This is a genomic window from Kribbella sp. NBC_00889 (assembly GCF_045207705.1).
Taxonomy (GTDB): domain Bacteria; phylum Actinomycetota; class Actinomycetes; order Propionibacteriales; family Kribbellaceae; genus Kribbella.
This window is the reverse complement of the sequence record NZ_CP108783.1, coordinates 5,727,832-5,952,366: the sequence shown is the minus strand read 5'-3', so window position 1 is coordinate 5,952,366 and position 224,535 is coordinate 5,727,832. Positions and strand designations below refer to the sequence as shown.

The window sequence follows — 224,535 nt, the reverse complement described above, 5'->3', positions numbered from 1 at the left end:
TTCTCGGACGCGGTCCGGAGCCTGCACGCGGCGGGGAACCTGATCGACGAGCTGGACACCACGGTGGTGCTCTCCGATATGTGGATCACCGCAGGCCGTCCCCATCGGGCAAGGCGGCTGTACGAGCAGGCCCTGGCGACGGCGATCGGAGGCGGCGAGCCGTACCCGCGGGCTGTCGCCGACCTGCACGTGGGACTGGCCGAGCTCGACCGTGAGCAGGGTGATCTGGTCAGTGCAGAGGCCCATCTGGAGACGGCGAGGGTGCTCGGCGAGCGCGGCTCGATCACAGAGAACCGGCACCGCTGGTACGTCGTCACCGCCCAGGTGTGCGTCTCGAACGGCGACCACGCCACCGCCAGGGAGCTGCTCGACCACGCGGCAACGCTGTACCGGCCCGGCTTCTACCCGGACCTCCGCCCCCTCGCCGCCATGCGAGCCCGCGTGGACATCGCAGCCGGAGACCTTGCTGCGGCTCAGCAGTGGGCGGACGACCACGACGTCGCCGTGGCCGATGACGCGTCGTTCCAGCGCGAGTACGACCACCTGACGCTCGTGCGGCTCCTGCTCGCCAGTGGCACCGCGCCACTCGGAGACGTACTTGCACTGCTGGACCGGCTGTATGCCGACGCTGAGCGGACGCGCGCAGGCAGTCTGTTGGAGATCGGCATGCTGCGAGCCCTCACTCATCAGGCGCGCGGGCAACGACCGGAGGCTCTGGCCGAGCTGGATGCGGCACTGGCCAGGGCGCCGGAGCCGGACGGCTACGTGCGCTTGTTGCTCGACGAAGGCGTCCCGATGCTTGCCCTGCTCCACGAGGCCGCGTCCGTCCAGGAGGGCGGCGAGTACGACGTACTGCGCCGGCATGCTCGCCGACTCCTCGGCACCGGTGCTGCCGACGTACCTGCCCGTGGATCACTGGCCGACCCGCTCAGCGAACGCGAGCTCGAGGTCCTGCGCCTCCTCGACAGCGAGTTGACCGGCCCTGAGATGGCCCGCCGGCTCTTCGTCTCGCTGAACACGCTCCGTACGCACACCAAGCGCATCTTCACGAAGCTGGACGTCAACAACCGCTCGGCCGCCGTCCGCCGTGGCCGCGAGCTCGGCTTGCTGTAGCACTCACCTGTCCCGCGAGGACATGTCACATCGTCAGTCACCACATGTTGTGACGCCCGGTCGCCACCTCCCGAAATACGTTCCGGACATACCGCGGCAGCCGCCACGGACCACCGGAACAGGAGCCGGACATGACCATCACGCCAACCACCCTCAGCCGGGCCGCAGGCGCCGCCGCGGTCGTCGCAGGACTGATCTTCATCGGGGTCCAGATCAACCACCCGCACCTGGACGCCACCTCCATCGGCACGACCGAAGTCATGGTGCGGAACTTGCTGAAGCTGCTGATGGCCGTACTGGCGCTGGTCGGCATCACCGGCATGTACCTGAGCCAGGTCCGCAAGAACGGGGTCGTCGGACTCGTCGGCTACCTGGTTCTCGGCACCTGCTACCTCGCCATCATGAGCACCGTCGCCATCGCCGCGTTCGTCCTGCCCTCCATCGCCGACACCAACCCCGGCTACGTGAACGACGTCATCGCCGTGGCCAAGGGCCACTCCGCCACCGGCGACATCGGTCTGCTGCAGATCGTCCAACAGGTCCAGGGCTTCGGCTACCTGGCCGGCGGCCTCGTCTTCGGTATCGCGCTCTATCGCGCCCGCGTTCTGGCCCGCTGGGCGGCCGCGCTGCTCGCCGTCGGTGGCGTCGTCAGCATCGTGCTCTCCTTGCTGCCGGACGCGTTCTACCGGCTGCTGGCCTTCCCGAACGGCATCGCGATGATCGGCCTCGGCTACTCGCTGTGGCGCATGGCCCGAACCGTCACCACTCAGCCGGCCGCGATCCGTGCGACGGCGGATGCGAAATGACCCAGCACGCCGCCTCTGGCACCCGGCCGGCGCCGCAGCGCCGGCCGGGTTCCCGGGACGGTTCGAGCGTGCGAGTGCCTGCCGCGCTGATCGCACTCACCCTCATCCCGCTCGTCGCCGGGTCGCTCCGGCTCGTCGAGCTCGTCGGCGGCCCGCAGGTGTTGCCGACGAACCCGCGCATCGACGCCTCACCCGCCCCCGGTCGTCCTGCACGTTGTCGCCGCCGCGGTGTACGTCGTCGCCGGCGCATTCCAGTTCCCGCTCGAGTACGCCGCACCCACCGCACCTGGCACCGTCGAGCCGGCCGCGTGCTCGAACAGGAGAAGGCCATGACCGCGACCGCTGGCGTTGAGCTCAGTTGGCTCGGAGGCGGATGGCCAGTTCGACATCCCAGAGGGTCTTGCGTGGCTGCTGTCGGGGGTCCGTGTGGTACGCCTCGTAGCGGCAGCCGAACTGATCACCGGCCGGTACTTCGTCCTTGTCGAGAACGAGTCCCTCGGCTTCGGACCACTCCAGCAGAGCGCGGTTCGCCCGCAGTGCATGGTTGCGATAGATGAGGGATGCGTACTGACCGGCGGGCAGTACGCCGGGTCGCACCCGGTCGTCGCCCGGATGGCTGGTGCCGGTCACGCCGACCTCGAGTTCCATCGGTCCGTTCATGTCGATCGTGAGCAGCCGAAGGAAGAAGTGCCCTCGAGGTTCGACGTTCGCCTGCTCCAACCACCCGATCAGCTCGTTCAGGAGCTGATCACGCACCTTCAACATCCCGCGGAACGGCGTGACCACCGTGATGCCGAGCGTGGCGACCTCAGCCCGGTCGTCGACATGAGGCGGGGTCAGGATCTCCATGCGAACATCCTGGGGTGCTTGACGCCACATGTCGATCCGCCGGCGATCCTGCTGGAGCTCGACCGGCATGACCACCCCATCGGACCTTGTGAAAACCCGTGGTCCTGCTCTCGCTCGGACGCCTATGTTGGCGGTCGTGCCTTACGCGACTGCTGACGACGGGTCCGGCGGTGCGCGGCTGGAGTCGGTGGCCCGTACCGCGCTGGCCGCCTACGACCTGCCCGGCAAACCGGCCTTGCGTCCGCTCGCGTTCGGCCTCAATGCGACGTTCGAGGTGCGAGCGGCGTCGACGCGCTACGTGCTGCGGGTCCACCGAACCGGGTATCGCACGGCGGACCAGATCCGCTCGGAACTCGAGTTCGTGCGCACGATCGGCACCGAGTTGGCCGGCGACCCCGCGGTGCCGGAGCCAGTGCCGGATCGGGAAGGGGCGTTGGTCGTCGAGACGGAGTACGGCGGCGAGCGGCGTTACTGCGACCTGCTGAGCTGGCTGGACGGACGGGTGCACTCGGTCGGAGACGGCCTGGATGATGCCGGCGTGTGGGCGCTCGGGCGTGCGCTCGGCCGGCTGCACAACGCCGGCGCAGCCTTCCGGCCGTCGGTCGGATTCGCCTTGCCACGTTGGGATGCCGACGGCATGTTCGACCCGGCCGCTTCACCGTTCCGGCCGACGCTCGCTGTCGAGGACGTACTCGCGCCGGCCGATCGCGCACAGTTCGCCGAGATCGCCGCGCGGACACAAACGGCCTTCGACGCCCTCGGCAGAGGTGAGGACGCGTACGGAATCACGCACATCGACTACATCCTCGGCAACTGCTTCCTGCGCCGGGGCACGGAAGGCTGGAACGTCAGCGTCTTCGACTTCGACGACTGCGGGTGGGGGTACTTCGCCTACGACCTGGTCCCGTTGCTGGGCAACCTCGCCGGTTATCCGGGTCCGGTCAGAGACAACCCTGCCTACCCCGAGCTGCGGGACGCGTACCTGGCCGGCTATCGCAGCGCGCGGCCGCTGCCGACCGAGTGGGAGCGGCTCGTGCCACTGATGCTGGCCGCGCGGAACGCCAACCACTGCCTGCTCACCGCCCGCCCGGACGTCTCCGGCACTCCGGCGGACGATGCGGCTTGGCGGATGGACCTGGCCCGCCGCTGCTTGGAACTGCCTGTCTAGATTCTGGTCGAGGCTCGGGTGCTCTCCGCGGAGTCACCCCAGTAGGCCGAGCAGGTCCTTGGAGATTGCTTGGGCCTCGCTGATCAGGAGGGGGACGGCCGCCTTGCCGAGTTCCTGCGTCATCCGGAACGTCGGGCCGGAGACCGAGATCGCCATCGAGATCGGGACATCGGGGATCGCGACGGCATAGCAGACGACGCCGATCTCCTGTTCGCCCTTGTCGGTCGCGTAGCCCGCGCGGCGGATCCGGTTGAGTTCCGTGCGGAGCTTGGCCAGGTCGGTGATGGTGTGCGAGGTCTCGGCCGGCATGCCGACCCTGCTCACGATGCGGGCCACCTGGTCCTCGGACAGGGCGGCGAGGATCGCCTTCCCGACCCCTGTCGAATGTGCGTGCGCGCGGTGCCCGACCTCGGTGAACATCCGCATCGCATGCCGCGAGGGGGACTGGGCGATGTAGACGACCATGTCGCCCTCCAGTACCGCCAGATTCGCCGACTCGCCGATCTCCCGGGCGAGCGTGTCCAGGTGCGGTGTCACGATCGGGCCGAACTGCGACTCGACCCGGCCCGCCAGTCTCGTCAGCTTGAGCCCCAGCCCGTAGTGGCGGTTCGGCAGTTGGCGTGCGTAGCCGAGTGAGACCAGCGTCTTGAGGAATCGACGCGTGGTCGGAGCCGGGACGTCGATCGCGGCCGAGAGTTCGGTCAGCGACGAGTCGCCGCTGTCGGCCAGCAGCTCGAGCAGGTGGAACGCCCGTTCGACGGATTGGACACTCCCCGACGTCCTGTTCTCCACCGTCCCGCTCTCTGTCTCAACCCCCACGCCGGGATTCGCTGGAGCCAGCATAAGTGGTGCGCCGGACGGGTCAGAGCGCTATCGATAGCTTCCGCATATTGGAACTACTCTTCCGCATAGTGTTGACAGCTCTGCGTCAGTGAGCCAACACTTGGACCACCCAGATCAATAGCCCACAGCTCTCAGGCGCCACGTAGTACATCGGTGTAGAGAGCTGTCGTTGCGCAGACTTCGGGGGCCTGCGCCGGGCGACCCCGCCTTGCCGAGGGAGACACTCATGACTTCCGGCTCGTTGCTCACCCGCCGCCGATTGCTCCAAGGGGGCCTGGGGCTGGCTGCCGCCGGCGTCGCCGGGACCTCGCTGGCCGCGTGCGGCTCAGGATCGTCCGGTACGCCGTCAGGCTGGACAGAGGTGACCTTCAGTTCCGTCGGCGATCCCACCACCCAGAAGATGTTCAAGGACATGATCGCGGCTGCTCAGAAGGAGAGCCTCGACGAGCACAAGATCAAGATCGTCTGGAAGCCCGCGCCGGGCGACGACTGGGCGAGCGTGATGCTGCAGTTCGCCTCCGGTACGGCGGCCGATCTGCAGCGCATCGACGACGACCGGGTGTACGACCTGGCGACCAACGGCAAGATCCTGCAGCTGGACAAGATGATGCAGGACGCCAGTACAGGGTTCGATCTGACCAAGTACAGCCCGACGTTCACGACCAAGGTCGCGGTCGAGGGGTATCAGTTCTCGATCACGCCCGGCATGAGTGCGAATGCCCTGTACTACAACAAGAAGCTGTTCGCCGATGCCGGGCTCACGGCGCCGACCTCGTGGGCCGATGCGTGGAGCTGGGACGAGTTCGACGCAGCGGTCAGGAAGCTGACGAACAAGAGCGGCAGCCGGACCGATACCTACGGTCTGCAGTACGCGGTCAACACGATCCAGCCCACGGCGTACGGTGCTGGTGACACCGCGCTCTACAACAACCAGACCGAGTGTGGTTACGGCAAGCCGGAGACGCTGGACGCGATCGACAAGCAGGTCTCCTACATCCGCGAGGGTTTCGCCCCCACGATCGACGTCGAGTACCTGCCGCTGTTCAACGCGGGAAAGCTTGCCATGACGTGGCAGGCCATGGACATCAGCGCGCAGATCAGCAAGAACGTCGACTGGGACGTGATGCCCTGGCCCAAGACACCGCTGTTCGCGATGACGAAGAACTACGCCCGGACCTGGGTCATCCCGAAGACCGCGAAGGATCCGCAGGCCGCCTTCCTGGCGATGAAGGCGCTGTGTGGCAAGGCGGCATCGGATGTCATGGCCAAGGCACAGTTCGCCGTACCCGCGCTGACCGAGGTCGCCAAGAGCGCCGCGTTCACCGACCATCCGCGGCCGAAGACGGCCAGCGTCTGGGCTGAAGCGCTGGGCACCGCCGCCGGCCACCCGGTCGACGTGCCGTTCCCGCGTGGGCCGATCGGCACGGCGCTCGCCGACTCCTTCGTCGAAGGCACCAACGCCAACAACCTGGTCAGCGGCAAACTCGCCACCACCGACTACCTCAAGCGCGGACGGGATGCCGTCAACGCCGAGATCAAGAAGCGCGGCTGGAGCGGGGACAAGGGCAAGGAGTTGCTCGAGAAGGGAGGAGCGCTCACCGATCCCGACCTGAAGGTCGCGGCAAAGTGACGGCCACCCAGACCCTCCAGGCGAGGGACCCTGCGGCGGTCGACCGGCGCCGTGGAGGGCGGCGCCGCAACCTCCGCGGCTGGATGTTCATCGGGCCGGTCGTCCTCGGAACGCTGCTGTTCAACGTCATCCCGGTCCTTCCGACCCTGGTGACGAGCTTCACCGACTGGGACGGCCTGGCCGCGCCGAAGTTCACCGGCGTGGCCAACTACAAGGAGATGTTCTCCGGGCAGGATCCACTGTTCGGCAAGAGCCTGATCAACACCGCCATCTACACGATCGGGTACGTCCCGGTCGGGATCATCATCGGGATCGCGCTGGCCGTGCTGGTCAACAACCGGCTCCGGGGGATGGCCGTCATCCGGGCGCTGATCTTCCTGCCGTACGTGACCTCCCTGGTCGCTGTCGGCGTCGTCAGCCGGTGGGTGTTCAGCGATCAGTACGGCGTGATCAACGCGGTCCTGGCCTCGTTCGGCATCACCGGACCGCACTGGCTGGGCGAGCCCGGATCGGCCATGGCCGCGGTGATCGTCACGGCGATCTGGGCGAACATGGGCTTCAACATGATCATCGTCCTGGCCGGCCTGCAGGGGGTCCCGGAGACGTTGATCGAAGCGGCCACCCTCGACGGGGCCGGCCGGTTCTCACGCTTCTTCCACGTGACGCTCCCGTTCCTGACGCCGACGATCTTCCTGTTGCTGATCCTGCAGACGATCGGCTCCTTCCAGGTCTTCGCGCTCGTCCTGGTGATGACGGGCGGCGGACCGGGCGACGGCACGTACGTCTACATCTACCACCTCTGGTACGAGGCGTTCTCGCTGCGACGGATGGGCTACGCCTCGGCCCTGGCGATCGTGCTCTTCGCTGTGCTTGTCGCGGTCACCTGGATCCAGAACCGGATTTCGAAGAGGTGGGTGTTCTATCAATGACGGTCGAAGACACTCGTGCTCCCGAACGGATCGCACCACCGCGGTCGCCGCAGCCGGTCGACGATGGCGGCGATGAACGGCGACGGCGGGCCGGCCGGATCGTGGGACCGACGGCGACGTACGTCGTCTGCGTCATCGCGGCGTTGATTGCCATCGGCCCGTTCCTGTGGATGCTGTCCAGCTCGTTCAAGGAGCCGGGCGACGTGATCAGCCTGACCCCGCGCCTGCTCCCGAACCCGTTCACCCTCGACAACTACGCGTACCTCGTCAACAACGGCGTCCTGCCCTTCATCCGGTTCCTGGGCAACAGCGCCTACATCACGGTGCTGGTGATCATCGGCCGGCTGATGGTCTGTGCCTTGGGCGCCTACGGCTTCGCGCGGTTGCAGTTCCGCGGACGGGACGCCGCCTTCGGGCTGTTGCTCGCATCGCTGATGATCCCGGACATGCTGATGGTGCTGCCGCTGTACTCCGCCTATGTCAAGGCCGGCCTGATCGACACCCACTTCCCGTTGATCATCCCGCCGATCGTCGCCAACACATTCGGCACGTTCCTGCTCCGGCAGTTCTTCATGACCATCCCCAAGGAGTACGACGAGGCCGCCCTCGTCGACGGTGCCAGCCACTTCCGGATCTTCGTGAGCATCATCCTGCCGCTGTCGAAGCCGGCCCTGGCCACGCTGGCCGTGCTGACCTTCGTCAACGTGTGGAACGACTTCTTCGGCCCGTTGGTCTACCTCAGCGATGTCAACAAGTTCACCGTCCCGGTCGGGCTGGCGTTCTTCCAGACCCAGGACAGCACCCAGTACGGCCCGCTGATGGCCGGAGCGACGCTGGCCATCATCCCGACCGTCCTGGTCTTCGTGTTCGCGCAGAAGTACTTCACCCGCGGAATCTCGATGACCGGAATCAAATGATGCCTTCTGGACAAGGAGACAATGTGACCAAGTACGTGGTGGCGACGGTCGACGAGATTCCACCCGGCCAGCGGAAAGTGGTCGAGATTGCCAAACGGTCGATCGGCGTCTTCAACGTCAAAGGCAACTTCTACGCGATCCGCAATCAGTGCCCGCACGGTGGCGGACCGATGTGTGAGGGCGTGACATCCGGACTGGTGCGCTCGGACAAGCCCGGGAACTACGACTATGTCATGCGCGGGGAGATCATCCGGTGTCCCTGGCACGGCTGGGAGTTCGAGATCGCCACGGGTCAGTCCTGGTTCGACCCCGCGAAGACCAAGGTCAAGGCGTATCCCACCGATGTGGAGTCCGGTGAGGCCCTGGCCAGGAATCCGGAGCTGTCCGCGGCCGGGTTCCAGCCCGGTCCGTACTCCGGTGAAACGTACGAGGTCGAGGTCGACCGCGACTATGTCATTGTCAATATCTGACGCCCCGGTGGGAGTGGAGGCGGTGCGCGAAGCGACCATGTGCCTGCGGGTGAGATCCCACCGGCAGGTGTCGTCCGGCGTGACCGAACTCTTGCTCGTCGCCGCCGACGCCTCGGAGTTGCCGTCGTGGACCCCGGGGAGTCACATCGACGTACAGGTTCGCCCGGGGCTCGTTCGGCAGTACTCGCTGTGTGGCGATCCTGAGGATCGCCGCCAGTGGCGCATTGCCGTGTTGCGCGAGCCCGAGAGCCGTGGCGGCTCCGCCGCGTTGTGCGAGCGGGTCCAGGCCGGTGACGTGCTGACGGCGACCGGGCCGCGCAACCACTTCCCGCTGCACGAGTCCCCGCGGTACCTGTTCATTGCCGGCGGCATCGGAATCACGCCGATCATCCCGATGATCGGCGCGGCACACGCGGCCGGCGCCGACTGGCGACTGGTGTACGGCGGTCGCAGCGAGGCGTCGATGGCCTACCGGGACGAAATCAGGAGCTTCGATCCCGAGCGCGTTCTCGAATGGCCGCAGGACCGTCGCGGCTTGATCGAGCTGGATCGACTCCTGGACGAACCACAGGCCGGGACGCTGATCTACTGCTGCGGTCCCGAACCCCTGATCGCGGCCGTCGAGGCGAAGAGCGCGCATTGGCCGCACAAGACGCTTCAGGTCGAGCGGTTCGCGCCGAGACCTCTCACCGAGGTCGCGCCCAACACCTCCTTCGAGATCGAACTGGTCGACAGTGACGAGGTACTCGTCGTACCGCCCGACCAATCCATCCTCGAAGTCGTGGACGAGGCGGGGATCTACGTCTTGTCGAATTGCGAAGAAGGCACCTGCGGCACCTGCCGGACGACCGTACTGGAAGGCGTTCCGGATCATCGGGACTCCGTCCTCGACGACGACGAACGCGCCGCCAACGACACGATGATGATCTGCGTCTCGCGCGCACTGTCCGCCCGATTGGTCCTCGACCTGTGAGTTCCCAACCACGAAGGTGAGATCACAAGTGGCCACCCAACAACTCGAGAACTACGCACGACCCCGGCAGTGGGCCGGACTCGACCTGGTCGACACCGACGTACATATCAACCTCGGCAACCTGCGGAGCCTCTTTCCGTATCTCGAGGCGCGGTGGTGCGACTACATCACCGAATCCGGGATGGGCGGGCTGGCCTCGAACCTCTATCCGTCCAATGCGCCGAATCTCTTCCTCGAGGGCTCACGGCCGGACCAGGGACCGCCCGGATCGAGTCTCGAGCTCCTCCAGCAGCAGCTACTCGACCCGTGGCAGTTGCAGTACGCGATCCTCAACTGCACCTACGCCGTCGACTCCGTCCACAACGACGACCTGGCGGCCGCGCTCGCCCGGGCGCTGAATCGCTGGCAGTTGCACGAGTGGCTGGAGCAGGATCCACGCCTGCGGGGCTCGGCCGTGCTTCCGCTGCAGAATCCGGCGCTCGCGGCCAAGGAGGTCGAATGGGCCGCGCAGCACAGCCAGTTCGTTCAGGTGACCGTGCCGTCGCGCAGCCGTGAGCCGCTCGGCCGGCGCGGATTCTGGCCGATCTACGAAGCCGCGCAGCGGGCCGGGCTCGTCGTCGGCGTCCAGGCCGGAGGTCTGAGCGGCAACCCGGTGACGCCTGTCGGCTGGGCGACGTACTTCGTCGAGGACTACGTGAGTGTTCCGCTGGCGTTCCAGGCGCAGCTGATGAGCTTCGTTGCCGAAGGCGTCTTCGTGCAGTACCCCGAGCTGACGGTCGCGACGATCGAGGGCGGCTTCAGTTGGCTACCGCCGATGCTGTGGCGGTTCGACAAGGACTGGAAGGGTCTGCGCCGCGAGGTTCCGTGGGTGGAGCGTCCTCCGTCGGAGGCGATCCGTGACCACGTCCGGATGACCATCGCGCCGCTCGACCGGCCCGACACCCCGCAGTTCCTCGTCGAGGTCATCGACCAACTTCTCTGTGACGAGTTGCTGATGTTCTCCACCGACTACCCGCATGCGCACTTCGCGAACGCCGCCGACGCGCTGCCCGAGGGGATCTCCGGGGATCTGCAGACCAAGATCATGTCCGGCAACGCGCACGCGACGTACCGGCTGGGATGAGGAGAGACATGACACAGACACAGACTCAGCCGCGGGCCGAACGTCGTACCGCCGCGAAGCAGATGATCATCGATTGCGACATCCACAACGTGATGGCACCCGGAGCCTTGGAGCCCTACCTCTCGGATCGCTGGCTCAGCCATCTGAAGACCTTCGGCTCGCGCCAGCACTCGGGCAACGTGTATCCGAAGGGATCGCCGGCCCGGTACGACGCCTTTCCGCCGTCCGGACTGCCCGCGGGTGCCGATCTGGGGTTCATGCAGAAACAGCATCTCGACGGGCTGAATGTCGAGTTCGGGATCCTGGGTCCGCTCAGTGGCTCCGGCAGCCAGCTCGATCCGGAGTTCTCCGCGGCGTTGTCGGCGGCAACCAACGACTGGCAGATCAAGGAGTGGCTGGAGCCGGAGCCGCGGCTGCGAGCGGGCATGATCGTGCCGGCGGAACACAGCGAGCAGGCGGTCGCCGAGATCGAGCGGCTCGCGGGTCATCCGGGGTTCGTGCAGGTGCTGCTGGTCGCGCGCAGTGCCGCGCCGCTCGGCGACCGCCGCTACTGGAAGATGTACGAGGCCGCCGCCCGGCACGATCTGCCCATCGGCATTCACTACGGCGGTGGCGTTCGGGGCGTTCCGATGAGCGCCGCGGGCTGGCCGTCGTTCTATATCGAGGATCACGCGGGGATGTCCGCCGCTTTTCAGGCGCACGTGGCGAGCCTGATCTTCGGAGGGATCTTCGAGCGGCTTCCGAACCTGCGGATCGCGCTGATCGAGGGCGGGTTCGCCTGGCTGCCGTCCCTGGCCTGGCGGATGGACACGCACTGGGAGCGCTTCCGCGCCGAGGTGCCCGACGTACGCCGCAGGCCGTCGGAGTACCTGCGCGACCACTTCTGGATGACGACGCAGCCGATCGAGGAACCGTATCGACCCGCCGACCTGCTGAAAGTGTTCGAACACCTCGGCGGAACCGACAAGGTGATGTTCTCCACCGACTATCCGCACTGGGACTTCGACCATCCCCAGCACGCCTTCAAGGTCCGATTGTCCGCAGAGCAGCGGGACGACATCTACACCGAGAACGCCCGGGCGTTCTACAAGCTGCCGGCGCGGGTGGAGTCGCATTGACCAAGATCAGCTCGATCGAGACGTTCGACGGCCATGGTTGCATCGTCCGTGTTCGTACCGACGACGGGCTGGTGGGGTACGGGCAGACGGCGCACTCCGAGGCCCGGATCACCGGGGAGGTGTTGCACACTCTGGTCGCGCGGAACTATCTGGGCCGGGACCCGTTCGACGTCATGACCCTGGCCGAGGAGTGCGCACGTGCGGAGTACAAGTACTTCGGCAGCTTCCTGTTCCGGGCGTTGGCCGGCGTCGACACCGCGCTGTGGGACCTGGTAGGCAAGGCGAAGTCCCAGCCGGTCTACCAGTTGCTCGGTGGAAAGTTCCGGCAGTCGGTGCCGGTCTACGGTTCGGCAATGCGTCGCGACACGACGCCCGAGGAGGAGGTCGACCGGATCGTCGCCGCCGTCGCCGCGCATGGATTCCGCGCGGTGAAGGTCAAGATCGGCGAGCGCAACGGCCGCGATGCGGAGTCGCGATCCGGCCGGACCTGGCGGCTGGTTCCCTTGCTGCGCAAGGCACTCGGCGATGACATCGAGATCAGCGCGGATGCCAATGGTGCCTACTCCCCGGGTCAGGCGGTCCGGGTCGGGCGACTGCTCGAGGAGTACGACTACCTGCACTTCGAGGAGCCGGTGCCGTTCTGGGAGTACGAGAACGCCAGGAGCGTCGCGGCGACTCTCGACATCCCGGTCGGACTGGGGGAGCAGGAGTTCTCGGTCGAGAACATGCGACGGATCATCCAGGACGGCATGGCCGACGTCATCCAGCCGGACGTCTGCTACATCGGCGGCATCACACGGGCCCGGCAGGTTGCGGAACTGGCCAACCTTGCCGGGCTCCCGTGTGTCCCACACTCGTCGGGGAGATCGTTGACGGCGATCTTCACCGCGCACCTGGTGACGGCGATGCCGGCATGCAACCTCTTTCACGAGTGGACCATCGAAGACGCCTCGAACATGCGGGTCTACGAGCCGTTCCCGGTCGCGCGAGACGGTGAGGTCGTGCTGTCCGACGCCCCCGGCTGGGGCGTCGAGATCTCCGACACCACACTGCAGCGCATGGAGCGCCGGATTTCCTCTCTCTGAACCGACTACCGAGGCGTTGTCTACTCGCCTCGCCGTGGCGGGGAGACGAACGAAGGGGCCCGGTCGTCAACCGGGCCCCTCCTCCTTCCCCTGAGAAGGTCCACTGGCCCTTCGTCGAGGTTGGCTCGGCGCTGCGACCGCCAAGTACGGTTCAGATCCCCAGGCCCTTGCCGTCGACGACCAGGCCGGCGGGTGGCGCCTTGGGTGCGGGAACCCGGCCGTAGTCGGTGAAGGTCATGAAGTCGCGGCCGGCACCATTCTGGAAGCGGACCGGTCGGGCGGTGCGGGTGTCGATCCAGAGAGTGGCACCCCGTGCCACCAGCCCGACCGACAGGACGCCGTCCACCACCTTCTTGCCGGTCTTCTTAGGGCGGCCGATCTCGGCGAAGAAGTCCTTGAAGAAGGTGTCTTGCTTGGTCATGTCGATCAGCGCCCGGCCCTCAGCATCGATTTTGGACGGCTTGATCCACTTTCCCTTCAACAGGGAGAGCATTGCGCTTGTCTCAGCCTTGCTGGCATTGTCCGCCTTGGCCATGGCACGGATGGTTGCCTCCGACATGAGCATGTAGACGTCCTTGCCGACGACGCGGTAGGTGATCGGCGTACCGGCCAGGAGGAAGGCACCCTGGCCGCCGCCCTTGCTGAGCTGCAGGTCGAGCCGCAGGTCGCCTGTGCTGTCCACCAGGAGGCCCTTGACCCTCACCCCCGGCGCGGCGCTTGCTGCTGCCTTCGTCCGGGCAAGGAGAGTTTCGGCGGGCAGTGTGGACAGGTCAGGCGGCGCAGGCGGCGTAGCGGTGGCCGTCGGACTTGCCGGGGCGGACGGGGTGTTCGATGAGGTGGTGGCGGCAGGGGTGGTGCCGGCCTCGTTGGTGGTGCCGCAGCCAACGACTGCTGCGGCCAACAGCGCAGTGCCGGCCCAGGCGCCGACTCGAATCCAGGGGAAGAACATGAGGAAGTACTCACTTTCTCGTCCGCCGGTGACATCCGGCGCAGGTGGTGGACCGCCGGTGACGTCCGGCGGTTGCCGCGGCGGGAGTTCGACGGACTCCACGGGGCGACGGTGACGAGAACGACTCTGGTACGGCGTACTGCGGTCCCGCTGCCGTCTACTGCGGCCCCACTGCCGGATAGAATGCCGTCCCCACTGCCGGACCTGCGCAGCCGCTGCGACGGGCGTTGTTCGGCACGGCGGGCAGGGTTGGGGGTGCGGTGGTAGGCGTAGTCCGGTTCGAGCTGCTCGGACCGCTCCAGGCTCGGCGAGACGACCGGGTGCTCGACCTGGGTCCAGCCAAGCAGCGCGCGGTCCTCGCGACGCTCCTGTTGTCGGTGAACCGGCCTGTCCCGATTGCGCGCATCGTCGACGTCGTCTGGCAAGGCGAGCCACCGGGCAACGGCACCAACGTCGTCCAGAAGTACGTCGCGGGTCTGCGGCAGGTCCTCGAACCAGGTCGCGCACCACGCAGCAGCGGAGATCTCCTGGCGCTGACGGCCGGCGGCTACGTCCTCACTCTCGCGGCCGGCAGCACCGACACCGACCTCTTCGACGAGCTTGTCCGGCAGGGCCACCAACTCCGGACCATGGGAGACCTCGAGCAGGCGGCTGCCACCTTCCGCCGCGCACTAGACCTCTGGCGCGGCAGCGAGGCCTTGGCCGGACTCAGCGGTCCCGTCTTCGACGCGGCGCGCCGGGAGTTCGAGACTCGCCACGCAGCCGCCGCCGAGAGTTGGGCCGACCTGGAACTGGATCTCGGCCGCCACCTGAGCCTGCTGCCCGACCTCACCGGCCTGCTGAGCCGCCATCCCTTGCGCCAAGACCTCCACGCCGCTCACCTGCTTGCTCTCTATCGCACAGGCCGCCAAGCCGAGTCGCTCGACGTCTACCGCGCCACTACCCAGCTGCTCAAGTCCCATCACCAAACCCCCAGTCCACGGCTCCAGGCCCTTCACACGCGCCTCCTGAACAATTCCCCGGACCTTCTCCCACCGGCAGCAGGTGCGGGTCTGCGCTTCGACGTACTGGGTCCGCTGCGAGCGAGCCGGGACGGACTCCCTCTACAGCTCGGCCCCAGCAAGCAGCAGGCAGTCCTAGCGACCCTGCTCCTGTCGGCGAATTCGGCTGTACCGCCGGACCGCATCCTGGATGCTGTCTGGCCCGACGACGGACGGCCGGACAATGGGCCCAACGTCGTACAGAAGTACGTCGCGGGGCTGCGAAAGGTTCTCGATCCGGACAGGGCTCCGCGGAGTGCTGGGCAGGTGCTGGACCTGACAGTTTCCGGCTATCGGCTCACGGTCGCACCGAACGGCTCCGACCTCGACGAGTTTGCCGCCCGGATCAGTCGAGCACGTGAGTTGCGAGCCCGCGCCGACCTGGAGGCGGCAGCGACGGAGTTGCAGTCGGCGCTCGGACTCTGGCGAGGCGAACCCCTGGCCGGCTTGCAGGCCGGGTCCGTCTTCGATGCCGCCCGTGACCGTTTGAAGGACGACCGGGCGTCAGCGTTGGAAGACTACGCGGAGGTCTTGCTGCAGCTGGGACGACTCGATGCCCTACTCGAGACCCTTCCAGCGCAGATCAAGGAGTTCCCGCTGCGTGAGCGACTCCGGGCTGTACTGATCGAGGCTCTCGACCTCAGCGGCCGGCGTACGGAGGCGCTCGCGGCGTACGACGAGACCCGGCGACTGCTGGTGGGGGAGTACGGGATCGAACCCGGCCAAGTGCTGCAACGCCTTCATACCCGCCTGCTCCAGGACAACGAGCCGCCCGGAGGACGGATTCCACGGCCTGAAGCGGCGACACCTCCGTCAGGTCCGTTTCAGGTCTCCTGGACGCAGGTGCCCAGCGTCCCCCGACGCACTCGCCTGCAACGCATCTTGCTGAAGGTCCTCGCCGCCGCTTTGCCGATCGTCACCTGGGGGTTCGCCTGCGGCCCGATGATGGCCGTGCTCGCCTGGCGCCGCCGTAGCCGCCTTCTGGGTGCCTGCGCGGTCGGGTACTTCGCTCTGCAGTGGACCGGCGTGGTGATGTTCACGCAAAGCCCGGAAGACTTCAGCGGTATCTTCGACGACCTCGGCATGTCGTTGATGATCTTTCCCTTTCTCATCTGCTCAGTCCAAGCGGCCGTGATCGTTGCCCCGGCACCCTCCGCGGCCGCCGACCACGACCTCGCCGAGGAACACCGGCGCGTCGCGCGCGAGATCGCGGCTCGCTCACCGCTGTACGCGCAGCGGCTCGGCATCGGCCGCCCCGACCTCCCGCGGACGTTCGACGACGGCGGTCTGGTCGACCCGAACCATGTGCCGACGGAACTTCTCGCCGCGGTCCCCGGCATTTCGCTCCAGCACGCGGTCCTGATCGTGGTCGACCGGACTCATCGTGGCCCGTTCAAGTCGGTCGAGGAGCTGGCTGAGCGAGGACTACTGCCGCACCCGCTGCCGAGTTCCACCCGCGACCACCTCGTCGTCGTACAGCCGGACGACGGGTCGCCTATAGCTCGCTAGCCACCTGCCCGCTTGACATTCTCATCCGAGGACACATACTTAGGTATATGCCTAAGTATTCGGAGGGGGCCGACGGCGACGCCAAGCTCGACCGAATGTTTCGCGCACTGGCGGACAGCACCCGCCGGGCGATGGTCGCCCGGCTGGTCCACGGGCCGGCGTCGGTGAGCCAGCTCGCCGAACCGTTCGGCATGGCGCTGCCCACCGTCGTCCAGCACCTCGGGGTGCTCGAGGAGGCGCAGATCGTGTCGTCCGAGAAGGTCGGCCGGGTGCGCACGTACCAACTCGTGCCCGACGCGCTGGTCCCGGCCAACGCCTGGATCGTGGCCCACCGCCGCCCGCAGGAACGCCGGCTCGACCGCCTGGGCGACTACCTCACCAACCATGACCCGACACAGGAGCAATGACATGAACGACCGCACCCAGACCCACGCCACGTTCGTGCTCGAGCGCGAGTACCCGGTCCCGCTCGAGCGCGTGTGGGCCGCCTTCGCCGACCCTGAGATCAAGCGCAAGTGGTTCGGTAGCGACGACTTCGTCTACGTCGAGCGCACTGACGAGTTCCGGGTCGGCGGCGTGGCGATCGACGACGGGCGTCTGGGCGAGGACGGCCCGCTGTCCCAGTTCCACGCCACGTACACCGACATCTCGCCCAACGAGCGGATTGTGTACACGTACGACATGTGGCTCGACGGGGTGCACGCCTCGACGTCGATCAGCACGATCGTGTTCGAGCCCACCGACGACGGCGCCGGCCCGGGGACCAGGCTCACGTTCACCGAGCAGGGCGTCCACCTGGATGGTGTGCACGGTCCCGGGCCGGATGCCGCGGCCGGTCGCGAGTCCGGCACCGCCGGCCTGCTCGACGCGATCGGCAAGCTGCTCGCCAACGGCGGCTGAACCCGTCGCGGTGGACCGAACTCACCGGAACCAGATCACCTCGATCGAGACACCTCGATCGAGACCACACTGAAAGAAGCGGAGAACTGATGGCTGGAAAGGTGTTCTTCAGCGTGACGATGTCGCTGGACGGCTTCATCGCGCCCGAGTCCCTCGAGGACTTGATGGGGAAGCAGTGGATGGAACTGCAGGCGTGGGCGTTCCCGCAGCGGTTCTTCCGGGAGAACCTCAAACTCGGCAAAGGCGGCGAGGAGGGACTCGACAACGACATCGCTCGGGCGACGCACGAGCGCACCGGCGCGAGCGTCATGGGCAAGCGCATGTTCGACGCCGGCGAGAAGATGTGGCCGGAGGAGGCGCCGTTCCACACGCCGGTCTTCGTCGTGACGCACGAGAAGCGTGACCCCTGGGAGCGGCCCGGCGGCACCACCTTCCACTTCGTCAACGACGGCATCGAGGCCGCGCTCGACCAAGCCCGCGTGGCAGCCGGCGACCGCGACGTCCGCATCGCCGGTGGCGGCGCGACGATCCTGGAGTACGTGAACGCCGGCCTGATCGACGAGTTCTCGATCGCGCTGTCGCCCCTGCTGTGCGGCTCCGGAATCCGCCTGTTCGAGGGCGTGGACGTAGGCCGCGTCGCCCTGGAACCGGTCCGCGCAGAGCCCTCCCCAAGGGTCACCCACCTGACCTACGCCATCCGAGAGCGGTAGGCACCGCGGACGGCGTACGCGAACGAACACCCACGGTGCTGCGCGCTCGGAGAATGCGAGATGACCGTAGGCGAGGACGAGCCCGCGGAGGCGCCGGACGAGAATGATTTTCGCGAGTATCGCTGACGGTGTCCGAGGCGCGTGGGAGGCTGGCGAGTATGTGTGGTCGATACGCGTCGGTGGCCAGCCGTGCCGATCTGCTCGCCGCCGGCGAGGACGCTGACCCGGTGCGGCCACTGCGGGCGAGGGGAGAGATCAGGTGCCCAGAATGAGGACGTCGACCGCTTTCGGGGTCGACATCGGCGGCAGCGGGATCAAGGGCGCCATCGTCGACCTGGAGAAGGGCGACCTGGCCACGGAGCGGGTGAAGTACCTGACGCCCGACCCGTCCACCCCGGAGCCCGTCGCTGCGGTCGTGGCCCGGCTGGTCAAGGAGGCCGGGTGGACCGGTGACCTGGGTGCGACGTTCCCGGCCGTCATCAAGAACGGGGTGGCCAGGAGCGCCGCGAACGTCGACAAGAGCTGGATCGGGACCGACGTCGACAAGGTCCTCACCGACATCACCCACTGCGACGTGACCGTGCTCAACGATGCCGACGCGGCCGGTATCGCCGAGGCCCGGTTCGGCGCGGCCAAGGGCGTCGGCGGCGTGGTCATCATGCTCACCTTCGGCACCGGTATCGGCAGCGCGCTGCTGCTCGACGGCCGGCTCGTGCCCAACACCGAGCTCGGTCACCTCGAGCTGGACGGGTACGACGCGGAGACGAAGGCCTCCTCGGCGGCGAAGGACAACGAGGGGCTGTCGTTCAAACAGTGGGCCAAGCGGGTGCAGCGATACCTTCGGCACGTGGAGAACCTGTTCACCCCCGACCTGTTCGTGGTCGGGGGCGGGGTCAGCAAGCACGCCGACAAGTGGGTGCCGCTGCTCGAGATCTCCACCCCGGTGAAGCCGGCTCAGCTGCTCAACAACGCCGGCATCGTCGGCGCAGCGATGGCCGCACACGAGAAGTTCACCGATTAGGCCGACGACAACCCGGCGCCAGCTCGGCGGCTGCACGTTAGTACTGCGCAAAGAAGCTCACCTGGTCCTGTAACGCGGGTGTGGTCTGGACCGATGTAGGCCACGAACGGGTGGGGATCGACTGTTCACGCGCCGGTCCTTGACCTGGACGTGAGGCGTGTGCGGAACCGCTGGCCCGGACTGTCGAGCAAGTCTGGAAGGGCTTACATGTTCCGCAAGCTGATGGCGTCTGCTGTCGTCGTTGTCGTGGTGGCGTCAGCCACGTTGTTCGTTGTGCGGTCCGCGGATGCGGCCGGCGCCAATGTGACCATCACGGCGACCGCAGCCTCGAACGGTACGACGACCTTGACGTACCGGGCGAGCGTGCTCCGGGCCGGGTCCGTGCGGGACATCGTCGTCTCGATTCCTTCCGGCTCGACCGGGCGGATTACCTCGATCAACGGGACAGTGAGTACGGTGTCAGCCGGCGTGCTGCGGTGGCGGCCCAGTAAGACCGTGAACGTTGGCGTCGGCGCACGTTTCTCCATCCCGCTGTACGGGCTGCGGTTGCCCGCCGGTGGGCCGTGGACGCTCAGCTTCAAGGCGACCGGAACTGCCGGGCAGATCCTGACATCCGGCACCGGGGTCCTTCAGCCGCTCAAGACCTACACGGCCGCTGTGCGCATCACCGCGACCAAACCGGTTCCTGGTCAGACTACGACGCTGACTTACGCAGGTACTGTGACGCGGGCTGGTGTTCTGTCGGCTGTGCGCATGCAGCTGCCGGCGGGGTCGCGCGGTGCGATCACCAGCGTGAACGGGACGCTGAGGACAGCGAGCGGCTATGTGACCTGGACGCCCAAGGCTCCTATCAGCGTTGCCGCCGGCGCGCGCCTGGCGATTCCGATCTACGGACTTGTGCTGTCCAAGTACGGCGGTGTCCTCACCCTCGCCATGTCCGCCCAGACGTCGACAGGAACGTTGCTGCTGTCTGGGACTGGCTCCATCGCGTTGATCGCTCCGCCGGCCGCGATGCCGGCGGTGTCAGTGGCGGGTTTCGTGGCCGTTCCGGAGGGATGCCCGACCAGTTGGCCGACGACCGCCGCGGAGAATGCGAAGCCCGGTGACGACGAGTGGGTCATCCCGACGTCGATGAACGGCCCGCTGGCGGCGTACCTCACCGAAGTCTCGGCGACCTGTGGCGACACCGTTGACCTCAAGGTGACCTCCGGCAAACCGGTCAGTGTTGTGGCGTACCGGATGGGCTACTACCAGGGCCTCGGTGCCCGTGAGGTCTGGCGGCAGGACGACGTACCGACCGTCGCGCAACCGGCACCGACAACGGGTGGCACCGCCAACGGCAAAGAGCTGCGGATGACGTCCGCGGCGACCTGGACCAAGACGCTGACCATCGCCGTGGACAAGGACTGGATCCCTGGCACGTATCTGATCAAGGTCAGTGATGGCCAGTACGCGTCGTACGCACCGCTGACCGTCAGGGACGACACCGGGACCAAGCACGACCTGATGATCCAGCAGGCGACCGCGACCTGGCAGGCCTACAACTCCTATGGTGGCTTGGGTTTCTACTCCGGAGGTGTGGCCGGAGGTTCCGGTCGGCTGACCTTCGATCGCCCGTACAACGAGGGCCAGGGATCGGGGCAGTTCCTGACGCTCGAGCAGGGGCTGGTGTTCTGGGCCGAGTCGAAGGGTCTCGACGTCACCTACTGGACCAACAACGACCTGGACGAATTCGGCGGTCAGCTGCCCGCGCGGGCCGGGACGATTTTCCTGCCGGGGCACGACGAGTACTACTCGCTGCGTATGCGTGCGGCGCTCAGTCAGGCGATCACTCGTGGTGTGAACGTGGCGAATCTCGGCGCGAACACGGCGTACCGGCTGATCACGTTCACCGACGCCAGCCGGCGGGCGTGGGATATCGACCGGTACACCGACGGCTACAACTCGACAACGTGGCGGTACCAGGGCGATGCCTATGCTTCGCAGCCGCTGCTCGGCGCGGAGTACATCTGTCCGGTGCTGGGGCAAACGCTGACCACGGGGACGAGCTGGATGTTCGCGGGCATCCCGGCAGGCACCGCCCTACCGGGGTTCATCGCGGGCGAGGTCGACTACGTCTGGCCAGGGCTGTACAAGCATCCGGGGCTGACCACGATCGCGAGCGGTACCGGCAACTGCCACTCGAACAACCAGGCCGTGCCAATGCACACGACCGCGTACACCGCACCGTCGGGTGCCCGGGTGCTGAACGGCTCGACATTCGCCTACGGCTGCTTCCTCGTCCGCCGCTGCCCCTCCAACTGGACAGTTCCCGCACCGTCCCTGGCCTCGCAGCAGGCCGTCGGCGCGATCGTCGGCAACATCACCGAGTGGGTCAGCAAGGGCACCATCCAGGTGCCGGCCGACACCACAGCCGCCGCGATGCGCGTTGCCCTACCAAAGCACACCCTCCAGACCAACGCCCAACCCTGACCCATCCACACCCGACCCCGGGAGTTGCCACCACATCGGGGACAGCCAGGCTCGCGGCCGCGCAACACGCACGCCTGACCAAACGCCGCGGTGCCGACCGAGCCCAGATCGCCGTCGCCCATTCCATCCTCGTCGCGGCCTGTCACATGCTCAGTCGCGACCAGCTGTGATCGGCCATCACCTCTCGTTCTCAACGGGGAGCTGCTGTTGGGGAACGGCGACCCGTGCCGCGGCGGCCGTGTCGTCCGGTGGCGTGATCGTCCCGCGGCCGACCCAGTCGGTGATGTTGTTGACCATGACCGTCACGATCTGCTGTGAGGCCGCTGACGGTGCGGGGATGTTCCAGTTGGACGGGCAGCGGCGTACCAGGAAGCAGCCGTAGGCGAAGGTGGAGCCGTTGAACACCCGGGCTCCCGATGGCGCGATGAACGCGGTCGCGTGCATCGGAGTCGTCGTGCCGCTCGTACGGCAGGTACCGGTGCCGCTGGCAACAATGGTCAAGCCTGGATGCTTGTACAGACCCGGCCAGACGAAGTCGACCTCGCCGGCGAGGAACCCTGGTACGGCAGTGTTGGCCGAGATGCCCTGGAACAGCCAGCCGCTTCCGGTGGTGAGGGTGTGGCCCAAGTCGGCGCAGAAGTACTCGGCACCGAGCAGCGGCTGCGACGCGTAGGCATCACCCAGGTAGCGCCAGGTCGTCGAGTTGTAGCCAGCGGTGTACCGGTCGATGTCCCACGCCCGCCGGCTGCTGTCGGTAAACGTGATTCGCCGGTACGCCGCGTTCGCTCCGAGGTTGGCCACGTTGACGCCTCGCGTGATCGCCTGGCTCAGCGCCGCCCGCATCGGTAGCGAGTAGTACTCGTCGTGCCCCGGCAAGAAGATCGTTCCAGCCCGCAACGGCAGCTGACCACCGAACTCGTCCAGGTCGTTGTCGGTCCAGTAGGTGACGTCCAGGCCCTTGGACTCGGCCCAGAACACCAGCCCCTGCTCCAGAGGCAGGAACTGACCGGAACCCTGCCCCTCGTTGTACGGACGTTCGAAGGTGAGGCGGCCCGATCCGGTGTCCAAACCGGTGTAGAAGCTCACCCCGCCGTACTTGTTGTATGCCTCCCACGTCGTGTTCGCCTGCTGGATCAGCAGATCGTGCTTGTTCCCCGTGTCGTCCCGGACCGTGAGCGGAGCGTACGACGCAGACGTCCCGTCGCTGACCCGGATGAGATACGTGCCGGGCACCCACTCGTTCGTCAGCGAAATGCTCAACGTCTTCGACCACGACGCGGCCGACGTCATCCGCAGCGGGTGTCCGTTGGCCGTGCCACCGGTCGTCGGGGCCGGTTGCACAACGGTCGGCACGCTGTCCTGACGCCACACTTCACGTGCTCCGAGGCCGGCGTAGTACCCCATCCGGTAGGCCACCACGCTGACCGGATTGCCAGACGTCACCTTGATATCCACCGTGTCACCGCACGTCGCGGAGACCTCCGTGAGGTACGCCGCCAGCGTCCCGTTCATACTGGCCGGGATGACCCAGGCACCGGTGCCCGCCTTTGCGTTCTCGGCCGCCGTCGTCGGCCAGGCGGACGGGCAACCTGCCGGTATCGGGCGGAACGGGGCGACTGCCACCGCCGGCATCGGTGCGGGTGGCGCGATGAGGGCCAGGGTTCCCGAGCCAGACATCATCAGGCCGCCGGTCGAGCTCGTGGCCGAAACCGCTAGCGTGAAGCGGCCGCCGTACTTCGACAGCACCGCTCCGTAGATCGGGATCGCCAGTCGCGCTCCGGCCGCAACGCTGCGCGGAGTGCGCGCCTTCCAGGTTGCGTAACCACCCGAGGTCGTCAGCGTCCCGTTGATACTGGTGACAGCTCCCGTCGTGCCGGTGGGCAGCTGCATCCGAACGGCAGAAAGGATTCCCGGGCGCGTGATCGTGCCGTAGTACGTCAGTGTGGACTTCTGCCCCGGGATCGGGTTGCTCGCGGTGATGGCCACGTTCGGAGAGATCGTCACCGGCCGGGTCAGGCTTCCGGTACCGGACGAGAGAACCGCTCCCGTGGTGCCGGTCGCCTTGAAACTGAGCGTCCACGGGCCACCGCTCGGCAGCCGGAGGCCGTAGAACGGGATCGCGAAACGGGCGCCTACGGCGACCTTTACCGTCTTGCTGGGAGTCCATCGCAGTACGCCGGCCGAGACGGTCCGGACCGTGCCGTTGACGGAGGTGACCGTCCCGACGGAACCCTTCGGGATCGTGACGACGATGTCGCGCACGGTTCCCGCTCGAGTCGCGGAGGCTCGATAGGTCACTGTGGTGGTGCCATTCGACGCCGCAGTCCCCGAGATCGTGACGTTGGCCACGACCGCCGATGACGGTTCGGCGACCGTCAAAATCGCCGACGCCAGCAGGACTGCCATACCTGCCGCGGTCCATCTCCGCCGAAACGGCGGGAAACTCTTGCCCATCCGGAGTCGTGCTGCGTCGCTGATGCCCATTGTGCGCGCCTCCCCCTGCCTCCGCGGAGAAGTGCACGCCCCTATTCGTCAGTCCCCCGCCCGTACACCCTCCGCCCAGCCCGGCGGCCCGACGCCGTGCCGAGACGCCACGTTGGCCAAGCGCTCGCTCACCGTCCCCCCACCCTTCGTCCTGGATATCGGGGTGCGACCGAGTTTCGTTACTCGGCTGAGGAGGTGTGGCCGTACGCCAATGCTGGCTGCGCGGCTATCCACTCGCGCTGTCCGACCAGGAGCCGCCGCCGCCGGCCAGCGTGCCGTTCCCGCCGGTCGGCGCGCTGCGCAGCGATGCCGGAGGCCTGTCCACCTCCCGGTCTTTGGTACGGCGTGGACGGTAGAGCTCCGCGGCGCCGGCCGCGAGGGTCAGCGACAAGACGAGGAAGCCGCCGTAGAGGTACCAGGGATTGCTCGGCTCATCGCCACCGGCTGACCAGAGGGCGAATTGCGACAGGCCGATGCCGGCAAGACCGATCACCCGGGCCCACAGGTGGTGAAGGTAGAGGAAGCCGCCGAGGAGAAACGCCGGTAGGAAGAGGATGCCGGGGCCGGCGAAGGTCGGCAGACACAGGAGGGCGAGCACACGCCACCACCGCGATCTGCCTGTACGGCGTACGCCGTACAGGATCCCGAGCACGAGACCAGACACCCCGGTCAGCCCGAGGATGATGCCGGTGCCGGCCCAGGTGAACTGCGGCTCGGTCGAGATCAAGCGCATCCAGCCCCGAGCCGCAATTCCCCACCCGACGCCGAGCCCGAGCCCGGCCGCGGCCGAATGCCAGACGCTCACCATGACACCGGCAGACAGGCCAGCCGCGGACCGGCGACGCCGTGCTCATCGGTCGGGTCCTGATGGATCACGATCGCACGGTCGCCGGCCTGCGGAACGAACGGGACCGCGGCGAAGGCATGACCGGTGCCGCCGGCGGTGACGGTGAAATCGAGCCAGACCTCGGTCGTCTCGTCGACGCGAGGCGGGACACGGCCGGCCAGGGTGTCGGTGTTGTAGTGCGGACCGGCCGCGGCGCCGTTGCCCGCGACACACGGACCGACATGCAGATGCGCACCGAACCTGCGACCTGCCTGCGAGCGATCGATGCCGTGCACCTGCAGGCGGACGGAGGTCTCGCCGTCGTCAGACACCATCATGAGCACCGCCGAGGCATGGTCGAGTGGACTGGCCGTGGCGGGTGCCAGGTCGCGGAGCTCGCCGTGCTCGGTCACCACGCGTGCATGTGGGTCGGCACCGGACTGCGCGGCCGCCACCGGAACGGCGACGAGCGCGGAGACGACGAGTACCGCCGTCGCGGGTAGAACCTTGCGCACCAGAGCTGTCATGACTCCCCCTCTCGCGTCCATGCTGGGTGCACGGATCACTACGACAGACGGGCCACTGACGCGGTTCGGGTGACAGCGAAAATACTTTCCCCGCCGCGTCACCCGGTCCGCGGACTCGCTCGTCCGTAAGGGTGATGGGGGCTATGAATGCGACTGCGGATCTCCCCGCGTACGGCGTACGACGGGACGCCGACGCGCTCGTGGTCGCGTTGTTCCAGGCGGAAGCGGCCCGCCTGGTCCAGCTCGCCCGCTGGTTCGTCGATGACCGGACCGCGGCCGAGGACCTGGTCCAGGAAGCGTTCCTCCGGCTCGCCCGCAACCATCACCGGATCAACGATCAGGACCGGGCAGCGGCGTACCTGCGCTCGATCGTGATCAACCTCGCCCGCGACCACAACCGCCGCGGCCTGGTCTCACTCCGGCACCGCCTCCCGGCCGACCCCGACGACCGGTCGGCCGAGGACCACGCCGCCGAGGACGAGAGCCGCCGCGAGGTGATCGACGCCCTGCGCGCACTACCCCGCCGCCAGCGCGACTGCGTCGTACTTCGCTACTACCTCGAACTGTCCGTCGCCGACATCGCCGAGACCCTCGGCCTGTCGCCGAACTCGGTAAAGACCCATCTGCAACGCGGCCTGCGGTCGCTGAAATCTGAATTGGAGGTTCAGGGATGAACCAGCGGCCCGAGACTCCCGGCGAACCTTCCGAGGTCGAACGCCGGCTGTACGACGCTCTGGACGCGGCGGCGACCCGGCCGCCGGCGCCGGATCTGTTCGAGCGTGTGCTCGGCAGCATCGCGGACGACCGGGTCCGGCGGCGCCGGATCCTCCGCACCGCCGTTGTTCTGATCGTCGCCATCTCGTTGCTAACGGCAATGGTCCTGCTGTTCACGCCGCGCACAGTGACCGGGGATCTGCTGCTGGAGTGGTGGATCCTCGAGCTCTTCGCCAACGTCCTGCTGATCGGATTGGCGCTCTGGCTCGGGCCGTTCATCAAACGCTTCGGCCGGGCCTACGCCGCGGACGTCTTCCACGACAACCCGCAGACCGGCAAGAGCTACATCGTGCTGACAGACATTGTGTATTACCTCATCTTCACCGCCTACATCCTGTTCACGATCAGCTTCCAGCCACGGGAGGACTGGACCCATTTCGTGGTGCCCGCACAAGCAGGCTTCGAGGCGGCGCGGCTCGGCGGCATCCTGCTGATCATCGGCGTCCTGCACGGTCTCAACATCATCCTGATGCCGATCCTCGGCCGCCTCTTCTCCCTCAACCGAAAGCTCTCCGGCCGGTGACCGCCGACCTGAGCGTTGGTCCGGCGGTTCACCTGGGATGCTACGAGCGGGTCGATCGCGCAGGCCGTTGTGGCCACAACGGCTGCGACACCCGGGTTATCTGCACTCCTCAGGCGAGAAATGAGGTGTTCGCCGGTAGAGCACCAGGTTTCGGGCTGGTGGGAGTGTCAGGGACGTGAGCCACAGGGCCGGAGGGCGATCCGCGCCGGGCAGCAGCGCGCTTTGATTTGAGGGTTCACCCACCGGCCCGGCCCGTGTCGCCGCGGATCGGGTCCTGGCTGCTTTGCTCGCTCCGCCGCAGTTCCTGGGCAATCGCTTTTGCCGCGCGTCGGGCCTGTTTGGCGGCGAATCCGATCTGTGACGGTCTCGGCACGAACCCGATGAACCGCAGGCCGTCCGCGGCGGGCGCTTCGCCAGTGGTCTTCGGCCAACCTCGCTCGTCGAGTACGCCGAGGTGCCCAACCAGCTGCGAGAGGCCTCTCCGGAAGCCGGTCGCGCAGACCATGGCGTCCGGGTTGATTCGCGTTCCGTCCGCCAGCGCCACGCCGGCGGCGTCGAGGGCCCCGACGCCGCGCACGATCTCGATGGACTTGTCCCGGATGGCCGCGATGACGTCCTTGTCCAGGATCGCCGGGGCCACGCCGAGCCGCGAGCTCCGCGCGAAGATGCCTTCGGCGGGCACCGGGAGTCCGAATTCGTGCAGGTCCCCTATGTCCATCCTCCGGCTGAACCGAGCAATCGCATCGGCGATCCGGACCGGGGCATGGTAGAGCGGCGTCGCGATGAAGTCGCCCGGTATACCCCCGGGTCCCTGGCGGAGCATGATGTTGGGCGGCGTGCGAACGGCGAGCCACACCTTGGCCGCACCGCCCGTGGCCAGGTCGTAGGCGATCTCCATGCCGGAACTACCCGGTCCTACCACCAGGACCCGTTTGCCGTTGTATGGCGACGGATTGCGGTACTGCGAAGAATGAATCAGGCCGCCTGGCCACTCGTCGCGCCCCGGCCAATCCGGGATGAAGGGCTCGTGATCGAAGCCAGTGGCAACCACCACCTGGGAAGCTTCGACCTCGCCGGTGGAGGTTGTCAGCCGCCAATGCCCGTCGGCTCGGTCGAGCCGTTCTGCCGTGCAGCCCAAGCACAGTTCGATTCCGTCCTCGTTCGCATGTCGCTCGATGTGGTCGATCACCTGGTCCCGTGTGGGAAAGGTCGGTGTCCCACTCGGGTAGGGACGGTTCGGCAGATGCGAGAACTGTCTGCCGGTGTTCAGACGCAGCCGGTCATAGCGACTGCGCCATGACGAGCCGACCTGGTCGGCCCGGTCGACGAGCAGCGGCTTGATGCCGCGATCGGCAAGGGCCACGGCGGCCGAGACACCGGACGTGCCCGCGCCGATGATCGCTACCTGGTGCGAGATCATCGCGAACTCCCTTCCTGCAAGCGTCAGTCGCGCCGCCCCGTAGGGCGAGCGAGTGGCCGTAACGACGATTCCGCGCCGTGCACGCCGGCCATGACCATTCGTTCCGGCTTCAAGCGGTCTCGGCGATGATGACGCTTATCGGTCCGGCCAGCAGCCGGTGATCGAGACAGCGCCAGCCCGTGTCGTGCAGCCAGGCGGTGGCTTCCTCGACGCTGTAGACGTCGCCATCGTTGACGTGGATCGCGAACTCGCCTGCCATCAGCGCGGCCGGGAGCGGCTGGGTGTGGGTCGGGTCGGTCCAGAAGTCGGCGAGCAGCAGGCAGGCCCCGGGTTCGGCAGCGGCGCGGATCCGGTGCAGGATCGACTGGTTGGTCTCCGGAGCGAAGCAGTGCACCAGGTTGGCAAGCAGGAAGGCGTCGTACCCCCGCGGCAGATCGTCGGCCACGAGGATGTCACCGACGTGGACGTCGAGGCGGTCTGAATACGCCGTGGCGCGCAACTGTTCCCTTGCGACGGGCGCAACGAAGGGGAGTTCGAAGACGGTCGCGGTGAGGGCCGGGTCGGCCGCGGCCAGGGCGATCGACCAGGAACCGGTGCCGCCGCCGATGTCCAGCAGCCGGCTTCCTGCAGGCAGCGCGGCCGCCTCGGGAAGGGCATGGCAGGCCGCGGCGGTGGCGGCGGCGATGCCGGCCGACATGATCGGTATCAGGTCGTCGTCGATCTCGAAGATCTCGTGGGCCGGTCGGCCGCGGCCGAGGGCGCCGGCGAGGTCCTCCCAGGCGGGGTAGCTGAGCCGGTCCCAGAACCTGAGCAGCGGCCGGAAGTCGGCCGGGGTCGCGCCAGACAGGAAGGTGGCCGCCACCGAGCTGTTCGCGTAGCGGTCGCCATGCCGCTCGAGCAGGCCGATCGCGACCATGGCGTCCGCGCTGATGCGTGCCGTACGGCGCGTGAGACCGGTGCGGGCGGCGAGACCGGCGAGATCCACCGGCCCTTCGCCCAGCGCCTCGAACACGCCGAGCTCGCACGCCGCGAACAGGTGCTTGCTGGCCATGAAGCCCTGCGCGATCTCGAAGATCCGGTTCGGCGTCACGTCGTGGAGACTCCCCGTCGCGGCTGTGTCTGTGGTCGTCATGCCCTCAGCGTGCAGAGCGGCTTCAGATGGCCGCAATCCCACGATTCTGGGGGTGCCGCCGGACATGGGCCGCGCCGTACTCTGCAGAGGTGACCGGGACTTTGGCACCGCGGATTCGCGACGAGATCCAGCGGCTGGGTGGCGGCGGAATGACGTGGGTGGACTTCGGCACCGCTGTAGCCGATGTGCTCGCGACCGCCATCCCCTTCCACGCCTGGTGCTGCCACACGGTCGACCCGGGAACGATCCTGTTCACCGGCAGCGTCAACCGGAACGTCGGCTGCTCCGGCTCGTGGCTGGCCCATCACGAGTACGTCATCGAGGACGTCAACAAGTGGTCCTTCCTCGCCCGCAGCGGCCGGATCGCCGGTGCGACCAGCATCGACACCCACGGCGAGCCGTCCCGCTCGATTCGGCACCGGTCCCAAGAGACCCACGGATTCGGCGACGAGCTGCGCGTGTCGCTCGTTGCCGATGGCATCTACTGGGGCGCGGCGGCCTTGCTGCGTCGCGCCGACGAAGCCTGGTTCACCGAGGGGGAGGTGCGGACGCTGGCCACGTTGGCTCCCGTGATCGCGACTGGTCTGCGCCGCGCCATGCTGGCGCGGCCGATCTCGCCGTACGTCGGAGGGCCGGTGGACCACGGCCCAGGGGTGGTCGTATTCGACGAGCACGGCGAGCCGGAGTCGATCTCCGGTGCCGCGGAGCGGTGGATCGGCGAGCTTGTCGAAGAGCCTCCACCGAGTTCACCGAGCGAGTCGAAGACGGTGCAGGCGATCGCTGCCCGCGCCCGCGCGATCACGCCCGGCACCGATCCCCTCGAACTGGCCGCCCGAGCCAGGGTCCGGACCCGCTCCGGCGCCTGGCTCCTGCTGTACGGCACCCGGCTCAGCGGAGGCACCGGCGACAGGACCGCGGTGATCATCCATCCCGCCACCCCGCAGGACGTCGCGCCGGTCATCGCCCTCTCGTACGGCCTGACCGACCGGGAGTGCCAGGTGGCCGTGCAGTGCGTTCAGGGTCGGGTCACCAAGGAGATCGCCCGCGCCTTGACCATGTCGCCGTACACCGTGCAGGACCACCTCAAGTCGATCTTCGACAAGACCGGTGTGCGCAGCCGGGGCGAGCTGGTCGGGCAGATCTTCCTCGACCACTACGCGACCCGCTGGGAGGCCCCGGCCGGCGCGACACCTGGCCTGCTGGTGCGCGGCATCTCACCCGACGAACCCTGACGCCGGCCGCGCAGATCAGCGGGTCCGCTGTGCCGTCCCGTGCCACAGCCCAGGCTGTGCCGGGTCTATGCGGGCAAGTTCTTGCTCCGTCGCTGCTCCGTGCGACGCTGACAAACGCTGGTCATCGTTGATCATTGACGAATGGCGAAACCGCAGGTCAGGAGGCAGATGTGCCTCTCCCGGTCGAGGTTGCCGCCAGGCTGGAAGAGATCTACACCATCTTCGAAGGCGCGTCCGAGATCCAGCGCCTCGTCATGTCCGGGAGGCGCATCGGTACTCTGCCACCGCCTGTCCGCGGTTCCGTGGTCGCATGCGCAGCCGGCGGCTGTCACCAGTCCCGTCGGGGACACGCATGCCAGCTACCTCAGCCGCACGTGATCACGCCTACGCCGCCCGCGCGGTCATGGCGTCGGCGACAACAAGCAGACCGACTTGCCGAGCTTGATCTTTTGAGGGCGACAGGTTCGCGCATACCCCATAACAGAACTGGTCGGACTACCTGGCCACGGCGACCGTCACCGAAGCGGCCGGTGTCGCCATCGCGCGCAGTAGCGTGCAGGCCCAAGCGGCTGTGGATCGTCGCGACCCGGTGCAGCACCTGCGGCGGGCTCACCGTGTACTACAGCGGCAAGTCGGTCGGCACGGTCAACCTCGCTTCGCCCAGCCTCGTGTGTACGCCGCACCTGAACAAGCAGCTCCAGGCGCTTGCCCGCCGCCAGCGACCTCTCCGACAACCATCACCTTCCCGACGGCCCTGCCTGTGGGGCCGTCGAGAACGTGATGTGCAGCACGAGGCGTCACAGTCTCGGTCGCTGCGGGGTCGTATGTATGAGGAGGGCCGAATCATGCGAGGTCCCTGGAGCAATCTGCGAGCGAGAGTATTCCCTGATCACTGGTCGCTGCTGTTCGGCCAGATCGCCTTCTACAGCTTCGTTGTGGTGACGCTCACCGGCCTTGTGCTGATGGTGCCGTACCAACCGTCGGTCGAGCACGTTGTGTACGACGGCCCGTACGCACCGCTGCACGGCGTACAGATGTCACAGGCGATGGACTCGACGATGACGATCAGCTTCGAGCTGCGCGGTGGCCTGCTCGTGCGCCAGATGCACCACTGGGGCGCGCTGATCATGGTGGCGGCGATCCTGCTGCACCTGTTGCGGCTGTTCTTCACCGCCGGGTTCCGCCGGCCGCGGCGGCTGAACTGGGTGGTCGTCTTCGGGTTGCTGATCATCACGCTCGGCGCCTGCCTAACCGGTACGTCGCTCCCGGACGACATGGCGTCCGGCACGAGCCTCGCAGTACTCGACGGCGTCCTGCAGGCAACTCCGTTCGTGGGAACGCAGCTCTCGGCGCTGCTGTTCGGAGGGGCTTTCCCAGGCGATGTGATCACGCAGTTCTACCCGCTGCACATCATCGTCCTACCTGCACTCCTCGTTGTGCTCTTCATCGTCAGCGGGGCGCTCGCGCTCAGGAACAAACCGGCGCAGTTCGCCGGCCCCGGGCGAACCGAGGACAACGTGGTGGGAAGTCCGGCGACTGTCGCCGTGGTCAAGGGCGTCGGTCTGTTCTGCTTCGTCGCCGGAGTAGTCGGCCTGATGGGCGCGCTGGCCACCATCAACCCGGTGTGGCTGTTCGGCCCGGCCGATCCGGCGAACACCTCAGCAGGAGTCGGCTCGGCCTGGTACCTCGCCTTCCTGGACGGTGCGCTGCGGCTGGCGCCGGGCTGGGAGGCCGTCTGGTGGGGCAGGACCATCAGCTTCGCCATCCTGCTCCCGGTTGCCATCTGCACGCTGTTCCTCGCGCTCGTCGGGATCTACCCGTTCATCGAGGAGCGAGTGACCCGCGACCGGCGCGAACACAACCTGCTCGAACGCCCGCGCAGCAACCCGATCCGCACCGGCATCGGCGTGGCCGGAGTCGTCTTCTACGGCACGCTCTGGGCCGCCGCCGGGGCCGACACGATGGCCGTCCAGTTCCACCTCTCGGTCAACGCCTTGATCCACCTGTTCCAGGCACTGCTGATCCTCGGCCCACCGGTCGCCTTCAGCATCACCCGCCGTATCTGCCTGGGCCTACAGCAACGCGACACGGAGATCGCCACCAACGGCATCGAGACCGGCCGGATCCTGCGGCTCCCGACGGGCGGGTACGTCGAAACGCACCGCCCGGCCCACCTCCAACTCACCTCATCCGAAGACAGCCGCGTGGATACGACCGGTCGTCGTTGACAGCGGTTGGGCGCTCGCAGCTCTGCCGGTCGCGATGATCTCGGCCGTAATCGAGATCGCCGTCTCCTCGGGGGTCCGAGTGCCCAGATCGAGACCGGTCGGCGACAACAGCCGGGCCAGCTCGTCCTCGGTCACGCCCGCAGCCCGCAACCGCGACAGGCGGTCCTCGTGAGTACGCCGCGAGCCCATCGCCCCGATGTAGCCGGCGCCATCCGCAACGCCAACCACGCAGATCGCCAACGACGCAAACACCGACTTGGTGCCGATGCTCCGTGGAGTGGTGGCAAACGGCGGTCAGTGTCGGGCGTTGGTGAGTAGGGATCGAGGACAGCAACGGCGGCTTGGGTCTGGCCCCAAGCCGCCGTGGCTGCGTGGTCGGAGCGCTAGTTTTGGGCGGCTTTGAGGTCGTCTTTGTGGTTGTTGAGCCAGGTTGCGAAGGACTGGACCTCGGGGTGGAGTTCGCGGACCTTGGTGAGGTCGCGGTCGGTGGTGAAGCGGTCGGCGTCTTCGGCGTAGAACTGGAACATGTTGCTGAACTCGATGGCCAGCGGGAACGGGAGGGCGCGGTAGTCCTCCCAGGTCGGGGGCTGGTAGACGACCTCCTCGCCGAGTACGTCGGACAGGCCGGCGGCGTACTCCTTGCCGGTCAGGTGGTCGCCGGCGATGCTCACGGTCGCTCCGATGAACTCCGTGCCGCGCTTGAGGATCGCCAGTGCGGTCCGGCCGATGTCTTCGGACGCGATCCCGGACAGCAGCCGGTCCGCCATCGGCATCGAGATGGTCAGCTTGCCGTCCTCGCCGCGGGCCGGCGGCATTCCGTTGATGAAGGCATCGAAGTAGAACGTGGTCCGCAGGAACGTCGTCGGTACGCCGTACTTCGTGAACAGCTCGTCCGCCTCGCCCTTCGCGTCGAAGTGCGGCACCTTGTAGCGCCCGTCGTCCAGGCCCGGTACGTCGTCCCGATCGCTGAAGAACGGCCTGGTGTCCTCGAGCGTCGACCAGATCACGTGCGCGACACCGGCGTCCTTGGCGGCGGCCGCGGCGATGTCGGCCTGCTGGAGCTCCATCTCCGCCCGGGTCCGGGCCGCCTCCTCCTCGGGGGTGCGGTCGACCCAGTAGTTCGTCACCACGAAGGCGCCGTACACGCCCTCGAAGGCTGCCCGCACGCTCGCCTCGTCGTCGAGGTCGGCCGCGACCACCTCGGCGCCGGCCGCCGCCAGCTCCTTCGCCTTGGCGGACTCCGGGTTGCGGGTCAGCGCCCGTACGCCGAACTCGCCGGACGGATCGGCCAGGATCGCGCGGGCCAGTCCGCCGCCCTGGGCACCGGTGGCTCCGACCACGGCGATCAGCTTCTGCTCAGTCATATCGAACTCCCCAGAATTTAGGTTGATGTGTCAACGCGATCGATCGTAGCGCGCATGGTTGATGTGTCAACCCGGTCGGGTACCATGGTCGTCGTGGGCAAGGGACCGTGGCTCGACGACGACGAGCAGAAGGCGTGGCGCAGCTACCTGCTGATGCACAAGACGCTGGAGACGCACATGGAGCGTCATCTCCAGCGTGAGTACGGCCTGTCCAAGTCCGACTTCGAGATCCTGGTGAATCTGTCGGAGTCGAAGACCGGGCGGATGCGGGCGTTCGAGCTGGGCCGGGCGACCCAGTGGGAGAAGAGCCGGATGTCGCACCACCTGACCCGGATGGAGAAGCGCGGCCTGATCCAGAAGGTGGCCTGCGACTCCCGGTACCCGGAGATCGCGATCACCGCAGAGGGGATGGCGGCGATCGAGGCCTGTGCGCCGGCCCACGCGGCCCGGATCCGCGAGTTCTTCGTCGACGTCTTCGGGCCCGACCGGCTGGCCGTGCTGGGCGAGGTGTCGGACGAGATCGTCGACACCATCCGCAAGCACGAGGGCAACGACTGCCCACCCGAGGTGAGCGGAAACTGCTGACCTGAGAGGGCCTCACAGAGAGCTCTCAGGAGAACTTGATGCCGGCTTGACGGTCTCTTGGCGTGCGGCTGATGAGTCTGCCGCGAGGCTGGCGGCATGGTCACCACAGAGGCGTTCGAAGAGCCCCACTCAGCCCGCCGGCGCTGGCTGCGCCGGGCGTCCGCGGCCGCGATCGCGACAGCGGTCCTCGGTATCGGCGGCACCGGACTGTCCGTCGCGATCGTGTCCGCTCGGCAGGCCGACAACGGCACCGGCACGACCACCAGCTCCGGCTCAGGTTCCAGCAGCAGCGGTGGTTCCAGCAGCAGTGGTGGTTCCAGCAGCAGTAGTGGTTCCAGCAGCGGTGGTTCCAGCTCGGACGACAGCGGCTCGAGTGGTCTCGGCTCGGCCTCGTCCGGCTCGACCTCGCAAGGCGGGAGCAACGGATCATGAGCGCCTCGCGTACCTGGACTGCCTGGAGCTGCACCGTCCGCCTGACCGTCGACGACCCAGCCGTTCTCGGCGCTGCCTGTGGTGAGCTGAAGGCGCTGATGGACCGCGTCGACAAGGCGGCCAGCCGGTTCCGCCCGGACTCCGAGCTCTCGATCGTCAACTCCCGCGCCGACGCCCTCGTACCGGTGTCGCGTTTGCTCGTCGACCTGGTCGACGTAAGCCTGGTCGCGGCCTCGATGAGCGGTGGTGCGGTCGACCCGACGGTCGGCGCCGCGGTGATCGCGGCCGGCTACAACGACGACATCGAGGCGGTACGGCGGCGGTTCCCGGAGCCACCGGCCGACCCGAAACCGATCCCCGGCTGGCAGCAGGTCCAGCTCAACCGGAAGCTCGCGTTGCTCGGCGTACCGAGTGACTGTGCTCTGGACCTCGGCGCGATCGCCAAGGCGTGGACCGCCGACCGGGCCGCTCTGGTGCTCAGCAAGCGCTACGGCTGCGCAGTCCTGGTCGAGATCGGTGGAGACCTCCGTGCCGCCGGCGATCCGGTCAAGCCGTGGGTCATCACGGTCGCCGAGCGCGCCGGTGACCCCGGCGTACTCGTCACCCTCGCTCACGGCGGCCTGACGACCTCAACCCGGACAGTACGGCGCTGGCAGACGCCGACCGGCTACGCACACCACCTCATCGACCCCCGCACCGGCAAGCCCGCGGATGGTCAGTGGCGAACCGCATCGGTCTGGGCGCCAACCGCAGTACGAGCCAACACGTTCAGTACGGCGCTGGTCGCGACAGGGGAGGCTGCGCTCGGGCGACTGACTCTGGCTGGTCACCCGGCCCGGCTGATCGACGACGGCGGTGAGGTCACTGAGCTGTCCGGTTGGCCGGCGTCGAGCGAGGCCGCCTGATGACACTCTGGTACCTCGCCCGCGCGGCGGGAATCGTCGCCATGGTCATGTTCACGGTGTCGGCCTCGCTCGGCATCCTCACGTCGGGCAGTCGCGATCCGGGGCGCCGGTTCTGGCTGCAGTACGTGCACCGCTCGGCGGCAGCCACCGGTCTGGTCCTGCTGACGACGCATGTCATCGCGGTCATCGCCGACGCCTACGTCGACATCGGTCCGGCCGTTCTGGTCTGGCCCTTCGGCTCCGGCTACCGCCCTTTCGCCATGGTCGTCGGAGTACTCGCGCTGTACGGGCTGGTGCTCGCCGCAGTCGTCGGAGCCGCCCGCGGCCGCCTCGCGAAGTCGGAGACCGTCACCAGGCACTGGCGTTCGATCCACGTCGCCGCATCGATCGGCTGGCTGCTGTCCATCGGGCACTCGCTGCTGGCCGGTACCGACCGCGGCACCCCCTGGATGCTCGCCATCACCCTCGGCTGCCTCGGCGCAGTCGCCGCAGCGGGTGCGTACCGCGCTCGCAGCCAGGCGGCACGCGCCAGTACGCCGCTGAACCTCGCACGAGCCGGGAGAACGCGATGACGACCTTGCAGGACACCCGAGTGCGGGTCATCGGTGAGCCACGGTTGCTGGCGGGTGTCGACCGGGGCGGTCTGGATCTGCAGCGCCATCACTGGACCCACGGCACTCAGCCGGACCTCACCCGCGAGACCTACACGCGGTTGGCCGAGTCTGTCGGCCTCAGAGGGCGTGGCGGGGCGGCGTTCCCGGTCGCACTGAAGCTGGCTGACCTCCCGGCCCGCGGCGTCGAGGCTGTCGTCGTCAACGGTTCGGAGAGCGAGCCGGTGAGCCGCAAGGACCGTCTACTCCTGACAGTCGCGCCGCACCTGATCCTGGACGGTGCTGTCGGCCTGGCCCGCGCACTCGGTGCGCCCCACGTGCTGATCGCCGTACATGATGCGACCGCGGCAACCTCCGTTCGGGAGGCGATCGTGGAACGCGACGACGGTGTGGCGATCGAGGTGAGCGACACCCCTGGCCGCTTTGTCGCAGGTGAGGCCCGTGCGGTGCTGAGTGCGTTGGAAGGTGGCCCCGCCGTACCGCCCGGGCGGAGGGTGTTGCCGACAAAGAAGGGGTACCACCGGCGGCCGACGTTCCTGTCGAATGTGGAGACGTTCGCGCAACTCGCCGTACTCGCGCGACTGGGGTCGAGAGGGTTCAGTAGCACCGGACTGATCAGTGAGCCCGGTACACAGTTGCTGACGATCGACGGTGCCGTGCGACAGCCGGGCGTGATCGAGGCGCCGACCGGTGTGCCGCTGGACACTGTCCTGCAGTTCGCGGGTGCGGAGCCCGGTCCGGTGCTGCTGGGTGGGTACCACGGCCGCTGGCTCGCACGGACCGACGGCCTGACGCTGCAGCGACCGGAGGCGTCGGCCGGGATCATCCTGGCGCTCGGGTCGGACACCTGCCCGCTCGGTGAGGTGCACCGGGTCGCGGGCTGGCTGGCGAGTCAGTCAGCCGGGCAGTGCGGGCCGTGCGTGTTCGGCCTCGCGGCTCTGGCCGACGACTTCGGCAGGTTGGTGCGCGGCGAGGCGACCGGCTGGCACGACGCCCACCGTCACCTAGGTCTTGTGCCGGGGCGTGGAGCGTGCGCGCACCCGGACGGCTCGGCGCGGTTCCTCGCGTCGGCGCTGGAAATGTTCGGTGAGGACGTGCGGCTCCACCTCGGCGAAGGCGGTGGCGGCTGTGGCCGACCGGTCCGCGGAGTCCTACCTGTGCCTGGAGGTGAGTGGTGAATAGACTGGAGATCGACTGGACGCGCTGCGACGGGCACGGCCTCTGCGCCACCCTGTTGCCGGACGACGTCGTCCTCGACGAGTGGGGTTTCCCGGTACTGCGGGGACGGGAGATCACAGCCGGTGCTGCGCCGGGCGCACGCCGCGCGATCCTCGCCTGCCCGGCCCTGGCGTTGCGCTTTGCCGACAGGTGAAATACGCGATGCAACCGATCCGTGAAGTGTGATCTACAAGGCTCTGGACAGGCTCGTCCCGACAGCACACCAGTGAGAAAGGTGGACTAGTCTCTGAGTGATCGCACAATGTCGTGCGGTCCGGCGCGAGTGGCGCCGAGGCACGCGTGGAGACGGTGGGGAATGCAGAGCAAGCTGGACGTCCAGAAGGCGGAAGTTCTCGCCAAGGCGGTGGCTGCGGGAACACATGGGCACGACAAATCGGTGGATCCGGCGAAGCTGAGGACGTTCCTCGAGCGCTATTACCGCTATGTCGCCGCCGAGGACGTGGCCGAACGCCAGCCGACCGACTGTCTGGGCGCTGCACGGCACCATTACAAGACCGCGGCGTCGCGGCCGCAGGGTACGGCGAAGGTTCACGTCTTCACGCCGACCCTGGAGGAGCACGGCTGGTCCGCGGACGGCCGGACCGTGGTCGAGATCGTCGTCGACGACATGCCGTTCCTGGTGGACAGCGCCTCGATGGCGATCACCGACCACAACCTCGAGTTGCAGCTGCTGATCCACCCCCAGTTCGTGGTCCGGCGGGACGTCGCCGGCACGCTGCAGGAGGTCCTGGACGACACAGAGGCCTCGGACGCGCACGATCTGGTCCGGGAGAGCTGGATGCACCTGGAGGTCGAGCGGATCGCCGACGTCGCCGAGCAGCGGGCCCTGGAGCAGGCGCTGCAGACGGTGCTGCACGACGTGCGCGAGGCGGTCGAGGACTGGCCGAAGATGCACGAGAAGGCGGTCTCGATCGCCGAGGAGCTGAACGCGGCCGACCTGCCGGTGGGCGAGAACGAGGTGGAGGAGGCGCGCGAGCTGCTGGAGTGGCTGGCCGACGAGCACTTCACCTTCCTCGGCTACCGCGAGTACGACTTCACCATGGAGGGCGAGCAGGGCATCCTGCGCGGCCGTCCCGGGACCGGGCTGGGCATCCTCCGGCCGGACCCGAAGCCGAACTCCGGCAAGCTGCCGCCCGAGGTGAGCGCGAAGGCCCGTGAGCGCAAGCTGCTGATCCTGACCAAGGCGAACTCGCGGTCCACCGTGCACCGGTCGGCGTATCTGGACTATGTCGGCATCAAGCAGTTCGACGCGAACGGCGACCCGGTGCTGGAGCGCCGGTTCATCGGTCTGCTGGCGTCGACGGCGTACACCGAGAGCGTCATGCAGATCCCGGTGCTGCGGCGCAAGGCGCTGGAGCTGTTCCGGCTGACCGGCTTCGACCCGAACAGCCACAGTGGCAAGGGCCTGCTCGACGTACTGGAGACGTATCCGCGCGACGAGCTGCTGCAGGCGCCGGTGGAGGACCTGCTGCCGATCGTGCAGTCGGTGCTGCACCTGCAGGAGCGGCGTGCGGTCAAGCTGTTCGTACGGCGCGACGTCTACAACCGCTACCTGTCCTGCCTGGTGTACCTGCCGCGTGACCGCTACACCACTGCGGTCCGGCTGCGGATGCAGCAGATCCTCAAGGACGCCATCGGCGCCGAGTCCGTCACCTATGCGGCGTACGTGACCGAGTCCGTGCTGGCCCGCGTCCACTTCGTCGTCCGGATGAAGCAGGGCGAGACCGTTGGGGAGTTCGACGCCGAGCTGCTCGAGCAGAAGGTGGTCGAGGCGACCCGCGCCTGGGAGGACGACTTCACCGCAGCACTGCACGCCCAGGGTGGCGACGGTGCCGTGACGCAGCTGGCCCGCCGGTACGCCGGCGCCTTCCCGGAGGCGTACAAGGAGGACTTCGACGCCCGGGTCGCCGTCAAGGACGTGACCGTGCTGGAGTCGCTTCCCCCCGACAACGGGCTGGCCATGTCGCTCTACAGTCCGCTGGACGAGGAGTGGGAGGGCGAGCGCCGCTTCAAGGTCTACCGGACCGGATCGGCGCTGTCGCTGTCGCAGGTGCTGCCGCACCTGACCCACATGGGCGTCGAGGTCATCGACGAGCGCCCGTACGAGATCCGGCGCGGCGACGCGACGGTGTACATCTACGACTTCGGGCTGAAGGCGCCGGAGAAACCCGACGAGCGCGAGGAGCTGCGCAAGCTCTTCTCCGACACGTTCCAGGCGGTCTGGCAGGGCCGGGCGGAGTCCGACAAGCTGAATGCGCTGGTCCTGCGCGGAAGCCTCAGCTGGCGCCAGGTGTCGATCCTGCGGGCGTACCAGCGGTACATCCGGCAGGGCGGTACGCCGTTCAGCCAGGACTACATCCAGAACACGTTCCTGAACCACGTGGACGTGGCCTGCCTGCTCGTCCAGCTGTTCGAGGTCAGCTTCGACCCGGCCCGCGGCGCCGGCGACGACCCGGACCGGATCGCCCGGACGGCCCAGCTGGAGAAGGAGATCCTGGCCGCACTGGACACGGTGCAGAGCCTCGACGAGGACCGGATCCTGCGCTCGTACCTGACCGTGATCAAGGCGACGCTGCGGACGAACTACTTCCAGCCCCGGATCGCCGACGGCGAGCCGCGTGACTACATCTCGCTGAAGCTGGAGCCGAAGGCGATCCCGGATCTGCCGCAGCCGCGGCCGGCGTACGAGATCTTCGTGTACTCGCCGCAGGTCGAGGGTGTGCACCTGCGGTTCGGCGCGGTCGCCCGCGGCGGGCTGCGCTGGTCCGACCGGCGCGAGGACTTCCGGACCGAGGTGCTCGGTCTGGTCAAGGCGCAGATGGTGAAGAACTCGGTCATCGTGCCGGTCGGCGCGAAGGGCGGGTTCTACGCCAAGAAGCTGCCCGATCCGACGGTTGACCGCGACGCCTGGCTGGCCGAGGGCATCGCGTCGTACAAGACGTTCATCTCCGGTCTGCTCGACATCACCGACAACATCGTTGCCGGTGGCATCGTTGCGCCGCGGGACGTGGTCCGGTACGACGGTGACGACGCCTACCTGGTCGTTGCCGCGGACAAGGGCACGGCGACGTTCTCCGACATCGCGAACGGGGTCGCGAAGCAGTACGGATTCTGGCTGGGTGACGCGTTCGCGTCCGGCGGCTCGGTCGGGTACGACCACAAGGCGATGGGCATCACCGCGCGCGGTGCCTGGGAGTCGGTCAAGCGGCACTTCCGCGAGATGGGCCACGACTGCCAGAACGAGGACTTCAGCGTCGTCGGTGTCGGCGACATGTCCGGAGACGTGTTCGGCAACGGGATGCTGGCCTCGGAGCACATCCGGCTGGTCGCGGCGTTCGACCACCGGCACATCTTCCTCGACCCGGCACCGGACGCGGCCAAGTCGTACCTGGAGCGGCGGCGGCTGTTCGACCTGCCGCGGTCGTCCTGGGCCGACTACGACTCGGGCCTGATCTCCGAGGGCGGTGGCATCTACCCGCGCACCGACAAGGCGATCCCGATCTCGGCCGAGGTCCGCGAGGTGCTCGGCATCGAGGGCAGCCCGGCGACACTGACGCCGGCCGAACTGATGAACGCGATCCTGAAGGCGCCGGTCGACCTGTTCTGGAACGGCGGCATCGGCACGTACGTGAAGGCGTTGAGTGAGTCGAACGGCGACGTCGGCGACAAGGCGAACGACGCGATCCGGATCAACGGCGCCGACCTGCGCGCCCGCGCGGTCGGCGAGGGCGGAAACCTCGGCTTCACCCAGCTGGGCCGGATCGAGTACGCCGCGGGCGGCGGCCGGATCAACACCGACTTCATCGACAACGTGGCCGGCGTCGACACCTCCGACCACGAGGTGAACATCAAGATCCTGCTGGACAAGGTGGTTGCCGACGGCGACCTGACCGAGAAGCAACGCAACGACATCATCGCCTCGATGACCGACGAGGTCGCCGGGCTGGTGCTGAAGAGCAACTACCGGCAGAACGTCGCGCTGGCCAACGGGGTCGCGCAGGCGCCGGCCCTGATGCACGTCCACCAGGACTGGGTACGGCGGCTGGAGAAGCAAGGACTGCTGAACCGGGAGCTCGAGTTCCTGCCGAGCGTCGCCGAGTTCAAGCGGCGCAAGGCCGACGGACGCGGGCTGACCTCACCTGAGCTGTCGGTGCTGATCGCCTACACCAAGATCGTGCTCGCGGCCGAGTTGCTGAAGACCTCGCTGCCGGACGACCACTACCTGGCGCACAAGCTGTCCAGCTACTTCCCGAAGGCGATCCAGGAGCGGTTCGCCGAGCAGATCCAGTCCCACCAGCTGCGGCGCGAGATCATCACCACCCAGGTGGTCAACGAGTTCGTCAACACCTCCGGGATCACGGCGTACCACCGGCTGTCGCTGGAGACCGGCGGTACGGTCGAGGACGTCGTTCGCGCCAACCTGGCTGCCTCGCGGATCTTTGCGCAGCCCGAGCTGCTGTCCGGGAACGCCGCCCTCGACAACATCGTCGACGCGGGGACACAGACGCACATGCGGCTCGAGACCCGCACGCTGGTCGAGCGGGCCACGCGGTGGCTGGTCAGCAGCCAGCGGCCACCGGTGGACATCGAGGAACTGATCGAGTTCTTCGGGCCGGGGATCGCGAAGCTGACCGCTGCGCTGCCCGACGTCTTGCGGGGTCGCGAGCTGGGGCTGTTCGAGCAGCGGCGGGAAGCCCTTGTACAGAAGGGGGTTTCGCCCGAGTTCGCCACCCGGATCGCTGTGCTGCCCCCGGCGTACGCCGGACTCGGGGTCGTCGAGACGGCGTCCCGCGACAACCTCGACATCCTCGAGGTCGCCAAGGTCCACTTCGCCCTCGGTGAGCGGCTGCAACTGGGTCGGTTCCTGGAACGCATCATCAACCTGCCCCGCACCGACCGCTGGCAGACGATGGCCCGGGCCGCGCTGCGCGACGACCTGCACGCCGTCCACGCCCGCCTCACCCGCCAGGTCCTCGCCACCACGGACGCCACCGACGAGCCCGAGGATCGCGTCATCACCTGGCAGGACCAGAACGAAGCAGCCCTGTCCCGAGCCGCCACCATGCTCGAGGAGATCGTGGAAACCGAAGGCCCAGAACTGGCCCACCTCTCCGTAGGCCTCCGCCTGGTCCGAACCCTCCTCGCCAACCAGGCCTGAGTTTTCGCCAGTCGGCCGGACGGGGGTCCCGTCCGGCCACCCTGGTCGCGTGGTTGGGGCTACTGCTTGGCGGCCTGGACGACGAGGAGGCGGGAGGTGGGGGTTGCGGGCTCGTTGTGCCAGCCGCCTTGGACAGTGACAGCGCCGAAGTCGGCGTCTTCGAGGGCGGCGGTGATCTCCGCGGCGGCGCGGAAGTAGAGGGTGGTGGTGTAGACAGCGTCGCGGCCGTCGTCGAACAGGTTGTGTGCGTCGAACACGACCCGCCCGCCGTCCACCTCGGTCACCTCGATCCATTCGCGCAGGTGACCCACTGACGTGTCGCGTTCGCCGTACGTCGCTTGCCTGCTCCAACCTTCCCAAGCACGCGTGGCCGGGTTGCGGCTCTCGAAGGCCATCACGCCGCCGGGCCGCAGGGCTCCGGCGCAGGACTTCAGCGCGGACGGGAGGTCGTCATCGGGGATGTGCATCATCGTGTTGCCGCTGCTCACGACCAGATCGATGTCTCCGGTGGACGCGATCGCCGAGGCATCGCCGTCGATCCAGGTCACTGCCTCCGCTCCCGGTTGCCGGCGCGCGAAGTTCAGCATCGTCGCGCTCGGGTCGATTCCGGTGACGACACGTCCAGGCGTCACCAGAGACCTGGTCAGCAGCCCTGTCCCACAGCCGAGGTCGACGACCTTGGTGGCCCCGATCGTGTCGGCCAACCGCCGGAAGTAGTCGTGGTCGTCGCCGGCCGGGTTGTCGACGTCGTACAGCTCGACGAGTTCCTTGTCCCCATACGGATCCAATGTCACCGGCTCACGGTAGGTGCACCGCTCGGGGCGCGCAACGAGGTTTCCCCAGCCCGACGATCTGGTCATCCGTTGCGATGCGAGGATGACGCCGTGCGTGGACTTGTGGATGTCGTTGGTGCGGTCGAGTACCCGGGGCGTGGGTTGGTGCTGGGGCGGGATCCGGACGGCGCCGGGTTTGCGGCGTACTGGCTGACGGGGCGTACTGCGGCGTCGCAGGGGCGGAAGCTGGTGGTGTCGGACGACTCGGTCGTGGTGCAGGACGTATCGGGTGCGTCTACCGACGACCTCCGTCACTACACGGCCGCCGTTCGTGGCGACGACTGGCTCGTGGTTGGGAACGGGACACAGGTGAGCGAGCTCGCGCAGGCGCGCCGAGACGGGCGTGACCTGCAGGTGGCGCTGCGGGATCACGCGTATGAGCCGGACCCGCCGATTCGTACGCCGAGGATCTTCGCGACCGCGTCGACGGACGGGACCGGCGTGATCGTCGGCTCGGCCCGGTCGGTCCCCGGCGCTGACGAGTTGGTGGAGCACCCGTCCCTGTTCGTCCCGGAGTTGCCGCCGGCAACGGGCGTCCACGTCAGCACGTACGCCGGGACGGCCGCCGACGTGATCACCTCCGGCTACCCCGAGGTCGTCGGGATCGGGAGTGGCTGGCAGGACGTCGCGGACGGCGTCTGGAGTGCCCTTGACCCGTCGTTGAGGGTTGCGCTGTTCGTCGTCCCGCTCGCTGCGCCTTTCGGTGCGGCGATCGTGCGTTGATCAACGGTCGGAGACGAGGACGTCGACCGAGTACTGGTCGGCTCGGTAGCAGTGGTCACCGAATTCGACGGGGGAGCCGGCGGCGTCGTAGGCAGAGCGGGTCATGGTGACCAGGGGCTCGGCCTTCGACATGTGCAGGGTGCGGCGTTCCTCGGCGGTGGCGTTGCGGGCGCCGATCCGCTGGCGGGCGACGGTTGGGCGGATCCCACGAGCACGGAGCACGGCGTACAGGCCGTCGGTCTCGAGTTCGGTCGCGGTCAGGTCATTCATTGCTGGCGGCAACCAGTTGCGCAGGATCGCGAGTGGCAGGTCACCGGAGTACCGCAGCCGCACGATCGCCACCAGCGGCGTGCCCGGCGGCAAACCGAGCACCTCGGCGGCCCGGTCGTCGTGCGCCTCACAGCTGAGCGCGAGCACGTCGGTCCGCGGTGTCCGGCCCTCCCGGACCAGGTCGTCGTACAGGCTGGTCAGTTCGGCCTTGCGGTGCACCATCTGGTTGGCGACCGTGGTGCCGATGCCGCGGCGGCGGACCAGCAGGCCCTTGTTCACCAGTTCGGAAATGGCGCGGCGGACGGTCGGCCGGGACAGGCCGAGGCGGTCCGACATCGCGATCTCGTTCTCGAACGGATCGCCGGGGCGGAGCGTGCCGCCGCTGATGGCAGCGGTCAGCTGCTCGGCGAGCTGGTGGTAGAGCGGCACCGGGCTCGTCCGATCGATGCTGATCGGCAGGGCGGCCATGGCCGGATGCTACCCGAGCAGCGTAAACATGTCTGCACGTCCGAATGTGCTAACAAACTATTGACACGTCTTCGGTGGCCCGGAAAGCTGGCCGGGCGGGCGGCGCCGGACCATGCTGGAGCCGTCGACTGACTGCGCCTGGCTGCTGGCCGGGTACGACGAGAGAGGGCGGCTGGGGATGCGGATCGGGTTGGTCGGGGTGGGGCGGATCGGGGCGTTCCACGCCGCGACGCTCAGGGGGTTGCCGGCGGTGGATCAGGTGGTCGTCGCGGACGCCGACGCGGGGCGCGCCGAGGTGGTCGCGAAGGATCTCGGGGTCGAGTTCGCCGCGGACGTTCCGGCCCTGCTGGCGAGCGGGCTGGACGGCTTCGTCATCGCCGCCGCCACGTCGGCGCACGCGGAGCTGATCGCGGCCGGTGTCGCGGCCGGCATTCCGACGTTCTGCGAGAAGCCGGTCGCGCTCGACCTCGCCGAGACCGAGCGCGTGGTCGAGCTGGTCGAGGCGTCCGACGTACCGGTGCATATCGGCTTCCAGCGCCGCTTCGACGCCGGCTACCAGGCCGCGCGGGCCAAGGTCGAGTCCGGCGAGCTCGGCTTCATCCACCACATCCGCGCGAACACCAACGACGCCTTCCCGCCGCACCGCGAGTACATCCCGCAGAGCGGCGGCTTCTTCCGCGACTGCACCGTGCACGACTTCGACGTCATCCGGTACGTCACCGGCCGCGAGGTCGTCAGCGTCTATGCGACCGGCGCCAACCGCGGCGAGGCATTCTTCGGCGAGTACGGCGATGTGGACGCGGCGGCTGCTCTGCTCACGCTGGACGACAGCACCTTCGTCGCGGTCAGCGGCACGCGCTACAACGGCGCGGGCCACGACGTACGGATGGAGCTCCTGGGCAGTCTGGGGTCGGTCGCGGTCGGGCTGGACGAGCACACGGCGCTGCGCTCGGCGGAGCCCGGCGTCACCTTCCCGGACGGCAAGCCGCATCTGACCTTCATGGACCGCTTCCAGCCGGCGTACGTGGCCGAGCTGACCGCCTTCACCGAGGTTGCCGGGGGCACCCGCGAGGTGCCCTGCACTGTCCGCGATGCGCTCGCGGCCTTCCGCATCGCCGACGCGTGCGAACAGTCCCGCCACGAAAACCGCGTCGTCACCGTGAACCCCTGAGTCGTCACCCTGAATCCCTGAAGAGGAGACCTGCTCGATGACTGATCTCGCTGCCCGGATCGCCGGCGCCCCGATCTCGTGGGGCGTCTGCGAGGTCCCGGGCTGGGGCTGGCAGTACGACGCGGAGGCGGTGCTGGCCGAGATGCGCGCCGTCGGCCTCGCCGCGACCGAGTTCGGCCCGATCGGATTCCTGCCGGACGACCCGGCCGACAAGGCGAAGACGCTCGCCGATGTGGGTCTGCGGGCGGTCGGCGGATTCGTCCCGGTCGTCCTGCACGATCCGTCGTACGACCCTGCTGGTGAGGTCACCACGGCGCTCGACGGTTTCGTGGCGGCCGGTGCGACCACACTGGTCCTCGCCGCCGCGACCGGCCAGGAGGGGTACGACGACCGACCGGTGCTGGATGAGGATGGTTGGGGCACGCTGCTCGCCAACCTGGACAAGCTGTCCGCGATGGCTGCGGACCGCGGCGTGCTGGCCACGATCCACCCGCACGTCGGCACGATGGTCGAGAACAACGACGACGTCGACCGCGTCCTGCGCGGCTCGTCGATCGGTCTCACCCTGGACACCGGCCACCTGCTGATCGGCGGCGTCGATCCGGTCGCGCTCACGCTCGGGCACACCGCCCGGATCAAGCACACCCACCTGAAGGACGTCGACGCCGGTTGGGCCGCGAAGGTCCAGGCCGGCGAGGTCACCTACACCGACGCCGTCCGGCAGGGCATGTACCGCCCGCTCGGCGCCGGCGACATCGACCTCACCGCGATCATCAGCACGCTGGAGAAGGCCGGGTACGACGGTTGGTACGTGCTCGAGCAGGACACGATCCTGCCGGAGCGGCCGATCGACGAGGGCCCGGTGGTCGACGTACGGGCGAGTATCGCGCACCTGCGCGGGATCGCGGAGGCCGTGTGATGACGTTGTTGACAGTCAATGACCTGGTGGCGGTGTGATGGCGGACGACGTACTGACGATCGGGCGGATCGGAGTGGACCTCTATCCGCTGCAGATCGGCACGCACCTGGAGGACGTCACGTCGTTCGGGAAGTTCCTGGGTGGCAGTGCGACCAACGTGGCGGTGGCCGCGGCGAAGCACGGGCGGAAGTCGGCGGTGATCAGCCGGACCGGCAACGACCCGTTCGGTACGTTCATCCATCGGACCCTGCTCGAGCTGGGGGTCGACGATCGGTACGTGACGCCGGTCGACGGGCTGCCGACGCCGATCACGTTCTGCGAGATCTTCCCGCCGGACAGTTTCCCCTTGTATTTCTACCGGTTCCCGAAGGCGCCGGATCTCGTGATCAACCCGTCGGAGCTCGACCTCGACGCGATCCGGGACGCGCGGATCTACTGGTCCACGGTGACCGGGCTGTCGGCTGAGCCGTCGCGGTCGGCACACTTCGCCGCCTGGGAAGCTCGCGGACGGCGGCCGATCACGGTGCTGGATCTCGACTACCGTCCGATGTTCTGGGCCGATCCGAGCGAGGCGCACGAGCAGGTCAGCCGGGCGCTGGAGTACTGCACGGTTGCTGTTGGCAACCGTGAGGAGTGTGAGGTCGCGGTCGGCGAGACGGATCCGGACAAGGCGGCGCAGGCGTTGCTGGACCGCGGTCTCGACCTCGCCGTCGTCAAGCAAGGGCCGAAGGGCACGCTGGCCCGGACCCGGGACGAGCGGGTCGAGGTCCCGCCGTACCCGGTCGAGGTCGTCAACGGCCTCGGCGCCGGCGACGGGTTCGGCGGCGCGTTGTGTCACGGCCTGCTGTCCGGCTGGCCTCTGGAGAAGATCATCCGTTTCGCCAACACGGCCGGCGCTATCGTCGCGTCCCGCCTCGAATGTTCAACCGCCATGCCCACCACCAAGGAAGTTCTCTCCCACATGGGTGATGAAGCATGACCCCTCCCGACCAGAACCCCGAGTCCCGCCGCCCCATCCCGATCCGCCGCCCCGACCCGGACAACGACCCCACAGTGCTCACCCCCACCCCCGACGGCCCATCCCTCGATGACCCCGCCGCCGCCCACCCGCGCCGCCATCGCCCCGACGACCCAACGGTCGCCCACCCACCCGGCGCCAACGACCCAACGATCGCAGTGCCCTCCGCACCGCACGGCGCCGACGACCCAACCGTGGTCGCGCAGGCTCCGGGCTACCCCGACGACCCAACCGTCGAGTCGTGGCCCGATTCAGCACCGTCCCATCCAGCCGCAGCACCCGCCGCTGGAGCCGCCGCGCCAGGCTGGGCGACACCACACGGTCAGGCAACACCACCGGGTCAGGTGGCACCCGGCGACCTGACGCCACACGGTCAGGCAACACCACCGGGTCAGGTGGCACCCGGCGACCTGACGCCACACGGTCCTGCCACGCCACAGGGTCCAGCCACGCCGAGAGGTCCGGGGCGTCACCATGCACCCCGCAGGGACGTTGGGCAGGAGGCTCCCGCCGCCGCGTGGCAACCGGCGACTCCGACCGGCCAACCGACCCTCACCAACCAGCCCACACCCACCGGCCCTCCCGCCGACGACCAGACGACCGCGATCGCCAACCTGGACTTCTCAGCCGCGCATCCGCCCCCGCAAACAGCAGCGCAACCACCAGTGCAACCAGCGGGGCTAACGTCATTGCAAGAACCAGCGCAGCCATCGTCGCAGCCATCAGGCCAACCGCCTTCGCAGGGATCGGAGCAAGCGCCGGAGCAGCAGTCGTGGCAAGGGTCGGCGCAGCCGGCGTCGCAACCAGCGGTGCAGCAGTCGTGGCAGGGATCGGAGCAAGCGCCGGAGCAGCAGTCGTGGCAAGGGTCGGCGCAGTCGCCGTCGCAGCCAGCGGTGCAGGTGCCGTCTCAGGCGCCGGCGTATGGGTCTGGGGCTGGGCAGGGGTATGGGGCTCGGTTGGCTGAGCTGACTGAGATTCGGGTCCGCCACCCTGAGCGGGTTGCGGACGCGTGGCAGCGGCGCCGGACCCGTGAACTCGTCGGGGAGGACGGCCGCCTGCTCATCGTGGCCGCCGACCACCCCGCCCGCGGAGCCCTCGGCGTACGTGACGACCGCCTCGCAATGGCCAGCCGTCCGGGCCTGATCGACCGCCTGATCACAGCACTCGAGCGCCCCGGCGTCGACGGCGTCCTCGCAACCCCGGACGTCCTCGAGGACCTCCTCCTGCTCGGCGCACTCGAGGGCAAGGTCGTCATCGGCTCGATGAACCGCGGCGGCCTGCAAGGTTCGGCCTTCGAACTCGACGACCGCTTCACCGCGTACGCGACAGCGGCCGACATAGCCTCCCGCCGCCTCGACGGCGGCAAGATGCTGACCCGGATCGACCTCGGTGACCCCGGCACCGTGGCCACGCTCGAAGCCAGCGCAAAGGCGGTCACCGAGCTCGCCGAGCACAAGCTGATGGCGATGGTCGAGCCGTTCTGGTCCACCCGCCGCGACGGCCGCGTCACCAACGTCCTCGACGCCGACTCGGTCATCAAGTCGGTGAACATCGCCGCCGGCCTGGGCGCCACCAGCGCGTACACCTGGCTCAAGCTCCCGGTTGTCGACGACCTGGACCGAGTCATGGACTCGACCACCCTTCCGACGCTGCTCCTCGGCGGCGACCCGACAGTCGCTCCCGAAGAGACGTACGCGTCCTGGGGCAAGGCCATGAGCCTCCCATCGGTCCGCGGCCTCGTCGTCGGGCGCGCGCTCCTCTTCCCGCCCGATGGCAACGTCGCGTACGCCGTCGACCACGCCGCAGCCCTGGTACACGGAGGTGCCGCATGACCGAGCAGCGCGAGGGAATCGAAAAACACAGCCCGACTTGTGCCTCATGGGTGCCCGGAGCGAAGCGAGGACGTCCATGAGTAGGTGGTTCCGGCCGGCTGGATCCACGTCCCGCAAGGGGTTCGACGTGGCCGTCACCCCAGGGGAGAAGGACTGGGAGCACAGCGGCCTGTACGTCGCGACCCTGCGCCCCGGGCAGTCCATCGAGATCGACACCGGCGACTGCGAGTACCTCGTCCTCCCGCTCAGCGGATCAGCCGAGGTGATCGTCGACGGCGAGACTCTTCCACTCGGCGGCCGCGCCGACGTGTTCGCCGGCCCGACCGACTTCGCGTACGTCCCGCGCGGCTCCACCCTCGCCGTCACCAGCGCGGGCGGCGCCCGGATCGCCTTCCCACACGCGAAGGCCGCGAGCGACTACCCGTACCGCCGGATCGGCGTCGAGCAGGTGGAGACCGAGCTGCGCGGAGCGGGCGTCGCCTCCCGCCAGGTCCGCAACTTCGGTACGCCGGCCGTCCTCGAGGCCGACTCGATCATCGCCTGCGAGGTTCTCACCCCGGCAGGGAACTGGTCGTCGTACCCGCCGCACAAGCACGACGAGCACAAGCCTGGCAAGGAGAGCGTGCTCGAGGAGATCTACTACTTCGAGCTCCAGATCTCCGACGCTGCCCCGGAAGGTGTCAAGGGCAACGACCCGATCGGTTACCAGCGGGTCTACGGCACCGAGGACCGCCCCATCGACGTCCTCGCGGAGGTCCGCGACGGGGATGTGGTGCTGGTGCCTCACGGTTGGCATGGTCCGGCGATGGCGCCTCCTGGTTACGACATGTACTACCTGAACGTGATGGCCGGCCCCGGAACCGAACGTCAGTGGCTGATCACCGACGACCCCAACCACGGCTGGGTCCGCGACCTGTGGGCCACCCAGCAGATCGACCCGCGCCTGCCTTTCGGCGTGCCAGAGCCTTTCGGTGCAGCAGGGCCTTTCGATGCAGCAGAGCCTTTCGGAGGAGAGAAGTCATGACGGTGCGTCTCACGGTCGCGCAGGCCTTGGTGCGATTCCTGAGCGTCCAGTACTCGGAGCGTGACGGCGAGCGGCAGCGCCTGTTCGCCGGGTGTCTGGGCATCTTCGGGCACGGCAACGTGGCCGGCGTCGGCCAGGCGTTGTTGCAGGCCGAGCTCGAGGACCCGACGGCGCTGCCGTACATCCTGGCCCGCAACGAGCAGGCCATGGTGCACACCGCGTCCGCCTTCGCCCGCACCCGTGACCGGCTCCAGACCTATGCCTGCACGGCAAGCATCGGCCCGGGCTCGACCAACATGGTGACCGGCGCGGCCCTCGCCACGGTGAACCGGTTGCCGGTACTCATCCTCCCTTCCGACGTGTTCGCAACCCGGGTGGCGACCCCCGTGCTGCAGGAGTTGGAGAGCTTCGGCGCCGGCGACGTCTCCGTCAACGACGCGTTCCGCCCGGTGTCGAAGTACTTCGACCGCATCTGGCGCCCCGAGCAACTGCCGTCGGCACTGCTGAACGCCATGCGGGTGCTGACCGACCCGGTCGAGACCGGCGCGGTCACGCTGGCCCTGCCACAGGACGTCCAGGCCGAGGCCTACGACTGGCCGGACGAGCTCTTCACCGAGCGCACCTGGTACGTCGCCAGACCATTGCCCGAGGCCTCAATTGTCGACAAGGCGGTAGATCTCCTACGGGCCGCGAAGGCGCCGCTGGTCGTCGCCGGTGGTGGCGTGCACTACTCCGGCGCCGAGGACGCACTGCGCCGGTTCGCCGAGGCAACCGGCGTACCCGTCTCGGAAACCCAAGCAGGCAAGGGATCTCTGCGCTATGACCACCCGCAGTCGGTCGGCGCGGTCGGCTCGACCGGGACCACGGCAGCCAACGCCCTGGCTCGTGAGGCTGACCTGGTGATCGGTATCGGCACGCGCTACAGCGACTTCACGACGGCCTCGCGGACCGCCTTCCAGAACCCGGATGTGCGGTTCATGAACATCAATGTCGCGCGCTTCGACGGTGGCAAGCATGCCGGCCTTCCTCTCGTCGCGGACGCCCGGGAAGCCCTTGTTTCCTTGACGTCTGCGCTCGGTGACTGGTCTGTGAGCGACCAGTACAGATCGTCGGCGGCCACTCTCGCAACCCGGTGGGACGAGATTGTGGATAACACCTACAACCCACCCGCGGAGGTGACCTCGAATCTCGCCGTCGGCGTCCTGACCCAGGGCGAGGTGCTCGGCGCCGTCAACGAATTGTCGGCGGCGTCTGATGTGGTGGTTTGCGCAGCCGGGTCGATGCCCGGCGAGCTGCACAAACTGTGGCGGACGCGCGACCCGAAGGGATACCACGTCGAATATGGCTACTCCTGCATGGGATATGAGATCGCCGGCGGCATCGGGGTTCGGCTCGGCGCGCCGGATCGCGATGTCTTCGTCCTGGTCGGCGACGGGTCGTACCTGATGATGTCGAGCGAGCTCGTCACCGCGGTCCAGGAGAACGTGAAGATCATCGTCGTCCTGGTTCAGAACCACGGCTTCGCCTCGATCGGCGCCCTGTCGGAGTCGCTCGGTTCGCAGCGGTTCGGGACGGCGTACCGCAGGCGCAGCGGCGACGGGCGGCTGGACGGGGACTATTTGCCGGTGGACCTCGCGGCCAATGTTCGCAGCCTGGGAGTCGACGTGATCGAGGTGCACGACCGCTCCGAGCTGGAGAAGGCGATCGGTACGGCGAAGGCTGCCAGCGGCCCGATCGCGATCCACGTCACGACCGATCCGTTGATCGGTGGGCCGGACAGCGAGTCCTGGTGGGACGTCCCGGTCAGCGAGGTGTCCGTGCTGCAGTCCACCCAGGCCGCATCCGCGCAGTACGAGGAGAGCAAGAAGTCCCAGCGGTTGTACGTCGCTCCGGTCGAGGGAGACAGCTGACATGGGCACGCTGAGCATCGGTACGGCGCCGGACTCGTGGGGAGTCTGGTACGCCGACGATCCGCGCCAGACCCCGTGGACGCGGTTCCTCGACGAGGTGGTGGCAGCCGGCTACCTCCGGATCGAGCTCGGACCGTACGGCTACCTGCCGACCGATCCAGTCCGCCTCAAGGACGAGCTGGACCAGCGCGGCCTGACGATCACTGCCGGCACAACCTTCGAGCAACTGCACCGGCCGCAGGGGTGGGAGGCGACCTGGCGCGACGTTGCGAAGACCGCCGAGTTGACGGCCGCGATGGGCGCCAAGCATCTGGTCGTGCTGCCGTCGATGTGGCGTGGCGACAACGGCGAGATCGTCGAGGACCGGCTCGACCACGAAGGTCAGGCACGGCACGGCCGGCAGGTGACCGAGCTGGGCCGCCGGCTGGCCGAGGAGTTCGGTCTGCAGACGCAGTACCACCCACATGCGGACGGGCATGTGGACACGCAGGACACCGTCGAGCGCTTCCTCGAGGAGACCGACGGCGACTACGTGAACCTGTGCCTCGACACCGGCCACATCAGCTACTGCGGCGGTGACAACCTCGAGCTGATCCGCAAGTACCCCGACCGGATCGGGTACGTCCACCTGAAGCAGGTGGATCCGAAGGTCCTGGCCGAGGTCGAGGCCGAGGGGCTCAGTGTCGACGAAGCCGTCCGGCGCGGCGTGATGTGCGAGCCGCCGAACGGCGTACCCCAGCTACCGCCGGTGCTGGATGCGTTGGCTGCGCTCGGCAGTGACCTGTTCGCGATCGTCGAGCAGGACATGTTCCCCTGCCCACCCGACGTGCCGCTTCCGATCGCGGAGCGCACGTTGGCCTATCTGAGATCCCACGGGGGTGGCGAATCGAGGTGACGGCCAGCAGAGTGTGAAACTCTCTGGTCCCACGCAACTCCGCGGAGTGGCCGCGGCTCGTCTGAAAGGCTGGTTGGACTGATGATTCGGTGGCAGAAGAAAGCGGTGGCCGCGAGCGCGGTGATCGCACTGGCGACAGCGCTGGCGGCCTGCAGTTCCTCCGGGGGCAAGCAGGAGGAGCAGAACTCCGGCGGCAGCGGCGGGAACGTCGCGGACACGCCGCGGATGAAGGTCGCGCTGATCACCCACTCGGGTCCCGGCGACACCTTCTGGGACATCGTCCGGCGCGGTGCCGAGGCGGCCGCGAAGAAGGACAACATCGAGCTGCAGTACTCCGCCGACCCGGACGGGGCAGCGCAGGCCAACCTGGTGCAGACCGCGATCGACTCGAAGGTCGACGGCATCGCGGTCACGCTGAACAAGCCGGACGCGGTCATCCCGAACGTCAAGAAGGCGATCGCGGCCGGCATCCCGGTGTCGGTCCTCAACGGCGGCCTGGACTCCTGGAAGACGACCGGCGCGGTCGGATACTTCGGCCAGGACGAGCGGATCGCCGGCCAGGCGACCGGTGACAAGCTCAAGCAGCTCGGCGCGAAGAAGGTCCTCTGTGTCATCCACGAACAGGGCAACGTCAGCTTGGAGGCCCGCTGCCAGGGCATCAAGGACAAGTTCGGCAACGTCGAGAACGTGAACGTCAACGGCACCGACCAGCCGGGCACGCAGGCGACGCTGACCTCGAAGCTGCAGCAGGACAAGACCGCCGACTACGTGGTCGCGCTGAACGCCGGGATCGCACTGACCGCGGTGACCGCGGCCAAGGACGCCGGTTCGGCGGCCAAGATCGGCAGCTTCGACATGAGCAAGGAGATGGTGGCGGCGGTCAAGGACGGCAGGGTGCAGTTCGCCGTCGACCAGCAGCCGTACCTGCAGGGCTACCTGGCGATCGACTCGATCTGGCTCTACAAGACCAACGGGAACACCATCGGCGGTGGTGAGGCGACGCTGACCGGACCGGCCTTCATCGACCAGTCGAACATCGCGACGGTGGAGAAGTTCGCCACGGCCGGGACGCGCTGAGGTAGCGCCATGGCATCGACCATCACCACCGTGCCGGCGGACGACCGCGTCTCCGCCCGGTCCATCGGCGCCCGGCTGCTCAGCCGGCCCGAGATCGGATCGCTCGTCGGCGCGGCCGTCATCCTGGTGTTCTTCCTGATCGCCGCACCGCCGTTCCGTGACATCAACAACACGGGCACGATCCTGTACCAGGCCGCACTGATCGGTGTGATGGCGGTGCCGGTCTCGCTGCTGATGATCGGCGGCGAGTTCGACCTCTCGGCCGGTGTCGCGGTGACGACGGCCGGGCTGACCGCGGGCCTCATCGCCTACCAGCTCAGCGTGAACGTCTGGGTCGGCATCGTGATCGCGCTGGCCCTGTCGCTGGCGATCGGCTTGTTCAACGGCTGGCTGCTGATGCGGACCGGGCTGCCCAGCTTCCTGGTGACACTGGGCACGTTCTTCATCCTGCAGGGCCTGAACATCGCGGTCACCCGGCTGACGTCGGGCGCGGTCGCGTCCAACTCGATCAGCGACATGGACGGGTTCAGCACCGCGAAGGCGATCTTCGCGTCGGAGTTCAAGGTGGGCGGGGTCACGATCAAGATCATTGTCGTCTGGTGGATCGCGTTCGTCGCCGTCGCCGCGTGGGTGCTGCAACGCACGCAGATCGGCAACTGGATCTTCGCCGTCGGTGGCGACGCCGCGGCGGCCCGCGCGGTCGGTGTCCCGGTGACGAAGGTGAAGATCGGTCTGTTCATGGCGGTGGGATTCTTCGCCTGGTTCACTGGCATGCAGTTGCTGTTCGTGCAGAACGGCGTGGTGCAGTCGGGCGAAGGTGTCGGCAAGGAGTTCCTCTACATCATCGCGGCGGTCGTCGGCGGCTGCCTGCTGACCGGCGGCTACGGCTCCGTGATCGGCGGGGCGATCGGCGCGCTGATCTTCAGCATGGTTCAGCTGGGGGTTGTGTACGCCGGGTGGAATCCCGACTGGTTCAAGGCGTTCCTCGGCGCGATGTTGCTGTTGGCCACCATTGTCAACCTCGTCGTCAAGAGGCAGGCGGAGGCACGATGACCACTACGAGGAGCTTCGATTCCGACGCGGTCACCCACCCGACCACGCCGATCGTCGAGCTGCACGACGTTGGCAAGAGCTACGGCAACATCGACGCATTGCGGGGTGTGTCGCTGTCGGTCCGGCAGGGCGAGATCACCTGCGTGCTGGGCGACAACGGTGCGGGCAAGTCGACGCTGATCAAGATCGTCGCCGGCCTGCACGACTACACCGCCGGGACGATGGTGGTGAACGGCGAGGAGCGGCATTTCTCCTCGCCGCGGGAGTCACTGGACAGCGGCATCGCCACCGTCTACCAAGACCTGGCGCTGGCGCCGCTGATGTCGGTCTGGCGGAACTTCTTCCTCGGCAACGAGATCACCAGAGGTCCGTTCCGCCAGCTGGAGGCGGCGCGGATGAAGCGGATCGCGAGCGAGGAGCTGACCAAGATGGGGATCTCGATCCCCAACCTGGAGCAGCCGGTGGGCAAGTTGTCGGGTGGCCAGCGCCAGTGCGTCGCGATCGCGCGCGCGATCCACTTCGGTGCGAAGGTGCTGATTCTGGACGAGCCGACCGCGGCGCTCGGCGTGAACCAGTCCGGCGTGGTGCTGAAGTACATCGTCAGGGCACGCGATGCGGGGATCGGGGTCATCTTCATCACCCACAACCCGCACCACGCGTACCTGGTCGGCAACCACTTCGTCATCCTGAAGCTCGGCCGGGTCGCGCTCGACACGCACCGGGCCGACATCACGCTCGAGCAGTTGACCACCGAGATGGCAGGCGGTTCCGAGCTCGAGGCGCTCAGTCACGAACTGCGCGACGCCAATCCCGAGGCGGTTGTCGACCAGTCGGGTCCCCGGCCGGTTGACACGCCTACGGACAATGAGGAGGAGAGGGAGGGGCCATGACCGATCTCCGGGTCGGCATCGTCGGCGTCGGAGTGATGGGCGCCGACCACGCCGAGCGGGTCGCACGCCGTACCGCCGGCGCGCGCTTGGTCGCTGTCGCCGACCCCGACATCGCCCGCGCCGAGGCACTCGCGAAGAGTCTCGATGTCCGGGTGGTCGAGGATCCGCTCGATCTGATCGCGGCGGACGACGTGGACGCGGTGATCCTGGCGTCGCCCGGGTTCGCCCACGCGGAGCAACTGCTCGCGTGCCTGGAGCACCGCAAGCCGGTGCTGTGCGAGAAGCCGCTGACGATGGACGCGGCATCGTCGCTCCAGGTGGTCGAGGCGGAGCACAAGGTCGGCCGGCCGCTCATCCAGGTCGGCTTCATGCGCCGCTTCGATCCGGAGTACGCCGCTTTGAAGGAGCTGCTCGACTCCGGGGAGCTGGGCCGGACGCTGATGCTGCACAACGTGCACCGGAACAAGTCGGCCCCGGTGACGTTCCGCAGCGAGATGATCGTGCGGGACTCGATGGTGCACGAGGTGGACATCGCGCGCTGGTTGTTGGGTGACGAGATCACCCGGATCACCGTGCACGCCCCGAAGCCCAGCGGCCTCGTCGGCGACGGCGTACTCGATCCGCAGCTGGCCGTGTTCGAGTTGGCGAACGGAGCGATGGCCGACGTCGAGGTGTTCGTGAACTTCCAGGTCGGGTACGAGGTGCGGTGTGAGGCCGTGGCTGAACGCGGTAGCGCGACCATCGGGCTCGGGTCCGGTGTGTTCACCCGCGCCGGTGGCCAGTGGGGCGGTGCGATGCCGTCCGACTTCCGGGTTCGCTTCGAGCGTGCCTACGACATCGAAGTGCAACGCTGGGTCGAGGCCGCTGCCCGCGGTGCGATCGACGGACCGAGCGCCTGGGACGGTTATGCGGCGGTCGCGGTCTGCGAAGCCGGCATCGAGTCCCTCACCTCCGGCCGCCGCGTCGATGTCGACCTGGCCGACCGCCGGAAGGTGCTCGGATGAACCGCCGAACGCCCCCCGCAAGGCCTCGGATGAAGACCTGTCGTCAACCCGTCACCCCATGCAGTAAGGAAGCATCGTGAGTACTGAGATCAAGCGCATCACCCACCTGGTCGGCGGCAACTCCTGGACCGGCGTCGCCGAGCGGACCAGCAAGGTCTACAACCCGGCGACCGGCCAGGTCACCGGCGAGCTCGACCTGGCCTCGGCCGCCACCGTCGACGAGGTGGTGAAGGTCGCCCACGAGGCGTCCCGTGCCTGGGGCCAGACGTCGCTGACCAAGCGGACCCAGGTGCTGTTCGCGTACCGCGAGCTGGTGAACGAGCGTAAGGACCAGATCGCCGCGCTGATCACCGCCGAGCACGGCAAGGTGCTGTCCGACGCGGTCGGCGAGGTGACCCGCGGTCTGGAGGTGATCGAGTTCGCCTGCGGGATCCCGCACCTGCTCAAGGGCGGGTTCAGCGAGGGCGTCTCGACCAAGGTCGACGTGTACTCGATCCGTCAGCCGCTCGGCGTCAGCGCGGTCATCTCGCCGTTCAACTTCCCGGCCATGGTGCCGATGTGGTTCGTCCCGATCGCGGTTGCCTGCGGCAACAGTGTGGTGATCAAGCCGTCCGAGAAGGACCCGTCCGCGGCGAACGCGATGGCCGAGCTGTGGAAGGAGGCCGGCCTGCCCGACGGCGTGGTGAACGTTCTGCACGGCGACAAGGAGGCCGTCGAGCGGCTGCTCGAGCACCCCGACATCAAGTCGGTGTCGTTCGTCGGTTCGACCCCGATCGCGAAGTACGTGTATGAGAACGGCACCAGGAACGGCAAGCGGGTGCAGGCGCTCGGCGGTGCGAAGAACCACATGATCGTGCTGCCCGACGCCGACCTCGACCTGGCCGCCGACGCCGCGGTGAACGCCGGCTTCGGCTCGGCCGGTGAGCGCTGTATGGCGATCTCCGCGCTGGTCGCGGTCGAGCCGATCGCCGACGAACTGATCGGCAAGATCAAGGACCGGATGGCCAAGCTGACGACCGGGGACGGCACGCGGGGGTGCGACATGGGCCCGCTCGTCACCGGTCCGCACCGCGACAAGGTCGTCGGGTACGTCGCCGCCGGTGTCGAGGAGGGCGCTGAGCTCACCGTCGACGGGCGCAATGGTGACGTCGACGGCGCCGCCGAGGGCTTCTGGCTGGCCCCGACGCTGTTCGACAAGGTCACACCGGAGATGTCGATCTACACCGACGAGATCTTCGGCCCGGTGCTGTCGGTGGTCCGCGTTGCGTCGTACGACGCTGCGCTCGACCTGGTGAACTCGAATCCGTACGGCAACGGGACGGCGATCTTCACCAACGACGGAGGCGCGGCTCGGCGGTTCCAGAACGAGGTCGAGGTCGGGATGGTCGGCGTCAACGTCCCGATCCCGGTGCCGATGGCGTACTACTCGTTCGGCGGCTGGAAGAACTCGCTGTTCGGCGACACCCACGCGCACGGGATGGACGGTGTCCACTTCTTCACCCGGATGAAGGTCGTCACGTCGCGCTGGCTCGACCCGAGCCACGGCGGGATCAACCTGGGCTTCCCCACTCACGACTGAAGGCAGGGCTGTCGCCTGGGTGTAGCGTCGAAGGCAACCCCCGGGGCATGAGGAGTACCGCGGCGTACGAAGGCCGGTCGGCCTGTCCGAAGTCAGCGAACACCAAGCCCCGGAGTGCGTCATGTCGAAGAACAAAGGCGGACGTGAAGTCCGCAAACCCAAACAGCCCAAGCAGCCGAAACCCAACCCGAGCGACGGCGCGATCATCCCGCCCACGAAGCAGGGCAGGAAGTAACCGCCGAACTCGGTAGCACGGTTTCGCACCGCGTCCTGCGCGGCTCACGATCCCTCGGCCCCGGCCACACCCGGGCCCGAGGGGCCCGCCGCGGGGGAGGATGGTGTGCGGGCGGGGTGGTTGTTGGGCGTTGACCTGGGGGTTGGGGTTGGGTAGCGTCTTGGGGGCGTTGTGGGGACGCGTCGAGACTCGCCGGAAGGCTGGAAGCCACCTCACCTTTCAATGGATTGAGCGCAGTTGTGACGCTCTCTTGTAGCCCGTGCGAGTCCGGGAACGAGAGGACGCGTTGTGAGACTGCTGCCTGACAAGCCGAGCATGGAGTTCCTGCGAAAGCAGGCCAAAGACCTCCTGGTCGCGTTGCGTGAAACCACCCCCGGATCGTCGCTCGCCGATGCGCAGCGGACGCTGGCGGGTGAGTACGGGATGCACGACTGGCCCACGCTGAAAGCCGAAGTCGACCGGCGGAACGGGGACGCCCCCGTCGCACCCGACGGTCTGGCCGACGAAATCGCCGCCGCCTTCGGGCTCGGACGTGTCACCGAGCCGGCCACGCCGGTTTCGTTCACGCCGATGGGACGGTCTTGGGACCTGACGACCGACCAAGGCCGCTGGCTGGCCGGCGCGGTCTACCCGTGGATCACACCCGAACAGGCCGAGACCGGTGCCCGGCTCCGCGACGCGGCCGTGATCGCCGGCGTCGCCGCACCGGTCGCCGTACGGAGTCCGAAGGGACAGCTGATCGAACGGGTCCGCGACGAGGGTTGGCGCGTGCACGAGTGGCTCGAGGTCGGACCGCCGCCGGTGACGCCGGTCTCGTCAGCGGTGGCGCGGCGGATCGGTACGGCGTACGCGATCCTGCACGGACTGGCGATCCCGAGCGAGGCACCGATCAACCCGTACCTGACCTGGCGAAGCGGGGAGGCCGAGTGGCAGCAGCTCGTCGACCGCGCCCGCGCCGCCGGCAAGCCGTGGGCGGGGCAGCTCGAAGCCCTGCTGCCGGAGGTGTTCGAGCTGCACAAGATCGATGCCGACTTCGCCGATCAGGAGCTCATCCTCTGCAACAGCAACCTGATCCCGTCGTACGTCCGGCAAGGCCGCAGCGGCGAGCTCGTCGTCACCGAGTGGGACTTCACCGGATCTTTGACGCCGGAGTTCGAGGTCGCCGGCGCGCTGACCCACTGGGGCATGCGGCCGAAGACCAACCACAAGGCGATCGTGGCGGTCCGGGAGGGGTATCTGGAACGGGGTGAGTGGCCCAAGCTCGAGCTGGCCTCGTTCACTCTCGCCGTGACCGCCTGGCTCAACTGGACCTACAACGCGATCTGCGAAGCCATCGACCCGGAGAACGACGAGCGCGCCGAGTTCGCCGAACGTGAAGCGCTCGGTCTCCTCCAGTGGCCGATGACGCGGGCCAGGCTGGAGGACATCCTCGACGCCTAGCCGCCCGACAGGACGGCGGTCACCGCCGCGGCGGACGGTTCCGAGGTGTGGCCGTGGAGCAGCTCGGTGCGGTGGAGCAGGCGGGGCGCCGTCAGCGGTACGGCGGCCACCTCGGAACCCGTTGCTGACAAGGGAAGTACGGCCAGGCCGTGACCGGCCGCGATCAGGGCCAGCAGGCTGGCGACATCCGTGCCGGAGTAGGTGAGCGCCGGCCGGATGCCGTCGGTCTCGGTGGCGGCGCGGAGATCGGCGAGCGGTGCCGCGACATCGGGCGCATCGATCCAGCGGGCGTCGACGAGGTCGTGGAGGCTGATCCTGCGGCGGCCGGCCAACGGGTGATCCTTGGCGAGGGCAACTACCAGGTCATCGTGCGACACCGCGGTGGTGCGCAGCGATCCGACGCCGAACAGACGGAGCGGGTCGCTTGGCGCCGCCACTCCGTCGACCAGTCCCAGGTGGTACTCGCCCGCTGCCACTCCCTGCGCCACCGCTTCGCGGCCGCACACGGTCAGGACGACCGCAGTCCCCGCGCGAGCTCGTCGTACCTCGGTCAGGGCGTTCGCCAGCCGGCCGTCGGCTGCGGCGAGTGGGGAGGCCGCGATGGAGAGCGCGCCGGGCGGATCGCCGATGGCGCGGTGGACATCAGCACGAGCGGCGTCGAGGCGGAGGAGGATGGCGCCGGCGTGTTCGAGCAGGCGCTCGCCCGGGACTGTCGGGACCACGGGCCGTCGGCGGAGGAGCGGCGTACCGAGGTCGTGCTCCAGCGCGGCGATGTGCTGGGACACCGCGGACTGCGTGTAGCCGAGACGTTCCGCGGCGGCGGAGAAGGAGCCGCACTCGGCGACGGCCACGAACGTGCGCAGCAGGTGTGGATCCACACGGATCAGTATCGCTTATGCCCAGTGCAGAGATCATCGTTGGCGCTGATGCTGGCGGGACGCCCAGGATGGTGACCATGAACGCCTACGCCGGACGCATCGCCCTGGTCGCCGACCGCTCACCGCACGTGCGCTCGCATGCGCGGGTGCCCGGTCTGCTGGACCGGTTGAAGGAACGCGACAACCTGGACCTCGACGTGTACTGGGTACCGACCGAGGAGGCTGACGAGTCGCTCAAGGGGTTCGACGGCATCTGGCTGCTGCCGGGTAGCCCGTACAAGGACGAGGCCGGCGCAGTCACGGCGGTCCAGATCGCCCGGGAGAACAGGATCCCCTTCTTCGGCACCTGTGGCGGGTTCCAGCACGCGATGCTGGAGTTCGCCCGCAACGTCTGCGGTCTGTCGGGCGTGCAGCACGGCGAGAGCAACCCGGCGGCGGACGATCTGCTCATCGTCGCGCTGGAGTGCTCACTCGACGGTCACGAGGGTCCGGTCCAGGTGACGCCGGGCACTCGCGCAGCCGGCCTACTGGGCGTCGAGCGGTCGATGGAGCGGTACCACTGCTCCTACGGCCTCGACTCCGCCCGCCTCGACGTACTGCGGGACCACGGCATGGTCTTCAGCGGGTACGACGACACCGGCGATCCGCGCATCGCGGAGTTGCCCGATCACCCGTTCTACCTGGCCACGCTGTTCCAGCCGGAGCTGGCGGGCGACGGCACTCGACCGCATGCACTGATCGAGGCCTTCGCCCGCGCAGCCGCCGGGAAGAACTAGAGCGTGGTGGTCGGACGAGGCTCGAGGCCGGCCGTCCGGTAGCACTCGTCGATCAGCGTCATCGTCGCGACCGCGTCGTCCGCGTCGATCGGTAGGGGTGCACCGTTGCGGATGCGAGCCGTGAACGCCTCCAGCTGATAGGCGTACGACGACTTGCGGCCGAGCTGCTCGACCCAGTGGTCCTCCTTGGTGGTGACGATCACCCGGTCGTCCAGATGCGGCAGCACGAAGCTGGGCGCGAACGCCTCACCGCGGGTGCCGACGATCCTGCAGCTGAAGTCGAGCGTCTCCGCCGCCATGCTCGTCCGCACTGATCCGGTCGCGCCGTTCGGGAACTCGAGGTCGGCGTTCAGCCACTCGTCGACACCGGGCAGCCGCTTTCGCTCACCCGCTCGCGCACTGACCAGTCTGGGTGCTCCACCGGCCCAGGGCGCGACCATGCGCTGGGCGTGCAGGGCGTAGCAGCCGACGTCCATGACTGCGCCGCCGGCCAGTGGCAGCGACCAGCGCGGGTCGTCCTCCGGCGGCGGTGGCATCACCATGGTCGTCTCGACGTGTTGCAGGTCGCCCAGCTCACCCTTGGCGAGCAGCTCGTGCAGCCGCCGGGTCACCGGGTGGAAGACGTAGTGGAAGCCCTCCATCAGCACCACACCGCGTTCCGCGGCAGCGTCGCGCACCGCCGCTGCCTCGCTCGCGTTGCTGGCCGACGGTTTCTCCGTGAGCACATGTTTGCCCGCGGCAATCGCCTTCAGGTTCCAGGGACCGTGCAACGAGTTCGCCAGCGGGTTGTAGATCGCTTCCACCGCGGGATCGGCGATCACGTCGTCGTACGACGCGTGCACCTTCTCGACCCCGTGCTCCGCCGCGAACGCCTCGGCCCGGTCCCTGTCCCGCGCGGCGACGGCCACCAGTCGCGCCCCGCTCGAGCGCGCCGGTTCGGCGATCGCCCTCCCCGCGATCCGGGCAGCACCAAGGATCCCGATACGCAGCGGTTCCATGTTTCTCCTCATCGTCAGCGGTACGGCGGGTGCGGCACGACCGTGCCGGCGAATTCGACACCGAAGATGTCATCCTCCCGCACGCCCCCACCACCAAACATCCGTGGCCCGCCATCCGGACCCGACCCCCAGCCCTCAGCGTAAGAGCCTCCCGCTCCACCGCTCCGCTGCCGCGCCCCCCGGATCTCGCCCTTCACCTACCGGCCGCACGGCGTTCATCCGGGTCGCTGGGGTGATTCGGTAACGGAGCGATCTGATCAAATCTGGGTGTTGGGTCGACGGATGCGGGCGCAGGCCGCAGTATTTGCGCATGAGCACCGTGCAGGTCCGGGTTGATCGGAGCAGTCGTACGCCGTTACATGTGCAATTGGCACAGCAGCTCGAGGCGGCGATCCAGGGTGGCGAGTTGCCGGTCGGTTCTCGGCTGAGCAACGAGGTGGACCTGGCGGAGGCCTATGGCTTGAGCCGGCCGACGGTGCGGCAGGCGATCGCGCGCCTGGTCGACCAGGGGCTGCTGGTGCGCAAGCGCGGCGTCGGCACGCAGGTGGTCGGCCACTCCGGCCAGGTACGGCGTTCCCTGGAGCTCACCAGCCTGTACGACGACCTGGCCGCCGCCCACCGGAAGCCGGAAACCGAAGTACTGCGGTTCGGGATCAGCCCCGCGAACGCAGACGTGGCGACCGCACTGCAGTGCGAGCAGGGCGACCGAGTGCTCAGGATCGAGCGACTGCGGCGAGCGGACGCCGAGCCGCTGGCGCTGATGCGGAACTGGCTCCCTCCCGACATGCTCGAGACGGACCCGGTCACGCTGGCCGAGCGTGGACTCTACGAGCTCCTCCGTGCCGAGGGCGTACGGCTGAAGGTCGCGCACCAGACCATCTCCGCCGTACCCGCCACCACCGAGCAAGCCAGACTCCTGTCCGAGGAGCCCGGCTGCCCGCTGCTGGCGACCACCCGCATCACGTACGACGACCACGGCCAGCCGGTCGAATACGGCTCCCACCTGTTCCGCGCCAGCCGCTACTCCTTCGAACACACCCTCGTCCAACGCTGAACCACGGCGTGTCTAGCGGTTGAGGTCCCTGCCCCAGCCGGCGGGCGGGTAGGTCCACCTCGGGCTGTCGGCCATCGCGATCAGCTGGGCCATCGACAGCATCGGCTTGGCGCGCGTCGGTACGGCCTTCTTGTAGGCGGTCGCGTTGGCGCTGCCCAGTGAGATGGTCCGACCGTCGGGGTGACCGATCGTCACGTAGTTGATCTGGGGTTCGCTCGGGTGGCCCCTTCTTGCAGAGGTGTAGGCGATGACGAGCGTCCCGTCGGCGCGGGTGGTGCAGAACTCGGGGTGCTCCGGCGGGCAGACGATCGGAGTCTTCCCGGTCTTGATCAGCACCTCGACGTACGACGCACCCTTGCCGTCATCGGCCAGGACGGATGCGCCGATGAAGTCGTCGCCGAAGCTCGTCGGCTTGCTCACCCTGGTCCCCGGCGGGAGGAGTGATTGCAGTGTGAAGAGAATCCCCTTCTTCGTCACCGTGTCCTGCGTGGTGGCGCTGGTCCTGGGCGTCGTACCGCTGCTGGTCGCGGAGGGCGTCGCGGCCGGTGTTGCCGCCAACGGAGGCTGCTCTGACGGGCGGCCGCCGAGGGCTTGGGTGCCGGCCACAACGATCCCGACGGTGGCCAGTACCGCGACTGCTCCGCCGGCGCCGGCGAGGGCCGTCCGGCGCCGGGACAGGACCTGCCCACGGCGGATGCCGCGCTCGACCAGATCGGTCGCGTTCGGTTCGAGGTTCTCGGTGGCCCGGTCCATCAGGTCGGGCAGGCTGTCGTTCAGAGGTGTCATCAAGGTTCTCCCAGGGTCAGAGGGCGGCCAGGTGGACGGCGTCGTCGCCGAGCACCGTCCGGAGACGGTCCAGGGCACGGGACGTCCGCGTCCTGACCGCACCGGCGTTCTTGCCGAGATCGAGCGCGACCTGTTCGACGCTGCGATCTTCGAAGAACCGCAGCACGAGCACCGCACGATCGAGAGGGGCCAGCTCGGCGAGCGCCTGCTGGAGGGACAACCGCAGCTCGGGGTCGCCGGGCCGGTCCGCCCGGTCCGGCAGCGTCTCGCTCGGCTGCTCGGTCGAGCTCCGGCGCCGCCGTTGCGAGATGTAGGTGCGCGCCAGCACCGTCTGTGCGTACGCCGGCAGGTTGTCGACGTGCTCGATCCGGCGCCAGGACCGGTACAGCTTCGCCAGCGTCTCCTGGACCAGGTCTTCTGCCAGGTGGTGCTCACCGGCCAGCAGCCAGGCGGTCCGATACAGCCTCGGAGTGCGCGCTCTGGCGAACTCCTCGAAATCCTCGGTGGCTCGCGTCAAGTCACCCTCCCGGTCGTCGTCTCACCTCCTTTGACGCTCCCTGCGCCCTGCTGCGTTACACCGCCGGCGGAAGAAGTTATCCACAGCCCGCCGGAGCGGAGTGGCAGGTGAGCCCCGGGCTTGACAGGATGGTCGCGCACGGTGACCAGATGGTCGCCGACGGGACTTCTGGGGAGACCGATGGCAGCCGACAGACTCGCCGCGCGCCGGCCGGGCCGGGACGCTGTCGAACTGATCGACGCCCAGGTCCGGGACGTTGTCCGGCGGGAGGGGATCGACCCGCTGCGGGATCCGGGAGCGGTGGACGCGATCGTTGCGACCGTCGTTCGGGAGTACGACGAGCGCAGCCTGACCGGGGTGGTTCCACCGATCGTGGATGTGGACGCGGTCAGCCGGGAGGTGCACGACCGGGTCGCCGGCTTCGGGCCGCTGCAGCGGTTCCTGGATGACCCGGCGGTCGAAGAGATCTGGATCAACGAGCCGAGCCGGGTGTTCATCGCGCGTGAGGGCCGGCACGAGTTGACCACGACGGTGCTGACCGAGGAAGAGGTCAGCGATCTGGTCGAGCGGATGCTGAAGACGACCGGCCGGCGGATCGACGTCTCGCAGCCGTTCACCGACGCGCGACTCCCCGACGGCAGCCGCGTGCACATCGTGCTCGGCGGCATCACGCAACGCTACGCAGCCATCAACATTCGCAAATTCACGGTCCGCGCGACCCGGCTGAGCGATCTGGTCGCGCTCGGATCGCTGACCCCGCACGCGGCCGCAGTACTCGACGCCGCCGTCGCGGTCGGGCTGAACATCCTCGTCTCGGGCGGCACCCAGGCCGGCAAGACCACGATGCTCAACGCCTTGGCCGGCTCGATCCCGGGCAGCGAACGCGTGATCAGCTGCGAAGAGGTCTTCGAAATCAAGCTCCCGATTCCGGACTGGGTGTCCATGCAGACGCGGCAGGCGGGTCTCGAAGGTACAGGTGAGGTGCGGCTGCGTGATCTCGTGAAGGAGTCGCTGCGGATGCGCCCGTCCCGGCTGATCGTCGGCGAGGTCCGCGGCGAGGAGTGCCTGGATCTCCTGCTGGCTCTCAACAGTGGATTGCCCGGCATGTGCACGATCCACGCGAACTCGGCTCGCGAAGCCCTGACCAAGATGTGCACCTTGCCGTTGCTGGCCGGCGAGAACATCGGGAGCCGCTTCGTGCTCCCGACCGTGGCCGGCTGCGTGGATCTCGTCATCCATCTCGGCATCGGGGCGGACGGGCAGCGGCGGGTGCGGGAGATCGTGGCGGTCAGTGGGCGGATCGAGGAGCAGGCGATCGAGACCGAGACGGTGTTCGGCACGGTCGACGGGCAGTTGCGGCGGGCCGAAGGGCATCTGCCGCATCCAGAGCGCTTCCAGCATGCGGGGTACTCCTTGTCCGGGCTGCTGACCGAGCTGCCGCGAGGTGTGGGCTGATGGGACTGCTGTTCGGACTGTTCTTCGGGATCGGCCTCCTGCTGATCATCTGGACGTTCGCGGTGCCGGCGGAGACGCGGCCGGCGAACGACGCGCGACTGATCGCTCGAAGCCGCGACCTTCTGGCCGGCGCGGGGATCGAGGGTGTGACGCCGGGCGCGTTCATCGGGGCGTGCCTGATCACCGGCGTCGCCGGGTTCGTGGTGATGTTCGTGGTTTCGGGCGCGTGGCCGGTCGGCGTGGTGTTCGGCCTGATGGCCGGCGGTCTGCCGGTCGCGCTGGTGCGGAGCCGCGCGCGGAAGCGGCTCGCCGAGTTTCGTGAGCTGTGGCCCGATGTCGTCGACAACATCGCCTCCGCGGTCCGGGCGGGACTGTCGCTGTCCGAGGCGCTGGCCCAGGTCGGTGAGCGTGGCCCGCTGCCTTTGCGTGAACCGTTCCGCCGGTTCGGCGCGGACTATGCGTCGACGGGTCGCTTCGCGGATTCCCTGGACCGGTTGAAGGCGCGGCTCGCTGATCCCGTCGGCGACCGCGTGGTCGAGGCGTTGCGGATCGCGCGCGAAGTCGGTGGTGGGGATCTCGGCCGGTTGCTGCGTTCGCTGTCGACGTTCCTGCGCGACGACGCCCGGACCAGATCTGAGCTCGAGTCCCGGCAGTCGTGGTCGGTCAACGGTGCCCGGGTCGCGGTCGCCGCGCCGTGGCTCGTACTCGCGTTGCTGTCGTTCCAGGGCGACGTGATCCAGCGCTACAACTCTCCGGTCGGCGCACTGATCATCGGTGTGGGTGCAGCGGTCTGCGTGATCGCGTACCGACTGATGCTGCGGATCGGCCGGCTGCCCGAGCCCGAGCGGGTGCTGCGATGAGCCCGATGGTGCTCGGTGGTCTGGTGGGGGTCCTCTTCGGACTCAGCCTGCTCCTGGTCGTCCGGCGTTTGCCGTTCCTCCGGAGGCCGTCGGTCGACGACCGGATCGCGCCGTACCTGCGTGATCTTGGTGGGCCGGAGGTGTTCCTCGGTGTGGTCGACTCCAGTTCGCCGTTCTACGCGATCGTGCGGTTGTTCGGGCCGTCGCTGCGGGCCGGGGCCGGTCGGCTGGAGCGGCTGCTTGGTGGTGCCGCGTCGATCCGCCGCCGGTTGTCGCGGGCCGGGATCGAGCGGTCTGTCGAGGAGTTCCGGATCGAGCAGGTGCTGTGGGGTACGGCGGCGTTCGGGGCAGGGCTCGTCGTCTCGATCGTCGCAGTGTCGCTCGGTGTCGGGAATCCGGTCGGGATGCTGGTGTTCTGCGGTCTGCTCGGCGTCCTCGGAGTACTCGCCCGAGACACCTATCTGAGCACGCAGGTACGTCGCCGCGAGCGGCGGCTGCTCGCGGAGTTGCCGACCGTGGCCGAGCTGCTGGCGTTGTCGGTGGCGGCCGGTGAGGGTCCGGCAGCGGCGCTCGATCGGGTCGCCCGGTCCTGCCGCGGCGAGCTCGCCGACGAACTCCAGCGGGTCCTGGGTGAGACCCGCGCCGGTGAGACGCTCGTCCGCGCACTCGACGGCCTCGCCGACCGCACCGGTCTGCTCGCGTTGTCGCGGTTCGCCGATGGTCTCGCGGTCGCACTCGAACGCGGTACGCCGCTGGCCGACGTACTGCGCGCGCAGGCGGGGGACATCCGTGAGGCCGGGCGGCGCGAGCTGATCGAGTCCGGTGCCCGCCGTGAGGTCGCGATGATGGTCCCGGTCGTGTTCCTCGTCCTGCCGGTCACCATCGCGTTCGCCTTCTACCCGGGCGCTGTCGGAATCCGGCTGATCGCCGGATGAACTGAGGAGAGGTCATGTCCCTACTGCTGACGAGACTGTTCGTGGCGCTGCTGGCGCCACGGCCCGCGCGGAAGGAGCGCGGCGACGTCCCCGGCTGGGTGCTGATCACCGTGATGACCGCCGGGCTGGTCGTCGTGATCTGGGGCCTGGCGGGCAAACAACTCGCGCAGATGCTGCAGGACGCACTGGACTCCGTCTCCAACAAGTGATGGTTCCCGTCCGCCCGCATCCGCCGCGGCCGCGTGATGAGCGTGGCTCGGCGGTGGTCGACTTCGTGCTGGTGTCGATGCTCGTGGTGCCTTTGTTCCTTGGCATCCTGCAGGTCGGGCTCTACCTGTATGTCCGCAACACCTTGACCGCCGCGGCGTCCGAGGGTGCGGCCTACGCGGCCGTGCTGAATCGGCAGCCGGCCGACGGAGCGGGGCGGACGCGCGATCTGATCGACGGCGTGGTGAAGGACGGGTTGATCGATGCGGTCCAGTCCGAGGAGACCGACATCGACGGCCGGCCGGGAGTGCAGGTCGTCGTGAAGGCGCACATGCCACCGCTGGGCTTGTGGGGTCCTGGCGTCGCGTTCAGCGTCGAAGGTCATGCCGTCAAGGAGACCGGCGAATGAACCGATCGCGGGACGAGCGCGGTAGTGCGGTGGTCGAGTTCTCCTGGCTGGCGCTGTTGCTGATGGTCCCGTTGATCTACGTGATGCTGGCCGTGTTCGACGTCCAGCGGGCGTCGTACGGCGCGACCGCCGCGACCCGGGCCGCGGGGCGGGCGTTCGTGATCGTGCCGGCCGGGTTGTCGGAGGACGAGGCGCGAAGCCGGGCGTTCGAGGCGGCGCGGCTGGCGATGAAGGACCAAGGCGTCGAGCTCACCTCCGACCAGCTCACGATCAGCTGCGATCCTGCCTGCCTGGAGCCGGGGTCGACGGTCACCGTCACGCTGGCCACCGACGTACCGCTGCCGTTCATCCCGGACGCACTCGGTGGGGAGCCGCCGGCGATCCACCTCAGTGCCTCGCACACCGAGCCGTACGGCGACTATCGCGAGGCCAAAGGCAACGGATGAACGGATGCCGACGGCAACAGGGTGAGCAAGGTCAGATGACTGTCCTGATCATCGGCTTCACGGCGATCATCTTGCTCATGATCGTCGTGGTGACCGACATCTCCAAGGTGTTCCTGGTACGCCGTGACCTCGATGCGACCGCGGACGGCGCCGTACTGGCCGCGGCGAACGGGCTGGCAGCGATCTACGCGCAACCCGCGGCGGACGGGAACGCCGAGTTCGACCCGGAGCAGGCCCGTCGGCTGACGGCCGAGTACCTGGACCAGGTTGCCGCGAGCAACCGATTCGCCGGCCTCGACTGGTCGGCCGACGTCGCCGGTACGACGGTGACGGTGCGGCTGACGTCCTCGGTGGACCTGCCGTTCGAGCCGCCCGGCTGGCAGGGAGACGCGGACATCGCCTCCGAGGCGGCCGCGATCGTCCCGATCCGGTGAATCCCGCGTTCCGCCACGGCAGAAAGGGCACCATGGGGTGATGAAGATCGAGCTGAACGGACGGCGGGCGCTGGTGTCGGGATCGAGCCAGGGGATCGGGCTGGCCATCGCCACCGAACTGGCCCGGGCGGGTGCGGCAGTGGTGGTGAACGGACGCGGTGAGGAGAAGACCAGCGCGGCCGCGGATCAGGTCCGCAAGGAGGTGCCGGACGCGGACGTGACGGCGATCGCGGCCGATCTCGCCTCGGCCGAAGGCGCCGGCGTACTGCGGGATCGGCTCGGCGAACTGGACATCCTGGTCAACAACCTGGGCATCTTCGGCGCCAAGCCGGTGCTGGAGATCGACGACGACGAGTGGCGCCGGTACTTCGAGGTGAACGTGCTGTCGGCGGTCCGGCTGATCCGGATGTATCTGCCGGGGATGATGGAGCGCGCCTTCGGCCGGGTGATGAACATCGCGAGTGACTCGGCCGTGGTGACGCCGCTCGAGATGGTGCACTACGGGATGACGAAGACGGCTCTGCTCGCGGTGACGCGTGGCTACGCGAAGGCCGCCGCGGGGACCGGCGTGACGGTGAACTCGGTGATGGCGGGCCCGACCCACACGCCGGGCGTCGAGGACTTCGTGCACGAGTTGGTCGGTGACGACCTGCCGTGGGACGAGGCGCAGCGCCAGTTCATGAAGGAGCACCGGCCGTACTCCCTGATCCAGCGCCTGATCGAGCCGCCCGAGATCGGCAACCTGGTCGTCTACCTCAGCTCCGACCTCGCGTCCGCCACCACCGGCGGCGCGGTGCGCGTCGACGGCGGCTACATCGACTCGATCCTGCCGTAGACCCTCAGCTGAGCAGATCCAAGAATGTAGTGACTACAAGATTGGATGGAGTAAAGCAGGGTGCCTTACGCTCTGTCGAATGGAGACGGGGCGGCGGGAGCGGAAGAAGCAGCAGACGCGGCAGGCCATCTCGGATGTCGCGACCGCGCTGTTCCTCGAGCGCGGCTTCGACGCGGTGACGGTGGCCGAGGTCGCGCGCGCGGCGGACGTCGCCGTACAGACAGTGTTCAATCACTTCCCGGCCAAGGAGGATCTGTTCTTCGACGAGCAGGGCTGGTGGACCCGGCCCGCGCGGTCGATCCGGGAGGCGCCCGCCGGGGCGGATCCGGTGGATGTGCTGGAGGCGGCGTACCTCGCAGAGACCCGGGATCGGCTCGAGGCCGGGCATCTGGCGACGTGGAAGCAGTTCGTCCGGACGATCGAGAGCAGCCCGGCCCTGCTGGCCCGTCGCCGGCTGAACGCTGCCGAGATGGAGAAGTCACTCACCGAGGCCCTCGACGAGCGGAATCCTGGGCACCTCAGAAACCGTTTGATCGCTGCGCAGTTCGCCGCCGCGCAGAAGGTCCTGGAAGAACAGCTGATGCGGCTCCTGCCCGACGAAGCGTCCGCGGATCAGGTGCGGGAAGCCCAAGCAAAGCTGGAAAGGGCAGTCGCAGAGGTCTTCGGAGTACTCCGGCATGGCCTAGCTTTACCGGCTACCACGGCCTAGCGGGTAGGCTGCTTGGTTGTGGCTGGACTGGATTTTGACGCGGAGCTCAAGCAGCTCGACGCGACGCTGACCTCGATCGAGAAGGTGCTCGATCTCGATGCGCTGCGCCGGGAGATCGCCGACCTCGGTGAGCAGGTCGCCGCGCCGGACCTGTGGGACGACCAGGCGAACGCGCAGAAGGTGACCTCGCGGCTGTCCAGCCTGCAAGCCGACGTGGAGCGGGTGACCGGGCTGCGGAGCCGCCTCGACGATCTCGGCGTGATGATCGAGCTCGGCCGGGAGGAGAACGACGCCGACAGCATCGCCGAGTCGGAGAAGGAGATCGGCTCGCTGAGCAAGGCGATCCAGTCCCTCGAGGTCCGCACGCTGCTGTCCGGTGAGTACGACGAGCGCGAGGCGCTGGTGACGATCCGCTCCGGTGCGGGCGGTGTGGACGCGGCCGACTTCGCCGAGATGCTGCAGCGGATGTACCTGCGCTGGGCCGAGCGGCACGGATACGCCACCGAGGTCTACGACACGTCGTACGCCGAAGAGGCCGGGCTGAAGTCGACCACGTTCGGGGTCAAGGCGCCGTACGCGTACGGCACGCTGAGTGTGGAGTCGGGCACGCACCGGCTGGTGCGGATCTCGCCGTTCGACAACCAGGGCCGTCGGCAGACCTCGTTCGCCGCGGTCGAGGTGGTTCCGGTGCTGGAGCAGACCGACGAGATCGACGTTCCCGAAGAGGAACTGCGGATCGACGTGTACCGCTCGTCCGGCCCGGGTGGCCAGAGCGTCAACACGACCGACTCGGCGGTCCGGATCACACACATCCCGACCGGCACCGTGGTCTCCTGCCAGAACGAGAAGTCGCAGCTGCAGAACAAGGCCAGCGCGATGGTGATCCTGAAGGCCAAGCTGCTGGCGCTCAAGAAGGCCGAGGAGCGGGCCCAGATCGACGCGTTGCGCGGTGACGTGCAGGGCTCGTGGGGTGACCAGATGCGGTCGTACGTGCTGCACCCGTACCAGATGGTGAAGGACCTGCGCACGCAGTACGAGTCCGGCAACACCTCCGGTGTCTTCGACGGTGAGATCGACGACTTCATCGAGGCCGGCATCCGCTGGCGCCGCACCGGCCAGACGGTTGCCGAACACAACTAGTGCAGCGCACTGATCTTCGCGCCGACTGCAGCAGTTGCTTCGGCCTCTGCTGCGTTGCGCTGACGTTCAGCAAGTCAGCGGACTTCGCGATCGACAAGCCCGCAGGTGAGGCTTGTCCCAATCTGAGTGAGGACTTCCGCTGCACGATCCACAGCAAGCTGCGGGCGAGCGGCTTCCAGGGCTGCACGGTCTACGACTGCTTCGGCGCCGGCCAGGAGATCTCCCGCCGGGCCGGCGAGAGCTGGCGCGAACAGCCAGGCCGGCAGATGTTCGCCGCGCTGCCCATCCTTCGTCAGCTGCACGAGCTGCTCTGGTATCTCACGGAAGCCCTTGAATACAAGGCGTTCGAGGCCGAGATCCTGGCGGCGATCGAGCGGGTCGAGAGTGTCGCCAGTACTGCGGACCTGACGAAGGTCGACGTGATCGCGGAACGGGCCGTGGTCAACGAGTTGCTCCTGAAGACCAGTCAGCTCCTGCGCGGCAAGCAAAGCAAGAAGAAAGAGCGTCGCGGCGCCGACCTGATGGGTAAGAGCCTCCGCGGCGCGGACCTCGCGAAGGCCAACCTGCGCGGTGCCTACCTGATCGGCGCCGACCTGCGCGACGCCGATCTCCGGCAAGCCGACCTGATCGGAGCAGATCTTCGCGACGCCGACCTGCGCGGCGCAGACCTGACCGGGGCGATGTTCCTCACCCAGGCTCAGGTCAACGCCGCGCGTGGCGACAGTGCGACCAGGCTTCCGTCGGCGGTTACGCGCCCGTCCCACTGGGGCGCGAACCCAGCCGGTGCGTGACCGGCGTCATCAGCAGTGAGATGACGGTGATGCTCAGAGCCACCGCCGCGAGTGCTCCGCCTTGTCCCCACGACGTGCCGGCCAGCGCCAGGTACGCTGTACCGACGATGGCTGCGCCGAAGGCGAGGGTCGTCTGCTGGCTGGTGAGCAGGATGCCGCTACCCAGTCCCGCCTGTGCCGGCGGGACCTGACCGACGACCACGCCGATGAGCGGCACCATCACCAGTCCGCTGCCGAAGCCGGCGATCAGCATCGGTACGGCGAGCGTCCAGGGCGTCACGTTCGGCCAGGCCATCAGCGTGATGACGGCCAGTACGGCGTACCCGACGGCCTGGATGATCCAGCCGCGGAGGATGAGGCCGGCGCCGTACCGCTGCTGCAGCCGCGGACCGTAGACCGAGGTGATCAGGAACCCGACCGCCATCGGCAACAGGCTCAGACCACCTTCCAGCGGAGACATGTGGGCCTCGCCCTGCGTGGCGAGCGCGAAGACGAACATGAAGCCGCCGAACGTGGTGAAGAACGCGCTCGCGAGCAGCAGGCCGAGCCGCATCGCGCGGAGCCGCAGAACCGTCGGCGGGATCAGCGGAGCGCGACCTGACTGCTCAGACCGGTGCTGGTGTATGCCGAGTACTGCCACAGCCGGAATGACCGCGGCCAAGGAGAGCCACGTCCAGAGCGGCCAGCCGAGTGGGCGTCCTTCGGTGAGCGGCAGAAGCAGCAGTACGAGGGCCAGTGCGAGCAGAGCGGCGCCGACGAGGTCGACCCGATGTGCCTTTTCGGCCTTGGTCTCCGGGAGCAGCCGGATCGCGGCGGCGAGCGCCAGCACGCCGACCGGGACGTTGACGAGGAACACGGCCCGCCAGCCCAGCCCGAAGACATCAGCCTCGACCAGCACGCCGCCGAGGATCTGGCCGAGCGCAGCCGCGGCACCGCCGGCCACACCGAACATGGCCATCGCGCGGGCGCGGTGCTCGCCGGTGAGCAGGCTGGTGATCGACGCCAGGACCTGCGGTGTCATGGCAGCGGCCGCAGCGCCCTGGACGACACGAGCCGCGAGGAGTACGCCGATGGTCGGGGCGATCGCGCAGATCAGCGACAGCAGGGTGAATCCGGTCAGGCCGATCAGGAACAGGCGCTTGCGGCCGAACCCGTCGCCGAGGCGGCCGCCGACCACCAGCAAGGTGGCGTTGGCGATGCCGTAGCTGCCGACGACGAGTTGGAGCTCGCCGGAGGTCGCGTGCAGGTCCGAGCCGATCGCCGGCAGCGCGACGTTGATGATGAAGAAGGAGAGCATCGGCAGGAAGGCGCCGAAGAGGAGAGTGGTCAGTGCCACCGGGCCCAGCGGCGACGCGACGGCACGCGGCCGGGCGGAAGCACCGGTGGCGGTGGCCTGGAGCTGGTCTGTCATACCTCCAGCCTGCGCGCGCTCGGAGCCTGGTGGTGAGAGCCTGGTTATCCTGGTATTGACACCACCTGGCACCAGGCTGGATCTCACGCCAGGATAGGACCATGACCACCATCCCAGCCACCACCGACAGAATCTCCGCGCCGGCTCCGACACCGGCGTCCGCGGACACGACGGGCAGCGTGGTCAAGGCGGAGCAGCGGAGGGAGCTCGGGGTGTTCCTGCGCAGCAGGCGGGAGCGGATCCAGCCGGAGGAGGTCGGCCTCGCGCCGGGTGGCCGGCGGCGGACGCCGGGGCTGCGGCGGGAAGAGGTCGCGCTGCTCGCCGGAGTCGGCGTCACCTGGTACACCTGGCTCGAGCAGGGCCGGGACATCAACGTGTCGGCGCAGGTGCTCGAGGCCGTGGCCAACACGCTGCGGCTCGACCGGCTGGAACGCAACCACCTCTACACGCTGGCCGGCGTCCAGCTCGGCCCTGCGCGCGGCGAGTGCTCGGTGCTGCCCGCGTCGATCCAGAAGATGCTCGACGCCGTCTCGCCGTACCCGGCGCTCGTGCTGAACTCGCGCTACGACATCCTCGCGTTCAACGACGCGTACTGTGACGTGGTCCTGGACATGCGTGCCATCCCGGTCGAGGAACGCAACATGCTCTGGCTGACCTTCGTGTCGCAGGAATGGCGGTGCAGCTTCGCGGAGTCGGAGTCGATGAAGCACCACATGGTCGCCGCGTATCGGGCCGCGCTCGCCCACCACCTGGGCGAGCCGGTGTGGCAGGACCTGACTCAGCGGCTCCTCGCGAGCTCCCCGCTGTTCGCGGAGCTCTGGGAGCGGTACGACGTCGCCGCGCCGAGCACCCGGATCAAGGTCCTGGACAACGCCAAGGTCGGCATTCTGCGCATCGAGCCGGCCACCATGTGGCTGACCCAGGCCGGCCAACTCCGCGCCAACGTCTACACCGCCGCCGACGAGGACACCGAAGCCAAACTCCGCATCCTCGTCGGGGCCGGCTGAGGGGCGCTCAGCCGGGCGATCACATCCGATCAGGCGGTGTCGCGGTCAGGCCAGACCGTCGTCAGGGTCTGCAGGGTGACGGCGATCGCCGGGCGACGGGCGGTAGTCGTGCGCCAGACGGCGTACAGGCGGCGGCTCGGGACCGGCTGCAGCGGTACGACGACCACAGCGTCGGGGAGCGTGCCACGGCCGAGCCGGGGGAGCAGGCCGATGCCGATGCCTCGGGCAAGCATCGCCAACTGCGTCTGGTACTCCGCGACCGAGTAGGCGATCTCGGGCTCGACGCCGGCCCGGCGCATCGTCCGGACCAGCCATTCGTGACAGATCGAGCCGGCCGGTTGGCAGATCCATCGCTCCCCGACCAGGTCCTCCGCCCGGACAGACTCCTTGCCGGCCAGGCGGTGCGCCGCCGGGACGAGGACGTCGGCCGGATCGGAGCCGAGCTTCACCCGGGACAGTCCCTCCGGCAGGCTGAGCGGAGTGTTCTGCCAGTCGTGCACCACCGCCACGTGGATCTCCCCGCGACCGACCGCGGCAACCGCCTCGAACGGATCGGTCTCGGTCACCCGCACATCCAGACCCGGGTTCTCGTCGATCAGCCGCGCCAGCGCCTGCGGCAGGAGGCCGCGCGCGGCGGTCGGGAACGCGGCGATCTTCAAGGTGCCGATTGCCTGTCCACGTTGCTCTTCCAGCGTCAGTTCAGCGTCCTCGACCAGTTCAAGGATGCGCGCGGCGGTCGACGCCAGCTGCCGGGCGGCGTCGGTGAGGACGATCCCGCGTCCCTGCCGCTCGATCAGCGTCGTCCGTGTCTCGCGCTCCAGCTTGGTCAGCTGCTGGGAGACCGCCGATGGCGTGTAGCCGAGCACCTCGGCCGCGCGGTTGACCGACCCGTACTGCGCGACGGCGTGCAGGGCACGGAGCCGGCCGAGATCGATCATTCAGCACTCCTAAAGTGATGGCGGTAGCAATCGGTGCTGGTCCTTAAGTGTACGCCGACCCAGACTGGACCGCATGAAACCTCGTGACCTGCTCCTCGCGCTCGCGGTCGTCGTGGTCTGGGGCGTGAACTTCGTCGTCATCGAGGTGGGCCTCGAGGACTTCCCGCCGCTGCTCTTCTCCGCCTTGCGCTTCTTCTTCGCCGCCGTCCCGGCGATCTTCCTGCTCGGCCGTCCACCGGTGGCCTGGCGGTACGTCGTCGGGGTCGGTCTCGCGCTCGGGGTGGCGAAGTTCGGGCTGCTGTTCACCGCGATGGATCATGGCGTCCCGGCCGGACTGTCGTCGCTGGTGCTGCAGTGTCAGGTGATCTTCACGGTCCTGTTCGCGGTCGTCGTACTGCGGGAACGGCCGCGCAAGGCGCAGGTGATCGGCATTGCGATCGCCTGCCTCGGGATGGTGCTGATCATGCTCGATCGCGGACTGGCCGCACCGCTCGGCGCGCTGTCGTTGGTGATCGTCGCCGGTGCGTTCTGGGGCGTGTCCAACACCATCACCCGCTACGCCAAGCCGCAGGACACCTTGCGCTTCATGGTCTGGGTCAGTGCGGTCGCCGTCGTACCCCTGCTCATCCTGTCGCTCCTCACCGAGGGACCGCACACGGATCTCGAGGCCCTGCGCGGGATCGACCTGACAGGCATCGGGGCGATCGGCTACCTCGCCTTCGCCGCAACGCTGTTCGGATTCGGTGCCTGGGGCTACTTGTTACGCCAGTACGACGCGAGCACCGTCGCACCCTTCTCTCTGTTGGTGCCGATCGTCGGCATGGCCGCGGCGTGGGGGTGGCGCGGTGAGGCAGTCGGCCTGCAGCAGGCTATTGCGGCGGTCCTGGTGATCGGTGGCATGGCGTGCACCGTCGTACGACGCCGGCCTCGGACCAAGGCGGACGCCGAGCGACCGGCGCTGGTGGAGCCCGTCGGCTGATCCGGTGTGAGAGGGTTGGCCGCATGGTGCTCGAAGTGGCGTTGTTCGATGTGATCGCCGGCCAGGAAGACGCGTTCGCGGCCGCCTATCTGCAAGCCCGCAAGCAACTCGAGAACGCCGACGGCAGCCGGACCATTCGGATGTCGCGCGGTATCGAGACCTCGACGCGCTTCGTGCTCCAGGTCGAGTGGGACTCGCTCGAGGCGCACGAGGCGTTCCGGGCGAGCGAATCCTTCGGTGTCTGGCGCGGCCTGATCGGCCCGCACTTCGCGAACCCGCCGCACGTCGAGCACTTCACCGACGTCCAGGACAGTTGACCGGATGGATGCGCAGCAGGTCAGTCGGCTGACCGCTCGGTGGATCGAGAAGCTGCCCGGCGAGGGCAGCACGGTTGTCTCCGGGCTCGGCATCCGGCCGTTGCTCGCGATCCTTGCCCAACTGGCCGTCGGACCCGCGCGGGACGAACTCGTCGAAGCCGCCGGCGGACCGTACGACGGTCTGCTGCAGACCCCCGAACTCCGGATGGCGCTCGGTCTGTGGACGCGGCCGGAGGTCCCGCTGCAGCCGGGAGTCGACCGGTTCCTGCCGCCCGAGGTCCGCGGCACGTTGACCGATCAGGCGGCGCTGGACGCGTGGGTGGTCGAGCAGACTGACGGACTGCTGGACCGGATGCCGATCCAACTGACGCCCGACGTGCTGCTGGTGCTTGCGTCCGCGTTGGCGTTGCGGACGAAGTGGGTGCTGCCGTTCAACGAGTATCCACGCGATGGGCAACGGTGGCTGAGCCGGAGCGACGATGACCTCGACAGCGTGCGCGTGTACGAGAGTGCGGCCGGACCGTTGACCGTGGCAACAGTCGTCGGCACTGGGGAGTTCGACGTACGGCTCGTGGTCGGTGAGACCGGTCGTGGGCGGGGCGCTGTGCTGGCGGCCGCGGTCGAGCTGAGTGACGACGGCGTGAGCGGGTCGGAGGTGCTGGCGGCTGAGGCGTCGGCGCCGGCTCTGGAAGTGATCGACTCGATGTCGCCGGTGCCGTCGGTGCTGTTGTCGTTGCCGTACTTCGAGGTCGATGCCGAGCATGACCTGCTCGAGCATCCGGACGTGTTCGGGCTGACGTCGGCGATGGATTCCAGCGAGGGGCATTTCCCTGGCCTGAGTTCGCAGCCGTTGGCGATCGACCAGGCCAAGCAGGCGGTGATGGCTCGCTTCTCCGCTACCGGCTTCGAAGCGGCCGCCGTCACGACGATGGCGATGGCCGCCGGTTCCGCGCCGATGCCTGGCGCGAAGGCATTGCTCGTATCACTGGTGCAGCCGTTCGGGTTCATCGCCGTGCACCGGCCGACCGGCGTACCTGTCGTCGCCGGCTGGGTGAACTACTCGTAGGGATTGGCCGGGGCGGTCACAGGTTCGATCGTCTCGACGGTCGGTGCGGCGTCCGTGAAATGAAAATCGGCGTCATCTCGGCGAATAGTCGTGGTGAGGTGCGGACGCCCAGGCCATCACCTCCGCATGGACCTGGCGCATCCGCGGGGAACGACCGCGGAGCCGGGCGATTGTGATGGCCTGGGCGTCCGGCGTGGCAGGGTGGAGATATGGATGCCGACGTGGTGCGCGCAGTCAATGACCTCACCGCTCGCTGGGCCCGCACGCTTCCGGCGGGGAACACTGTCGTGTCCGGGCTCGGTCTGTGGCCGCTGCTCGCGATCCTGGCGACGGCCGCGGATGAGCCAGGCCGGACCGAGTTGGCGCAGGCCGCCGGTGTCGACGCGGCGGCGGGGTCCCAGGACGCCCTGTCGCTGGTTCGGGCGATCGAAGGCTCGGCCGATCTGCATGCGGCGCTGGGCGTTTGGGTGAATGAGCAACTGAAGCTCGCGGAGACGTTCGACAGCGTCGTGCCGGCGCCGCTGATGGGCACGCTCACCGGTCGCGCCGCCGTCGACAAGCCGAAGCTCGACGCCTGGGCCGCGGAGCACACCAACGACCTGATCCGCGAGATGCCGGTCGAGATCAACCCCGACGTCATGCTCATCCTCGCCTCGGCGCTGTCCCTGCGCACCACCTGGGTCCGCCCGTTCACCGAGCAGATCAAGCGCGTCCAGGCTGGACCGTGGGCCGGCGGCCGGTGGCATTGGCTGGAGCGCGTCGACAGCGACCTCGACGCCGTACGGCGGTACGACGACCTGACCGTGATCACGGTTCGCGGCGATGCGGATGTCGACGTACTGCTCGGGGTTGGATCGGGTTCGCAGCCAGAAGTGCTCGCGGGTCTTCTCGGTGCCGCGGCCCGTCCGGCTGACGGCCTACCTGGGAGTGCGCTGATCGATCAGGGGGAGCCCGGTACGGAGCTCGCGCCGGGGGTGAAGGTGGGGCAGACCACGGCGCCGCGGCCCGATCTGAAGCTGACGCTGCCGTCGTTCAATGTCGAGGCCGAGCACGACCTGCTGGAGTTGCGTGAGCTGTTCGGGTTGACCACGGTCACCGCGGATCCCGGGGTCCGCGGCCACTTCAGTGCGATCAGCCCGGTGCCGCTCGCCGTCGGGCAGGCGAAGCAGAAGGTGCTCGCGCGGTTCTTCGCGACCGGGTTCGAGGCCGCGGCGGTCACGTCGATGGCGATGGTCCGGGCCTCGATGCCGACTCGCCAGGCCCGCCGGCTCGAGGTCGCGCTGGATCAGCCGTTCGCGTTCACCGCAGTACTGCGGGAATCGCGGCTGCCGATCGTTGCCGGCTGGGTCGCAACCCCTACAGAGCCGGGAGACTGAACAGCCGGTTCAGCAGCGCGGACGCCTCGTCGACGCCGACCTGGTCGCCGGTGAGGAGCAGGTCGAACAGCAGACCGCGTGACGCCGCCAGACCGAGCCGCGCGTACGCCGGTGCCTCGTCGGGTGGGATGCCCGCGCGGATGCACAGCTCGATCACCGGCGGAAGCCAGACGTTGATCAGGTCCGCCTTGAGTGCCTCGGTGTGCGGGCGATTCTGCATCGCGTGAGCGCTCAGCTCGAAGAACAGCGGCCCGTAGATCAGCGCCGCCTCGGTGACGCGGCGCCAGAACAGGTCGTTCTGCTCCTCCACCGGCAGATCGGTGGCCAGCACCTCGGTCAGCAGGTCGCGCTGTTGCTGCTCGACGGTCCGGACCACTTCGGCGAGCAGTCCTTCGCGGGAACCGAAGTGGTAGATCAGCATCCGGTGGCTGGTGCCGATCGAGCCCGCGATGCTGCGCAGGCTCGCGTCGCCCACGCCGTGTTTCGCGAAGTGCTCGACGGCACCGTCCAGCAGGCTCTCTCGGCTCACTGGGTGTCAGTGGTCGGGGTCGTCTGCTCGCTGACCTGCTTCAGCTTCTCCGTCTCCGTCTCGATATAACGCTGCGTGAGACTCGCGTACAGCCTGCCGAACAGCCAGCCGAGCGGACCTTCCTGAATGATCGTGGCGGTCGCGACCGTGCCCTCCGGCGTACTAATGACGCGGTGACCGCCGGTGGTCTTCAGGCCGGGCGCCCGGGAGACCCACTCGAAGTACTCGCCTTCCTTGAGGTCTGTCACCTCCCAGACCGCGGGCCGGAGCTTCGGCTGGCGGATCCGCGTCTTGGAGCCGACGTGGATGCGACCTGCGTCGAGCCGCTCGACGGAGTCGATGGTCGTCGGGGTCCACTCGGGCCACCTGGCGACGTCGCTGTAAACCTCCCAGACCCGCTGGGGCGTGGCCTGGACCTTGACTGAATGATCGAAGCGCATGTACCAAATGGTACATCAGGTCTTTGTCAGGCTTCGACAGGCGTCTGCTGTGGCTTCACCCGCGCCAGGTAGGGTCTGGGGCCATGGCTGACCAGAACGTCCCGCAGAACGTCGACAACGAGCAGGACCCGGGCGCGAACACCCAGATGTTCCGCGCCTTCGTGAGAGAGGGCCAGGCCGAGGCCACCACCGAACCGAAGGTGAACGGCCGGGTGCTGGCTGTCGTCGGCGCCGCCGTGGTGCTCATCGCGGTCATCGCCGCGATCGCCGTCTTCTGAGTCCTTGACCCTGATCCCGGTCGACGTCGTCCGGGTCTTCACCGACCCCGACGGACGCTTCGGCAACCCGCTCGGCATCATCGACGGTGCCCTCGTGCCGCCCGCGGACCGGCTGCGGGTGGCCGCCGAGCTGGGGTACAGCGAGACCGCGTACGTCGACGACGCGGCGTCCGGCGCGATCCGAATCTTCTCCGCGACCACCGAAATGCCCTTCGCGGGCCACCCGACCGTCGGTGTCTCGTGGTGGCTGCACTCCCAGGGACACTCCGTGGACACGTTGCGAGTGCCTGTCGGTGACATCGCCGTCACGCGGCAGGGCGACCTGTTCGCCGTACAAGCGGACACCGCCTGGGGAAGCGATTGGGACTGGCGGGAACTCGAGTCCGCCGAGGCCGTCCTGGCCGCCGAGCCAGCGTCGTACACCGCCGGCCATTCGTATCTCTGGGCCTGGCTGGACGAATCCCGCGGCCTGATCCGGGCCCGCGCCTTCGCACCCGCCATGGGCGTCCGGGAGGACGAGGCAACAGGCTCAGCCGTCACCCAACTGACCGCCCACCTGGCCCGCGACCTCCACATCATCCAGGGCGCCGGCTCCCACCTCTACACCACTCACCTCCCGCCCAGCCGTGCCACAGTCGCCGGGCAGGTCGTCGCCGAAGCCTCCCGCACCGTCACGATCTGAGCGCCCGTTCGGGCTCGGATTTCCGCATCCGTTGACGGTTGTGGGGGCGCGGATGGAGCATGGGTGCTCGGCTAGTTGGGGAGGTTCTGGTGGCGGAGGTTGTCAGGGCTGGGTTGGTGCAGGCGTCGTGGACCGGTGACAAGGAGTCCATGATCAAGGCCCACGAGGAGTACGCGCGGCAGGCGGCTGCGGCCGGGGTGCGCGTGTTGTGCTTCCAGGAGTTGTTCTACGGGCCGTACTTCTGCCAGTTGCAGGATCCCAAGTTCTACGAGTACGCCGAGTCCGTGCCGGGCCCGACGACCGAGCGGTTCGCCGCGCTGGCCAAGGAACTCGGCATGGTCATGGTGCTGCCGGTCTACGAGCAGGAGCAGCCGGGGGTGCTCTACAACACCGCGGCGGTGATCGATGCCGACGGCAAATACCTGGGCAAGTACCGGAAGAACCACATTCCGCAGGTGAAGGGGTTCTGGGAGAAGTTCTACTTCCGGCCCGGGAACCTCGGCTATCCGATCTTCGACACCGCGGTCGGCCGGATCGGCGTGTACATCTGCTACGACCGGCACTTCCCGGAGGGCTGGCGCGCGCTCGGGCTGGCCGGGGCGAAGATCGTGTTCAACCCGTCCGCGACCAGCCGGGGACTGTCGGCGTATCTGTGGAAGCTCGAGCAGCCGGCCTCGGCGGTGGCCAACGAGTACTTCATCGGGGCGATCAACCGGGTCGGCATCGAGTCCGACTTCGGTGACAACGACTTCTACGGTACGTCGTACTTCGTCGACCCCGAGGGCAAGTTCGTCGGGGACGTCGGGCACGACCACGATCCGGAACTGATCGTCCGGGACCTGGACCTGAACCTGCTGGACACGGTCCGCGACCGCTGGCAGTTCTACCGCGACCGCCGCCCGGACGCGTACGGCGACCTGACCAAACCGTAGGACGAACCGTCTCGAAGGAGAATCCGGCATGACGTTGCTGGTCAAGGGTGGGACCGTCGTCGGGCCGACCGGGACGCAGGTTGCGGACGTCCTGGTCCAGGGCGAGAAGATCGTTGCCCTGCTGGATCCGTCGTTCAGCCAGTCGATCACTCCGGACGAGGTGATCGATGCCGCCGGCAAGTACGTGATCCCGGGCGGGATCGACGCACACACGCACATGCAGCTCCCGTTCGGCGGTACAGCGGCCAGTGACACCTTCGACACCGGGACCCGGGCAGCGGCCTGGGGCGGGACCACGACCATCATCGACTTCGCCGTCCAGCGGACCGGCGAGGTCGTCCAGGACGGCCTGGCCGCCTGGCACGCGAAGGCCGACGGCAACTGTCACATCGACTACGCGTTCCACATGATCCTCGGCGGCGTCGACACCGACGCCCTGAAGGCGATGGACCAACTGGTCGCCGACGAGGGCATCACCAGTTTCAAGCTGTTCATGGCCTACCCCGGAGTCTTCTACTCCGACGACGGCCAGATCCTGCGGGCGATGCAGACCGCGCGGGAGAACGGCGCGATGATCATGATGCACGCGGAGAACGGCATCGCGATCGACGTACTCGTGCAGCAGGCACTGGCCCGCGGCGAGACCGACCCGATCTACCACGGCATCACCCGCCCGGCGGCGCTCGAGACCGAGGCGACCAGCCGTGCGATCGCACTGGCCGAGGTGGCGAAGGACTGCCCGCTCTACATCGTCCACCTGTCCGCGAGCGGAGCCCTGGAGGCGGTCGCCACCGCCCGCGACGCGGGCCGGAACGTGTTCGCCGAGACCTGCCCGCAGTACCTGTACCTCACCCTCGAGGATCAGCTCGGTGCGCCCGGATTCGAGGGCGCGAAGTGGGTCTGCTCGACCCCGCTGCGCAGCAAGTACGAGTCGCACGCGAAGGACCTGTGGAAAGGGTTGCGGAGCAACGATCTGGCGATCGTGTCGACCGACCACTGCCCGTTCTGCATGAAGGATCAGAAGGAGCTCGGCGTCGGCGACTTCTCCAAGATCCCGAACGGGATCGGCGGCGTCGAGCACCGGGTCGACCTGATCTACCAAGGGGTGGTGGACGGTCAGCTGTCGCTGGAGCGCTGGGTCGAGACGATCGCGACGACGCCGGCCCGGATGTTCGGGCTGTACCCGCAGAAGGGCATCGTCGCGCCCGGTTCGGACGCCGACCTGGTCGTCTACGACCCGAACGCGACCACCCGGATCAGCGTCGACACGCACCACATGAACATGGACTACTCGGCGTACGAAGGAGTCGAGATCCAGGGCCGGGTGGGCACGGTGATCTCGCGCGGCGAGGTGATCGTGGCCGACGGCAACTACCATGGCCGGAAGGGCCGGGGGAAGTTCCTGCGGCGCGGCCTGTCGTCGTACCTGCAGTAGAACAAGGGGGGAAGACCGTGGACTTCGGAGTGGTGTTCCAGTGTGATCCGCCGGCGTCCGCGGTCGTGGAGCTGGCGCGCAAGGCGGAGGACGCGGGGTTCGGCTACGTCTGGACGTTCGACTCGCACCTGCTCTGGCAGGAGCCGTTCGTCATCTACAGCCAGATCCTGGCCGCGACGCAGCGGGTGATCGTCGGCCCGATGGTGACCAACCCGGGCACCCGGGACTGGACCGTGATCGCGTCCCAGTTCGCCACGCTGAACGAGATGTTCGGCAACCGGACGATCTGCGGGATCGGCCGTGGCGACTCCGCCCTGCGCACGCTCGGGGCGAAGCCCGGCACGATCGACCAGATGAAGGAGTGCGTCCGAGTGGTCCGCGCGCTGGCCCGCGGCGAGACAGTCGAGTATCGCGGCCAGCAGCTGAAGTTCGCCTGGGTCGACAAGGGCGCGCTGGACGTGTGGGTCGCGGCGTACGGGCCGAAAGCACTGGCCGCGACCGGTGAGGTCGGCGACGGCTACATCCTGCAGCTCGCCGACCCCGACATCGCGGAGTGGATGATCACGGCAGTACGACGTTCTGCCGAGGAGGCCGGCCGTGATCCCGCGGCCATCAAGTTCTGCGTCGCGGCACCGGCGTACGTCGGGGACGACCTGGAGCACCAGCGCGAACAGACCCGCTGGTTCGGCGGCATGGTCGGCAACCACGTGGCCGACATCGTCGGCCGCTACGGCACGTCGGGCGCGGTACCGCAGGCGCTGACCGACTACATCGAGGGCCGGAAGGGCTACGACTACGCCGAGCACGGGCGGGCCGGCAACACCCACACCGCCTTCGTCCCGGACGAGGTGGTCGATCGCTTCTGCATCCTCGGCCCGGTCGACCGCCACATCGCCCGGCTGACCGAGCTGAAGGCGCTCGGCGTCGACCAGTTCGCGGTGTACCTGCAGCACGACGGGAAGGAAGAGACGCTCGCGGCCTACGGCAAGGACGTCATCCCGGCGTTCTGAAGCCGTTCCGCTGCTTGGGCCAGGCGGCGGCCGGTGCCGGTCGCGCCGTACAGCGTCGCGGGCGGGTAGTCGGTCGTCACGGTCCTGGAGACGAGGCCGGCGGTCGCGAGGTCCTTGAGGGCCAGGGCGAGGGCGCGGTTCGACATGCCGGGAAGGGCTGCGCGCAGTTCGGAGTACCGGCACTCCCGGTTGAGCACGGCCAGGATCGGCAGCGACCACTTCCGCAGGCCGACGTCCTCCAGTTCGAGCTCGACGAGCAGATCGGTCAGCGCGACGGACGGTTCGCCGAGTCGCTTTCCCTCGATCGTGAGCAGGTACTCCGGCCTCAGCGGGTGCCCGTGACCCGGGTTGCGATCGATCAGGCCTGTGTCCGCGAGGAAGGCGAGCGTACGGCGCAGTGACTCCCGGCTGACGCCGAGCGTGTGAGTGAGGTTCACGAAACGTCCGCCCTGCCCGCGGTGCAGCTCGGCGAGCACCGGGACGGCCCATCGGTAGTGCACCAGGCGGGAGAGCGTTGACACGAAAGTAAGCCTAGTATAAAAACAGGACTATGAGCGGGATCGAGTACGACGGGCGCGCGGTCTGCGCCCTGGACGTGGTCGACCTGGAGCGGTCGCTGCGCTGGTACGAGCAGGCGCTGGGCTTCGAGGTCGTGCACCGGCTGGACGCCTGGGGGTGGGCCGAGCTGAGTACGCCGCTGCCGGGGATCTCGATCGGGATCGGGCAGGTCGAGGACCCGAAGACGGATGGCGGAGTCGTCGTCACCTTCGGCGTACGGGACATCGACAAGGCGCGCGAGCACCTCGAATCGCACGGGACGCGCTTCGACGGTGAGACGCGGCTGGTCGCGGACGAGGTTCGCCTCGCCACCTTCTACGACCCCGACGGCAACACCTTCATGCTCTCCGAGCGGGTGGTGCGGGCGTGAGTACGCCGCCGCGGCCCGGGATGGAGAGCATCACGCTCGTCCTGCTCCGGCGTCCCGCAGACCCGCCGGCCCTGCCCGAGGACGAGCAGGACCGGATCCAGCAGGCACATCTCGCCTTCCTCGACACGCGTCGCAAGGAGGGCGTGATGGGTGCTGCCGGCCCCTTCCGCGATCACGACGACGAGACGCTGCGCGGGCTGTGCCTCTATCGCGTCGGCATCGAGGAGGCCCGCCGCCACGCAGCCGACGATCCCGCCGTCCGCGCCGGCATCCTGACCGCCGAGGCCATCACCTGGTGGTTCCGCGAGGGCGAGGTCCGGCTGCCCAGCTGAGCGTGCCGCGGGCTGTAATGATCGGGCCGCATCGGACAGAAGCTGGGTATGAGAGCTTTCCGCCGATCACTCGTGCCGATGGCTGTGACGTTACTGGTCACAGCCATCGGTCTGTCCTCCCCATCCGCTGCCGCGCCGCCTCCGGCCGTCCAGCCGGCCGGCCTCGAGCGCGCCGTCACCCTGATCACGGGTGACCGAGTGCAGACCTCCCCGGATCTGCGCCAGGTCCGGTTCGTCCCCGGCCCGGGCCGGAAGAACGTTCACTTCTCGATCCACCGGACCCCCGGCGCCGTCTTCGTCGTACCGTCCGACGCCGGCCGGTTGATCGCCGACGATCGGCTCGACCGGCGGCTGTTCGACCTGCGCCAGATGCTCAACTACGACGACGGCCTTCCGCTGGTCGTCACCTCCTCCGGGCCGGCGGCGGTCCGGGTCTCGAAGGCCAAGGCCGCCGACCTGTACGCCGAACTGGCCGGCACCCACCGGTCCGCAGAGCCCATCGGCAAGATCTGGCTCGACGACGGGCGCACCGCGCCGCCCGCTGCCTCAACCGGGGTCAATCTGCTGGTGGTGCCGAGCACCGACGCGATCGAGTACGACGTGCAGCGCTGGCCGCACACCGACGACACTCCGCAGGACAAGACCGTCGCCTACACCAACGACGGCGACCAGCCGGTCCCGCTCGCGCTCGAGGCCGAGCTGACGGCGCCTGACGGCACACCGGCGCCCGAGTCTGCGGTGCAGCTGAGCGCGTCGTCGCTGACCGTTCCGGCACATGGCACCGCTGAGGTCGTCGTCACCTCGAACACCAACCACACCGGGCCCGACGGGCAGTACACCGGCCGGCTGACGGCGCGACTGGCCTCCGGTGACACGCTCACCACCACTCTCGCCGTACTGCGTGAGGTGGAGAGCTACGACCTGACCCTCCGTCACCTCGACCGGACCGGCGCGCAGACATCGGGTTACTACGACTTCCTCATTGATCGCGACGCGACCGAAGGGCACGACGGGTCGCAGGAGTTCTTGGGGGGCGACGGCAGCGAGTACAAGGTGCGGGTTCCCAAGGGGCACTACCTGCTGGAGTCCGTCTTCGGCGTCTACGCCGAGAGCAAGGAATCGATCGATCTGGTCCTGCCGCAGCTCGATGTGACGGCTGATCGCACGATCACCTTCGATGCCCGGCAGGCGAAGCCGGTCAGGCTCTCGGTCCAGGATCAGCGGGCCGGCAACGGATTCACCATCGCCGCCTTCGAACTGGTGACGCCGTTGTTCAACCGCGGCGGCGGCATCGGTGGCACCGGTGATCCGGCCCTGTTCGTCGGTCAGATCGGTCCGACGGTGCCCGGACTGACCAGCACCCTGCACAGCGAGTTCGGCGTCGGCACACCCACCCCGGACGGTGAATACATCGACAGTCCGGTGCTGTACCACCTGAACTGGTCGAAGCTCGACGGATACTTCGACGGCTTCACCAAGGCCGTTCGCGACAGCGAGCTGGCCACGCTGCGGCCGACGATCACAGCGGGCGCCGCAGAGACGACCGCAGCGTGGTTCGCCTGGCGGATCTCGCCCAGGATCGGCATCGACTTCGGCGAGACCTACCGGTACTCCAAGCTCCCGGCCACACCGACCATCCGGGTGACCGTGGCCGACGACTTTCGCTGGCAGCCCCAGGTCCGGTACTCGGGCAGCGACCGGCTCGGCTTCACACAGTCTGCCGTCACCTGCCAGGCCGGGCGGACGTGTCCCAGTCAGTGGGGCGACACGGTCGTGACGCCGGTCGCTGCCGACGCTCGGCTGCTGCAGTTCCAGTCCTTCGACGCCGTCAACCAGACGGACCTCTCGCGGGCGGGTGACGTCCTCACGCTGTCGGCTGCAGGTGCCGACGGGTCCGGACATGTCGCGCGCAGGACCGGTACCTTCACGGTGAGCCCCGACGGAGGCACCCGTGTCAAGGTGCCGAACGACGGGACCGCGACGGTCGACGTCCCGCCGGACGAGGCGACGTACAAGCTGGACCTGGTGACCGTGGGGTCGCCGCTCGGAGTGTCCACCCGGACCATCAGCTCGTGGCGATTCAGGTCCGGTACGACGGCCACCAAGACCGCTCTGCCGCTGTGGACCGTCGGCTACCGGCCAGCTGTCGAGACCGGTGCGACACATATGCTGCCCTTCGAGCTCAAACCGTTGCTCGGAGCAAAGGTCGGCCCGCTGACCACCGTCGGCTTGCAGACGTCAACCGACGACGGCGCGACCTGGCAGCCGGCCAAGGTCCGCGGGACCGGCCTCAACCGGTACGTCGCCGAGATCAGCACCCCGGCGGACGCGCAGACGGTGTCGGTGCGAACCACCGCCGCCGACAGCCAGGGCAACACGGTCGACCAGGAGATCGACCAGGCCTACAGGCTGCATCACTGATCCCGTTCCGGATGGCTCCGGCACTCGGAGCCGTCCGGCGTGGGTCAGGGGTTCGGTGTCCAGCGGTAGGCGCCCGGGAGGAGCTCGGTGGCCAGGACCGAGCCGACGCCCTCGGCAGTCGGCAGGATGACGCGGATGCCTGGGTGGTAGTCGACCAGGATCTGCCGGTCGCGGCCGCACGGGCCGACGACGCCACGGCCTTCGTTGCCTACAGCCACGATCGTGGTGAGCTCGCGCGCGCCGTCCGCCCGGGCCCGGCCGAGCGCCACCAACTCGGCGCACGGCCCGCCGGTGAAGTGGTACAGGTTGATGCCGGCGTACATCCGTCCGTCCACCCCACGCACCGCGGCGCCCATCGTGTAGACGCCATCCGGTCCGTCGGTGTTCGCGTCTACTGTCCGGCGGGCCAGCTCGATCAGCTCGCGGTCGTCGTCGGTGAGTGGGTGCACGGTGATCATGCACCCACTCTGCCATCCGGTCAGCCGGTGATGCGCTTGAGTTCCGCGTTCACCACGGCCTTGACCGCCTTGATCTCGGTGGCCGGATCGGATCCACTGCGGATGATCCGGTTGAGCGCATCGGAGTACGCCGAACTGGACTTGGGCGACCACAGGATCGGGGTCTGGGCGTGCCCGTTCTGGTTGACGAACGTGACCGCGTCGGCGGCCGGGCCGGACTTCAGCTTCTCCGCCTTCGCGGCCAGGCTCTTGCGGGCCGGGATGTGGAAGCCGTACGACTGGGCGAAGTCGAGCTGCTTGTCGGTCTGGCCGACCCACAGCCACTGGACGAACTTCTTCGCCGCGTCGACGTTCTTCGACTTCGCGTTGACGCACGACCCGTACGCGCCGACCGGGACGCTCGGCTTGCCGGTGCTGGCGTTCAGCTTCGGCCACGGCAGTACGCCGTAGTCGTCCGGGAACGCCTTCTCGATCACCGGCAACGTCCACAGGCCGGTGAACTGCATCGCGGTCAGCCCCTGGGTGAACGCGGACGGGTCGGACCAGTCGGTCGGTGCCCCGAGCAACAGAGTCTTCGAGGTGAACAACTCGCGCAGCTTGCGCAGCGACTCGGCCGCGGCCGGGTCGTCGAAGCCGAACTGGTTGTCGTCGGTCAGGTAGTCCAGGCCGGCCGACCAGAGCGCCGGTCCGCCGAGCACGCCGACGCCGCCGTCGTTGCCGACGAACAGGCCCTTCACCTTGTCCGCGGTCAGCGCCTTCGCGGCCGCGAGCAGCTCGTCGACCGTCTGCGGCGGCTGAAGGCCGGCCGCGCTGAGCAGGCTCTTGCGGTAGACGAGCAGCTGCATGTCGGTGACCTGCGGGATCGCGTAAAGCCTGTCCTGGTAGGACATCCGGGCGATCAGCGACGGAGTGAAGTCGTGCCAGGTGTCGCCGAGCAGGTCGGTCAGCTCGACCACCTGACCGGCCTTGATCATGTCGATCGTCGGACCGTTGACGTACTCGAAGACGTCCGGACCCTGGTCGGTCAGCAACGCGGTAGCGGTCTTCTTGTCGTAGTCGCCCGGCGACCACTGGATGCCGACCGTCGCGTCCGGGTACTCCTTCGCGTACCTCTCGACCGCCTGCTGGGTCCCGGCCTCGCCGTACTGGTGATACCACTGCGCCAACGCCGGCTTCGACCCGCCGGACCCGGTCTCCGGCCGCCCCGAGTCGGACCTACACCCAGCCACAGCCAAAGCCGCCAACCCACCACCCGCCGCCAGCACCCGCCGCCTACTGATCCCAGCACCCACCATCAGACGTCCTCCATCCAGCGCAGTCCCACAGCCCGCGCACCACCCAAGACCCTATGACTGGGGTTGGGTCGGACCGGGCAGTTCCACCCAGCAGGCTGTGGCAACGATCCGATGACTTTGCGAGCCAGAGGATATCCAGGTATATATACAACGACATACCGTCGTATATATGAAGACGATGATCGATCTGGACGACGAGGCGTTGGCGCTGGCCGCGAAGGAGCTGGGGACAGTGACGAAGAAGGACACGGTCAACGCCGCGCTGGAGTTCGTGGCCAGGCGGCGCGAACGGATCGAGGCGCTCCTGGACGACCCGTTCGCGCTCGGTGCCGGGCCGGACATCGACGACCCCGACATCATGCGTGAGGCGCGTCGTTGAGCACGGTCGCGTCGGTCGGCAAGCTCTACCTGATCGACACGTCGGCGCAGGCGCGGGCCCGGCATCCGGCGGTGCGATCGATCATCGCCGGGCTGATCGTCGACCGTGCCGCGGCGACCTGTGTCACCGTCGATCTCGAAGCCGGCTATTCGGGACGTGATCACGCCGGCGTGAAGACGATCGGCGAGCGCCGGCGATCGCTGTACGTCAATCTGCCGATCAGCGAGGCGATCGCCGAGCGGGCCCGGGAGGTGCAGGTCCGGATGGCTGCCCGTGGCCATCACCGAGCCGCTGGAGTGATCGACCTTCTGACCGCAGCCGTCGCCGAGCAGCACGGCGCCGTGATCCTGCACTACGACGCCGACTTCGAACACATCTCCGCCGTCACGGGCCAGCCCCACCTCTGGGTGTCCCCGCGTGGAACACTCGACTGAGATACGCTCGCGACATGTCTTCTTCTCGTGACTAGGGAGGGTTCCTGCGCTGGATGGCGCGGTTGAGCCCAGTTTGTTCGGATCTCTAGGAGCGAATTCATGTCCGGCACTTCTCGTGCCGGGAGCTACCGTGATGTTGTCTTGCTGCCGTTCGCGTTGCGCACGTTCGTGCCGGCGTTGTTCGGGCGGCTGGCGTACGGTCTGCTCCCGTTGTCCCTGCTGTTCACTGTCCAGCAGTCCACCAATTCGTTCGCGACCGCCGGGACGGCCGTCGCGTTGTTCGGTCTCGCATCGTTGTCGATGCCCTACAAAGCCCGTCTCGTCGACCGTTTCAGCCAGCGTCGCGTCCTTCCCCTGCTGGCCGCCGGCTCGTCCGTCGCTCTCGTCGCATCGACTCGTACGGCGGACAGCGTCGTACTGCTGCTGGTCGGTACGGCGGGACTCCTCGCACCACCATTGGGACCGTCGATGCGGTCGAACTGGCGGCTGCTCACCGACGGCTCCGACCTGAAGGAACGGGCCTACGCGCTGGACGCCGTCTGCGAGGAATCGCTGTATCTGGGTGGTCCGCTGCTCGCCGGCGTACTGATCAGCGTCGCATCCGCCCGATCGGCGCTCACCTGCTGCGCTGTCCTCATGCTCGCCGGGACCATCCTGATGGTCACGAGCCCGGTCACGACCCACGCAACCGCGGCGCCGCCGAACCGCCACCCGTTGGGGCCGCTCACGATCCGACCGCTACGGCGGATCCTGCTCGTGATCATGGTCACCGCGTCCGGCGTCAGCATCGCCTATCTCTGCGTGGCCGGCGTCGCTCAACGGGCCGGCAACCCCGGCGCGGCCGGGTACGTCGAGGCGGGCATTGGTCTGGGCAGCGTCGTCGGCGGACTCCTCTGGGCGCGCCGGAAACACACGCGGTCCTGGCCGGTTCACCTTGCCGGGCTGATCGGCGTACTTGCCATCGGACTATCGGCAGCGTCGCTTGCACCCAACCTCGTCGTCCTCGGGGTCGTGATGGCGGTCGCCGGGCTCGCTGTGGCGCCACTGTTCGTGGTCGCCTACCTGGCGGCGGACGACGTCACCCCGCCACACCAGCGCACCGAGGCGAGTACGTGGATCAACACGGCCAACAATCTCGGCAGCTCAGCCGGCTCGGTGCTTGCCGGGCTGGCGATCGACCGGGCGTCGCCCACCCAGGGATTCCTGGCCGGCGGCGTACTGCTGGCGGTCGTCGCCGCGACGGTCTGGCGGTCAGGCGTCGGACAGGCGGGCGATGGTGGCCGACGCCCGGCGGACGATCGGGACGGGGCCTTCGGGGAGGACGTCGCCGATGAAGGTGTAGTGCTGCAGGATGTCAGGGTCGACGCCTCCGGGACGGTGCCGGCTGTGGTCGCGGACCCAGTCGATGATGTCGCCCCAGCCGGGGGCCGCGAGCGATCCGCCGAAGTGCTGGACGGACAGGCCCGCGCACAGGTTGCCGAAGGCGAGGCGGTGGGCCAGCGGCCAGCCGCGGAGGGTGCCGAGGACCAGTGACGCCAGGAAGACGTCGCCCGCGCCGGTCGGGTCGTAGGACCGGACCGGTAGGGCGGGGACCTGCTCCTCCTCGCCCGTGGTGGAGTCGATCGCGAGTACGCCGTCCGCACCGTTGGTGACCACCGCGAGCGGTACTCGATCGGCCAACTTGTGCAGCGCGGCCTTCGGCGTGTCGGTGCGGGTGTAGGCCATCGCCTCGCCCGCATTCGGCGTGAACGCGTAGAAACCCTCCAGTACGTCGAGCACAGCCGGGGACCACTCGTCGGTCGGGTCCCAGCCGACGTCGCCGAACAGCAGCGCTCCGGACTCTCGCGCCTCGACGGTCCAGCCGGGCAACTCGTCGGCGACCGGCACGATCGCGGACCGGGTGTTCAGGCCCGGGCCGACCAGTTTGCTCGGGTCGCCCGGGGCCTCGTGGGCGTGGGTGACCATCGCGCGGTCCCGGTCGATCGACATCGAGACGGTGACCGGGGAGTGCCAGTGGCCGATCCGGCGGGAGTGGGACAGGTCCACGCCCTCCTGGTCGGCCAGTGTCCGCCAGCAGAAGTCGGCGTACACGTCGTCGCCGAAGACGGCCGCGAGACCGCTCTTCAGGCCGAGGCGGGCGGCCGCGATGGCGAAGTTCGCCACCCCGCCCGGGCAGGAGCCCATCCCCTCGGCGAAGATCTCGGTCCCGGTGGTCGGCGCGGACTCCAGGCCGGTGAGCACGATGTCGAGGAACACCGTGCCTTGCACGAACACGTCGTACGCGTCGGGTTCGTTGGTCACGGTGACACTGCTCCTTGTCATCCTTGGATCGGTCGCTGGTTGCCGGCGCGGTTCTGTCCGTGCCGGGTGGAATGCTCCTTCGTAGCATCATCGACCGGTCATCACCACGGGTTTGGGAGGACGTTTGTGAGTGGCGGGGTGTGTCCATGATTCCGACCTGGATCTCGGTCGTGGGTGTGGTGATGACCGTGATGAGCCCGCTGCTGGCGCTCGGCGGTGTGTTCCTGGGCTCGTATCTGACCCGGAAGTCGGATCGTGAGCTCGATGTCTGGCGGCACCGCGAGGAGACGATGCGGATGGTCCGCTGGGCGGTCGAGCAGATCCTCGAGGGCGACGAGGCGGGGACGGACGCCGGAGTCGTGACGCTGCGTTCGCTGATGCGGTCGGAGCTGTTACAGGCCGAGGACTACGATTTGGTCGCCGCGCTGACCGCCTCCGTTGCGATCGACCGGGTCGGCCCGGCCGCGTACGCTGATATTGCGGATGCTGATATCGAGGTCGTCGAGGGAGACGAGGAGCATGGCTGAGAAGAAGACCGTGAGGGTCTCTCGTCAGGCCGTCGAGTTGGCCCGCCTGCACGTGGAGGCCGCGCGCAGGGCCGGCCGGAAACCCGAGCCGGGAGTGGCCCGCATCGCGGGTGCCCGCCCGGACAACGGCAACGGCGCGTCACCGGCCCCCGCCTGAGAGTTCGGTCCGGCGCTGGTTCGCCGCGGTACAACGATTGACGTCGTAGACCGTCTATCGGACGCACCCGTTCGGAGCGGCACGCCTGGTCGGCGGCACGCCCGGAACCACCTACACTGATCGACGGCCGCTCCGGTGGCGTACGGTGCCATGGTGGTTACCACTGCGTCGCTCCCTGTTCCCGACCACGGCCGGATAGACCCGTGATCCGCTTCGAGAATGTGTCCAAGACGTACGAGGGCCAGTCCAAGGCCGCTCTGCTGAACGTCAACGTCGAGATCGAGAAAGGCGAGTTCGTCTTCCTGGTCGGCACCTCCGGGTCCGGCAAGTCGACGTTCCTTCGTCTGGTCCTGCGCGAGCACCGGACGACCAGGGGTCACATCATGGTGGCCGGCAAGGACCTGAACCGGCTGGCCAGCTGGCGGATCCCGCAGATGCGCCGCCAGATCGGCACTGTCTTCCAGGACTTCCGGCTGCTGCCGAACAAGACCGTCGCGGAGAACGTCGCGTTCGCGCTGCAGGTGATCGGCAAGCCCCGGTCGCACATCCGCAAGACGGTTCCCGAGGTGCTCGAGCTGGTCGGCCTGGACGGCAAGGAGGACCGGCTCCCCGACGAGCTGTCCGGCGGTGAGCAGCAGCGGGTAGCGATCGCCCGCGCGTTCGTGAACCGGCCGATGATCCTGATCGCCGACGAGCCGACCGGAAACCTGGACCCTGGTACGTCGGTCGGCATCATGAAGCTGCTCGACCGGATCAACCGGACCGGGACCACGGTCGTGATGGCCACCCATGACGTGTCGATCGTCGACCAGATGCGCAAGCGCGTGATCGAGCTGGAGAACGGTCATGTCGTCCGTGACGAGTCGCGCGGCGTCTACGGCTATCAGCACTGAGACCGCTGCCTGAGTACAGGGACTGACTGAAGAATGCGCTTGAACTACATCCTCTCCGACCTCGGTATCGGCCTGAAGCGGAACCTCTCGATGACCATCGCGGTCGTCGTCACCATCTGGGTGTCGCTGTCGCTGTTCGGCAGCGCGCTGCTCGCCCGCGAGCAGGTCGACCTGATGAAGGGGAACTGGTACGACAAGATCCAGATCTCGGTCTTCATGTGCACCAAGGACTCCGGCGGCCGTGGCTGCGCCGGCGCCGAGGTGACCCAGGAGCAGAAGAACCGGATCCGCCAGGTGATCGAGTCGAACCCGGACACCGCACCGGACGGGGTCTTCGGCGAGTCGAAGAAGGAAGCGTTCGAGTCGTTCAAGAAGCTGTACAAGGACTCGCCGATCGTCAGCACGGTCACCGAGGACCAGATGCAGGAGTCCTACCGGGTCAAACTGAAGGATCCACAGCGCTATCAGAACCTCGTCAGCGCGGTCAGTGGCTTACCCGGCGTCGATACCGTGCAGGACCTCCGGCAGTACCTCGATCCGTTGTTCAAGGCACTCAACGGGTTGCAAGTCGGCGCTCTGGTCGCCGCTGGACTGCTGCTGGTCGCCGCGTTGATGCAGATCTCGAACACGATCCGATTGGCGGCGTACGCCCGGAGACGGGAGATCGGCATCATGCGCCTGGTCGGCGCGTCGAACTTCTATATCCAGCTGCCGTTCCTGCTGGAGGCGGTGCTGGCCGCCTTGATCGGCGCGGTCCTTGCCTGCGGCACGTTGTGGGTCTTCGTGTACGTCGTCGTCATGCAGCGGGCCGAGGAGACGTTCCGGGTCTGGCAATGGGTCGGCGCCGCGGAAACCTTCCGGGCGACGCTCATCATGGTGGTGGTCGGACTGATCCTCGCCGTGGTCCCGACATTCCTGACAACCCGGAAATACCTCAAAGTCTGACCCGGGTGACTTATCGTGCAATAGCAGCATCACCGCACGACAACTCAACCCAGAGCAAGGGGTCGACCTGTGGTCCCGCACTTCCCCGGTGCGAACCCGCGTCAGCGGGGGAGCATCAAGCGAGACGACAGCACCGGCACCACCGCCACGCCGTACCAGCGATCACGTAGTAGACCGCCGGGCCGGCAGACGGTCGTTGCCGCATGCTGCCTTGTCCTGTCCCTGTCCGCCGGAGTCCTGGCGGCGGTTCCGGCTGCCCAAGCGGACCCGCCGGATCCAGCCGCCAAGAAGAAACAGCTCGACTCGCAGATCGGTGCGCAGAAGGCCGATCTCGCCGAGGCGTCCGACCAGCTCGGCGAATCCGTCGCCGCGTACAACCAGGCCGAGGCGAAATACAAGGTCGTCCAGGTCAAGTACGCCGCCGCACAAGGCCGACTGGCGGCCGCGAAGGCCGCCGATGTGGTTGCCGCGAGCAAGCTCCAGGCCGCCGAGCAGGCGCTGACGTCCGCGGTGGCCGACGTCGTGGCGGGCGAGCAGCAGATCACGGAGAAGCGCGCCGCAGCCGGTCGCGCGGTCAGATCGGCGTACCAGCAGCAGACCGGCCTGGTCGGGCTGACGATCGCACTGCGTGGTGCGTCGCCGGCGGACATCGCCACCGGGATGCAGGTGCAGCGCAACGTGTTCGGCATCCAGGGCAACGCGATCACGAACCTGAACAACGCGCAGGCTCAGCTCGCGAACCAGCGGGCCAAGGTCGCCCTGGCCGAGAAGGCCGCGGCCGCGGCCCGGGCCGAAGCGGCCCGGACGGTCAAGCAGGTCACTGCGCTGACCAAGCAGGTCGCGGCCGACAAGGCCGAGGCCGCCGCGGTCGCCCAGGTGAGACTGGTCGCGTACAAGGCCGCGGAGCGCGAGAAGAACACCGAACAGGCGCAGTACAACGCTCTCGTCGCGGAGCGGAGCCGGGTCGAGCAGATCCTGATCGCCCGTGCGAAGGCCGAGAAGGCCGCGGCCGCCCGCAAGAAGGCGGCCCGCGAGAGGGCCGAGCGGGCGAAGGCTCGCAAGGAAGGACGGCCGCCGCGGAGCGTTCCGGACGACCCCGGCGACGGCGGGCTGAGCTACCCGGTCAGCAGCTATATCACGTCGCCGTACGGAATGCGGTTCCACCCTGTCCTGCACTACTGGAAGCTGCACGACGGCACGGACTTCCGCGCCCCCTGCGGTACGCCGATCCACGCGGCGGCGAGCGGACGAGTGACGGACAAGTACTACAACGGTGGTTACGGAAACCGGCTGTTCGTATCGCATGGAGTGATCGACGGCAGCTCCATCACCACGGTCTACAACCACCTGTCGCGGTACAAGGCGCGCGTCGGTGAGCACGTCAGCAAGGGCGAGATCATCGGGTACGCCGGAACCACGGGGTACTCCACCGGCTGCCATCTGCACTTCATGGTCTACCAGGACGGCCGGGTGGTTAATCCGATGAAGTGGCTCTGAGCTACCTGCGATACTGGTCGGATGGTGAAACAGACCGGCCGGCAGAAGCCGATCGCGCAGAACCGGAAGGCGCGACACGACTACCACATCGAGGACGTGGTGGAGGCCGGGCTGGTGCTGACCGGGACCGAGGTGAAGTCCCTGCGGCAGGGCCGGGCCTCCCTCGTCGACGCGTTCGCCGCCGTCCGCGGTAGCGAGTTGTGGCTGCAGGGGATGCACATCCCGGAGTACAAGCACGGCACCTGGACCAACCACGAGCCGCGCCGCACCCGCAAGCTGCTGCTGCACAAGGACGAGGTGCAGAAGCTGATCAGGGCGGTCGAGCAGCAGGGCGTCTCGCTGATCCCGCTGTCGCTGTACTTCAAGGACGGGTACGCCAAGGTCGAGCTCGCCACCGGGCGAGGCAAGAAGGACTACGACAAGCGGCACGCGCTGGCCGAGCGCCAGGCCGATCGCGAGGCCCGGCGCGCCCTCTCGGAGCGCACCCGCCGCCGCGACTGAGGGGGCCGGGCCGGCCGGGCTGAGGGCTGCCTGGGGTCGGCTCAGGGGCGGCTGGGGGCTGCACCCGATGGGGCGGACGGCGTCCGGCGCGCAGAGTGGATGCATGTCCACTTCAGACCTGCTGGTGACGCCGGCCCAACGGGACCGCGCCGTCGAGATCCTGAAAGAAATGTACGCCGACGGCCGGCTGGACCACGCCGAGTTCGACACCCGGCTGGAGCTGGCTCTGAAGGCCCGCACCCGTGCCGAACTCAACAGCACCTTCGACGGACTCGTGTCCCGGCCCGTCCCGACGTACGCACCCGCCGCCTTCACCCGGCCGGCCCCGGTGCAGCGGTACTCCGGCGACGGCCGGGGGATGGGGACCATCGCGCACTGGCTCGGGTACCCGACGTTCTTCGTCGGCCCGGCGATCGTGGTGGCGACGGCCGGTCAGAAGAACCCGGGCGTCCGCAAGCACGCGGTGGAGGCGCTGAACTTCCAGCTGAGCGCCTTCGGGGCGTTCGCGCTGCTGGGGATCATGACGGGCGTGACGCACGGCTTCACCGGGTTCCTGTTCCCGATCCTCGGCATTCTGTGGTTCATCCTGACCGGGATCGGTGGCCTCGCGACCGCGGTCGGCTCCAACTTCCGCTACCCGTTCACGCTGCGCCTGATCAAGTAGTGGCTCTACCCTGGCAGGCTGGGTGATCGCTCTGGCCGGGCTGATGGTCGCAGGGGCGGCGGTCATCTTCCTGCGCGCGCCCGAGGCGTCGCCTGCCGCTGACCGTGTGTAACGGGAATGTCAGGTGCGGGTCGCCTGTTGGACTTGATAGTGTGGATCTTCCACCGCCCTGCGGGACCGGTGGGAGTTTGACAACTCAACAGGGGGTGAACGGTTTCGACTTTGGACGTTTGTTCCAAGGGAAGCGGGCCGAGGATCCAGGGTTATCTCGTTAACGATCTCTGGAAACCAATAACTGCCAATTCTCAGCGCAGTAGCTTCGCTCTCGCCGCCTGACGGCCTGAGCACTTAAAGAAGCGGTCAGCCCGGGGATGCTCCCGCCCCGGCTCCTGGCCTCATTTAGGGAGCTTGCTGCACTAGCCCGGTCACGGGGCTGGTGTGGGACATTTACAGTGACTGAGCCTGTCAGCGACGTGTCTGTGAGAGCGCTGGGGCTGAGAAAACGACTAACAGACTGCGCCCGGAGAAGCCTTGAAACACCGCTGAAGGACGCGGGTTCGATTCCCGCCACCTCCACCCCTGAGAGTTACAAGAAAGCCGGTCCCCTCGGGGACCGGCCTTCTTGCGTGTACTGGGGGTTCTCAGGTGTTGAGAGTGGTGCTGGGGGACTGGCCGTAGACGGTGCGGTATTGGTTGGCGAAGCGACCGGGGTGGTGGAAGCCCCAGTGGGCGGCGATGGCGGTGACGGTGGTCTGGGTGGGGTCGGCGGCCTGGAGGTCGGCGTGGGCCTGGGCGAGGCGGACTTGGCGGAGGTAGGCCAGCGGGGTCGTGTCGAGGTGCCGGCGGAACGCGAGTTGGATCGCGCGGTTGGTGACGCCGGCGGCGGTGGCGATGTCGGCGATGGTGAGCTCGCGGTGGGGGTTGGCCTCGATGTAGCTGATCGCTCGGCGGAGGGTGGCCGGGTGGGCGTCGCGGCGGTTCTCGGCAGTGGGGTCGGTGCGGGTGTTGTTGGGGACCGTGGCCAGGACCATCGCGGCGAGGAACTGCGTGATGGTCGTGGAAATGAGGGGTTCGGAGACCAGCGCCGGGTTGGTGAGTGTCTGCGTGTGCACGTAGTCGATCGCGTCCCGCAGTTGCCGCTGGGCCGCCGTCGTGGCGGGCCGGTGGCTGTGGAAACTGAGCGCCGCGGGCCTTCGCCCGTCGAGCGCGGTGGCGGCGACCCGCTGCAGGACGGTGGGATCGATCATGAGGACGAGCTCACGCGGGTGCCGCAGCCTGCCCGTGAGCCCGCGCTCTCCAGGAGGCAGGAGCAGTACGTCGCCCGGTCCAGCGGAGTACTCCGGAATCTCGACTCCACCGGAACGAAGGCTGCACACGAGGTAGCGGTCGAGCGGATCGGCGCGGTAGGACAGGTCCGCGCCGAGCTGGAACTCATCGCTGGTCAGGCCGGGGAGGAAGGTCCGGGCGATGCGGGTCCGGGTCGGTACGCCGTTGAGTCCGGACAGGTTCACCCGCGTGTACGTCTCGGACAGAAAGGCCTCGATCTCGTCGATCGTGGTGCTTTCGAAGACGACTGGCATCGCAGCTCAGCTTCCCTCCTGGAGGGTCCGGCCTGGGCTGCGACCGTAGGCGGCGTGGTAGGAGGCGGTGAATCGGGGGACGGAGAAACCCCACCGGTAGGCGACCGTGGAGACAGTGACGCCGCTGGCGGGGTCGGTCTTCTGCAGGTCGCGGTGCGCGCGTTCGAGTCGGACCTGTCGTAGGTGCTCGAACGGCGTACATTCCAGATGCCGGCGGAAGGCGTACTGGAGTGCACGGGCACTCGTGCCGACGGCCTCGGCGATGTCGTTGACGCCGATCGGTTCGGCGGCATGCGCGTCGATGTAAGCCACGGCTCGTTGTACGGACGCCGGCGTGACCCAGCCGGGTGAGCGGGCGTACGAGACCCGCAGCGTCGCGTTCGGGAAGACCACGAGCATCGACGCGATGACGTGCGTGTGCAGTTGCTGGGCGACCAACGGACTCTCCGCGGACGACGGTACGTCGGTCAGGACGCGGTGGACGTAGTGGCTCACCGACTGCCAGTACCCGCTGAGCCGGGCGTTGAGTGGCAGCCCGGTGCCCAGCCAGAAGTCATCGGGCGATACGCCGTGCGCCGACTCGGCGGCTTCCTCCAGGTCGCGGTAGCTGACGCGCGTCCCGATCGAGTCGAACGGCGGGAATTCGAGCGCCATCGGGTCGTCCGGCGCACGCATCAGCGAGCCACCGGCCGGCACCCGCAACTCCCCGCTCGGGACGGTCGCGACGGCCGGCCGCGAGAACCAGACAACGAGCGGTTCCTTGTACGGCTCGGTGTCCACCGCGAAACCCAGACCCACGTGCCATCGGTCCGAGCCCAACGGTCCGCACTGCGTCGTCTCGATCTTCACTGCCCCGGTGGAGCGCTGACCGCCGGCGACTCGCGGGCTGGCGGAGGGAAAGACGGCATCCAGCGCGTCGACGACGGCGTCCGAACCCTCGCCGAGCATGAATCCCCGCACGACACCACCAGTTCGGGTGCTGTCGGCTGCCGTCACGTTGTCAACCTCCACGAGGACTTGCTCCGAAGCTACGCCCACACACCACGCGGCGAAACCAGACAAGCCTCATGGATCGAGAGGCCATGGACAGCGCTGGAACCGGCGCGCATGCTGAATGCGGTGGGGTCGGGGGGCGCCCGGGCAGCCCGGAGCCGTGACCGCGCCAAGGGGGCGATTGGCATGGCCAGAGTCGAGCGACGTCATCAACGCGACGAGGAACTGGAACAGGTCGACATCGCGCCGGTTCCAGGACGTCGATCAGGTATCACAACACGGATGTTCACCGGGATCGTCTTCATCGTGGCGACCCTGGCCTTCATGGTGGCCGCGACGGTGTTGTCGATGACGTTCGATTGGCCCGACATCCTGCGTCAACCGGCGGATGTGGTGTTGCCCGAGTACGTCGACGGCGGCACGAGCCTGGTCTGGACGTGGTTCGCGGTCGCATGGACGTACGCGATCCTCGCCGTACCGATCCTGTTGCTGCCGACCGCGCTGAAGCGCAGGGACGACGCGGCTCTGCGGGTCGCCACCTGGGCGGGCACGGCGTCTGTGCTGCTGGCGCTGGTCGGATTCCTGCGCTGGGTCTTCGTAGTACCGCCGCTGGCCGACACCTACGTCAACGGAGACACAGCTACGCGTACGGCGGTTGCCGCGGCGTGGACCGCGCAGCATCAGTACGGCGGTGCGCTACTCGGTGAACACCTGGGACAGTTCCTGGGCATCGTGTGGTCGGTCACCGTCAGCATCATCATCTTGCGAACCAAGCTGATGCCGAGATGGGCGGGCTGGCTCGGGCTGCTCGCCAGCGCGCTGTACTTCACCAACCAAGGCGACATCCTCGCCACCGCGATCCCCAGCTTCCCGGTCTGGGACCTCGGCGGCCTGCTCGGAAGCTACCTGTGGGCAATCTGGCTAGTAGTGCTCGGCGTCCTGCTCCTCCGCCCCCCGAACCCATCGACCAGCCCTTAGACCGGCCGATTTCTTCCGCGTTGCTCAGCGATAGTTGCGGAACGTTCGGCGGAGGTCGTCGGTCCACTCGGTGGGGAGTTCCCAGGGGATGAAGTGGCCGCCGCCCGGGTGGGCGGTCAGGTTGACGTGGTTGTACCACTCGGCGCGGTCGCTGTTCAGGAAGTTCTGCACGCGTTCCTCGGGGGTGCTGACGCCGGGTGGGTCCTCGTAGCCGACGAAGGTGATGCCGGTAGGTGCTTCGATGGCCGGCGTACGGTCGTGCGACGGCGTCCACGGGTAGCGGTTGTTGTTGGCGTAGGTGCGGATCGAGGTGTCGATCGCGTTGCCGGCCCAGTAGATCGTGGCGTGCGTCAGCAGGTCGTCGTCGCTGAACGCCTTGTCGCCGCCGGACCAGCTCAGCCACCGCTCGAGGATCCACGCGAGCATGCCGGCCGGTGAGTCCGCGAGGCCGAAGCCGAGGGTGCTCGGGTCCAGGACATGCGTGGCCAGGTGGGCCGCGAACCGCCGTTCCAGCTCGATGATCCGGTCGTGGATCGCGGGCGGCAGGTTCGGCGGGATCGGATTGCCGCCGCTCAGGTCCCAGCCGCGGTCGCCGTTGAAGAACGTGAGTTTCAGGCCCGAACCGATGTGGATCCCGTAGAGCTCATCGGCGTACTTGTGACCGAGTTGCCCGGTGACGAGAGCGCCGACATCGCAGCCGGCGGCGGCGTACTTCGGGTAGCCGAGGACGCCGGTCATCAGATCGTGCCAGACGTCGGCGATCTTCCAGAAGTTCATGTCCGGCTGGTTCGTCAGCGGTGTCGAGAACCCGAAGCCGGGCAACGACGGCACGATCACGTCGAACGCGTCGGCCGGATCACCGCCGTACGCGGCAGGGTCCGCAAGCGGGCCGATCACCTTCGACCAGTGCCAGAACGTCCACGGCCAGCCGTGGCTCAGGATCAGCGGAACCGGGTTCGGACCGACGCCGGGCTTGCGCAGGAAGTGCACGGGTACGCCGTTCACGTCGACGCGGTAGTGCTCGAACGCGTTGATCGCCCGCTCGGCGGCACGCCAGTCGAACCCGTCGGCCCAGTACTCCACCAATGCCTGCAGTTGAGTACGACGTACGCCGTAGAAGCCGTCGTCGTTCCCGGCGTCGAGCGGCCATTTGGTCGCGGTCAGTCGGCGGCGCAGGTCGTCGAGGACGTCGTCCGGGACGTGGATCGGGGTTGGCTCCAAGGGAAAGCCGGTCATAGTTGCTCCTCAGCGGCGATCTCGGTCAGCCGGGTCAGCACGTGGATGGAGCTCGCGAGTACGTCGCGCTCCTCGGGGGTCAGTCGGTCGACCAGGCGAGACAGCTTGTCGACCCGCTCCGTATGGCGGGACCGTACGACCTGCCGGCCGGCGCGCGTCAGCGACAGCAGCATCGCGCGGCCGTCATTCGGGTCGGGGCGGCGCTGCAGGAGGCCATCCTGCTCGAGCTTCGTGACCAGGCTGGTGAGCGCGGGCTGCTTGAGTTGCTCGGTCGCCAGCAGGTCGGTCAGCCGGAGCGGCCCGTTGCGCGCCAGCGTGTGCAGGACCGACAAGGTCGAGAAGTTGAACCTGCGCACCGAGGGTAACCGGATGAAGATCGGATTGAAGTCCTCGATGGCCGTGGTCAGCCGCTCGACGTCCACCTCTGCCGCCATGCCGGAACCGTATCAATATTCGATGTAAGTGCGCACGCGGATTTCTTTGAGTTGCCTGGGGCAACAGTTTGCTCCGCTGTCAGTTGCTGAGGGCAATACCGACGGCGACGGGGGCGTCACCGGACTTGAGGGTGAGGGTCGCGGTCGTCAGGTTGTCCGGCAAGTGGCCCGTGAACGTGATCGTGCCGTGCTCGGTGCCGCCGGACGGGAACTTGCCCGGCCACTGGCTCCGCGAGTCGTCGGCGCGGATCGCGTTGCCCTCCGGGCCGGTGAGGGCGACGTTGCCGTCGAGCGGCAGGGCGACCGACTGATCACCGGCGTTCTTGACCGCGAGTTGCACACGGGTGAAGTGGCTCGTGTACGTCACGTTCTCGACGGTGACGGTCAGGCCGTCGAATGCCTTCCCGACCGGCTTGACCAGGCGGGCCTCGCCGGACTCCTTACCGGTGAAGTAGCCGGCGGCGTACTGGGCTGCCGCGGTGAGCGCGAACCCGCCGACACCGACGCCGAGCAGTACGACGACGATCGCGACGATCACGGAGACGTTGAAGCGGCCGGGGGAGCGTTCCTGCCCGCTGAGCGCGTCCATCAGGGCGACGACCATGGCGGTGATGAGCGCGATGACCGGCGGTACCAGCCAGCGGAGCGGATCGCCGGGGCCGGATGAGAAGAAGGTGACGACGAGGTTGATCAGGAGGCCGAGTGCGAGGAGGGCGCCTGCGACCGCGAGTACACGACCAAGCCTGACCTGGCCGACCTCATCGGGGTCCGCGGGCCGTCGCGTCTTGGCCTGCGCGGCGCGTGCGTCCGTCGTACGTGACGCCTGCGCCGTACGTGAGGTCTGCCGGGCGCCCGCGGCTCCACGAGATGTCTGCGCCCCGCCGGCTGGTGGGGCGACGCCTGCTTGCTCCTCGGCCCGACCGGTGTCGGGCCAACTGGCCGACTCGTTCCGGCTGGCCTGCGACCGATCGAACTGAACCGGCACGGTCATCCCACCAGCCCACGGCGACCGAGCCGGCTCCGGATTGTCCGCCGACGGATAAGCCCCCCAGTCCCCAGGCCCAACCGCAACCCCACCAAGACCCTCATCAACCCGCTCCCCACCCGACGGCTCATACTCACCGTCGGCGCGAGCGAACTGGCTCACACCCTGCTCAGCCTCACCAGGCGCGAAGGGGTTCCCCCCATGCTCACCCTCGCCCGGCGCGAATCCGCCCGGCTCACCCTCGGCGAACGGACTCCCGCCCTGCGCGCTCTCGGGTGGTGTGAATCCGCCCGGCTCACCCTCAGCCGCGGCGAACGGGCTCCCGCCCTGCGCACCCTCGGGTGATGCGAATCTGCCCGGCTCACCCTCAGCCGCGGCGAACGGGCTCCCGCCCTGCGCACCCTCGGGTGATGCGAATCTGCCCGGCTCACCTTCGGCGAACGGGCTCCCGCTCTGCGCGCTGTCGGGTGGTGTGAAGCCGCCCGGCTCAGGCTCGGTCGGCGCGAATGGGCTCGCGCCTTGCCCGCCTTCGCGTGGTGCGAAGCCGCCGGGCTCGCCCTCGGCCCGCGCGATGCCGCTGGGGTTGCCCTCGGCTGGGGCGAAACCGCTGGGCTCGCCCTCAGCCCGCGCGATGCCGCTGGGGTTGCCCTCGGCTGGGGCGAAGGGGCTTGCGGCTTGCTCGGACTCGGGTGGGGCGAAGGGATTCTTGCCCCGGTCGGCCTCGGCCGGCTTGTACGCGCTCGGGTCCGGGCCGGGGTCAGGCGTGACGGTGCTTGGCTGCTGGTTGCGGTTGGCCGGAGTGACTGGGCTCGGGCCGCGGTCGGCGAGGCTGGGGCCTCGGTCGGCGGGGTCGGGTGGGTTGAACGGGCGCGCGTTCTGGTTTGGCTCGGGTGGTGCGGGTGGGCTCGGCTGCTGGTTGTGGGCTGTGGGTGCGTACGGGCTCGGGCCGGGTTCAGCCTCGGTTGGGGCGAAGCGGTTCTCACCTCGGTCCGCGCGGCTGGAGGGAGGAGTCACCGGGGCGTACGCGGCGGGGTCGCCAAGCGCGACTGGCTCGGCAAGAGAGAACCGGTCCACAACCTGCGGCCGCTCGGCGGGCCCGGAAGGTGCCGCCGCAGGAGCTTCCCCTGAGTCGCGGTGGTACGCCGAGGCGTCCTCCTCCCGGTACGACGCCTCGTCGGGCGCGGCGTACGCACCGTCTGCCTGCCCTGAGAACGCGTCCTCCGCGGGCGCGCGGTACTGCTCGTTCGAGGGCGCGTCCCGCTGGTCCGAGGATGCGGCGTACTGCTCGTCCGCGGGTCCTGCGTACTGGTCGTTCGCCGGGGCAGGGTAGGCGTCGTCTGCTGGGTAAGGCGCCTCTGCAGGTGGGGGATACGCGGCCGCTGGAGGGGGCTCAGGCGGGGAGAACGAGGCGGGTGGAGCTTCCGCGGGTGGGGTGAAGGAGGCGGGTGGAGCTTCCGCGGGTTGGGCAGCCGCCTGGGAGGGGGTTTCGTGGAAGGTCAGGGCCGAGCGGCCGATCTGGATTTGGTCGTTGTCGGTGAGGGGCGTGGGGGCGGCGAGGCGCCGGCCGTTGAGGGCGGTGCCGTTGCGGGACTCGTCGATGAGGGTCCAGGTGCTGCCCGAGCGGGCGAGGCGGGCGTGGATGCGGGAGATCTGATCGTCCGCCGTCAACCGGATGTCGGCGTTGGAGGCGCGCCCGATGGTGATCGAGTCGCTACCGTCCGACAGATCCCAGCGCTGGTCGCCCAGCGACAGCGCATGTTCCATTTCCACTACGCCCTAACACCCCACGAAGCAGCCGACTCGTCTGCGCGATTCTGCCTGTACCACCCTCATCTGGTCCAGAGCACCCACAACGCCCCGAGCCTAATCAACCGCCGGTACGGCGACCCCGCGGGGCCGCCGGACAGGGGACCGACAGCACTAACCGAGCGTCATCCGGGGCTCACCATTGAGCAGGCCGGTGCCGGAAATGGTGCAAGTGCCGCCGCGGTTCTGTGTGTAGGACTGGCGGACGCAGGAACGGAGCGCGAGCTGCGCCCAGTAGTTCGGGTGCAGGCTCTCCTGGATGAAGTAGTTGGACCCGACCGTGGTGACCGTGCGGATCTGGTTGATCCACTCGGTCTTGTCGACCGCCGTCGGCTGGGTCCACGAGCTCAGCCCGACCTCCTCGTAGAGACCGACCGAGCTCTCGCACAACCGCCGGCCGTTGAAGGCGGACTGGAGCTCGAGCAGGCGGATGTTCCCGAGCCCGGACTGCCCGATCGCCGCCCGGACGGCGTTGTTGATGGTGACGAGCGCGGTGTTGTTCGCCCAGTCGGCGTCCGCGTTCCAGAACCCGCAGCCGCCCACGCTCTGCCGCGTGTAGCCGCTCTGCCCGTACCGGAACCCGCTCCCGCCCGGAAGCGGCGACGGGTACGTCTGCACCAGCAGCGTCCACGCGTTGTCGCCGTACCCGGCGTTCCGCATCGCCGTGCGCACGTTCTGGAAGGCGGTCGCGATCTTCCCGCGTACGGCGGTGACGTTGGCCGAGGTGAAGTTGGCGACGACCGAGGAGTCGTCCTTGCAGTAGTCCGGGAACCAGGACGGCGATAGCAGGAAGTCGGTCACACACTGGGTGACGATCGACGCGAACTTGAAGTCGTTGCCGCCGATCGAGACGATCACTTGCCGCACGTTGTGGCCGGCCGCGAACTGCTGCAGCATCTTCGCCTGCCCGAGATGCCCGGAGCCGTCGTCGTAGAAGTCGATGCCTGGCTTGAAATCGTCACCAGTGCTGGTCGCGGTGCTGGCGCCGGAGCAGGCCAGGTTCAGTCCGCCGACACCACCACCGATGAACGCCTCGGCGGAGCTGCTGCGGTGGCACCGCGGGATCTGCTCGGCGGTCCCACTCGCGTTGTCGTGGTAGGCGTGCGCACCGAGCGCATCGGCCGGTGCTTCGGAGTTGTTCGAGCTACCGGCCCAGCGGCCGGCCTCGCCCGAGATGTAGGAGTCGCCGAGGGTGACGACGTGCGGCGTCCCGGAGCCGGGACCGTCGGCCCGGGCGGGGGTGGCGACCAGGCAGAGCCCGGTCATGGAGAGCACGAGGAACGTGGACACTCGACGCACGAGTGAGCGGGACGGAATGTTCACCGGAAGGCCTCTCTCGCCGGAGGGCGGCCGCGGGGGCGGCGACCGCCGTGGCAAGAAAGGTACTCAGAAGTAACCGTTAGAGACAGACCGAGAGTGCTGGCACGTTTGCGCCCTGTCACCGCCGTGTCAGGGACGTATCGACAGGAGGTGTCGCCATTTCTGGCCAGTTCCCGCCGCCGGCCACGCCTGACGACCCAGCGACGGCCGCGACACCTCCTGTCGTTACGTACCGGGCAGACTGGCCGGCACGTAGTGCGTCTCCCACCAGTTCTTCCAGCGCGCGTCCAGCGCATCCCGGTCGACGTCGCCGTACAGGCTGAGGATCGCCATCGCGGAGCCGTCCGGCTTGAGCTCGCCCGGTGGGATGTAGCTGAGCACGAGCAGGCCGTTGCCCCAGGCATCGACTGTCAGGCCGACCTGATGCTCCGAGGTGTACAGGACCTCGCCCTTCACCGCTTCGCCGATCAGCTCGAGCTCGTACGACGTACCGGCCGGCCGGCCGCCGACACCCAGTTCGCCGGTCAGCGAGGCAGCGCCGGTGCCGACGTAGAACAGCGTCCGCCGCTCGTCGTCCGGGTGCTGCTCCAGCGCGAACTTGAGCTGGTTGAGGAACGTCGTCCAGCCCTCGGTGATGTCGTCGTAGTACGCCTCCCAGTCGGGATTCGCGCCGCGCGGTGAGCGAGTCAGCGTGATCCGCGACCCGCCCTCCACCGGCTCGACCACGAACCGGTCGCCGTCCCCGAGGATCAGCGTCCCGACCTGGCTGTCGTCGACCTTGGTGAAGTAGATCAGGTCGATCTCCTCCTCCAGCCCGCCCTGGGTGCCTTCGTACTCCCAGCCGTGCCAGTGCCGGATCTTGTCCTTGTTCCGCAGCGCGTCCCAGACCGCCTCGGCCGGCGCGGCCACGGTCACCACGATCCGCGGTGTCTCCTCGCTCATCCTTCTTCTCCTTCGGTACGTCGTGATGCCGGGTGGCCGCCGGCGATCAGGCGATAGGGCCGCCCGCTCTCAGTGTCGAACTGTTCGATGGTCCGCCGCACCGCTTCGGTCAGGGCATCAGTGAAGCGATGTACGTCGCCTGGTTCGGCGAACCGCACCTCGGCCTCCAGCGTGAACGTGAGCAGCCGCTTGCCGTCGGCGTCGGCGGCGCTCTGCATCCGGGCCACGTCCCGGACCGTGCCGGCGGCGACGTCCACCAGGTGCTCGGCGGCGAACTGGTCCTGGATGTCGGTGAATGCGTGGCCCATCACGGCCGGATCGACCACGAGCGTCGCGGCCTTCGCCCGCAGGATCCGCTCGGTGAAGCCGCGCCGCCGGCGCTCCTCGACGAGCTCGATCAGTCCGGCCTTCTCCAGCTCGCGCAGGTGGTAGTTCATCCGCTGCCGGGGGAGCCCCAGGGTGGCGGCGAGCTGGGTCGCCGACGACGGCTCGCGGAGCAGCTCGAGCAGCCGCCGCCGGATAGGCGACAGTGCCACGCGCAGCTTCTCCGGCTCCTCGACGTATCCCAGCATGCGCCCAATCTCTCCTTGACAGAAAAATTTGTCAATAGGGCTGGTGGCCTGGGCGTTCGGGTGATCTGGTGGTGGGAGAGCATGGGCGCCATGTCAGTCCAGGGGCCGCAGTTGCCGGTGGGGACGCAGGTGGTGATCCGGGTCGCGGCGCCGGACGGCCACGGCGGTACGGCGCAACGTGGGGCGACCGGCCGCGTCGCCGGCGTCACCCCGGACGGCCGCTACACCGTGCGCCTCGTCGACGGCCGGGAGACAGTCGCTCGCCGCGACCAGTTGAGCCTGCGTACGGCGTACCAGGACGAGGCGATCGAGTTGGATCAGCCTGACGGCGACCGGCTGGTGCTGGAGCACACGATCTACGCCGCGGTCGTCGGTTCGAGGGCGTTCGGGTTGCACACCGAGACGTCGGACACTGATACCCGCGGCGTTTACGTCGCGCCGACCGAGTCGTTATGGTCGCTGGCCAAGCCGCCGACGCACGTCGACGGACCCGAGGACGAGTGGTTCTCCTGGGAGGTCGAGCGGTTCTGCGAGCTCGCGCTGAAGGCCAACCCGAATCTCCTCGAGGTGCTCCATTCCCCGCTGGTTGTCCGGCAGACGCCGCTCGGGGAGGAGTTGATCGACCTCCGCCAAGCCTTCCTGTCGCAGCTCGTGTACCAGACGTACTCCGGCTACGTGCTCAGTCAGTTCAAGAAGCTGGAAGCGGACTTCCGTCGCGACGGTGCGCCGAAGTGGAAGCACGTCATGCACCTGATCCGCTTGTTGCTCGCGGCCCGCACTCTGTTGCTCGAAGCAAGACTCGTCGTTGATGTCGGCCCGGATCGAGACAGGCTGCTCGCGGTCAAGCAGGGTCAGGTGTCCTGGGACGAGGTCGAGCGGTGGCGCCTCGCCCTGCATGAGGAGCTCGACAAGGCCTTGCAGGGTACGGTTCTGCCGACCACGCCCGATGTAGCCCGCGTCGACGCTTGGCTCCGGTCAGTTCGGAAGAGGAGCCTCGGTGACGCGTGACATGCGACAGCTCGACTGCGTCGAGCTGCGGACCATCATGGGCGAACAGCCGTACCGCTTGCTCTTCGCAACGGTCTCCGGCGCACACCTGTACGGCTTCCCGTCCCGCGACTCCGACGTCGACCTCCGCGGCGTCCACGTCCTGCCGGCCACCGAGGTGGCCGGCCTGCGGACCGGTATCAACCTGATGCGGACCGGAGTCGTCCAGGCCGATCTCCGAGCCGGGACTGCATGACTTGCTGGTCCGGGCGCGCCTCAACCTCTGACCCGCGCCACCGTCTCGTGGGTTGACCCACGAGACGGTGGGTTGGCTACCCGCGTGCCGCTGGCCAACCCACCCTCTGGTGGGTCAACCCACCAGAGGCGGTGTGATCCCACCCTCTGGTGGGTCAACCCACCAGAGGCGGTGTGATCGCGCCGTCTGGTGGATCGGCGGTCTTCCTTCGTTGTAAAGAGTCCGGGCTGAGCCCTAGGGTATTTACTTAACTTCGTGAAGCATTGACATCTGGGCTGACGGGGTAAATAGTTCCGTCCTGAAATCAATCAGAAAGCAGAGTGAATCAACAGTGTCGAACATCGAGGTGCTGCAGCTTCGTGCTGCCGGAGTCAGCTTGGTGCTGGACTGCTCGGGTCCCACTCTTCCGTCCGTGCTGCACTGGGGCGCGGATCTGGGTGAGCTGAACGAGCGGGCTCTGCTGGAACTGAGGCGTGGGGCCGGGGCCGTACAGGACGGCAACGGTCTCGACGACAACCTTCCGGTCGCGATCGTCTCGGAGTACTCCGCGGGCTGGTTCGGGCTGCCGGGCCTGAGCGGCCACCGCGACGGGCAGGACTTCTCCGCGAGCTTCAGGCTGGTCAGCGTCGCGCAGACCGACAACACCGTGCAGGTCGATGCCGAGGACGCCGATGCGGCCCTCAAGCTCCGCCTGATCATCGAACTGACCGACTCCGGCCTCGTGCGGGCCAAGGCGGACCTCACCAACACCGGCGGGACGCCGTACACGGTCGACGGGCTGGTGCTTGCGCTGCCGGTTCCGACCGAGGCGACCGAGTTGCTCGACCTGACCGGCCGGCACATCGGTGAGCGCCACCCCCAGCGGCACGCATTCACGCAGGGCGCGCACATCCGCGACAACCGCCGCGGCCGCACCGGCGCTGACGCGACTCTGCTGCTGATGACCGGCACCAAACGCTTCGGCTTCCGCGATGGCGAGGTCTGGGCCGTGCACACCGCCTGGAGCGGCAACCACCGTTCGTACGCCGAGCGCGGCATGAGCGGGTACGCCGTGATCGGCGGAGGTGAACTGCTGCTCCCCGGTGAGGGACGCGTGCAACCGCAGGGCACCTACAGCACGCCATGGCTCTACGGCTCGTACGGCGTCGGCCTCGACCAGGTGTCGACCCGCTTCCACGAGCACCTGCGGTCCCGGTCGATCCACCCGCGGACCGAGCGTCCCGTCGTACTGAACACCTGGGAGGCCGTTTACTTCGACCTCGACCTGGACAAGCTGAAGGCGCTCGCCGACGCGGCCGCCGAGGTCGGGGCGGAGCGGTTCGTGCTGGACGACGGGTGGTTCCGCGGCCGCCGCGACGACCACGCCGGTCTCGGCGACTGGTACGTCGACGAAGGGATCTGGCCGAAGGGACTGCACCCGCTGGTCGACCACGTGAAGGGTCTCGGCCTGCAGTTCGGCCTCTGGGTCGAGCCGGAGATGGTGAACCCGGACTCGGACCTGGCCCGCGAGCACCCGGACTGGATCCTTGCCACCGGCCACCGGATGCCACCGACCGCGCGTCATCAGCAGGGCCTGAACCTCGGCGTACCGGCGGCGTACGACTACATCCTCGAGCGGCTCGACTCGCTGCTCACCGAGTACGACATCGCCTATCTGAAGTGGGACCACAACCGCGACTTCGTTGACGGAGGCAACCAGCTGACCGGGACGGCCGGCATCCACGAGCAGACGCTCGCGCTGTACCGGCTGATCGACGAGCTCAAGCGCCGGCACCCGGGCCTCGAGATCGAGTCCTGCTCGTCCGGTGGTGCCCGGGTCGACCTCGGCATCCTGGAGCGCACCGACCGCGTCTGGGGCAGCGACAGCAACGACGCGCTGGAGCGGCAGACGATCCAGCGGTACACGGAACTGCTGCTGCCGCCGGAGCTGATCGGCTGCCACGTCGGCCCGCCGCGGGCGCACACCACCGGCCGCACGCAGACGTTGTCGTTCCGGGCGATCACCGCACTGTTCGGCCACTTCGGCATCGAGTGGGACATCGCGTCCGCCTCGCCGGAGGAGCGTCAGGAACTGGCCGGCTGGGTCGCCTTGCACAAGGAGCTGCGGCCGCTGCTGCACACCGGCAAGGTGGTCCGCGCCGACCGCGGTCCGGACGACTTCCTGCTGCACGGCGTGGTCGCGCAGGACGGTTCGCGCGCCGTGTACGCCGCCGTACAGCTGACGCAATCTGTCACCTCGGCCGTCGGCCGGGTCCGGCTGCCCGGCCTCGACCCGCAGCGGACCTACCGGGTGCGCAAGACCGTGACACCCGGGCCCGAGTCGCGCGCGGCGGCCTGGTCGGCCGACGGTGGACAGGTAGAGCTGAACGGCGCAGCGCTGGCGGCGGTCGGCGTACACCTCCCAGCGCAGTGGCCCGAGAACGCGATCTTGCTGGATGTGACTGCGATCGACTGACCCCCCAGTCGATCGCCGACTGAAAAGGAGATCCCCGTGACCGTGACAACCAAGGCTCCACCTGACAGACAGCACAGTCGCGGGGATACCCAGGCGCCGCCTGCCCGGCGGCGAAGCCTGGGGGACCTGAAGGTCGCGATGATCTTCCTGGCCCCGGCCACCCTGGGCTTCGTCGTGTTCTACATCTGGCCGACCCTGCGCGGTGCGTACCTGAGCTTCACCGAGTACAGCCTGCTGTCCGCGCCGCAGTTCAACGGGCTGGACAACTACCGGCGGATGATCCACGACAGCTTCTTCTGGAACGCGCTCGTGGTCACCGTCGAGTACGTCGTGATCAACATCGGCGTCCAGACCGTCCTGGCGGTCGGCATCGCGATGCTGATGTACCGGCTGACGAAGTCGATCACGGTCCGTGCGGCGATTCTGCTGCCGTACCTGGTCGCGAACGTGGTCGTCGCACTGGTCTGGTACTGGATGCTCGACTTCCAGGTCGGCATCGTGAACCAGGGTCTGACCTGGATCGGGATCGACCCGGTCGCGTTCTTCGGCGACTCGCACTGGGCGATCCCGACCGTCGCCGGCATCAACGTGTGGCGGCACATGGGCTACACCGCGCTGCTGGTGTTCGCCGGGCTGCAGACGATCCCGTCGTACGTCTACGAGGCGGCCGAGGTGGACGGCGCGGGCGAGTGGAAGACGTTCTGGCGGATCACGCTGCCGCTGCTGCGGCCCGTTCTGGTGATGGTCCTGGTGGTCACCATGATCGGGTCGTTCCAGATCTTCGACACCGTCGCGGTGACCACGCAGGGCGGTCCGATCAACGCGACCCGGGTCATCTACTACTACATCTACGAGCGGGCGTTCACCCGGTTCGACTTCGGGTACGCCTCGGCGATGGCGCTGGTGCTGTTCGCCATCCTCGCGGTGGTCTCGTTGCTGCAGCTTCGGTTGCTCCGGGCAAGGGAGAGTGACCTCGCATGAGAAAGCCACTGAATCCGGGCCGGATCGTCGCGTGGGTCTGCCTGGCCGTGCTGCTGATCCTGACGATCTTCCCGTTCTACTGGATGTTGCGTACGGCGTTGTCCAACAACACCCAGCTCGCCGGTCACCCGAACTCGCTGCTCCCGGTGGAGACCACCCTGGGTGCGTTCAAGCGGGTGCTCGGGCTGTCGACCATCGAGGAAGCCCAAGCGCAGGGCGGTTCGGGTGCCTCGGTCAACTTCTGGCTGTACCTGCGCAACTCGTTGGTCGTGGCAACGGTCACGACCACGTGCCAGGTGTTCTTCAGCGCGATGGCGGCGTACGCGTTCGCCCGGCTGCGCTGGCCCGGGCGGGACAAGGTGTTCGCGCTGTTCCTGGCCGCGCTGATGGTGCCGCCGATCTTCACCACGCTGCCGAACTTCGTGCTGATCAAGAACCTCGGGCTGCTGAACAGCTTCGCCGGCATCATCCTGCCGGGAGCGTTCATGACGCCGTTCGCGATCTTCTTCCTGCGCCAGTTCTTCCTCGGCATCAGCCGCGAACTGGAGGAGGCGGCGATGATCGACGGCGCCGGGCACCGCAAGATCTTCTTCGGGATGATCATCCCGATGAGTGCGGCGCCGATCGCGACGCTGGCGATCCTGACCTACATCAACTCCTGGAACGACTACTTCTGGCCGTTGCTGGTGGGTCAGCAGGAGAACGTCCGCGTGCTCACGGTCGCGCTCGGCGTGTTCCGGTCGCAGACTCCGCAGGGTGGACCGGACTGGGCCGGGCTGATGGCGGCGACGCTGGTCGCGGCGCTGCCGATGATCGTGCTGTTCCTGGCATTCGCCAAGCGGATCACCAACTCCATCGGTTTCTCCGGGATCAAGTGAGGAGGCGGCCATGACATTGACCAGACGCACCCTGCTGAAGGCGGGGCTGGCCGGGCTCGCCGCGTCGGCGGTGGCCGGCTGCAACAACGGTGCCGCGTCGCGCGGCGAGGGCGAAGTCATCTACTGGCTCTGGGACTCCGCCCAGCTGCCGATGTACACCGAGTGTGCCAAGGTGTTCCACGAGCAGAACCCGCAGTACAGCGTGAAGATCGAGCAGTACGGCTGGAACGACTACTGGTCGAAGCTGGTCACCGGGTTCATCTCCGACACCGCGCCGGACGTGTTCACCGGACACTCGTCGAAATACCCGCTGTTCGCGGACAAGGGCCAGGTGTTGCCGATCGACGATTATGTTGCGAAGGACAACATTGATCTGAGCATCTACCAGAAGGGTCTGGCCGATCGCTGGATCGGTGCCGACGGCAAGCGGTACGGACTGCCGAAGGACTTCGACACCGAGGTCTACTTCTACAACAGTGCCTTCACCGAGGCGGCCGGCATCAGCACCGAGCAGCTGAACTCGATGACCTGGAACCCACAGGACGGCGGCACCTTCGAGCAGATCGTCCGGCGGCTCACCGTGGACTCCAAGGGCCGTCGCGGCGACCAGCCGGGGTTCGACCAGGACAACGTCAAGGTCTACGGCCTCGGGTACGCCGATGCCGGCGGCGCCGACGGGCAGACGAGCTGGAGCTGGTACACCGCGATCAACGGCTGGAAGTACTCCGAGGGCGAACCGTGGGGGACGAAGTTCTTCTACGGCGACCCGAAGTTCACCGAGACGATCGGCTGGTGGCGCGGACTCATCACGAAGGGGTACATGCCGACGTACGCGCAGGCGAAGTCCGGGGTCGACGTGACCACGAGCTTCGGTGCGGGAAAGTACGGGATGACCCCGAACGGGTCATGGATGCTGGCGACGTACGCCGGGCTGAAGCAGGTGAAGACCAAGCTGGCCCGGCTGCCGATCGGCCCGATCGGGAAGCGGATGTCGATGATGAACGGGCTGGCGGACACCATCTGGGCCGGGACGACCCGGCGGGAGGCATCCTGGGCCTGGGTGAAGTTCCTCGGCTCGCAAACCGCACAGGACATCGTCGCCAAGGCCGGCGTGGTGTTCCCCGCGGTATCGGCCAGCCTGCCCGCGGCCAAGGCGGCGTACGCCGCCGACGGCTGGGACGTGACACCGTTCCTCGAGACAGTGGAGGCCGGGGACGTCTTCCCCTACCCTGCCAACCCGAACGCCGCGGACGTCACCGCGGTCATGACCCCGGCGATGGACGCGGTGATGTCGTTCGAGGCCGAACCATCGTCTCTGGCGAAGGCGAACGACGACGTCAACCAGATCCTGTCCACCACCACCTGAGTGGTACCGAAGAACGGGTAGTAGCCGGCCGCCACCAGGCCGCCGGAGCGTGGATCGAGGCGCAACCCTGGTTCCACCCCCAACTACCACCCGTTCTTCGGTACGCCCGGGGGAGTACGTCGTACTGCGTCGGTGGGCGCAGTGTGCTCCCCCGGGGGTAGGTGAGGTGCCGCCGCTGAGGCGATGCGGTGACAGGGGATTGAAAGACACGCTTGGTGCAATCGCAGAAGTCGAGCACCGAGGAGTGTCATGAACGACGAGAGGCCGGGCGGACCGATCCGTATCGGCGACACCGAACGCGAGGACGCGGTCAGGCGTCTGGGCGAGCACTACGAAGCCGGCCGGCTCAGCGCGGAGGAGCACGCCGAGCGCGTCGGCCAGGCACTGGAAGCGAAGACCGACCGGGAGTTGGCCGCGCTGTTCGCGGATCTGCCGGATGACCACCGGGCCGGCGAGAGCGCGAACGAGGGCTGGACCGGCCCGTGGGGCTGGCAGCGACCGCCGTGGACCTCGCCGGAGAACGCCGCCGGCGCGACTGGGCCGGGTGGACGCGGGGCTGGCGGTCAAGGCAAGGGACAAGGCAAGGGCGGACGGGGCAAGGGCGGACGCGGGCGGCCGGAGTGGGCTGCTCGGGGATCATTGGGCAAGATCCCGCTGCCGGTGTTGATCGCGCTCGGCGTGCTCGGGCTGATCGCGTCGATCGGGTGCACCGTGGGCGGCGGGCGTCCGCCGATCCTGTTGTTCGGGCTGATCGTGGCTGCGGTGATCGTGATCCGTAAGCGCCGGCAGGAGCGTCGCGCATGAGGGCGACGTACCGAACCTTCGCTCTGCTGATCGCGATCGCGGTGGTGCTGCAGGTGGCAGCGATCGCGCTGGCCGGGTTCACCATCGCCAAGGACGCCGACGACGGAACGACCATCGGGGCGGACTACAGCAACTTCGGGCAGAGCTACCACAGCATCGCCGGTACGGCGATCGGTCTGCTCGCGCTGATCTTCCTGATCGTGTCGTTCCTGACCGACGTCCCGCGCGGCCGGACCCTGGCCGGGATCGTGGTCGGCATGGTCGCACTGCAGTTCGTCCTCGCGGTGGTGTCCTTCGGGCTGCCGGCGCTCGGCGTCCTCCACGGCATCAACGGTCTGGCGATTGCCGGTGTGGCGGGTGCTGCCGCGCGACGGGCGGCCGTACCCAGGCAAACTGTGACCAGTGGCTGAGCCGAAACCGCGCCGCTTGCGGGGCCGGCTGATCGCTCTGGGGATCGCCCTGGCGGTACTCGTACCGCTGGGGTATCTCTGGGCGACCAGCCTGGTCCCCGGCGACTATTCGCCGACCGAGATGGGGTACGCCGACTTCGGCGGCGGACCGGAGTCCGGCGGGCACGAGCACCACCACGGCATGAACGTCGCCGACCTCACCGGCCCGCAGGCCGGTACGCCGGATGTCGCGGTCACGCTCACGGCGCGGAAGCAGAAGTTCCAGCTCGCGAGCGGTGAGACGGTGGACGGGTACACCCTCAACGGGACTTCGCCGGGTCCGCTGATCCGGGCGAAGGTCGGCGACCTGGTCCAGGTCACGCTGGTCAACGAATCCGTCAAGGACGGCGCCACTCTGCACTGGCACGGGATCGACGTACCCAACGCGGAAGACGGTGTCGCCGGGGTGACGCAGGACGCCGTACCGGTCGGTGGGAAGTACGTGTACCGCTTCCGCGCCGAGCAGGCCGGGACGTATTGGTACCACTCGCACCAGGTCTCTGCCGACGAGGTGAAGGGCGGCCTCTTCGGCACGATCGTGATCGCGCCCAAGGAACCCGGTGAGGTCCTGGCCGCGATCCACACGTACGACGGGAAGCGGACGATCAACGGGCGGACGGGTTCGCAACACGTCGACCTGCCGGCCGGTACGACGGCCCGGGTGCGGGTGGTGAACACGGACAACTCCATCCTGCGCGTCGGTCTGATCGGTACGCCGTACAAGGTGGTCGCCGTGGACGGTCGTGACGTCCACGGTGCGACGGCGGTGACCGCGGCGTACCCGCTGGCGGCCGGAGCTCGCGTCGACCTCGAGGCGGTGGTGCCGGCGGGTGGGATGCGGCTGGTGGCAGGCGCGGCCAACGTGTCGGTCGGGATCGGTCCGGCAGGCGCCGAGCCGCCGTCGGCCGAGCTGCCGGGGGAGACGGTCGATCTGCTGAAGTACGGTACGCCGGCCGCCCTCGGGTTCGACCCAGGGAAGGCCGACCGGAACTTCGAGTACCGGATCGGGCGTCGGCCCGGGTTCCTCGACGGCGTGCCGGGGCTGTGGTGGACGATCAACGGGCACAAGTACCCCGACGTACCGATGTACATGGTTGCCGAGGGCGACGTTGTACGAATGAAGATCTCCAACAGCAGCGGCCAGGCGCATCCGATGCACCTGCACGGTCATCACGCCGTCGTGCTGTCCCGCAACGGTGTCGCGGCCACCGGCTCACCGTGGTGGATCGACACCCTCGAGGTCGGGAACGACGAGACCTACGAGATCGCCTTCGTCGCCGACAATCCTGGTGTCTGGATGGATCACTGCCACAACCTCCCGCACGCCTCCCAGGGCTTGATGACGCACCTCATGTACGAGGGCGTCACCACGCCGTACCGCATCGGCGGGAAGTCAGCCAACAAGCCCGAGTGACTGCTCGGAGTGCTGAGCCAGATGCATCGCCGCGATCCGCGCACAGGCTGCGTCGATCGCGGCGCGCTGGGAGTCGTAGGAGCCGTACCAGAGCGGGTTGTCCGGCTGCGGGTCCAGTTCGTCCTCGATATCGGCGTACCACTCGCTCGCAGTGCGAAACACCCGCGCGTGCAAGTGGATCTCCGTGCCCAGCTCGTTCACCGCACCACTCCCTGGAGTGAACCGTGTACGTCTCCAGCATGGAACGGGCGAACCGCGGAATCGGCCAGCGACACGCGGAGTGATCAGGTCACCAGAACGCTGATCCGCTGGGCGGAGTTGTTGGCGAAACCGCCGCGGTTCCACGGGGCTTCGATCGGTTGCTCGCGGCCGCTGGCGTCGTACGCGCGGACAGTGAGGACATGCTCGCCGGGTGTGGCCTCCCAGTCATGGGTGAAGGCCCGCCAGGCGTACTCGTCGTTGCCGGGGGCATCGAGTTTGGCAGTCTGCCAGGTGACGCCGGCGTCGGTGCTGATCTCGACCCGCTCGATCGGCGCCCAGCCGGACCAGGCCCGGCCCTCCAACGTGATGGTGCCTGCGGCAACGAAGCGGTGCCGGCTCATGAAGTCCGGGAAGCCAGGCGGGACCAGCAGCGCGCGCGGCTCGATCAGGGTCACCGGTTGGCCCGCATCGTCCTGTTCGGTGCGGAGCCGGTACGCGACCGCGTTCTGGAAGCCCTCGAACGCGTGGTCGATCAGCTCGATCGACCGCAGCCACTTGACGCTCGCCATCCCGTACCACCCGGGTACGACGAGGCGCAGCGGATAACCGTGTTGCGGCAGCAACGGCTGCCCGTTCATCTCCCAGGCGATGATCGCACCGGAGTCGATCGCCTCGGTGACGGTCAGCCCACGCTGGTAGTCCTGTTCGATCCCGCGCTCGACACCATGGTCCGCACCGGTGAAGACCACGTCCACGGCATCGGACCGAATCCCCGCAGCCCGCAGCAGATCGGACAGCAGCACCCCGGTCCACTCCGCCGTACCGACCGCCTCAGTCAGCCACGGCTGGCTGATCGGCCGCGGCTGCAACGCCGCCCGTCCGTTGCCCGCGCACTCCAACGTCACCCGGACGGTACGACGACCCATCGCGCGCAACTCGGTCAGGCCGAACGACAACGGCTGCTCGACACAGCCGCCGACGGTGAGCCGCCAGTTGGACGCGTTCGTCATCGGGATGTCGTAGTGCACCAGCACGTAGTGCAGTCCGGCCGGCGTCACGTCGTACCGCAACGCCTCCATGGGCATCCCGTGATTACGTGCCGCGAGCTGCAGCTCGTCACCGGTGATCCCCTCGCCGGTGTCCGCCAACCGCCCCCGCACACTGAATTGCTCGACTGACATGCAGATCCCTCCCCTAGCCCCAACCCTAGAGGTCTCGACCTGTTACAACCAGCCGTTGTCCAGGGCGATGCGGGCGGCCTCGGCCCGGGTCCGGGCGCCGGTCTTGCCGATGGCGGCCGAGAGGTGATTGCGGACGGTGCCCTCGGACAGGTGCAGTTCCCTGGCGATGTCCGCGACTGTGCCTCCCTCGCGGGCGGCCCGCAGTACGTCGGACTCGCGGCCGGTGAGCGGGCTCGTCCCGGCGACGAGCGTCTCCGCGGCGAGTGACGGATCGACGACGCGCAGCCCCTGGTGCACCCGTCGTACCGCGTCCGCGAGTTGCGCGGCGGGCGTGTCCTTGACGACGAAACCGGCCGCACCCGCCTCCATCGCGCGGCGCAGGTACCCCGGCCGGCCGAACGTGGTCACCATGAGCACCCGCACGCCCGGTACGGCGGTCCGCAGCGCGGCGGCGGCCTCGATACCGTCCAGCCCGGGCATCTCGACATCGAGTAGGGCGACGTCCGGCGTGGTCGCCTTCGCGGCCGCGATCACCTCGTCGCCGCGACCGACCTCAGACACCACATCCAGGTCGGGTTCGAGGTCGAGCAGCGCGGCCAGGGCTCCACGGACCAGCGCCTGGTCGTCCGCGATCAGCAGTCGGATACTCACGGGCCAACTCTGACAGCCAGCCGGAATCCGCTTCCAGGCGCCTGGCCGACCTGCACACTCGCACCGGCCTCGTCCGCTCGTTCCCGCAGCCCGACCAGGCCGTGCCCGGAAGCACCACCGCCGGGCGTCGGCCCCTTCCCGTCGTCCAGTACTTCGATCTGGTTGGCGCTGATCCGGATCGTGCAACGCCTCGCGCCGGAGTGCCGTACGACGTTCGTCACACCCTCCCGGACCACCCAGGCGAACAGCTCGCGGTTGTCCTCGGGCACCTCGTCGACGGTGGTCGGCAGGTCCGCCTTGATCTCGGCGGCCTGCAACGCGGCCCGCGCCGACACCAGTTCACCGGCGAGGCTGAGCTCCCGATACCCCGCGACGGCCGCTCGTACGTCGGCCAGCGCCGCCCGGGCCAGGCTCTCCACATCGGCCACCTCGGCCGCGGCCCGGTCCGGGTTCGCTGCGATCAGCCGGCCGGCCAGCTCAGCCTTCACGGTGATCACGGTCAGCGAGTGGCCGAGGATGTCGTGCAGGTCCCGGGCGAACCGGTTCCGCTCCTCCTGGACGGCCAGCTTGGCCATGTCCTGGCGGGTCGCGGTCAGCTCGATGCTGCGCTGGATCGCCCGTCGCATCCCGAACACGGCCAGCGCGCCGAGGAAGATCGCGAACCCGTAGCTCCCGTCGTCGGTCCAGCCCGGGACCAGTCGCATCGACAGCTCCGCGCCGCCGAGCAGCACGGCCACGAGCGGCACCGCGACCTTGACGTCGAGCGCCATCATCGCGATCGCCGCGATGTAGACCAGACAGGTGAGGGCCTTCTGGCCGGCCGTCGGGAGCATCAGGAACGTCAGCGCCAGCATCCCGGCCAGGTAGGCGAGCCGCTGCCACATCGGGATGGCGCCGGTCCCGAGGCCGACTCGGCGCAGCCAGCCGAAGAACCCGAGGTACGCGATCGCGAAGAGGATCACCGTGGCCAGGCCGAACACCCGCATCGCGCCCTGCTGGGTGGACGCGATCTCCTGGAACGGCTGAGCCAGGTAGAACAGCCAGATTCCGGCCGCCAGCCAACCCCACCGGCCCGGGCCGGAGCGGTCTCCGCGCTCGGCCAGCGATTCCAGTAGGGTTGGCGTCCGCGTCATGGTGGTCACGGTATGCCCTGGATCCGGCTCGCGCCGCTCAGGCCCGTGCGGTGTCGGCGCGGTACCGGCGCAGGCCGATGAAGCCCAGGACGACGGTCCAGCCCAGCACCACCAGCAGTGCCTGCATGTCCAGGCCGCTGTCCGTCAACGCGCTCCGGGAGCTCAGACCGGTCCAGTACGCCGGAGTCAACTGGGCGATGTGCTTCATCAGCGACGGCATCGAGTCCACCGGCAGCCACAGCCCGCCGAAGGCCGCGATCAGCATCGTGGCCAGACCGGTGATCGGCTGCACGCTGTCCGGCTTGGCGACGTACCCGATGACCAGGCCGATCGCGGCGAACGGCAGGGCACCCAGCCACGACACCAGCGCGACCGTCACCCACTGCCCGGCGTCCAGGTGCACGTGCCCGACGATCAGGCCGAACAGGAACACGACCAGCAGCGGCGGGATCGCCAGCAGCAGCGACAGGATCACCTTCGTGGTCACGTACGCCTGCGGCTTCAGCGGGGTGAGCCGCAGGGTGCGGTTCCAGCCACCGTCGCGCTCGGCCGCGATCACGCCGCCGCTGCTCATCGCGGCCGACATCGAGCCGAACATCGCCATACTCACCATCACGTAGGCGATCGCAGAGATCCCGCCCTCGTTCGCGTCGTCCGGCAGCGTCAGGCCGAAGATCATGAACAGCACCAACGGCATCAGGATCGAGAAGATCAGCACCCGCCGGTTCCGCAGGGTACGGCGGATGTCGAACATCAGGTAGTCGCGGTTCATGCCAGGGTCTCCTGCTCTGCGCTGATGGCGAGGACGGCGTCCTCGAGGTCCGCGGAGGTCACTTCGATGTCGTGGGCGGGGGTGTTGTTCAGCAGGTAGCGCAGGGTGTCGTCGGAGTCCGCGCACTGCAGCAGGACGACGTCGCCGCGGGTCTCGACGTTGCGGACACCCGGCAGCGATGCGAGCGCCGCGAGATCGGCGCCCGGGACGGTCGCGCGGATGGTCCGGCCGGAGACGCTCGCCTTGATCTGCGCCGAGGTGCCGTCGGCAACGACCTTGCCGTTGCGCATCAGCACCACGCGGTCGGCGTACGAGTCGGCCTCCTCCAGGTAGTGGGTCGCGAACAGCACGGTCCGGCCGCGTGCGGTCTCGGCGTGCATCGAGGCCCAGAAGTCGCGCCGCGACTCGACGTCCATCCCGGTCGTCGGCTCGTCCAGAACGATCAGCTCCGGCTGCGGCAGGATCGCCATCGCGAACCGCACCCGCTGCTTCTGGCCGCCTGACAGGCCTTTCATCTTCCGGTCGGTCAGGTCCGCGATGCCGGCACTCTCGAGTGCTTCCTGCACCGGCATCGGGTTCGTGTGCAGGCCCGCGACCAGGTTCAGGAGTTCGCCGACCTTGGCGTCCTCGATGATGCCGCCGCTCTGCAGCATCACCCCGACCTGGCCCTTCGTGATCGCGTCGGTCGGCGTGCCGCCGTACACCTGCACGGTGCCCTGGTCCGGCCGGACCAGCCCGAGCAGCATCTCGATCGTCGTGGACTTTCCGGCCCCGTTCGGCCCCAGCAGCGCGACCACTTCGCCGGCCCGGATGCTCAGATCCACCCCGGCGACCGCCTGCACCGCCCCGTACCTTTTGGTCACACCCGTCAGGCTGACCGCAGTCGTTGTCGTCATACCCGAAAGCTTCCGCGAGTACGCCGCTCCGCCCCTGGATCGCTCGTCACGACCCACCCATGACATCCGTCAGCCGGGCCTCAGGGTCTTTCCTCAGGGCCCTCCCTCACCCCCGCCAGATAGGCGCTGAGGCGACGTACGTAGGGCTGCCGGTCCTCGGAGGTGGCCGGGTTGGGGAGGTGGCGGGTGTTGTAGAGGTTGTCGCCGGGGTATCGCGGGAAGACGTGGACGTGGTAGTGCCAGGCGTCCTGGTAGCCGGCCGGCTCGTTGTGTTGCCTGGTGGAAACGCCTTCGCAGTCGTAGGTGTGGCGGATCGCGATGGCTGTTTCGCGGACGGCGTCGTGTACGGCGTGGCCGTCGGGCGCCGGGAGGTCGTACAGGTTCTCGTGGTGCGCGGTCGGGACGACGAGGACGTGTCCGCGGTTGTTCGGCCACCAGCGAGAGGCTACGAAGGCGAGCGCGCGGTCCGTTCGCAGTACGACGTCGTCCTGGGTGGTGAGGCTGTCTCCGCCTCCGGACGCCAGCCGGCAGAACGGGCAGTCGTAGTCGGTGGGCTCGTGGTTGAACATCCTTCGACTCCAATCGAATCAGTTGACCTGGGGGCGGGGGACTGTGAGGCTCCCGTGCCGTGTCCAAGGTTCGCAAGTTGCACGACGACGAGGTGGATATCGACGCGTCGTTGGTGGCGCGTCTACTGGCGGAGCAGTTCCCGAGCTGGGCCGGCCTTCCGATCCGGGTGGTCGAATCCTCGGGCACGGACAACGTGACGTTCCGGGTCGGTGATGATCTGGCTGTCCGCCTGCCCCGCACCGCGGGGAATCAGGGCCAGGTGGAGAAGGATCTGACCTGGATGCCGCGCCTAGCGCCCCACCTTCCACTCGCCGTACCCGAGCCGCTGGCCATCGGCGTGCCGGTTGCGGACTATCCCTTCACCTGGGGCGTGTACCGGTGGTTGGAGGGCGAGCCGTTCCGATTGGATCAGCTTGACCCCGCGGCCGCGGCGAGGGACATGGCCGAGTTCATTCACCGCCTGCAGACCGTCGACACGACCGGCGCACCCGTCCCACCGGACGATCCGTTCAGCCGGGGTACGCCGCTGGCACCGCGGGACGAACTCTTCCGTACGGCGCTGGACGAGTTGCGCAACGAGTTCGACACCGGACTCGTGCTCGCGGCGTGGGAGGCGTCGCTGGTGGCGACCTGGGACGGTACGCCGACGTGGATCCATGGAGATCTGATGCCGGGCAACGTATTGGTGGCCGATGGCAAGCTTTCGGCGGTCATCGACTTCGGGACCGCCTGGGTCGCCGACCCGGCCGGCGATCTGCTGGCCGCCTGGTACCTGTTCGACGCCGAATCACGGCAGGCCTTCCGCGACGCGATGGGGGTCGACCAGGACACCTGGGTGCGCGCCCGCGGTTGGGTCCTGTCCCTGGAGCTGATCGCGATCCCGTACTACCGAACCCGCAACCCCGATGCGGTGCGCGACGGGCAGGAGTTCATCGCGGGGCTTCTCGAGGACTTCGCCGCCGATCGCTGATCAGGCCAGGATGAGTGGCAGCCTCTCGGCCAGCTCGCCGGCGGCGGCCCGCTCGACGTCGGTCGGCGTACGCCGACCGGTCCCGATCAGCAGGACATCCGTGTCGGAGAACTCCGGTGGGAACGGTGCCTGCGCGATCTCCTCGAGCAGTGCGCGTGCTGCCCCGAGCGTCTCGGCCGGTGGCGCGGCGGCCGACGGCCGATGGGCGATGGGCGATCAGGTCGAGGTGGTGCAGCGTCCACTCGAGCACGTATGCCGACAGGTAGTCGCCAACGGTCAGCACCTGCTCCTTCGTACCGACCTGCGCGCCTCGATCAGCGAGTACGGCAGCCCGTCCCGCGGCGGACCCGAGGTCGTCCAGGTGGAACTTGAGCAGCCCTGGATCGCCGTACGCCGCGGCCAGTCGAGGGATCAGCGCGTCCAACGGATCGTCACCGGTCGGCGGTGTGCGCGAGACCTCCCAGTACGTCGCCGCGTTGCGCGTCGGCTCGGACTGGGCCGGTGTGACCAGCGTGATCAGCACATCCTGCGCGTCGATGACCAGGTGACACACGAGGTCCCGCACCAACCACCCGGCACAGCCGGATGGCATCCCGAAGTCCTCGTCCGGAGTCTCCGCAACAGCCGTACGCAACGCCATCCACGCCTGGGAGAAGGGGTCCACGGCGGCACCGTAGCTCGCTCTCAGTCCAACGGATAGATCAGGTGAGTGACTCCGATGCCCCTGAATGACCTGCGGGTCGGCGAAGCCGCGAGGGTCGTCCGTCTGGCTTTCGAGCATGCGCCTGCCCGACCGTGGAGCCGGGCCCACCCGAGCTCCAGGTCCAGCTCGGCGTGTCGCCACATATAGTTGCTCACAGCAACATCCACAAGTGTTGGGGCCTGTGGATGGGTTCGGGTGGTCGTGTGGATGACGGATTCCCTTGTGGATAAGGGTTTTCTGGTTTGAGAACTGTCGGTGGGGGTGTCTAGAGTTGGCGGTATGGAACTCCTGGGCGAGCGGCCGGTGTGGGCGATGAGTGGCAGCGAGATGCTGTCCACTCTCGACACGCTCGAGGCCGAGCTCGCCCGCCGGCAGACCTACCGCCTGCAGCTGATCGCGCGCCTCGACGAGATCGGTCACGCCCAAGACATCGGCGCCCACGACACCGCACAGCTCCTGGCGTTCCGCTACCGCCTCGACCCGCCCCAGGCCCGCCGCGACCTGCGTCTGGCTCTCGCCCTGCCCAGGTACGCCGACGTGTCCGCGGCGCTACCCGCGGACGTGCCGCCCCTGGACGAACCGGTCGAGTCCGACCCGCCCGAAGACCTCGCCCCCACCGACGACGAGGATGCCGCGGCCGATGGGTTCCTGCGCCCCGCGCAGGCCGAGGCGATCGTGTCGGCCCTGGAACGGGTGCCCTCCACCGTCCCGGTCGAAGACCTCGCCGTGGCCGAACGCCAGTTGGTGAACCTCGCCAGGCATCTGTCCCCCGGCGAACTGCGCAGGGCCGGACAGCGGATCCGCGACATCCTCGACACCGACGGCCCCGAACCCGACGAACACAAGGCCTACGACCGCGAGTCCCTCACTCTCTCGACAGCGGACCGCGGCGTGAAGTTTCGTGGCTACCTGGCCAACGAGAACGCCGAGCTCCTCCGCGCCCTCATCCACGCTGGCGCCCGCCCCCACAAGACCATCGACGGCGAGTTGGACCCGCGCCCGCGCGAAAAGCGCCAGGCCGACGCCCTCACCACCGCCCTCACTCTCGCCGCCAAATCCACCGACACCACCCACCCCAAGCCCACGCCCACCGCCACACACAATCGCCCACCAACCGCGGCCGCCGCGCTGTCCACCACCCCCGAGCCACCACCCACGGCCGCCGACCCCATCTCCACCCACCGCGGTCCAGCAACTGCGACGGCGACTGGTGGCCTGCCGCCTGCCGAGCCCGGCGCGACAACGGGAACAGCGGCGGATGGTGGCACACCCGTCGAGGGCGGTGCGGTAACCGGTACGGCGATGGGTGGTGGAATGCCCACGGAGCTCGGTCTGGCAACTGACGCGGGGGTTGCGCCCCAGAGCGGGCGCAGACCTCGCGGATCCGACCCGGTGCCCGGGCACGGCGCCAAGGCCACGATCACCGTCACGATCGACCTGGAGGATCTGAGGTCGGCTACCGCGGACACCACCGGCGGACTCGTCTACGGCGACAACCTGTCCGCGGCCGCGATCAGACGCCTGGCCTGCGACGCCAACATCATCCCGCTCGTCCTCGGCTCCAACTCCGAACCCCTCGACGTCGGCCGCTCCGAACGACTCGTCACCCGCGCCATGCGCCGCGCCCTGAACGCCCGCGACAAAGGCTGCGTCGTCTGCGGCGCCCCACCCATCCACTGCGACGCCCACCACCTACGCTCCTGGCTCGACGGCGGAACCACCGCCATCTGGAACCTCGTCCTGCTCTGCCGCCGCCACCACATCGACCTCCACGCCGGCCACTGGACCATCACCATCACCAACGGCAAAGTCCACGTCACCCGCCCCACCTGGGCCGACCCGCCACCAGGCCGCACCAGCCGAACACCAGTTGGCAACCCACCCCAATCCTCGACCACTGTGTTGCCGTCTCCATCGCCAGCGCCGGCTGCAGCCGTGCCATCTCGGAGGCCATCTGTCAGCGCCGATCCGTGGGGCGATACGAGCCGGGCCGAGCGACCGGAGCGAGTCCTCGGCCGAGCCGATGAGTCAACCCGCGAGGAGGCCGCGCGCTTCGCCGTCTGGCGGAGGCTCCCATCCGGACACAGTCCGCCACATCGGTCGCCTGAGGCCGAGGAGACTGGTAGAGGTGGCCAGTGGGTCGAGCGGTGGATCTGTTCGCCGACTCGATTGGTGCGGTGGCCGCTGAGACAACCGGTGGACCTGTCCGGTGAGTCGACCAGGGGACCTCTTCACTGACTCGACTGGCGGAGGTGGCTCGGCGCAGGCGCGAGGTCGCCTCTGCTTTGCTCGTGGAGACATTGGTCTGTCCGGCGTCGCCACCAGCCGTCGGTCATCGAGCGCATGGTAGGCGCGCCCGAATGTTGGGCGGATTAACGATCAGTGGGTAGGCACGTCTCTCAGTGCCGCGCGGCCCGCAGGGAATCTGAGGTGGTGCTGAGCGTTCGGAGGCCTTGCCAGAGGAGGTCCTGGAGGGTTCGGGCGACCTTCTCCGGAGTGGGTGGGGCGGGGACCCGGCTGCGCCAGATGGCCAGGCGTTCGGTGGCGCCGGAGATGCTTTGGGCAATGATCTCGATCTCGTCGTTGTCGGCGGTGCGGCCGGGTGGGAGGTTCATCCGGACCATCGCGGAGATCAGTTCGATGAAGGCGGCGCGGACCTCGTCGGTGGCGGCCGCTGCGGGTCCGGCGGCGGGGTTGGTGCTGAGCATGCCTTCGTCGATCAGGACGGACCAGGCGTGCGGGTGGTCGTCGAGGAACTGGAACCAGGCGACGAAGCCGGCGTACAGCGCGTCCTCGGCGTCGGTGGCGGCCAGCGCCGCGTCGGACACGGTCTCCAGGAGCTGGGCACGAAGGCGGGCGAGGCAGGCGAGGAACAGGCCGTCCTTCGAGCCGTAGTACTGGTAGATCAGCGGCTTCGAGACCCCGACCTCGGCCGCGACGTCGTCCATCGACGTGCCCTGGTAGCCGCGCTCGCCGAAGATCCGCTCGGCTGCCTCGAGCATCTCGCGTTCCCGAGCCGCCCGATTCCGCCGCCGCTTCGGCGGCTCGATCCCTTCAACCACCCCGCTCTCCACGCCGGATTCGGCGGCGGTGCTGGGTGGCACTGGGGGTGTTTTGGGCGTGGTGGACGTCACTTGCACACTCTAACTGACTCCGAGTAACTTACTGGGAGTAAGTTGTTGTCCGGAGGCTGGAGGGCTCGATGGCGGACGAGGTCGCGCGGGAGACCGGGCATCACCGGATCGTGGTGATCGGGACCGGGTTCGCCGGGATCGGGATGGCCGTCCGGCTCAAGCAGGCCGGGTACGACGACTTCGTCGTACTGGAGCGTGCGGACGACGTCGGAGGCACCTGGCGGGACAACACGTATCCGGGCTGCCGGTGTGACGTGCCCTCGCATCTGTACTCGTTCTCGTTCGCGCCGAACCCGGACTGGTCGTCGACGTTCTCTCCGCAGCCCGAGATCGAGGACTACCTGCGCAAGGTCACCGACCGGTTCGACGTCCGCCGGCACATCCGCTTCGGTCATGCCGTTGAGGCGGCGTACTGGGAGGACGGGCACTGGCGGATCCGGACCGGCCGGGGTGAGTTCACCGCACAGTTGCTGCTGTCCGGGATGGGACCGCTGGCCGAGTCGTCGGTGCCGAAGCTGCCGGGGATCGAGTCGTTCGAGGGGGAGGTCTTCCACTCGGCGCAGTGGGACCACGACCTCGACCTCAGCGGCCGCAAGGTCGCGGTGATCGGGACCGGCGCGTCCGCCATCCAGTTCGTGCCGGCGATCCAGCCGGAGGTCGAGGAACTGCATCTGTTCCAGCGAACGCCGCCGTGGGTACTGCCGCGGCCGGACCGCAGGATCACCGAGGTCGAGAAGGCTGTGTTCTGCCGGTTTCCGCTGGTGCAGAAGGCGGTCCGGGCCGGGATCTACTGGGGCCGCGAGTCGATGGTGCTCGGGTTCGCGAAGCTGCCGTCGATCATGAAGCAGGTGCAGAAGGTCGCCGAGAAGCACCTCGAACGCCAGGTCCGCGACCCGCTCCTCCGCGCGAAGCTGACGCCCGACTTCACCCTCGGCTGCAAGCGTGTGCTGATCTCCGACGACTACTACCCGGCGATCACGAAGCCCAACGTCGAGGTCGTCACCGACGGAGTCGTCGAGGTCACCCCGACCGGGATCGTCACCGCGGACGGCGTGAAGCACGAGGTCGACACGATCATCTACGGCACCGGTTTCCGGGTGACGGATCTGCCGGTGATGGACATGGTGCACGGCCGCGACGGCCTGTCGCTGCGCGATGCGTGGTCGGGCGGCATGGAGGCACACCTCGGCACGGCGGTCTCCGGCTTCCCGAACTTCTTCCTGCTGATCGGACCGAACACCGGCCTCGGCCACAGCTCGATGGTGTTCATGATCGAGTCGCAGATCGCCTACATCCTGGACGCGCTGAAGACGATGGACAGCGAGGGGCTGCAGCGGGTCGAGGTGCGGCCGGAGGTGCAGCGCGCCTTCGTCGACGGCGTCCGGTCCTCGATGCGCAACACGGTCTGGACCCGCGGCGGCTGCACCAGTTGGTACCTGGACTCCGAGGGGCGCAACACCACGCTCTGGCCGTCGTTCACCTTCCGGTTCCGCCGGTTGACCCGCCACTTCGACCCCGCCGAGTATCAGACTCTCGCTATGTGACATCGAGCGTGTTACATTCGATCAGTCAGATAGCTGAGGTGATCGGAGGGCGATCCCGTGCTGGTGCTCTTGCTGCCGCTGCACGGGATCGGCGGGCGAGGGGACCTGCCGGTGCCGCTGTGGCTGGCGATCTACTCCGCCGGCGCCGCGGTGGCGGTCTCGTTCTTCGCCCTCGCCGCGTTCTGGTCGCGGCCGCGCTTCGAGGTTACTGCCGGTAAGTCGCTCGAACGCCTGACCCGGCTGGTCGATGCGAGGCCGACGCGACGGCTGCTCAAGCTCGCCGGGCTGGCAGCACTCGCGCTACTGCTCGGCTCCGCCTGGTTCGGCAGCAGCGAGCCGGCTCTGAACCCGGCGCCGACCTGGCTGTACGTCTGGATCTGGGTCGGCATCATCCCGCTCTCGCTGGTCTTCGGCCCGATCTGGCGCCTGGCCAATCCGCTCCGCACGATCGCGGGCCTGGCGCGCAGGACGTCGTACCGGAGGCTGCCCGAAGGGATTGCCTACTGGCCGGCGTTCGCAGGGCTGGCTGGATTCCTCTGGCTCGAGCTTGCGTATCCGGACGGCTCCGAGCCGATCGTCGTCGCGATCTTCGCGACGATGTACGCCGTCGTGAATGTTGCCGCAGGCATCGTCTACGGACCGGCCTGGTTCGGCATCGGCGACAGCTTCGAGGTGTACACCGAAGTCCTGGCGCGACTGAGTCCGCTCGGCCGTGGTGCGGACCGTCGCCTGGAACTGCGGAACCCGCTGGCTGGTCTGGCCGCGATGCCTCAACAGCTGGGGATCGTCGGCCTGCTGTGCCTGTTGCTCGGGTCAACCGCCTTCGACGGGATCTCCCGCTGGTCTGCGTGGATGCGGTTGACCGGAGACCTGAGCCGCACGCAGCACATCGTCGTACACACGCTGGGCCTGATGGTCGCGGTGGCGATCGTCACCGGGTTGTTCCTGCTGGCGTCGCGGACGACCGGCGCGGCGCGGATCCGGCCGGGCGTGGTCGGGCGAGCCGGACTGCCGGGAGCATTCGTGCATTCGCTGGTGCCGATCGCGATCGGGTACGCCGTTGCCCACTACTTCTCGTTCGCGATGTTCCAGGGCCAAGAGGGTCTGCTGCTCGCGACGGATCCGTTCGGGCGGGGATGGGACCTGCTCGGGACCAGCGGGATGCGGATCGACTACGCGTTCCTGGGCACCGGGCTGATCGCTGCGGTTCAGATCGGTGCGATCGTGCTCGGACACGTACTTGGGGTCGTGTCCGCGCACGATCGCGCTGCCGAACTGTTCCGCCGCCGGCAGCTACGACGGGCGCAGTACCCGATGCTGGCGGCAATGGTCGCGTTCACCGCGGGCGGGATCGCGCTGGTGACGGCGTCATGATCGCGCTGCACATGGGCGGGATTCCCGAGACCGCGATGGTGCTCGGTCCGGTGCTGCTGATCGCCGCGTTCATCCGGATCGCCAGCCGCCACGAGGCCGAGACCCCGGACGACGAGTACGACGACTGGGATCCCGATCTCGGTGATCTTCCAGCAGGACCAGGAGAGCCGGCGGGACCCGCAGACGTCAGCGAGGGATCGGAGCCGGCTCGAGCTGAAGGCCGCCCAGGGTGACCGAGCGGGTCATCGGCAGGTTCAGGAACGCGTGCGGGAAGCCGAGCTCGATCGCGCTCACAGCCTCCAGCTCCGCCACGTCCTGATCGCTGAACTCGACGTCCAGCGCGCCCAGGTTCTGCTCCAGCTGCATCGCCGTCCGCGCGCCGATGATGGGCGACGTGACCCCGGGGTTCCGCAGCGTCCAGGCGATCGCGACCTGCGCCGGCAGACAGCCGTTGCGCTCGGCAACCGCCTTGACGACGTCCGCGATCCGCAACCCGCGCTCGGTGAGCGAGTTGTTGGCCGCGGCAACGTTCTTCCGTGTCCCCGCTACGCCCGCCAGACCCCGCCGTGGTCCAGATCGGCGGTCGTGTACTTGCCGGTGAGCACGCCGCTGGCCAGCGGCGACCACGGTAGGACGCCGAGTCCCATCTCCCGCGCCATCGGGATCAGGTCCCGTTCGACGGTCCGCTCGACCAGGCTGTACTCGATCTGCAGCGCGGCCAGCGGAGCCCAACCGCGCAGGTCGGCGATCGCCTGCATCCGCGACACCTGCCACGCCGGCGCGTCCGAGATGCCGGCGTACAGGACCTTGCCCTGGCTGACCAGGTCGTCCATCGCGCGGAGGATCTCCTCGACCGGCGTGGTGAAGTCCCAGGAGTGCAGGTAGAGCAGGTCGATGTAGTCGGTCTGCAGGTTGCGCAGACTGCGCTCGACCGAACGCATCATGCTCTTGCGCTGGTTGCCGCCCGAGTTCGGATCTCCCGGCCGGGTGGACATGGTGTATTTGGTGGCGATGACCAGTTGGTCCCGGCGGTCCTGGGTGAGCTGGCCGAGCAGCTGTTCGGACGTCCCGTTGGTGTACATGTTCGCCGTGTCGACGAAGTTGCCGCCGCGGTCGACGTACGTGTCCAGGATCCGCTGCGCCTCGTCCTTGTCCGCGCCCCAGCCCCAGTCCGGTCCGAACGTCATCGTGCCCAGCGCCAGCGGCGAGACCCGCAGCCCGGAGCGTCCGAGCAGCCGGTAGGTGTCAAGTGTGGTGACCACTGAAGGTGTCCTCTCTCCCTCGTTCGCCACCACTTTCACGCGGCCCGCCACACTGCGTAAGGGAAGGCTCTTCCTGGGACTGGCCTTCCTACCCTTGCCGACAGATCTGTCGTCGCCGGCTGATGTCAGGCGGCGAGGGTGAGAGCGCTCAGGCGGGACGGGTTCGGGTGGGCGGCGAGCTCGGCGAGGCGGGTGCATCCGGCGGCCAGCGCCTCTTGCAGGGTCGGCCACTGGTCGACGCACCAGAACGGGTCGTCGGGCTGACGGTCGAGGTCGTCGTCGATGTCTGCGCACCAACCGCCGGTGAAGGCGTGGTGGACATGCAGTCTGAGCTTCATGATCGTGGACATTTCCGGGCGGGACAGGTGGATCAGAACGGTAGCGGGCGGCCGGACGGCGTACGGAGGTCCAGCGTCGTCGTGGTGGTACGGCGGGTGGTCGTCCGCCGGCTCGGCTTCCGGCGGATCTGGATCTGGCGCATCATGCACTCCTGAGGACTGAGGACGTCTGGTAGATACACAGTCCCAACCCAGACGTTCCCGCACATGCGGAGAACTACCGATATCGCCACCCAGACAGCCCTTAGACCAGGCCCGGGGCCGTCTAAGGGAGCGCGCCGGGGTGGAACACCTACTTAGGTGCCGTCGTGGCGGTGGTAGACGTCCGACATCCGGCCCTCAGGGTCCAGGCGAGTAAGGATCGCGTCGGTGATCGCCGTCAGCTGAGTGACCTGCTCGGGGGTGAGCGCGTCGATCACGTGCTCGCGGACGGTGGCGACGTGGCCGGGGGCGGCCTCGCGGATCTTGTCCCAGCCGGCGTCGGTCAGCCGAGCGTTCGTGGCTCGGGCATCGGTCGGGCAGGGGAAGCGCTCGATCAGTCCACGGTCCTCGAGCCGCCGTACGACGTGGGACAGGCGGGGGAGGGTGGCACTGGCGTGCTGGGCGAGGGCGGTCATCCGCAGTGCGGTCCGGCGCCTCGGATGCGAAGGCCGACCTGGCGGGCGTGATCACCGGCGGCGGTCTGCGGGCGGTCGACGCCGGCGCGCTGTCCCGGGCCCGTGAGCTCGAGGCGATCGGCTTCGTCCAGTTGACCCTCGCCGTCGGCGAGAAGGTCGACTGGACCGGCGGCTTCACCCTGAACTGAGGTTTCTGCACCCGCGCCCGGACTGACCGCCGGCTTCGTAGAGTGGGCATATGAGCGTTGACGTTGCCCAGGAGCTGGCGGTCTTTCTGCGCGGGTGCCGGGAGCGGTTGACGCCTGGCGAGGTGGGCCTGGCGGAGCGGGGGCGGGCTCGGCGCACGCCCGGGTTGCGGCGAGAAGAGGTGGCCGAGCTCGCCAAGGTCAGCGTGGACTACGTGATCCGACTGGAGCAGGGGCGAGGGCTGCGGCCTTCGCCGGAGGTGCTCGAGGCACTCGCGGGGGCGTTGCGGCTGTCGGATGACGAGCATGCGTACGTGTTCGACCTGACGAGGCAATGGACCTCGGTACGACGCCAGCCGGAGTCGAGTTCGCTGGCCGCGCTGGTGCAGGCGATGTCGCCGCTGCCGGCGATGTTGCTCAATCAGCGCTTCGACATCTGTGCGTGGAACGCGGAGATGTGCCTGCTGATGCTCAACTTCGTCGACGTCGCGCCGGAGCGGCGGAACGTGATGTGGTTGTGCGCGCTGGAGCCGGCGTTCGAGACGTTCTACACCGACCGCGAACGGGTGATCCGCGAAGGGATCGCGGACCTGCGGGCTGCGTGGGCGGCGCATGCGGACGACCAGGACCTGGGTGAGCTCGTCCGTGCCCTGAGCGAGGAGAGCGAGGAGTTCGCCGAGCTGTGGTCGCGGCGCGACGTGAAGGTGCAGAACAACGGCCGCAAGCGGCTCAACCATCCGGACGTGGGTTCGCTGACGGTCGAGTACGACGTACTCACGCCGCTTGGTGACACCGGTCAACGGCTCATCGTCTACCGGGCCGCGGATGCGGCGTCCCAGCGTGGTTTCGACCGTCTCGCGGCGTTGGCCGGCCAGGACAGCAGAGCGCTAGCCGGTTGAGGGGAGGGCCTTCGGGTCGAGGCCGAGCTCCTCGTAGGCGACGATCTCGATCTCGCGCGCCATCGCTTCCCGGAACGCCGCGACCAGGGCCTGCCCGGCCAGCGGGATGATGTTCTCCAGCGTGCGCTGGATCTCCGGCCATCCCTCCGCAGGCAAACCGGCGTCGCTGAACTCGCGCCACACCGTGCTGCGGAACAGCTCGACGTAGGTCTTCGCCACCGCGTCGGCCTGGGCGAACAGCTTGGGCAGCATCTCGAAGATCGCCTGCATCGGGACGCCGAGCTTGATCACCTCGAGCCCGGTCCGGAGCAGATCCGGGTTCGGGATCCGGAGCCGGCCGTCGTCCTGCCGCTCGGCGATCCCCAGCTCGACCAGCCGCGTGATCACCGCCGGATCGTGCGGTACGCCGGCCCGCTCGGCCAGCTGGAACTCGTCCAGGATCTCCGGCTCGGACGGGGTCCACGGGTTCACCAAGGTCTCGAAGACGCCGAGCGCCATCGCGCCGTCCGGCAGTTCGCCCATCATCCGCTCGACCGCGGCCAGCGTGTACCCCTTGCTGAGCAGCTCCTGGACCAGCTTCAACCGGGCGACGTGGTCGTGACCGTAGTACCCGGTCCGGCCGACCAGTCGTGGCGGCGGGATCAGGCCGCGTCCGGCGTACGCGCGCACGTTGCGGACCGTCATCCCCACCTCGGCGGCGAGTTGATCGACGGTGAGCTCCTCGTCGTGTGCTTCCACGGTTGACAGTCTTCCAGATCCGACGTTACATAGAAGATGTAACATCAGCCATGGCGCATGAGCGATGAAGGAGTCCGTCGAATGGCGATCCCGCTGGCCACCACCGGAACCGCGACGTTCGACCAGATCGCGATCGTCACCGGCCTGGTCGGACTGATGTACGTCGCACTCGCCGTACTCCTGTGGCGGGAACGGACCGGACGCGTCACGCTGGTGGGACGGCTTGCGGACACCATCGGGAGACTGGACGGAGTCCCCCGATGGGCCGCGCTGACGCCGTACCTGCATGCTGTCTCGCTGCTTGCCTGCGCCTTCGGCGTCTGGTGGGACATCGCGGTGCACATCGACCGCGGTCGCGACACCGGCCCGTTCGGTACGCCGGCGCACTACCCGATCTTCTTCGGCATCCTCGGCGTGATCATCTCCGGCGTACTGCCGATCGCCCTCGCCCGCAAGCCGCTGCCGGCTCGCACGATCAAGCTCACCAAGGGCTGGCGAATCCCGTGCAGTGCCGCGCTCGTCACGGTGTGCGGGACGTTCGCGCTGGTCGGCTTCCCGCTGGACGACCTGTGGCACCGCCTGTTCGGTGAGGACGTCACGCTCTGGGGCCCGACCCACCTGCTGATGATCGGCGGCGTGGTGTTCTCGATCTTCGCGCGGCTGCTGGCGCTCGCTGAGGTGGAGCAGTTGCTCGGCATCAACAAGCGCCGCCTGTTCCAGGAGATCGTGTCGGTCGGCGCTCTGTTGATCGCGTGGGATCTGTTCAGCACCGAGTTCAACTACGGCGTCCCGCAGTTTCCCTTGATCCTGCAGCCGATCCTGATCGTCTTCGGTGCTGCGCTCGCGTTCACGGTGCTGCGGGCGCGACGTGGTCCAGGTACGGCGTTCGCCGCGTTGGCCGTGTACCTGGTGATCCGCGGCGGCATCGCCTGGGCGGTCGACCGACCGCTCGGCGAGATCCTCGGTCACTTCCCGCTGCTGATCGTCGAGACAGTCCTGGTCGAGCTCGTGGCGTTTGCCCTCGGCAACAAGAATCGCTTCCGCCTCGGTGCCGTCGCCGGTGCCCTGATCGGGACCGTCGGCGTGGTCGCGGAGTACACCTGGAGCCACCTCTGGATGCCGATCGCGTGGCCGTCGTCGATGCTCCCGTCGGCCCTCGGGTACGGCGTCGTGACCGGGATCGGAGCCGGACTCGTCGGTGCCTGGCTGGCGACCCGGTACGCCGAGGTCGCGGGAGAGCAGCGTGCGATCGGTATCCGCAACGCGCGGTCGGAGGCGGTCCGCCGTACCCATCAACTGGGCGCGGTCGGACTGGTCGCAGTCACCGCGACGGTGTTCTTCTGCGTGCCACGGTCGGCGGAGGCGGGCGTGACCGGGACGGTGTCGTTGGAGCGGGTGGCCACGGGGGCCGAGCCGATGGCGTACGTCACGGTCAAGTTGCAGCCTGGAGACGCGGCGGACGGTGCGCGGTGGTTCGAGGCGATGGCCTGGCAGGGCGGCGGGCTGGTGACGCACCCGATGGTCAAGGTGGCCGATGGCACCTACCGGTCGGCGGACGCGCTGCCGATGTTCGGCAAGTGGAAGTCGATGATCCGCCTGCACCAGGGTCAGCGCGACCTGGTGGCGATGTGGGTGTACGCGCCGGAGGACCTGGCGATCGAGAAGCCGGCCGTGCAGGTGTCGAACGGGCAGACGGTCGAGTTCGTCAACGAGCAGCAGGTGCTGCGGCGGGAGGAGCGGACCGACGTGCCACGATGGATGTGGAACGGCGGCTACGCCCTGCTCGGCGTGGTCGGTTTGCTCGAGATCGCCGGCATCGCCTGGCTGGTCGGGCGCGGGGCCCGCGGTGGACGCCTGCGCGCCGCCCACCTGGCCGCCGGTGAACGGGAACGGGAGACTGCGTGACGATCCAGGCGGAACGGTCCGGTGTGACCACGACCGACGGCGTACGGCTGAACGTCGAGACGACCGGATCACCGGATGCGCCGGTGACCGTCCTGCTCGTGCACGGCTGGACCTGTTCGACGCGGTCGTGGCACAACCAGGTCGAGGAGCTGCCGAGGATCCTCGGGCAGAACGGCGTCCGCGTAGTCACGTACGACCATCGCGGCCACGGCCGGTCGGACGCCGCACCGGCAGGGTCGATGCGAATCGAGCAGTTGGCCGACGACCTCGAGACCGTGCTGGACACGGTCGTCGGCGACGGACCTGTTGTGTACGCCGGTCACTCGATGGGCGGGATGACGCTGATGGCGCTCGCGGACCAGCGGCCGGAGCTGTTCGGCTCGCGGATCGCGGCGGCGGCGCTGGTCAGTACGTCGTCCGGTCACATCGCGGAGGGCGCCTTCGGCATCCCCAGGCGGTTCGACTCGACGGCAGCGGCGTTCGCTCCGCGCGCGATGAACATGCTCAGCACTCGGCTCGAACGACGTGCGCACCGGGGACCGCGGCCGCTGGACATGTCGGTCCGAGTACGCCGGCCAGCCCTGCGGCAACTGGTGTTCGGGAAGAAGACCGACCCGGCTGAGGTGGACCTGTTCCTTGCGGACCTCGCGAGCCTGCCGGGTCCGTCGTACGGCGGGTTCTTCGAGGCGATCCTCAAGCACGAGGGCGATCACGCCCTGAAGGTCCTCGAGCAACTCCCGGTCGAGATCATGCACGGCACCCGCGACCGGCTGCTGCCGCCTCGCCACGCCAACCGGATGGCCGCCGAGCTTCCGACCGCGCGGCTGTGGATGTACCCCGGTGCCGGCCACATGCTCATGCAGGAACGCCCCCGCGACGTCACCCACCGCCTGGCGTCGCTGGCCCGCAAGGTCGGGGGATCTGTACCGACGAACGGGTAGTAGTCGCCCGGCCTCCCGCGAGGCACGCACGGGCGAGCGGCGGATGGACCGCCAGACCTGAGTACTACCCGTTCTTCGGAACGGCGACGGGTGCGATCAGTCTCATTCGGGCGCCGGCCGGCGGGTGAGGCCCTAGGCTCGGCAGGTGCAGAACCTTCTGTCTGATGTTGTTGTCGTCGATCTCACCAGGGCGTTGGCCGGGCCGCATGCGGCGATGATGCTGGGAGATCTCGGCGCCCGCGTGATCAAGGTCGAGGCGCCCGGCGGCGGGGACGACAGCCGGGGCTGGGGACCGCCGTTCGTCGAGGGCGAATCGACGTACTTCCTGTCCGCGAACCGGAACAAGGAATCGGTGACGGCGGACCTCAAATCCGAGGACGGTCGCGACTTCCTGACCAAGCTGGTCCGGCGGGCCGACGTACTGATCGAGAACTTCCGGCCGGGAGTGCTGGACCGGCTCGGGTTCTCCGTCGAGCGGCTGCACGAGCTCAACCCGGGGCTGGTGATCCTGTCGATCACCGGATTCGGGCACGACGGGCCGGACGGCGGGCGGGCCGGGTACGACCAGATCGCGCAGGGCGAGGGCGGCCTGATGAGCATCACCGGTGCGGTCGAGCCGACGAAGACCGGCGTACCGATCGCGGACCTGCTGGCCGGGATGTACGGCGCCTACGGTGCGCTGGCGGCTCTGCACGAGCGATCGATCACCGGCAAGGGGCGCGTGGTGCGGACGAGCCTGCTGGCGTCGGTGATCGGTGTGCACGCGTTCCACGGAACGAAGTGGACGGTCGCCGGCGAACTGCCCGAGCGCGTCGGCAACCACCATGCGCAGATCGCGCCGTACGGGATGTACTCGACCGCGGACGACATCGTCCAGGTCGCCGTCGGGAGTCAGGGGCAGTGGCGGACGTTCGCACCGATCGTCGGGCTGGATCCGGACGACGAGCGGTTCGCGGTCAACGCACAACGGGTTGCCCATCGCAACGAACTGACCGCGGCGATCGAGGCGGCGTTCGCGCACGAGTCGGCGGACGTGTGGCTGGAACGCCTTGCGGAGAAGGGGATTCCGGCCGGCAAGGTCCGCGATTTCCAGCAGGTGTACGAGTGGGAGCAGACGCTGTCACAGGGCCTGCTGATCGATGTCGAGCACCCGGCGCTCGGCCGGATCCAGCTCCCCGGGCCGCCGCTGCGGTTCGACGACCAGCCGTACGCCGGCGCCCGCGAAACCAACCTCCCGCCGCCACGACTCGGCGAGCACAACGAGTCGGTCAGAGCCTGGCTGGGGGAGTAGCGGACGCCCACGCCATCACAATCGGCGGATGCCCGGCGCCGTCAGGCTCAGCTCCGCCTTCGGCGGTCGGTTGTGATGGCCTGGCGGTCCGGAGCGGACGCCCGGACGACGAGCTCCGGGCGGATCAGCGTCTTCCGTGGGCGTTCGGTTCCGGGGTTACGAAGGCGTTGGAGGAGGAGATCCACGGCGGTGGTGCCCACTTCGGCGGCGGGGAGGCGGACTGTGGTGAGGGGCGTCTGCAAGTACGCCGCGTAGGGATGGTCGCCGTACCCGGTGATCGCGACGTCGTCGGGAACTGCCAGACCCAGCTCCGCGAGCACGCGCAGCAGACCCAGGGCGAAGTAGTCGTTCCCGGTCACGATGGCATCCGGATGACGGTCGCTCAGGAGCGTCTGCGCGAACCGATAAGCCTCCTCCGGCTGCCACGGCAGGGCGAGGGAGTCGTAGCGCTTGGTCGGTACGGCGCGGATCGTGTCGTCCTTGACCTTCAGGCCGGCGTCGGACATCGCCCGGCGGAAGCCGGCGACACGGTCGGCGGTCGTCGTGATCGGCAGGTCCTCTTCCAGCACCAGCAGGCGGCGTGCACCGCCGGCGATCAGGTGGCTGGTCGCTTCGTAGGTGCCGCGCTCGTTGTCGACCCCGACCATGTCGCAGTCGAGCTCGGGCACATCACGGTTGACGAACACCAACGGGATGCCTGCGTCACGGACACGGCGCCAGTGGTCCCACTCGGCCTGGACCGGCACGACCACGGCGCCGTCGACCGCGGACCGTAGCAGCGCCTCGGTGGCGCGCTGCTCGTTCTCCGCGCTCTCGTCGGTGACCAGCAGCAGCAACGAGTACCCCTGGGCGCGGACGCGGAGCTCGATGCTGCTGATCAACTGGGCGTAGAAGGGGTTGGACGGGTTGGTGATGACGAGGCCCAGCGTCATCGCCGAGCCGAGCACGAGCGACCGCGCCAGCGTATTGGGCACGTAGCCGATCCGGGCCGCCTCGGCCTGCACGGCCGCGCGCGTCTTCGGGCTCACGCTGTCCTTGTCGCCGAGCGCACGCGAGACGGTGTTCACCGACAGCCCGAGAGCTGCCGCGATGTCCCGCAACGTCGGGCGCCGTGCCTCCGTCATCTTCACCCCCTCGGGCAGCTTAAGCCTTCACAGCCAGGTGGATCCGCACCTGGACCGAACCATCGACCTTGGCGCGCAGCCGCAGCCAGTGGCCGAACCCGCTGACCGGCCAGCTGATCAGCTGCCCCGGCCCGACCCGATGCTCTCCTGCGTCGAGATCGCACCAAGTGATCCCGTCGGGCGAGACCTGCGTGAGGTACGTCGCGGTGCCGTCGCCGCCGACGTGATGGACGAACCAGCGCGCCTCACCCGCCCAGGCGACCTCGTACGGCTCGGTGGCGAAGCGGGTGTCGAACGTGGTGTCGCGTTCCAGCACCGCCGTCATGGACTGTCGCATGGGCCTACCAATCAACCGAGATGAGGACAGAGTCGAGGAAAAGAAAGTTCCTGACGCTGCTGTGAGTGCGGACCGAGAAGTAGAAGTTCAGTAGGTTCTCCAGCGTCTCGTAGCGTTCCTCGTACGGCGGGACCGGTACGTCGCTCATGTCCATCACCCGGTCGTTGACCTGGAGCTCGACGTTGCGGCGCTTGTCGGTGTCGATCAGCCAGCGCAGATAGTGCCAGTTCACCTTGGTCGGCACCTCGTTGTAGCAGAGCTCCTGCGGTTCGCCGAACTGCTCCCAGTCCTCCGGGTTGGGCGCGGTGAAGTCGGCGGCGTACTCCAGCTTCACCTTGCCCTCGAAGTGCTCGCGCGGCGTCGGCTCGGGGACCGTCGGGGCCATCCAGCGCCGGGTGAAGTGGTTGTCCAGATCGGTGTTCTGGTAGCGCGCGACCGTGTGGTAGCGCAGTCCGCCGTCACCGCACAGATCCGTGGCGACCGTGAACGCACCGAACTGCGCCTCGGACGGGTGAGTGTTGCCGTCCCACTGCACGTCGCCGAAGGTGTCGAGCTCCGAGCCTCCGCCGAGGGTCGCCTCGGACTTGAAGGCGAAGTACGTCTCCAGTTGCACCAGCCCGCGGCCGCTCATGGTGAGCCGGCGGATCGCGACCGCGGTGTGGCCCTTGTGCGGCCGGGTGGCGAGCTTGAGCGCGTAGGTCCCGCTGAGCGCACCGTGGGTGCCGATGTCGAAGAAGTTGCAGGCCGACAACTGCGGCGGCCGGAAGTCCCGCATGTGGTCGTCGACCGTGCTCAGGTCGCCGCGGCCGTTGTAGTTGCCGAGCAGCTCGCACCAGCCGTGCGTCCCGCTGTCGAACTCGTCGAAGGCCAGGATGCGCGGCAACGGCGAGAACTTGGACAGGCGGGGATCGGCGGCCAGCAGCGCGCTCCGGACATCGGATGTCGTCACGCAGTGCCTCCCAAAGCATGAATCAGGTGGATGGTCAGTGAAGTTAACGTTCACGGGAATCGACCGTCAACGGGCCGTTCCGCCCTGAGCAACGGTGGTCTATTGACACCTAAATACCACGCTTCTACGGTGCATTAACGCTACCGTTAACGTTCACGGAATCGAGACACCATGCAGTCGCTGAGCCGCGCCCTGACCGTGCTGGCGGAGCTGAACCGCGAGGACCGGCCGTACGGCGTGACCGAACTGGCCGGCACCGTCGGCCTGCACAAGAGCACCGTGCACCGGATCCTGGTCACGTTCTGCGAGCACGGTCTGGCGAGCCGGGTCGACGACCACCGGTACACCGCTCGGGACGGGTTGGCGGCGCTCCGTTGTGCGACGCAAGGGCAGGCGGGACCGGAGCGCGCGCTGGCCGACCTCGGTGACCGTCTCGGCCGGCTGGTCGTCCTGGCGAAACCGCTGCCGAAGATGGCCGGCCGGGTGTTGCAGGTGTCCGCGGTGGCGGGCAGTGCGAGTGCCGCGCCCGTCGAGCCGGGACATGCGGTGTCGCTGCACCGGAGTGCGCTCGGCCGCGCGTATCTGTCTGCGCTTCCTGCCGATCAGGTGACGGGTACTCCGGATCTGCTCGTCACGCTGCAGCGCGTCCGGGTGTCCGGGTTCGCGCACAACTCCCGGCCGGTCGCCTCGCTTCCGCGGATGGTCGCCGTACCGGTGCGGGACAACGACGGGCAGTGCGCGGGGGCGCTGGGTGCCGAACTGATCCAGGCCGGCTCGATCGAGGAGGTACGGCGCGTGGTGTCGGTACTGCGGAGCGGCGTCTGATGGGGGCGTACGTCGTCCGGCGGGTGGCGTTCTCGCTGTTCGTGCTCTGGGGCGCGGTGACCATCATCTTCGTTGTCCTGCGGCTCGTTCCCGGCGACCCGGCGTACCTGATTCTCGGACCTGACGCGACGCAGGCGCAGGTGAACGCGATGCACCAGCAGCTCGGCCTCGACCAGCCAATGATCCAGCAGTACGCGACGTACTTGGCGAACGTCGTGCATCTGGACTTCGGGCAGTCGTTCCGGCTGAACGCGGACTCGATGAGCCTTGTGCTGCAACGGCTTCCGGCGACGATCCAACTGGCCACCACAGCCTTGTTGCTGTCGTTGCTGATCGGGTTGCCGCTCGGGGTGATCGCGGCGTTGCGGGCGCACAGCTGGGTGGATCGGACGATCTCGGTCTTCTCGCTGATGGGGCAGTCGACGCCGTCGTTCTGGCTCGGGATCGTCCTGATCCTGGTGTTCGCGCGTGGTCTGAAGGTGTTGCCGAGCGCGGGTTCGGGGACGTGGTCGCATCTTGTGCTGCCGACGATCACGCTCGCGCTGCCTTTCCTCGCGATCCTGGTGCGGTTGACGCGCAGTGGTCTGCTCGAGGTGGTGCACGAAGGCTACGTGCAGACGGCGCGGGCGAAGGGACTCGGCGAGGGGATCGTGATCCTCGTGCACGCGCTTCGGAACGCGCTGATCCCGATCGTGACCGTGGTCGGCCTGCAGTTCGGCGCTTTGCTCGGCGGCACCGTGATCGTCGAGACCGTGTTCGCCTGGCCCGGCGTCGGCCGGCTGCTGATCGACTCGATCGGGCGCCGCGACTACGGCGTCGTCCAGGCCTCGATCTTGATCGTGGCAACGATCTTCGTGGTGATCAATCTGCTTGTCGACCTCCTCTACGGCTTCCTGGACCCGCGGGTCCGTCTGGCTGGTGACTGACGTGACCTCGACCCAACTCGACCTCACCACCGCGACCGCGCCGCTGGTGACCAGCAAGCGGCGCGGGCGGGCCGGATCGGCCCGGATCCGCTTCGGCCTCATCGTGATCGCGATCTATGTGGTGGCCGCGATCTTCGGGCCGTGGCTGGTCCGGTACAACCCGGTCGACACGCGGACCGCGGACCGGCTGCGGCCGCCGTTCAGCCGGTTGTCCGACGGGTCGTACGCGATCTTCGGCACGGACCAGGTCGGGCAGGATCTGTTCGCGCAGATGTTGCAGGGGGCAAGGATCTCGATCGCGGTCGGGTTGGCGACGCTGGTTCTCGCCGGGACGATCGGGGTGACGATCGGGCTGTCCGCCGGGTACTTCGGTGGCTGGCTGGACGGCGTACTGATGCGGTTGGCCGACATTCAACTCGCGTTTCCCTCGATCTTGCTGGCGACCTTCATCGCGGCGCTGCTCGGGCCGTCGGTGGTGAACGTCGTCATCGTGCTGGCGGTATCGAACTGGGTGACGTTCGCTCGCGTGGCCCGTGGGCAGGCGCTGGCGACGCGGCGGCGCGAGTTCGTCGATGCGTCGCGGACGCTCGGTGCCGGGACGTGGCGGCTGGTTTCGCGGTCGGTGTTGCCGGCGTGTGTCGCGCCGGTGCTGGTGGTGGCGACGGTTGAGATCGGGCACGTGATTCTGGCGGAGGCGTCGCTCAGCTTCCTCGGTCTCGGTACGCCGGCCAGCACGCCGAGTTGGGGTGTGACGATCGCGAACGGGCGCAACTATCTGGCCGATGCGTGGTGGATCTCGACGATTCCGGGGATCGCGCTGGCCTTCCTGGTGGTCTCGCTCGGCGTACTCGGTGATGCCTTGCGGGACCGGTACGACCCGCGGCTGAGGAGTCTGTGATGAAGGCCTTGTTGAGTGTGCGTGAGTTGCGCGTCGAGTTCGCCACCTCTGGTGATGTGGTGACTGCTGTCGACGGTGCGTCGTTCGAGGTCGCTGCTGGGGAGACGGTTGCGCTGCTGGGTGAGTCCGGCAGCGGGAAGAGCGTGACCGCGCAAGCCGTGATGGGGATCGTGCCGAAGCCGGCCGGGCGGATCGCCAGTGGGTCGATCACGTACGACGGTCGCGATCTGCTGACGCCTGGTGCTGCGAAGGGCTTGCGCGGGCGTGAGATCGCGATGGTGTTCCAGGATCCGCTGAGCTCGCTGAACCCGGTCTTCCGGGTGGGTGCGCAGATCGGGGAGATGTTCCGGCGGCATCGCGGTGCCTCGCGTCGTGAGGCCCGCGCGGCCGCGTTGGACCTGATGAAGCGGGTCGGGATCCCGGCGGCGTCGAAGCGGCTGGACGACTATCCGCATCAGTTCTCGGGCGGGATGCGGCAGCGCGTGATGATCGCGATGGCGATCGCGTTGTCGCCGCGGCTGCTGATCGCCGACGAACCGACCACCGCGCTCGACGTCACTGTGCAGGCGCAGATCATGGACCTGCTCGCCCGGCTGCAGTCCGAGGAGGGCATGTCGCTCGTCCTCATCACCCACGACCTCGGAGTCGTCGCCGACGTCGCCGACCGCGTCGTACTGATGTACGCCGGCCGTGTCGTGGAGACGGGTCCGATCCGCGAGGTCTACGAACACAGCGGACACCCGTACACCGCCGGGCTGATGGGCTCGGTGCCCGTCCTCGACGGGCCCCGAGACCGCCTCACCCCCATCCAAGGCTCCCCGCCAGACCTCCTGTCCCTCCCCACCGGCTGCTCCTTCCACCCCCGCTGCCACTACGCCGACCACCTCTGCACCACTGACCAACCCGACCTCCGTGCCCTCCCCACCCGACCACCGCACCACCAAGCCGCCTGCCACCACCCGGAAGGAGTCCTCAGCAATGCCCACTAACCCGACTCCCACCCTGGCTTCGACCACCTCAGGTCCTTCGAGAGCCCCGGGCTCGTCCACTTCCTCTTACATCCCGCCGGCGGGCGCTGCGCCTTTGTTGTCTGTGCGGGATTTGCATACTTCTTTTCCGCTGCGGTCTGCTTTGTTGCGGCGGGTGGTGGGGGAGATTCAGGCGGTGGCGGGGGTGTCGTTCGACATTCCGGCTGGGGGGACGCTGGGGCTGGTGGGGGAGTCCGGGTCGGGGAAGTCGACGGTGGCGCGGACGATCATCGGGCTGGAGAAGGCGCGGTCCGGCAGCATCGTGTTCGAGGGCGAGGAACTCACCTCGTTGCCCAAGGCATCCATGCGCCGGGTTCGCCGGCAGCTGCAGATGATCTTCCAGGACCCGTACGCCTCCCTCAACCCGCGCGCCACCGTCGAACAGATCATCAGCGAGGCCTGGGAGATCCACCCCGACGTCGTATCCCGCAATCGTCACCGCGCCGAGGTCCGCGACCTGCTCGAACGCGTCGGCCTCAACCCGGATCACGCCAAGCGCTACCCGCACCAGTTCTCCGGAGGTCAGCGGCAGCGGATCGGCATCGCTCGCGCGCTCGCGTTACGCCCGAAGCTGGTCATCTGCGACGAGGCGGTCTCGGCACTGGACGTTTCCGTGCAAGCCCAGGTGCTCAACCTGCTGGCCGACCTCCGCCGGGACCTCGGGCTCGCGTACCTGTTCATCGCCCACGACTTGTCCGTCGTACGTCATATCTCTGATCAAGTCGCGGTGATGTACCTCGGGCGAGTGGTGGAGACCGCGACGCAGGACGAGTTGTTCCAGCGGCCGCTGCATCCGTACACCCAGGCGTTGCTGTCCGCGGTCCCGGATCCGAAACCGTGGACCAAGCCGGAACGCGAACCGATCATCATCGGCGGCGACGTACCCTCACCCGCCGATCCACCGTCCGGCTGTCGCTTCCGCACCCGCTGCTGGAAAGCCGAGGACATCTGCGCCCAGGAAGAGCCCGCGCTCGAGACTCGACTCGACCGCCACCCCACCGCCTGCCACTTCGCCACCGACCTAGCCGGAGCCACCAGATGAGCCGTACTGAACTTGTCCTGCTTCGCCACGGCGAGTCGCTCTGGAACGCCGAGGCCCGCTACCAGGGCCAGCAAGGCACCGGCCTCAGCGCGCTCGGTCACCAGCAGGCGAAGCTGGCCGCCGAGTACCTGCGATCAGGTGTCTTTGATCAAATCGTCGCCAGCGATCTCCAGCGCGTGACCGAGACCCTCCAGCCCTACCTCGACAGCCTGCCCACGGCGGACACGGCGCGCACAACGGGCGCGGCGGGCACGGTAGACGCGGCGCCCACGGTGGACGCGATGGACGCGATGGACGCGGTGGACGTGGCGGGGACGGTGGACGCGGCGGGGAGGGCGGGGACGGTAGGCACGGTGGACGCCGTGGACGCGGCGGGTGGGCGGGGGGCGGGTTGCTCGGAGTGGGGCGGTCGGCCTGTGGTGCGGGTCGATCGGCGGTGGCGGGAGATTGATGTGGGGAGTTGGGGTGGGCGGACGTTTGCGGACGTGTACGCCGACGAACCCGCGGTGGTCGAGGCGTTTCGTCGGGGGGAGGACGTTGCGCGGGGTGGTGGGGAGACGTTCGCTCAGTTGAGGGAACGGGTTTGGGATGCGATCCGGGAGATCGCCGGCTCGGGTGCGCGTCGGGTTCTTGTGGTGACGCATGGCGGGCCGATCAGGGTCGCGACGGCGTCGACGTTGCGGCTGCCACCGGGCGGCGAGGTGTTGCTGGATCCGCCGGTGAACTGCTCGCTGACCACGATCCAGGTCGACGACTTACTCGCAGTAACAACGCTGACGGCGTACAACGTCCCGACCTCGGGACTCGCCTCCACCGAGGAGCAGCCGGCATGACCCTTGCCTTGAGCAACTTCAGTTTCGTGACCATGACCTACAACCTGTGGGCAGACTTCCACCTCGAGCAGCGGCAGGACGCGTTGACCGCGCTGTTCACGACCCGTCCGCCGGACCTGCTCGCCGTACAAGAGCTCCGCCCGTCCACCCGCAAGCTCATAGACGACGTGCTGCCCGGACATGAACGCGTCGACGGCGGAGCCGGCTGGGAGACCCAGAGCAACCTCTGGTGGCGCCGCGACCTCTTCACCGCCATTGAGCACGGGGCCGAGGATGTCGGCATCCTGTCGCCGGACGCGCGCCTGTTCTGGGTTCGGCTGCGCCCGGCCGACGGCCCCGAGTTGGTCTTCAGTACGGCGCACCTGACCTGGCCCGGGCACCCGGACGAGCGGACCGACCACCGCAACCGCCGCGTCACCCAGGCCCGGGCGATCGCGGAGGCACTGGAGCGGCTGGCCGGTGACGGCGCCTGCCTGTTCACCGTCGACATCAACGACATCGGTCCACCCCAGTGGGAACTCGGGAACGCCGGATTCCTGGACAGCTTCACCGCACTCGGCCGGCACTCACCGGTGACCCACCCGGTCGTGCCGACGGTGGCCACCGGTCCGATCGGGACCCGGCTGTCGCCGCTCGCCTCACCACCCAAGGCGATCGACTGGATCTTCGCCCGCGGCCCACTCGCGGCCCGCACCAGCGAGGTCGTCGACTTCTTCCACGACGGCCGCGCGCCCTCCGACCACTACCCGGTCGTCGCCACCTACACCTTCACGCGGCCTCCCAGCGACACCGCCTCGTGACCCCTGCCCTGCAAAGGAGAACCCCGTGTTGAGGAAGCGAATCGTGGCGGCGGTCGCCGTCGCCGCCCTGGCCGCGCTGAGTGCGTGTTCGCCGGCGAGCGAGCCGAGCGCCGACGGCGGCGGCGAGCAGATCCTGCGCTACGCGCCGGCCATGTTCCCAGTGTCGCTGGACACCCACAAGTTCGCCGGTGAGGAGGCCGTACAGACCGCGATCCAGCAGATCATGGAGCCGCTGGTCCGGGTCGAGGACGGCAAGATCGTCCCGGTACTGGCGACCTCCTGGGAGAACCCGGACCCGGACACCTGGGTGTTCAAGCTCCGGTCCGGCGTGAAGTTCTCCGACGGTACGCCGTTCACGGCCAAGGACGTGGTGGCGTCGTACGAGCGGCACAAGAAGCTCGACGGCCCACTGGTTCCGCTGTACGAGACGGTGACGTCGTTCGCGGCGATCGACGAGCAGACGGTGACGGTGAAGACGAGCAAGTCGCTGGGCACATTGCTGAGTTCGCTCACGCTGCTGTTCATCGGGCCGGCGGACAAGATCAACACCGACGGGTTCTTCAACAAGCCGATCGGGACCGGGCCGTTCTCGGTCACCGCGTTCCTGCCCGACGAGAAACTCGAGCTGGCAGCCAACCCGACGTACTGGGACGGCGTGCCGAAGCTGAGCAAGCTGGAGTTCGTCAACATCCCGGAGGTCGCCGGCCGGATCACCGCGTTGGAGAACGGCGAGGTCGACGTACTGACGCAGATCCCGCCGGACCAGGTCGGTTCTCTCAAGGGCAGTGACGGGATCAGCTACGAGACGACGCCGAGCTGGACGTACTACTTCGACTGGTTCAACTCGAACCGGAAGCCGTTCAACGACAAACGGGTCCGGCAGGCGATGTGGTACGGGCTGAACCTCGAGGGCACGGTCAAGGACCTGTTCGGTGATCTGGCGTCGGTGGCGCAGGCGCCGCTGGCGCAAGGCGTCATCGGTGCGCCGAAGCTGGCGCCGTACAAGTACGACCCGGCGAAGGCGAAGCAGTTGCTGGCCGAGGCGGGCTACCCGAACGGGTTCAGTACGTCGATGCAGTGGCCGCTGGAAGGTGGTCCGAACATCCGGGCGCTGGCGCAGGCGATGATCTCGGACTGGGCCAAGATCGGCGTCACGGTGAAGCCCCTGGAGAAGGAACGCGCGCAGTGGCTGGAGGACTTCGGCAAGCTCAACTGGGACATGAACCTGCAGACGAACGTCACCGGCACCGGCGACGCGGACTACACCCTGGCCCGGCTCTACGTCTGCTCCGCGAAGCGCAACGGCTACTGCAACCCCGCGGTCGACAAGCTGCTGCTCGACGCCCGCTCGTCCGTTGACCAGGCGGAACGCCCGAAGCTCTACGAGCAGGCCGGCCAGATGCTCTGGACCGACGCGGTCGGTATCTTCCCCGCCGACCTCGCCTCCAACTCCGCCCACCGCTCCCGGGTCCAGAACTTCGTGATGCCCCCGAGCGGCCGGCCGCTCTTCACGAAGGTGTCTGTGTCGGGGAGCTGAGGTCCGGACCGCCAGGCCATCACAACTGCGCCCGCCCGTGCGAGTTCACGCTCGCGCGGGCGGTCTCGCGTCCGCGCGCTGCGAATGTGATGGCGTGGCGGTCCGCGCCCACCTTTCGACCCTGGTGGAAAGGGTCCCGTGCGGGACGAAGCTGGGTTACGGATTGATGCGGAGAGTTGGTGAGGGGTTGACGGGCTGGGAGGGCGCGGTCTAGCGTCCGGGAAATCGATTACTCACCGGGTCGCGGAGGTGTCATGGCCGACGGCGCTGCTCTGGTCCGGATGGTCCGGATCGGGAAGCGGTACGGCGGTGTGCAGGCCTGCCGCGAGGTCGACTTCACCCTGGGCGCGGGCGAGGTGCACGCGCTGCTCGGTGAGAACGGTGCAGGCAAGAGCACGCTGATGAAGATCCTGTCCGGCGACGTCACCGACTACGACGGCACGATCGAGATCAAGGGCCGGCAGGTCAGCTTCGGCGGACCCACCGACGCGCAGTCGGCCGGGATCGCGATGATCCACCAGGAGCTCGATCTCGTCCCCGGCCTGTCCGTCGCCGACAACATCTTCCTCGGCCGCGAACTCCGCACCGCGCTGAAGACGGTCGACCGCCGACGGATGGAGCGCGAGGCCCGCACCCTACTGGAACGCAGCGGCGTCAGGCTCGACCCGCGTCGCCCGGTCGGCGAGTTGCGCGTCGGCGAGCAGCAACTCGTCACGATCGCGAAGGCGATCTCGCTCGACGCCCGCGTCCTGATCATGGACGAGCCGACCTCGGCTCTGACCACCGCCGAGGTCGAGCGCCTCTTCGAGGTCATCCGCGAACTCCGCAGGTCCGGCGTCGGCATCGTCTACATCTCGCACCGGATGGAGGAGATCGCCCAGGTCGCCGACCGCGCGACCGTCCTCCGCAACGGCCAGATCGTCAGCAGCTTCGACCCCCGCAAGCTGAGCACCGCCGAGGTCGTCGAGGCGATGGTCGGCCGCCCGGTGCAGACCATGTTCACCACTCCCGACACCGATACCGGTGACGAACTCCTCCGGGTCGACAACCTCGCTCTGAAAGCCCGCCGGCCGAGACCCGGCCGCCGGGACCCCGACGGGATCTCACTGACCGTTCGCTCCGGCGAGATCGTCGGCCTGGCCGGTCTGCTCGGCGCCGGCCGCACCGAACTGCTCGAGACCCTGTACGGCGTCGCCCCGACGGGCACGCGGACCGGCCGGATCCTCCTGCAAGGCCAGGAGATCCACCCCCGCCGACCACGCCAGGCACTTGCCCAGGGCATCGGGTTCGTCCCCGAGGACCGGCGTGCGTCCGGGCTTGTCCTCTTCCACTCGATCCTCGCGAACACGGTCGTCTCGAGCCTCCCGTCGTACGGCCGGCTGGGGGTGATCGCGCGGCGGATGGAGCGGGCTGCGTCGGTGCGGATGGCGGACCGGCTGCGGCTGAAGTTCGGCCGCCTGCAGGACGAGGTCGGCACGCTGTCCGGCGGCAATCAGCAGAAGGTCGTGTTCGGCCGGATGCTGCTGACCGAGCCGAAGTTGCTGCTGCTCGACGAACCCACGCGCGGCGTCGACGTCGGCGCGAAGTCCGAGATCTACCGCCTGCTCGGTGAGCTCGCCGGCCAGGGCATCGGCGTCCTGCTGGCCTCGTCCGAGCTGCCGGAGTTGGTCGGCGTCTGCGATCGGGTCGTCGTACTGCGGGATGGGCGCGACGTCGCGTCCTTCAGTACGGCGGACTCCGGCGAAGGCGACCTGCTCGCCGCAGCCATGGGAGAGGGCGAAGTGTTCGAAGAAGTTGGAGGAGCCCGGTGACCGTACAGGACGAGAGAGTCGCGGCGACGCCGGTGGAGCAGTCCGCCGGCGGAGTGGTCGCCACGCTGTTCCGGTTCCAGAGTGTCTTCGGGCTACTGGCCGTGTTCATCGCGGCGATCATCTTCTCGCCCCGCAAGGACGGCGAGATCCTGTTCATCAGCGCGGACAACCTGGCGAACGTGGTCCGCGCGGTGTCCGAGATCGGCATCATCGCGATCGGGATGACGTTCGTGATCCTGATCGGCGGCATCGATCTGTCCGTCGGCGCGGTGCTCGGGCTGGCCGCGGTGGGGTCCGCGGTCCTGATGGTCGAGAACGACTGGGGCTTCCTGCCGTCCGTCGTACTCGTCCTCGCGATCGGCCTGGTCTTCGGCGCGTTGCAGGGCGTCGCGACCGCGATGATCGGGATCCAGTCCTTCATCGTCACACTCGCCGGGCTGCAGATAGCGCGCGGCCTGGCCCGGATCTGGTCCGGCGGGCAGGGCGTCGCGATCGCGTACGGCGATGGTCCGCACGAGGCGCCGGACTCGTTGGCGATCCTCGGCGAGCGGACGTTCGGCGGCCTGGTGCCGATCCCGGTGCTGATCTTCGCGGTGGTCGCGATCGCCGCCGTCGTGTTCCTGCGGGTCAGTGCGTTCTCCCGCCATCTGTACGCCGTCGGCGGCAACGAGAAGGCCGCGCGGCTGTCCGGCGTACCGGTCGTGCGGGTCAAGATCGCGGTGTTCGCGATCTGCGGACTGCTCGCCTCGCTGGCCGGCATCGTGCACGCGGTCCAGCTGAACCAGGGCAGCCCGAACGACGGGATCGGCTACGAGCTGGACGCGATCGCCGCAGTGGTGATCGGCGGGACCAGTCTGGCCGGTGGCCGTGGTTCGGTCGCCGGAACGGTCGCCGGTGCGCTGCTGCTCGGCGTACTGAACAACATCCTTGCCCTGAACAACATCGACTCCAACATCCAGCTCCTGATCAAGGGACTCGTCATCGTGGCCGCCGCCGCGCTGCAACGACTCCGCCCCACCTCGTGAGGAAGGTTCCCATGCGCTCTGTGAAGATTCCGCTGGCCGCCGCGGCGATCGCCGCCCTGGTACTGGCCGGCTGTGGCACGACCAACGAACGGACGTCGGACAGCCCGCAGGCGGGTGCGTCGAAGTCCTGCAAGGGGGCCGACGGCAAGTACACGATCGGGATGAGCCAGGCGAACGTGGCCGAGCCGTACCGGCAGCGGATGGACGACGACATCAAGGCGGCCGCGGCGACGGTGCCGCAGTTCGAGGTGAAGTTCGCCGACGCGGCGCAGGACAACGCCAAGCAGGTCGCCGACGTGGAGAACTACATCACCCAGCAGATCGACCTGCTGATCATCAGCCCGAACGAGGCCAAGCCGCTGACCGCGGTCGTGAAGAAGGCCTACGACAAGGGCATCCCGGTGGTCGTGCTGGACCGCAAGGTCGAGGGTGACGCGTACACCGGCTTCATCGGTGGCGACAACGTGCAGATCGGTACCGAGGCCGGCAAGTACATCGCCGAGAAGCTGCTGCCGGATGGTGGCAACGTGGTCGAGCTGAAAGGGCTGGCCGGCGCCACCCCGCAGGCCGAGCGGCACGAGGGCTTCCTGGCCGGCATCAAGGGCAACCCTAAGGTCAAGGTGATCGCCGCCGCGAGTGGTGACTGGCTGCGGGAGAAGGGCCAGGCCCAGATGGACGCGCTGCTGAAGGCGAACCCGAAGATCGACGTGGTCTACTCCCACAACGACCCGATGGCCGAGGGCGCGTACCTGGCCGCGAAGGCGGTCGGCCGGGAGAAGGAGATGAAGTTCACCGGCATCGACGCGCTGCCGATCCCGTCCGGTGGGATCAAGGCGGTCGAGCAGGGCCGGCTGAGCGCCACCTTCACCTACCCGACGAACGGCAAGGAAGCGATCGCCGCGGCGAAGAAGATCCTGGTCGACTGCGGCACCATCGAGAAGTCCCAGACGCTGCCCACCCGCCTGATCGACGCCTCCAACGCAGCCAAGATCTACGCCGAGGAGAACCCCACCGGCTGACGTGTGCAGCTCGACAGGAGGTGTCCGGCTCCAGCGAGCCGATCGCCGAGTGCCCACGCGGGGGACGGTCGGCGCGGCCGGCCTACCTCCTGTCGAGCTGTACCCTGCTCGCCCGCTCGATCAGCCGGGCGCCGAGCGTGGTGGTCGTGGGTGGCCGGCTGCTGTCGGCGATCCGGGCGAGTAGCAGGCGGGCTGCCACGGCGCCGATCTCATAGGCCGGTTGGGCTACGACCGACAGTGGTGGATCGACGAGCTCCGCCCACGGGGCGTCGTCGAAGGAGACGAGGCCGACGTCACGGCCGGGGCGGATGCCGCGTTCCTGCAGGGCTTGCAGTACGCCCACTGCCATCGCGCTGTTGGCGACCAGCAGTGCGTCGGGTGGTTCGGGCTGGGACATCACGTCGAGGGCGGCGCGATGGGCGCCGGCCGCCTTGTACTCGGTGCGGCGAACGAGTTTGGGAGTACTGCGGCGCTTCGCGGACCTGAGGGCGTCGCGGTAGCCGGCCAGGCGGTCGTCGGCGGTGCGGACGCCGGCCGGGCCGGTGATGCAGCCGATCCGTTCGTAGCCTTGGGCAACCAGATGCGCGGTCGCCTGCTTCGCTGCCTGGCGGGTGTCCACGAGCACCGCGTCGCTGTCCTGCTCGGGCAGCGGGCGGTCCACAGCGACGTACGCCGTACCCCGGCTTGCCAGCTTCGCGACGCTGGTCGCCGTACCGCTGGGGGACAGGATGACGCCGGCGACCCGTTCCTGGATCGCGATGTCGATGTAGCGGTTCTCCTTGTCGGCGTTCTCGTCGGAGTTGCACAGCACGACCGAGTAGCCGACCTCGTGCGCGACGTCCTCGACGCCGCGAGCGAGCGCGGTGAAGAACGGGTTCTCGACGTCGGAGATGATCAGCGCGACGACGGCCGCCTCCTGGCGGCGCAGCGCCCGGGCCGGTCCGTTCGGCTGGTACCCGAGCTCGGTGGCGGCCGTCCGGACCCGCGCGGCCAGGTCCGGGTCGACCGTGGCCTTGCCGTTCAGCGCCCGGGACACGGTGGCCGTGGACACCCCGGCCCGAGCCGCCACATCACTGATCGTCGGCACCGATCCTCCCTTCGCTGAGGGGAAGACTAGCCGCCCGAGTAAAGGATTACCCAGCGTCCTGCCGTGCACGTAAAGTATGGAACCTCGGAGCCTTACCAGTGACGTGAGAGGATCACCGGCGTGACTGCCTTGCCGAGTGTTTCGTATTCCATCACCGTTCGCCTCGAGGTGCCCGCGGGTGGCTCGACGGTGAGCAAGCTGACGACCGCGGTCGAGCAGGCCGGCGGTCTGGTCACCGCACTCGACGTGACGGCCTCCGGGCACGAGCGGCTGCGGATCGACGTCACCTGTGCCGCCGCCGATACCGAGCACGCCGGCCGTCTGGTCGAGGCGATGCGCGCCGTACCCGGCGTCGAGATCGCCCGGGTGTCGGACCGGACGTTCCTGATGCACCTCGGCGGCAAGATCTCGATGGAGGCCAAGCACCCGATCCGCAACCGTGACGACTTGTCGATGATCTACACGCCGGGTGTTGCGCGGGTCTGCCTGGCGATCGCGGCCAACCCCGAGGACGCGCGCCGGCTGACGATCAAGCGCAACAGCGTCGCGGTCGTCACCGACGGATCGGCCGTCCTCGGCCTGGGCAACATCGGGCCGAAGGCCGCCCTGCCGGTGATGGAGGGCAAGGCGGCGTTGTTCAAGCGGTTCGCCGGGATCGATGCCTGGCCGCTGTGCCTGGACACCCAGGACCCGGACGAGATCGTGTCGATCGTGAAGGCGATCGCGCCGGGCTTCGCCGGGATCAACCTGGAGGACATCTCCGCGCCGCGCTGCTTCGAGATCGAGGCCCGGCTGCGTGAGGAGCTCGACATCCCGGTCTTCCACGACGACCAGCACGGTACGGCGGTCGTCGTACTGGGCGCGCTGTACAACGCGCTGCGGGTGGTGAGCAAGGACATCAGCAACGTGCGGGTGGTGCTGTCCGGTGCGGGTGCGGCCGGTACGGCGATCCTGAAGCTGCTGCTCGCGGCCGGGGTGAAGGACACGATCGTCGCCGACGTCGGTGGCGTGATCCACCCGGAGCGCGACGGCCTGTCACCGGAGCTGCGCTGGATCGCGGAGAACACCAACGCGGCCAAGTACAGCGGCGACCTGAAGGGGGCGCTGGCCGGGGCCGATGTGTTCATCGGGGTGTCGGCGCCGAACATCATCACCGGCGCGGACATCGCCACGATGAACAACGACGCGATCGTGTTCGCGCTGGCGAACCCGGTGCCGGAGGTCGACCCTGCGGACGCGGGTGAGCACGCGGCGGTGGTGGCCACTGGACGAAGCGACTTCCCGAACCAGATCAACAACGTGCTGGTCTTCCCGGGCGTCTTCCGCGGCCTGCTCGACGCGCAGTCGTCGAAGGTCTCGATCGAGATGGAACTGGCCGCCGCGAAGGCGCTGGCCGGTGTCGTCACCGACGAGGAGCTGAACGCGACGTACATCGTGCCGAGCGTCTTCCACCCGGAGGTGCACAACAGGGTGGCGCACGCCGTCCGCGACGCGGCCGGCGGCAAGGCCCCGGCGCACGAGAACTTCCCGGACGACTCCCCGGTGCTGTAAATGACGGCAACGGTGACCGGGGACACCAGTTCGCGAGTGGCGGTGTGGGCGTGGCGGGTCGCGTTCGTGGCGGCCTGCCTGCTGCAGCTGTACGGCGTCTATGCGCCGCGGGAGGCGGGTCCGCATGTCGGGATCCCGATGGCGGACAAGTTCGCGCACATGTTCCTGTTCGGGTCGGTCGCGTTCCTCGGGCTCAAGCTGCGGATCTCGGCGCGCTGGTTGCTGGGGGCATTGGTGGCGAACGCGATCGTCAGCGAACTGGCGCAGTACTTCCTGCTGCCCCAGCGTGACGGCGATCCGTTCGACGTACTCGCGGATCTGATCGGCGTCGCGCTCGGCGCCTGGCTCGGGTTCCGGGTGTTCCGTGGTCCACGGGCGTCGCGCACGACATGATGGGGGTATGACGGCCTCGACTCTGACCGGTTCGCTGCTGGTGGCGACCCCGTTGCTCGACGAGCCGCCCTTCCGCCGGTCGGTGATCCTGCTGCTGGATCACGACGACGACGGCGCACTCGGGGTGGTGGTGAACCGTGCCGCCGACCTGGCCGTGGACCGGGTGCTGCCGGACTGGTCCACCACGGTGAACGAACCCGGGGTGCTGTTCATGGGCGGCCCGGTCGGCACCGACAGCGCGCTGGCCGTCGCCGAGGTGATCGAAACGGCCGACCCGCCCGGGTGGCGTGAGTGCTTCGGCCGGATCGGGTTGATCGACCTCGACGTACCGCCGGCGCTGCTGGAGGGAGCGATCCAGCGGATGCGCATCTTCGCCGGGTACGCCGGCTGGTCCAGCGGGCAACTCGAGGGCGAGATCACCGAGGGCGCCTGGTACGTCGTCGAGTCCGAACCCGACGACGTGTTCAGCCTGCACCCGGACACGCTGTGGCGCCGGGTCCTGCGTCGCCAGAACGATCAGATGGCGTACCTGGCGACGTACCCGGACGACCCCTCCCAGAACTGACGCCCGCGCACCTCGGGTCGAGGCCGCGCGGCTCGGCGCGGCCTGTCGCCTGGGCGGGCTCTACTCGCCGCCCTCGTCGTCACCCGGGTTCAGCGAGTCCCAGATCTCCTTGCACTCCGGGCAGACCGGGAAGCGCTGTGGGTCCCGGCTCGGCACCCACACCTTGCCGCACAGGGCGACGACCGGCGTCCCCATCACCATCGCCTCGGTCAGCTTGTCCTTCGGCACGTAGTGCGAGAACCGCTCGTGATCGCCGGGCTCTGCCGGCGCCGGCTGCGTCCGCTCGTCGACGACCGTCTCGGCCCCCGGGCTCAGCTGAGTACTCATGCCCCCGAGTGTAGGCCGACACACCAGTCGACCCAGGAACTTTCTCCACAGACCGCTCGTACTGCGACACGCCGGTCGGGGTTTGTCGGCGAAGTCAGGTAACGTTCCTGCACGGCCGACAGTCGACTAACGGGGGAGTATGCCGTCCGTGGATTCGAGCGTGCCAGCTGGACCAGCCGTGCTTCCGCCGGCGTATCCGGATCGCGCCGCGTGGGGTACCGCCAGCAAGCTGCGGGCCTGGCAGGCGGAGGCACTCAAGCTTTACTTCGACAGCCAGCCGCGGGACTTCCTCGCCGTGGCGACACCCGGAGCGGGTAAGACCACCTTCGCTCTCACCGTGGCCGCCGAGCTCTTGCACCGGCGGCTGATCGAGCGAGTGACGGTGGTGACGCCGACCGAGCACCTCAAGGTCCAGTGGGCCGAGGCGGCCGACAAGGCCGGGATCGCGATCGACCCGGCGTTCGCCGGCCGGCGCGGCAAGACCAACAAGGACTTCCAGGGCGTCGCGGTCACGTACGCCGGGGTCGCGGTGAACCCGCTGGCCTTCCGGGTCCGGACCGAGCGGTTCAAGACGCTGGTGATCCTGGACGAGGTGCACCACGGCGGCGACGCGCTCAGCTGGGGTGAAGGCGTGCGGGAAGCGTTCGAGCCCGCGGCCCGCCGGCTCTGCCTGACCGGTACGCCGTTCCGCAGCGACGACAACCCGATCCCGTTCGTGACCTACGAGACCGCCCACGACGGGGTCGCCCGGAGCAAGGCGGACTACACCTACGGCTACGGGCACGCGCTGCAGGATCACGTCGTACGCCCGGTGATCTTCATGTCGTACTCCGGTGAGATGCGGTGGCGCACGAAGGCCGGTGACGAGGTCGCGGCGCGACTGGGTGAGCCGCTCACGAAGGACCTGACCGCCCAGGCTCTGCGTACGGCGCTCGACCCGGCCGGCGAGTGGATGCCTGCGGTGCTGGCGGCCGCGGACAAGCGGCTGACCGAGGTCCGCCGGCACATGCCGGACGCGGGTGGTCTGGTCATCTCCGGCGATCAGAACACGGCCCGTGCGTACGCGAAGACGCTGCGCGAGATCACTGGCCAGGCGCCGACCGTGGTGCTGTCGGACGAGAAGTCGGCGAGCAAGAAGATCGCGAAGTTCTCCGCCGACGAGTCGCGGTGGATGGTCGCGGTCCGGATGGTGTCGGAGGGTGTCGACGTACCGCGGCTGGCGGTCGGGGTGTATGCGACGCCGACGTCGACGCCGCTGTTCTTCGCGCAGGCGGTCGGACGGTTCGTCCGGGCCCGCAAGCGGGGTGAGACGGCGTCGGTGTTCGTGCCGTCGGTGACGCGGCTGCTCAGCTTCGCCGCCGAGATGGAGGTCGAGCGGGACCACGTGCTCGGCCGGAAGAACACGAACGAGGATGGCGACGTCTTCGCGCTCGAGGACGATCTGCTGGCGAAGGCGAACCAGGCTGAGGGTGCCAGCGACGACCTGGAGGCGAAGTTCGAGGCGCTCGGGTCGGATGCGAGCTTCGACCGGGTGGTGTTCGACGGCGGCGACTACGGGACCGGTGGGGACCAGGCCTCCGACGAGGAGCTGGACTTCCTCGGGTTGCCTGGGTTGCTCGAGCCGGATCAGGTGCGGGAGTTGCTGCGCAAGCGCCAGGCGAAGTCGATCGCTGCGCAGAAGCGGTCGCAGCGGCCGGGGTCGTCCGAGCGTGAGGACCCGACGCCGACCGAGCTGGCGACGCACGAGCAGGTCGCGCTGCTACGTCGCGAGCTGAACGGTCTGGTCGCCGCGTGGCACCACCGGACCGGTCAACCGCACGGCGTCATTCACAACGACCTGCGCCGCAAGCTCGGCGGCCCAGCCGCGGCCCACGCCTCCTCCATCCAGCTCAAGGAACGCATCGAGTTGATCCGCGACTGGGCCACGCAGCGCCGGGCTTAGGGGGCGGAGCAGGCGGACCAGAGGATTGCGCGGCTGAAGCCGTAGTCGCGGTCGCCGGCTGCGTCGTAGGTCTGGCCACGGTCGAACAGGTAGCGAACCGAGTTGTACCCCTCGGCGTCGATCGCGTACTTCGTCCCGTCCGGGCGAGCCACCTCCGCCTTGCCGTCGTCGGTGGCGTACGCGACGGGGCTCAGCCGTGGGACAGTGTCTGGGTGCCGATCACGTCGAGCAGGCGTAGCGCGTGGTCCGACGGTGAGCCGGGCTCAGCGGTGTAGATGACCACCCGCTGGTCGCGTTCGGGGATGACCAGGACCTCGCAGATCACGTCGATCCGGCCGACCTCGGGGTGGAGGATCGTCTGGCACAGGCTCTGCTGCCGGGCGACCTCGTGCCGGGCCCAGATCTCGGCGAACTCAGAGCTCCCGGCGAGCAGATCGGACACCAGTTGTGCGATCGCCGGGTCGTCAGGGTAGGTCCCGGTCGCCGCCCGCAGATCCGCCGCCGCCTCGCGCGCGAACGCCTGGGTCGCGTCCATCCCGTACCGCTCCGCCTGCCGATCGCCGTGCAGGAACCGCAGCCGCAGCAGGTTCCGCTCCTTCACGGGCAGGGCGGAGAAGTCCGTCATCAGGGCCGCCGCCTGCCGGTTCCACGCGAGTACGTCGTACTTCGCGTCCAGCACGATCCCCGGTACGTCGAGCCGCCCGAGCATCCGCAGTACGCCGTCCCGCACGTCCGAAGGCGGACCTGGGGGAGGACCCGGCTGCTCACCGGCCAGCCGGAACAGGTGGTCGCGCTCGTCGTCGTTCAACCGCAGGGCCCGCGCCAGCCCGCTCAGCACCGGACGCGACGGTCGCGGCCCACGCCCCTGCTCGAGCCGGGTGTAGTAGTCGGTCGACATGGTCGCGAGGCCGGCGACCTCCTCGCGCCGGAGTCCGGGCGTACGTCGACGCAGTCCGGCCGGAAGCCCGACGTCGGCAGGTGTCAGCCGCTCCCGCCGTACTCGCAGGAACTCCGCCAGCTGACCCCGATCCACCAGTCCAGCATCGCAGCAGGCGGTGGCGCCAACCAGGGACTGCCGATCCCAGGCTGAGCTCGCTCTGCCTCGCGGCGCCGCCGTTCATCAGGCTGGAGGACATGACGGAGAAGAAGATCGCGCTCGTCACGGGCGCCAACAAGGGCATCGGCAAGGAGATCGCACGGCAGCTCGGAGAGGCCGGATTCGTCGTGCTGGTCGGGTCGCGGGATCTGGCGCGTGGCGAGGTCGCTGCGAAGGAACTGGTTGCCGAGGGCTTCGATGCGGCTGCGGTCCAGGTGGAGGTGACCGACGATCGGTCGGTTGGGGCCGCGGCGGACCTGATCGACCGTGAGTACGGTCGGCTGGACGTGCTCGTCAACAATGCGGCGATCATCCCGGTCGGCGACGACGCGGTGTCGCGGGTGGACAGCGACGTACTGCGGCAGGCGTTCGAGACGAATGTGATCGGGCTCGTCGGGACGACTCGGGCCGTGCTGCCTCTGCTGCGGAAGGCGGGGCGGGCGCGGATCGTGAACCTGTCGACGTCACTGGCCTCGTTCACGCAGGTGGGCGATCCGGAGTCGCGGATGTCGACCGTGCTGACCCTCGGCTACAACTCGTCGAAGGCGGCGGTGAACATGGTCACGGTGATGCTCGCCAACGAACTGCGCGGCACCGGGATCCTGGTGAATGCCGCCGACCCGGGCAACTGCGCGACGGACATGGGTGGCTGGGACGCGGCCCGCACGCCTGCGCAGGGCGCGTCCGTCGCGGTCCGGTTGGCAACGCTCGGCGCCGACGGTCCGACCGGCGAGGTCCATGCCGAGGCAGGCCGCCTATCCTGGTGAGCCCGCGCCGACCGGCCCGGCCGGCCGCAGACGTCAGACGAGGGCGCCGGACCAGGCGAGGGCCTGCTTGATCAGATGCCCGCGGCCACCTTCGAGGTCGGTCAGAAGGGCCGGCTCGAGTGCTTCCTTCGGCGTCAGCCAGGTGAGCTCGAGCGCGTCCTGCCGCGGATTGCAGTCGCCGGTCACCGGTACGACGTACACCAGCGCGACCGCGTGCTGACGCGGGTCGTGCAGCGGCGTGACACCGGGCAGCGGGAAGTACTCCGCGACCGTGAACGGCACCGGGCTCATCGGCAGCCGCGGGAACGCGGCCGGGCCGAGGTCCTTCTCGATGTTGCGCTGCAGGGCGTCGCGGATCGACTCGCCGTGCATGACCCGGCCGGAGACCAGGGTCCGGATGATCTGCCCGGTCTCGGCCGCCCCGCGCAGCAGAACCCCGACGTGCTCGATCTGGCCGGCGGCGTCGACACGGGCCGGCACGGCCTCGACGTACAGGATCGGCACCCGGGAGCGGGTCTCTTGCAGCGCGAAGTCGGAGAGCCAGCCGGGGTTCGGGTCAGGCGTACGAACAGACGTCATGGAGACATCTTTGCTTACGGTCTGAAAGCGGCTCGGTACCGGGAGGGACTGAGGCCGAAGCAGGCCCGGAAGCGGCGGCTGGCGTGGCTCGGGTCGTGCCAGCCGACCATCGCGCCGACGGTCGCTACCGGCAGGTCGGTCTCGATCAGCAGCCCGGCCGCTCGCTCGGCCCGGAGCCGGTTCAGGTAGGCCATCGGAGAGACGCCGGCCGACCGCCCGAACAGCCGGACCAGGTAGCCGGGGGCGAGGTTCACCGCGGCGGCCAGCCGGTCCAGTGTCCACGGCTCGTCGATGCTTGCCTCCAGCAAGCGCATCGCGTGCTGCACGGCCGGGTGCGCCAGGGTCGGCGGTCCGTCACTCGGGATCAGCGCGGCGGACAGCAGGCTGAAGATGTCGGCGCCCAGATAGGCGTTGCGGACCACGAGCCTGTCGCAGCCGGTGTACCCGTGCCAGTCGCCCGGCCGGAGGACGACGACCGAGTCGCGCTGCAGCGCGACCTCACCGGCGGCCGAGACATGGGTGCCCCGCCCGGAGAGTACGACGGCGATCTCGAAGAACGCGTGGCTGTGCGGTGCGACGTCGGCCACCAGTTCGAGCCGCTCACCGGCGACCGGAAGCCGCTGGTCCGGGAACACCTCACTGCTCAGGATCTGGTGCACCGCACGCCTCCCGGAGGTCAAGATCAGTCAAGCATCGGTCAATGGTTGCCTGTCGCCGCGCACAGATCCAGGCGAGGCTGGAAAGACCTTCCCGCCAACGGATTTCAAGGAGTGGCCCGATGACCACGATCGACCCTACGGCACCCGCCGTACTCGATGAAGAGATCATTTCCGCCTATCACCGCGACGGGGTGGTCCGGATCCGGAACATCATCGGCGCCGACGACGCGGCCCGGTTCCGCGACGCCGCGGTCGCGGTCACTGCGGCGGCCGACGACTACTCGAAGGGGTCGGCGATCTTCAACCAGTACGTCAACGTCTGGCGGCAGGACGACGTACTGCGTGAGCTCACGCTCGATCCACGACTCGCCGCCGCGGCAACGGCGCTGGCCGGGGTGCCGTTGCGGATCTGGCACGACCAGGTTTTGATCAAACCGCCGCACAACGGCGCGGCCACCGAGTTCCACCAGGACGCGCCGTACTGGCCCCATGCCGGGTCGCGGCACTCGCTGTCCGCCTGGGTCGCGCTGGTCGACGTCCCGGTGGAGCGCGGGTGTATGACGTTCATCCCCGGCTCGCACGATCACCAGGACCTGCGCCGGCAGGACCTGGCCGATCGGGACGACATGTTCCGGGCCGCCCCCGACCTGCGCTGGCAGGAGCGGCTGACCATCCCGTTGCGGGCCGGCGACTGCACCTTCCACAACGCCTACCTGGCCCACTCCGCGACCCCGAACCTGACCGACGATCCGCGGATCGCCCACGTCGCGATCTACGTCGACGCCGAGGCGACGTACTCCGGTGCCGGGCACGTGGTCACCGACGGGCTCGGGCTGACGGTCGGTGAATCGCTTGACCACGAACTGTTCCCGCGCGTCTGATCCTTCACGTCGTGACATAAGTTGTCACCGTGCCACTGCTGACTGACATCCGCCCCCTGAAGGAATCGCCGGACTTCCGTCGGTTGTGGGTCGGGTCGACGGTGTCGCAGCTCGGGACGCAGATGACCGCGGTGACGGTGTCAATCCAGGTGTACGCGCTGACCCGGTCGACGTTCGCGGTCGGGTTGGTCGGGTTGTGTGCGCTGGTGCCGTTGGTCGTGTTCGGGCTGTACGGCGGGGCGATGGCCGACGCGATCGACCGGCGGATGCTCGCGCTCGTCTCGTCGACCGGGCTCTGGGTGCTCTCGATGATCCTGGTGCTGCAGTCGCAGCTGAACTGGGGCCAGGTGTGGATCCTGTACGCCGTCGTCGCCTGCCAGTCGGCGTGCTTCGCGGTGAACGGCCCGGCCCGATCCGCGATCATCCCGCGGCTGATCCGGCCCGAGCTGCTGCCGGCCGCGAACACGCTCAGCCAGGCCGCGTTCAACCTGGGCTTCACCGTCGGGCCGTTGCTCGGCGCGGCGGTGATCGCCTGGCACGGGTTCGCGGCGGCGTACCTGGTCGACGTGATCACGTTCACCGCGGCGCTCTACGCGCTGTTCCGGCTACCGGCCGTACCGCCGACCGGGCTGGTCCGGCGGGCCGGTCTGCGGTCGGTGCTCGAGGGGTTCACGTTCCTCCGGGCCGCGCCGGCACTGCTGGCGACGTTCCTGGCGGACATCCTCGCGATGGTGTTCGCCCAGCCTCGTGCGCTGTTCCCGGCCGTGGCGGGCGCGTTCTTCGGCGGTGGCGTCCGTACCGTCGGCCTGCTGCAGGCGGCGCCGGCGATCGGCGCGCTGATCGGCGTGGTGTTCTCCGGCTGGGTGAGCCGGGTCCGAAGACAGGGAGTGGCGATCGTCGTCGCGATCACGGTCTACGCGGCGGCGGTCGGCCTGTTCGGGTTGTCCCGCACGATCTGGCTGGGCGTGGCGTTGCTCGCGTTGTCGGGGGCGGCCGACATGGTGAGCTCGGCGTACCGGAACACCGTGCTGCAGTCCGCCGCGCCGGATGCCATGCGTGGCCGGCTGCAGGGTGTGTTCACCGTGGTCGTGGCCGGCGGACCGCGCCTGGGCGACTTCGTCGTGGGTACGTCGGCCTCCCTGACGACCCCGACCATCGCGCTGCTCGGTGGTGCGGCCGTCTGCATCGTCGGCCTGCTGATCCTGCTCGCCCGCAACCGCCCGTTCCGCGAGTACGACTCCAAGACCCGGGCGCTGAGCTGATCAGCCCCCGGTGACCAGCTTCTTCAGCACCGTCGGCCAGGAGTCGGCGTCAGGGTTGATCTCGCGCATCGGCTTGTCGTCGACGGTGACGACCTTGCGGTCGCCCAGTGGCTTCTTCAGCTTCACCGAACTCAGCGAGATCGCGTCCTCCGGCGGGCACGGCGTGTCCGAGTCGAGCAGGACCATCACCTTGTCCTCCTCCTCGACGACCTTCAGGTCCAGTGAGCAGCTGCTGCCCGAGCCGATCAGCAGATCCACGTCGTCGTAGCCGGGGCCGTTCTGCATCCACTTCAGGTACTTCGGGTGCTTCTTGTGGATCAGTTGGTAGGTCTCGATCGGCTGCGGCTTCGCCTCGAGCGGCTTGAAGCCGGTGGGGTCGCCGAAGAAGCTGCCGAAGATCTTGTTGATGCACGGGTCGCGGTCGGCTTTCCCGGGGATCGCGCCCCAGGCCTCGGCGGCCTTGTAGCAGCCGTTCCGCTCCCGGTTCAGCGAGATGTTGAACCCGATCAGAGCGACCACCCCGGCCACCAGCAGGACGGCGAGCATGCGCCGCGACCTGATCTGCTGCGGGCCGAGGATCCCGGCCGCGCGCCGCGCCTCGGCCGGCGGCAGCGCTGGGTCATGAGCCGGGTCCAGCGCCGGATCCGGCTGCTCCGGGACCTGCCGGAACAGCGCCAGTACCGAGCTCGTCCACTGCGGATTGATCAGCGTCGGGATGGCGTAGAGCAGCGTCAGCCCGATCACGATGGCGATGGCGGGGAGGAGCGCCCAGTAATTTCGCACGGCAGCAAGATACGGGGCCATCGGGCCGCGCCCGAAAAACGGATACTCTTCGAACGTGCCCGCAGAGACCTCGCAGACGCTGGACCGGGGACTCACTGTCCTCGAACTGCTCGCGGACGCCCCGGACGGTCTCTCGATCACCGAGCTGGCCGCCGCATTGGGGGTCAGCCGGACCGTCGTCTACCGGTTGGTGAACACCCTCGAGCTGCATCGGCTCGTACGGCGCGACTCCGAAGGACGAGCCCGGCTCGGCCTGGCCGTCCTGCACTACAGCCGTCGCGTTCAGCCCACACTGCGTGACGCCGCGCTTCCGGTACTGCGCTCACTCGCCGAGGACACCGGCGCGACGGCGCACTTGACCGTCGCGGATGGCGATGAGGCGCTCGCGATCGCGGTGATCGAGCCGAGCTGGACCGACTACCACGTCTCCTACCGGATGGGGTCGCGGCACGCGCTCGATCAGGGTGCCGCCGGCAAGGCGATCCTGGCCGGTCGCCGGAAGCCGGATCCGGCCGGGCGGCCGTTCGTGGTCACCTCCGGCGAACTGCAGGCCGGTGCCCAGGGTGTGTCGTCGCCGGTCCTCGGCGTGCCCGGAGTGGAGGCCTCCATCGGGGTCGTCGTACTCGGCAAGCTCGACCGCGAATTCGTCGGCCCGCGCGTTGCGCGGGCCGCAGTCGAAGTAGCCAAGCGTTTGGCCTAGCTCTTGGTCGCCGCCTCGACCAGGGGGAGCACGCGGTGCGGGATCTGCTCGGCGAGGGCGATCACCGTGGATGCACGCTGGATGCCCTGGACGATCACCACCTGATCGATCACCCGCTGCAGGTCGGCGTTCGAGCGCGCGACGATCCGGCACCACAGGTCCTCGGCGCCGGTGATCGTGTGGACCTCGAGCACCTCCGGGATCCGCGCCAGTGCGGCCGCGACCGTCGTGTGTCCCGACCCCTGCTCGATCTGCAGTGTCGCGAACGCCGTGACCGGATAGCCGATCGCGGTCGTGTCGATGTCCGGGCCCCAGCCGCGGACGACGCCGTCGCGCTGCAACCGGTCGAGCCGCGCCTGCACCGTCCCGCGTGCGACCCCCAGCCGCCGCGACGCCTCGAGGACGCCGACCCGTGGTTCGGCCGCGAACAGCCCGAGGATCCGGGCGTCCAGCGCATCGACCGACATACCGCGCCTCCCGTAGTGGTCAGACTGACCAAATGGTCCAACAGTGATGTCAGCATACTGAACAACCTGCGCAGCGAAACAAGGATGTATTGCGCAACCTGTGTCCTCACCACCAGGCTCGGGCCACGAACCCAACCTGGGAGGATCACGATGACCAGCACCGACCTCACCCCTGCAGAGCTCGACGCCGATCTCGACCTCGACCAGCTCAAGCAGCTCGTCGGCCTGGTGCCGTACGACCAGAGCACCGACCCGTTCCCGGTCACCGCGATGGACGCCGTGGTGTTCGTGGTCGGCAACGCGACCCAGACCGCGAAGTACTACCAGCTCGTCTTCGGGATGGACCTGGTCGCGTACTCCGGCCCCGAGACGGGCAACAAGGACAACAAGGAGTTCGTGCTCAAGGCCGGCTCGGCCCGCTTCGTCGTCAGCGGCGGCGTCAGCCCGAAGAGCACGCTGCTCGACCACCACCGCAAGCACGGCGACGGAGTGGCCGACATCGCGCTCGAGGTGCCTGACGTGGACAAGTGCATCGAGCACGCCCGCGCCCAGGTTGCCGTCGTACTGGAGGAACCGAACGACGTCACCGACGAGCACGGCACGATCCGCCGCGGTGCGATCGCGGCGTACGGCGACACCCGGCACACGCTGATCGACCGGAGCCGGTACGACGGTCCGTACCTGCCCGGGTTCGTTGCGGCGAGCACCCAGGTGACCCGGCCCGAGGGTCACCCGAAGCGGCTGTTTCAGGCCGTCGACCACGTCGTCGGCAACGTCGAGCTCGGCAAGATGGACGAGTGGGTCGGGTTCTACAACAAGGTGATGGGCTTCGTGAACATGGCGGAGTTCGTCGGCGACGACATCGCCACCGACTACTCCGCGCTGATGAGCAAGGTGGTCGCCAACGGCAACCACCGGGTCAAGTTCCCGCTGAACGAGCCGGCCGTCGCGAAGAAGAAGTCGCAGATCGACGAGTTCCTGGAGTTCTACGACGGCGCGGGCGCGCAGCACATCGCGCTGGCCACCAACGACATCCTGCGCACCGTGGACATCATGCGGTCCAACGGCGTGGAGTTCCTCAACACCCCGGACTCGTACTACTCCGACCCGGAGCTGCGGGCCCGGATCGGCGAGGTCCGGGTGCCGATCGAGGACCTGCAGTCGCGCGGCATCCTGGTCGACCGCGACGAGGACGGCTACCTGCTGCAGATCTTCACCGCACCGATCGGCGACCGGCCGACGGTGTTCTACGAACTGATCGAGCGGCACGGTTCGCTCGGCTTCGGCAAGGGCAACTTCAAGGCACTGTTCGAGGCGATCGAGCGCGAACAAGAGCGACGCGGCAACCTCTGATCGACGGCGGGGTAAGGGGATGCGCGGCGTCGGCCGGGCATCCCCTTCGCTGTCCGGTGCCGGTAAATCGGTGACCCGGTGGGGTAAAGCTTGCCGGGAGCAACTGGATACGGCGTGTCGCCGTCCGATTACCGGAATGACTGTCGGGGCAGGGGCTGTTCGCGTAGTGTGCCCGTTGAATGGGCGTCGGGGCGTTCGTTCAGGAAGGGTTTCGTCATGAAGACACTGAGCATTCTGCTCAGCACCGCGGGCCTGGCCGGAGTGGGTGCGATCGCCCTCGCCGCAACCCCGGCCCAGGCGGCCGAAGCCGCCACTTGCTCGGGTGCGAGGTCCATCTCGTCGGCGCCGATGCTGCGTGATCACAAGCCGCCCAGTTGGGGCACGGTCCGCCTGGTCCGGGACAGTTGTTACCAGTACTGGGCCGAGGTCACGATGGTGTCCAGGATGCCGGCCAACGCGAAGGCCAACGCCTACCTGGTCCAGTACGGCGGAGCCAACAGCGGCCGGGTGCTCAGCTGTGACAGCAGCGGCGGCAACGGCTCGGTGATCCAGGGCCAGCGCACCTGCCGCACACCCAGGGTCAAGGCCACCGCCGGCAGCATCACCTTCACCGCCATCGGCCGCGAGTACCACAACTACGGCGGCGGCTACGAAGAAATCTCCGAGAACGCCACCTCCCGCACCCGCTGACTCACTCTCGTCCAGAGCTGGACACAGTTACTGGAGCGTCACGTCGGGGGGTGCTACTAGGCTCGCGGTATGAGTGACGTGGTGGAGTTGCTTGCGCAGGTGTTGCCGCGTGAGGCGTTGGTGACTGATCCGGATCGGATGGAGAGTTACCGGTACGACCGGGCGATGTTCTGCCCGGCGGGGATGCCGCTTGCCGTGGTGCTGGCGCGGGAGACGGCACATGTGCAGGCGGCGGTGAAGATCGCGGCCGAGGCCGGGGTGCCGGTGGTGCCGCAGGGTGCTCGCTCCGGGCTGTCCGGGGCGGCGAACGCGCTGGACGGCTGCATCGTCATCTCGCTGGAGAAGATGGACAAGGTGCTGGCGATCGAGCCGATCGACCGGTACGTCGTCACCCAGCCCGGCGTGTACAACGCCGTACTGTCCCGTGCGGTCGCCGAGCACGGGCTGTTCTACCCGCCGGACCCGTCCAGCTGGGAGTTCTGCTCGATCGGCGGGAACCTGTCCACGAACTCGGGCGGCCTGTGCTGCGTGAAGTACGGCGTGACCACGGACTACGTGCTCGGCCTCGAGGTCGTGCTCGCGGACGGCCGGGTGCTGCGGACCGGCCGGAAGACCGTGAAGGGTGTGGCCGGGTACGACCTGGCCAAACTGATCGTGGGCAGCGAGGGGACGCTCGGCATCATCACCGAGGCGACCCTGGCGCTGCGTCCGCAGGCGGCACAGCCGCGGACCATGGCCGCGTTGTTCGACTCCGGGCCCGCGGCAGGTGAGGCGATCCTCGAGATCATCCGCAGCGGCGTGTCGCTCAGCCTGCTGGAGATCATGGACCAGACCACGATCCGCGCGGTGAACGCGTACAAGCGGATGGACCTGCCCGAAGAGGCCGCGGCGATGCTGATCGCCCAGTCCGACGCGGGCGGTGAGGCCGGCGCGGCCGACGTCGCGATGGTGGCGAAGCTGTGCCGGGACAACGGTGCGATCGAGTGCATCGAGGCGGACGACCCGGCCGAGGGCGAGCTGTTGCTGGAGGCCCGGCGGGCGGCGCTGATCGCGCTCGACGAGCTCGGTACGACGATGATCGACGACGTCGCCGTCCCGCGGTCGCGACTGGCCGAGTTCATCGGCCTGTGCGAGGACATCGCGAAGGACCTCGACATCACGATCGGCGTCCTCGGGCATGCCGGTGACGGCAACATGCACCCGACCGTGGTCTTCGACCAGACCGATCCGGCGCAGGCCGAGCGGGCGCAGCAGGCGTTCGACAAGGTCATGGAGGTCGGGCTCCAGCTCGGCGGCACGATCACCGGCGAGCACGGCGTCGGCGTACTGAAGCGGGCCTGGCTGGCCGAGGAGATCGGCCCGGTCGCGCTCGACGTACACCGGGCGATCAAGCAGGCGCTGGACCCGAAGAACATCCTGAACCCGGGCAAGGTCGTCGCCGGGTAGGGAACCGTCGCCGGGGCAGCGAACCGTGGGGCTGTGACTGAACCGCAATGGAACTGGTGGGGCCATTCGACGTCCATGGCCGTCGAATGTGACGTCCGGCCAGCACTATGGAAGGTAGTTGACTGAATCTCCCGGGGGAATCGATGAGGCAGGGTAGGAGGCGCCCTATGCGCATGTGGCGAACCGGGCGCTCCGCCTCCACGCCGCTCGGCCTGCTCCGCCGTACCGTGCTGCCTGCCGTCGCGGCCGTCGTCGCCCTGACCGCCCTGTCCGCCTGTGCGAACGGCAGCGGCCTGCGGGTCGAGGGAGCCGAGCCACCCCCGCCGAGCCCGACCCCGACTGTCGCCTTCGGCACCACCGGGCCGGCCCCGCGGAGCACCCCCGCAGCGGCCGTCGATCTGCGTCAGGTCCGGGTGAAACTGCTCGCGGACAAGGCCCTGCCGGCGTACTCGCGGAAGGTGCTCGCGAATTGCACCAAGATTGAGCGTTGCCTCAGCCTGGGTACGACCGTTGATGTTATGCACAGCGGTACGCCTCAGCAGATCGTCTTGATCCACACCGTGGACAAGTTCGTCTTCGGCTACTTCCTGATCGCGGTCGAGCCCTCGGGCCCGCGGCCGATCTGGAGCCAGAAGGTGGATCAGCCGACGATCACGGCCAGTCCGAAGGGTGACCTGGTGGTGGAGTCCGAGATCTTCACGATCGAGGACCCGCCCTGTTGCCCGTCCGGACGGCGGGTCGAGGTTTACCGTTGGGCCGGTCGGCAGATGACCAAGGTGAGCTCGACGGACCAGTAGGGAGACTGAACTTCGGTGGTACCGGAAGAACCGGCAGCGCGCATTCTCATGGTCGAGGACGACGCGGTGATCCGTGAGGCGACCCAACTGACCCTCGAACGCCACGGGTACGACGTGACTACGGCCGAGGACGGGCTGGAGGCGATCGAGCGCTTCGAGAAGATCCATCCGGACGTCGTGATGCTCGACATCATGCTGCCCGGCCTGGACGGGATCTCGGTGTGCCGCCGGGTCCGGGAGAGCAGCACGGTCCCGATCGTGATGGTGTCCGCCCGTGGCGACGCACTCGACGTCGTACTCGGGCTGGAGGCCGGCGCGGACGACTACGTGACCAAGCCCTTCGACACCCAGGTCCTGGTGGCCCGGCTGCGGGCGGTGATGCGGCGGGCGGTGTCCGACCCGGAGCGCCCGGCGCCGTCGGCCGGATCCGGCGTGGAGTCGTTCGGCGACCTGGAGCTGGACCGGGAGGCGCTCGAGGTACGGCGGGGTGGGAGCACCGTGCAGCTCACGCCGACCGAGCTCAAGCTGCTGATCGAGTTCGCGAACAACCCGGGTGTGGTACTCAGCCGGTCCACGCTGCTGCAGCGGGTCTGGGACTACGAGTGGGGTGGCGACGGCCGCCTGGTCGACGTCCACCTGCAGCGGTTGCGGACCAAGATCGGCGCGGACCGGATCGAGACGGTCCGCGGATTCGGGTACAAGCTGCGGGCCTGACGTGGGACTGCGCGGCAAGCTCGGTCTCATCTTCCTGCTGGTCTCCTCGCTCGCGATCCTGGTCCTCTGCGTCGCGGTCTACACCCAGGCGCAGTCGGCCCGGCTGGACCGGACCCGCAGCTTCGCGGACGAGCGGATCCAGCTGGCGGCGCAGAGCTACGACCGCGACGAGGTCCCGGTGTTCGGGTCCAAGCTGGACGATCCCGAGCTGCCGCCGCAGTTGCGGGAGGCGGTGCTGGAAGGCAAGCGGGCCACCTTCAAGACCGGTTCGCCGAACGCGAGGATGTGGGCCGCGGTCGGAGTCAAGGACGGCAAGATCCTCTCGATCGTGCAGGACTACGACACCAGCGACGACTCGATGGAGGCGTTGCAGCAGGCGCTGGTCTTCGGCGGGATCGGAACCGTCGCGCTGGTCGCCCTGGTCAGCGTGATCCTGGCCGGCAGCCTGTCGAAGCGGATCGTCGCCGTCGCGGGGACGGCGCGCCGGATCGCGGCCGGCGATCTGGACGCGTCGGCGGCCGACACGGTTGGCAGAGGCAAGGACGAGGTGCAGTCGCTGGCCACCGCGCTGGACACGATGGCGACGTCGCTGCGTGGCCAACTGGAGGCCGAGCGCCGGTTCACCGCGGATGTCGCGCATGACCTGCGGACGCCGGTCACCGGCCTGACCACCGCAGCCGAGCTGCTGCCACCCGGTCGGCCGAGTGAGCTGGTCCGGGACCGGGCCAAGGTGCTGCGCCGGCTGGTCGAGGACCTGCTCGAGATCGCGCGGTTCGACTCCGGGGTGGAGCAGGCCGACCTCGAGCTGGTCGGGCTCGGGGCGTTCGTCGGCTCCGCGGTCGGCCGGCTGCGGATGCAGCAGGCGCTCGCGCCGGACAGCGTGATCGTCCACCAGGTCGGACCGGACGAGACAGTCTCGACCGACTCACGCCGGATCGAGCGGATCCTGGCCAACCTGATCGTCAACGGGCTGCGGCACGGCCACCCGCCGGTCGAGGTCACGGTCAGCGGCCGAACCGTCGAGGTGGTTGACCACGGCAACGGTTACCCGGAGGAATTGATTGCCGAGGGCCCGCGCCGGTTCCGGTCCGGGATGGCCGAGCGTGGCGTCGGGCACGGCCTCGGCCTGACCATCGCGGCCGGTCACGCGAAGGTGCTCGGTGCCGAGTTGACCTTCGGGGCAGCGCCGGGTGGCGGTGCCCTGGCCCGACTGGTCCTCCCTGCGACTGAGACGCAGTCTTAACACAACAATTCCAGCTGTCACCGCGTCTCCTCTTGCGTCGGGCTCGCCCAAGAAGCCCAATAAAACGAGGGGAAACCACAGTTTCGAGAACGGCAAGTGGGTCAACTTCCCGGCCACCACCAGCGTCACCAGCAAGGCGACGTACTCGGTGTGGGTGAAGAGCGGCCGGGTCGGCGTGAACAAGTTCCGGGTCGTGTCCGCGAAGACGGCCAGCGCCTCGGTGAACCTGAACATCACCAAGTAGCAGGACCCGAGCGGCGCCACTTCCGACAGGGAAGTGGTGCCGCTGATGTCTAGCGCGTGCCGTAGACGTTGAGCTCCGCGGCCGATCCGAAGACCGCGCCGTTGAGCGAACTGGTCCCGACGAACTTCACGAACCGTCCCGGCGTCGCGGTGAAGTTCACCCGCTGCGCCGCGATCGAGTTCGGGAACTCCCCGGTCGCGACCGGCGTACCCCACGTCTGCCCGTCGGTGCTGACGTAGATCTCGTAACCCTTGAACATCCCGTTCGTCCCACTCTGCCGAGGCAGGTAGCTGAACCGTCCACCTGGTACGTCGTTCCGAGGTCGAGCGTGATGTGATGCGGGTACGTCGCCGGCGTAGGCACCTCCGACCAGGCGGAATGCCAGATGGTGCTGGGGTTTCCGTCCAGCGCCTCGGTGGCCGCGCCACCCGTGCCGACGTCCTCACTGCTGACGTCCGCCACCTTGATCCGCGACTGCGGGACGATGCCCGGCGGCAGCACAGTTGCCTCCGTCGCGCTCGTTGCACGACCGCCCGTTGCCGTCAGCACGTACTTTCCTTCCGGCGTCCCGGCCGGCGGAGTGACGTCCCAGCTGGTCGTCGCACTGGCGCCCGGGGCAACGGTCGCGTGGGTCGCCGGAGTCGCCGCGGTCACGGTCCAGCCGTCTGGTCCGGTCAGACCGAGTGTGATGTTGTTCGCGGCAACGACATCGTTGTTGGTGAACGTGGTGACGACCGTGTTCGCTTCGCCGGAGACGAGACCCGTCATGCCGGACACCGCGATCGACGTACAGTCGGCCGGCTCGGACGTCGCACCGAGATCGGTGACGGCGAAGTCGTCCATGATGAAGTCGGCCTGGTCGCCACCGTCGGACAGCTTGCGCAGGCCGACCCAGTAGTCGCCGCCGCATCCGGCCACGAACTCCTGGCTGAACGACGCCTTGGTCCGCTGCTCACCGATCGGCGTCGACTTGATCTCGACCGAGTCGGGCCGGTCGACTCCCTGCACCCACGCGTACTGACCGGCGCGGCCGCTGGCGTAGTCGAAGCTGACCTCGTACTTGTGCCCGGGCTGGAAGTTCACCGTCGAAGGCGTGGTCCGGTAGACGACGCCCTCGTTCTCCTCGTGCGACTTGAGCGACCACTCGCCGTCCAGGACGTCGTCGACGAGCTTGCCGTTCCAGCCGGCCTGCGTGTACGGCGCGTGCTTGCGAGCCAGGCTGGTCCGCGGGTCGGTGACGCCACCGGAATCGCCCTTCACGAACGGGCCCCAGCCCTGATCCACGTTCTCGAAGTCGTCGACCAGGCCGGCACCCGGTCGCTTCGTCTCGACCACCCGGACGTCGTCGATCCGGACCTTGGCTGCTCCAGCGGCCGCACTGATGCCCAGCTCGGCACTGTTGCCCTTGGCATCGAAGACGACACGGACGCGTTGGTAGTAGGCGCCGTGCTTGTCGTCCGAGGCGATCATGTTCTGCGCAGTGGATCGAGTGATCGTGTTCTGCACGCCGTCGACCGTCAAGGTGGTCGGACGGGACTTGCCCGGTTCGATCTCGATCCAGCCCGACGCGCTGTAGGTACGGCCGGGGGTGAGGCCGGTGATGCGCTGCTTCAGCGTCGACGACTTGGTTCCGAGGTACGCGACCTGCTGGCCGTTCTCGAGCGTGTCGATCATCGCGCCGCCGGTGGCGTTCCAGGCAGTGAGGTTGCCGGCGTTGAAGCCCGGGTCCGTCAGGTGGGTGCCTTCACCCCAGTTCGCCGGGTGTGGCAAGGGTGCGCTGATCGAGTACAGGACGTACGGCTGACCCGCGACCGCGTCGAGCGTGACGGCTCCCCGTCGTACCGGGATGGTCGCGACCTTCACGCGTCCAGTGTCGGTCAGTTTGTAGACCGCGAAGGTTCCAGCTGAGAACGCCGAGGGAACCTTCCAGGTCGTGCGGCCGCCGGCTGGGTTGTAGTGGTAGAGCTTCTTGTTGCCGGCCCAGGGGAGCAGGTACTTGTCGCCGTCGAGCACCTTGGCGTCGCCGACGTACACGGTCCGCTTGCCGTTCTCGACCGCGCCGCGGACGCCGCCGGTGAAGGCGATGTCGCTGCTGTTCCAGTCGGTGATCTTCTGCTGCTGGAGGAACTTGGCCGGCAGGTTCTTCTGCCAGATGTTGCGGTAGAACGCGTTCCAGTCGGTCTCGCCGGTCCAGCCCTCGAACTCGACCAGGCTGGCCTGACCGAGGATCGGGTCGTTGTTCCAGACATCCTTCTCGTCGTTGCGGACGAACCGGATGATCTGGGAGTTCAGCCCCTTGTTGGTCGGGCCGCCGTAGTCGAGGTCGTTGGCCCAGTGCGACCACAGTGAGGTGCGCTCGTGCCGGTCGGCCCACTCGGTGGCGATCTGCCAGCCCTGGTCGGCGAGCTGCCGGGTCAGGCCGTCGGCGAGCCAGCCGGACTGGTAGTAGACGTCGATGTACAGCTCCTGCAGGTTCTTGTCGGTCTCGTCCCGCAACTGCTGGAACCGCTTCACGATGTTGCCGGAGGCAAGATCAGGGCGCTGCTTGATGTAGTAGCTCTGGTTCAGCCAGTTCCAGCCCTTGGAGCTCTTGTCCACCAGGTTCTCGTTGAACGCGTTCGCCTCCGGATAGGACTCGGTCGCGTTCACGTGGACGCCGAACGCCGCGTTCCAGTCCTTGCCCTTCTTCAGCAGGGCGTTCAGGTCGGCCAGACCGCCGGCGCGGGTGTTGTAGTTGCCGCCGTAGTCCGGATGGGCCGAGTCGTGGCCCTCGGCGCCGTACCCCTTCAGCAGGGCCAGTTGGCCGAGTCCGTCGGTGGACAGCGAGATCCGCTTGACGTCGTCCAGGGTGCGCAGAAACGGATGCGTCGCCTGGCTGGCGAAGTTGAACGGGATGTGCGTGGCGACGCGGTCCTTGACCAGGTCGGCGCCCTTAGGCTCGGTCATGATCGAGCGGAACGCGATCGCGCCGTCCTGCCAGTCGACGGTCTTGTCCTTGTTCGCGTCCGGGGTGACCACGATCTTGGCCCACGGCAACGGTTCGGTGTACGGCGAGGTGTCGGCGCGGTAGGTCCACTGGCCGCTCCAGACGCCGACGCGGGTGCTGCCGTCGGCGGCCTTGCGGGCGCGATGCCAGAACCGGGCGCCGTCGTCGACGGACTGGCCGGACGGCTTGTCGTAGACGGAGTTCGACTCGATCCCGGCGGCCAGGGCGCTGGTGTTCACGAACGCGTACGTCGTGCCGGTCGCGGACGGCTCGGCCGGGGTCGCGGCGGTGATCGGAGTGATCTTGTCCGCGGTCCGGGTGGAGTCCGGGTCGAGGGTGGTGAACGCGGTGGTCGCGCCGGCGTCCGTGCTCGCGACGGAGATCAGGTCGTGGTCCGGGATGTCGATCGTGTGCACCCGGGTCGTCTCGGTGTCGCGGATGGCGTCGATCGCGAAGGTGGTGACGCGGCCGGTGAGGCTGAGGCTCGCGTCCAGCTCCACGCCGGGGAGTGCGTCGAAGGCGAGCTTGTACGACGCTCGGCCGCCGTCGACTGTGGGCGGCGCGGAGAGGTGCGCCGTACGGGCGACTCCGTCGATGGTGACGGTCGAGATGGCGTCCGGTTGGCCGCCGAGGGTTTGGCCGGAGGCGTTGTCGACGTACTTGATCACCCGCGGGAAGTCGGCCCCGACGGTGACCGTCAACTCGCTCGATCGGAGGGTCGGATCGCCGGCGGCCTGCGCGCCCGCGGGCACGCTCAGGACGCCGGTGGCCATGGTGACGGTCAGCACACAGATCCCCACTGAACGTTTCATGCGGAGAAAGTTCGCACGCAACCGCTAGCTAGTCAAGAGAAACGAACAGTTATGAACAAGATCAGCCTCGCCTTCGGCACGGCGGAGTGAGGTGCAGGGTCAGCCGGAGGTGATCGTTCCAGTGACTTCGCCCAGGCCGAGGCGGCCGGTGGGAGTGGTGGCCCACGCGGTGATGGTGACTTGGTCGCCGTCGGTGAGGAAGGTGTGTTCCTGGCCGTCCAGGAGGAGGGGGTCGCGGCCGCCCCAGGTGAGTTCGATGAAGGAGCCTTGCTGGGCCTTCTCGCGGCCGCTGACCGTGCCGGACGCGAACAGGTCGCCGGTCCGGACCGAGGCGCCGTTCACGGTCAGGTGGGCGAGCATCTGAGCCGGCGACCAATAGACGTCTTTGTACGGCGGACTGCTGACCAGCTGCCCGTTCAGGAACACCTGGAAGGTGATGTCGTAGTTCTTCAGGTTGTCGCCGGCCAGATAGGGCAACACCGGCGGATCCTGCGGCGGCAGCGGTACGGCGGCCGGCTCGAGCGCGTCGAGTGACACCACCCACGGCGAGATCGAGGTGGCGAACGACTTACCCAGGAACGGCCCGAGCGGGACGTACTCCCACGCCTGCAGGTCCCGCGCGGACCAGTCGTTCACGAGTACGACGCCGTACACGTGCTCCTCGAACGCGTCCACGGACACCGGCCGGCCCAGCTGGGAAGGCGCCCCGACGACGTACCCGAGCTCCACCTCGATGTCGAGCCGCTGTGACGGTCCGTACGTCGGCGCCGCCGCGTCCGGCGCCTTCCGCTGACCTGACGGCCGGATGATGTCGGTGCCACTCGGTACGACGGTTCCGGCGCGGCCGTGGTAGCCGACGGGGAGGTGCTTCCAGTTCGGCAGCAGCGGTTCGGAGTCCGGCCGGAACAGCCGGCCGAGGTTGGTCGCGTGCTGCTCGGAGGCATAGAAGTCGACGTAGTCCGCGACCTCGAACGGCAGGTGCATGGTGACCGCCGACCGCGGGATCAGATGCGGTTCTACGGTGTCGCGATCATTGGCGTTGCGCACGAGTTCGAGCAGCCAGCCGCGCGTCGCGCGCCAGGCCGGGCGGCCGAGCGCGAGGAAGTCGTTCAGCGACGGCTGGGCGAACAGTTGCGAGCCGTCCAGCATCTGCGCGGACGCGACCGGCGCGAGATCGATGATCTGGTCGCCGATCGCGGCGCCCACCCGCGGCTCCTCGTCACCGAGCCGGAACACGCCGAGCGGCAGGTTGTCCGGCCCGAACGGCGAATCCGCGGGGATGTCGATCCAGCTCACAGGCCCTCCCGCAGGCTCAGGGCGGTCAGGTCGCGGCGGGGCTCCTCGATGCTGCACGAGCCGAACGAGGTGAACCACCGGCGGGTCCCGGCCGCCTGCTGCTCGGACAACTCCCGCACCCGGCCGGCGAGGTGGCCGCCGTCACGAGAAGCCAGGACGGCGGCCACCTCGTCCAGCGAGGCCCCGTCCAGCGACGCGCGGGTGGCGAGCAGCACGTTCAGGAAGCCGTGATGCTCGAACCCGGTGTCCACAGCGGTATGCCGGACCGCGTTGTGCAGCCCGGCCGTGCACTTGAACGCGACCTCGCGATCCAGGCAGGCAGTGATGAACGCCGCGATCTGGCCCTCTGACGGGAACAACGAGGCCTCGAGCCCGCCGGTCCGGAGCTTCGCCGCGTACCCCGCGTCGGCGACCACGTCGAGAGCGCGCTCCCACGCTCCGTCCAGGCCGATCTCGACGTACGCCGTCTCCTCGTCGAGGCAGTCGTCACAGGCCCGGACGACGCGCAGTGCGTTCCGGGACAGGTCGTCCTCGTTGCGCAGCCGGACCTCGATGGCGGTGACCTCGATGTCGGTGGACCGGTCGCCGTACCGGACTGCGGGCTCGATCCCACCGGCACCGCCGGTGATCACCACCGCGAGCCGCAGCGGATCGGGGCCGGTGCGGGCGGCCTCGGCGGCCACCTTCATCAGATCCTCATCGGTGCACACGAAGGGCCCGACCAGGTCGGCGTACGGCGCGGTGCGGTGAGCCCGGTGCGCCTCGACAGCCTCGGTCAGCGGCAGGTCCCCGGGCGGGAACATCGCGGCGTCGTCGACCAGGTGCCGGAACAGGGCAGGGACGGTTGACATGGCTCGAAGCCTAACGGATGCTTTCGGTAAGCGGACGCATGCGTTCGATTAACGTACACGGGAGCGGGAGAGATGACGTTCTACCGGCAGGTCGGGCAGGTTCCGCCGAAGCGGCACACGCAGTTCCGGAAACCGGACGGTGGGCTGTACTACGAGGAGCTGATGGGGGAGGAGGGGTTCTCGTCGGACTCGTCGCTGCTGTACCACGCCGGCGTACCGTCCGCGATCGTGGACTCGCAGGTGTGGGACCTGCCCGACCTGGCCACCGTCGCGAACCATCCGCTCACGCCCCGGCACCTGAAACTGCACGACCTCTTCGCCGAAACCTCCAAGTCCAACGCGGTCGAGGATCGCCGGCTCGTGCTCGGAAACGGTGACGTCCGGATCTCGTACGTCGTCGCCGAGCAGCCGTCGCCGTACTACCGCAACGCCATCGGCGACGAGTGCGTGTACGTCGAGAAGGGGTCGGCGACCGTGGAGACGGTGTTCGGCGTGCTGAACGCGGTCGAGGGCGACTACGTGATCATCCCGCGGGCGACCACGCACCGCTGGCTGCCCGGGCCGGACGGGGTGCACGCGTACTGCATCGAGGCGAACAGCCACATCGCGCCGCCGAAGCGCTACCTGTCGCGGTACGGGCAGTTCCTCGAGCACTCGCCGTACTGCGAACGCGATCTGCACGCGGCGGGCGAGCCGCTCGTGGTCGAGGACACGGACGTCGAGGTGCTGGTCAAGCACCGCGGCAGCGGCCCGGGCGGGATCGTCGGCAGCCGGATGACGTACGCGACGCATCCGTTCGACGTGGTCGGCTGGGACGGCTGCCTGTACCCGTACACGTTCAATGTCAGCGACTACGAGCCGATCACCGGGCGGATCCACCAGCCGCCACCGGTGCACCAGGTGTTCGAGGGCAACAACTTCGTGGTCTGCAACTTCGTGCCCCGCAAGGTCGACTACCACCCGCTGTCGGTGCCGGTGCCGTACTACCACTCGAACGTCGACTCCGACGAGGTGATGTTCTACTGCGGCGGCGACTACGAGGCCCGGAAGGGGTCGGGCATCGGCCTCGGCTCGATCTCGCTGCACCCCGGTGGGTACGCGCACGGGCCGCAGCCGTCCGCGATCGAGGCGTCGCTCGGCGCGGAGCGGTTCGAGGAGCTCGCGGTGATGGTCGACACCTTCCGTCCGCTCGAGCTCGGCGAGGGCGGTACGGCGGTGGACGACGGCGTCTACGCCTGGAGCTGGGCCGGGCGGCGCAAGTCCTGAGACCCGTGTCGGCGGCGGCCCGCCGAGATGGGAGTGTTGGGGCATGAGCCAGCACGGGGAGGATGCGCAGGCGTTCGTCGTCGGCATCGATCGGGAGGCGGTGCGGGGACGGCGTGAGCGGGTCCGGAAGGTCCAGCGCCGGGGTGCCTGGGTGACGCTGGCGATCGGTGCCCTCGGCATCCTGGTCGCGCTGGTCGCGCTGATCGCGTTCCGTGGCTCGGGTCTGTGGCCGTTCGCGCTGCTGTTGATCGTGGCCATGATCCCGCTGGTGCTGAGCACCGTCCTCGCGCTCCGGCTGATCGCCGAACGGCAACGCTGGTACGCCGCCAACGACGTGCAGCCGATCGCGATGCGGATGACTCCTCGCGCGCTCGAGCTGGCCTGCGAAGGAGCGGCGTACCCGGTGGTGCTGCCGTGGGCGACGGTACGCGGCTTCCGGCAGGAGAAGTTGTTCGGGCAGTACACGCTCGAGCTCGACCTGGCGCCGGGCGTGGGTGCCACGACGGCCGGCGTCCGCGGGCTGGACCAGCCGTCGGTGCGGACCGTGGTCAAGCCGAACCCGCTGCTCCGGCCGACCGGTCTGTTCCTGGTCAAGGCTCTGGACCAGCCGGTGCACGTCATCGACCAGGCCCTCCAGCACTTCTCCGGCGGCACCACCAGAGTCAGCCGCTCCAACTAGCAGGGCAATGAGCGGTAGGTGTAGCCCGCGCGGGTCAGCTTGGTGAGGGCCTGGTCCAGGGCGGTGACGGTTTCGGAGCGGTTGCCGCCGCCGTCGTGCATCAGGATGATCGCGCCCGGCCGCGCACCGGCCAGCAGCGCATGCTCGATCCTCGCGACGCCCGGCTTGGTCCAGTCCTTGGTGTCCACGTCCCACAGCACCTGGCGCTGGTGCACCGCCGCCGCGGTCGCCTCGATCTTGGCGTTCGTGGCGCCGGTCGGCGGGCGGAGGCACTTCGACTTCACCCCGGACGTGATCTCCTGCCGCATCTTCGCGTCCGGCAGCAGGGTCAGGGTCTTGTGGTCCCAGGTGTGGTTGCCGACGTGGTGGCCGGCCGCGCGTTCGAGCGTGACCAGCTCCGGAAACTGCGCGACCTGGATGCCGAGCACGAAGAAGGTCGCCTTCGCCTTGTGCTTGCGCAGTACCTGCAGGACCTTCGGCGTCCACTCGGGCTGCGGGCCGTCGTCGAAGGTCAGGTAGAGCACCTTGCCGTGACCGGTCAGGTTCCAGTCGTCGGCCGGCACCGTGGTCCGCTGCTGCTGCCGCGACTGGTGCTTCTTCGGCCCGGGCTGGCTCGGCGGATGCGTCGGCCGCGCCTTGACCGGGACGTTCAGCGGTGCGTGCGCGGCCGTCTGGACGGCAGGCGCGGCACTGGTGACCGATTGGTCGGACGGTTTGGCGGCTTGGGCGAGGACGGCACCGCAGAGGAGGGCGGCGACCAACGGCAGGAGCTTGCCGGGCGGCTTGGTCATGTCCGGCATCTTCTCGTGCCGCCAGGTCAGCCCGAAATCGGGTCGCGGCGTGTCGCCGTATCGTGTGCCCCGGGCCGGAGACCCCGGCGGCGGCGAGACTGCCGGCACAACCTACGCGTGAGGCGGACGATGACGGACAGCGGCGAGCGGACGACGATGACGAGGCGAACGGTGATCGGAGGCGCGGCGGCGCTGGCGGCGGCCGGGTTCCAGGCGGTACCGGCGTACGCGGGTCACGATGCCGGGCACGGTTCCACGACGGTCCGGCTGACCGTGATGGGCACCACCGACCTGCACGGCAACGTCTTCAACTGGGACTACTTCAAGAACGCCGAGTACGACGACGCCGCGCACAACGACATCGGCCTGGCCAAGATCTCCACCCTCGTCACCGCTGTCCGGGACCGCGTCGCCGCGGAGCGCCGGGCACCGCAGCCGCTGCTGCTGGACGCCGGCGACACCATCCAGGGCACCCCGCTGGCCTACTACTTCGCCAAGATCGAGCCCATCACCGGTGGGCACACCCACCCGATGGCCGCCGCGATGAACAAGATCGGGTACGACGCCGCCGCGCTGGGCAACCACGAGTTCAACTACGGCCTCGACATCCTGCGCAAGTTCCAGCGGCAGCTGCGGTTCCCGCTGCTCGGGGCGAACGCCCAGGACTGGACCACGGGCCTGCCGGTGTTCCCGCCGTACGTGCTGAAGCGGGTGCAGGTGCCGGGCGAGAAGCCGATCACGGTCGGCATCCTCGGCCTGACCAACCCCGGCATCGCGATCTGGGACAAGGCGAACGTCGAGAACAAGGTCAAGTTCGGCGGCATCGTCGAGCTGGCGAAGGTCTGGGTGCCGCGCGTCCGCAAGGCCGGCGCCGACGTGGTGATCGTGTCCGCGCACTCCGGCATGGACCTGTCCTCGTCGTACGGCGACGCCCTGCCGGTGCCGGAGAACGCGTCGGCCCTGATGGCGGAGACGGTTCCGGGCATCGACGCCGTACTGGTCGGCCACGCGCATCTGGAGATCCCCGAGCGGATGGTGACCAACAAGACGACCGGCGAGCAGGTCGTGCTGAGCGAGCCGCTGAAGTGGGGCATGCGGCTGTCGCTGTTCGACCTGGACCTGCAGAAGGTGCGCGGCCGCTGGACGGTCGTCGGCCGGCACAGCCAGGTGCTGAACGCGAACACCGTGGACGCCGACCCGACGGTGGTCGCCGTACTGCAGAAGGACCACGACAAGGTCATCGAGTACGTGAACTCGAAGATCGGGACCTGCAAGGAGGCGATGTCGGCCGCGACCGCGCCGTGGGAGGACACCGCAGCCCTGGACTTCGTGAACTTCATCCAGGCCGACGCGGTGTCGAAGGCGCTCGTCGGTACGCCGCAGGCCGGCCTGCCGGTGCTGGCGATCGCGGCACCGTTCAACCGGGAGGCCGCCATCCCGGCCGGTGACGTCTCGGTGCGGGACGTGGCCGGCCTCTACATCTTCGACAACACGCTGCTCGCGGTGACGATGACCGGTGCCCAGGTCCAGGCCTACCTCGAGTTCTCCGCGCAGTACTTCAAGCAGGTGACCGGCAGCGGTCCGTTCCCGTCCGACCAGGTCACCAACGCGCCGACGCCGACCGCGCCGGGCGGGACTCCGGACTACAACTACGACGTGATGGGCGGCCTGACGAAGCCGCTCACGTACAAGATCGACATCGCGAAGCCGGTCGGCTCCCGGATCACCGACCTCGCCTACGACGGCACCGCGGTGGCCGCCGACCAGGAGTTCGTTGTCGCGGTCAACAACTACCGGCAGTCCGGCGGCGGCAACTTCCCGCACGTCTCGACCGCGCCGGTCGTCTACAACCGCCAGGTCGAGATCCGCCAGTTGATGATCGACTACGTGACGTCGACCGGCACCGTCGACCCGGCCACCTTCCACACCGCCGACTGGTCCCTGACCTCGAACGGCGCCCCGATCGTGGTCACCGCCTGACGTCCGGTTTCGGGGAACACGGTTGCAGGACCCGTAGAGCGACGCCGCCGGGGTCTTGACCGAGGTAAAGGCTAAGTGATTTAGTCAGTTTGTGACTTACTTAGCGTCCGAGGCGCTACCCAGCCTGTCCGATCGGTTGACCGAGTCGATTCTCGGCATCATCCGCGACGGCGGGCTGGGCCCGGGCGACGCGATCCCGTCGGCTCGCGAGCTGGCCAAGCGGTTCGCGATCACCACGCCGACGGTCCGCGAGGCGCTGCGGAAGCTCGAGGCGACCGGTGCGGTCGAGTTCCGGCACGGTTCCGGCACGTACGTCGGTCCGACGATCAACAACGTCGTACTGGCGAATCCGCACCGCCCGCCGATCACCAAGGAGTCGGTGCTGCAGTTGATCAGCGCCCGCCTGGTGATCGAGCCGGCCGTCGCCGCGCAGTCCGCGGCCGCCCGGCAGCCGGAGAACCTGGAACGCCTCGAGGCCGCGGTCACCAATGCGCTCATCCCACCGGGCGGTCCGGCGTTCGCGCTGAACTTCCACGTGGAGCTCGCCGCCGCCTCCGGCAATCCGTTGCTGCAGGAGGTGCTGGCCTCCCTGCTGAAGGTGCGGGTCCGCGAGCAGCAGCAGATCCGTGCGCTCTACGACAACCGCGAGCGCGACCACGAAGAGCATCAGGCGATCCTGGAGGCCGTCCGGGCACAGGATGTGGAAGCGGCCGAGCGACTCACCCGCGAGCATCTCGACAACATCCGCGTGGCCGTCGAGTCGGCCTCGGAGCTGTCATGAACGGCCGTTCTCCGGAAGAAAAGCGCCACCAGGCGGCGGAAAGTCTCCGGAGACTCGCGGAGATGACGACCGACGAGGCCGCAGCTGCGGTACGGCGGTCGCCGCTGGTGATCATCCCGGTCGGGGCGCAGGAGCAGCATGGCGGCGGGATGGCGATGGCCACGGACACTGTGCGCGCTGTCGGTGTCGCCGACCGCGTGGCCGAGCGGCTGGCCGGCCGCGCCGTGATCGCTCCGGTTGTCCCGTACGGCATCTCGCCGCACCACATGGCCTTCGCCGGGACCATGTCGTTGTCCCCGGCAACCTTCATGCAGGTACTGCGCGATGTGATCGCCAGTCTGCAGGACCACGGCTGGCGGCAGTTTCTCGTGATCACCGGGCACGGCGGGAACAACGCCGCGCTGTCTGTGCTGGCGCAGGAGTACGTCCGCCAGGACCTCACCTTCACGTGGACACCGATCACCTCCGTGGTGTCCGATCTGATCGTCGATGTCAGCGAGGTCCACGGTCACGCCGGTGAGGCCGAGACCGCCCAGATGCTGTACCTCGCACCCGACCTCGTCCAGGTCGACCGCCTGGAGCCGGGTGCCACCACGCTCGACGAGTTGACCACCCCGGCCCGGCTGTCCCGGCAGGCGCGCGGACCGCGCCTGTCCGTCGGGTTCGACGTGTACCACAAGCGTGGCGTGCTGGGAGATCCCCGCCGCGCCACTGCCGAGGACGGCCGTCTCCTGGTCGAGGCGGCCGCCGACCGCATAGCCGCCTTCGCCGACGAACTGCTCTCGGCCTGACCCCAAGACCCCCGCTCACTGGACCCCGGCTCAGGTGGTCCAGGCGCGAGCCTGCCCGCTCGCCTGCCCGAGGAGGCACCCCTGATGAACCTCGCACGCCCCAAAGCGCTCGGCGCGCTCCTGATCACCGCCGGCCTGCTGACGATCGGGTTGCCATCGGCAACCGCCGCCCCAGATTCCCGGAGTACCGGTTGCGGCAAGCAAGCAGTCTCCACCGGCGACTACGAGGTCGTCAGCGGTGGACTCACCCGGACCTACCGCCTGCACGTCCCGGAGAAGTACAACTCCACCAAGGCATCACCGTTGATCGTCGTGTACCACGGCCGTGGCAAGACCGGTGCGCAGACGGAGGCGTTCTCCGACCTGTCGCAGCTCGACGCGATCGTTGCCTACCCCAACGGGGTGATCGGTGACGAGGACAAGCAGGCCTGGCAGGGAGCGCCGTACTCGGCCAAGGGTGTCGACGACGTCAAGTTCACCGCTGATCTGCTGGACAAGCTGGAAGGCGAGCTCTGCGTCGACACCGACGCCGTCTACGCGACCGGCAAGTCGAACGGTGCCGGCTTCACCGGCATCCTGGCCTGCCAGCTGGCCGACCGGATCGCCGCGATCGCCCCGGTCTCCGGCGCCTTCTACATCGAGGGCAAGCGGTGCGCGCCCAGCCGCCCGGTCCCGGTGCTCGACATCCACGGCACCGGCGACACCACGATCCCGTACGGCGGTGACGGGCAGCGCGACCTGCCCAGTGTCGAGACCTGGGTCCGCGACTGGGCTGTCCGCGACCACTGCGACCAGGAACCGCGGGTGTCCCAGCAGGGCGACGACGTACTGAAGTTCACCTACAAGGGATGCACGGCTGATGTCGTCCAGGTCGCCGTCACGGACGGCGGGCACAGCTGGCCGGGATCGGACGCCTCGTCGGGGCCGGGCTATGTGACCCAGACGTTCGAGGCGCACGAGCTGATCGGCGCCTTCTTCGAGTCGCACAAGCTGAGGCATTGACATGAGTACGACGACCGGCACGAGGGAGCAGTTGCCACGCCTGGTCCGGGCGATGGCGGTGATCGAGCGGGCCGGCAACGCGCTGCCGCATCCGTTCTGGTTGTTCTGGATCCTGTCCGGACTCCTCGCGGTGGTGAGCGCGGTCCTGGCCGGGTTCGACATCTCGGTGGTGTCGCCGAAGGACGGCAAGACCGTCGCGGTGCAGAACCTGCTGTCCGGCGACGGCCTGCAGATGGCGGTGTCGACGGCGATCTCGAACTTCGCCGAGTTCCCGCCGATGGCGACCATCGTGGTCGTGATCATGGGCGTCGCGCTGGCCGAGCGAACCGGATTCCTGCAGGCCCTGATGCGGGTCAGCGTCTCCCGGGTGCCGCAGTCGATGGTGGTGTTCGCGGTGGCGTTCGCCGGCACGATGGCGCATGTGGCGTCGGCCGCGGCGTACATCATCCTGGTGCCGCTCGGCGGGCTCGCGTTCCGGGCGGTCGGCCGATCGCCGATCCTCGGCATCGTGGTCGCGTACACCGCGATCGCCTCCGGGTACGACGCCAGCCCGATCCCGACCCCGAACGACGCGATCTTCGCCGGCATCACCACGGCGGCGGCCAAGACGGTGGACCCGGAGGCCTACATCTCGCCGCTGTCCAACTGGTTCTTCAACATCGCGTCGTCCGTGCTGCTGGCCTTGGTGATCACGTTGGTCACCCGGCTGGTGCTGAACAAGCGGACCGACCTCGAGGCCGACCCGGACGCGCCTGGTGACGATCCGGACCAGCTCAAAGTATCCGTTGCCGAGCGCACCGGTCTGCGCCGGGCCGGGATCGTCTTCCTGCTCGTGGCCCTCGCGATCGTCGCCGTACTGGCACCGCACAACTCGCCGCTCCGAGGTGAGAACGGAAGCATCGTCGAGTCGCCGTTCCTGGACGGCATCGCGATGGTCGTCGCGGTCCTCTTCGGCATCGTCGGCATCACCTACGGCGTGACGGTGAAAGCGATCGAGCGTGCGGCCGACGTACCGAAACTGATGGCCGAGGGCATCAAACAGATGGCGCCTGTCTTGGTGCTGTTCTTCGCGATCGCGCAGTTCCTGGCGTACTTCGACTGGAGCAACATCGGCGATCTGCTGTCGGCGGAGTCGGCGCGGGTGCTGGGGGATCTCGGCGCACCGAAGGTGGTGATCTTCCTCGGCATCCTGGTGCTGCTGACGGTGATCAACGTGCTGGTGACGAGCGGTTCGGCGATGTGGTCGCTGACCGCGCCGATCCTGGTGCCGATGATGCTGTTGCTGAGCGTGCCGGCCGAGACCACGCAGGCGCTGTTCCGGATCGCCGACTCGGGGTCGACCGCGATCACGCCGATGAGCCCGTACTTCGTGATGGCGCTCGGGTTCCTGCAGCGGTACCGCAAGGACGCCGGCGTCGGCACGCTGGCGTCGTACACGGTGCCGTTGGCGATCGCGATGACGGTTGCCTGGACGCTGTTGTTCCTGGCCTGGTGGGCGATCGGCATCCCGCTCGGCCCGGGCGCCCCAGTCAGGTGAGGGTGACGCCGGCGGCGCGGAGGTCGGTCAAGGCCTGCTCCGTGCTGCCCGGCGCGACCCCTGCGGTCAGCGCGGTGAGGACCGTCGTACCGAAGCCCTCGTTGCGGGCGTCGAGGGCGGTCGCCCGGACGCAGTAGTCGGTGGCGATCCCGCACACGTCGACATCCGTGACGCCCTTCGTCCGCAACCAGTCGGCGAGCGCGTGGCCGCCTTCGTGGGACTTGCCCTCGAAGCCCGAGTATGCGGCGGCGTACTCGCCCTTGTCGAAGATCGCGTCGAACGGCTGGGGGTCGAGGTTCGGGTGGAAGCTGACGCCGTCGGTGCCGGCCACACAGTGCCGGGGCCAGGAGTGGACGAAGTCGGGGGCGTCGGAGAAGTGGTCGCCCGGGTCGATGTGGTGGTCCCGGGTGGCCACGACGTATGCGTACTGCCGGTCGCCGGGGTCGGCCTCGTGCCACTTGTGCAGCAGTTCGCCGATCCGGAAGGCGACATCGGCTCCACCGCTCACGGCCAGGCTCCCGCCCTCGCAGAAGTCGTTCTGCACATCCACCACGATCAGTGCCCGGGCCATCGCGACGCTCCTTTTCCAGGTGTCCCTGAGGCCACGGTACAAGCGTGACCGCCGCTCGGCCCCCAGCGCGCGCCGCGCCGCGCTACTCCGGCAGCAGCGAACCGCCGGTGACGCGCAGGATCTCGCCCTGGATCGCCCTGGTCCGCGGCGAGGTGAGGAACACGATCGCGTCGGCCAGGTCGGCGGTCTCGGGCAGTCGCCGGGCGCTGAACCTGGTGGCGATCTGATCCACCGCGGGCTTCGGCAGGACCCGGTGCTCGCCGTTCTCCAAGGTGATGCCGGGCATCACGACATTGACCAGAACGCCGTCCTGCCCGAGATCGTGCTGCAGGCTGGCGACCAGCCCGTGCAGACCGGCCTTCGCCGCGCTGTACGGCCACGCGCCGGCCATGCCGCGCTCGGCCAGGTCCGTCGAGATCAGCACGAGTCGCCCGTGCGCCGACCGTCGCAGCGCCGGTGCGACCTGCTGAACCAGGTGGAAGTTTCCCTCGAGATTCGCCCGCATGACCGGGATCCACCACTCGGGCCTGGCGTCCTCGATCTTCGTCGGCCGATCATGAAACCCCGCGTTACCCCAGTCGACCGCGTTCCCCACGACCGCATCGAGCCCACCCCACTGACCGACCGTCGCCTCGACCGCGGCCGCGATCGTCTCCGGCTCGTTCAGATCCATCGGTACGACGTACGCCGTACCTCCGGCCGCCTCGATCTCCTCCGCAACCCCTTCCGCAGCGTCCTTCCGCGAGTTGTAGGTGATCGCAACCCGGGCACCCTCCCGCCCGTACGCCACCGCGGTCGCCCGCCCGATCCCCGAAGACCCACCGGTCACCAACACCGCCGCGTCGTTCAGCCCCAGTTCCATGACCCGCTCCTCCTGCAATAGTTAGTCGGCTAATCACAAAACTTAGCCAACTAACTATCGGAACGCAACCCGCCGTCAGGCCGAGGCGCTGTCGGGATGGCCTGAGCTGACAGTTATCGTGTCGTGGCAGAAAGTCACGGGGCCGAGGTGGCCCGCCGGTTCAGGGGGCTGAGGGCGTCGATGAAGAAGGCAGTTCTGGCAGTTGTCGCGGGCGCGGCTGTGGTCGCCGCGGCACTGGTTCCGTCGGGTCCGCCGGTTGCGGCGGCGATGTCGGGGTTCGGGTCGGCCGTGTCCGCGGTCGGGAAGGTGACGTGGCAGACCAACGACAGCGTGAACGCGCTCGCCGTCGCGGGTGACACGGTGTACGCCGGCGGACTGTTCACCCGCATCCGGCAGCCCGGCAAGGTGGAGGGGCAGGGGGAAGCGGCCCGCCCCTACCTGGCCGCCTTCGATCGGACCACAGGTACGCCGACCGCCTTCGCCCCGAAGCTCAACGGAGCGGTCTGGAGTATCGCCGCCTCCGCGGACGGCAAGTGGGTAGTGGTCGGTGGAGACTTCACCACCGTCGACGGCGTGGCCAGGCAGCACATCGCGATGTTCAGCGTTGCCACCGGCAAGCTTGTGGCCGGGTGGGATCCGGCGGTGAGCTACCGGGTCGCGGCGCTGGCGATCCACGGCACCTCCGTCTACCTGGGCGGCTCGTTCCAGCGGGTCGACAAGGCAGTGCGCAACCGGGTGGCAGCGGTCGCGCTGAGCACCGGTGCGCTGCTGCCGTGGGATCCGGACGCGGACAACGACGTGTACGCGCTCAAGCCGTCCGACGACGGCTCCCGCGTCTTCGTCGGCGGTGGCTTCAGTGAGCTGAACGGCGAGGACCACTGGGCCCTGGCGATGGTGAACCCGACGACCGGTGCGGTCCTCGACCTGCCGACTGCGGACGCCATTCCCGAACCGTCGCCGGACTGCATGAGCCGGGTGAGGGACATCGACACGGCCGACGGCCGGGTGTTCGTCGCCAACGCCGGCAGCGGGATCGGCTGCTACGACGGCGTCCTGGCCGCTGACGAGACGACCGGCAAGTTGCTCTGGCAGAGCCAGTGCCTGGGTGCGACCGAGGCGATCAAGGTGATCGGCAACTGGCTCTACAAGGGCTCGCACGCGCACGACTGCAGCAAGGATGGCGGCTTCCCGGACAAGACCGGCATGCACCACCTGCTGGTGGAGAGCGCGATCAACGGCAAGCTCGGCCCCTGGTACCCGAACACCGACGCGGGCGGCGAGACCCTGGTCGGACCGCTGGCGTTCGCGTCCGGCGGCAACGACCTGTGGGTCGGTGGTGACTTCACCACCGTGAACGGCAAGCCACAGCAGGGCCTTACGCGGTTCGACAACGCACCCGGCGGAGCCAAGCCGGCCGTGCCCGCGGCGCCGAATGTCTCCAGTACGCGGGCCAACCAGACGACGGTCAGCTTCACGACGGTCGTCGACACGGACAACATCGCGTTGAGCTACGTGCTGTACCGCGGCACCACGAAGGTCGCCAGCTGGTCGCGCAACTCTTACTCCTGGACCACGCCATCCGTCCAGACCTTCACCGATACCGCTGTCCGGAGTGGCCAGACCGTCAGCTACCACGTCGAGGTCGGCGACGGCCGCAACCTCAGCAAGAGCGCGGCGGCCGCCGTAAAAGTCCGCTGACGTCCGCGGCGGGCCGGGGTAAGCTCACGTCCGACCCCGAGGAGTTGGGACATGGTCGGCAGATCTCGCACGCGTTGACCTCAGCCGTCATCGCGTGCTGCTTCCACTGAGCGGCACAGCGAGCTTTCGCCTGCCCGGGTATCGCCGTACCCGGGTGTCTCAAGGGACTCCTTCTCGTGCCGCTGTCTTTTCGTGCGCCCACGCTGTGGGCCGATCGTGACTTCCTCCGGCTCTGGCTCGGCCAGACCGCCTCACAGTTCGGTGCCTACGCCAGTCAGGTGACGCTGCCGCTGGTGGCGGTGACCTCGCTCGGCGCGAGCGCCGCGCACCTCGGCGCGCTCCGGGCCGTGCAACAGGTGCCGATCCTGCTGTGCTCACTGTTCGTCGGCGTTCTGGTCGACCGCTGGCGATCCCGCGCCATGATGGTGTACGCCGACCTCGGCCGCGCGCTCGTACTCGCGGCGGTCCCGATCGGGTGGATGCTCGGGATGCCGTTCCTGTACGTCGTGGCCTTCACGGCCGGAGTGTTCACGGTGTGCTTCGACGTGGCGTACCAGGCGTCGCTCCCGCGGCTCGTCGACCGCGATCAACTTGCTCAGGGCAACAGCATGGTGGAGACCACCCGATCGGCCGCGCAGATCTGCGGACCGGCGCTGGGCGGCGGGCTGGTCTCGTTGCTCACCGCCCCGATCGCCGTCCTTGCGAGCGCGGCCTTCTTCGCGGTCTCCAGCCTGTCGATCGGACGCATCCGCCGGCTGACGAGCACACCCCCGAGCGCGACGACCGGTCTCGGCCGGCAGATCAGGGAAGGGCTGCGGATCGTCATCCGTGACGGTTCACTGCGGGCAGTGGCGATTGCGACCTGCATCTACCAGTTCTCCTTCACCGCGCTGACCACCGTCTACCTGCTCTTCCTGGCTCGCGCCCTGGACCTGCCGAGTGCCGTCCTCGGTCTGGTCCTCGCCGCGTTCGGTCCGGGCGTCCTGATCGGATCAGTGCTTTCCAGCTGGATGCCCAGGTGGTTCGGCTACGGCCGGGTGGTGGTGTTCGCCGCCCTCATCTCCGATGTCGTCATGCTGTCCACCTCCGGCCTGCACGGTTCCGGCCCGGCGACCGTCGCCGCGCTGATCGCGATCAACATCCTGTACGGCGCCTTCAGCCAAACCGTCGATGTCGCGGTGACGGCGATCCGCCAGGCCATCACCCCGCTGCAGGTTCAGGGCCGGGTCGTCGCCACGATCAACTTCCTCGGCATGGGGCTGACCCCGCTCGGCGCACTCTTGGGCGGAGTTGTGGCTGGTGCGTTCGGCATCCGGATCGCACTTCTCCTGGCCACCGCAGGAATGTTCCTGTCGCCGTTGTTCCTGAGCCTGTCTCCACTGGCTCGCCTGGGCACTAGCCTGGCGCGATGAAACGGATCTTGGTGACCGGAGTGTCCGGCGTCGGGAAGTCCACGGTGGTGGCGCGCCTGGCCGAACTGGGTCACCGCGCCGTGGATCTCGACTCGCCGGAGTGGTCAGAGTGGGTCGACAGCGCGGACGGTTCCGGCCCCACGCCATCGCAGCCGGGGAAGGACTGGCAGTGGCGGGAGGACCCGGTCCGGGAGCTGCTGGCGGACGACGGTGACGGAGTTCTCATCGTCAGTGGGTGCGCGCCGAACCTGGGCGTGTTCCGCGACCGCTTCACCGGCGTCGTACTGCTGAGCGTCCCCGCCGAGGTGATGGCCGAACGGCTCACCCATCGGACCACCAACAGGTACGGAAAGGATCCGGAGGAACTCGCCCGCAGCCTCGAGTTCAAGGAGTCGGTAGAACCGTTGCTGCGGGCAACCGCTGACCTGGAGCTGGACGGAACCACACCGCTCGCGCAGCTCGTCACCCGGATCGAGCGGTTCGCCGCTGAGTCCTGACGAGCGGGCCGAGCAGCTCGATCCGTAGCAGGCGGTTCACCCACCGTAGTCTGCTCTGCGATGGGATCACCCGGCGATCGATTGCCTCGTCGGCTGGTCCGGGCACCGTCCGGCCACGTGATGCTCGTCTCGGACGCCGCTCGACGTGAGATTCTGCCGGTTTGTTCGCCAGGATCGTGGTTGGCTGGCGAGTGATGGACGAGATGACGGCGAGCGCGTGACCGGCCCGGAGCACCTGGCGGTGGTGGCCGCGGGACTCGGCGCGGGGATGCTGACCTCGACGGTCGGCGTCGCTTCGCTGATCAGCTTCCCGGTCCTGATCGCGCTCGGGATCCCGCCCGTCGTCGCCAACGCGTCGAACACGGTCGGCCTGCTGCCGGGCGCGCTGAGCGGATCGTTCGGCTATCGCCGCGAGCTCCGTGAGGTGCCGCGACCACAGACGATCGCCGTCGTCCTGACCTGCGCGATCGGGGCGATCGGTGGTGCCGCGTTGCTCCTGGCTTTGCCGGCGGACGTGTTCGCCGCGGCCGCGCCGTGGCTGATCCTCTTCACTTGCTTGATCGTCGGCGTACAGCCGTGGATCTCGACCTGGCTCCGCTCGCGGCGAGAACACCCGCACGGGACGCAGACGACGATGTCATCGGCGACGACCTTCTTCACCGCACTCACGGGTGTGTACGGCGGCTACTTCGGCGCCGGCGCCGGCGTGATGATGATGGCCGTGCTCGGCCTGGGCCTCGACCTGGAACTGCGGATCGTCAACGCCCTCAAGACCCTGGCGTTGCTGGCCGCGAACCTCGTCGCGAGCGTGATCTTCGTCTTCGTCGCCGACCTCGACCTGACCGCCGCCGCCCTCCTGGCCGCAGGCTCTGTCGTCGGTGGGTACGTCGGATCCCACATCGGCCGCCGCCTCCCCGGCGGCCTCCTCCGCGTACTGATCGTCCTGGCTGGAATCATTGCCGCAGTCCTGATGCTGCGCTGACAACGGAGGTGCCCTATCACCGAGCTGCCGAAGGATCTGCCGATCCTCGAGAGGGACGCGGTCCGCGTCGTCGTCCGTGACAGCAAGGACCGGATCCTGCTCTTCCACACACGTGAGGTGACCGCGCCCGAGCTGGGCGAGTGGTGGGAGCTACCGGGCGGCGGCATCGACGAGGGCGAGACCTCGCTGGACGCCGCGCTCCGCGAGCTGCGCGAGGAGACCGGGATCAAGGTGACCCCGGAGCAGGTGAGTACGCCGACCTGGCGGCGTACGGCGTCGTTCCGGCATCGCGCCGTACGGCACCTCCAGCACGAGGTGGTATGCGAGGTGAGGCTCGACGGGCCGGGACCGGATGTCGACGAGACCGAGCGGTTCGACTACGAGAAAGAGGACTACTTCGGCTTCCGCTGGTGGCCGATCGCCGACGTGGTGGCGAGTCAGGACGTGTTCTATCCGCGCAACCTGCCCGGATTGCTGACGTCGTTCCTGGCCGGGGACCAGATCGACGAGCCGTTCGAACTGTGGTCCTAGACGTGCTGCAGGATCGCGCCGGCTGTGATCAGCAGGCAGATGCCGCCGTTGACGTACTTGTGTGAGTAGAGGATCGCGACGAACTCGCGGATCGTTGCCGTCGGCCAGTAGTACGCCGCGGTCGGGGAGCCGACGACCTGGCCGTTGACCTTGACCTTGCGGGCGGTCAGTGCGGCCCGGAAGGCGTGGAAGTTGTTCGTCACGATCAGGCAGCGGTACGCCGGCACCCGGCTGACCATCAGGTCCCGGTTGAAGGTCAGGTTCTCCGTTGTACTGGTCGACCGGTCCTCACGCAGGATCCGGTCCTCCGGCACACCACGCTCGATCAGGTACGACGCCATCGCGTGCGACTCGGGGACATCCTCATCGGGGCCTTGGCCGCCGGACGTGATGATCATCGGCGACCGACCCTTGCGGACAGCCCGCAGGTAGACCTGCTGGGCCCGATCGAGCCGGCTCGCCAGCAGCGGCGGGACGCGCGAGCCGCGCAGCCCGGAGCCGAGGACGACGACGAAGTCGACCTTCCGGGACGAGCGCACCCGGCTGTAGACGAACGCGTAGGCGAGGAAACAGACGAACAGGAACGAGATGTAGGTGAGCACCCCGACCAGGATCGAGCGCACCGCATCGAGCGGTTCCCAGCTGAGCCGCTGGACCGCGATGCCGAAGATGACGAGCCCGATGATGCCGAGCCCTGCGAGCAGCGACAGCAGGTTCGCCGGCCGGCGGCCCTCCCGGCGCAGCATCGTCACGCCGTTGATCACGAGGAAGATCGCGAGCACCACGATCGCCACCGGGATGGCGACCACGATCGCCAGCACCAGCCAGCGCGCGGCGGTGCCGCTGACGGAGTCGAGCGCGAAGATCACGCCGATCCCGGCGAACATCAGCGTCAGGACCAGGAAGATCCCGTTGCGGAACAGTCGCCGGTCGTGCAGGAAGCTGAGCGCGAAGACGAGGAACCACAACCCGGCGATTCCGAACGAGATGAGCATCGGGCGCCATCAAACCATCTGATGGCGCCCGATCGCTCACGCCAGGCTGGTCAGTGACGAGATCGATGCCTTGTGCAGGTGGGTGATCACGTTCTTCGTCTTCGGGTCGGACCGGTACAGGTACGACCCGGACTCGAACACCTCGTACACGCGGCCGCCGTACTCGGTCAGCCCCTCGGACATGCTCGGCGCCCGGAAGCAGCTCAGCTTCGCCTTGTCCAGGTCCGGCTGCCCGCGGCGGACGACGTACAGGTTGCTCAGCTTGTCCCGCCCGTACGACGTGCTGTAGATGAAGTGCGACTTGGTCACCAGCAGGCCCTGGGTCTTGGTCGGGATCTCCCAGGCCTTGTTGATCGTGGTCAGCGTGCCGTTGCTGCTGATCTTGTACTCGTACATCTTGTCGCGGCCAGTGTCGTTGAACTTCCCGGCGAACAGGGAGTCCCCGTAGCTGGTCAGGAACGACGCGCCGTACACCTTGCGCTCGGAGCCGGTCGCCTTCACGTACGGCGTGCCGGCCTTCTTCATCGCGGCGCGCAGCGTGGCCAGGCTGTACTTGCGGATGCCGTTGGTGCTGCCCTGGACGAAGGCCCAGCCGTAGACCGTGGTGATGCCGCCGCCGTGGGTCGCCGCGATCGCGACGTCGCCGACGACCTTGTTGGTGGCCGGGTCGATGCCGACGATGACCGAGTTCGAGCCCTTGCGGTACATGGTGACCAGCAGCAGGTTCTTGCTGCCGTCCCAGTTCCACCAGGTGCCGATGCCCTGCGGGGTGTACGACGCCAGCCGCGGCAGCGCCGCGCTCATGCTGAACCGGGCGTCGTACTTCGCCGACGCCGACGGGCCGTCGTAGAAGTGCTTGCCGCCGGCCTTGGTGTCACAACTGATGGCGCGCGTAGCCGTGATGGCGGTCGTGGTGGCGGCCGTGGCCGGCTGCGATGGGCCTTTGACCGCGACGGTGATCGCGGTGCCGGTGGCCAGGACACCCGCCAGGCCGAGGGCGGTGAAAGCCCGGCGGCGGGACAGTTTGGGGCGCAACTTAGTTCCTCTCCAATGGGTAAGACCGTCAACCTCCAACCCTTGGTGATGTGCGAGAGTCGTGGCGGGACCGGCGCGCGAGGAAGGTGTACTTCATGACAAATGTCACGAACTGGGCGGGGAACGTCAGCTTCGCGAGCGCAGTGCAGCGGCCGGGGTCGGTGGGGGAACTGCAGGAGATCGTGGCGTCGAGCGAGAAGGTGCGCGTGCTCGGCACCGGGCACTCGTTCAACCGGATCGCCGACAGCACCGGCACGCTGGTCAGTGTCGCGGACCTGCCGCAGGTGATCGAGGTCGGCGAGCGTGGGGTGACAGTCTCCGCCGGGCTTCGGTACGGCGAGATCACGGCGGCCCTGCAGGCCCAAGGACTCGCGTTGCACAACCTCGGTTCGCTGCCGCACATCTCGGTCGCCGGTGCCTGCTCCACCGGCACCCACGGCTCCGGCGACACCAACGGTCCACTCGCGGACGCCGTCAACGCGATCACCTTCGTGGACGCGTCCGGCGAGCTCGTCACGCTGACTCGTGCCGACCCGGACTTCTCCGGCTCGGTGATCTCGCTCGGTGCGCTCGGTGTCACTGTCAGCCTCACGCTCGACGTCCAGCCGTCGTACCAGATCAGCCAGGTCGTGTACGACGGTCTGCCGGTGGAGCGGCTGGGGTCGGACTTCGGCGCGGTGATGGGCAGCGCGTACAGCGTCAGCGCCTTCACCGACTGGGTCGATCCGGACGTGATGGTGTGGCGCAAGCAGCGTGGTGAGGTGCCGATCGAGGCGGAGTGGCTGGGCGCGAAGGTTGCTGACGGCCCCCGTCATCCGATCAAGGTGATGCCGGCCGGCTACGCCACTCAACAGGGTGGCGTACCGGGTCCGTGGAACGAGCGGCTGCCGCACTTCCGGCTCGAGTTCACGCCGAGCAACGGCGACGAACTGCAGTCCGAGTACTTCGTCCCGCGCGAGCGGGCGGCCGAGGCGTTCGACGTACTGCGGGCCCTGGGTAATCAGTTCACGCCGGTCATCCAGGTGTCCGAGATCCGCACGATCGCCGCCGACGAGCTGTGGCTGAGCCCGAGCCAGGGCCGGGACACGGTCGCGCTGCATTTCACCTGGATTCAGGACGAGTCCGCCGTACGGCCTGTCGTGACCGCGCTCGAGGAGGCCCTGGACCCGCTGGACGTGCGGCCGCACTGGGGCAAGGTCTTCGCCGCCGACGCGGCGTTGCTCCGCGCGCGTTATCCCAAGGTGCCCGACTTCATCGCGCTCGCGGCGAAGTACGACCCGGCCGGCAAGTTCCGCAACCCCTACCTGGACACGTACCTGCCTAGCTGAGCTCGACCACCGACAGCGGCAGATCCTCGATCCGGTACGACGGTGACGGTGCGCGCAGCAGCGTCCCGCTCACGTGGTGGGCGCTGTTGCTCAGCACGACCCGGCCCTGGTCGTTGACGATGGCAACTTTTCGGTGGGTCGCCCGCAGGCAGGGCAGGATCGCCTTCTCGAAGGTGAACACGCGGACGTCCGCGCCGGCCACGCCGACGAACCGGTCGTCCACCACGACGGGCACGGTGAAGGTCAGGGTGTAGTCGTCGGTACACAGGTAGTCGACGTACGGCCCGGTGATGTGGCGGCGGCCGGTGGTCCGCGGTACGTCGTACCAGGGCAGGGAACCGTAGTCGTAGAAGTTCTCGCCGCGTGGATCGGTGTCGACGATCAGGCGCTCGGCCGAACCGTTGCTCAGCATGAACCACTCCAGCCACCAGCGGGAGTCGGCCAGCGTGTCGACGGCCGCGACGAATCCCGCGCCCTGGATCAGGCCGTCCGGATCCTCGAGCGCCGGACCCACCAGGGTCGTGACCGCACCGAGGTCGCCGCGCCGGACCGTCGGCTGCTCGGTGAACACGGCACCGACGTCCGTGGCGATCCGGTCGGCGAGCCCGAAGGCCTCGCCGACCACGCCGCCGACCTGCTCCAGGACGGCATCGACTCCGGCATCTGACGCAAGGTGAGTACTCATCAGTCCTCCAGGGCCAGTCTGAGGTCGATCAGTCGTGCCGTCGAGTCTGCGACGCGTTCCTCCGCGGCCGCCCGGGCGGCGTCGCCGTCGGTTCGCTCGATCGCCGCGACGACATCCCGGCAGCTCTGCACGGTCCGGCGGTGACTCTCGTCGTCGCCGAACGCCAGCCAGAGCAGCGTGCCGACCTCTGCCTGGAGGCTCACCTCGGCGCGGTACAGCCGGGTGGATTGCGCGGTCGCGGCCACCTCGATGTGGAACTGTGCATCCGCCCGGCGACGGGAGCCGAGACCTTCGGCGTTCTCCAGACTGTCGCAGACCCCGCCGAGACGCTGCACGTCGTCCGGCGTCGCCCGCTCGGCCGCGAGTCTGGCCGCCGTACCCGCAATGGCGCTGTAGTGGTCGCCGAGATCGCGAAGCTGCGCGAGGCTCAGCTCCTCCAGCCGGTCCCGGACGATCGCGGCGGACATCTCCTCCTGGGCCCGGACGAAGCTGCCGCCGCCCCGCCCACGCCGGGTGTGGATCAGACCGCGCAACCGCAGTGACGACAGGGCTTCGCGCACCGTGGTGGTGGAGACGCCGAAGATGCCGGCCAGGTCGGACTCGCCCGGCAGTTGCTCCGAGTCCGGGAGCAGGCCCAGCGCGATCGCGTCGGTCAGGCGGCGCTCCACCAGTTCCGAGCGGCTCAGCGTCTCCAGCGGTGCGAACACTGCCGCCGCGCCACTGCCGTAGAACCGCAGCGCCATCCCGCCCCTACCTCTCTCGGTCACCCGGACACAACTCCGGAACATTCTCACCGATCTCTTGAACTTTAACATCTGATTTCATATGTTTACGGCCACCAGAGACAGTCCCCGGCCACGGGAGCGTGCGCGATGCGAACTGTGCGGAATCTGATCAACGGAACACCGCGAGACGCGCTCAGCGGCGCTACCAGCGAGCTCGTCGATCCGGCCACCGGCAAGGTCTTCGGTACGGCGCCATTGTCCGGCGACGACGACGTGGACGCGGCGTACCGGGCGGCAGACGCCGCTGCGCCGGGCTGGGCCGGGACCACACCGAGCGAGCGGCAACGCGCGCTGCTGCGGTTCGCCGACCGGGTCGAGGCTGAGGCAGACGCCCTGGTCGCCGCCGAGTCGGAGAACACCGGCAAGCTGCTCGAGCTGACCCGGACCGAGGAACTGGACGTCATGGTCGACCAGTTGCGGTTCTTCGCAGGCGCTGCACGGCTGCTCGAAGGCAAGTCCGCGGGTGAGTACCTGGCCGGTCACACGTCCTGGGTGCGCCGCGAGCCGATCGGTGTCGTCGGCCAGATCACGCCGTGGAACTACCCGATGATGATGGCGGTCTGGAAGTTCGGTCCGGCGCTTGCCGCCGGTAACACCGTGGTCCTGAAGCCGGCCGAGACCACACCGGTGACGACGGTGATGCTCGCCGAGCTCGCGGCCGAAGTACTGCCGCCCGGCGTGTTCAACGTCGTCTGCGGTGACCGTGCGACCGGGCAGGCCGTGGTTGCGCATCCGGTCCCCGGCCAGGTCAGCATCACCGGCTCGACCCGCGCCGGTTCCGAGGTCGCCAGTACGGCGGCGCTCGACCTCAAGCGCACCCATCTCGAACTCGGCGGCAAAGCACCGGCCGTCGTCTTCGCGGACGCGGATCTCGCGGCGGCGGCCGAGGCGATCGGGGTCGGCGGCTACTTCAACGCCGGCCAGGACTGTACGGCGGCCTGCCGGGTGATCGTCGATGCATCGGTGCACGACGAGTTCGTGCAGACCCTGGTCGACTGGGCGCGATCGAACGCGCGCCCAGGACTCGCGAACGACGGTGACGCTCTGTTCGGGCCACTGAACAGCAGTCTGCAGCTGGACCGGGTCCACGGCTTCCTGGCCCGGATGCCCGAGCACGGCTCGATCGCACTGGGTGGCGAGCGGTCCGGCGGAGCCCTTGCCGACGGCTACTTCCTGGACGCGACCGTCGTCACCGGGCTGCGGCAGGACGACGAGATGATCCAGGACGAGGTGTTCGGTCCGGTCATCACCGTGCAGTCGTTCACCGACGAGGACGAGGCACTGCGGATGGCCAACGGCGTGCGCTTCGGTCTCGCGTCGAGCGTGTTCACCACTGACCACTCGCGGGCACTGCGGATGTCCGCGGCCCTCGACTTCGGCTGCGTCTGGATCAACACCCACATCCCGCTGGTGGCCGAGATGCCGCACGGCGGCTTCAAGCACTCCGGGCACGGCAAGGACCTGTCCCTGTACGGCGTCGAGGACTACACCCGGGTCAAGCACGTGATGTCAGCGATCGGATGACGAGCTTGGGTGAGCAGGTGACGACCGAGACGCCGCCGGACACGGTGGCGGCGGTCAGCCTGCGCGGCCTGCGGAAGACGTTCGGCGAGGTGGCCGCGGTGGACGGTGTCGACCTCGACCTGGCCGAGGGCGAGTTCTTCTCGATGCTCGGCCCGTCCGGTTCCGGCAAGACCACGGTGCTGCGGATGATCGCCGGCTTCGAGGTGCCGACCGCGGGCCGGATCCTGCTCGGGGGCGTCGACGTCACCGAGCGGCCACCGTACGCGCGCGATGTGAACACGGTCTTCCAGGACTACGCGCTGTTCCCGCATATGAGTGTGTTGCAGAACGTCGAGTACGGGTTGCGGGTGAAGGGTGTCGACCGGCGGTCGCGCCGTACCAGAGCTCTCGAGGCGCTGGAAACGGTCCGGCTGGAGGGGTTCGGGGACCGCCGGCCGAGCCAACTGTCCGGTGGCCAGCGGCAACGCGTTGCGCTGGCCCGGGCACTGGTGAACCGCCCGAAGCTGCTGTTGCTGGACGAGCCGCTCGGAGCCCTCGACCTGAAGCTGCGCCGGGAGATGCAGCTCGAGCTCAAGGCGCTGCAGCGTGATGTCGGCATCACCTTCGTGTTCGTCACCCACGACCAGGAGGAGGCGCTGACGATGAGCGACCGGATCGCCGTGTTCAACGGCGGCCGGATCGAGCAGCTGGCCGGGCCCGCCGAGCTGTACGAGCACCCGGCGAGTGCGTTCGTCGCCGGGTTCGTCGGTACCTCCAATCTGCTCGAGGGCGACGTCGCATCCGCCGTCCTCGGTACGCCGGGAGTGTTCACCGTCCGGCCCGAGAAGATCGACATGCAAACTCGGGACGCCGCCGCCGGCCCGGGGAGCTGTACCGCCACCGGTGTGGTCCGCGAAGTGGTGTATCTGGGCTCGGCCACGCAGACCGTGGTCGATCTGGACGCCGGTGGCTCGCTCATCGTCCTGCAACAGAACCAGCAGGGTTCGGTGCAGGACAAGCTCGCGCTTCGGGGTGCCCAGGTCCGCCTCACCTGGCGCCGCGAACACACCGTCGAGATCGGCGGTTCCGCCTAGCAAGTCCCACCGCCCCACCCCCTTTGGCAAGGAGCTTTCGATGAAGAGACTCAGTGCGGCGGCGAGCCTGGCAGTGCTCGCTCTGATCCTGGCAGCGTGCGGCACGTCCGGTGGTTCCGACGACAGCTCCGGTGACGGGGCGGCCGGGACGAGCGGGTTCACCCCGCCGGACCTGAAGAAACTCGACACGCTCGGAGCCGGGGAGGGCAAGCTCAGTGTGCTGGCCTGGCCCGGGTACGCCGAGGACGGCTCGAACGACCCGAAGGTCGACTGGGTCTCGTCGTTCGAGAAGGAGACCGGCTGCCAGGTCACGGTGAAGACGTTCGGTACGTCGGACGAGGCCGTCAGCCTGATGAAGACCGGGCAGTACGACGTGGTGTCGGCCTCCGGCGACGCGTCGCTGCGGCTGATCGCGGGCGGACAGGTGGAGCCCGTGAACACCGACCTGATCCCGAACTACGCCGACGTCTACCCGTTCCTCAAGGACCGACCGTGGAACTCGGTGAAGGGCCAGATGTACGGCGTACCGCACGGGTACGGCGCGAACCTGCTGATGTGGCGGACCGACAAGGTGACGCCGGCGCCGACGTCGTGGGGCGTGGTCTTCGACGCGAACTCGCCGTACAAGGGTGCGGTCACGGCGTACGACTCACCGATCTACATCGCCGACGCCGCGATGTACCTGATGGCGACGAAGCCTGATCTGGGCATCAAGAACCCGTACGCGCTGGACGACAAGCAGTTCACCGCGACCGTCGATCTGCTCAAGCAGCAGAAGACGCTGGTGTCGGAGTACTGGTCGGACTACCTCAAGGAGGTGCAGGCGTTCACCAGCGGCAACTCGGTGGTCGGCACCACCTGGCAGGTGATCGCGAACGTGGCGACCGGCGAGAAGGTCCCGGTGCAGGTCACCGTCCCGACCGAGGGCGTGACCGGCTGGTCCGACACCTGGATGCTGAGTGCGACGTCGAAGAACAAGAACTGCGGCTACCTCTGGATGAACCACATCGTCAGCCCGACCGCGAACGCGGCGGTGGCCGAGTACTTCGGTGAGTCGCCGGCCAACGCGAAGGCGTGTGCACAGACCGCGGACAAGAACCACTGCACCACGTTCCACGCGGGTGACGAGGCCTACTCCGAGAAGATCTGGTACTGGACCACCCCGATCGAGCAGTGCCTCGACGGCCGCACCGACGTCAAGTGCACCGACTACAGCCGCTGGACCCAAGCCTGGACCCAAATCAAGGGATGAGCGGTCTGCACCGGCACCCGCGGGTTCGGTTGGGTTTGTTGCTAGGGCCGCCGATCCTGTGGCTCGGGGTTGCGTACCTGGGGGCGTTGGCGGCGTTGTTCGTCACCGCCCTCTGGTCGCAGGACAGCTTCACCGGGCTGATCGAGAGGGAGTGGACGCTGGACAGCTTCCGGACGCTGTTCACCGTCGAGGTGTACCGGACCATAGCCCTGCGCACGATCGGGGTCGCCCTCCTGGTGACCGTGATCGATGCGGTGGTCGCGTTCCCGATCGCGCTGTACATGTCGAAGGTGGCGCGCCCGGGGCTGCGCCGGTTCCTGCTGGTGGCGGTGCTGATGCCCTTGTGGGCCAGCTATCTGGTCAAGGCGTACGCGTGGCGCGGGATGTTCGCCGAGGGCGGGCTGGTGTCCTCGATGTTCGAGGCGGTCGGGCTGCAGTCGCCCGGGTTCGGTCTGACCGCGACGGTGGTGACGCTGGCCTACCTGTGGCTGCCGTACATGATCCTGCCGATCTACGCCGGCCTGGAACGGCTGCCGGATTCGTTGCTGGAGGCATCGGCCGATCTCGGTGCGAAGACCACCCAGACGATCCGGCGGGTGGTCGTGCCGGTGGTGGTGCCGGCCATGGTGGCCGGGTCGATCTTCACCTTCAGCCTGACGCTGGGCGACTACATCGCCGTACGGATCGTCGGCGGTACCAACCAGTTGCTGGGCAACGTTGTGTACGACAACGTGGGCGCGGCCAACAACCTGCCCTTCGCGGCGGCGGTCGCCACCATCCCGGTCGTGGTGATGCTGGGGTACCTGGCCGCGGTACGCCGTACCGGAGCGATGGAGAGCCTGTGATGACGATCTCCGGACCGACCAGGATGGTGTTGCGGATCCTCACCATCGTGATCCTCGCGATCATCTACATCCCGTTGCTGCTGGTGCTGGTGAACTCGTTCAACGTGAACAAGACGTTCGCCTGGCCGCCGCGGGACTTCACGCTGGAGTGGTGGCGGCGCGCGGCCGAGAGCCAAGGCGCGCTGGATGCGCTCTGGGTGAGTGTTCGGGTCGGGCTCGTGGCGACAGTGATCGCGCTGGTGCTGGGGACGATGATCGCGTTCGCGCTGCAGCGGTTCAGCTTCTACGGCCGCGACTCGGTGTCGCTGCTGGTGATCCTGCCGATCGCGCTGCCTGGCATCGTCACCGGGATAGCGCTGAACAACGCGTTCCGGACCATCTTCGGCTTCGAACTCGGGTTCGGCACGATCGTCATCGCGCACGCGACGTTCTGCATCGTGACGGTGTTCAACAACGTGATCGCGCGGCTGCGGCGGACCGGCGTACATCTCGAGCAGGCGTCGGCGGATCTCGGTGCGTCCGGGTTCACCACCTTCCGGCTGGTGACGTTCCCGCTGATCCGGTCGGCGCTGCTGGCCGGTGGGCTGCTCGCGTTCGCGCTCTCGTTCGACGAGATCATCGTGACCACGTTCACCGCCGGCGCGAACCAGCAGACGCTGCCGATCTGGATCTTCAACAACCTGTTCCGGCCGAACCAGGCGCCGATCGTCAACGTGGTCGCGGCCGCGCTGATCGTGTTCTCGGTGATCCCGGTCTGGCTGGCACAGAAACTCTCAGGCGACGCGGAATCATTGGGAGCAGGACGATGACAGTCACGCAGGAACGCAAGCTGGTCACGGAGATTCCCGGGCCTCGGTCGATCGAGTTGATGGCGCGGGTACGGCGCTCGGTCGCGCGCGGGATCGGGGTGGCGCTGCCGGTGTTCGTCACCGAGGCCGGCGGCGGGATCGTGGTGGATGCCGACGGCAACCAGCTGATCGATCTCGGCTCCGGGATCGCGGTCACGAACGTCGGCAACGCGGCGCCGCAGGTGGTGAGCGCCGTCCAGGAGCAGGTGGCCCGGTTCACCCACACCTGCTTCATGGTCACGCCGTACGCCGGCTACCTCGAGGTGTGCGAGGAGCTGAACCGGATCACGCCCGGGGACCACGAGAAACGGTCCGTGCTGCTGAACTCCGGTGCCGAGGCGGTCGAGAACGCGGTGAAGATCGCCCGCTCCCACACCCGGCGGAACGCGGTGGTGGTGTTCGACCACGGGTACCACGGGCGGACCAACCTGACCATGGCGATGACGGCGAAGAACGCGCCGTACAAGGACGGGTTCGGGCCGTTCGCGCCGGAGGTGTACAGAGTGCCGACGTCGTACCCGTATCGCGACGGGCTGAGCGGACCGGAGGCCGCGGCCCGGGCGGTGGCGTCGATCGAGAAGTACGTCGGTGCGTCGAACGTGGCTTGCGTGGTGATCGAACCGATCCACGGCGAGGGCGGGTTCGTCGTACCTGCTCCCGGGTTCTTGCCTGCGGTGGCCGAGTGGTGCCGTTCTGCCGGGGTGGTGTTCGTCGCGGATGAGATCCAGACCGGGTTCGGGCGGACCGGCGACCTCTTCGCGTGCACGCACGAGGGCGTCGTACCGGATGTGATCACACTGGCGAAGGGCATCGCGGGCGGCCTGCCGCTGGCGGCCGTGACGGGCCGGGCGGAGATCATGGACGCGCCGCACGTGAGTGGTCTCGGCGGCACGTACGGCGGGAACCCGGTGGCGTGCGCGGCTTCGCTGGCGGCGATCTCGGTGATCGAAGGCGACGACCTGCCGGCCCGGGCGCGGGAGATCGGCGAGGTCATGCTGGCCGCGCTGCATGACCTGGCCAAGCGGCACCCCATCATCGGCAACGTCCGCGGGCGGGGCGCGATGATCGCCATCGAGCTGGTCGACAGCTCCGGCGAGCCCGATCCGATCGCGACCGGGGAGATCGCGCGAGCGTGTCACGCGGAGGGGATGGTCGTGCTGACCGCGGGGACCTACGGCAACGTACTGCGGTTCCTGCCGCCGCTCGTGATGCCGCCTGAGCTCCTGCGCGAGGCTCTGAGTCTGCTCGCGAAGGTCTTCGACGCGCGCTAGGGACGGCCCTCGACGCGTGTCGCGCGCATCACACCAACGGGACACAACCCCAACCCCTGTCGAGCGCATCATTGACCTGTGGGGATCCTCGACAAAACAGTCACAACAATCTTCGTTCTCCTGGGCGGCGTTGCCCTGGTCGGTGTCGCTACCGACCTCGGCACTGTGGTGGCGCCGGACAACGACCGCGAGATACACGCCTACGAGACTGCGCCGCGCTGCTCGACCGCTCCGCAGACACCGGCCGAATGCCGGTGGACGGAAGAGTTCACCGCGTCCGGCATCCACGTTGTCCCGGAGTACAAGACGGGCGACCGCAGCGCGGTCCTGATCGGCGCGTCCGGCGCCAGGTGGAACACGGGGTTCCCCAACAGCGGCCCCATCCTCGATCAACTCGACGAGGGCGACCGGGTGACCGGCACGATCTGGCGCGGCCGGCTGACCGAGATCACGGCCAACGGCGCCGCCCAGGAGACCGGAGCGGCTCCGGCCGACGGGAGCTGGCCTGACATCGTGTCGCTGGTCCTGTCCTCCAGCGGCCTGCTCGTGGTCGTCGCCTGCGCTTGGCGGCTGCGACACCGCCGCGCGACCCCGGCCATGGACGCCACCATCGTCCTGAGCATAGGACTGCTCTTCGTCGGGCTCTTCTCCGCGATCGCGCTCTTCGTCCTCGCCGATCTCCTGTCGCCGAGCGTGGCCTACAACTTCTGGCTGTTCGCGGCCATCTTCTGCGCCGGCGCTGCCTGGGTGACTGTCCTGGTACGCCGGGACCTCAAGGCACCGCGCACCCCCGGCCTTCCGGGCATTCCGATCTAGGATCCTGGCTCGAGGGTGCTGGTGATGGTCCAGAGGAGATTGCGGAGCACGCGGCGGTCCTCTGGGCCGAGCTGGGCGAGGGCCCGGCGGCCGGCTCGGTCGTAGACCTCCTGGACCGTGTGGGCCAGCTCGGCGCCGCGGTCGGTGAGTTCGATCGCGACCTGGCGGGCGTCCGTGCTGTTCCTGACCCGGCGGACGAGGCCGGCAGCTTCCATCCGCTGGGTGGTTTTCGTTGCCGTCGGCACCTCGACGTCCAGGACCTTGGCCAGTTGGGCCACCTGGAGCGAGCCGTGGTGCAGGAGCTTGGCGAGAACCAGTTCCTGGCCGGTGTGCAGTCCGGTACCGGCCAGCTCGTCAGCGACCGCCTTCCGGGCCGCCCGGTCGGCGAACCGCAGCGCGACCAAGACGTCTGCTTCGCTCGCCGGTGCTTCTGGAGGCCATTCAGCCCGTTCGGTGCTCACATGTGGCTCCGGGGCAGGAATGGGTTGCGGGCGTCGTACTCGCCGCTGTACTCGGTCGGGATCGCGGGCTCGCCACGGCTCAGCTGGCTGGCGTAGCGGGGCAGTTCGTCGCGCACCTTGAGGTGGTGCGCCTGGGACTCCTCCGGGGTGGTGCGGCCGACGATCTTGCCGGCCTCGACCAGCGGCTTGAGCAGCTCCCGGTCGTCACCGTCGTCGACCGGCGGCTCGCCGACGCCGATCAGCTCGACCTCCGCAACGCCGCTGGCCGAGCGGCGCCGCAGCGCATACTTCCTGCCGCCGATGGAGATCTTGTCCGGGCTCTTCTTCGCCACCGGGACCAGCGCCCCGTCCGCGTTCTCCCGGGCGACCAGTTTGTACACGAACCCGCAGGTCGGGTGGCCGCTGCCGGTGACGAGCGACGTACCCACGCCGTACCCGTCGACCGGGGCGGGGGCGAGGGCGGCGATCTGGTACTCGTCCAGGTCGCTGGTGACGATGATCCGGGTCTTGGTCGCCCCGAGAGCGTCCAGCTGCTCGCGGACCTGCCCGGCCAGGGACGGCAGGTCGCCGGAGTCGAGCCGGACCGCGCCGAGCTCGGGGCCGGTGATGGCGATCGCGGTCCGGACCGCCTCGGCCACGTCGTACGTGTCCACCAGCAGGGTCGTCCCCTTGCCGAGGGCATCGACCTGGGAGACGAACGCGTCCCGCTCGGTGTCGTGCAGCAGCGTGAACGAGTGCGCCGCCGTACCGGCGCTCGGGATGCCGTACCGGTGCGCGGCCTCCAGGTTCGAGGTGGTGGCGAAGCCCGCGATGTACGCCGACAGCGCGGCGGCGACCGCGGACTCCTCGTGGGTCCGGCGCGAGCCCATCTCGATACACGGCCGGCCACCGGCCCACCAGGTCATCCTGGACGCCGCCGAGGCGACCGCGGAATCGTGGTTCAGGATCGACAGGAACACGGTTTCCAGCAGCACCGCCTCGGCGAAACTGGCCTCAACCACCAGCACCGGCGAGCCGGGGAAGAAGATCTCGCCGTCGGCGTAGCCGGAGATGTCGCCGGTGAACCGGTAGTCCGCCAGCCAGTCCCGGGTAGCCTGGTCGACGACACCCCGGTCGGCCAGGAACCCGATCGCCCGCTCGTCGAAGCGGAACCGCTCCAGCGCGTCCAGCAGCCGGTTCACGCCGGCGACCACGCCGTAGCGGCGCCCGTCGGGCAGCCGGCGGGCGAACAGCTCGAAGACCGACCGGCGCTGCGCCGTGCCGTCGGCCAGGCTGGCCTGCAGCATGGTGAGCTCGTAGTGGTCCGTGAGGAGCGCGGTCGAGTGCGTCACAGCGTGAGTCACAAGGGCAGCCTATTGCGAACCTGGAACCGATGATGGAGAGAATGGACCGGTGAGCACCGCACCAAGCGAACTCGAGAGCCCCGAGGTCGACGAGGCGATCGAGCTGAGCCCACCGTGGGTGACGATCGTCTGGAACGATCCGGTCAACCTGATGGACTACGTCACCTTCGTGTTCCAGACCTACTTCGGCTACTCCAAACACAAGGCGGAGAAGCTGATGCTGCAGGTGCACCAGGAGGGCAAGTCGGCGGTCTCGAACGGCAACCGCGAGGCGATGGAACGCGACGTGGAAGCGATGCACTCCTACGGCCTGTGGGCCACCTGCGAGAAGTCGTGACCCGGTTCCGCAAGCGCCGCAAGACCGTCGTCGTCAGTTTCGCCGAGCACGAGGCGGACATCCTGGCGAACCTGCTCCGCAACCTGGTCGAACTCCTGTACGACGGCCTGCCGCCGCGCGCCACCCAATCCTCGGATCCGCTGGCGGCGCTCCTGGACAGCGACGGGCCGACCTCGCCGCCGGAGGACGTCGTACTCCAGCGGTTGCTGCCGGATGCCTACAAGGAGGACGACCAGGCGGCGGGTGAGTTCCGGCGGTTCACGGAGCGCGGCCTGCGCGACCGCAAGATCGGTGACGCCAAGCGGGTGCTGTCCGCGCTCGAGGAGTCCGGCGCGGACGAGATCGCGCTGGAGCCCGACGAACAACTGTCCTGGCTGCGCGCCCTGAACGACCTCCGCCTGGCCATCGGCACCCGCCTGGACATCAAGGAAGAAGACGACTACTCCACCTGGGAGAAGCTTCCCGACGACGACCCCCGCCGCCTGACGTACGACCTGTACGACTGGCTGGGCTATCTCCAGTCCGCCCTCCTCCACAACATGCGCTAGCACCTCCGGCCCGCGAAAGGACACCGCCTTCGGCGGCGGCTGACTTTTGGCGCCTCCGGCGCGTCGCGGCACCTGATCACGTCCGAGGCACTCGGCGGAGCGGATGCGTTCCGGGAGTGCGGTTGGTAGGTGCAGAGGGCGACCGAGCGTGGTGGCTGCGTACAACTTGTGGTGGCCTGCCCCAGGGTGTGGCGAGTTCTCGGCAGCCACAAATTGTGCACGGTCCCGCGCCAGGCTCGAATCGGTCGCCGGCCACGCGGTCGGCCGGTGGAGGCCGGCGCTGCCGGTCCGGCGACTTTGAGCACGGGACAGTCAAGTTGGTGGGCGAGTCGTGGTTGATCGGTGCTCAAGGCCGCGCGACCACGGATTGCGGTGGGAGTGATGAGGCGGCGCATCTAGGATCGGCGGGTGAGCTACCCGAAGAGCGGTGACGCCGAGCTGAGTGCTAGTCCTGACTTTCCGCGGATCGAGCGGGAGGTGCTCGAGTACTGGGACAAGGACGGGACGTTCCTGGCCTCGGTGGAGCAGCGGGCGGCTGGGGTGGACGGGGCCAACGAGTTCGTGTTCTACGACGGGCCGCCGTTCGCGAACGGGCTGCCGCATTACGGGCACCTGCTGACGGGATACGTGAAGGACGTTGTGCCGCGGTACCAGACGATGCGTGGGCATCGGGTGGAGCGGCGGTTCGGGTGGGACACGCACGGGTTGCCGGCCGAGCTGGAGGCTCAACGGGTGCTCGGGCTGAAGACAAAGGCGGACATCCTCGAGCTCGGTATCGAGAAGTTCAACGAGGCCTGCCGGGCGTCGGTGCTGAAGTACACCGGTGAGTGGCGCAGTTACGTCACCCGCCAGGCGCGCTGGGTCGACTTCGACCACGATTACAAAACGCTCAATCGCGACTACATGGAGTCGGTGATCTGGGCGTTCAAGACGCTGTACGACAAGGGCCTGGTGTACGAGGGCCTGCGGGTGTTGCCGTACTGCTGGAACGACGAGACCCCGCTCTCCAACCACGAGCTGCGGATGGACGACGACGTCTACCAGCAGCGCCAGGACCCGTCGGTGACGATCGCGGTCGAGCTGGAGACCGGTGAGCGCCTGCTCGCCTGGACCACCACGCCCTGGACGCTGCCGAGCAACCTTGCCATGGCCGTCGGCCCGGACGTCGACTACGTGGTGGTGAACGACGCCGAGGGCCGCCCGACGATCCTCGCCGAGGCGCGGTTGGCGGCGTACGCCGGGACACACGGCGACTTCGCCGGCCTCGGTGACGAGGTGCTCCGGCGGCTCAAGGGCTCCGAGCTGATCGGCCTGCGCTACGCCCCGCTGTTCCCGTTCCTCGCGAACGCCGAGGTCTTCGGGACCGCCAACGCCTTCCAGGTCATCTCGGCCGAGCATGTCACCACCGACGAGGGCACCGGCGTCGTACACATGGCTCCCGCGTACGGCGAGGAGGACCAAGTCGCCTGTGAGGCGGCCGGGATCCCCACTGTGCTGACCGTTGACGAAGGAGCCCGGTTCACGTCCGTGGTCCCGCCGTACCAGGGGATGCATGTGTTCGAGGCGAACCGGCCGATCATCCGGGACCTGCGGGCGGCCGGGGCGCTGGTCCGCGAGGACAGCTACGTGCACAGCTACCCGCACTGCTGGCGGTGCCGGAACCCGCTGATCTACAAGGCGGTGTCGAGCTGGTTCGTCGAGGTGACCCGGATCCGGGACCGGATGGTCGAGCTGAACGAGCAGATCACCTGGGTGCCGGAGCACGTGAAGCATGGGCAGTTCGGGAAGTGGTTGTCGAACGCGCGGGACTGGTCGATCAGCCGGAACCGGTTCTGGGGCAGTCCGATCCCGGTCTGGCGTTCGGACGATCCGGCGTACCCGAGGATCGACGTCTACGGTTCGATCGAGGAGCTGGAGCGCGACTTCGGTGTCGCGGTCCCGGACCTGCACCGCCCGTACGTCGACCAGCTGAACCGGCCGAATCCGGACGACCCGACCGGGCGGTCCACGATGCGCCGGGTGCCCGACGTACTCGACGTGTGGTTCGACTCGGGGTCGATGAGCTTCGCGCAGGTGCACTACCCGTTCGAGAACACCGAGTGGTTCGAGCACCATTTCCCGGGCGACTTCATCGTCGAGTACATCGGCCAGACCCGCGGCTGGTTCTACACCCTGCACATCCTGTCCACGGCGCTGTTCGACCGGCCGGCGTTCTCGTCCTGCCTGAGTCACGGGATCGTGCTCGGCAACGACGGCCAGAAGATGAGCAAGTCGCTGCGGAACTACCCGGACGTGTCCGAGGTGTTCGACCGCGACGGCGCCGACGCGATGCGCTGGTTCCTGATGTCGAGCCCGATCCTGCGCGGTGGGAACCTGGTCGTCACCGAGGAAGGCATCCGGGACGGTGTCCGCCAGGTGATGATCCCGTTGTGGAACGCCTGGTACTTCTTCGCGCTCTACGCGAACGCCGCCGGGGCGACCGCGACGTGGTCGACCGGCTCCGAGGTGCTGCTGGACCGGTACGTGCTGGCCCGGCTGCGGGTGTTCGTCGCGGACGTCGAGGAGAAGCTGGACCGGTACGACGTCGCGTCAGCCTGCGATGCGGTGCTCAGCTACCTGGAGGTGCTGACGAACTGGTACATCCGCCGGTCCCGGGATCGCTTCTGGGACGAGTCGGGGGAGACGTTCCAGGACGCGGTGAACACGCTCTACACCGCGCTTGAGGTGGTGTGCCGGACGGCTGCGCCGCTCCTGCCGCTCACGGTCGAGCAGGTCTGGCGTGGTCTGACCGGGGAGCGGTCGGTGCATCTGACCGACTGGCCGGCGGTTGACGACCTTCCGGACGACCCGGAGCTGGTCACGCGGATGGAGCGGGTGCGCGAGGTGTGCTCGGTCGCGTCGTCGATTCGGAAGGCGGCAGGCATCCGCGGCCGGCAACCGTTGCAGTCGCTGACGGTGGCGACGGCCGACGCGGAGGCGCTACGGGCTCTGGTGCCCTTGATCGAGGATGAGGTCAACGTCCGCGAGGTCGTGCTGACGTCGGCGGATGCGGTGGACGCGCCGGTGTCGCAGCAGTTGACGGTCAACGCGCGGGCGGCCGGGCCGCGGCTGGGGCGTGACGTCCAGACGGTGATCAAGGCGTCGAAGAGTGGCGACTGGTCGGTCTCCGCGGACGGCGTTGTCGTTGCCGGGGGCATCGAGTTGGCCGAGGGTGAGTACACCCTGGAGACCACGCTGGCCGAGGGTGGTACGGCGAGCGGCCTGCTCTCCGGCGGCGGATTCGTCGTACTGGATACGACGATCACGCCTGAGCTGGAAGCCGAGGGGACGGCTCGCGACGTGATCCGCTCGGTGCAGCAGGCGCGGCGGGACGCGGGCCTGCAGGTGACCGATCGGATGCGCTTGTCGGTGACGGCTGACGCTCGGACCATGCAGGCGGTCGAGGCGCATCGCGACCTGATCATGGCCGAGACTCTCGCGACAGACCTGGACGTCGCGGAGGGTCCCGAACTGCAGGTCGCGGTCACTGCCTAAGGTTGGCGGCATGGAGACGCGCAGGCTTGGTCGGACTGGTCGGGACGTGGGTGTGGTCGGGCTCGGTGCCTGGCAGTTGGGCGCCGACTGGGGCTCGGTCGACGAGGGCGATGCGCTCGCGGTACTGCGGGCGGCGATCGAGGGCGGCGTCACGTTCATCGACACCGCGGATGTGTACGGCGACGGGCGCAGCGAGCGGCTGGTCGGTCAGGTCTTCAAAAGGTACGACGGCCTGACCGTGGCGACCAAGATGGGACGCCGGGTCGAGCAGGTCCCGGAGAACTACACGCTGGAGAACTTCCGGGCGTGGAACGACCGGTCCCGGCAGAACCTCGGTGTCGACACCATCGACCTGGTCCAGCTGCACTGCCCGCCGACGCCGGTGTACTCGACCGACGCGGTGTTCGACGCGCTCGACTCGATGGTGGACGAGGGCAGGATGACGTCGTACGGCGTGAGCGTCGAGACCTGCGCGGAAGCGCTCACCGCGATCGCGCGGCCGAACGTGGCGTCGGTGCAGATCATCCTGAACGCGTTCCGGCTGAAGCCGCTCGACGAGGTGCTGCCCGCGGCGCAAGCGGCCGGCGTCGGCATCATCGCCCGCGTTCCGCTGGCGAGTGGGCTGTTGTCCGGCAAGTACGACGAGAACACCACGTTCTCGGCCGATGACCACCGCACCTACAACCGCCACGGCGAGGCCTTCGACGTCGGCGAGACCTTCTCCGGCGTCGACTTCGGCACCGGGCTGGAGGCCGTCCGCCGCCTGATGCCCTGGCTGCCCGCCGGCGTCACCATGGCCCAGTTCGCCCTCCGCTGGATCCTCGACCAGCCGGGTGTGAGCGTCGTCATCCCGGGCGCGCGCAACCCGGCCCAGGTCGCCGGCAACCTGGCGGCGGCGAGCCTCTCCCCGCTCAGCGCCGACCAGTCGGCCGCCGTCCAGGCGACGTACGACGAACTGATCCGGCCACAGATCCACGATCGCTGGTAGCGCTCTGTCCGCATAATGGACCGACTCCCGGGTTGGCAGGACGGGTCCGGCGGTCGCCGTACCGTGGTCTCGTGTTGATCATCGAGAAGGCCACGTACGACGCGATCGTCGCGCATGCCCGCCGGGACCACCCGGACGAGGCCTGTGGCGTGGTCGCGGGACCGGCCGGGTCGGACCGGGCGGTGCGGTTCGTGCCGATGCTCAACGCGGCGATGTCGCCGACGTTCTACGAGTTCGACTCCGGCGACCTGCTCCGGCTCTACCAGGAGATGGACGAGCGGGACGAGGAGCCGGTGGTGATCTACCACTCGCACACCGCCACCGAGGCGTTTCCGTCACGCACCGACATCACCCTCGCCCAGGAGCCCGGCGCCCACTACGTGCTGGTGTCGACCCGGGACGGCGCCGACTCCCCGGCGTACGACGGTCCCGTCGAGTTCCGGTCGTACCGGATCATCGACGCCGAGGTCGTGGAAGAAGAAGTGCGCGTGGTGGGTTCTTATGAGGAAACAAGAGGAGACAACTGATATGGCGATCGAGTTGCGCGTGCCGACGATCTTGCGCACGTACACCGGCGGCGAGAAGGCGGTGAACGGGGACGGCGCCACGCTGGCCGAGTTCATCGACGACGTGAACGGGGCCCACCCGGGTCTGAAGGAGCGCATCGTCGAGGGCGAGCCGGAGGAGCTGCGCCGGTTCGTGAACGTCTACGTCAACGACGAGGACGTCCGGTTCACCGGCGGCCTGAAGACCGGCGTGAAGGACGGCGACGTGGTCGTCGTACTGCCCGCGGTGGCCGGCGGCTGAGCATGCGTTTCGACAGTCTGCTCGACTCGGTCGGAGGCACGCCGCTGGTCGGTCTGCCCCGGCTGTCGCCGTCGGCGGACGTCCGGTTGTGGGCGAAGCTGGAGGACCACAACCCGACCGGTTCGATCAAGGACCGGGCGGCGCTGCGGATGCTCCTCGACGCCGAGAAGGACGGCCGGCTGCGGCCCGGCACCACGATCCTCGAACCGACGTCGGGCAACACCGGCATCTCGCTGGCGATGGCGGCCAAGCTGCGCGGGTACCGGATGGTCTGCGTGATGCCGGAGAACACCTCCGAGGAACGCCGCCAGATCCTGCGGATGTGGGGAGTCGAGATCATCTCCTCCCCGGCCGCGGGTGGCTCGAACGAGGCGGTCCGGGTGGCCAAGCAGGTCGCCGAGGAGCACCCGGACTGGGTGATGCTCTACCAGTACGGCAACCCGTCCAACGCGGCCGCGCACTACGACGGCACCGCGCGCGAGATCCTCGCCGATCTGCCGTCCGTCACCCACTTCGTGGCCGGCCTCGGCACCACCGGCACGCTGATGGGCGCCGGCCGGTTCTTCCGCGAACACAAGCCCGAGGTGCGCATCGTCGCGGCCGAGCCGCGGTACGGCGAACTCGTCTACGGACTGCGCAATCTGGACGAGGGGTTCGTGCCCGAGTTGTACGACGAGACCCTGATCGACGCCCGGTTCTCGGTCGGCCCACGCGACGCCGTACGCCGGGTCCGTGAGCTGCTGGACAACGAGGGGATCTTCGCGGGGATCTCCACCGGCGCGATCCTGCACGCGGCGCTCGGCCAGGCAGCGAAATGCGTCCGCGAGGGCGAGACCGCGGATATCGCGTTCGTGGTCGCGGACGGTGGCTGGAAGTACCTGTCCACCGGTGCCTACGAGGGCACGATCGACGAGGCGGAGGATCGCCTCGAGGGTCAGCTCTGGGCCTGAGGTGGAGCTGAGTGCCGGCGGGCGGAGGGCCGGGACTCAGGACTGTGCCGGTTGTTGTTGCTGCCGGCACCTGATCGTGACTAGGTCATGTCCGTCTACGGTTGCTTGAAGAGGACCTTGCGTCCCAGTCGGGGGTGAACGCCGCGGCCCTTGCAACTGCTGCAGGGGCGTTGGGCGTAGCTGAAGAGTGCGCCGCGGTGCCGTCCGGCGCCTTTGCAACGGTTGCATTTGGCGTTCGGGTGCAGCGACAGCGAGACGACGTACAAGGCGAACGCCGCCATGGCCAGCACCACCAGCATCCCGGTCGGCCCGAGGGCCGCCACGATGTCCGCGGTAGTGCTGTGCGTGTCCGCAGCCTGGCCCGCCGCCGTCGCGTCGTTGGGTTGCGGATTCGGTGCGGCGGTGGTGCCCAGCACCACCGCGATCTGGTGCGCCAGTGTCATGGCATCACGAAGGGCGGTCGAGCAAACATCGCTCCAGAGTGGCGCCCATCACGTGAAAAGGCAATTCCGCAGAGTAAAGATGTGGACAACTCCGGCGTGTCGGATCGCTCGGTTAGGTGAGGCTGGCTTCGGAACTGCCCGCGATCAGACCTGTATAAGCTCTGCCTGTGGCTGACGCACCGGTGGGGATCTTCGATTCAGGCTTCGGCGGACTCACCGTCGCCCGCGCGGTGCTCGATCAGTTGCCGCACGAGCCGATCCTGTACCTCGGCGACACCGCCCGCCAGCCGTACGGCCCGAAGCCGATCGCCGAGGTGCGCGAGTACGCGCTGGAGTGCCTCGATCATCTCGTCGAGGCCGGCGTGAAGATGCTCGTCATCGCCTGCAACTCGGCCAGTGCGGCGATGCTCCGCGACGCCCGCGAACGGTACGACGTACCGGTCGTCGAAGTGATCCTGCCGGCCGCGCGCCGGGCCGTGGCCGCGACCCGGAACCAGCGCGTCGGCGTGATCTGCACCCGGGCGACGGCGGCGTCGCTCGCTTACGAGGACGGGTTCGCGGCCGCGCCGCAGGTGGAGTTGTTCACCCGTGCCTGCCCGGATTTCGTCGACTTCGTCGAGTCGGGCGTGACGTCCGGGCCCGAGCTTCTCGAGGCCGCGCACGAGTACCTCGATCCGCTGGTCGAGGCCGGCGTCGACACGCTGATCCTCGGCTGCACGCATTATCCGTTGCTCACGGGCGTGATCTCGTACGTGATGGGCGACAACGTGACGCTGGTGAGCAGCGCCGAGGAGTGCGCCAAGGACGTGTACGGCGTACTCACCAAGACCGGGCTGCTCCGCGCGGACAATCTGCCGGAGCCGCGGCACCGCTTCGTCACCACCGGCAGCCCGGACGAGTTCGCCGCCATCGGCTCTCGCTTCCTCGGGCCGGTGCTGTCCGCGGTCGACCAGTTCGCCTGGGTCCGCTAGCCGGTCTGTTGTCCAGGGCACCGGATCCCGTCGTGATGTGCGCGAAATCACCGCCAGGCAACTGGATCCGATGATCCGCGACGCGACCCGCGGTCCTGCGAAGCCGGCAACCCGCCGGTAATGTTCCGGCTATGAAGCTCACCGTGATCGGCTGCTCCGGGTCCGTACCCGGCCCGGACTCGGCCGCCTCGAGCTATCTGATCACCGCTGAGGGTTTCCACCTGATCCTCGACCTCGGCAGTGGCGCGCTCGGCTCGCTCCAGCGACATGTCGCGGTCCCGGAGATCGGCGCGCTCGGCCTGTCCCACCTGCATCCTGACCACTGCATGGACCTGTGCGGGTTGTACGTCGCGGCGAAGTACGGACCAGGTACGCCGATCCCGCGGATCCCGGTCTACGGGCCGCCCGGGACCTCCGGCCGGATGGCGTCGGCGTACGACCTGCCGATCGATCCTGGGATGGAGGAGGAGATCGAATTCCACACCTGGCAGGCAGTTCAGCGGATCGGCCCGTTCACGGTGCGCACCGCGCGGATGGTGCACCCGGTGCCGGCGTACGCGATCCGGGTCGAGCACGGCGACAAGTCACTCGTCTACACCGGCGACACCGGGCCCAACGACGCGCTGGTCGAGCTCGCCCGTGGTGCCGACGTCCTGCTGTCCGAGGCCGCCTTGCAGGACAACGATCCGCACAACCCGACCGACCTTCACCTGACGCCCGCCGACGCCGGCGAACACGCCAAGAAGGCCGGTGTCAAACGCCTGATCATCACCCACGTCCCACCTTGGTACAGCCGCGAGACCCAGGCCGAGGCCGCCGCCCGCACGTACCCAGGCCCGATCGAGATTGCGACCCCCCATGCCGTTTTCGACATCTGACGGCGTCCCGCTGTGGACGATCACCAGCGGCACCGCCAGTTCGTTGCCGCCTGTCGTCATCGTCCACGGTGGCCCAGGCTTGTGGGACGACTACGCCGTACTCGCGGAGATGCTGGACGATCTGACCGTCGTCCACCGGTTCGACCAGCGCGGCTGCGGGCGGTCGGGAAGGTCGGAGCTGCAGTCGGTCCGGCGGACGGCGCAGGACATCGACGAACTTCGCGAGCACTGGGGCTGTGACCGGATCGTCGTACTCGGGCATTCGTTCGGGGCAACGCTCGCGCTGGCCTACGCCGGGTGCTACGGCGACCGCGTCGCCGGAGTCGTGTACGTCGGCGGCGTCGGGATCGGCGACTGGCGTACGCCGGAACGGGAAGAGCGCGCGCGGCGGATGACCCCGGCCCAGGTCGAACGGCTGGACGAACTGGGGGAGAAGCACGACCGGACACCGGAGGAGGAGCTCGAGTTCCGCGTGCTGGCGTGGTTCCCCGATTATGCCGACCGGTCGATGGCGATGACGTGGGCGCGGAAGAGCGCGGCGGTGGATCTGCCGATCAACTTCGCCGCCAATCGAGAGCTCGGCCTGGACGTCAACCGTTGGCCCGAGGGTTACCTGGCCGGGCTCGCGGCCGGGCTGCGCGCGCCGGTCACGTTCGTCCACGGCGCCGGTGATCCCCGGTCGGCGGCCAATGTCCGCGACCTGGCGTCGCACACTCCGCGCCACACCTTCCACCTCGTCCCCGACGCCGGTCACTCTCCGTGGCTGGAGCAACCCGAGCTCTTCCGGAAGGTTCTGCGGGAGGCAGTGCAGGGTTGCTGAAACAAATTCTGAGATCTACTCTCAAATTAGAGTCGATCTCAGGAGGCGTGTGTGATGGGTGCTGTGAGCCGTGACTCGCGGCGGTGGTGGGCGTTGGGCGCCATGTCGGTCAGCCTGATCGTGGTCGGGCTGGATCTGACCGTGCTGAACGTCGCGCTGCCGACGCTGGCGACCGAGCTGGGGGCGTCGACCAGTCAGCTGCAGTGGTTCGCGAACTCGTACACCTTGGTGCTCGCGGCGCTGCTGCTGCCCGCCGGGCTGCTGGGTGACAGATTCGGCCAGAAGCATCTGCTGATCGGGGCCCTCGTGGTGTTCGGCGGGGCGTCGGCGGCCTGTGCGTTCGCCTCGTCGGCGGGGCAGTTGATCGCGGCTCGCGCGGTGCTCGGGGTCGGGGCGGCCTTCCTGATCCCGCTGTCGATGTCCTTGCTCAACGTGCTGTTCGAGCCGGGGGAGCGGGTCCGGGCGATGACGATCTGGGTGATGGCCAACTCGCTCGGCATCCCGCTCGGGCCGGTGCTCGGCGGCTGGCTGCTGGACCACTACCGCTGGGGATCGGTCTTCCTGATCAACCTGCCGCTGGTCGCCGTCGGCCTGGTCGCGGTCGCTCTGCTGATCCCGGCGACGCGCGGTCACCGGTCCGGACGGATCGACGTACCCGGGATTCTGCTGTCGGGATTGGGGCTGGTGGCGGTGACGTACGGGTTCGTCGCGGCCGGTGAGCGCGGGTGGGGTGACGGGGTGACGCTGACCAGTCTGGCCGTTGGCGTCGTACTGCTGGCGGTGTTCTGGTCGTGGCAGCGGCGTACGGCGGATGCGCTGGTCGACCTGGCGCTGTTCCGGTCACCGCGATTCACCTGGGGCACGGTGCTCGCGACGCTGGCGTCGTTCGCGTTGATGGGTCTGCTGTTCGTGCTGCCGCAGCTCTTCCAGGCTGTGCAGGGCGCGGACGCGTTGAACACCGGCCTGCGGCTGCTGCCGATCATCGGTGGACTCCTGATCGGTGCCAAGGTCGCCGAGCGCCTCGCCGCCACTGCCGGACCGCGGCTGACCGTCGCGTTCGGCTTCGTGCTGATGCTGGCCGGCTTGGTGATGGGCGCGTTCACCAGCGTCGACGCCGGCTACGGGTTCACAGCGATCTGGGTCAGCCTCGTCGGTGTGAGCATCGGATTCACGCTGCCGCCGGTGATGGACCTGGCGATCGGTGCGTTGACCGTCGAGCGCAGCGGATCCGGATCGGGCCTGATCCAGGCGCTCCGCCAGGTCGGTGGCACGATCGGTGTGGCGATCCTCGGTACGGTGCTCAACTCGGCGTACCGCGACCACCTGAACGTCGGCGGCCTGCCGCCCGCTGTCGCCGGCGCGGCCCGCGACAGCGCGTCAGGGGCGGTCGCGATCGCGGCCCACACCAACGCGCCGGCCCTGGCCGAATCGGCCCGTGAGGCGTTCGTCCACGGCATGAGCGCGACCCTGTGGACGTGCAGCGGGATCGCAGCTCTGGGCTTCGTGCTCGCGCTGGCCTTCCTGCCCGGCACCCGTGCGTCAGTCGAGCCGGAGCCCGCAGAAGTTGTCACAATCGAGGTATGACGACGGAGAAGCCGCCCGGGCTGCGCGAGCGCAAGAAGGCGAAGACCCGGGCGGCGATCCAGGAGCACGCGCTGCGGCTGTTCCGCGACCAGGGGTACGCCGAGACGACCGTGCAGGAGATCGCGGCCGCGGCGGAGGTGTCGCCGGCCACCTTCTTCCGGTACTTCGCGACCAAGGAGGACACCGTCGTCTTCGACCGGCTCGACCCGGTGATGATCGACGTGTTCCGCGCGCAGCCGGCCGAGCTGAACCCGACCGACGCGCTGCGTGCGACCCTCAAGGACAGCATGCGGACGCTGACCGAGGCGGAGTGGGAGCTGGAGTCCCAGCGCCAGCAGCTCGTCCTCAATGCCCCCGAGCTGCGCGCGCGGATGCTCGACCAGCTGTACGCCGGCATCGACCTGCTGGCCGCCCTGGCGGCCGAGCGGGTCGGCCGCTCCGCCGACGACTTCGCCGTCCGGGCCTGGGCCGGCGCGGTCGTCGGCGTGGTGATGGCGACGTACCAGATCACCGGCCACGCCAACATGCAGGACTACTTCGAGATCATCGACCGCGCGTTCGCCCACCTCCAGGCCGGCCTTCCGCTCGGCAAGTAGTTGCCTACGGCTCCATTTCGGTGATGGTGAGGGTCATCGTCGCGCCCGGGATCGGCATCGACAGTGCCTCGGCCTCGATCGCGGCCCGGTCCTGATCGGACAGCGGGCCGGCGGTGCGGAGGTCGACCTTCCCGCCCTTGCGTCCCCAGGCGCCGCGGATCTCGCCGTTCAGCATGAGTCCGTGCGGGTGGTACCAGTCGTGCAGGTGGATCCGCGGCTTCTGCCCCGGTGCGGCGAACAGTCCGTGCCGGTCCTGCCCGAACAGCCTCAGATCCGAAGCCACC

Annotated in this window: 227 protein-coding genes, 1 other RNA gene and 1 pseudogene (2 of these 229 cut by a window edge); 157 read left to right on the top strand and 72 right to left on the bottom strand. The window is 68.4% G+C overall.

Annotated elements, in window-relative coordinates:
* Together OG817_RS29040 and OG817_RS29035 are read left to right on the top strand one after the other, a co-directional pair.
* Nucleotides 1-1,113, top strand: partial view of a LuxR C-terminal-related transcriptional regulator gene (locus OG817_RS29040; RefSeq protein ID WP_406047745.1) — the 3' end only. It extends 1,575 nt beyond the left edge of the window; 1,113 of the gene's 2,688 nt are visible here — the last part of the coding sequence; its start codon lies off the left edge, out of view; its stop codon occupies nt 1,111-1,113.
* Nucleotides 1,114-1,244: 131 nt separating this feature from the next.
* Entirely contained in the window at nt 1,245-1,919 is a 675-nt protein-coding gene (locus tag OG817_RS29035; protein WP_406047744.1) for a hypothetical protein, read from the top strand.
* 354 nt (nt 1,920-2,273) lie between these two features.
* Here the strand turns inward: OG817_RS29035 and OG817_RS29030 are convergent, their stop codons facing one another.
* Nucleotides 2,274-2,768, bottom strand: coding sequence for a hypothetical protein (locus OG817_RS29030; RefSeq protein WP_406047743.1), 495 nt, complete (start codon nt 2,766-2,768; stop codon nt 2,274-2,276).
* Nucleotides 2,769-2,904: 136 nt separating this feature from the next.
* On the opposite strand from OG817_RS29030, the gene OG817_RS29025 reads away from it, so the two are divergent.
* Complete coding sequence (locus OG817_RS29025; protein ID WP_406047742.1) at nt 2,905-3,936, top strand: phosphotransferase enzyme family protein; 1,032 nt, start codon at nt 2,905-2,907, stop codon at nt 3,934-3,936.
* 33 nt (nt 3,937-3,969) lie between these two features.
* On the opposite strand, the gene OG817_RS29020 is transcribed toward OG817_RS29025, so the two are convergent.
* Nucleotides 3,970-4,728, bottom strand: a complete 759-nt coding sequence (locus tag OG817_RS29020; RefSeq protein WP_406047741.1) for an IclR family transcriptional regulator — start codon at nt 4,726-4,728, stop codon at nt 3,970-3,972.
* 277 nt (nt 4,729-5,005) lie between these two features.
* Here OG817_RS29020 and OG817_RS29015 point away from each other — a divergent pair, with 277 nt between their 5' ends.
* The 8 genes from OG817_RS29015 (at nt 5,006) to OG817_RS28980 (ending at nt 13,024) form a co-directional block, all read left to right on the top strand.
* Nucleotides 5,006-6,409: an extracellular solute-binding protein gene (locus OG817_RS29015; protein ID WP_406047740.1), complete on the top strand. Its 1,404-nt coding sequence runs from the start codon at nt 5,006-5,008 to the stop codon at nt 6,407-6,409.
* The gene (locus tag OG817_RS29010) at nt 6,406-7,338 is read left to right on the top strand and encodes a carbohydrate ABC transporter permease (RefSeq protein ID WP_406047739.1); all 933 of its coding nucleotides are present in this window, start codon (nt 6,406-6,408) and stop codon (nt 7,336-7,338) included. Before OG817_RS29015 ends, OG817_RS29010 begins: the two co-directional genes overlap by 4 nt.
* Nucleotides 7,335-8,255 (top strand): carbohydrate ABC transporter permease, encoded by a 921-nt coding sequence (locus OG817_RS29005; RefSeq protein WP_406047738.1) that lies wholly within the window; start codon nt 7,335-7,337, stop codon nt 8,253-8,255. Before OG817_RS29010 ends, OG817_RS29005 begins: the two co-directional genes overlap by 4 nt.
* Before the next feature lie 23 nt (nt 8,256-8,278).
* Nucleotides 8,279-8,725, top strand: a complete 447-nt coding sequence (locus OG817_RS29000; RefSeq protein ID WP_360445440.1) for a Rieske (2Fe-2S) protein — start codon at nt 8,279-8,281, stop codon at nt 8,723-8,725.
* A gap of 79 nt (nt 8,726-8,804) precedes the next feature.
* Nucleotides 8,805-9,698, top strand: coding sequence for a PDR/VanB family oxidoreductase (locus OG817_RS28995; protein ID WP_406047737.1), 894 nt, complete (start codon nt 8,805-8,807; stop codon nt 9,696-9,698).
* A gap of 28 nt (nt 9,699-9,726) precedes the next feature.
* Nucleotides 9,727-10,821 carry an amidohydrolase family protein gene (locus OG817_RS28990; protein ID WP_406047736.1) on the top strand — a complete coding sequence of 365 codons (1,095 nt, stop codon included), beginning with the start codon at nt 9,727-9,729 and terminating at the stop codon, nt 10,819-10,821.
* Nucleotides 10,822-10,829: 8 nt separating this feature from the next.
* Entirely contained in the window at nt 10,830-11,939 is a 1,110-nt protein-coding gene (locus OG817_RS28985; RefSeq protein ID WP_406047735.1) for an amidohydrolase family protein, read from the top strand.
* On the top strand, nt 11,936-13,024 hold the full coding sequence (locus OG817_RS28980) for a mandelate racemase/muconate lactonizing enzyme family protein (RefSeq protein WP_406047734.1): 1,089 nt from the start codon (nt 11,936-11,938) through the stop codon (nt 13,022-13,024). Before OG817_RS28985 ends, OG817_RS28980 begins: the two co-directional genes overlap by 4 nt.
* 151 nt (nt 13,025-13,175) lie before the next feature.
* Here OG817_RS28980 and OG817_RS28975 read toward each other — a convergent pair whose 3' ends face one another.
* Nucleotides 13,176-14,075: a hypothetical protein gene (locus OG817_RS28975; RefSeq protein ID WP_406047733.1), complete on the bottom strand. Its 900-nt coding sequence runs from the start codon at nt 14,073-14,075 to the stop codon at nt 13,176-13,178.
* A 158-nt stretch (nt 14,076-14,233) separates the two neighbouring features.
* Here OG817_RS28975 and OG817_RS28970 point away from each other — a divergent pair, with 158 nt between their 5' ends.
* From OG817_RS28970 to OG817_RS28945, 6 genes are all read left to right on the top strand, one after another.
* Nucleotides 14,234-16,522 (top strand): BTAD domain-containing putative transcriptional regulator, encoded by a 2,289-nt coding sequence (locus tag OG817_RS28970; RefSeq protein WP_406047732.1) that lies wholly within the window; start codon nt 14,234-14,236, stop codon nt 16,520-16,522.
* A gap of 47 nt (nt 16,523-16,569) precedes the next feature.
* A complete protein-coding gene (locus tag OG817_RS28965; RefSeq protein WP_396395614.1) occupies nt 16,570-16,929 on the top strand; it encodes an ArsR/SmtB family transcription factor in 360 nt (119 codons plus the stop codon).
* A 1-nt stretch (nt 16,930) separates the two neighbouring features.
* Entirely contained in the window at nt 16,931-17,422 is a 492-nt protein-coding gene (locus OG817_RS28960) for an SRPBCC domain-containing protein (protein WP_406047731.1), read from the top strand.
* 89 nt (nt 17,423-17,511) lie between these two features.
* Nucleotides 17,512-18,132 (top strand): dihydrofolate reductase family protein, encoded by a 621-nt coding sequence (locus OG817_RS28955; protein ID WP_406047730.1) that lies wholly within the window; start codon nt 17,512-17,514, stop codon nt 18,130-18,132.
* A 268-nt stretch (nt 18,133-18,400) separates the two neighbouring features.
* Nucleotides 18,401-19,153, top strand: a complete 753-nt coding sequence (ppgK, locus tag OG817_RS28950; RefSeq protein WP_406047729.1) for a polyphosphate--glucose phosphotransferase — start codon at nt 18,401-18,403, stop codon at nt 19,151-19,153.
* Between the two features lie 207 nt (nt 19,154-19,360).
* Complete coding sequence (locus OG817_RS28945; RefSeq protein WP_406047728.1) at nt 19,361-21,625, top strand: N,N-dimethylformamidase beta subunit family domain-containing protein; 2,265 nt, start codon at nt 19,361-19,363, stop codon at nt 21,623-21,625.
* Nucleotides 21,626-21,802: 177 nt separating this feature from the next.
* Here OG817_RS28945 and OG817_RS28940 read toward each other — a convergent pair whose 3' ends face one another.
* The 3 genes from OG817_RS28940 to OG817_RS28930 form a co-directional block, all read right to left on the bottom strand.
* Nucleotides 21,803-24,031, bottom strand: coding sequence for a N,N-dimethylformamidase beta subunit family domain-containing protein (locus OG817_RS28940; protein WP_406047727.1), 2,229 nt, complete (start codon nt 24,029-24,031; stop codon nt 21,803-21,805).
* A 304-nt stretch (nt 24,032-24,335) separates the two neighbouring features.
* The gene (locus OG817_RS28935) at nt 24,336-24,914 is read right to left on the bottom strand and encodes a hypothetical protein (protein ID WP_406047726.1); all 579 of its coding nucleotides are present in this window, start codon (nt 24,912-24,914) and stop codon (nt 24,336-24,338) included.
* A complete protein-coding gene (locus tag OG817_RS28930) occupies nt 24,911-25,462 on the bottom strand; it encodes a hypothetical protein (protein WP_406047725.1) in 552 nt (183 codons plus the stop codon). Before OG817_RS28930 ends, OG817_RS28935 begins: the two co-directional genes overlap by 4 nt.
* A gap of 143 nt (nt 25,463-25,605) precedes the next feature.
* Here OG817_RS28930 and OG817_RS28925 point away from each other — a divergent pair, with 143 nt between their 5' ends.
* A complete protein-coding gene (locus tag OG817_RS28925) occupies nt 25,606-26,136 on the top strand; it encodes an RNA polymerase sigma factor (protein WP_406047724.1) in 531 nt (176 codons plus the stop codon).
* Nucleotides 26,133-26,759, top strand: a complete 627-nt coding sequence (locus OG817_RS28920; protein ID WP_406047723.1) for a hypothetical protein — start codon at nt 26,133-26,135, stop codon at nt 26,757-26,759. The genes OG817_RS28925 and OG817_RS28920 overlap by 4 nt, the downstream gene beginning before the upstream one ends.
* 235 nt (nt 26,760-26,994) lie before the next feature.
* Here the strand turns inward: OG817_RS28920 and OG817_RS28915 are convergent, their stop codons facing one another.
* Together OG817_RS28915 and OG817_RS28910 are read right to left on the bottom strand one after the other, a co-directional pair.
* On the bottom strand, nt 26,995-28,179 hold the full coding sequence (locus OG817_RS28915; RefSeq protein WP_406047722.1) for a flavin-containing monooxygenase: 1,185 nt from the start codon (nt 28,177-28,179) through the stop codon (nt 26,995-26,997).
* A 109-nt stretch (nt 28,180-28,288) separates the two neighbouring features.
* The gene (locus OG817_RS28910) at nt 28,289-29,311 is read right to left on the bottom strand and encodes a methyltransferase (protein ID WP_406047721.1); all 1,023 of its coding nucleotides are present in this window, start codon (nt 29,309-29,311) and stop codon (nt 28,289-28,291) included.
* A gap of 89 nt (nt 29,312-29,400) precedes the next feature.
* Between OG817_RS28910 and OG817_RS28905 the strand changes: the two genes are divergently transcribed.
* Both OG817_RS28905 and OG817_RS28900 read left to right on the top strand, forming a co-directional pair.
* Complete coding sequence (locus tag OG817_RS28905) at nt 29,401-30,543, top strand: helix-turn-helix transcriptional regulator (RefSeq protein WP_406047720.1); 1,143 nt, start codon at nt 29,401-29,403, stop codon at nt 30,541-30,543.
* 845 nt (nt 30,544-31,388) lie between these two features.
* A complete protein-coding gene (locus OG817_RS28900; protein ID WP_406047719.1) occupies nt 31,389-32,771 on the top strand; it encodes a cytochrome bc complex cytochrome b subunit in 1,383 nt (460 codons plus the stop codon).
* On the opposite strand, the gene OG817_RS28895 is transcribed toward OG817_RS28900, so the two are convergent.
* Both OG817_RS28895 and OG817_RS28890 read right to left on the bottom strand, forming a co-directional pair.
* Nucleotides 32,730-33,023, bottom strand: coding sequence for an XdhC family protein (locus tag OG817_RS28895; protein WP_406047718.1), 294 nt, complete (start codon nt 33,021-33,023; stop codon nt 32,730-32,732). The two genes, OG817_RS28900 and OG817_RS28895, sit on opposite strands and share 42 nt — an antisense overlap.
* Nucleotides 33,024-33,154: 131 nt before the next feature.
* Entirely contained in the window at nt 33,155-34,135 is a 981-nt protein-coding gene (locus OG817_RS28890) for an NmrA/HSCARG family protein (protein WP_406047717.1), read from the bottom strand.
* Between the two features lie 93 nt (nt 34,136-34,228).
* Between OG817_RS28890 and OG817_RS28885 the strand changes: the two genes are divergently transcribed.
* From OG817_RS28885 to OG817_RS28855, 7 genes are all read left to right on the top strand, one after another.
* The gene (locus tag OG817_RS28885; RefSeq protein WP_360445395.1) at nt 34,229-34,720 is read left to right on the top strand and encodes a MarR family winged helix-turn-helix transcriptional regulator; all 492 of its coding nucleotides are present in this window, start codon (nt 34,229-34,231) and stop codon (nt 34,718-34,720) included.
* A 96-nt stretch (nt 34,721-34,816) separates the two neighbouring features.
* Nucleotides 34,817-35,152, top strand: coding sequence for a hypothetical protein (locus OG817_RS28880; protein WP_406047716.1), 336 nt, complete (start codon nt 34,817-34,819; stop codon nt 35,150-35,152).
* Nucleotides 35,149-36,057, top strand: a complete 909-nt coding sequence (locus OG817_RS28875) for an FAD:protein FMN transferase (RefSeq protein ID WP_406047715.1) — start codon at nt 35,149-35,151, stop codon at nt 36,055-36,057. Before OG817_RS28880 ends, OG817_RS28875 begins: the two co-directional genes overlap by 4 nt.
* Nucleotides 36,057-36,629 carry a hypothetical protein gene (locus OG817_RS28870; protein ID WP_406047714.1) on the top strand — a complete coding sequence of 191 codons (573 nt, stop codon included), beginning with the start codon at nt 36,057-36,059 and terminating at the stop codon, nt 36,627-36,629. The genes OG817_RS28875 and OG817_RS28870 overlap by 1 nt, the downstream gene beginning before the upstream one ends.
* A complete protein-coding gene (locus OG817_RS28865) occupies nt 36,626-37,846 on the top strand; it encodes an NADH-ubiquinone oxidoreductase-F iron-sulfur binding region domain-containing protein (protein ID WP_406047713.1) in 1,221 nt (406 codons plus the stop codon). The genes OG817_RS28870 and OG817_RS28865 overlap by 4 nt, the downstream gene beginning before the upstream one ends.
* Nucleotides 37,843-38,040 (top strand): ferredoxin, encoded by a 198-nt coding sequence (locus tag OG817_RS28860; RefSeq protein ID WP_406047712.1) that lies wholly within the window; start codon nt 37,843-37,845, stop codon nt 38,038-38,040. Before OG817_RS28865 ends, OG817_RS28860 begins: the two co-directional genes overlap by 4 nt.
* Nucleotides 38,041-38,202: 162 nt before the next feature.
* Complete coding sequence (locus OG817_RS28855) at nt 38,203-43,065, top strand: NAD-glutamate dehydrogenase (RefSeq protein WP_406047711.1); 4,863 nt, start codon at nt 38,203-38,205, stop codon at nt 43,063-43,065.
* 59 nt (nt 43,066-43,124) lie between these two features.
* Here the strand turns inward: OG817_RS28855 and OG817_RS28850 are convergent, their stop codons facing one another.
* Nucleotides 43,125-43,859, bottom strand: coding sequence for a class I SAM-dependent methyltransferase (locus OG817_RS28850; RefSeq protein ID WP_406047710.1), 735 nt, complete (start codon nt 43,857-43,859; stop codon nt 43,125-43,127).
* A gap of 90 nt (nt 43,860-43,949) precedes the next feature.
* Here OG817_RS28850 and OG817_RS28845 point away from each other — a divergent pair, with 90 nt between their 5' ends.
* On the top strand, nt 43,950-44,621 hold the full coding sequence (locus OG817_RS28845) for an IMP cyclohydrolase (protein WP_406047709.1): 672 nt from the start codon (nt 43,950-43,952) through the stop codon (nt 44,619-44,621).
* Here the strand turns inward: OG817_RS28845 and OG817_RS28840 are convergent, their stop codons facing one another.
* On the bottom strand, nt 44,622-45,359 hold the full coding sequence (locus tag OG817_RS28840) for a GntR family transcriptional regulator (RefSeq protein WP_406047708.1): 738 nt from the start codon (nt 45,357-45,359) through the stop codon (nt 44,622-44,624). It abuts the gene before it with no gap.
* A gap of 112 nt (nt 45,360-45,471) precedes the next feature.
* Here OG817_RS28840 and OG817_RS28835 point away from each other — a divergent pair, with 112 nt between their 5' ends.
* From OG817_RS28835 to OG817_RS28775, 13 genes are all read left to right on the top strand, one after another.
* Entirely contained in the window at nt 45,472-46,530 is a 1,059-nt protein-coding gene (locus tag OG817_RS28835; protein WP_406047707.1) for a Gfo/Idh/MocA family oxidoreductase, read from the top strand.
* A 37-nt stretch (nt 46,531-46,567) separates the two neighbouring features.
* On the top strand, nt 46,568-47,449 hold the full coding sequence (locus OG817_RS28830; RefSeq protein ID WP_406047706.1) for a sugar phosphate isomerase/epimerase family protein: 882 nt from the start codon (nt 46,568-46,570) through the stop codon (nt 47,447-47,449).
* Between the two features lie 37 nt (nt 47,450-47,486).
* Nucleotides 47,487-48,428 (top strand): 5-dehydro-2-deoxygluconokinase, encoded by a 942-nt coding sequence (gene iolC, locus OG817_RS28825; RefSeq protein WP_360445371.1) that lies wholly within the window; start codon nt 47,487-47,489, stop codon nt 48,426-48,428.
* 995 nt (nt 48,429-49,423) lie between these two features.
* Nucleotides 49,424-50,299 (top strand): deoxyribose-phosphate aldolase, encoded by an 876-nt coding sequence (locus tag OG817_RS28820; RefSeq protein WP_406047705.1) that lies wholly within the window; start codon nt 49,424-49,426, stop codon nt 50,297-50,299.
* 76 nt (nt 50,300-50,375) lie between these two features.
* The gene (gene iolB / locus OG817_RS28815) at nt 50,376-51,323 is read left to right on the top strand and encodes a 5-deoxy-glucuronate isomerase (protein WP_406047704.1); all 948 of its coding nucleotides are present in this window, start codon (nt 50,376-50,378) and stop codon (nt 51,321-51,323) included.
* Nucleotides 51,320-53,233 carry a 3D-(3,5/4)-trihydroxycyclohexane-1,2-dione acylhydrolase (decyclizing) gene (gene iolD, locus OG817_RS28810; protein ID WP_406047703.1) on the top strand — a complete coding sequence of 638 codons (1,914 nt, stop codon included), beginning with the start codon at nt 51,320-51,322 and terminating at the stop codon, nt 53,231-53,233. Before iolB ends, iolD begins: the two co-directional genes overlap by 4 nt.
* Nucleotide 53,234: 1 nt before the next feature.
* Entirely contained in the window at nt 53,235-54,128 is an 894-nt protein-coding gene (locus OG817_RS28805; RefSeq protein ID WP_406047702.1) for a TIM barrel protein, read from the top strand.
* Nucleotides 54,129-54,209: 81 nt separating this feature from the next.
* Nucleotides 54,210-55,205 (top strand): substrate-binding domain-containing protein, encoded by a 996-nt coding sequence (locus tag OG817_RS28800; RefSeq protein WP_396395584.1) that lies wholly within the window; start codon nt 54,210-54,212, stop codon nt 55,203-55,205.
* A 9-nt stretch (nt 55,206-55,214) separates the two neighbouring features.
* Nucleotides 55,215-56,258 (top strand): ABC transporter permease, encoded by a 1,044-nt coding sequence (locus OG817_RS28795; protein ID WP_406047701.1) that lies wholly within the window; start codon nt 55,215-55,217, stop codon nt 56,256-56,258.
* Entirely contained in the window at nt 56,255-57,148 is an 894-nt protein-coding gene (locus OG817_RS28790) for an ATP-binding cassette domain-containing protein (RefSeq protein WP_406047700.1), read from the top strand. Before OG817_RS28795 ends, OG817_RS28790 begins: the two co-directional genes overlap by 4 nt.
* On the top strand, nt 57,145-58,152 hold the full coding sequence (locus OG817_RS28785; protein WP_406047699.1) for a Gfo/Idh/MocA family protein: 1,008 nt from the start codon (nt 57,145-57,147) through the stop codon (nt 58,150-58,152). The genes OG817_RS28790 and OG817_RS28785 overlap by 4 nt, the downstream gene beginning before the upstream one ends.
* A 76-nt stretch (nt 58,153-58,228) precedes the next feature.
* The gene (locus tag OG817_RS28780) at nt 58,229-59,731 is read left to right on the top strand and encodes a CoA-acylating methylmalonate-semialdehyde dehydrogenase (RefSeq protein ID WP_406047698.1); all 1,503 of its coding nucleotides are present in this window, start codon (nt 58,229-58,231) and stop codon (nt 59,729-59,731) included.
* Between the two features lie 523 nt (nt 59,732-60,254).
* On the top strand, nt 60,255-61,406 hold the full coding sequence (locus OG817_RS28775) for a hypothetical protein (RefSeq protein WP_406047697.1): 1,152 nt from the start codon (nt 60,255-60,257) through the stop codon (nt 61,404-61,406).
* Here the strand turns inward: OG817_RS28775 and OG817_RS28770 are convergent.
* On the bottom strand, nt 61,403-62,284 hold the full coding sequence (locus tag OG817_RS28770; RefSeq protein ID WP_406047696.1) for a LysR family transcriptional regulator: 882 nt from the start codon (nt 62,282-62,284) through the stop codon (nt 61,403-61,405). The two genes, OG817_RS28775 and OG817_RS28770, sit on opposite strands and share 4 nt — an antisense overlap.
* A 77-nt stretch (nt 62,285-62,361) precedes the next feature.
* On the opposite strand from OG817_RS28770, the gene OG817_RS28765 reads away from it, so the two are divergent.
* On the top strand, nt 62,362-63,060 hold the full coding sequence (locus tag OG817_RS28765; RefSeq protein ID WP_406047695.1) for a glutamine amidotransferase-related protein: 699 nt from the start codon (nt 62,362-62,364) through the stop codon (nt 63,058-63,060).
* Here the strand turns inward: OG817_RS28765 and OG817_RS28760 are convergent.
* Complete coding sequence (locus OG817_RS28760) at nt 63,057-64,058, bottom strand: Gfo/Idh/MocA family protein (protein WP_406047694.1); 1,002 nt, start codon at nt 64,056-64,058, stop codon at nt 63,057-63,059. The two genes, OG817_RS28765 and OG817_RS28760, sit on opposite strands and share 4 nt — an antisense overlap.
* 310 nt (nt 64,059-64,368) lie before the next feature.
* Here OG817_RS28760 and OG817_RS28755 point away from each other — a divergent pair, with 310 nt between their 5' ends.
* Nucleotides 64,369-65,112 carry a GntR family transcriptional regulator gene (locus OG817_RS28755; protein ID WP_406047693.1) on the top strand — a complete coding sequence of 248 codons (744 nt, stop codon included), beginning with the start codon at nt 64,369-64,371 and terminating at the stop codon, nt 65,110-65,112.
* Nucleotides 65,113-65,124: 12 nt separating this feature from the next.
* On the opposite strand, the gene OG817_RS28750 is transcribed toward OG817_RS28755, so the two are convergent.
* A complete protein-coding gene (locus OG817_RS28750) occupies nt 65,125-65,898 on the bottom strand; it encodes a hypothetical protein (RefSeq protein ID WP_406047692.1) in 774 nt (257 codons plus the stop codon).
* Nucleotides 65,899-65,914: 16 nt separating this feature from the next.
* Entirely contained in the window at nt 65,915-66,415 is a 501-nt protein-coding gene (locus OG817_RS28745) for a SigE family RNA polymerase sigma factor (RefSeq protein ID WP_396395573.1), read from the bottom strand.
* Nucleotides 66,416-66,595: 180 nt separating this feature from the next.
* Here OG817_RS28745 and OG817_RS28740 point away from each other — a divergent pair, with 180 nt between their 5' ends.
* From OG817_RS28740 to OG817_RS28690, 11 genes are all read left to right on the top strand, one after another.
* Nucleotides 66,596-67,870, top strand: a complete 1,275-nt coding sequence (locus tag OG817_RS28740) for an ATPase, T2SS/T4P/T4SS family (RefSeq protein ID WP_360445337.1) — start codon at nt 66,596-66,598, stop codon at nt 67,868-67,870.
* Nucleotides 67,870-68,730, top strand: a complete 861-nt coding sequence (locus OG817_RS28735) for a type II secretion system F family protein (protein WP_406047691.1) — start codon at nt 67,870-67,872, stop codon at nt 68,728-68,730. Before OG817_RS28740 ends, OG817_RS28735 begins: the two co-directional genes overlap by 1 nt.
* Nucleotides 68,727-69,665 (top strand): type II secretion system F family protein, encoded by a 939-nt coding sequence (locus OG817_RS28730; protein WP_406047690.1) that lies wholly within the window; start codon nt 68,727-68,729, stop codon nt 69,663-69,665. The genes OG817_RS28735 and OG817_RS28730 overlap by 4 nt, the downstream gene beginning before the upstream one ends.
* 14 nt (nt 69,666-69,679) lie before the next feature.
* A complete protein-coding gene (locus tag OG817_RS28725; protein WP_131519427.1) occupies nt 69,680-69,874 on the top strand; it encodes a hypothetical protein in 195 nt (64 codons plus the stop codon).
* Nucleotides 69,874-70,281: a TadE family protein gene (locus tag OG817_RS28720; RefSeq protein ID WP_406047689.1), complete on the top strand. Its 408-nt coding sequence runs from the start codon at nt 69,874-69,876 to the stop codon at nt 70,279-70,281. Before OG817_RS28725 ends, OG817_RS28720 begins: the two co-directional genes overlap by 1 nt.
* Entirely contained in the window at nt 70,278-70,727 is a 450-nt protein-coding gene (locus OG817_RS28715) for a hypothetical protein (protein ID WP_393387194.1), read from the top strand. Before OG817_RS28720 ends, OG817_RS28715 begins: the two co-directional genes overlap by 4 nt.
* A 35-nt stretch (nt 70,728-70,762) precedes the next feature.
* Entirely contained in the window at nt 70,763-71,161 is a 399-nt protein-coding gene (locus OG817_RS28710) for a pilus assembly protein TadG-related protein (protein ID WP_406047688.1), read from the top strand.
* Between the two features lie 40 nt (nt 71,162-71,201).
* Complete coding sequence (locus OG817_RS28705) at nt 71,202-71,996, top strand: SDR family NAD(P)-dependent oxidoreductase (RefSeq protein WP_406047687.1); 795 nt, start codon at nt 71,202-71,204, stop codon at nt 71,994-71,996.
* Between the two features lie 79 nt (nt 71,997-72,075).
* The gene (locus OG817_RS28700; protein ID WP_406047686.1) at nt 72,076-72,705 is read left to right on the top strand and encodes a TetR/AcrR family transcriptional regulator; all 630 of its coding nucleotides are present in this window, start codon (nt 72,076-72,078) and stop codon (nt 72,703-72,705) included.
* An 18-nt stretch (nt 72,706-72,723) separates the two neighbouring features.
* Nucleotides 72,724-73,845: a peptide chain release factor 2 gene (prfB, locus tag OG817_RS28695; protein ID WP_396395566.1), complete on the top strand. Its 1,122-nt coding sequence runs from the start codon at nt 72,724-72,726 to the stop codon at nt 73,843-73,845.
* Nucleotides 73,845-74,636, top strand: a complete 792-nt coding sequence (locus OG817_RS28690; RefSeq protein WP_406047685.1) for a pentapeptide repeat-containing protein — start codon at nt 73,845-73,847, stop codon at nt 74,634-74,636. The genes prfB and OG817_RS28690 overlap by 1 nt, the downstream gene beginning before the upstream one ends.
* On the opposite strand, the gene OG817_RS28685 is transcribed toward OG817_RS28690, so the two are convergent.
* Nucleotides 74,593-76,047: an MFS transporter gene (locus OG817_RS28685; protein ID WP_406047684.1), complete on the bottom strand. Its 1,455-nt coding sequence runs from the start codon at nt 76,045-76,047 to the stop codon at nt 74,593-74,595. The genes OG817_RS28690 and OG817_RS28685 overlap by 44 nt on opposite strands.
* 101 nt (nt 76,048-76,148) lie before the next feature.
* Here OG817_RS28685 and OG817_RS28680 point away from each other — a divergent pair, with 101 nt between their 5' ends.
* On the top strand, nt 76,149-77,054 hold the full coding sequence (locus OG817_RS28680) for a helix-turn-helix transcriptional regulator (RefSeq protein WP_406047683.1): 906 nt from the start codon (nt 76,149-76,151) through the stop codon (nt 77,052-77,054).
* Between the two features lie 29 nt (nt 77,055-77,083).
* Here the strand turns inward: OG817_RS28680 and OG817_RS28675 are convergent, their stop codons facing one another.
* The gene (locus tag OG817_RS28675; RefSeq protein WP_406047682.1) at nt 77,084-77,992 is read right to left on the bottom strand and encodes a LysR family transcriptional regulator; all 909 of its coding nucleotides are present in this window, start codon (nt 77,990-77,992) and stop codon (nt 77,084-77,086) included.
* A 73-nt stretch (nt 77,993-78,065) separates the two neighbouring features.
* On the opposite strand from OG817_RS28675, the gene OG817_RS28670 reads away from it, so the two are divergent.
* The 4 genes from OG817_RS28670 (at nt 78,066) to OG817_RS28655 (ending at nt 81,730) form a co-directional block, all read left to right on the top strand.
* Nucleotides 78,066-78,971, top strand: coding sequence for an EamA family transporter (locus OG817_RS28670; protein WP_406047681.1), 906 nt, complete (start codon nt 78,066-78,068; stop codon nt 78,969-78,971).
* Between the two features lie 23 nt (nt 78,972-78,994).
* Nucleotides 78,995-79,288 carry an antibiotic biosynthesis monooxygenase gene (locus OG817_RS28665; RefSeq protein ID WP_360445311.1) on the top strand — a complete coding sequence of 98 codons (294 nt, stop codon included), beginning with the start codon at nt 78,995-78,997 and terminating at the stop codon, nt 79,286-79,288.
* 4 nt (nt 79,289-79,292) lie between these two features.
* Entirely contained in the window at nt 79,293-80,354 is a 1,062-nt protein-coding gene (locus tag OG817_RS28660; protein WP_406047680.1) for a serpin family protein, read from the top strand.
* A gap of 209 nt (nt 80,355-80,563) precedes the next feature.
* Nucleotides 80,564-81,730 (top strand): serpin family protein, encoded by a 1,167-nt coding sequence (locus OG817_RS28655; RefSeq protein ID WP_406047679.1) that lies wholly within the window; start codon nt 80,564-80,566, stop codon nt 81,728-81,730.
* Here the strand turns inward: OG817_RS28655 and OG817_RS28650 are convergent.
* Both OG817_RS28650 and OG817_RS28645 read right to left on the bottom strand, forming a co-directional pair.
* Nucleotides 81,711-82,259 (bottom strand): TetR/AcrR family transcriptional regulator, encoded by a 549-nt coding sequence (locus OG817_RS28650; RefSeq protein WP_396395558.1) that lies wholly within the window; start codon nt 82,257-82,259, stop codon nt 81,711-81,713. The two genes, OG817_RS28655 and OG817_RS28650, sit on opposite strands and share 20 nt — an antisense overlap.
* Nucleotides 82,256-82,699, bottom strand: coding sequence for an SRPBCC family protein (locus OG817_RS28645; protein ID WP_406047678.1), 444 nt, complete (start codon nt 82,697-82,699; stop codon nt 82,256-82,258). The genes OG817_RS28650 and OG817_RS28645 overlap by 4 nt, the downstream gene beginning before the upstream one ends.
* An 83-nt stretch (nt 82,700-82,782) precedes the next feature.
* On the opposite strand from OG817_RS28645, the gene OG817_RS28640 reads away from it, so the two are divergent.
* The 5 genes from OG817_RS28640 to OG817_RS28620 all read left to right on the top strand — a co-directional run bounded on the left by OG817_RS28640 (nt 82,783) and on the right by OG817_RS28620 (nt 87,036).
* Nucleotides 82,783-82,977, top strand: coding sequence for a hypothetical protein (locus tag OG817_RS28640; RefSeq protein WP_393387242.1), 195 nt, complete (start codon nt 82,783-82,785; stop codon nt 82,975-82,977).
* A gap of 4 nt (nt 82,978-82,981) precedes the next feature.
* Complete coding sequence (locus tag OG817_RS28635; RefSeq protein WP_406047677.1) at nt 82,982-83,659, top strand: PhzF family phenazine biosynthesis protein; 678 nt, start codon at nt 82,982-82,984, stop codon at nt 83,657-83,659.
* Nucleotides 83,660-83,748: 89 nt separating this feature from the next.
* The gene (locus OG817_RS28630) at nt 83,749-84,591 is read left to right on the top strand and encodes a nitrilase-related carbon-nitrogen hydrolase (protein ID WP_360445297.1); all 843 of its coding nucleotides are present in this window, start codon (nt 83,749-83,751) and stop codon (nt 84,589-84,591) included.
* Between the two features lie 28 nt (nt 84,592-84,619).
* Nucleotides 84,620-86,026: a dihydropyrimidinase gene (gene hydA / locus OG817_RS28625; protein ID WP_406047676.1), complete on the top strand. Its 1,407-nt coding sequence runs from the start codon at nt 84,620-84,622 to the stop codon at nt 86,024-86,026.
* 17 nt (nt 86,027-86,043) lie between these two features.
* On the top strand, nt 86,044-87,036 hold the full coding sequence (locus OG817_RS28620) for a TIGR03842 family LLM class F420-dependent oxidoreductase (RefSeq protein ID WP_406047675.1): 993 nt from the start codon (nt 86,044-86,046) through the stop codon (nt 87,034-87,036).
* On the opposite strand, the gene OG817_RS28615 is transcribed toward OG817_RS28620, so the two are convergent.
* Nucleotides 87,006-87,557, bottom strand: a complete 552-nt coding sequence (locus tag OG817_RS28615) for a winged helix-turn-helix transcriptional regulator (protein WP_406047674.1) — start codon at nt 87,555-87,557, stop codon at nt 87,006-87,008. The two genes, OG817_RS28620 and OG817_RS28615, sit on opposite strands and share 31 nt — an antisense overlap.
* Nucleotides 87,558-87,586: 29 nt before the next feature.
* On the opposite strand from OG817_RS28615, the gene OG817_RS28610 reads away from it, so the two are divergent.
* From OG817_RS28610 to OG817_RS28600, 3 genes are all read left to right on the top strand, one after another.
* Nucleotides 87,587-87,964, top strand: a complete 378-nt coding sequence (locus OG817_RS28610; protein WP_406047673.1) for a VOC family protein — start codon at nt 87,587-87,589, stop codon at nt 87,962-87,964.
* Nucleotides 87,961-88,296 (top strand): YciI family protein, encoded by a 336-nt coding sequence (locus OG817_RS28605; protein WP_406047672.1) that lies wholly within the window; start codon nt 87,961-87,963, stop codon nt 88,294-88,296. Before OG817_RS28610 ends, OG817_RS28605 begins: the two co-directional genes overlap by 4 nt.
* 78 nt (nt 88,297-88,374) lie before the next feature.
* Nucleotides 88,375-90,717, top strand: a complete 2,343-nt coding sequence (locus OG817_RS28600) for a hypothetical protein (RefSeq protein ID WP_406047671.1) — start codon at nt 88,375-88,377, stop codon at nt 90,715-90,717.
* Nucleotides 90,718-90,761: 44 nt separating this feature from the next.
* On the opposite strand, the gene OG817_RS28595 is transcribed toward OG817_RS28600, so the two are convergent.
* The gene (locus OG817_RS28595; RefSeq protein ID WP_406047670.1) at nt 90,762-91,175 is read right to left on the bottom strand and encodes a cytidine deaminase family protein; all 414 of its coding nucleotides are present in this window, start codon (nt 91,173-91,175) and stop codon (nt 90,762-90,764) included.
* Between the two features lie 20 nt (nt 91,176-91,195).
* Nucleotides 91,196-92,404, bottom strand: coding sequence for an ABC transporter substrate-binding protein (locus OG817_RS28590; protein ID WP_406047669.1), 1,209 nt, complete (start codon nt 92,402-92,404; stop codon nt 91,196-91,198).
* A 235-nt stretch (nt 92,405-92,639) separates the two neighbouring features.
* On the opposite strand from OG817_RS28590, the gene OG817_RS28585 reads away from it, so the two are divergent.
* The 3 genes and pseudogenes from OG817_RS28585 to OG817_RS28575 form a co-directional block, all read left to right on the top strand.
* Nucleotides 92,640-92,849: a type II toxin-antitoxin system VapB family antitoxin gene (locus OG817_RS28585; RefSeq protein ID WP_202867746.1), complete on the top strand. Its 210-nt coding sequence runs from the start codon at nt 92,640-92,642 to the stop codon at nt 92,847-92,849.
* Nucleotides 92,846-93,283, top strand: a complete 438-nt coding sequence (locus OG817_RS28580) for a PIN domain-containing protein (protein ID WP_406047668.1) — start codon at nt 92,846-92,848, stop codon at nt 93,281-93,283. The genes OG817_RS28585 and OG817_RS28580 overlap by 4 nt, the downstream gene beginning before the upstream one ends.
* Nucleotides 93,284-93,382: 99 nt before the next feature.
* Nucleotides 93,383-94,522 (top strand): annotated as a pseudogene (locus OG817_RS28575) (MFS transporter); the annotation flags it as partial.
* 12 nt (nt 94,523-94,534) lie between these two features.
* On the opposite strand, the gene OG817_RS28570 reads toward OG817_RS28575, so the two are convergent.
* On the bottom strand, nt 94,535-95,584 hold the full coding sequence (locus OG817_RS28570; protein WP_406047667.1) for a carbohydrate kinase family protein: 1,050 nt from the start codon (nt 95,582-95,584) through the stop codon (nt 94,535-94,537).
* Between the two features lie 146 nt (nt 95,585-95,730).
* Between OG817_RS28570 and OG817_RS28565 the strand changes: the two genes are divergently transcribed.
* From OG817_RS28565 to ssrA, 8 genes are all read left to right on the top strand, one after another.
* Nucleotides 95,731-96,111 carry a hypothetical protein gene (locus OG817_RS28565; RefSeq protein ID WP_396395545.1) on the top strand — a complete coding sequence of 127 codons (381 nt, stop codon included), beginning with the start codon at nt 95,731-95,733 and terminating at the stop codon, nt 96,109-96,111.
* Nucleotides 96,104-96,268, top strand: coding sequence for a hypothetical protein (locus OG817_RS28560; protein ID WP_360445271.1), 165 nt, complete (start codon nt 96,104-96,106; stop codon nt 96,266-96,268). The genes OG817_RS28565 and OG817_RS28560 overlap by 8 nt, the downstream gene beginning before the upstream one ends.
* A gap of 203 nt (nt 96,269-96,471) precedes the next feature.
* Nucleotides 96,472-97,161 (top strand): cell division ATP-binding protein FtsE, encoded by a 690-nt coding sequence (ftsE, locus tag OG817_RS28555; RefSeq protein WP_131364582.1) that lies wholly within the window; start codon nt 96,472-96,474, stop codon nt 97,159-97,161.
* Nucleotides 97,162-97,194: 33 nt separating this feature from the next.
* Nucleotides 97,195-98,106: a permease-like cell division protein FtsX gene (ftsX, locus tag OG817_RS28550; protein ID WP_396395544.1), complete on the top strand. Its 912-nt coding sequence runs from the start codon at nt 97,195-97,197 to the stop codon at nt 98,104-98,106.
* Between the two features lie 69 nt (nt 98,107-98,175).
* Complete coding sequence (locus OG817_RS28545; protein ID WP_406047666.1) at nt 98,176-99,603, top strand: M23 family metallopeptidase; 1,428 nt, start codon at nt 98,176-98,178, stop codon at nt 99,601-99,603.
* A 21-nt stretch (nt 99,604-99,624) separates the two neighbouring features.
* A complete protein-coding gene (gene smpB / locus OG817_RS28540; protein WP_406047665.1) occupies nt 99,625-100,104 on the top strand; it encodes an SsrA-binding protein SmpB in 480 nt (159 codons plus the stop codon).
* Nucleotides 100,105-100,207: 103 nt separating this feature from the next.
* Nucleotides 100,208-100,768 (top strand): DUF1707 and DUF4870 domain-containing protein, encoded by a 561-nt coding sequence (locus OG817_RS28535; protein WP_406047664.1) that lies wholly within the window; start codon nt 100,208-100,210, stop codon nt 100,766-100,768.
* 202 nt (nt 100,769-100,970) lie between these two features.
* Nucleotides 100,971-101,347, top strand: a transfer-messenger RNA (tmRNA) gene (ssrA, locus tag OG817_RS28530).
* A gap of 62 nt (nt 101,348-101,409) precedes the next feature.
* On the opposite strand, the gene OG817_RS28525 is transcribed toward ssrA, so the two are convergent.
* Together OG817_RS28525 and OG817_RS28520 are read right to left on the bottom strand one after the other, a co-directional pair.
* Nucleotides 101,410-102,348 (bottom strand): AraC family transcriptional regulator, encoded by a 939-nt coding sequence (locus tag OG817_RS28525; RefSeq protein ID WP_406047663.1) that lies wholly within the window; start codon nt 102,346-102,348, stop codon nt 101,410-101,412.
* A 6-nt stretch (nt 102,349-102,354) separates the two neighbouring features.
* Nucleotides 102,355-103,344: a helix-turn-helix transcriptional regulator gene (locus tag OG817_RS28520; RefSeq protein WP_406047662.1), complete on the bottom strand. Its 990-nt coding sequence runs from the start codon at nt 103,342-103,344 to the stop codon at nt 102,355-102,357.
* A gap of 279 nt (nt 103,345-103,623) precedes the next feature.
* Here OG817_RS28520 and OG817_RS28515 point away from each other — a divergent pair, with 279 nt between their 5' ends.
* Nucleotides 103,624-104,319 (top strand): DUF4386 domain-containing protein, encoded by a 696-nt coding sequence (locus tag OG817_RS28515; RefSeq protein ID WP_406047661.1) that lies wholly within the window; start codon nt 103,624-103,626, stop codon nt 104,317-104,319.
* Nucleotides 104,320-104,343: 24 nt separating this feature from the next.
* On the opposite strand, the gene OG817_RS28510 is transcribed toward OG817_RS28515, so the two are convergent.
* From OG817_RS28510 to OG817_RS28485, 6 genes are all read right to left on the bottom strand, one after another.
* Nucleotides 104,344-105,555, bottom strand: coding sequence for an epoxide hydrolase family protein (locus OG817_RS28510; protein WP_406047660.1), 1,212 nt, complete (start codon nt 105,553-105,555; stop codon nt 104,344-104,346).
* Nucleotides 105,552-105,989 (bottom strand): MarR family winged helix-turn-helix transcriptional regulator, encoded by a 438-nt coding sequence (locus OG817_RS28505; RefSeq protein WP_406047659.1) that lies wholly within the window; start codon nt 105,987-105,989, stop codon nt 105,552-105,554. Before OG817_RS28505 ends, OG817_RS28510 begins: the two co-directional genes overlap by 4 nt.
* Before the next feature lie 79 nt (nt 105,990-106,068).
* The gene (locus OG817_RS28500) at nt 106,069-108,738 is read right to left on the bottom strand and encodes an FHA domain-containing protein (protein ID WP_406047658.1); all 2,670 of its coding nucleotides are present in this window, start codon (nt 108,736-108,738) and stop codon (nt 106,069-106,071) included.
* Between the two features lie 156 nt (nt 108,739-108,894).
* Nucleotides 108,895-110,103, bottom strand: coding sequence for a hypothetical protein (locus OG817_RS28495; protein ID WP_406047657.1), 1,209 nt, complete (start codon nt 110,101-110,103; stop codon nt 108,895-108,897).
* Nucleotides 110,104-110,325: 222 nt separating this feature from the next.
* Nucleotides 110,326-111,042, bottom strand: a complete 717-nt coding sequence (locus OG817_RS28490; RefSeq protein WP_406047656.1) for an SRPBCC domain-containing protein — start codon at nt 111,040-111,042, stop codon at nt 110,326-110,328.
* Nucleotides 111,039-111,614 (bottom strand): helix-turn-helix domain-containing protein, encoded by a 576-nt coding sequence (locus tag OG817_RS28485; RefSeq protein ID WP_406047655.1) that lies wholly within the window; start codon nt 111,612-111,614, stop codon nt 111,039-111,041. The genes OG817_RS28490 and OG817_RS28485 overlap by 4 nt, the downstream gene beginning before the upstream one ends.
* Nucleotides 111,615-111,704: 90 nt before the next feature.
* On the opposite strand from OG817_RS28485, the gene OG817_RS28480 reads away from it, so the two are divergent.
* From OG817_RS28480 to OG817_RS28440, 9 genes are all read left to right on the top strand, one after another.
* A complete protein-coding gene (locus OG817_RS28480; RefSeq protein WP_406047654.1) occupies nt 111,705-112,622 on the top strand; it encodes a DNA polymerase beta superfamily protein in 918 nt (305 codons plus the stop codon).
* Nucleotides 112,612-112,857 (top strand): DNA polymerase beta superfamily protein, encoded by a 246-nt coding sequence (locus tag OG817_RS28475; RefSeq protein ID WP_406047653.1) that lies wholly within the window; start codon nt 112,612-112,614, stop codon nt 112,855-112,857. The genes OG817_RS28480 and OG817_RS28475 overlap by 11 nt, the downstream gene beginning before the upstream one ends.
* Before the next feature lie 331 nt (nt 112,858-113,188).
* Nucleotides 113,189-115,312 carry an alpha-galactosidase gene (locus OG817_RS28470; RefSeq protein ID WP_406047652.1) on the top strand — a complete coding sequence of 708 codons (2,124 nt, stop codon included), beginning with the start codon at nt 113,189-113,191 and terminating at the stop codon, nt 115,310-115,312.
* A 36-nt stretch (nt 115,313-115,348) separates the two neighbouring features.
* A complete protein-coding gene (locus OG817_RS28465) occupies nt 115,349-116,293 on the top strand; it encodes a carbohydrate ABC transporter permease (RefSeq protein ID WP_396395528.1) in 945 nt (314 codons plus the stop codon).
* Nucleotides 116,290-117,171, top strand: a complete 882-nt coding sequence (locus tag OG817_RS28460; RefSeq protein WP_396395527.1) for a carbohydrate ABC transporter permease — start codon at nt 116,290-116,292, stop codon at nt 117,169-117,171. Before OG817_RS28465 ends, OG817_RS28460 begins: the two co-directional genes overlap by 4 nt.
* Before the next feature lie 10 nt (nt 117,172-117,181).
* A complete protein-coding gene (locus OG817_RS28455; RefSeq protein ID WP_406047651.1) occupies nt 117,182-118,537 on the top strand; it encodes an ABC transporter substrate-binding protein in 1,356 nt (451 codons plus the stop codon).
* Nucleotides 118,538-118,786: 249 nt separating this feature from the next.
* Complete coding sequence (locus OG817_RS28450) at nt 118,787-119,341, top strand: DUF1707 domain-containing protein (RefSeq protein ID WP_406047650.1); 555 nt, start codon at nt 118,787-118,789, stop codon at nt 119,339-119,341.
* Complete coding sequence (locus OG817_RS28445) at nt 119,338-119,751, top strand: hypothetical protein (protein ID WP_406047649.1); 414 nt, start codon at nt 119,338-119,340, stop codon at nt 119,749-119,751. Before OG817_RS28450 ends, OG817_RS28445 begins: the two co-directional genes overlap by 4 nt.
* Nucleotides 119,744-121,204, top strand: a complete 1,461-nt coding sequence (locus OG817_RS28440; protein WP_406047648.1) for a multicopper oxidase family protein — start codon at nt 119,744-119,746, stop codon at nt 121,202-121,204. The genes OG817_RS28445 and OG817_RS28440 overlap by 8 nt, the downstream gene beginning before the upstream one ends.
* Here the strand turns inward: OG817_RS28440 and OG817_RS28435 are convergent.
* The 7 genes from OG817_RS28435 to OG817_RS28405 all read right to left on the bottom strand — a co-directional run bounded on the left by OG817_RS28435 (nt 121,184) and on the right by OG817_RS28405 (nt 126,607).
* Nucleotides 121,184-121,405 carry a hypothetical protein gene (locus tag OG817_RS28435; RefSeq protein ID WP_396395522.1) on the bottom strand — a complete coding sequence of 74 codons (222 nt, stop codon included), beginning with the start codon at nt 121,403-121,405 and terminating at the stop codon, nt 121,184-121,186. The genes OG817_RS28440 and OG817_RS28435 overlap by 21 nt on opposite strands.
* An 83-nt stretch (nt 121,406-121,488) precedes the next feature.
* A complete protein-coding gene (locus tag OG817_RS28430) occupies nt 121,489-122,586 on the bottom strand; it encodes a sulfite oxidase (RefSeq protein ID WP_406047647.1) in 1,098 nt (365 codons plus the stop codon).
* A 42-nt stretch (nt 122,587-122,628) separates the two neighbouring features.
* Nucleotides 122,629-123,237, bottom strand: a complete 609-nt coding sequence (locus tag OG817_RS28425; RefSeq protein ID WP_393387339.1) for a response regulator transcription factor — start codon at nt 123,235-123,237, stop codon at nt 122,629-122,631.
* A complete protein-coding gene (locus OG817_RS28420) occupies nt 123,234-124,370 on the bottom strand; it encodes a sensor histidine kinase (protein WP_406047646.1) in 1,137 nt (378 codons plus the stop codon). Before OG817_RS28420 ends, OG817_RS28425 begins: the two co-directional genes overlap by 4 nt.
* 37 nt (nt 124,371-124,407) lie before the next feature.
* On the bottom strand, nt 124,408-125,142 hold the full coding sequence (locus OG817_RS28415) for an ABC transporter permease (RefSeq protein ID WP_393387345.1): 735 nt from the start codon (nt 125,140-125,142) through the stop codon (nt 124,408-124,410).
* Complete coding sequence (locus OG817_RS28410) at nt 125,139-126,038, bottom strand: ABC transporter ATP-binding protein (protein ID WP_406047645.1); 900 nt, start codon at nt 126,036-126,038, stop codon at nt 125,139-125,141. Before OG817_RS28410 ends, OG817_RS28415 begins: the two co-directional genes overlap by 4 nt.
* Nucleotides 126,039-126,118: 80 nt before the next feature.
* On the bottom strand, nt 126,119-126,607 hold the full coding sequence (locus OG817_RS28405) for an HIT family protein (RefSeq protein WP_406047644.1): 489 nt from the start codon (nt 126,605-126,607) through the stop codon (nt 126,119-126,121).
* 59 nt (nt 126,608-126,666) lie between these two features.
* Between OG817_RS28405 and OG817_RS28400 the strand changes: the two genes are divergently transcribed.
* Complete coding sequence (locus OG817_RS28400; RefSeq protein WP_406047643.1) at nt 126,667-127,578, top strand: aminoglycoside phosphotransferase family protein; 912 nt, start codon at nt 126,667-126,669, stop codon at nt 127,576-127,578.
* Here the strand turns inward: OG817_RS28400 and OG817_RS28395 are convergent.
* Nucleotides 127,538-128,242, bottom strand: coding sequence for a maleylpyruvate isomerase N-terminal domain-containing protein (locus tag OG817_RS28395; RefSeq protein WP_406047642.1), 705 nt, complete (start codon nt 128,240-128,242; stop codon nt 127,538-127,540). The genes OG817_RS28400 and OG817_RS28395 overlap by 41 nt on opposite strands.
* A 318-nt stretch (nt 128,243-128,560) precedes the next feature.
* Here OG817_RS28395 and OG817_RS28390 point away from each other — a divergent pair, with 318 nt between their 5' ends.
* Nucleotides 128,561-130,519: a DUF222 domain-containing protein gene (locus OG817_RS28390; RefSeq protein WP_406047641.1), complete on the top strand. Its 1,959-nt coding sequence runs from the start codon at nt 128,561-128,563 to the stop codon at nt 130,517-130,519.
* 161 nt (nt 130,520-130,680) lie between these two features.
* Here OG817_RS28390 and OG817_RS28385 read toward each other — a convergent pair whose 3' ends face one another.
* Nucleotides 130,681-131,343, bottom strand: coding sequence for a TetR/AcrR family transcriptional regulator (locus OG817_RS28385; RefSeq protein ID WP_406047640.1), 663 nt, complete (start codon nt 131,341-131,343; stop codon nt 130,681-130,683).
* Nucleotides 131,344-131,483: 140 nt separating this feature from the next.
* On the opposite strand from OG817_RS28385, the gene OG817_RS28380 reads away from it, so the two are divergent.
* The 3 genes from OG817_RS28380 to OG817_RS28370 are packed head-to-tail and all read left to right on the top strand — an operon-like array spanning nt 131,484 to nt 134,566.
* Entirely contained in the window at nt 131,484-132,959 is a 1,476-nt protein-coding gene (locus OG817_RS28380; RefSeq protein WP_406047639.1) for a flavin-containing monooxygenase, read from the top strand.
* Between the two features lie 57 nt (nt 132,960-133,016).
* Nucleotides 133,017-134,333 (top strand): hypothetical protein, encoded by a 1,317-nt coding sequence (locus OG817_RS28375; protein WP_406047638.1) that lies wholly within the window; start codon nt 133,017-133,019, stop codon nt 134,331-134,333.
* On the top strand, nt 134,330-134,566 hold the full coding sequence (locus OG817_RS28370) for a hypothetical protein (protein ID WP_406047637.1): 237 nt from the start codon (nt 134,330-134,332) through the stop codon (nt 134,564-134,566). Before OG817_RS28375 ends, OG817_RS28370 begins: the two co-directional genes overlap by 4 nt.
* On the opposite strand, the gene OG817_RS28365 is transcribed toward OG817_RS28370, so the two are convergent.
* The 3 genes from OG817_RS28365 to OG817_RS28355 all read right to left on the bottom strand — a co-directional run bounded on the left by OG817_RS28365 (nt 134,520) and on the right by OG817_RS28355 (nt 135,933).
* The gene (locus OG817_RS28365) at nt 134,520-134,825 is read right to left on the bottom strand and encodes an aldo/keto reductase (protein WP_406047636.1); all 306 of its coding nucleotides are present in this window, start codon (nt 134,823-134,825) and stop codon (nt 134,520-134,522) included. The genes OG817_RS28370 and OG817_RS28365 overlap by 47 nt on opposite strands.
* 53 nt (nt 134,826-134,878) lie before the next feature.
* Complete coding sequence (locus OG817_RS28360) at nt 134,879-135,595, bottom strand: aldo/keto reductase (protein ID WP_406047635.1); 717 nt, start codon at nt 135,593-135,595, stop codon at nt 134,879-134,881.
* 125 nt (nt 135,596-135,720) lie between these two features.
* On the bottom strand, nt 135,721-135,933 hold the full coding sequence (locus tag OG817_RS28355; RefSeq protein WP_396395510.1) for a hypothetical protein: 213 nt from the start codon (nt 135,931-135,933) through the stop codon (nt 135,721-135,723).
* A 27-nt stretch (nt 135,934-135,960) separates the two neighbouring features.
* Between OG817_RS28355 and OG817_RS28350 the strand changes: the two genes are divergently transcribed.
* Nucleotides 135,961-136,089, top strand: a complete 129-nt coding sequence (locus OG817_RS28350; RefSeq protein ID WP_406047634.1) for a hypothetical protein — start codon at nt 135,961-135,963, stop codon at nt 136,087-136,089.
* Nucleotides 136,090-136,229: 140 nt separating this feature from the next.
* Here OG817_RS28350 and OG817_RS28345 read toward each other — a convergent pair whose 3' ends face one another.
* Nucleotides 136,230-136,550: a MarR family winged helix-turn-helix transcriptional regulator gene (locus OG817_RS28345; protein WP_406047633.1), complete on the bottom strand. Its 321-nt coding sequence runs from the start codon at nt 136,548-136,550 to the stop codon at nt 136,230-136,232.
* Nucleotides 136,551-136,555: 5 nt separating this feature from the next.
* Between OG817_RS28345 and OG817_RS28340 the strand changes: the two genes are divergently transcribed.
* Both OG817_RS28340 and OG817_RS28335 read left to right on the top strand, forming a co-directional pair.
* The gene (locus OG817_RS28340; RefSeq protein ID WP_406047632.1) at nt 136,556-136,738 is read left to right on the top strand and encodes a hypothetical protein; all 183 of its coding nucleotides are present in this window, start codon (nt 136,556-136,558) and stop codon (nt 136,736-136,738) included.
* A 50-nt stretch (nt 136,739-136,788) separates the two neighbouring features.
* Nucleotides 136,789-137,634 (top strand): helix-turn-helix domain-containing protein, encoded by an 846-nt coding sequence (locus tag OG817_RS28335; protein ID WP_406047631.1) that lies wholly within the window; start codon nt 136,789-136,791, stop codon nt 137,632-137,634.
* Here the strand turns inward: OG817_RS28335 and OG817_RS28330 are convergent.
* Nucleotides 137,623-138,372, bottom strand: coding sequence for a MerR family transcriptional regulator (locus tag OG817_RS28330; protein ID WP_406047630.1), 750 nt, complete (start codon nt 138,370-138,372; stop codon nt 137,623-137,625). The two genes, OG817_RS28335 and OG817_RS28330, sit on opposite strands and share 12 nt — an antisense overlap.
* An 81-nt stretch (nt 138,373-138,453) precedes the next feature.
* Here OG817_RS28330 and OG817_RS28325 point away from each other — a divergent pair, with 81 nt between their 5' ends.
* From OG817_RS28325 to OG817_RS28315, 3 genes are all read left to right on the top strand, one after another.
* A complete protein-coding gene (locus OG817_RS28325; protein WP_406047629.1) occupies nt 138,454-140,277 on the top strand; it encodes a hypothetical protein in 1,824 nt (607 codons plus the stop codon).
* Entirely contained in the window at nt 140,274-141,218 is a 945-nt protein-coding gene (locus tag OG817_RS28320) for an alpha/beta fold hydrolase (RefSeq protein ID WP_406047628.1), read from the top strand. The genes OG817_RS28325 and OG817_RS28320 overlap by 4 nt, the downstream gene beginning before the upstream one ends.
* A 145-nt stretch (nt 141,219-141,363) precedes the next feature.
* Nucleotides 141,364-142,509 carry a CaiB/BaiF CoA transferase family protein gene (locus OG817_RS28315; RefSeq protein ID WP_406047627.1) on the top strand — a complete coding sequence of 382 codons (1,146 nt, stop codon included), beginning with the start codon at nt 141,364-141,366 and terminating at the stop codon, nt 142,507-142,509.
* Nucleotides 142,510-142,556: 47 nt separating this feature from the next.
* Here the strand turns inward: OG817_RS28315 and OG817_RS28310 are convergent, their stop codons facing one another.
* The 3 genes from OG817_RS28310 to OG817_RS28300 are packed head-to-tail and all read right to left on the bottom strand — an operon-like array spanning nt 142,557 to nt 144,919.
* A complete protein-coding gene (locus OG817_RS28310) occupies nt 142,557-143,633 on the bottom strand; it encodes a LacI family DNA-binding transcriptional regulator (protein ID WP_406047626.1) in 1,077 nt (358 codons plus the stop codon).
* A 19-nt stretch (nt 143,634-143,652) separates the two neighbouring features.
* The gene (locus tag OG817_RS28305; protein ID WP_360445183.1) at nt 143,653-143,970 is read right to left on the bottom strand and encodes a hypothetical protein; all 318 of its coding nucleotides are present in this window, start codon (nt 143,968-143,970) and stop codon (nt 143,653-143,655) included.
* A gap of 4 nt (nt 143,971-143,974) precedes the next feature.
* Nucleotides 143,975-144,919 carry a DUF6772 family protein gene (locus OG817_RS28300; RefSeq protein WP_406047625.1) on the bottom strand — a complete coding sequence of 315 codons (945 nt, stop codon included), beginning with the start codon at nt 144,917-144,919 and terminating at the stop codon, nt 143,975-143,977.
* A gap of 171 nt (nt 144,920-145,090) precedes the next feature.
* Here OG817_RS28300 and OG817_RS28295 point away from each other — a divergent pair, with 171 nt between their 5' ends.
* From OG817_RS28295 to OG817_RS28245, 11 genes are all read left to right on the top strand, one after another.
* A complete protein-coding gene (locus tag OG817_RS28295; RefSeq protein ID WP_406047624.1) occupies nt 145,091-145,744 on the top strand; it encodes a helix-turn-helix domain-containing protein in 654 nt (217 codons plus the stop codon).
* Nucleotides 145,744-146,670 carry a nickel ABC transporter permease gene (gene nikB, locus OG817_RS28290; RefSeq protein ID WP_360445177.1) on the top strand — a complete coding sequence of 309 codons (927 nt, stop codon included), beginning with the start codon at nt 145,744-145,746 and terminating at the stop codon, nt 146,668-146,670. Before OG817_RS28295 ends, nikB begins: the two co-directional genes overlap by 1 nt.
* Nucleotides 146,663-147,568, top strand: a complete 906-nt coding sequence (locus OG817_RS28285; RefSeq protein WP_406047623.1) for an ABC transporter permease — start codon at nt 146,663-146,665, stop codon at nt 147,566-147,568. Before nikB ends, OG817_RS28285 begins: the two co-directional genes overlap by 8 nt.
* A complete protein-coding gene (locus OG817_RS28280; protein ID WP_406047622.1) occupies nt 147,568-148,557 on the top strand; it encodes an ABC transporter ATP-binding protein in 990 nt (329 codons plus the stop codon). Before OG817_RS28285 ends, OG817_RS28280 begins: the two co-directional genes overlap by 1 nt.
* The gene (locus tag OG817_RS28275) at nt 148,547-149,638 is read left to right on the top strand and encodes an ABC transporter ATP-binding protein (RefSeq protein ID WP_406047621.1); all 1,092 of its coding nucleotides are present in this window, start codon (nt 148,547-148,549) and stop codon (nt 149,636-149,638) included. Before OG817_RS28280 ends, OG817_RS28275 begins: the two co-directional genes overlap by 11 nt.
* Nucleotides 149,635-150,471, top strand: coding sequence for a histidine phosphatase family protein (locus OG817_RS28270; RefSeq protein WP_406047620.1), 837 nt, complete (start codon nt 149,635-149,637; stop codon nt 150,469-150,471). Before OG817_RS28275 ends, OG817_RS28270 begins: the two co-directional genes overlap by 4 nt.
* On the top strand, nt 150,468-151,271 hold the full coding sequence (locus tag OG817_RS28265) for an endonuclease/exonuclease/phosphatase family protein (protein ID WP_406047619.1): 804 nt from the start codon (nt 150,468-150,470) through the stop codon (nt 151,269-151,271). The genes OG817_RS28270 and OG817_RS28265 overlap by 4 nt, the downstream gene beginning before the upstream one ends.
* A 25-nt stretch (nt 151,272-151,296) precedes the next feature.
* Nucleotides 151,297-152,808, top strand: a complete 1,512-nt coding sequence (locus OG817_RS28260; RefSeq protein WP_406047618.1) for an ABC transporter substrate-binding protein — start codon at nt 151,297-151,299, stop codon at nt 152,806-152,808.
* A 254-nt stretch (nt 152,809-153,062) separates the two neighbouring features.
* Nucleotides 153,063-154,619: a sugar ABC transporter ATP-binding protein gene (locus tag OG817_RS28255; protein ID WP_406047617.1), complete on the top strand. Its 1,557-nt coding sequence runs from the start codon at nt 153,063-153,065 to the stop codon at nt 154,617-154,619.
* The gene (locus tag OG817_RS28250; protein ID WP_406047616.1) at nt 154,616-155,644 is read left to right on the top strand and encodes an ABC transporter permease; all 1,029 of its coding nucleotides are present in this window, start codon (nt 154,616-154,618) and stop codon (nt 155,642-155,644) included. Before OG817_RS28255 ends, OG817_RS28250 begins: the two co-directional genes overlap by 4 nt.
* Before the next feature lie 11 nt (nt 155,645-155,655).
* On the top strand, nt 155,656-156,663 hold the full coding sequence (locus OG817_RS28245) for a substrate-binding domain-containing protein (protein ID WP_406047615.1): 1,008 nt from the start codon (nt 155,656-155,658) through the stop codon (nt 156,661-156,663).
* An 82-nt stretch (nt 156,664-156,745) separates the two neighbouring features.
* Here OG817_RS28245 and OG817_RS28240 read toward each other — a convergent pair whose 3' ends face one another.
* On the bottom strand, nt 156,746-157,750 hold the full coding sequence (locus OG817_RS28240) for a LacI family DNA-binding transcriptional regulator (protein WP_406047614.1): 1,005 nt from the start codon (nt 157,748-157,750) through the stop codon (nt 156,746-156,748).
* A 120-nt stretch (nt 157,751-157,870) separates the two neighbouring features.
* Between OG817_RS28240 and OG817_RS28235 the strand changes: the two genes are divergently transcribed.
* Genes OG817_RS28235 through OG817_RS28225 form a run of 3 tightly spaced genes read left to right on the top strand, consistent with a single transcriptional unit; the run spans nt 157,871 to nt 160,259 of the window.
* The gene (locus OG817_RS28235) at nt 157,871-159,301 is read left to right on the top strand and encodes an NAD-dependent malic enzyme (RefSeq protein ID WP_396395487.1); all 1,431 of its coding nucleotides are present in this window, start codon (nt 157,871-157,873) and stop codon (nt 159,299-159,301) included.
* Entirely contained in the window at nt 159,302-159,694 is a 393-nt protein-coding gene (locus OG817_RS28230; RefSeq protein ID WP_396395486.1) for a VanZ family protein, read from the top strand.
* 7 nt (nt 159,695-159,701) lie between these two features.
* The gene (locus OG817_RS28225) at nt 159,702-160,259 is read left to right on the top strand and encodes a YqgE/AlgH family protein (RefSeq protein WP_406047613.1); all 558 of its coding nucleotides are present in this window, start codon (nt 159,702-159,704) and stop codon (nt 160,257-160,259) included.
* A 60-nt stretch (nt 160,260-160,319) separates the two neighbouring features.
* On the opposite strand, the gene OG817_RS28220 is transcribed toward OG817_RS28225, so the two are convergent.
* Complete coding sequence (locus OG817_RS28220; RefSeq protein ID WP_131517534.1) at nt 160,320-160,586, bottom strand: DUF3039 domain-containing protein; 267 nt, start codon at nt 160,584-160,586, stop codon at nt 160,320-160,322.
* Between the two features lie 139 nt (nt 160,587-160,725).
* Here OG817_RS28220 and OG817_RS28215 point away from each other — a divergent pair, with 139 nt between their 5' ends.
* Nucleotides 160,726-162,528: a DEAD/DEAH box helicase gene (locus tag OG817_RS28215; protein ID WP_406047612.1), complete on the top strand. Its 1,803-nt coding sequence runs from the start codon at nt 160,726-160,728 to the stop codon at nt 162,526-162,528.
* On the opposite strand, the gene OG817_RS28210 is transcribed toward OG817_RS28215, so the two are convergent.
* Both OG817_RS28210 and OG817_RS28205 read right to left on the bottom strand, forming a co-directional pair.
* A complete protein-coding gene (locus tag OG817_RS28210; protein WP_406047611.1) occupies nt 162,525-162,680 on the bottom strand; it encodes a hypothetical protein in 156 nt (51 codons plus the stop codon). The genes OG817_RS28215 and OG817_RS28210 overlap by 4 nt on opposite strands.
* A 38-nt stretch (nt 162,681-162,718) precedes the next feature.
* Nucleotides 162,719-163,561 carry a helix-turn-helix transcriptional regulator gene (locus OG817_RS28205; protein ID WP_406047610.1) on the bottom strand — a complete coding sequence of 281 codons (843 nt, stop codon included), beginning with the start codon at nt 163,559-163,561 and terminating at the stop codon, nt 162,719-162,721.
* Nucleotides 163,562-163,662: 101 nt separating this feature from the next.
* Here OG817_RS28205 and OG817_RS28200 point away from each other — a divergent pair, with 101 nt between their 5' ends.
* Nucleotides 163,663-164,391, top strand: a complete 729-nt coding sequence (locus OG817_RS28200; RefSeq protein WP_406047609.1) for an SDR family NAD(P)-dependent oxidoreductase — start codon at nt 163,663-163,665, stop codon at nt 164,389-164,391.
* A 33-nt stretch (nt 164,392-164,424) separates the two neighbouring features.
* On the opposite strand, the gene OG817_RS28195 is transcribed toward OG817_RS28200, so the two are convergent.
* Both OG817_RS28195 and OG817_RS28190 read right to left on the bottom strand, forming a co-directional pair.
* A complete protein-coding gene (locus OG817_RS28195; protein ID WP_360453422.1) occupies nt 164,425-164,970 on the bottom strand; it encodes an NUDIX hydrolase family protein in 546 nt (181 codons plus the stop codon).
* 14 nt (nt 164,971-164,984) lie between these two features.
* Nucleotides 164,985-165,629: a helix-turn-helix domain-containing protein gene (locus OG817_RS28190; RefSeq protein WP_406047608.1), complete on the bottom strand. Its 645-nt coding sequence runs from the start codon at nt 165,627-165,629 to the stop codon at nt 164,985-164,987.
* Between the two features lie 119 nt (nt 165,630-165,748).
* Here OG817_RS28190 and OG817_RS28185 point away from each other — a divergent pair, with 119 nt between their 5' ends.
* A complete protein-coding gene (locus OG817_RS28185; protein WP_406047607.1) occupies nt 165,749-166,510 on the top strand; it encodes a phytanoyl-CoA dioxygenase family protein in 762 nt (253 codons plus the stop codon).
* A gap of 29 nt (nt 166,511-166,539) precedes the next feature.
* On the top strand, nt 166,540-167,772 hold the full coding sequence (locus tag OG817_RS28180) for an MFS transporter (protein WP_396395479.1): 1,233 nt from the start codon (nt 166,540-166,542) through the stop codon (nt 167,770-167,772).
* Here OG817_RS28180 and OG817_RS28175 read toward each other — a convergent pair whose 3' ends face one another.
* The gene (locus OG817_RS28175; RefSeq protein WP_406047606.1) at nt 167,773-168,555 is read right to left on the bottom strand and encodes a hypothetical protein; all 783 of its coding nucleotides are present in this window, start codon (nt 168,553-168,555) and stop codon (nt 167,773-167,775) included.
* Nucleotides 168,556-168,610: 55 nt separating this feature from the next.
* On the opposite strand from OG817_RS28175, the gene OG817_RS28170 reads away from it, so the two are divergent.
* Nucleotides 168,611-169,255, top strand: coding sequence for a helix-turn-helix domain-containing protein (locus tag OG817_RS28170; RefSeq protein ID WP_360453407.1), 645 nt, complete (start codon nt 168,611-168,613; stop codon nt 169,253-169,255).
* Here the strand turns inward: OG817_RS28170 and OG817_RS28165 are convergent.
* The gene (locus OG817_RS28165; RefSeq protein ID WP_360453405.1) at nt 169,252-169,722 is read right to left on the bottom strand and encodes an Lrp/AsnC family transcriptional regulator; all 471 of its coding nucleotides are present in this window, start codon (nt 169,720-169,722) and stop codon (nt 169,252-169,254) included. The two genes, OG817_RS28170 and OG817_RS28165, sit on opposite strands and share 4 nt — an antisense overlap.
* 150 nt (nt 169,723-169,872) lie before the next feature.
* Here OG817_RS28165 and hppD point away from each other — a divergent pair, with 150 nt between their 5' ends.
* The 6 genes from hppD to OG817_RS28135 all read left to right on the top strand — a co-directional run bounded on the left by hppD (nt 169,873) and on the right by OG817_RS28135 (nt 175,965).
* Complete coding sequence (hppD, locus tag OG817_RS28160; protein ID WP_406047605.1) at nt 169,873-171,075, top strand: 4-hydroxyphenylpyruvate dioxygenase; 1,203 nt, start codon at nt 169,873-169,875, stop codon at nt 171,073-171,075.
* A 216-nt stretch (nt 171,076-171,291) separates the two neighbouring features.
* The gene (locus tag OG817_RS28155) at nt 171,292-171,765 is read left to right on the top strand and encodes a hypothetical protein (RefSeq protein WP_406047604.1); all 474 of its coding nucleotides are present in this window, start codon (nt 171,292-171,294) and stop codon (nt 171,763-171,765) included.
* Nucleotides 171,766-171,834: 69 nt separating this feature from the next.
* The gene (locus tag OG817_RS28150) at nt 171,835-173,211 is read left to right on the top strand and encodes an FAD-binding oxidoreductase (protein ID WP_396395475.1); all 1,377 of its coding nucleotides are present in this window, start codon (nt 171,835-171,837) and stop codon (nt 173,209-173,211) included.
* 167 nt (nt 173,212-173,378) lie between these two features.
* Nucleotides 173,379-174,008 (top strand): hypothetical protein, encoded by a 630-nt coding sequence (locus OG817_RS28145; protein WP_406047603.1) that lies wholly within the window; start codon nt 173,379-173,381, stop codon nt 174,006-174,008.
* A gap of 48 nt (nt 174,009-174,056) precedes the next feature.
* Nucleotides 174,057-174,722 (top strand): two-component system response regulator CseB, encoded by a 666-nt coding sequence (cseB, locus tag OG817_RS28140; protein ID WP_406047602.1) that lies wholly within the window; start codon nt 174,057-174,059, stop codon nt 174,720-174,722.
* 1 nt (nt 174,723) lies between these two features.
* A complete protein-coding gene (locus tag OG817_RS28135; protein WP_406047601.1) occupies nt 174,724-175,965 on the top strand; it encodes an ATP-binding protein in 1,242 nt (413 codons plus the stop codon).
* Between the two features lie 293 nt (nt 175,966-176,258).
* On the opposite strand, the gene OG817_RS28130 is transcribed toward OG817_RS28135, so the two are convergent.
* From OG817_RS28130 to OG817_RS28115, 4 genes are all read right to left on the bottom strand, one after another.
* Nucleotides 176,259-176,450 carry a discoidin domain-containing protein gene (locus OG817_RS28130; protein ID WP_406057532.1) on the bottom strand — a complete coding sequence of 64 codons (192 nt, stop codon included), beginning with the start codon at nt 176,448-176,450 and terminating at the stop codon, nt 176,259-176,261.
* A complete protein-coding gene (locus OG817_RS28125; protein ID WP_406047600.1) occupies nt 176,366-180,007 on the bottom strand; it encodes an endo-alpha-N-acetylgalactosaminidase family protein in 3,642 nt (1,213 codons plus the stop codon). The genes OG817_RS28130 and OG817_RS28125 overlap by 85 nt, the downstream gene beginning before the upstream one ends.
* A 99-nt stretch (nt 180,008-180,106) precedes the next feature.
* Nucleotides 180,107-181,303 (bottom strand): fumarylacetoacetase, encoded by a 1,197-nt coding sequence (gene fahA, locus OG817_RS28120; protein WP_406047599.1) that lies wholly within the window; start codon nt 181,301-181,303, stop codon nt 180,107-180,109.
* A complete protein-coding gene (locus OG817_RS28115) occupies nt 181,300-182,154 on the bottom strand; it encodes a hypothetical protein (RefSeq protein ID WP_406047598.1) in 855 nt (284 codons plus the stop codon). The genes fahA and OG817_RS28115 overlap by 4 nt, the downstream gene beginning before the upstream one ends.
* A 72-nt stretch (nt 182,155-182,226) precedes the next feature.
* Between OG817_RS28115 and OG817_RS28110 the strand changes: the two genes are divergently transcribed.
* Together OG817_RS28110 and OG817_RS28105 are read left to right on the top strand one after the other, a co-directional pair.
* On the top strand, nt 182,227-183,420 hold the full coding sequence (locus OG817_RS28110) for a homogentisate 1,2-dioxygenase domain-containing protein (RefSeq protein ID WP_360453372.1): 1,194 nt from the start codon (nt 182,227-182,229) through the stop codon (nt 183,418-183,420).
* 43 nt (nt 183,421-183,463) lie between these two features.
* Nucleotides 183,464-184,099 carry a hypothetical protein gene (locus tag OG817_RS28105; protein ID WP_406047597.1) on the top strand — a complete coding sequence of 212 codons (636 nt, stop codon included), beginning with the start codon at nt 183,464-183,466 and terminating at the stop codon, nt 184,097-184,099.
* Here the strand turns inward: OG817_RS28105 and OG817_RS28100 are convergent.
* Nucleotides 184,096-184,890 carry a polysaccharide deacetylase family protein gene (locus OG817_RS28100; RefSeq protein ID WP_406047596.1) on the bottom strand — a complete coding sequence of 265 codons (795 nt, stop codon included), beginning with the start codon at nt 184,888-184,890 and terminating at the stop codon, nt 184,096-184,098. The genes OG817_RS28105 and OG817_RS28100 overlap by 4 nt on opposite strands.
* A 117-nt stretch (nt 184,891-185,007) precedes the next feature.
* Between OG817_RS28100 and OG817_RS28095 the strand changes: the two genes are divergently transcribed.
* From OG817_RS28095 to OG817_RS28075, 5 genes are all read left to right on the top strand, one after another.
* A complete protein-coding gene (locus OG817_RS28095) occupies nt 185,008-186,870 on the top strand; it encodes a bifunctional metallophosphatase/5'-nucleotidase (protein ID WP_406047595.1) in 1,863 nt (620 codons plus the stop codon).
* Between the two features lie 91 nt (nt 186,871-186,961).
* Entirely contained in the window at nt 186,962-187,651 is a 690-nt protein-coding gene (locus OG817_RS28090; protein WP_406047594.1) for a FadR/GntR family transcriptional regulator, read from the top strand.
* 62 nt (nt 187,652-187,713) lie between these two features.
* The gene (locus OG817_RS28085; protein WP_406047593.1) at nt 187,714-188,442 is read left to right on the top strand and encodes a creatininase family protein; all 729 of its coding nucleotides are present in this window, start codon (nt 187,714-187,716) and stop codon (nt 188,440-188,442) included.
* An 84-nt stretch (nt 188,443-188,526) separates the two neighbouring features.
* Nucleotides 188,527-189,444 carry an alpha/beta hydrolase family esterase gene (locus OG817_RS28080; RefSeq protein WP_406047592.1) on the top strand — a complete coding sequence of 306 codons (918 nt, stop codon included), beginning with the start codon at nt 188,527-188,529 and terminating at the stop codon, nt 189,442-189,444.
* 1 nt (nt 189,445) lies between these two features.
* Entirely contained in the window at nt 189,446-190,981 is a 1,536-nt protein-coding gene (locus OG817_RS28075; protein ID WP_406047591.1) for an AbgT family transporter, read from the top strand.
* Here OG817_RS28075 and OG817_RS28070 read toward each other — a convergent pair.
* Together OG817_RS28070 and OG817_RS28065 are read right to left on the bottom strand one after the other, a co-directional pair.
* A complete protein-coding gene (locus OG817_RS28070; protein WP_406047590.1) occupies nt 190,974-191,552 on the bottom strand; it encodes a nicotinamidase in 579 nt (192 codons plus the stop codon). The two genes, OG817_RS28075 and OG817_RS28070, sit on opposite strands and share 8 nt — an antisense overlap.
* An 82-nt stretch (nt 191,553-191,634) precedes the next feature.
* Nucleotides 191,635-192,414, bottom strand: coding sequence for an SDR family NAD(P)-dependent oxidoreductase (locus tag OG817_RS28065; RefSeq protein WP_406047589.1), 780 nt, complete (start codon nt 192,412-192,414; stop codon nt 191,635-191,637).
* A 180-nt stretch (nt 192,415-192,594) separates the two neighbouring features.
* Between OG817_RS28065 and OG817_RS28060 the strand changes: the two genes are divergently transcribed.
* From OG817_RS28060 to OG817_RS28040, 5 genes are all read left to right on the top strand, one after another.
* Nucleotides 192,595-194,112 carry a fibronectin type III domain-containing protein gene (locus OG817_RS28060; RefSeq protein WP_406047588.1) on the top strand — a complete coding sequence of 506 codons (1,518 nt, stop codon included), beginning with the start codon at nt 192,595-192,597 and terminating at the stop codon, nt 194,110-194,112.
* Between the two features lie 176 nt (nt 194,113-194,288).
* A complete protein-coding gene (locus tag OG817_RS28055) occupies nt 194,289-195,524 on the top strand; it encodes an MFS transporter (RefSeq protein ID WP_406047587.1) in 1,236 nt (411 codons plus the stop codon).
* The gene (locus OG817_RS28050) at nt 195,521-196,021 is read left to right on the top strand and encodes an AAA family ATPase (protein ID WP_406047586.1); all 501 of its coding nucleotides are present in this window, start codon (nt 195,521-195,523) and stop codon (nt 196,019-196,021) included. The genes OG817_RS28055 and OG817_RS28050 overlap by 4 nt, the downstream gene beginning before the upstream one ends.
* A gap of 217 nt (nt 196,022-196,238) precedes the next feature.
* Complete coding sequence (locus tag OG817_RS28045; RefSeq protein WP_406047585.1) at nt 196,239-197,003, top strand: sulfite exporter TauE/SafE family protein; 765 nt, start codon at nt 196,239-196,241, stop codon at nt 197,001-197,003.
* 15 nt (nt 197,004-197,018) lie between these two features.
* Nucleotides 197,019-197,534 carry an NUDIX hydrolase gene (locus tag OG817_RS28040; RefSeq protein ID WP_396395673.1) on the top strand — a complete coding sequence of 172 codons (516 nt, stop codon included), beginning with the start codon at nt 197,019-197,021 and terminating at the stop codon, nt 197,532-197,534.
* On the opposite strand, the gene OG817_RS28035 is transcribed toward OG817_RS28040, so the two are convergent.
* Together OG817_RS28035 and OG817_RS28030 are read right to left on the bottom strand one after the other, a co-directional pair.
* Nucleotides 197,531-198,529 (bottom strand): YdcF family protein, encoded by a 999-nt coding sequence (locus tag OG817_RS28035; protein ID WP_406047584.1) that lies wholly within the window; start codon nt 198,527-198,529, stop codon nt 197,531-197,533. The two genes, OG817_RS28040 and OG817_RS28035, sit on opposite strands and share 4 nt — an antisense overlap.
* A gap of 36 nt (nt 198,530-198,565) precedes the next feature.
* On the bottom strand, nt 198,566-199,564 hold the full coding sequence (locus OG817_RS28030; protein WP_406047583.1) for a hypothetical protein: 999 nt from the start codon (nt 199,562-199,564) through the stop codon (nt 198,566-198,568).
* 95 nt (nt 199,565-199,659) lie between these two features.
* On the opposite strand from OG817_RS28030, the gene OG817_RS28025 reads away from it, so the two are divergent.
* Complete coding sequence (locus OG817_RS28025; RefSeq protein ID WP_406047582.1) at nt 199,660-200,892, top strand: D-arabinono-1,4-lactone oxidase; 1,233 nt, start codon at nt 199,660-199,662, stop codon at nt 200,890-200,892.
* Here the strand turns inward: OG817_RS28025 and OG817_RS28020 are convergent.
* Both OG817_RS28020 and OG817_RS28015 read right to left on the bottom strand, forming a co-directional pair.
* Nucleotides 200,885-201,577, bottom strand: coding sequence for a cache domain-containing protein (locus OG817_RS28020; protein ID WP_406047581.1), 693 nt, complete (start codon nt 201,575-201,577; stop codon nt 200,885-200,887). The genes OG817_RS28025 and OG817_RS28020 overlap by 8 nt on opposite strands.
* Nucleotides 201,577-202,344 carry a FadR/GntR family transcriptional regulator gene (locus OG817_RS28015; protein WP_406047580.1) on the bottom strand — a complete coding sequence of 256 codons (768 nt, stop codon included), beginning with the start codon at nt 202,342-202,344 and terminating at the stop codon, nt 201,577-201,579. The genes OG817_RS28020 and OG817_RS28015 overlap by 1 nt, the downstream gene beginning before the upstream one ends.
* A gap of 105 nt (nt 202,345-202,449) precedes the next feature.
* On the opposite strand from OG817_RS28015, the gene OG817_RS28010 reads away from it, so the two are divergent.
* From OG817_RS28010 to OG817_RS27980, 7 genes are all read left to right on the top strand, one after another.
* Entirely contained in the window at nt 202,450-203,886 is a 1,437-nt protein-coding gene (locus tag OG817_RS28010; protein ID WP_396395447.1) for a gamma-aminobutyraldehyde dehydrogenase, read from the top strand.
* A 17-nt stretch (nt 203,887-203,903) separates the two neighbouring features.
* On the top strand, nt 203,904-204,959 hold the full coding sequence (locus OG817_RS28005; RefSeq protein ID WP_406047579.1) for an ABC transporter ATP-binding protein: 1,056 nt from the start codon (nt 203,904-203,906) through the stop codon (nt 204,957-204,959).
* Between the two features lie 40 nt (nt 204,960-204,999).
* A complete protein-coding gene (locus OG817_RS28000; protein WP_360453301.1) occupies nt 205,000-206,211 on the top strand; it encodes an ABC transporter substrate-binding protein in 1,212 nt (403 codons plus the stop codon).
* A complete protein-coding gene (locus OG817_RS27995; RefSeq protein ID WP_406047578.1) occupies nt 206,208-207,056 on the top strand; it encodes an ABC transporter permease in 849 nt (282 codons plus the stop codon). The genes OG817_RS28000 and OG817_RS27995 overlap by 4 nt, the downstream gene beginning before the upstream one ends.
* Nucleotides 207,056-207,865 carry an ABC transporter permease gene (locus OG817_RS27990; protein WP_131517495.1) on the top strand — a complete coding sequence of 270 codons (810 nt, stop codon included), beginning with the start codon at nt 207,056-207,058 and terminating at the stop codon, nt 207,863-207,865. Before OG817_RS27995 ends, OG817_RS27990 begins: the two co-directional genes overlap by 1 nt.
* Nucleotides 207,862-209,175 carry a 4-aminobutyrate--2-oxoglutarate transaminase gene (gene gabT / locus OG817_RS27985; protein WP_406047577.1) on the top strand — a complete coding sequence of 438 codons (1,314 nt, stop codon included), beginning with the start codon at nt 207,862-207,864 and terminating at the stop codon, nt 209,173-209,175. Before OG817_RS27990 ends, gabT begins: the two co-directional genes overlap by 4 nt.
* Before the next feature lie 78 nt (nt 209,176-209,253).
* Nucleotides 209,254-209,991, top strand: a complete 738-nt coding sequence (locus tag OG817_RS27980; protein WP_406047576.1) for a hypothetical protein — start codon at nt 209,254-209,256, stop codon at nt 209,989-209,991.
* Here the strand turns inward: OG817_RS27980 and OG817_RS27975 are convergent.
* Nucleotides 209,988-210,452, bottom strand: coding sequence for a MarR family winged helix-turn-helix transcriptional regulator (locus OG817_RS27975; RefSeq protein ID WP_406047575.1), 465 nt, complete (start codon nt 210,450-210,452; stop codon nt 209,988-209,990). The two genes, OG817_RS27980 and OG817_RS27975, sit on opposite strands and share 4 nt — an antisense overlap.
* Entirely contained in the window at nt 210,449-211,738 is a 1,290-nt protein-coding gene (locus tag OG817_RS27970; RefSeq protein WP_406057530.1) for a nicotinate phosphoribosyltransferase, read from the bottom strand. The genes OG817_RS27975 and OG817_RS27970 overlap by 4 nt, the downstream gene beginning before the upstream one ends.
* A 106-nt stretch (nt 211,739-211,844) precedes the next feature.
* Here OG817_RS27970 and clpS point away from each other — a divergent pair, with 106 nt between their 5' ends.
* The 7 genes from clpS to OG817_RS27935 all read left to right on the top strand — a co-directional run bounded on the left by clpS (nt 211,845) and on the right by OG817_RS27935 (nt 218,959).
* Nucleotides 211,845-212,132, top strand: coding sequence for an ATP-dependent Clp protease adapter ClpS (gene clpS, locus OG817_RS27965; protein WP_131361796.1), 288 nt, complete (start codon nt 211,845-211,847; stop codon nt 212,130-212,132).
* The gene (locus OG817_RS27960) at nt 212,129-212,680 is read left to right on the top strand and encodes a DUF2017 domain-containing protein (protein ID WP_406047574.1); all 552 of its coding nucleotides are present in this window, start codon (nt 212,129-212,131) and stop codon (nt 212,678-212,680) included. Before clpS ends, OG817_RS27960 begins: the two co-directional genes overlap by 4 nt.
* A gap of 408 nt (nt 212,681-213,088) precedes the next feature.
* A complete protein-coding gene (gene ileS, locus OG817_RS27955) occupies nt 213,089-216,214 on the top strand; it encodes an isoleucine--tRNA ligase (protein ID WP_406047573.1) in 3,126 nt (1,041 codons plus the stop codon).
* A gap of 10 nt (nt 216,215-216,224) precedes the next feature.
* Nucleotides 216,225-217,202 carry an aldo/keto reductase gene (locus tag OG817_RS27950; RefSeq protein ID WP_406047572.1) on the top strand — a complete coding sequence of 326 codons (978 nt, stop codon included), beginning with the start codon at nt 216,225-216,227 and terminating at the stop codon, nt 217,200-217,202.
* 71 nt (nt 217,203-217,273) lie between these two features.
* Nucleotides 217,274-217,729: a M67 family metallopeptidase gene (locus tag OG817_RS27945; RefSeq protein WP_360453271.1), complete on the top strand. Its 456-nt coding sequence runs from the start codon at nt 217,274-217,276 to the stop codon at nt 217,727-217,729.
* A 1-nt stretch (nt 217,730) separates the two neighbouring features.
* A complete protein-coding gene (locus tag OG817_RS27940; RefSeq protein ID WP_360453268.1) occupies nt 217,731-218,009 on the top strand; it encodes a MoaD/ThiS family protein in 279 nt (92 codons plus the stop codon).
* A gap of 2 nt (nt 218,010-218,011) precedes the next feature.
* On the top strand, nt 218,012-218,959 hold the full coding sequence (locus OG817_RS27935) for a PLP-dependent cysteine synthase family protein (protein WP_131361802.1): 948 nt from the start codon (nt 218,012-218,014) through the stop codon (nt 218,957-218,959).
* Between the two features lie 95 nt (nt 218,960-219,054).
* Here OG817_RS27935 and OG817_RS27930 read toward each other — a convergent pair whose 3' ends face one another.
* Nucleotides 219,055-219,402, bottom strand: coding sequence for a hypothetical protein (locus tag OG817_RS27930; protein ID WP_396395431.1), 348 nt, complete (start codon nt 219,400-219,402; stop codon nt 219,055-219,057).
* A gap of 167 nt (nt 219,403-219,569) precedes the next feature.
* Here OG817_RS27930 and murI point away from each other — a divergent pair, with 167 nt between their 5' ends.
* The 5 genes from murI to OG817_RS27905 all read left to right on the top strand — a co-directional run bounded on the left by murI (nt 219,570) and on the right by OG817_RS27905 (nt 224,251).
* The gene (gene murI / locus OG817_RS27925; protein ID WP_406047571.1) at nt 219,570-220,373 is read left to right on the top strand and encodes a glutamate racemase; all 804 of its coding nucleotides are present in this window, start codon (nt 219,570-219,572) and stop codon (nt 220,371-220,373) included.
* Between the two features lie 131 nt (nt 220,374-220,504).
* Nucleotides 220,505-221,251 carry an MBL fold metallo-hydrolase gene (locus OG817_RS27920; protein ID WP_406047570.1) on the top strand — a complete coding sequence of 249 codons (747 nt, stop codon included), beginning with the start codon at nt 220,505-220,507 and terminating at the stop codon, nt 221,249-221,251.
* On the top strand, nt 221,232-222,071 hold the full coding sequence (locus OG817_RS27915; RefSeq protein ID WP_406047569.1) for an alpha/beta fold hydrolase: 840 nt from the start codon (nt 221,232-221,234) through the stop codon (nt 222,069-222,071). The genes OG817_RS27920 and OG817_RS27915 overlap by 20 nt, the downstream gene beginning before the upstream one ends.
* 54 nt (nt 222,072-222,125) lie before the next feature.
* On the top strand, nt 222,126-223,655 hold the full coding sequence (locus tag OG817_RS27910; RefSeq protein WP_396395427.1) for a DHA2 family efflux MFS transporter permease subunit: 1,530 nt from the start codon (nt 222,126-222,128) through the stop codon (nt 223,653-223,655).
* A complete protein-coding gene (locus OG817_RS27905) occupies nt 223,652-224,251 on the top strand; it encodes a TetR family transcriptional regulator (RefSeq protein WP_406047568.1) in 600 nt (199 codons plus the stop codon). Before OG817_RS27910 ends, OG817_RS27905 begins: the two co-directional genes overlap by 4 nt.
* Nucleotides 224,252-224,255: 4 nt before the next feature.
* On the opposite strand, the gene OG817_RS27900 is transcribed toward OG817_RS27905, so the two are convergent.
* Nucleotides 224,256-224,535: the 3' portion of a DNA glycosylase AlkZ-like family protein gene (locus tag OG817_RS27900; RefSeq protein WP_406047567.1), read on the bottom strand. The gene runs 704 nt beyond the window's last position; 280 of the gene's 984 nt are visible here — the last part of the coding sequence; its start codon lies beyond the right edge, outside the window — the gene reads right to left on this strand; it ends in the stop codon at nt 224,256-224,258.

What these genes read in the sequence shown, in the direction of transcription:
- OG817_RS28730 (WP_406047690.1), top strand. Translation starts at nt 68,727, where the DNA reads ATGAGCCCGATGGTGCTCGGTGGTCTGGTGGGGGTCCTCTTCGGACTC.
- OG817_RS28960 (WP_406047731.1), top strand. Translation starts at nt 16,931, where the DNA reads ATGAACGACCGCACCCAGACCCACGCCACGTTCGTGCTCGAGCGCGAG.
- OG817_RS28870 (WP_406047714.1), top strand. Translation starts at nt 36,057, where the DNA reads ATGACACTCTGGTACCTCGCCCGCGCGGCGGGAATCGTCGCCATGGTC.
- OG817_RS28380 (WP_406047639.1), top strand. Translation starts at nt 131,484, where the DNA reads ATGGCGGACGAGGTCGCGCGGGAGACCGGGCATCACCGGATCGTGGTG.
- OG817_RS28795 (WP_406047701.1), top strand. Translation starts at nt 55,215, where the DNA reads ATGGCATCGACCATCACCACCGTGCCGGCGGACGACCGCGTCTCCGCC.
- OG817_RS28275 (WP_406047621.1), top strand. Translation starts at nt 148,547, where the DNA reads ATGCCCACTAACCCGACTCCCACCCTGGCTTCGACCACCTCAGGTCCT.
- OG817_RS28220 (WP_131517534.1), bottom strand. Translation starts at nt 160,586, where the DNA reads ATGAGTACTCAGCTGAGCCCGGGGGCCGAGACGGTCGTCGACGAGCGG.
- OG817_RS28610 (WP_406047673.1), top strand. Translation starts at nt 87,587, where the DNA reads ATGAGCGGGATCGAGTACGACGGGCGCGCGGTCTGCGCCCTGGACGTG.
- gabT (WP_406047577.1), top strand. Translation starts at nt 207,862, where the DNA reads ATGACAGTCACGCAGGAACGCAAGCTGGTCACGGAGATTCCCGGGCCT.
- OG817_RS28020 (WP_406047581.1), bottom strand. Translation starts at nt 201,577, where the DNA reads ATGAGTACTCACCTTGCGTCAGATGCCGGAGTCGATGCCGTCCTGGAG.
- hppD (WP_406047605.1), top strand. Translation starts at nt 169,873, where the DNA reads ATGACCAGCACCGACCTCACCCCTGCAGAGCTCGACGCCGATCTCGAC.
- OG817_RS28370 (WP_406047637.1), top strand. Translation starts at nt 134,330, where the DNA reads ATGATCGCGCTGCACATGGGCGGGATTCCCGAGACCGCGATGGTGCTC.
- OG817_RS28270 (WP_406047620.1), top strand. Translation starts at nt 149,635, where the DNA reads ATGAGCCGTACTGAACTTGTCCTGCTTCGCCACGGCGAGTCGCTCTGG.
- OG817_RS28450 (WP_406047650.1), top strand. Translation starts at nt 118,787, where the DNA reads ATGAACGACGAGAGGCCGGGCGGACCGATCCGTATCGGCGACACCGAA.
- OG817_RS28480 (WP_406047654.1), top strand. Translation starts at nt 111,705, where the DNA reads ATGTCAGTCCAGGGGCCGCAGTTGCCGGTGGGGACGCAGGTGGTGATC.
- OG817_RS28035 (WP_406047584.1), bottom strand. Translation starts at nt 198,529, where the DNA reads ATGCTCATCTCGTTCGGAATCGCCGGGTTGTGGTTCCTCGTCTTCGCG.
- OG817_RS28600 (WP_406047671.1), top strand. Translation starts at nt 88,375, where the DNA reads ATGGCTGTGACGTTACTGGTCACAGCCATCGGTCTGTCCTCCCCATCC.
- OG817_RS29035 (WP_406047744.1), top strand. Translation starts at nt 1,245, where the DNA reads ATGACCATCACGCCAACCACCCTCAGCCGGGCCGCAGGCGCCGCCGCG.
- OG817_RS29005 (WP_406047738.1), top strand. Translation starts at nt 7,335, where the DNA reads ATGACGGTCGAAGACACTCGTGCTCCCGAACGGATCGCACCACCGCGG.
- OG817_RS28080 (WP_406047592.1), top strand. Translation starts at nt 188,527, where the DNA reads ATGAACCTCGCACGCCCCAAAGCGCTCGGCGCGCTCCTGATCACCGCC.
- OG817_RS28840 (WP_406047708.1), bottom strand. Translation starts at nt 45,359, where the DNA reads ATGGCCGCCCTGCCGATCAGCATCGATCGGACGAGCCCGGTGCCGCTC.
- OG817_RS28125 (WP_406047600.1), bottom strand. Translation starts at nt 180,007, where the DNA reads ATGAAACGTTCAGTGGGGATCTGTGTGCTGACCGTCACCATGGCCACC.
- ftsX (WP_396395544.1), top strand. Translation starts at nt 97,195, where the DNA reads ATGCGCTTGAACTACATCCTCTCCGACCTCGGTATCGGCCTGAAGCGG.
- OG817_RS28565 (WP_396395545.1), top strand. Translation starts at nt 95,731, where the DNA reads ATGATTCCGACCTGGATCTCGGTCGTGGGTGTGGTGATGACCGTGATG.
- OG817_RS28510 (WP_406047660.1), bottom strand. Translation starts at nt 105,555, where the DNA reads ATGACCGGCTTTCCCTTGGAGCCAACCCCGATCCACGTCCCGGACGAC.
- OG817_RS28335 (WP_406047631.1), top strand. Translation starts at nt 136,789, where the DNA reads ATGAGCGTTGACGTTGCCCAGGAGCTGGCGGTCTTTCTGCGCGGGTGC.
- iolD (WP_406047703.1), top strand. Translation starts at nt 51,320, where the DNA reads ATGACGGTGCGTCTCACGGTCGCGCAGGCCTTGGTGCGATTCCTGAGC.
- OG817_RS28910 (WP_406047721.1), bottom strand. Translation starts at nt 29,311, where the DNA reads ATGACGACCACAGACACAGCCGCGACGGGGAGTCTCCACGACGTGACG.
- OG817_RS27915 (WP_406047569.1), top strand. Translation starts at nt 221,232, where the DNA reads ATGCCGTTTTCGACATCTGACGGCGTCCCGCTGTGGACGATCACCAGC.
- OG817_RS28660 (WP_406047680.1), top strand. Translation starts at nt 79,293, where the DNA reads ATGGATGCGCAGCAGGTCAGTCGGCTGACCGCTCGGTGGATCGAGAAG.
- OG817_RS28585 (WP_202867746.1), top strand. Translation starts at nt 92,640, where the DNA reads ATGAAGACGATGATCGATCTGGACGACGAGGCGTTGGCGCTGGCCGCG.
- OG817_RS28700 (WP_406047686.1), top strand. Translation starts at nt 72,076, where the DNA reads ATGGAGACGGGGCGGCGGGAGCGGAAGAAGCAGCAGACGCGGCAGGCC.
- OG817_RS28200 (WP_406047609.1), top strand. Translation starts at nt 163,663, where the DNA reads ATGACGGAGAAGAAGATCGCGCTCGTCACGGGCGCCAACAAGGGCATC.
- OG817_RS27910 (WP_396395427.1), top strand. Translation starts at nt 222,126, where the DNA reads ATGGGTGCTGTGAGCCGTGACTCGCGGCGGTGGTGGGCGTTGGGCGCC.
- OG817_RS28705 (WP_406047687.1), top strand. Translation starts at nt 71,202, where the DNA reads ATGAAGATCGAGCTGAACGGACGGCGGGCGCTGGTGTCGGGATCGAGC.
- OG817_RS28485 (WP_406047655.1), bottom strand. Translation starts at nt 111,614, where the DNA reads ATGCTGGGATACGTCGAGGAGCCGGAGAAGCTGCGCGTGGCACTGTCG.
- OG817_RS28865 (WP_406047713.1), top strand. Translation starts at nt 36,626, where the DNA reads ATGACGACCTTGCAGGACACCCGAGTGCGGGTCATCGGTGAGCCACGG.
- OG817_RS28115 (WP_406047598.1), bottom strand. Translation starts at nt 182,154, where the DNA reads ATGTCAACCGTCCCTGCCCTGTTCCGGCACCTGGTCGACGACGCCGCG.
- OG817_RS28105 (WP_406047597.1), top strand. Translation starts at nt 183,464, where the DNA reads ATGAGCCAGCACGGGGAGGATGCGCAGGCGTTCGTCGTCGGCATCGAT.
- OG817_RS28215 (WP_406047612.1), top strand. Translation starts at nt 160,726, where the DNA reads ATGCCGTCCGTGGATTCGAGCGTGCCAGCTGGACCAGCCGTGCTTCCG.
- OG817_RS27940 (WP_360453268.1), top strand. Translation starts at nt 217,731, where the DNA reads ATGGCGATCGAGTTGCGCGTGCCGACGATCTTGCGCACGTACACCGGC.
- OG817_RS28405 (WP_406047644.1), bottom strand. Translation starts at nt 126,607, where the DNA reads ATGTTCAACCACGAGCCCACCGACTACGACTGCCCGTTCTGCCGGCTG.
- OG817_RS28505 (WP_406047659.1), bottom strand. Translation starts at nt 105,989, where the DNA reads ATGGCGGCAGAGGTGGACGTCGAGCGGCTGACCACGGCCATCGAGGAC.
- OG817_RS28925 (WP_406047724.1), top strand. Translation starts at nt 25,606, where the DNA reads ATGAATGCGACTGCGGATCTCCCCGCGTACGGCGTACGACGGGACGCC.
- OG817_RS28765 (WP_406047695.1), top strand. Translation starts at nt 62,362, where the DNA reads ATGAACGCCTACGCCGGACGCATCGCCCTGGTCGCCGACCGCTCACCG.
- OG817_RS28490 (WP_406047656.1), bottom strand. Translation starts at nt 111,042, where the DNA reads ATGAGCGAGGAGACACCGCGGATCGTGGTGACCGTGGCCGCGCCGGCC.
- OG817_RS27995 (WP_406047578.1), top strand. Translation starts at nt 206,208, where the DNA reads ATGAGCGGTCTGCACCGGCACCCGCGGGTTCGGTTGGGTTTGTTGCTA.
- iolC (WP_360445371.1), top strand. Translation starts at nt 47,487, where the DNA reads ATGGCGGACGACGTACTGACGATCGGGCGGATCGGAGTGGACCTCTAT.
- OG817_RS28280 (WP_406047622.1), top strand. Translation starts at nt 147,568, where the DNA reads ATGAAGGCCTTGTTGAGTGTGCGTGAGTTGCGCGTCGAGTTCGCCACC.
- OG817_RS28800 (WP_396395584.1), top strand. Translation starts at nt 54,210, where the DNA reads ATGATTCGGTGGCAGAAGAAAGCGGTGGCCGCGAGCGCGGTGATCGCA.
- OG817_RS27930 (WP_396395431.1), bottom strand. Translation starts at nt 219,402, where the DNA reads ATGACACTGGCGCACCAGATCGCGGTGGTGCTGGGCACCACCGCCGCA.
- OG817_RS28535 (WP_406047664.1), top strand. Translation starts at nt 100,208, where the DNA reads ATGTCCACTTCAGACCTGCTGGTGACGCCGGCCCAACGGGACCGCGCC.
- OG817_RS28560 (WP_360445271.1), top strand. Translation starts at nt 96,104, where the DNA reads ATGGCTGAGAAGAAGACCGTGAGGGTCTCTCGTCAGGCCGTCGAGTTG.
- OG817_RS28915 (WP_406047722.1), bottom strand. Translation starts at nt 28,179, where the DNA reads ATGATCTCGCACCAGGTAGCGATCATCGGCGCGGGCACGTCCGGTGTC.
- OG817_RS28855 (WP_406047711.1), top strand. Translation starts at nt 38,203, where the DNA reads ATGCAGAGCAAGCTGGACGTCCAGAAGGCGGAAGTTCTCGCCAAGGCG.
- OG817_RS28075 (WP_406047591.1), top strand. Translation starts at nt 189,446, where the DNA reads ATGAGTACGACGACCGGCACGAGGGAGCAGTTGCCACGCCTGGTCCGG.
- OG817_RS28430 (WP_406047647.1), bottom strand. Translation starts at nt 122,586, where the DNA reads ATGTCAGTCGAGCAATTCAGTGTGCGGGGGCGGTTGGCGGACACCGGC.
- OG817_RS28985 (WP_406047735.1), top strand. Translation starts at nt 10,830, where the DNA reads ATGACACAGACACAGACTCAGCCGCGGGCCGAACGTCGTACCGCCGCG.
- OG817_RS27935 (WP_131361802.1), top strand. Translation starts at nt 218,012, where the DNA reads ATGCGTTTCGACAGTCTGCTCGACTCGGTCGGAGGCACGCCGCTGGTC.
- OG817_RS28100 (WP_406047596.1), bottom strand. Translation starts at nt 184,890, where the DNA reads ATGACCAAGCCGCCCGGCAAGCTCCTGCCGTTGGTCGCCGCCCTCCTC.
- OG817_RS28735 (WP_406047691.1), top strand. Translation starts at nt 67,870, where the DNA reads ATGGGACTGCTGTTCGGACTGTTCTTCGGGATCGGCCTCCTGCTGATC.
- OG817_RS28655 (WP_406047679.1), top strand. Translation starts at nt 80,564, where the DNA reads ATGGATGCCGACGTGGTGCGCGCAGTCAATGACCTCACCGCTCGCTGG.
- OG817_RS28760 (WP_406047694.1), bottom strand. Translation starts at nt 64,058, where the DNA reads ATGGAACCGCTGCGTATCGGGATCCTTGGTGCTGCCCGGATCGCGGGG.
- OG817_RS28455 (WP_406047651.1), top strand. Translation starts at nt 117,182, where the DNA reads ATGACATTGACCAGACGCACCCTGCTGAAGGCGGGGCTGGCCGGGCTC.
- OG817_RS28255 (WP_406047617.1), top strand. Translation starts at nt 153,063, where the DNA reads ATGGCCGACGGCGCTGCTCTGGTCCGGATGGTCCGGATCGGGAAGCGG.
- OG817_RS28750 (WP_406047692.1), bottom strand. Translation starts at nt 65,898, where the DNA reads ATGACACCTCTGAACGACAGCCTGCCCGACCTGATGGACCGGGCCACC.
- OG817_RS27905 (WP_406047568.1), top strand. Translation starts at nt 223,652, where the DNA reads ATGACGACGGAGAAGCCGCCCGGGCTGCGCGAGCGCAAGAAGGCGAAG.
- OG817_RS28685 (WP_406047684.1), bottom strand. Translation starts at nt 76,047, where the DNA reads ATGACAGACCAGCTCCAGGCCACCGCCACCGGTGCTTCCGCCCGGCCG.
- OG817_RS28930 (WP_406047725.1), bottom strand. Translation starts at nt 25,462, where the DNA reads ATGACAGCTCTGGTGCGCAAGGTTCTACCCGCGACGGCGGTACTCGTC.
- OG817_RS28355 (WP_396395510.1), bottom strand. Translation starts at nt 135,933, where the DNA reads ATGAAGCTCAGACTGCATGTCCACCACGCCTTCACCGGCGGTTGGTGC.
- ppgK (WP_406047729.1), top strand. Translation starts at nt 18,401, where the DNA reads ATGAGGACGTCGACCGCTTTCGGGGTCGACATCGGCGGCAGCGGGATC.
- OG817_RS28965 (WP_396395614.1), top strand. Translation starts at nt 16,570, where the DNA reads ATGCCTAAGTATTCGGAGGGGGCCGACGGCGACGCCAAGCTCGACCGA.
- OG817_RS27970 (WP_406057530.1), bottom strand. Translation starts at nt 211,738, where the DNA reads ATGCTGCAGGCCAGCCTGGCCGACGGCACGGCGCAGCGCCGGTCGGTC.
- OG817_RS29015 (WP_406047740.1), top strand. Translation starts at nt 5,006, where the DNA reads ATGACTTCCGGCTCGTTGCTCACCCGCCGCCGATTGCTCCAAGGGGGC.
- OG817_RS28295 (WP_406047624.1), top strand. Translation starts at nt 145,091, where the DNA reads ATGCAGTCGCTGAGCCGCGCCCTGACCGTGCTGGCGGAGCTGAACCGC.
- OG817_RS28325 (WP_406047629.1), top strand. Translation starts at nt 138,454, where the DNA reads ATGGCGATCCCGCTGGCCACCACCGGAACCGCGACGTTCGACCAGATC.
- hydA (WP_406047676.1), top strand. Translation starts at nt 84,620, where the DNA reads ATGACGTTGCTGGTCAAGGGTGGGACCGTCGTCGGGCCGACCGGGACG.
- OG817_RS28790 (WP_406047700.1), top strand. Translation starts at nt 56,255, where the DNA reads ATGACCACTACGAGGAGCTTCGATTCCGACGCGGTCACCCACCCGACC.
- OG817_RS28150 (WP_396395475.1), top strand. Translation starts at nt 171,835, where the DNA reads ATGAGTGACGTGGTGGAGTTGCTTGCGCAGGTGTTGCCGCGTGAGGCG.
- OG817_RS28065 (WP_406047589.1), bottom strand. Translation starts at nt 192,414, where the DNA reads ATGGAACTGGGGCTGAACGACGCGGCGGTGTTGGTGACCGGTGGGTCT.
- OG817_RS28680 (WP_406047683.1), top strand. Translation starts at nt 76,149, where the DNA reads ATGACCACCATCCCAGCCACCACCGACAGAATCTCCGCGCCGGCTCCG.
- OG817_RS27990 (WP_131517495.1), top strand. Translation starts at nt 207,056, where the DNA reads ATGACGATCTCCGGACCGACCAGGATGGTGTTGCGGATCCTCACCATC.
- OG817_RS28010 (WP_396395447.1), top strand. Translation starts at nt 202,450, where the DNA reads ATGCGAACTGTGCGGAATCTGATCAACGGAACACCGCGAGACGCGCTC.
- smpB (WP_406047665.1), top strand. Translation starts at nt 99,625, where the DNA reads ATGGTGAAACAGACCGGCCGGCAGAAGCCGATCGCGCAGAACCGGAAG.
- OG817_RS28060 (WP_406047588.1), top strand. Translation starts at nt 192,595, where the DNA reads ATGAAGAAGGCAGTTCTGGCAGTTGTCGCGGGCGCGGCTGTGGTCGCC.
- OG817_RS28225 (WP_406047613.1), top strand. Translation starts at nt 159,702, where the DNA reads ATGACGGCCTCGACTCTGACCGGTTCGCTGCTGGTGGCGACCCCGTTG.
- OG817_RS28515 (WP_406047661.1), top strand. Translation starts at nt 103,624, where the DNA reads ATGTTCACCGGGATCGTCTTCATCGTGGCGACCCTGGCCTTCATGGTG.
- OG817_RS28595 (WP_406047670.1), bottom strand. Translation starts at nt 91,175, where the DNA reads ATGATCACCGTGCACCCACTCACCGACGACGACCGCGAGCTGATCGAG.
- OG817_RS28890 (WP_406047717.1), bottom strand. Translation starts at nt 34,135, where the DNA reads ATGACTGAGCAGAAGCTGATCGCCGTGGTCGGAGCCACCGGTGCCCAG.
- OG817_RS28740 (WP_360445337.1), top strand. Translation starts at nt 66,596, where the DNA reads ATGGCAGCCGACAGACTCGCCGCGCGCCGGCCGGGCCGGGACGCTGTC.
- OG817_RS28410 (WP_406047645.1), bottom strand. Translation starts at nt 126,038, where the DNA reads ATGACGACAACGACTGCGGTCAGCCTGACGGGTGTGACCAAAAGGTAC.
- OG817_RS28305 (WP_360445183.1), bottom strand. Translation starts at nt 143,970, where the DNA reads ATGCGACAGTCCATGACGGCGGTGCTGGAACGCGACACCACGTTCGAC.
- OG817_RS28310 (WP_406047626.1), bottom strand. Translation starts at nt 143,633, where the DNA reads ATGACGGAGGCACGGCGCCCGACGTTGCGGGACATCGCGGCAGCTCTC.
- OG817_RS28920 (WP_406047723.1), top strand. Translation starts at nt 26,133, where the DNA reads ATGAACCAGCGGCCCGAGACTCCCGGCGAACCTTCCGAGGTCGAACGC.
- OG817_RS28265 (WP_406047619.1), top strand. Translation starts at nt 150,468, where the DNA reads ATGACCCTTGCCTTGAGCAACTTCAGTTTCGTGACCATGACCTACAAC.
- OG817_RS28945 (WP_406047728.1), top strand. Translation starts at nt 19,361, where the DNA reads ATGTTCCGCAAGCTGATGGCGTCTGCTGTCGTCGTTGTCGTGGTGGCG.
- OG817_RS28165 (WP_360453405.1), bottom strand. Translation starts at nt 169,722, where the DNA reads ATGTCGGTCGATGCGCTGGACGCCCGGATCCTCGGGCTGTTCGCGGCC.
- OG817_RS28645 (WP_406047678.1), bottom strand. Translation starts at nt 82,699, where the DNA reads ATGCGCTTCGATCATTCAGTCAAGGTCCAGGCCACGCCCCAGCGGGTC.
- OG817_RS28880 (WP_406047716.1), top strand. Translation starts at nt 34,817, where the DNA reads ATGGTCACCACAGAGGCGTTCGAAGAGCCCCACTCAGCCCGCCGGCGC.
- OG817_RS28830 (WP_406047706.1), top strand. Translation starts at nt 46,568, where the DNA reads ATGACTGATCTCGCTGCCCGGATCGCCGGCGCCCCGATCTCGTGGGGC.
- OG817_RS27950 (WP_406047572.1), top strand. Translation starts at nt 216,225, where the DNA reads ATGGAGACGCGCAGGCTTGGTCGGACTGGTCGGGACGTGGGTGTGGTC.
- OG817_RS28640 (WP_393387242.1), top strand. Translation starts at nt 82,783, where the DNA reads ATGGCTGACCAGAACGTCCCGCAGAACGTCGACAACGAGCAGGACCCG.
- OG817_RS28415 (WP_393387345.1), bottom strand. Translation starts at nt 125,142, where the DNA reads ATGAACCGCGACTACCTGATGTTCGACATCCGCCGTACCCTGCGGAAC.
- OG817_RS28500 (WP_406047658.1), bottom strand. Translation starts at nt 108,738, where the DNA reads ATGGAACATGCGCTGTCGCTGGGCGACCAGCGCTGGGATCTGTCGGAC.
- OG817_RS28445 (WP_406047649.1), top strand. Translation starts at nt 119,338, where the DNA reads ATGAGGGCGACGTACCGAACCTTCGCTCTGCTGATCGCGATCGCGGTG.
- OG817_RS28460 (WP_396395527.1), top strand. Translation starts at nt 116,290, where the DNA reads ATGAGAAAGCCACTGAATCCGGGCCGGATCGTCGCGTGGGTCTGCCTG.
- OG817_RS28085 (WP_406047593.1), top strand. Translation starts at nt 187,714, where the DNA reads ATGACGACCGACGAGGCCGCAGCTGCGGTACGGCGGTCGCCGCTGGTG.
- OG817_RS28900 (WP_406047719.1), top strand. Translation starts at nt 31,389, where the DNA reads ATGCGAGGTCCCTGGAGCAATCTGCGAGCGAGAGTATTCCCTGATCAC.
- OG817_RS28070 (WP_406047590.1), bottom strand. Translation starts at nt 191,552, where the DNA reads ATGGCCCGGGCACTGATCGTGGTGGATGTGCAGAACGACTTCTGCGAG.
- OG817_RS28185 (WP_406047607.1), top strand. Translation starts at nt 165,749, where the DNA reads ATGACCACGATCGACCCTACGGCACCCGCCGTACTCGATGAAGAGATC.
- OG817_RS28000 (WP_360453301.1), top strand. Translation starts at nt 205,000, where the DNA reads ATGAAGAGACTCAGTGCGGCGGCGAGCCTGGCAGTGCTCGCTCTGATC.
- OG817_RS28420 (WP_406047646.1), bottom strand. Translation starts at nt 124,370, where the DNA reads ATGACGCGGACGCCAACCCTACTGGAATCGCTGGCCGAGCGCGGAGAC.
- OG817_RS28835 (WP_406047707.1), top strand. Translation starts at nt 45,472, where the DNA reads ATGCTGGAGCCGTCGACTGACTGCGCCTGGCTGCTGGCCGGGTACGAC.
- OG817_RS28670 (WP_406047681.1), top strand. Translation starts at nt 78,066, where the DNA reads ATGAAACCTCGTGACCTGCTCCTCGCGCTCGCGGTCGTCGTGGTCTGG.
- OG817_RS28940 (WP_406047727.1), bottom strand. Translation starts at nt 24,031, where the DNA reads ATGGCAGTCCTGCTGGCGTCGGCGATTTTGACGGTCGCCGAACCGTCA.
- OG817_RS28665 (WP_360445311.1), top strand. Translation starts at nt 78,995, where the DNA reads ATGGTGCTCGAAGTGGCGTTGTTCGATGTGATCGCCGGCCAGGAAGAC.
- iolB (WP_406047704.1), top strand. Translation starts at nt 50,376, where the DNA reads ATGAGTAGGTGGTTCCGGCCGGCTGGATCCACGTCCCGCAAGGGGTTC.
- cseB (WP_406047602.1), top strand. Translation starts at nt 174,057, where the DNA reads ATGGTCGAGGACGACGCGGTGATCCGTGAGGCGACCCAACTGACCCTC.
- OG817_RS28110 (WP_360453372.1), top strand. Translation starts at nt 182,227, where the DNA reads ATGACGTTCTACCGGCAGGTCGGGCAGGTTCCGCCGAAGCGGCACACG.
- OG817_RS28245 (WP_406047615.1), top strand. Translation starts at nt 155,656, where the DNA reads ATGCGCTCTGTGAAGATTCCGCTGGCCGCCGCGGCGATCGCCGCCCTG.
- OG817_RS28230 (WP_396395486.1), top strand. Translation starts at nt 159,302, where the DNA reads ATGACGGCAACGGTGACCGGGGACACCAGTTCGCGAGTGGCGGTGTGG.
- OG817_RS28195 (WP_360453422.1), bottom strand. Translation starts at nt 164,970, where the DNA reads ATGACGTCTGTTCGTACGCCTGACCCGAACCCCGGCTGGCTCTCCGAC.
- OG817_RS28155 (WP_406047604.1), top strand. Translation starts at nt 171,292, where the DNA reads ATGAAGACACTGAGCATTCTGCTCAGCACCGCGGGCCTGGCCGGAGTG.
- OG817_RS28145 (WP_406047603.1), top strand. Translation starts at nt 173,379, where the DNA reads ATGCGCATGTGGCGAACCGGGCGCTCCGCCTCCACGCCGCTCGGCCTG.
- OG817_RS28755 (WP_406047693.1), top strand. Translation starts at nt 64,369, where the DNA reads ATGAGCACCGTGCAGGTCCGGGTTGATCGGAGCAGTCGTACGCCGTTA.
- OG817_RS28955 (WP_406047730.1), top strand. Translation starts at nt 17,512, where the DNA reads ATGGCTGGAAAGGTGTTCTTCAGCGTGACGATGTCGCTGGACGGCTTC.
- OG817_RS29030 (WP_406047743.1), bottom strand. Translation starts at nt 2,768, where the DNA reads ATGGAGATCCTGACCCCGCCTCATGTCGACGACCGGGCTGAGGTCGCC.
- OG817_RS28675 (WP_406047682.1), bottom strand. Translation starts at nt 77,992, where the DNA reads ATGATCGATCTCGGCCGGCTCCGTGCCCTGCACGCCGTCGCGCAGTAC.
- OG817_RS28710 (WP_406047688.1), top strand. Translation starts at nt 70,763, where the DNA reads ATGACTGTCCTGATCATCGGCTTCACGGCGATCATCTTGCTCATGATC.
- nikB (WP_360445177.1), top strand. Translation starts at nt 145,744, where the DNA reads ATGGGGGCGTACGTCGTCCGGCGGGTGGCGTTCTCGCTGTTCGTGCTC.
- OG817_RS27920 (WP_406047570.1), top strand. Translation starts at nt 220,505, where the DNA reads ATGAAGCTCACCGTGATCGGCTGCTCCGGGTCCGTACCCGGCCCGGAC.
- OG817_RS28345 (WP_406047633.1), bottom strand. Translation starts at nt 136,550, where the DNA reads ATGACCGCCCTCGCCCAGCACGCCAGTGCCACCCTCCCCCGCCTGTCC.
- OG817_RS28390 (WP_406047641.1), top strand. Translation starts at nt 128,561, where the DNA reads ATGGAACTCCTGGGCGAGCGGCCGGTGTGGGCGATGAGTGGCAGCGAG.
- OG817_RS28050 (WP_406047586.1), top strand. Translation starts at nt 195,521, where the DNA reads ATGAAACGGATCTTGGTGACCGGAGTGTCCGGCGTCGGGAAGTCCACG.
- OG817_RS28525 (WP_406047663.1), bottom strand. Translation starts at nt 102,348, where the DNA reads ATGCCAGTCGTCTTCGAAAGCACCACGATCGACGAGATCGAGGCCTTT.
- OG817_RS28715 (WP_393387194.1), top strand. Translation starts at nt 70,278, where the DNA reads ATGAACCGATCGCGGGACGAGCGCGGTAGTGCGGTGGTCGAGTTCTCC.
- OG817_RS28785 (WP_406047699.1), top strand. Translation starts at nt 57,145, where the DNA reads ATGACCGATCTCCGGGTCGGCATCGTCGGCGTCGGAGTGATGGGCGCC.
- OG817_RS28720 (WP_406047689.1), top strand. Translation starts at nt 69,874, where the DNA reads ATGGTTCCCGTCCGCCCGCATCCGCCGCGGCCGCGTGATGAGCGTGGC.
- OG817_RS28805 (WP_406047702.1), top strand. Translation starts at nt 53,235, where the DNA reads ATGGGCACGCTGAGCATCGGTACGGCGCCGGACTCGTGGGGAGTCTGG.
- OG817_RS28725 (WP_131519427.1), top strand. Translation starts at nt 69,680, where the DNA reads ATGTCCCTACTGCTGACGAGACTGTTCGTGGCGCTGCTGGCGCCACGG.
- OG817_RS28875 (WP_406047715.1), top strand. Translation starts at nt 35,149, where the DNA reads ATGAGCGCCTCGCGTACCTGGACTGCCTGGAGCTGCACCGTCCGCCTG.
- OG817_RS28025 (WP_406047582.1), top strand. Translation starts at nt 199,660, where the DNA reads ATGACAAATGTCACGAACTGGGCGGGGAACGTCAGCTTCGCGAGCGCA.